The organism is Paraburkholderia sp. WC7.3g, from assembly GCF_050436345.1.
Classification (GTDB): Bacteria; Pseudomonadota; Gammaproteobacteria; order Burkholderiales; family Burkholderiaceae; genus Paraburkholderia; species Paraburkholderia podalyriae.
In genome coordinates, this window is sequence record NZ_JBNDMA010000003.1 from 54,891 (window position 1) to 283,618 (window position 228,728).

At 60.5% G+C, this 228,728-nt stretch carries 209 protein-coding genes and 32 pseudogenes (1 of these 241 only partly in view); 124 read left to right on the forward strand and 117 right to left on the reverse strand.

The features are described 5' to 3' along the window. From cyoB to OKW43_RS31475, 4 genes are all read left to right on the forward strand, one after another. Positions 1-385: the final stretch of a cytochrome o ubiquinol oxidase subunit I gene (cyoB, locus tag OKW43_RS31460; RefSeq protein WP_429451951.1), read on the forward strand. 1,622 nt of this gene lie to the left of the window's left edge; the window shows 385 of its 2,007 coding nt (coding positions 1,623-2,007); its start codon lies beyond the left edge, outside the window; the stop codon is at positions 383-385. Positions 386-388: 3 nt separating this feature from the next. After that, positions 389-997, forward strand: a complete 609-nt coding sequence (gene cyoC, locus OKW43_RS31465) for a cytochrome o ubiquinol oxidase subunit III (RefSeq protein WP_231337495.1) — start codon at positions 389-391, stop codon at positions 995-997. After that, positions 998-1,330 carry a cytochrome o ubiquinol oxidase subunit IV gene (gene cyoD, locus OKW43_RS31470; RefSeq protein WP_121325257.1) on the forward strand — a complete coding sequence of 111 codons (333 nt, stop codon included), beginning with the start codon at positions 998-1,000 and terminating at the stop codon, positions 1,328-1,330. Positions 1,331-1,435: 105 nt separating this feature from the next. Continuing rightward, positions 1,436-2,518: a fatty acid desaturase gene (locus OKW43_RS31475; RefSeq protein WP_429451954.1), complete on the forward strand. Its 1,083-nt coding sequence runs from the start codon at positions 1,436-1,438 to the stop codon at positions 2,516-2,518. 9 nt (positions 2,519-2,527) lie between these two features. On the opposite strand, the gene OKW43_RS31480 is transcribed toward OKW43_RS31475, so the two are convergent. The 3 genes from OKW43_RS31480 to OKW43_RS31490 all read right to left on the reverse strand — a co-directional run bounded on the left by OKW43_RS31480 (position 2,528) and on the right by OKW43_RS31490 (position 4,181). Beyond that, the gene (locus OKW43_RS31480; protein ID WP_429451956.1) at positions 2,528-3,040 is read right to left on the reverse strand and encodes an ankyrin repeat domain-containing protein; all 513 of its coding nucleotides are present in this window, start codon (positions 3,038-3,040) and stop codon (positions 2,528-2,530) included. Between the two features lie 76 nt (positions 3,041-3,116). Continuing rightward, complete coding sequence (locus OKW43_RS31485; protein WP_429451958.1) at positions 3,117-3,725, reverse strand: hypothetical protein; 609 nt, start codon at positions 3,723-3,725, stop codon at positions 3,117-3,119. A gap of 36 nt (positions 3,726-3,761) precedes the next feature. Beyond that, positions 3,762-4,181: a group II truncated hemoglobin gene (locus tag OKW43_RS31490; RefSeq protein WP_429451960.1), complete on the reverse strand. Its 420-nt coding sequence runs from the start codon at positions 4,179-4,181 to the stop codon at positions 3,762-3,764. A 380-nt stretch (positions 4,182-4,561) separates the two neighbouring features. Between OKW43_RS31490 and nifH the strand changes: the two genes are divergently transcribed. The 17 genes and pseudogenes from nifH to OKW43_RS31575 all read left to right on the forward strand — a co-directional run bounded on the left by nifH (position 4,562) and on the right by OKW43_RS31575 (position 18,987). Further along, entirely contained in the window at positions 4,562-5,443 is an 882-nt protein-coding gene (gene nifH, locus OKW43_RS31495; RefSeq protein WP_018423167.1) for a nitrogenase iron protein, read from the forward strand. 103 nt (positions 5,444-5,546) lie between these two features. After that, positions 5,547-7,010: a nitrogenase molybdenum-iron protein alpha chain gene (gene nifD / locus OKW43_RS31500; RefSeq protein ID WP_429451962.1), complete on the forward strand. Its 1,464-nt coding sequence runs from the start codon at positions 5,547-5,549 to the stop codon at positions 7,008-7,010. 60 nt (positions 7,011-7,070) lie between these two features. Beyond that, positions 7,071-7,373: pseudogene (locus tag OKW43_RS31505) on the forward strand (DUF3364 domain-containing protein); the annotation flags it as partial. Further along, positions 7,354-7,791, forward strand: a pseudogene (locus OKW43_RS31510) (nitrogenase component 1); the annotation flags it as partial. The pseudogenes OKW43_RS31505 and OKW43_RS31510, both read left to right, overlap by 20 nt. A gap of 62 nt (positions 7,792-7,853) precedes the next feature. Further along, positions 7,854-9,413, forward strand: coding sequence for a nitrogenase molybdenum-iron protein subunit beta (gene nifK / locus OKW43_RS31515; protein ID WP_429451964.1), 1,560 nt, complete (start codon positions 7,854-7,856; stop codon positions 9,411-9,413). Between the two features lie 480 nt (positions 9,414-9,893). Further along, a complete protein-coding gene (locus tag OKW43_RS31520; RefSeq protein WP_429451966.1) occupies positions 9,894-11,312 on the forward strand; it encodes an AAA family ATPase in 1,419 nt (472 codons plus the stop codon). A gap of 318 nt (positions 11,313-11,630) precedes the next feature. Then, positions 11,631-11,792 carry a hypothetical protein gene (locus tag OKW43_RS31525; RefSeq protein WP_018423161.1) on the forward strand — a complete coding sequence of 54 codons (162 nt, stop codon included), beginning with the start codon at positions 11,631-11,633 and terminating at the stop codon, positions 11,790-11,792. A gap of 500 nt (positions 11,793-12,292) precedes the next feature. Next, entirely contained in the window at positions 12,293-13,810 is a 1,518-nt protein-coding gene (nifE, locus tag OKW43_RS31530; protein ID WP_429451968.1) for a nitrogenase iron-molybdenum cofactor biosynthesis protein NifE, read from the forward strand. A 50-nt stretch (positions 13,811-13,860) separates the two neighbouring features. Continuing rightward, complete coding sequence (gene nifN / locus OKW43_RS31535; protein WP_429451970.1) at positions 13,861-15,252, forward strand: nitrogenase iron-molybdenum cofactor biosynthesis protein NifN; 1,392 nt, start codon at positions 13,861-13,863, stop codon at positions 15,250-15,252. Between the two features lie 22 nt (positions 15,253-15,274). Continuing rightward, positions 15,275-15,688: a nitrogen fixation protein NifX gene (gene nifX / locus OKW43_RS31540; RefSeq protein WP_429451972.1), complete on the forward strand. Its 414-nt coding sequence runs from the start codon at positions 15,275-15,277 to the stop codon at positions 15,686-15,688. Then, the gene (locus OKW43_RS31545) at positions 15,681-16,166 is read left to right on the forward strand and encodes a NifX-associated nitrogen fixation protein (protein WP_429451974.1); all 486 of its coding nucleotides are present in this window, start codon (positions 15,681-15,683) and stop codon (positions 16,164-16,166) included. Before nifX ends, OKW43_RS31545 begins: the two co-directional genes overlap by 8 nt. A gap of 24 nt (positions 16,167-16,190) precedes the next feature. Continuing rightward, positions 16,191-16,391: a CCE_0567 family metalloprotein gene (locus tag OKW43_RS31550; protein ID WP_105512102.1), complete on the forward strand. Its 201-nt coding sequence runs from the start codon at positions 16,191-16,193 to the stop codon at positions 16,389-16,391. A gap of 25 nt (positions 16,392-16,416) precedes the next feature. Further along, entirely contained in the window at positions 16,417-16,737 is a 321-nt protein-coding gene (fdxB, locus tag OKW43_RS31555) for a ferredoxin III, nif-specific (protein WP_429451977.1), read from the forward strand. Positions 16,738-16,748: 11 nt separating this feature from the next. Next, positions 16,749-17,309 carry a nitrogen fixation protein NifQ gene (locus tag OKW43_RS31560; protein ID WP_429452532.1) on the forward strand — a complete coding sequence of 187 codons (561 nt, stop codon included), beginning with the start codon at positions 16,749-16,751 and terminating at the stop codon, positions 17,307-17,309. A 166-nt stretch (positions 17,310-17,475) separates the two neighbouring features. Next, positions 17,476-18,117, forward strand: coding sequence for a hypothetical protein (locus OKW43_RS31565; protein WP_429451979.1), 642 nt, complete (start codon positions 17,476-17,478; stop codon positions 18,115-18,117). A 53-nt stretch (positions 18,118-18,170) separates the two neighbouring features. Beyond that, on the forward strand, positions 18,171-18,674 hold the full coding sequence (locus OKW43_RS31570) for a hypothetical protein (protein ID WP_429451981.1): 504 nt from the start codon (positions 18,171-18,173) through the stop codon (positions 18,672-18,674). A 64-nt stretch (positions 18,675-18,738) separates the two neighbouring features. Next, positions 18,739-18,987 carry a hypothetical protein gene (locus tag OKW43_RS31575; protein ID WP_429451983.1) on the forward strand — a complete coding sequence of 83 codons (249 nt, stop codon included), beginning with the start codon at positions 18,739-18,741 and terminating at the stop codon, positions 18,985-18,987. An 82-nt stretch (positions 18,988-19,069) separates the two neighbouring features. On the opposite strand, the gene OKW43_RS31580 is transcribed toward OKW43_RS31575, so the two are convergent. From OKW43_RS31580 to OKW43_RS31595, 4 genes are all read right to left on the reverse strand, one after another. Further along, positions 19,070-19,858, reverse strand: coding sequence for an ABC transporter permease (locus OKW43_RS31580; RefSeq protein ID WP_429451985.1), 789 nt, complete (start codon positions 19,856-19,858; stop codon positions 19,070-19,072). 3 nt (positions 19,859-19,861) lie between these two features. Next, positions 19,862-20,776 carry a nodulation factor ABC transporter ATP-binding protein NodI gene (nodI, locus tag OKW43_RS31585; RefSeq protein WP_429451987.1) on the reverse strand — a complete coding sequence of 305 codons (915 nt, stop codon included), beginning with the start codon at positions 20,774-20,776 and terminating at the stop codon, positions 19,862-19,864. A 272-nt stretch (positions 20,777-21,048) separates the two neighbouring features. Next, positions 21,049-22,407 carry a chitooligosaccharide synthase NodC gene (gene nodC / locus OKW43_RS31590; RefSeq protein ID WP_429451989.1) on the reverse strand — a complete coding sequence of 453 codons (1,359 nt, stop codon included), beginning with the start codon at positions 22,405-22,407 and terminating at the stop codon, positions 21,049-21,051. Positions 22,408-22,647: 240 nt separating this feature from the next. Continuing rightward, the gene (locus tag OKW43_RS31595) at positions 22,648-23,082 is read right to left on the reverse strand and encodes a polysaccharide deacetylase family protein (protein WP_429451991.1); all 435 of its coding nucleotides are present in this window, start codon (positions 23,080-23,082) and stop codon (positions 22,648-22,650) included. A 512-nt stretch (positions 23,083-23,594) separates the two neighbouring features. On the opposite strand from OKW43_RS31595, the pseudogene OKW43_RS31600 reads away from it, so the two are divergent. Further along, a pseudogene (locus tag OKW43_RS31600) lies at positions 23,595-25,144 on the forward strand (IS3 family transposase). A gap of 524 nt (positions 25,145-25,668) precedes the next feature. Here the strand turns inward: OKW43_RS31600 and OKW43_RS31605 are convergent. Both OKW43_RS31605 and OKW43_RS31610 read right to left on the reverse strand, forming a co-directional pair. Then, positions 25,669-26,043: an IS630 family transposase gene (locus OKW43_RS31605; protein WP_429451993.1), complete on the reverse strand. Its 375-nt coding sequence runs from the start codon at positions 26,041-26,043 to the stop codon at positions 25,669-25,671. 21 nt (positions 26,044-26,064) lie between these two features. Next, a complete protein-coding gene (locus OKW43_RS31610; RefSeq protein ID WP_429451995.1) occupies positions 26,065-26,511 on the reverse strand; it encodes a hypothetical protein in 447 nt (148 codons plus the stop codon). Positions 26,512-26,810: 299 nt separating this feature from the next. On the opposite strand from OKW43_RS31610, the gene OKW43_RS31615 reads away from it, so the two are divergent. Continuing rightward, positions 26,811-28,463 (forward strand): thiamine pyrophosphate-binding protein, encoded by a 1,653-nt coding sequence (locus tag OKW43_RS31615; RefSeq protein WP_429451997.1) that lies wholly within the window; start codon positions 26,811-26,813, stop codon positions 28,461-28,463. Positions 28,464-28,761: 298 nt separating this feature from the next. Here the strand turns inward: OKW43_RS31615 and OKW43_RS31620 are convergent. After that, positions 28,762-29,048, reverse strand: a pseudogene (locus tag OKW43_RS31620) (IS5/IS1182 family transposase); the annotation flags it as partial. Between the two features lie 34 nt (positions 29,049-29,082). Here OKW43_RS31620 and OKW43_RS31625 point away from each other — a divergent pair. The 4 genes and pseudogenes from OKW43_RS31625 to OKW43_RS31640 form a co-directional block, all read left to right on the forward strand. After that, the gene (locus OKW43_RS31625) at positions 29,083-29,964 is read left to right on the forward strand and encodes a 50S ribosomal protein L11 methyltransferase (protein ID WP_429451999.1); all 882 of its coding nucleotides are present in this window, start codon (positions 29,083-29,085) and stop codon (positions 29,962-29,964) included. Positions 29,965-30,190: 226 nt separating this feature from the next. Then, positions 30,191-30,604: a hypothetical protein gene (locus OKW43_RS31630; protein WP_429452001.1), complete on the forward strand. Its 414-nt coding sequence runs from the start codon at positions 30,191-30,193 to the stop codon at positions 30,602-30,604. Continuing rightward, positions 30,598-30,771: pseudogene (locus OKW43_RS31635) on the forward strand (IS110 family transposase); the annotation flags it as partial. The gene OKW43_RS31630 and the pseudogene OKW43_RS31635, both read left to right, overlap by 7 nt. Positions 30,772-30,828: 57 nt before the next feature. After that, positions 30,829-31,012, forward strand: a pseudogene (locus OKW43_RS31640) (IS3 family transposase); the annotation flags it as partial. A gap of 10 nt (positions 31,013-31,022) precedes the next feature. Here OKW43_RS31640 and OKW43_RS31645 read toward each other — a convergent pair. The 3 genes from OKW43_RS31645 to OKW43_RS31655 form a co-directional block, all read right to left on the reverse strand. Next, the gene (locus OKW43_RS31645) at positions 31,023-31,352 is read right to left on the reverse strand and encodes a helix-turn-helix domain-containing protein (RefSeq protein WP_429452003.1); all 330 of its coding nucleotides are present in this window, start codon (positions 31,350-31,352) and stop codon (positions 31,023-31,025) included. A gap of 72 nt (positions 31,353-31,424) precedes the next feature. Further along, positions 31,425-32,378 carry a citrulline utilization hydrolase CtlX gene (gene ctlX, locus OKW43_RS31650; RefSeq protein WP_429452005.1) on the reverse strand — a complete coding sequence of 318 codons (954 nt, stop codon included), beginning with the start codon at positions 32,376-32,378 and terminating at the stop codon, positions 31,425-31,427. A gap of 59 nt (positions 32,379-32,437) precedes the next feature. Beyond that, positions 32,438-33,517, reverse strand: a complete 1,080-nt coding sequence (locus OKW43_RS31655; protein WP_429452007.1) for an ornithine cyclodeaminase — start codon at positions 33,515-33,517, stop codon at positions 32,438-32,440. 221 nt (positions 33,518-33,738) lie between these two features. On the opposite strand from OKW43_RS31655, the gene OKW43_RS31660 reads away from it, so the two are divergent. From OKW43_RS31660 to OKW43_RS31680, 5 genes and pseudogenes are all read left to right on the forward strand, one after another. Further along, positions 33,739-34,170 (forward strand): Lrp/AsnC family transcriptional regulator, encoded by a 432-nt coding sequence (locus OKW43_RS31660; protein ID WP_429452009.1) that lies wholly within the window; start codon positions 33,739-33,741, stop codon positions 34,168-34,170. Between the two features lie 241 nt (positions 34,171-34,411). Continuing rightward, complete coding sequence (locus tag OKW43_RS31665; RefSeq protein WP_429452011.1) at positions 34,412-35,170, forward strand: dimethylarginine dimethylaminohydrolase family protein; 759 nt, start codon at positions 34,412-34,414, stop codon at positions 35,168-35,170. Between the two features lie 135 nt (positions 35,171-35,305). Then, complete coding sequence (locus OKW43_RS31670; protein WP_429452013.1) at positions 35,306-35,770, forward strand: Lrp/AsnC family transcriptional regulator; 465 nt, start codon at positions 35,306-35,308, stop codon at positions 35,768-35,770. Positions 35,771-36,201: 431 nt separating this feature from the next. Then, positions 36,202-36,291: pseudogene (locus OKW43_RS31675) on the forward strand (transposase); the annotation flags it as partial. Positions 36,292-37,344: 1,053 nt separating this feature from the next. Continuing rightward, a complete protein-coding gene (locus OKW43_RS31680; RefSeq protein WP_429452015.1) occupies positions 37,345-38,130 on the forward strand; it encodes an ABC transporter substrate-binding protein in 786 nt (261 codons plus the stop codon). Positions 38,131-38,428: 298 nt separating this feature from the next. On the opposite strand, the gene OKW43_RS31685 is transcribed toward OKW43_RS31680, so the two are convergent. Both OKW43_RS31685 and OKW43_RS31690 read right to left on the reverse strand, forming a co-directional pair. Continuing rightward, positions 38,429-39,652 (reverse strand): ISL3 family transposase, encoded by a 1,224-nt coding sequence (locus tag OKW43_RS31685; protein WP_133665288.1) that lies wholly within the window; start codon positions 39,650-39,652, stop codon positions 38,429-38,431. A 352-nt stretch (positions 39,653-40,004) separates the two neighbouring features. Continuing rightward, positions 40,005-40,907: a LysR substrate-binding domain-containing protein gene (locus OKW43_RS31690; protein WP_133667193.1), complete on the reverse strand. Its 903-nt coding sequence runs from the start codon at positions 40,905-40,907 to the stop codon at positions 40,005-40,007. Between the two features lie 283 nt (positions 40,908-41,190). On the opposite strand from OKW43_RS31690, the gene OKW43_RS31695 reads away from it, so the two are divergent. The 8 genes and pseudogenes from OKW43_RS31695 to OKW43_RS31730 all read left to right on the forward strand — a co-directional run bounded on the left by OKW43_RS31695 (position 41,191) and on the right by OKW43_RS31730 (position 48,093). Beyond that, positions 41,191-41,535: a RidA family protein gene (locus tag OKW43_RS31695; RefSeq protein WP_429452017.1), complete on the forward strand. Its 345-nt coding sequence runs from the start codon at positions 41,191-41,193 to the stop codon at positions 41,533-41,535. Positions 41,536-41,589: 54 nt separating this feature from the next. Beyond that, on the forward strand, positions 41,590-43,014 hold the full coding sequence (locus OKW43_RS31700; RefSeq protein ID WP_429452019.1) for an NAD(P)/FAD-dependent oxidoreductase: 1,425 nt from the start codon (positions 41,590-41,592) through the stop codon (positions 43,012-43,014). A 415-nt stretch (positions 43,015-43,429) separates the two neighbouring features. Continuing rightward, complete coding sequence (locus tag OKW43_RS31705; protein WP_429452021.1) at positions 43,430-44,119, forward strand: ABC transporter permease; 690 nt, start codon at positions 43,430-43,432, stop codon at positions 44,117-44,119. Positions 44,120-44,123: 4 nt separating this feature from the next. Next, complete coding sequence (locus tag OKW43_RS31710; protein WP_429452023.1) at positions 44,124-44,837, forward strand: ABC transporter permease; 714 nt, start codon at positions 44,124-44,126, stop codon at positions 44,835-44,837. A gap of 70 nt (positions 44,838-44,907) precedes the next feature. Continuing rightward, positions 44,908-45,702 (forward strand): ABC transporter ATP-binding protein, encoded by a 795-nt coding sequence (locus OKW43_RS31715; protein WP_429452025.1) that lies wholly within the window; start codon positions 44,908-44,910, stop codon positions 45,700-45,702. A gap of 142 nt (positions 45,703-45,844) precedes the next feature. Further along, positions 45,845-46,993 (forward strand): porin, encoded by a 1,149-nt coding sequence (locus tag OKW43_RS31720; protein WP_429452027.1) that lies wholly within the window; start codon positions 45,845-45,847, stop codon positions 46,991-46,993. Between the two features lie 852 nt (positions 46,994-47,845). After that, a pseudogene (locus tag OKW43_RS31725) lies at positions 47,846-47,935 on the forward strand (LysR family transcriptional regulator); the annotation flags it as partial. A 23-nt stretch (positions 47,936-47,958) separates the two neighbouring features. Continuing rightward, positions 47,959-48,093 (forward strand): hypothetical protein, encoded by a 135-nt coding sequence (locus OKW43_RS31730; protein ID WP_429452534.1) that lies wholly within the window; start codon positions 47,959-47,961, stop codon positions 48,091-48,093. A 176-nt stretch (positions 48,094-48,269) separates the two neighbouring features. Here the strand turns inward: OKW43_RS31730 and OKW43_RS31735 are convergent, their stop codons facing one another. Then, the gene (locus tag OKW43_RS31735; RefSeq protein ID WP_429452029.1) at positions 48,270-48,527 is read right to left on the reverse strand and encodes a hypothetical protein; all 258 of its coding nucleotides are present in this window, start codon (positions 48,525-48,527) and stop codon (positions 48,270-48,272) included. Between the two features lie 260 nt (positions 48,528-48,787). Between OKW43_RS31735 and OKW43_RS31740 the strand changes: the two genes are divergently transcribed. Both OKW43_RS31740 and OKW43_RS31745 read left to right on the forward strand, forming a co-directional pair. Next, positions 48,788-49,207: a hypothetical protein gene (locus OKW43_RS31740; RefSeq protein ID WP_429452031.1), complete on the forward strand. Its 420-nt coding sequence runs from the start codon at positions 48,788-48,790 to the stop codon at positions 49,205-49,207. Between the two features lie 240 nt (positions 49,208-49,447). Then, entirely contained in the window at positions 49,448-49,573 is a 126-nt protein-coding gene (locus OKW43_RS31745; protein WP_281394089.1) for a hypothetical protein, read from the forward strand. A gap of 97 nt (positions 49,574-49,670) precedes the next feature. Here OKW43_RS31745 and OKW43_RS31750 read toward each other — a convergent pair whose 3' ends face one another. Then, complete coding sequence (locus OKW43_RS31750) at positions 49,671-49,895, reverse strand: hypothetical protein (protein ID WP_146014416.1); 225 nt, start codon at positions 49,893-49,895, stop codon at positions 49,671-49,673. Between the two features lie 266 nt (positions 49,896-50,161). Beyond that, a complete protein-coding gene (locus tag OKW43_RS31755; RefSeq protein WP_429452034.1) occupies positions 50,162-50,482 on the reverse strand; it encodes a hypothetical protein in 321 nt (106 codons plus the stop codon). A gap of 322 nt (positions 50,483-50,804) precedes the next feature. On the opposite strand from OKW43_RS31755, the gene OKW43_RS31760 reads away from it, so the two are divergent. Both OKW43_RS31760 and OKW43_RS31765 read left to right on the forward strand, forming a co-directional pair. Beyond that, the gene (locus OKW43_RS31760; RefSeq protein ID WP_429452036.1) at positions 50,805-51,233 is read left to right on the forward strand and encodes an antitoxin Xre/MbcA/ParS toxin-binding domain-containing protein; all 429 of its coding nucleotides are present in this window, start codon (positions 50,805-50,807) and stop codon (positions 51,231-51,233) included. Continuing rightward, the gene (locus tag OKW43_RS31765) at positions 51,230-51,703 is read left to right on the forward strand and encodes an RES family NAD+ phosphorylase (RefSeq protein WP_090812513.1); all 474 of its coding nucleotides are present in this window, start codon (positions 51,230-51,232) and stop codon (positions 51,701-51,703) included. Before OKW43_RS31760 ends, OKW43_RS31765 begins: the two co-directional genes overlap by 4 nt. 168 nt (positions 51,704-51,871) lie before the next feature. Here OKW43_RS31765 and OKW43_RS31770 read toward each other — a convergent pair whose 3' ends face one another. Next, positions 51,872-52,054 carry a hypothetical protein gene (locus OKW43_RS31770; protein ID WP_429452576.1) on the reverse strand — a complete coding sequence of 61 codons (183 nt, stop codon included), beginning with the start codon at positions 52,052-52,054 and terminating at the stop codon, positions 51,872-51,874. Here OKW43_RS31770 and OKW43_RS31775 point away from each other — a divergent pair. Together OKW43_RS31775 and OKW43_RS31780 are read left to right on the forward strand one after the other, a co-directional pair. Continuing rightward, complete coding sequence (locus OKW43_RS31775; RefSeq protein WP_243751369.1) at positions 52,023-53,510, forward strand: ISNCY family transposase; 1,488 nt, start codon at positions 52,023-52,025, stop codon at positions 53,508-53,510. The genes OKW43_RS31770 and OKW43_RS31775 overlap by 32 nt on opposite strands. Positions 53,511-53,695: 185 nt before the next feature. Continuing rightward, complete coding sequence (locus tag OKW43_RS31780) at positions 53,696-54,010, forward strand: hypothetical protein (protein WP_187639771.1); 315 nt, start codon at positions 53,696-53,698, stop codon at positions 54,008-54,010. A gap of 679 nt (positions 54,011-54,689) precedes the next feature. On the opposite strand, the gene OKW43_RS31785 is transcribed toward OKW43_RS31780, so the two are convergent. The 5 genes from OKW43_RS31785 to OKW43_RS31805 all read right to left on the reverse strand — a co-directional run bounded on the left by OKW43_RS31785 (position 54,690) and on the right by OKW43_RS31805 (position 58,271). Continuing rightward, the gene (locus OKW43_RS31785; RefSeq protein WP_018420328.1) at positions 54,690-55,172 is read right to left on the reverse strand and encodes an RES family NAD+ phosphorylase; all 483 of its coding nucleotides are present in this window, start codon (positions 55,170-55,172) and stop codon (positions 54,690-54,692) included. After that, positions 55,169-55,663 (reverse strand): antitoxin Xre/MbcA/ParS toxin-binding domain-containing protein, encoded by a 495-nt coding sequence (locus OKW43_RS31790; protein WP_018420329.1) that lies wholly within the window; start codon positions 55,661-55,663, stop codon positions 55,169-55,171. The genes OKW43_RS31785 and OKW43_RS31790 overlap by 4 nt, the downstream gene beginning before the upstream one ends. An 87-nt stretch (positions 55,664-55,750) precedes the next feature. Next, positions 55,751-57,193, reverse strand: coding sequence for an ATP-binding domain-containing protein (locus OKW43_RS31795; RefSeq protein WP_429452039.1), 1,443 nt, complete (start codon positions 57,191-57,193; stop codon positions 55,751-55,753). Positions 57,194-57,229: 36 nt separating this feature from the next. Then, positions 57,230-57,445, reverse strand: a complete 216-nt coding sequence (locus OKW43_RS31800) for a hypothetical protein (protein WP_429452041.1) — start codon at positions 57,443-57,445, stop codon at positions 57,230-57,232. 88 nt (positions 57,446-57,533) lie between these two features. Next, the gene (locus tag OKW43_RS31805) at positions 57,534-58,271 is read right to left on the reverse strand and encodes a DUF7686 domain-containing protein (protein ID WP_429452043.1); all 738 of its coding nucleotides are present in this window, start codon (positions 58,269-58,271) and stop codon (positions 57,534-57,536) included. Positions 58,272-58,517: 246 nt separating this feature from the next. Here OKW43_RS31805 and OKW43_RS31810 point away from each other — a divergent pair, with 246 nt between their 5' ends. Both OKW43_RS31810 and OKW43_RS31815 read left to right on the forward strand, forming a co-directional pair. Continuing rightward, positions 58,518-58,718, forward strand: coding sequence for a calcium-binding protein (locus OKW43_RS31810; RefSeq protein ID WP_429452536.1), 201 nt, complete (start codon positions 58,518-58,520; stop codon positions 58,716-58,718). A 219-nt stretch (positions 58,719-58,937) separates the two neighbouring features. Beyond that, positions 58,938-59,079, forward strand: a pseudogene (locus OKW43_RS31815) (transposase); the annotation flags it as partial. 27 nt (positions 59,080-59,106) lie between these two features. On the opposite strand, the gene OKW43_RS31820 reads toward OKW43_RS31815, so the two are convergent. From OKW43_RS31820 to OKW43_RS31830, 3 genes are all read right to left on the reverse strand, one after another. Next, positions 59,107-60,615, reverse strand: a complete 1,509-nt coding sequence (locus OKW43_RS31820; protein WP_429452045.1) for a carbohydrate porin — start codon at positions 60,613-60,615, stop codon at positions 59,107-59,109. A 77-nt stretch (positions 60,616-60,692) separates the two neighbouring features. Continuing rightward, positions 60,693-61,142: a transposase gene (locus OKW43_RS31825; RefSeq protein WP_429452047.1), complete on the reverse strand. Its 450-nt coding sequence runs from the start codon at positions 61,140-61,142 to the stop codon at positions 60,693-60,695. A gap of 261 nt (positions 61,143-61,403) precedes the next feature. Next, complete coding sequence (locus OKW43_RS31830) at positions 61,404-62,456, reverse strand: sugar phosphate isomerase/epimerase family protein (protein ID WP_429452049.1); 1,053 nt, start codon at positions 62,454-62,456, stop codon at positions 61,404-61,406. A 148-nt stretch (positions 62,457-62,604) separates the two neighbouring features. Between OKW43_RS31830 and OKW43_RS31835 the strand changes: the two genes are divergently transcribed. The 8 genes and pseudogenes from OKW43_RS31835 to OKW43_RS31870 all read left to right on the forward strand — a co-directional run. Beyond that, on the forward strand, positions 62,605-63,732 hold the full coding sequence (locus OKW43_RS31835; RefSeq protein ID WP_429452051.1) for a Gfo/Idh/MocA family protein: 1,128 nt from the start codon (positions 62,605-62,607) through the stop codon (positions 63,730-63,732). Continuing rightward, positions 63,729-64,139, forward strand: coding sequence for a C-glycoside deglycosidase beta subunit domain-containing protein (locus tag OKW43_RS31840; RefSeq protein ID WP_429452053.1), 411 nt, complete (start codon positions 63,729-63,731; stop codon positions 64,137-64,139). Before OKW43_RS31835 ends, OKW43_RS31840 begins: the two co-directional genes overlap by 4 nt. Continuing rightward, positions 64,136-65,173, forward strand: coding sequence for a sugar phosphate isomerase/epimerase family protein (locus OKW43_RS31845; RefSeq protein WP_429452055.1), 1,038 nt, complete (start codon positions 64,136-64,138; stop codon positions 65,171-65,173). The genes OKW43_RS31840 and OKW43_RS31845 overlap by 4 nt, the downstream gene beginning before the upstream one ends. Positions 65,174-65,317: 144 nt before the next feature. Continuing rightward, positions 65,318-66,727: an MFS transporter gene (locus OKW43_RS31850; protein WP_429452057.1), complete on the forward strand. Its 1,410-nt coding sequence runs from the start codon at positions 65,318-65,320 to the stop codon at positions 66,725-66,727. An 84-nt stretch (positions 66,728-66,811) separates the two neighbouring features. Beyond that, positions 66,812-67,771, forward strand: coding sequence for an ROK family glucokinase (locus OKW43_RS31855; protein WP_429452059.1), 960 nt, complete (start codon positions 66,812-66,814; stop codon positions 67,769-67,771). A gap of 50 nt (positions 67,772-67,821) precedes the next feature. Continuing rightward, positions 67,822-69,342: a GMC oxidoreductase gene (locus OKW43_RS31860; RefSeq protein ID WP_429452061.1), complete on the forward strand. Its 1,521-nt coding sequence runs from the start codon at positions 67,822-67,824 to the stop codon at positions 69,340-69,342. 119 nt (positions 69,343-69,461) lie between these two features. Next, positions 69,462-69,995, forward strand: coding sequence for a TetR/AcrR family transcriptional regulator (locus OKW43_RS31865; RefSeq protein WP_429452063.1), 534 nt, complete (start codon positions 69,462-69,464; stop codon positions 69,993-69,995). A gap of 253 nt (positions 69,996-70,248) precedes the next feature. Continuing rightward, positions 70,249-70,371 (forward strand): annotated as a pseudogene (locus tag OKW43_RS31870) (hypothetical protein); the annotation flags it as partial. Here OKW43_RS31870 and OKW43_RS31875 read toward each other — a convergent pair. The 4 genes from OKW43_RS31875 to OKW43_RS31890 form a co-directional block, all read right to left on the reverse strand. Next, the gene (locus OKW43_RS31875) at positions 70,319-70,522 is read right to left on the reverse strand and encodes a hypothetical protein (protein WP_429452065.1); all 204 of its coding nucleotides are present in this window, start codon (positions 70,520-70,522) and stop codon (positions 70,319-70,321) included. The pseudogene OKW43_RS31870 and the gene OKW43_RS31875 sit on opposite strands and share 53 nt — an antisense overlap. Before the next feature lie 1,050 nt (positions 70,523-71,572). Then, positions 71,573-72,049, reverse strand: coding sequence for a PaaI family thioesterase (locus OKW43_RS31880; protein ID WP_429452067.1), 477 nt, complete (start codon positions 72,047-72,049; stop codon positions 71,573-71,575). Next, positions 72,042-73,031, reverse strand: a complete 990-nt coding sequence (locus OKW43_RS31885) for a fumarylacetoacetate hydrolase family protein (RefSeq protein WP_429452069.1) — start codon at positions 73,029-73,031, stop codon at positions 72,042-72,044. Before OKW43_RS31885 ends, OKW43_RS31880 begins: the two co-directional genes overlap by 8 nt. Continuing rightward, the gene (locus OKW43_RS31890) at positions 73,028-73,888 is read right to left on the reverse strand and encodes an ABC transporter substrate-binding protein (RefSeq protein ID WP_429452071.1); all 861 of its coding nucleotides are present in this window, start codon (positions 73,886-73,888) and stop codon (positions 73,028-73,030) included. The genes OKW43_RS31885 and OKW43_RS31890 overlap by 4 nt, the downstream gene beginning before the upstream one ends. A gap of 167 nt (positions 73,889-74,055) precedes the next feature. On the opposite strand from OKW43_RS31890, the gene OKW43_RS31895 reads away from it, so the two are divergent. From OKW43_RS31895 to OKW43_RS31905, 3 genes are all read left to right on the forward strand, one after another. Continuing rightward, positions 74,056-74,619: a cupin domain-containing protein gene (locus OKW43_RS31895; protein WP_429452073.1), complete on the forward strand. Its 564-nt coding sequence runs from the start codon at positions 74,056-74,058 to the stop codon at positions 74,617-74,619. Beyond that, positions 74,616-75,542: a 3-keto-5-aminohexanoate cleavage protein gene (locus OKW43_RS31900; RefSeq protein WP_429452075.1), complete on the forward strand. Its 927-nt coding sequence runs from the start codon at positions 74,616-74,618 to the stop codon at positions 75,540-75,542. The genes OKW43_RS31895 and OKW43_RS31900 overlap by 4 nt, the downstream gene beginning before the upstream one ends. A 165-nt stretch (positions 75,543-75,707) precedes the next feature. Continuing rightward, positions 75,708-76,949, forward strand: a complete 1,242-nt coding sequence (locus OKW43_RS31905; protein WP_429452076.1) for an MFS transporter — start codon at positions 75,708-75,710, stop codon at positions 76,947-76,949. 58 nt (positions 76,950-77,007) lie between these two features. On the opposite strand, the gene OKW43_RS31910 is transcribed toward OKW43_RS31905, so the two are convergent. The 3 genes from OKW43_RS31910 to OKW43_RS31920 form a co-directional block, all read right to left on the reverse strand. Continuing rightward, entirely contained in the window at positions 77,008-77,697 is a 690-nt protein-coding gene (locus OKW43_RS31910; RefSeq protein WP_429452078.1) for a TetR/AcrR family transcriptional regulator, read from the reverse strand. A 226-nt stretch (positions 77,698-77,923) separates the two neighbouring features. After that, positions 77,924-79,057: an FAD-dependent monooxygenase gene (locus OKW43_RS31915; RefSeq protein ID WP_429452080.1), complete on the reverse strand. Its 1,134-nt coding sequence runs from the start codon at positions 79,055-79,057 to the stop codon at positions 77,924-77,926. A gap of 30 nt (positions 79,058-79,087) precedes the next feature. Continuing rightward, positions 79,088-80,209, reverse strand: coding sequence for a fumarylacetoacetate hydrolase family protein (locus OKW43_RS31920; RefSeq protein ID WP_429452082.1), 1,122 nt, complete (start codon positions 80,207-80,209; stop codon positions 79,088-79,090). 120 nt (positions 80,210-80,329) lie between these two features. On the opposite strand from OKW43_RS31920, the gene OKW43_RS31925 reads away from it, so the two are divergent. The 3 genes from OKW43_RS31925 to OKW43_RS31935 all read left to right on the forward strand — a co-directional run bounded on the left by OKW43_RS31925 (position 80,330) and on the right by OKW43_RS31935 (position 82,656). Continuing rightward, positions 80,330-81,271: a VOC family protein gene (locus OKW43_RS31925; RefSeq protein ID WP_429452084.1), complete on the forward strand. Its 942-nt coding sequence runs from the start codon at positions 80,330-80,332 to the stop codon at positions 81,269-81,271. Between the two features lie 35 nt (positions 81,272-81,306). Next, positions 81,307-81,657, forward strand: a complete 351-nt coding sequence (locus OKW43_RS31930) for a Rieske (2Fe-2S) protein (RefSeq protein ID WP_429452540.1) — start codon at positions 81,307-81,309, stop codon at positions 81,655-81,657. A gap of 99 nt (positions 81,658-81,756) precedes the next feature. Beyond that, the gene (locus OKW43_RS31935; RefSeq protein WP_429452086.1) at positions 81,757-82,656 is read left to right on the forward strand and encodes a SphA family protein; all 900 of its coding nucleotides are present in this window, start codon (positions 81,757-81,759) and stop codon (positions 82,654-82,656) included. Positions 82,657-82,774: 118 nt separating this feature from the next. On the opposite strand, the gene OKW43_RS31940 is transcribed toward OKW43_RS31935, so the two are convergent. After that, entirely contained in the window at positions 82,775-83,236 is a 462-nt protein-coding gene (locus tag OKW43_RS31940) for a type II toxin-antitoxin system RelE/ParE family toxin (RefSeq protein WP_429452088.1), read from the reverse strand. An 86-nt stretch (positions 83,237-83,322) separates the two neighbouring features. Beyond that, positions 83,323-83,484: a hypothetical protein gene (locus OKW43_RS31945; protein WP_429452090.1), complete on the reverse strand. Its 162-nt coding sequence runs from the start codon at positions 83,482-83,484 to the stop codon at positions 83,323-83,325. Between the two features lie 294 nt (positions 83,485-83,778). Between OKW43_RS31945 and OKW43_RS31950 the strand changes: the two genes are divergently transcribed. The 6 genes from OKW43_RS31950 (at position 83,779) to maiA (ending at position 90,689) form a co-directional block, all read left to right on the forward strand. Then, positions 83,779-84,678 (forward strand): DMT family transporter, encoded by a 900-nt coding sequence (locus OKW43_RS31950; RefSeq protein ID WP_429452092.1) that lies wholly within the window; start codon positions 83,779-83,781, stop codon positions 84,676-84,678. A 734-nt stretch (positions 84,679-85,412) separates the two neighbouring features. Beyond that, the gene (locus OKW43_RS31955) at positions 85,413-87,104 is read left to right on the forward strand and encodes an FAD-dependent oxidoreductase (protein ID WP_429452094.1); all 1,692 of its coding nucleotides are present in this window, start codon (positions 85,413-85,415) and stop codon (positions 87,102-87,104) included. Positions 87,105-87,109: 5 nt separating this feature from the next. Then, entirely contained in the window at positions 87,110-87,331 is a 222-nt protein-coding gene (locus OKW43_RS31960; protein WP_184046172.1) for a DUF2783 domain-containing protein, read from the forward strand. Positions 87,332-87,370: 39 nt separating this feature from the next. Continuing rightward, positions 87,371-88,705 (forward strand): homogentisate 1,2-dioxygenase, encoded by a 1,335-nt coding sequence (gene hmgA, locus OKW43_RS31965; RefSeq protein WP_429452096.1) that lies wholly within the window; start codon positions 87,371-87,373, stop codon positions 88,703-88,705. Further along, positions 88,702-90,009, forward strand: coding sequence for a fumarylacetoacetase (fahA, locus tag OKW43_RS31970; protein WP_429452098.1), 1,308 nt, complete (start codon positions 88,702-88,704; stop codon positions 90,007-90,009). The genes hmgA and fahA overlap by 4 nt, the downstream gene beginning before the upstream one ends. Then, on the forward strand, positions 90,006-90,689 hold the full coding sequence (maiA, locus tag OKW43_RS31975; protein WP_429452100.1) for a maleylacetoacetate isomerase: 684 nt from the start codon (positions 90,006-90,008) through the stop codon (positions 90,687-90,689). Before fahA ends, maiA begins: the two co-directional genes overlap by 4 nt. A gap of 76 nt (positions 90,690-90,765) precedes the next feature. On the opposite strand, the gene OKW43_RS31980 is transcribed toward maiA, so the two are convergent. Both OKW43_RS31980 and OKW43_RS31985 read right to left on the reverse strand, forming a co-directional pair. Then, on the reverse strand, positions 90,766-91,620 hold the full coding sequence (locus OKW43_RS31980) for an IclR family transcriptional regulator (protein WP_429452102.1): 855 nt from the start codon (positions 91,618-91,620) through the stop codon (positions 90,766-90,768). A 66-nt stretch (positions 91,621-91,686) separates the two neighbouring features. Continuing rightward, positions 91,687-92,395, reverse strand: a pseudogene (locus OKW43_RS31985) (IclR family transcriptional regulator); the annotation flags it as partial. Positions 92,396-92,637: 242 nt separating this feature from the next. Between OKW43_RS31985 and OKW43_RS31990 the strand changes: the two are divergent. Together OKW43_RS31990 and OKW43_RS31995 are read left to right on the forward strand one after the other, a co-directional pair. Further along, positions 92,638-93,597, forward strand: coding sequence for an MBL fold metallo-hydrolase (locus tag OKW43_RS31990; protein ID WP_429452105.1), 960 nt, complete (start codon positions 92,638-92,640; stop codon positions 93,595-93,597). Positions 93,598-93,750: 153 nt separating this feature from the next. Beyond that, entirely contained in the window at positions 93,751-95,076 is a 1,326-nt protein-coding gene (locus tag OKW43_RS31995) for an MFS transporter (RefSeq protein WP_429452107.1), read from the forward strand. A gap of 15 nt (positions 95,077-95,091) precedes the next feature. Here OKW43_RS31995 and OKW43_RS32000 read toward each other — a convergent pair whose 3' ends face one another. Further along, positions 95,092-95,250: a hypothetical protein gene (locus OKW43_RS32000; protein ID WP_429452109.1), complete on the reverse strand. Its 159-nt coding sequence runs from the start codon at positions 95,248-95,250 to the stop codon at positions 95,092-95,094. Between OKW43_RS32000 and OKW43_RS32005 the strand changes: the two are divergent. The 3 genes and pseudogenes from OKW43_RS32005 to OKW43_RS32015 form a co-directional block, all read left to right on the forward strand. Beyond that, positions 95,173-95,724: pseudogene (locus OKW43_RS32005) on the forward strand (ATP-binding cassette domain-containing protein); the annotation flags it as partial. The gene OKW43_RS32000 and the pseudogene OKW43_RS32005 sit on opposite strands and share 78 nt — an antisense overlap. Before the next feature lie 163 nt (positions 95,725-95,887). Beyond that, positions 95,888-96,145: pseudogene (locus OKW43_RS32010) on the forward strand (porin); the annotation flags it as partial. 389 nt (positions 96,146-96,534) lie between these two features. After that, positions 96,535-101,961 carry an AAA family ATPase gene (locus tag OKW43_RS32015; protein WP_429452111.1) on the forward strand — a complete coding sequence of 1,809 codons (5,427 nt, stop codon included), beginning with the start codon at positions 96,535-96,537 and terminating at the stop codon, positions 101,959-101,961. Between the two features lie 101 nt (positions 101,962-102,062). Here OKW43_RS32015 and OKW43_RS32020 read toward each other — a convergent pair. The 13 genes and pseudogenes from OKW43_RS32020 to OKW43_RS32080 all read right to left on the reverse strand — a co-directional run. Then, a pseudogene (locus OKW43_RS32020) lies at positions 102,063-102,275 on the reverse strand (DDE-type integrase/transposase/recombinase); the annotation flags it as partial. A gap of 279 nt (positions 102,276-102,554) precedes the next feature. Beyond that, positions 102,555-103,685 (reverse strand): IS110 family transposase, encoded by a 1,131-nt coding sequence (locus OKW43_RS32025; RefSeq protein ID WP_429448269.1) that lies wholly within the window; start codon positions 103,683-103,685, stop codon positions 102,555-102,557. Positions 103,686-103,811: 126 nt separating this feature from the next. Then, positions 103,812-104,318: pseudogene (locus tag OKW43_RS32030) on the reverse strand (IS6 family transposase); the annotation flags it as partial. 70 nt (positions 104,319-104,388) lie between these two features. Beyond that, positions 104,389-105,219, reverse strand: coding sequence for a GntR family transcriptional regulator (locus OKW43_RS32035; RefSeq protein WP_312893014.1), 831 nt, complete (start codon positions 105,217-105,219; stop codon positions 104,389-104,391). After that, complete coding sequence (gene hpxZ / locus OKW43_RS32040; RefSeq protein ID WP_429452113.1) at positions 105,122-105,628, reverse strand: oxalurate catabolism protein HpxZ; 507 nt, start codon at positions 105,626-105,628, stop codon at positions 105,122-105,124. Before hpxZ ends, OKW43_RS32035 begins: the two co-directional genes overlap by 98 nt. Further along, a complete protein-coding gene (locus tag OKW43_RS32045; RefSeq protein ID WP_187639349.1) occupies positions 105,625-106,290 on the reverse strand; it encodes a cysteine hydrolase family protein in 666 nt (221 codons plus the stop codon). The genes hpxZ and OKW43_RS32045 overlap by 4 nt, the downstream gene beginning before the upstream one ends. Positions 106,291-106,295: 5 nt before the next feature. Then, entirely contained in the window at positions 106,296-107,294 is a 999-nt protein-coding gene (locus OKW43_RS32050; RefSeq protein ID WP_429452114.1) for a formamidase, read from the reverse strand. Positions 107,295-107,297: 3 nt separating this feature from the next. Then, positions 107,298-108,932, reverse strand: coding sequence for an ABC transporter ATP-binding protein (locus tag OKW43_RS32055; protein ID WP_429452115.1), 1,635 nt, complete (start codon positions 108,930-108,932; stop codon positions 107,298-107,300). Between the two features lie 2 nt (positions 108,933-108,934). Then, complete coding sequence (biuH, locus tag OKW43_RS32060; protein ID WP_429452117.1) at positions 108,935-109,627, reverse strand: biuret amidohydrolase; 693 nt, start codon at positions 109,625-109,627, stop codon at positions 108,935-108,937. Between the two features lie 46 nt (positions 109,628-109,673). After that, positions 109,674-110,600 carry an ABC transporter permease gene (locus tag OKW43_RS32065; RefSeq protein WP_429452119.1) on the reverse strand — a complete coding sequence of 309 codons (927 nt, stop codon included), beginning with the start codon at positions 110,598-110,600 and terminating at the stop codon, positions 109,674-109,676. Then, entirely contained in the window at positions 110,593-111,726 is a 1,134-nt protein-coding gene (locus OKW43_RS32070; protein WP_429452121.1) for an ABC transporter permease, read from the reverse strand. Before OKW43_RS32070 ends, OKW43_RS32065 begins: the two co-directional genes overlap by 8 nt. A 44-nt stretch (positions 111,727-111,770) precedes the next feature. Next, the gene (locus tag OKW43_RS32075) at positions 111,771-112,868 is read right to left on the reverse strand and encodes a BMP family ABC transporter substrate-binding protein (protein WP_429452123.1); all 1,098 of its coding nucleotides are present in this window, start codon (positions 112,866-112,868) and stop codon (positions 111,771-111,773) included. A gap of 63 nt (positions 112,869-112,931) precedes the next feature. Further along, a pseudogene (locus OKW43_RS32080) lies at positions 112,932-113,873 on the reverse strand (allophanate hydrolase-related protein); the annotation flags it as partial. Positions 113,874-113,937: 64 nt separating this feature from the next. On the opposite strand from OKW43_RS32080, the gene OKW43_RS32085 reads away from it, so the two are divergent. From OKW43_RS32085 to OKW43_RS32100, 4 genes and pseudogenes are all read left to right on the forward strand, one after another. Then, entirely contained in the window at positions 113,938-114,660 is a 723-nt protein-coding gene (locus OKW43_RS32085) for an IS6 family transposase (protein ID WP_429452125.1), read from the forward strand. A gap of 319 nt (positions 114,661-114,979) precedes the next feature. After that, positions 114,980-115,186 (forward strand): annotated as a pseudogene (locus OKW43_RS32090) (FAD-dependent oxidoreductase); the annotation flags it as partial. A gap of 183 nt (positions 115,187-115,369) precedes the next feature. Continuing rightward, complete coding sequence (locus OKW43_RS32095; RefSeq protein ID WP_429452578.1) at positions 115,370-115,543, forward strand: hypothetical protein; 174 nt, start codon at positions 115,370-115,372, stop codon at positions 115,541-115,543. A 484-nt stretch (positions 115,544-116,027) separates the two neighbouring features. Further along, positions 116,028-116,240: pseudogene (locus tag OKW43_RS32100) on the forward strand (dihydrodipicolinate synthase family protein); the annotation flags it as partial. Positions 116,241-116,431: 191 nt separating this feature from the next. On the opposite strand, the pseudogene OKW43_RS32105 reads toward OKW43_RS32100, so the two are convergent. The 13 genes and pseudogenes from OKW43_RS32105 to OKW43_RS32165 all read right to left on the reverse strand — a co-directional run. After that, positions 116,432-116,800 (reverse strand): annotated as a pseudogene (locus OKW43_RS32105) (hypothetical protein); the annotation flags it as partial. Further along, positions 116,797-117,480, reverse strand: coding sequence for a cysteine hydrolase family protein (locus tag OKW43_RS32110; protein WP_429452127.1), 684 nt, complete (start codon positions 117,478-117,480; stop codon positions 116,797-116,799). The pseudogene OKW43_RS32105 and the gene OKW43_RS32110, both read right to left, overlap by 4 nt. Before the next feature lie 11 nt (positions 117,481-117,491). Continuing rightward, positions 117,492-117,920 carry a nitrile hydratase accessory protein gene (locus tag OKW43_RS32115; protein ID WP_429452129.1) on the reverse strand — a complete coding sequence of 143 codons (429 nt, stop codon included), beginning with the start codon at positions 117,918-117,920 and terminating at the stop codon, positions 117,492-117,494. Positions 117,921-117,956: 36 nt separating this feature from the next. Next, entirely contained in the window at positions 117,957-118,550 is a 594-nt protein-coding gene (gene nthA / locus OKW43_RS32120; RefSeq protein WP_429452131.1) for a nitrile hydratase subunit alpha, read from the reverse strand. Then, positions 118,547-119,242, reverse strand: coding sequence for a nitrile hydratase subunit beta (nthB, locus tag OKW43_RS32125; RefSeq protein WP_429452133.1), 696 nt, complete (start codon positions 119,240-119,242; stop codon positions 118,547-118,549). The genes nthA and nthB overlap by 4 nt, the downstream gene beginning before the upstream one ends. Before the next feature lie 10 nt (positions 119,243-119,252). Continuing rightward, positions 119,253-120,008 (reverse strand): ABC transporter ATP-binding protein, encoded by a 756-nt coding sequence (locus OKW43_RS32130; protein WP_429452135.1) that lies wholly within the window; start codon positions 120,006-120,008, stop codon positions 119,253-119,255. Beyond that, the gene (locus OKW43_RS32135) at positions 120,009-120,557 is read right to left on the reverse strand and encodes an ABC transporter permease (protein WP_429452137.1); all 549 of its coding nucleotides are present in this window, start codon (positions 120,555-120,557) and stop codon (positions 120,009-120,011) included. Positions 120,558-120,808: 251 nt separating this feature from the next. Continuing rightward, positions 120,809-121,801: an ABC transporter substrate-binding protein gene (locus tag OKW43_RS32140; protein WP_429452139.1), complete on the reverse strand. Its 993-nt coding sequence runs from the start codon at positions 121,799-121,801 to the stop codon at positions 120,809-120,811. Positions 121,802-121,964: 163 nt separating this feature from the next. Then, complete coding sequence (locus OKW43_RS32145) at positions 121,965-122,891, reverse strand: LysR family transcriptional regulator (protein ID WP_429452141.1); 927 nt, start codon at positions 122,889-122,891, stop codon at positions 121,965-121,967. Between the two features lie 27 nt (positions 122,892-122,918). Continuing rightward, positions 122,919-124,601 carry a carbon-nitrogen hydrolase family protein gene (locus tag OKW43_RS32150; RefSeq protein ID WP_429452143.1) on the reverse strand — a complete coding sequence of 561 codons (1,683 nt, stop codon included), beginning with the start codon at positions 124,599-124,601 and terminating at the stop codon, positions 122,919-122,921. After that, positions 124,598-125,584, reverse strand: coding sequence for an ABC transporter substrate-binding protein (locus tag OKW43_RS32155; protein ID WP_429452145.1), 987 nt, complete (start codon positions 125,582-125,584; stop codon positions 124,598-124,600). Before OKW43_RS32155 ends, OKW43_RS32150 begins: the two co-directional genes overlap by 4 nt. A 56-nt stretch (positions 125,585-125,640) precedes the next feature. Continuing rightward, positions 125,641-126,417 (reverse strand): ABC transporter permease, encoded by a 777-nt coding sequence (locus OKW43_RS32160; protein WP_429452147.1) that lies wholly within the window; start codon positions 126,415-126,417, stop codon positions 125,641-125,643. Further along, entirely contained in the window at positions 126,414-127,220 is an 807-nt protein-coding gene (locus tag OKW43_RS32165) for an ABC transporter ATP-binding protein (RefSeq protein ID WP_429452149.1), read from the reverse strand. The genes OKW43_RS32160 and OKW43_RS32165 overlap by 4 nt, the downstream gene beginning before the upstream one ends. Before the next feature lie 301 nt (positions 127,221-127,521). Between OKW43_RS32165 and OKW43_RS32170 the strand changes: the two genes are divergently transcribed. Continuing rightward, positions 127,522-129,186, forward strand: coding sequence for a sigma 54-interacting transcriptional regulator (locus OKW43_RS32170; protein WP_429452151.1), 1,665 nt, complete (start codon positions 127,522-127,524; stop codon positions 129,184-129,186). Between the two features lie 100 nt (positions 129,187-129,286). Here OKW43_RS32170 and OKW43_RS32175 read toward each other — a convergent pair. Both OKW43_RS32175 and OKW43_RS32180 read right to left on the reverse strand, forming a co-directional pair. Then, positions 129,287-129,475 (reverse strand): annotated as a pseudogene (locus tag OKW43_RS32175) (glycoside hydrolase family 68 protein); the annotation flags it as partial. Between the two features lie 107 nt (positions 129,476-129,582). Next, positions 129,583-130,335, reverse strand: coding sequence for an amidase family protein (locus OKW43_RS32180; RefSeq protein ID WP_429452153.1), 753 nt, complete (start codon positions 130,333-130,335; stop codon positions 129,583-129,585). A gap of 243 nt (positions 130,336-130,578) precedes the next feature. On the opposite strand from OKW43_RS32180, the gene OKW43_RS32185 reads away from it, so the two are divergent. Both OKW43_RS32185 and OKW43_RS32190 read left to right on the forward strand, forming a co-directional pair. Beyond that, positions 130,579-131,601, forward strand: coding sequence for an IS30 family transposase (locus tag OKW43_RS32185; protein ID WP_429445436.1), 1,023 nt, complete (start codon positions 130,579-130,581; stop codon positions 131,599-131,601). A gap of 69 nt (positions 131,602-131,670) precedes the next feature. Further along, on the forward strand, positions 131,671-131,910 hold the full coding sequence (locus tag OKW43_RS32190; protein WP_429452155.1) for a hypothetical protein: 240 nt from the start codon (positions 131,671-131,673) through the stop codon (positions 131,908-131,910). Here OKW43_RS32190 and OKW43_RS32195 read toward each other — a convergent pair. Further along, positions 131,907-132,833 (reverse strand): LysR substrate-binding domain-containing protein, encoded by a 927-nt coding sequence (locus OKW43_RS32195; RefSeq protein ID WP_429452157.1) that lies wholly within the window; start codon positions 132,831-132,833, stop codon positions 131,907-131,909. The two genes, OKW43_RS32190 and OKW43_RS32195, sit on opposite strands and share 4 nt — an antisense overlap. A 184-nt stretch (positions 132,834-133,017) precedes the next feature. On the opposite strand from OKW43_RS32195, the gene OKW43_RS32200 reads away from it, so the two are divergent. Beyond that, entirely contained in the window at positions 133,018-133,884 is an 867-nt protein-coding gene (locus OKW43_RS32200; protein WP_429452159.1) for a transposase, read from the forward strand. 632 nt (positions 133,885-134,516) lie between these two features. On the opposite strand, the gene OKW43_RS32205 is transcribed toward OKW43_RS32200, so the two are convergent. The 5 genes and pseudogenes from OKW43_RS32205 to OKW43_RS32225 form a co-directional block, all read right to left on the reverse strand. Beyond that, the gene (locus tag OKW43_RS32205; RefSeq protein ID WP_429452161.1) at positions 134,517-134,930 is read right to left on the reverse strand and encodes a ParB N-terminal domain-containing protein; all 414 of its coding nucleotides are present in this window, start codon (positions 134,928-134,930) and stop codon (positions 134,517-134,519) included. A gap of 505 nt (positions 134,931-135,435) precedes the next feature. Further along, a complete protein-coding gene (locus tag OKW43_RS32210) occupies positions 135,436-135,699 on the reverse strand; it encodes a hypothetical protein (RefSeq protein ID WP_429452163.1) in 264 nt (87 codons plus the stop codon). Positions 135,700-135,942: 243 nt separating this feature from the next. Continuing rightward, positions 135,943-136,197: pseudogene (locus OKW43_RS32215) on the reverse strand (IS110 family transposase); the annotation flags it as partial. A gap of 170 nt (positions 136,198-136,367) precedes the next feature. Beyond that, complete coding sequence (locus tag OKW43_RS32220; RefSeq protein WP_429452165.1) at positions 136,368-137,660, reverse strand: NAD(P)/FAD-dependent oxidoreductase; 1,293 nt, start codon at positions 137,658-137,660, stop codon at positions 136,368-136,370. Positions 137,661-137,828: 168 nt separating this feature from the next. Then, positions 137,829-138,479 carry a TetR/AcrR family transcriptional regulator gene (locus OKW43_RS32225; RefSeq protein WP_429452167.1) on the reverse strand — a complete coding sequence of 217 codons (651 nt, stop codon included), beginning with the start codon at positions 138,477-138,479 and terminating at the stop codon, positions 137,829-137,831. Between the two features lie 199 nt (positions 138,480-138,678). Between OKW43_RS32225 and OKW43_RS32230 the strand changes: the two genes are divergently transcribed. From OKW43_RS32230 to OKW43_RS32265, 8 genes are all read left to right on the forward strand, one after another. Beyond that, positions 138,679-140,115, forward strand: a complete 1,437-nt coding sequence (locus OKW43_RS32230; RefSeq protein WP_429452543.1) for an efflux transporter outer membrane subunit — start codon at positions 138,679-138,681, stop codon at positions 140,113-140,115. A 3-nt stretch (positions 140,116-140,118) separates the two neighbouring features. After that, positions 140,119-141,312 (forward strand): efflux RND transporter periplasmic adaptor subunit, encoded by a 1,194-nt coding sequence (locus tag OKW43_RS32235; RefSeq protein WP_429452169.1) that lies wholly within the window; start codon positions 140,119-140,121, stop codon positions 141,310-141,312. 12 nt (positions 141,313-141,324) lie between these two features. Next, a complete protein-coding gene (locus OKW43_RS32240) occupies positions 141,325-144,399 on the forward strand; it encodes an efflux RND transporter permease subunit (protein ID WP_429452171.1) in 3,075 nt (1,024 codons plus the stop codon). 234 nt (positions 144,400-144,633) lie between these two features. Further along, entirely contained in the window at positions 144,634-144,774 is a 141-nt protein-coding gene (locus OKW43_RS32245) for a hypothetical protein (RefSeq protein ID WP_429452580.1), read from the forward strand. After that, positions 144,767-145,585 carry a MinD/ParA family protein gene (locus OKW43_RS32250; protein WP_429452173.1) on the forward strand — a complete coding sequence of 273 codons (819 nt, stop codon included), beginning with the start codon at positions 144,767-144,769 and terminating at the stop codon, positions 145,583-145,585. Before OKW43_RS32245 ends, OKW43_RS32250 begins: the two co-directional genes overlap by 8 nt. 149 nt (positions 145,586-145,734) lie before the next feature. Further along, the gene (locus OKW43_RS32255) at positions 145,735-146,697 is read left to right on the forward strand and encodes a LysR family transcriptional regulator (RefSeq protein ID WP_429452545.1); all 963 of its coding nucleotides are present in this window, start codon (positions 145,735-145,737) and stop codon (positions 146,695-146,697) included. Between the two features lie 7 nt (positions 146,698-146,704). Continuing rightward, the gene (locus OKW43_RS32260) at positions 146,705-147,322 is read left to right on the forward strand and encodes a paraquat-inducible protein A (protein WP_429452175.1); all 618 of its coding nucleotides are present in this window, start codon (positions 146,705-146,707) and stop codon (positions 147,320-147,322) included. Beyond that, a complete protein-coding gene (locus OKW43_RS32265; protein ID WP_429452177.1) occupies positions 147,319-147,942 on the forward strand; it encodes a paraquat-inducible protein A in 624 nt (207 codons plus the stop codon). Before OKW43_RS32260 ends, OKW43_RS32265 begins: the two co-directional genes overlap by 4 nt. Positions 147,943-148,167: 225 nt before the next feature. On the opposite strand, the gene OKW43_RS32270 is transcribed toward OKW43_RS32265, so the two are convergent. Next, positions 148,168-148,890 (reverse strand): IS6 family transposase, encoded by a 723-nt coding sequence (locus OKW43_RS32270; protein WP_429452125.1) that lies wholly within the window; start codon positions 148,888-148,890, stop codon positions 148,168-148,170. Between the two features lie 111 nt (positions 148,891-149,001). Here OKW43_RS32270 and OKW43_RS32275 point away from each other — a divergent pair, with 111 nt between their 5' ends. From OKW43_RS32275 to OKW43_RS32290, 4 genes and pseudogenes are all read left to right on the forward strand, one after another. Further along, complete coding sequence (locus OKW43_RS32275; RefSeq protein ID WP_429452179.1) at positions 149,002-149,715, forward strand: transposase; 714 nt, start codon at positions 149,002-149,004, stop codon at positions 149,713-149,715. A 556-nt stretch (positions 149,716-150,271) separates the two neighbouring features. Then, on the forward strand, positions 150,272-150,550 hold the full coding sequence (locus OKW43_RS32280) for an HU family DNA-binding protein (protein ID WP_429452181.1): 279 nt from the start codon (positions 150,272-150,274) through the stop codon (positions 150,548-150,550). A gap of 161 nt (positions 150,551-150,711) precedes the next feature. Next, positions 150,712-150,882: a hypothetical protein gene (locus tag OKW43_RS32285; protein WP_429452183.1), complete on the forward strand. Its 171-nt coding sequence runs from the start codon at positions 150,712-150,714 to the stop codon at positions 150,880-150,882. 183 nt (positions 150,883-151,065) lie between these two features. Next, a pseudogene (locus tag OKW43_RS32290) lies at positions 151,066-151,513 on the forward strand (SET domain-containing protein). 240 nt (positions 151,514-151,753) lie between these two features. Here the strand turns inward: OKW43_RS32290 and eutC are convergent. The 10 genes from eutC to OKW43_RS32340 form a co-directional block, all read right to left on the reverse strand. Beyond that, the gene (gene eutC / locus OKW43_RS32295; protein WP_429452185.1) at positions 151,754-152,551 is read right to left on the reverse strand and encodes an ethanolamine ammonia-lyase subunit EutC; all 798 of its coding nucleotides are present in this window, start codon (positions 152,549-152,551) and stop codon (positions 151,754-151,756) included. Next, positions 152,548-153,942 (reverse strand): ethanolamine ammonia-lyase subunit EutB, encoded by a 1,395-nt coding sequence (locus tag OKW43_RS32300; RefSeq protein WP_429452187.1) that lies wholly within the window; start codon positions 153,940-153,942, stop codon positions 152,548-152,550. Before OKW43_RS32300 ends, eutC begins: the two co-directional genes overlap by 4 nt. A 28-nt stretch (positions 153,943-153,970) precedes the next feature. Then, positions 153,971-154,627: an HAD family hydrolase gene (locus OKW43_RS32305; RefSeq protein WP_429452189.1), complete on the reverse strand. Its 657-nt coding sequence runs from the start codon at positions 154,625-154,627 to the stop codon at positions 153,971-153,973. 82 nt (positions 154,628-154,709) lie between these two features. Next, complete coding sequence (locus tag OKW43_RS32310; RefSeq protein ID WP_429452191.1) at positions 154,710-156,242, reverse strand: sodium:solute symporter family protein; 1,533 nt, start codon at positions 156,240-156,242, stop codon at positions 154,710-154,712. Next, complete coding sequence (locus OKW43_RS32315) at positions 156,239-156,496, reverse strand: hypothetical protein (RefSeq protein WP_429452193.1); 258 nt, start codon at positions 156,494-156,496, stop codon at positions 156,239-156,241. The genes OKW43_RS32310 and OKW43_RS32315 overlap by 4 nt, the downstream gene beginning before the upstream one ends. A 277-nt stretch (positions 156,497-156,773) precedes the next feature. Further along, positions 156,774-157,709 (reverse strand): phosphotransferase, encoded by a 936-nt coding sequence (locus OKW43_RS32320; protein ID WP_429452195.1) that lies wholly within the window; start codon positions 157,707-157,709, stop codon positions 156,774-156,776. A 4-nt stretch (positions 157,710-157,713) separates the two neighbouring features. Beyond that, complete coding sequence (locus OKW43_RS32325) at positions 157,714-158,664, reverse strand: phosphotransferase (protein WP_429452547.1); 951 nt, start codon at positions 158,662-158,664, stop codon at positions 157,714-157,716. A gap of 5 nt (positions 158,665-158,669) precedes the next feature. Next, a complete protein-coding gene (locus tag OKW43_RS32330) occupies positions 158,670-159,950 on the reverse strand; it encodes a Zn-dependent hydrolase (RefSeq protein ID WP_429452197.1) in 1,281 nt (426 codons plus the stop codon). Continuing rightward, entirely contained in the window at positions 159,928-160,686 is a 759-nt protein-coding gene (locus OKW43_RS32335; RefSeq protein WP_429291300.1) for a DeoR/GlpR family DNA-binding transcription regulator, read from the reverse strand. The genes OKW43_RS32330 and OKW43_RS32335 overlap by 23 nt, the downstream gene beginning before the upstream one ends. 258 nt (positions 160,687-160,944) lie before the next feature. Continuing rightward, complete coding sequence (locus tag OKW43_RS32340; protein WP_429452199.1) at positions 160,945-162,378, reverse strand: amidase; 1,434 nt, start codon at positions 162,376-162,378, stop codon at positions 160,945-160,947. A gap of 373 nt (positions 162,379-162,751) precedes the next feature. On the opposite strand from OKW43_RS32340, the pseudogene OKW43_RS32345 reads away from it, so the two are divergent. Continuing rightward, positions 162,752-163,079 (forward strand): annotated as a pseudogene (locus tag OKW43_RS32345) (IS30 family transposase); the annotation flags it as partial. A gap of 519 nt (positions 163,080-163,598) precedes the next feature. Here the strand turns inward: OKW43_RS32345 and OKW43_RS32350 are convergent. Both OKW43_RS32350 and OKW43_RS32355 read right to left on the reverse strand, forming a co-directional pair. Next, positions 163,599-164,090, reverse strand: a pseudogene (locus tag OKW43_RS32350) (ATP-binding protein); the annotation flags it as partial. Between the two features lie 70 nt (positions 164,091-164,160). Then, positions 164,161-164,772 (reverse strand): annotated as a pseudogene (locus OKW43_RS32355) (IS6 family transposase); the annotation flags it as partial. Positions 164,773-164,860: 88 nt separating this feature from the next. On the opposite strand from OKW43_RS32355, the gene OKW43_RS32360 reads away from it, so the two are divergent. The 5 genes from OKW43_RS32360 to OKW43_RS32380 all read left to right on the forward strand — a co-directional run bounded on the left by OKW43_RS32360 (position 164,861) and on the right by OKW43_RS32380 (position 167,949). Further along, positions 164,861-165,268 carry a transposase gene (locus tag OKW43_RS32360; protein ID WP_429452201.1) on the forward strand — a complete coding sequence of 136 codons (408 nt, stop codon included), beginning with the start codon at positions 164,861-164,863 and terminating at the stop codon, positions 165,266-165,268. Beyond that, complete coding sequence (locus OKW43_RS32365) at positions 165,241-165,726, forward strand: hypothetical protein (protein WP_429452549.1); 486 nt, start codon at positions 165,241-165,243, stop codon at positions 165,724-165,726. The genes OKW43_RS32360 and OKW43_RS32365 overlap by 28 nt, the downstream gene beginning before the upstream one ends. 273 nt (positions 165,727-165,999) lie before the next feature. Continuing rightward, on the forward strand, positions 166,000-166,311 hold the full coding sequence (locus OKW43_RS32370; RefSeq protein ID WP_429452203.1) for a MoaF-related domain-containing protein: 312 nt from the start codon (positions 166,000-166,002) through the stop codon (positions 166,309-166,311). Positions 166,312-166,378: 67 nt separating this feature from the next. Beyond that, positions 166,379-166,774: a GlcG/HbpS family heme-binding protein gene (locus tag OKW43_RS32375; protein ID WP_429452205.1), complete on the forward strand. Its 396-nt coding sequence runs from the start codon at positions 166,379-166,381 to the stop codon at positions 166,772-166,774. After that, complete coding sequence (locus OKW43_RS32380; RefSeq protein ID WP_429452207.1) at positions 166,771-167,949, forward strand: MFS transporter; 1,179 nt, start codon at positions 166,771-166,773, stop codon at positions 167,947-167,949. Before OKW43_RS32375 ends, OKW43_RS32380 begins: the two co-directional genes overlap by 4 nt. A gap of 170 nt (positions 167,950-168,119) precedes the next feature. Here OKW43_RS32380 and OKW43_RS32385 read toward each other — a convergent pair whose 3' ends face one another. Further along, complete coding sequence (locus tag OKW43_RS32385) at positions 168,120-168,503, reverse strand: LysR substrate-binding domain-containing protein (RefSeq protein ID WP_429452209.1); 384 nt, start codon at positions 168,501-168,503, stop codon at positions 168,120-168,122. 21 nt (positions 168,504-168,524) lie between these two features. Between OKW43_RS32385 and OKW43_RS32390 the strand changes: the two genes are divergently transcribed. Beyond that, entirely contained in the window at positions 168,525-169,952 is a 1,428-nt protein-coding gene (locus OKW43_RS32390; RefSeq protein WP_429452211.1) for an IS4 family transposase, read from the forward strand. 41 nt (positions 169,953-169,993) lie between these two features. On the opposite strand, the pseudogene OKW43_RS32395 reads toward OKW43_RS32390, so the two are convergent. Next, positions 169,994-170,128 (reverse strand): annotated as a pseudogene (locus OKW43_RS32395) (transposase domain-containing protein); the annotation flags it as partial. Positions 170,129-170,251: 123 nt separating this feature from the next. Between OKW43_RS32395 and OKW43_RS32400 the strand changes: the two are divergent. The 7 genes and pseudogenes from OKW43_RS32400 to OKW43_RS32430 form a co-directional block, all read left to right on the forward strand. Further along, a complete protein-coding gene (locus OKW43_RS32400) occupies positions 170,252-171,493 on the forward strand; it encodes a site-specific integrase (protein WP_429452213.1) in 1,242 nt (413 codons plus the stop codon). Continuing rightward, complete coding sequence (locus OKW43_RS32405) at positions 171,490-172,071, forward strand: tyrosine-type recombinase/integrase (RefSeq protein WP_429452215.1); 582 nt, start codon at positions 171,490-171,492, stop codon at positions 172,069-172,071. The genes OKW43_RS32400 and OKW43_RS32405 overlap by 4 nt, the downstream gene beginning before the upstream one ends. Before the next feature lie 51 nt (positions 172,072-172,122). Further along, on the forward strand, positions 172,123-173,355 hold the full coding sequence (locus OKW43_RS32410) for a site-specific integrase (protein ID WP_429452217.1): 1,233 nt from the start codon (positions 172,123-172,125) through the stop codon (positions 173,353-173,355). Continuing rightward, positions 173,334-174,281 (forward strand): tyrosine-type recombinase/integrase, encoded by a 948-nt coding sequence (locus OKW43_RS32415; RefSeq protein WP_429452219.1) that lies wholly within the window; start codon positions 173,334-173,336, stop codon positions 174,279-174,281. The genes OKW43_RS32410 and OKW43_RS32415 overlap by 22 nt, the downstream gene beginning before the upstream one ends. Beyond that, on the forward strand, positions 174,278-175,276 hold the full coding sequence (locus tag OKW43_RS32420) for a tyrosine-type recombinase/integrase (protein WP_429452221.1): 999 nt from the start codon (positions 174,278-174,280) through the stop codon (positions 175,274-175,276). The genes OKW43_RS32415 and OKW43_RS32420 overlap by 4 nt, the downstream gene beginning before the upstream one ends. A gap of 560 nt (positions 175,277-175,836) precedes the next feature. After that, on the forward strand, positions 175,837-176,838 hold the full coding sequence (locus tag OKW43_RS32425) for a tyrosine-type recombinase/integrase (protein ID WP_429452223.1): 1,002 nt from the start codon (positions 175,837-175,839) through the stop codon (positions 176,836-176,838). Positions 176,839-176,951: 113 nt separating this feature from the next. After that, positions 176,952-177,104: pseudogene (locus tag OKW43_RS32430) on the forward strand (transposase domain-containing protein); the annotation flags it as partial. Positions 177,105-177,247: 143 nt separating this feature from the next. Here the strand turns inward: OKW43_RS32430 and OKW43_RS32435 are convergent. Further along, positions 177,248-178,291, reverse strand: a complete 1,044-nt coding sequence (locus tag OKW43_RS32435) for an IS110 family transposase (RefSeq protein ID WP_429452225.1) — start codon at positions 178,289-178,291, stop codon at positions 177,248-177,250. Between the two features lie 812 nt (positions 178,292-179,103). Between OKW43_RS32435 and OKW43_RS32440 the strand changes: the two are divergent. Further along, positions 179,104-179,619 (forward strand): annotated as a pseudogene (locus OKW43_RS32440) (AbiJ-NTD4 domain-containing protein); the annotation flags it as partial. Between the two features lie 174 nt (positions 179,620-179,793). Continuing rightward, positions 179,794-180,594: pseudogene (locus OKW43_RS32445) on the forward strand (Tn3 family transposase); the annotation flags it as partial. Between the two features lies 1 nt (position 180,595). Here OKW43_RS32445 and OKW43_RS32450 read toward each other — a convergent pair. From OKW43_RS32450 to OKW43_RS32470, 5 genes are all read right to left on the reverse strand, one after another. Beyond that, the gene (locus tag OKW43_RS32450; RefSeq protein WP_429452227.1) at positions 180,596-180,787 is read right to left on the reverse strand and encodes a hypothetical protein; all 192 of its coding nucleotides are present in this window, start codon (positions 180,785-180,787) and stop codon (positions 180,596-180,598) included. A gap of 88 nt (positions 180,788-180,875) precedes the next feature. Next, positions 180,876-181,235 (reverse strand): DUF4148 domain-containing protein, encoded by a 360-nt coding sequence (locus tag OKW43_RS32455; RefSeq protein ID WP_429452229.1) that lies wholly within the window; start codon positions 181,233-181,235, stop codon positions 180,876-180,878. A gap of 223 nt (positions 181,236-181,458) precedes the next feature. Further along, positions 181,459-182,418 carry a dimethyl sulfoxide reductase anchor subunit family protein gene (locus OKW43_RS32460; RefSeq protein ID WP_429452231.1) on the reverse strand — a complete coding sequence of 320 codons (960 nt, stop codon included), beginning with the start codon at positions 182,416-182,418 and terminating at the stop codon, positions 181,459-181,461. After that, positions 182,415-183,257 (reverse strand): 4Fe-4S dicluster domain-containing protein, encoded by an 843-nt coding sequence (locus OKW43_RS32465; RefSeq protein ID WP_429452233.1) that lies wholly within the window; start codon positions 183,255-183,257, stop codon positions 182,415-182,417. The genes OKW43_RS32460 and OKW43_RS32465 overlap by 4 nt, the downstream gene beginning before the upstream one ends. 10 nt (positions 183,258-183,267) lie before the next feature. Beyond that, positions 183,268-186,192, reverse strand: coding sequence for a molybdopterin oxidoreductase family protein (locus OKW43_RS32470; protein ID WP_429452235.1), 2,925 nt, complete (start codon positions 186,190-186,192; stop codon positions 183,268-183,270). Positions 186,193-186,263: 71 nt separating this feature from the next. Here OKW43_RS32470 and OKW43_RS32475 point away from each other — a divergent pair, with 71 nt between their 5' ends. Together OKW43_RS32475 and OKW43_RS32480 are read left to right on the forward strand one after the other, a co-directional pair. After that, entirely contained in the window at positions 186,264-186,413 is a 150-nt protein-coding gene (locus tag OKW43_RS32475) for a hypothetical protein (protein ID WP_429452237.1), read from the forward strand. A 10-nt stretch (positions 186,414-186,423) separates the two neighbouring features. Next, the gene (locus OKW43_RS32480) at positions 186,424-187,341 is read left to right on the forward strand and encodes an NAD(P)-dependent oxidoreductase (RefSeq protein WP_429452239.1); all 918 of its coding nucleotides are present in this window, start codon (positions 186,424-186,426) and stop codon (positions 187,339-187,341) included. Positions 187,342-187,393: 52 nt separating this feature from the next. Here the strand turns inward: OKW43_RS32480 and OKW43_RS32485 are convergent, their stop codons facing one another. The 3 genes from OKW43_RS32485 to sauS form a co-directional block, all read right to left on the reverse strand. Then, complete coding sequence (locus OKW43_RS32485; RefSeq protein WP_429452241.1) at positions 187,394-188,776, reverse strand: MFS transporter; 1,383 nt, start codon at positions 188,774-188,776, stop codon at positions 187,394-187,396. Positions 188,777-188,943: 167 nt separating this feature from the next. Next, positions 188,944-190,599, reverse strand: a complete 1,656-nt coding sequence (locus tag OKW43_RS32490) for an AMP-binding protein (protein WP_429452243.1) — start codon at positions 190,597-190,599, stop codon at positions 188,944-188,946. Then, positions 190,596-192,041, reverse strand: coding sequence for an acylating sulfoacetaldehyde dehydrogenase (sauS, locus tag OKW43_RS32495; protein ID WP_429452245.1), 1,446 nt, complete (start codon positions 192,039-192,041; stop codon positions 190,596-190,598). Before sauS ends, OKW43_RS32490 begins: the two co-directional genes overlap by 4 nt. 214 nt (positions 192,042-192,255) lie before the next feature. Here sauS and OKW43_RS32500 point away from each other — a divergent pair, with 214 nt between their 5' ends. Both OKW43_RS32500 and OKW43_RS32505 read left to right on the forward strand, forming a co-directional pair. Beyond that, entirely contained in the window at positions 192,256-193,020 is a 765-nt protein-coding gene (locus OKW43_RS32500) for an IclR family transcriptional regulator (RefSeq protein WP_429452247.1), read from the forward strand. A 174-nt stretch (positions 193,021-193,194) separates the two neighbouring features. Then, positions 193,195-193,947: an IclR family transcriptional regulator gene (locus tag OKW43_RS32505; RefSeq protein ID WP_429452249.1), complete on the forward strand. Its 753-nt coding sequence runs from the start codon at positions 193,195-193,197 to the stop codon at positions 193,945-193,947. A 4-nt stretch (positions 193,948-193,951) separates the two neighbouring features. Here OKW43_RS32505 and OKW43_RS32510 read toward each other — a convergent pair whose 3' ends face one another. After that, complete coding sequence (locus OKW43_RS32510; protein WP_429452251.1) at positions 193,952-195,478, reverse strand: PLP-dependent aminotransferase family protein; 1,527 nt, start codon at positions 195,476-195,478, stop codon at positions 193,952-193,954. A 354-nt stretch (positions 195,479-195,832) separates the two neighbouring features. On the opposite strand from OKW43_RS32510, the gene tauA reads away from it, so the two are divergent. From tauA to pta, 7 genes are all read left to right on the forward strand, one after another. Next, a complete protein-coding gene (tauA, locus tag OKW43_RS32515) occupies positions 195,833-196,831 on the forward strand; it encodes a taurine ABC transporter substrate-binding protein (protein WP_429452551.1) in 999 nt (332 codons plus the stop codon). A 32-nt stretch (positions 196,832-196,863) separates the two neighbouring features. Continuing rightward, positions 196,864-197,679: a taurine ABC transporter ATP-binding protein gene (locus OKW43_RS32520; protein WP_429320482.1), complete on the forward strand. Its 816-nt coding sequence runs from the start codon at positions 196,864-196,866 to the stop codon at positions 197,677-197,679. Next, positions 197,672-198,592: an ABC transporter permease subunit gene (locus OKW43_RS32525; RefSeq protein WP_429452253.1), complete on the forward strand. Its 921-nt coding sequence runs from the start codon at positions 197,672-197,674 to the stop codon at positions 198,590-198,592. Before OKW43_RS32520 ends, OKW43_RS32525 begins: the two co-directional genes overlap by 8 nt. 52 nt (positions 198,593-198,644) lie before the next feature. Continuing rightward, positions 198,645-198,980 carry a GNAT family N-acetyltransferase gene (locus OKW43_RS32530; RefSeq protein WP_429452255.1) on the forward strand — a complete coding sequence of 112 codons (336 nt, stop codon included), beginning with the start codon at positions 198,645-198,647 and terminating at the stop codon, positions 198,978-198,980. Positions 198,981-199,173: 193 nt separating this feature from the next. Then, the gene (locus OKW43_RS32535; protein ID WP_429452257.1) at positions 199,174-199,671 is read left to right on the forward strand and encodes an aldehyde dehydrogenase family protein; all 498 of its coding nucleotides are present in this window, start codon (positions 199,174-199,176) and stop codon (positions 199,669-199,671) included. 152 nt (positions 199,672-199,823) lie between these two features. Beyond that, a complete protein-coding gene (gene xsc / locus OKW43_RS32540; protein ID WP_429452259.1) occupies positions 199,824-201,626 on the forward strand; it encodes a sulfoacetaldehyde acetyltransferase in 1,803 nt (600 codons plus the stop codon). 160 nt (positions 201,627-201,786) lie between these two features. Next, complete coding sequence (gene pta, locus OKW43_RS32545) at positions 201,787-202,821, forward strand: phosphate acetyltransferase (protein ID WP_429452553.1); 1,035 nt, start codon at positions 201,787-201,789, stop codon at positions 202,819-202,821. Between the two features lie 420 nt (positions 202,822-203,241). Here pta and OKW43_RS32550 read toward each other — a convergent pair whose 3' ends face one another. The 4 genes from OKW43_RS32550 to OKW43_RS32565 all read right to left on the reverse strand — a co-directional run bounded on the left by OKW43_RS32550 (position 203,242) and on the right by OKW43_RS32565 (position 209,300). Beyond that, on the reverse strand, positions 203,242-204,975 hold the full coding sequence (locus tag OKW43_RS32550) for a cobaltochelatase CobT-related protein (RefSeq protein WP_429452261.1): 1,734 nt from the start codon (positions 204,973-204,975) through the stop codon (positions 203,242-203,244). After that, complete coding sequence (locus OKW43_RS32555) at positions 204,975-205,964, reverse strand: AAA family ATPase (protein ID WP_429452263.1); 990 nt, start codon at positions 205,962-205,964, stop codon at positions 204,975-204,977. Before OKW43_RS32555 ends, OKW43_RS32550 begins: the two co-directional genes overlap by 1 nt. A gap of 187 nt (positions 205,965-206,151) precedes the next feature. Further along, entirely contained in the window at positions 206,152-207,456 is a 1,305-nt protein-coding gene (locus OKW43_RS32560) for an MFS transporter (protein WP_429452265.1), read from the reverse strand. Positions 207,457-207,638: 182 nt separating this feature from the next. Continuing rightward, complete coding sequence (locus tag OKW43_RS32565; protein WP_429452267.1) at positions 207,639-209,300, reverse strand: GMC family oxidoreductase; 1,662 nt, start codon at positions 209,298-209,300, stop codon at positions 207,639-207,641. Between the two features lie 235 nt (positions 209,301-209,535). Between OKW43_RS32565 and OKW43_RS32570 the strand changes: the two genes are divergently transcribed. Further along, entirely contained in the window at positions 209,536-210,360 is an 825-nt protein-coding gene (locus tag OKW43_RS32570; protein WP_429452269.1) for an IclR family transcriptional regulator, read from the forward strand. Positions 210,361-210,426: 66 nt separating this feature from the next. On the opposite strand, the gene OKW43_RS32575 is transcribed toward OKW43_RS32570, so the two are convergent. The 10 genes and pseudogenes from OKW43_RS32575 to OKW43_RS32620 all read right to left on the reverse strand — a co-directional run bounded on the left by OKW43_RS32575 (position 210,427) and on the right by OKW43_RS32620 (position 220,610). After that, positions 210,427-211,857 carry an amino acid permease gene (locus OKW43_RS32575; RefSeq protein WP_429452271.1) on the reverse strand — a complete coding sequence of 477 codons (1,431 nt, stop codon included), beginning with the start codon at positions 211,855-211,857 and terminating at the stop codon, positions 210,427-210,429. 229 nt (positions 211,858-212,086) lie between these two features. Continuing rightward, positions 212,087-213,502, reverse strand: a complete 1,416-nt coding sequence (locus tag OKW43_RS32580; RefSeq protein ID WP_429452273.1) for an NAD(P)/FAD-dependent oxidoreductase — start codon at positions 213,500-213,502, stop codon at positions 212,087-212,089. Between the two features lie 19 nt (positions 213,503-213,521). Next, positions 213,522-213,926: a nuclear transport factor 2 family protein gene (locus tag OKW43_RS32585; protein ID WP_429452275.1), complete on the reverse strand. Its 405-nt coding sequence runs from the start codon at positions 213,924-213,926 to the stop codon at positions 213,522-213,524. Positions 213,927-214,128: 202 nt separating this feature from the next. Further along, positions 214,129-215,103, reverse strand: a complete 975-nt coding sequence (locus tag OKW43_RS32590) for a CobW family GTP-binding protein (RefSeq protein WP_429452277.1) — start codon at positions 215,101-215,103, stop codon at positions 214,129-214,131. Further along, positions 215,100-215,450, reverse strand: a pseudogene (locus OKW43_RS32595) (amidohydrolase family protein); the annotation flags it as partial. The pseudogene OKW43_RS32595 and the gene OKW43_RS32590, both read right to left, overlap by 4 nt. A gap of 206 nt (positions 215,451-215,656) precedes the next feature. Then, positions 215,657-216,196, reverse strand: a pseudogene (locus OKW43_RS32600) (IS6 family transposase); the annotation flags it as partial. A 1,290-nt stretch (positions 216,197-217,486) separates the two neighbouring features. Continuing rightward, a complete protein-coding gene (locus OKW43_RS32605; RefSeq protein WP_429452279.1) occupies positions 217,487-218,692 on the reverse strand; it encodes an IS91 family transposase in 1,206 nt (401 codons plus the stop codon). An 8-nt stretch (positions 218,693-218,700) separates the two neighbouring features. Further along, entirely contained in the window at positions 218,701-219,579 is an 879-nt protein-coding gene (locus OKW43_RS32610) for a tyrosine-type recombinase/integrase (RefSeq protein ID WP_429452281.1), read from the reverse strand. Between the two features lie 414 nt (positions 219,580-219,993). Further along, positions 219,994-220,323 carry a type II toxin-antitoxin system RelE/ParE family toxin gene (locus OKW43_RS32615; protein WP_429452283.1) on the reverse strand — a complete coding sequence of 110 codons (330 nt, stop codon included), beginning with the start codon at positions 220,321-220,323 and terminating at the stop codon, positions 219,994-219,996. Next, positions 220,320-220,610, reverse strand: coding sequence for a type II toxin-antitoxin system ParD family antitoxin (locus OKW43_RS32620; RefSeq protein ID WP_090812048.1), 291 nt, complete (start codon positions 220,608-220,610; stop codon positions 220,320-220,322). The genes OKW43_RS32615 and OKW43_RS32620 overlap by 4 nt, the downstream gene beginning before the upstream one ends. 1,167 nt (positions 220,611-221,777) lie before the next feature. Here OKW43_RS32620 and OKW43_RS32625 point away from each other — a divergent pair. Further along, positions 221,778-222,233, forward strand: a complete 456-nt coding sequence (locus OKW43_RS32625) for a hypothetical protein (protein WP_429452285.1) — start codon at positions 221,778-221,780, stop codon at positions 222,231-222,233. Beyond that, the gene (locus OKW43_RS32630) at positions 222,230-222,568 is read left to right on the forward strand and encodes a hypothetical protein (RefSeq protein ID WP_143037317.1); all 339 of its coding nucleotides are present in this window, start codon (positions 222,230-222,232) and stop codon (positions 222,566-222,568) included. The genes OKW43_RS32625 and OKW43_RS32630 overlap by 4 nt, the downstream gene beginning before the upstream one ends. Before the next feature lie 78 nt (positions 222,569-222,646). On the opposite strand, the pseudogene OKW43_RS32635 reads toward OKW43_RS32630, so the two are convergent. Continuing rightward, positions 222,647-222,944 (reverse strand): annotated as a pseudogene (locus tag OKW43_RS32635) (neutral zinc metallopeptidase); the annotation flags it as partial. Between the two features lie 11 nt (positions 222,945-222,955). Between OKW43_RS32635 and OKW43_RS32640 the strand changes: the two are divergent. Further along, positions 222,956-223,333, forward strand: coding sequence for a hypothetical protein (locus OKW43_RS32640; protein WP_143037318.1), 378 nt, complete (start codon positions 222,956-222,958; stop codon positions 223,331-223,333). Between the two features lie 396 nt (positions 223,334-223,729). Here the strand turns inward: OKW43_RS32640 and OKW43_RS32645 are convergent, their stop codons facing one another. The 4 genes from OKW43_RS32645 to OKW43_RS32660 form a co-directional block, all read right to left on the reverse strand. Continuing rightward, a complete protein-coding gene (locus tag OKW43_RS32645) occupies positions 223,730-223,930 on the reverse strand; it encodes a hypothetical protein (protein WP_090812578.1) in 201 nt (66 codons plus the stop codon). Positions 223,931-224,227: 297 nt separating this feature from the next. Next, positions 224,228-226,549, reverse strand: a complete 2,322-nt coding sequence (locus OKW43_RS32650) for an SMC family ATPase (protein ID WP_429452288.1) — start codon at positions 226,547-226,549, stop codon at positions 224,228-224,230. Then, positions 226,537-227,070 carry a hypothetical protein gene (locus OKW43_RS32655; protein WP_429452290.1) on the reverse strand — a complete coding sequence of 178 codons (534 nt, stop codon included), beginning with the start codon at positions 227,068-227,070 and terminating at the stop codon, positions 226,537-226,539. Before OKW43_RS32655 ends, OKW43_RS32650 begins: the two co-directional genes overlap by 13 nt. A 219-nt stretch (positions 227,071-227,289) precedes the next feature. Beyond that, positions 227,290-228,687 (reverse strand): metallophosphoesterase family protein, encoded by a 1,398-nt coding sequence (locus OKW43_RS32660; protein WP_429452292.1) that lies wholly within the window; start codon positions 228,685-228,687, stop codon positions 227,290-227,292. Between the last annotated feature and the right edge of the window lie 41 nt (positions 228,688-228,728).

The following is a 228,728-nucleotide window of genomic DNA, read 5'->3' on the forward strand; positions in this document are numbered from 1 at the left end:
ATGGGCCACCGCGTCGCCGCCCGCTGTCTACAACTTCGCGCGCATACCGGTCGTCCACCAGCTCGACGCGTTCGCGCACATGAAGGAAAGCGGCGCAGCAAATGCCGCACTGGCGCATTACGAGGACATCCACCTACCGTCGAACACCGCGGACGGGTTCCTGATCGGCGCATTCAGCCTTGCGCTCGGCTTCGCTGGCGTCTGGCACATCACGTGGCTCGCCGTGCTGGCCTTCGTCGCGATCGTCGCCGCGCTGATCGCGCGTAGCTTCCGCGACGACCATGGCTACGTGATTCCGGCCTCGCGCGTGCGCGAAATCGAAGCACGACGCGGCAGCGCACCCACCCCGGCCGACCTTGAATTACCCGAATCCGCGGAGACCTGATCCATGACGCAATCTGCATTACTCGTCCATCACGGCAGGTCGAGCGCTGACCACGGCCCAACGCCCACCGTGTTCGGCTTCTGGCTGTACCTGATGACCGACTGCATGCTGTTCGCGTCGCTGTTCGCCGTGTTCGCCGTAATGGCGCACCAGTTCGCGGGTGGCGCGTCCGGACGGGACCTGTTCGACATCCCGGGTGTCGCACTTGAAACCGGCGCGCTGCTGCTGAGCAGCACCACCTACGGCTTCGCGATGCTCGGCGCGCAGCGCCAGGGGCGTGGTGCCGTGATCGGCTGGCTCCTCGTGACGTTCGTGCTTGGCGCGCTGTTCCTCGCGTTAGAGCTGCGCGAATTCTCGCACCTGGTCGCCAACGGTGCTGGGCCCAGTCGCAGCGCCTTCCTGTCGTCGTTCTTCACGCTGGTCGGCACCCACGGCCTGCACGTGACAGCGGGCCTCGTCTGGATGGCCGTGCTCGTCGTGCATGTCGTCCGCTCACCTGAACTGTCCGGTCGCGACCTCACGAGTCTGACATGCCTGAGCCTCTTCTGGCACTTCCTCGACATCGTGTGGATCTGCGTGTTTTCGTTTGTCTATCTCGGGAGCATGCTCTAAATGGTCCATTCACACTCGACGTCCACGACCGCCTCGCGTGGTGACGTCGCCGGTTATATCACCGGTTTCGTGCTTGCCGTGGCGCTGACTGCTGGCTCATTCTCGATCGTCACGCAACGGTTGCTGCCGTCCGGCTCCGCGATTATGGCGCTCGCGTTGCTGGCGTTCGTGCAGATCGTCGTGCAACTGGTGACGTTCCTGCATCTCGACCTGTCGCGCGGCCAGCGCTGGAACGTGCTGGCATTATGCTACACGGCGCTCGCCGCGCTGTTCCTGATCTTCGGCACGATCTGGGTGATGCACAATGTCAGCATGAACATGATGTCGCGCTGACTCGCCACTAGCGCGAAACTGTCTGGTCACATCATCGCGGACACGGCATGCAGCCGTCGGCCGCGTGGGTAGTATTGTGCTGCACCCCTCTACCGGTTTTTCTTCATGAACAGTCCGAATCACCCTGTTCCCGCCAATGAGCCATTGCCCCATCGCAAGGTCATCCGCTCGTGGCTGACACCGTTCGCCGAACGCCGCACCGCCTACGCGCTTCTGCTGCTCGTGTTCGACTACGTTTTGCTATTGTGTGCGCTCGCCGCGAGCGTGTTCGCGCACAGGTTCGTGCTGAAGACCGTATTCGGATGCATGGCGGGCTTCGTCATCGGACGGCTCTTCGTCATCGGTCACGACGCATGTCATGAGAGCCTGACCCGGCACCGCACGCTCAACCGCTGGCTGGGCCGGATCGCCTTCCTGCCGTCGCTCACGCCGTACAGCCTGTGGCAAGTGGGTCACAACGTGGTGCATCACGGCTACACGAACCTGAAAGGTGTCGATTTTGTGTGGGCACCGCTGACGATCCAGGAATATCGCGCCTTGAGTGGGCCACGGCGCGCACTGGAACGTATCTATCGCAGCGGCTGGGCGCCTGGCCTCTACTACATGATCGAAGTTTGGTGGACGAAGATGTTTTTCCCGTCGCGGGCCGCAATGCCGACGCGGCGCCCAGTGTTCTTCCGTGACTGCACGCTGGTATCGGTGTTCGCACTGCTGTGGATCGGCGCGCTCGCGTGGATCGCTCACGCGACGCAGCGGGGAGTGGTCCCGTCAATCGCATGCGGGTTCGGGGTGCCGTTCCTGTTCTGGTGCGCGATGGTGGGTTTCGTCGTGTACGCGCACCACACGCATCCGCAAATCCGCTGGTACGACGATCGCGCGAAATGGGGGCGTTCGGATCCGTTCGTATCCACGACGGTGCACTTGACCTTTCGCTGGCGTTTTGGCGCGCTGTTTCATCACATCATGGAGCACACCGCGCATCACGTCGACATGAGTCTCCCTCTATACGGGCTCGTCGGTGCTCAGCGAACCCTCGAAGCGATGCTTCCGGAACGGATCGTCGTGCAGCGGTTTTCGTGGCGTTGGTACTTCGACACCGCACGAGGCTGCAAACTATACGATTTTTCGACTGATCAGTGGACCGATTTCGCTGGTCGCGCGACGCACGTTCCTCTTAAGACTCGCTAACAAAGCCTGTCATCCGAAAGCAAGCAGCAGTTGCAGCCCGAGGTCGGCTGCCATGTCGAGCGCGCTGCGGCCATCCGGTGCGCACAGTTCTGCGTTCGCCCCATGCGCAAGCAGCATCTGCAGGACGTCGAGGCGACCGCTCGCGGCTGCCTGCATCAGGCATGTGATGTCGTCGTCGTTCACATGGTCGATCGGCGCGCCGGCGTCGATCAGCCGCAGGATGGTCGCGGGGCCGACGTGCAGGCACGCGAACCAGAGCGCATGGTTGCCGTCGTCATCGAGCGCGTCGGCGCGTGCGCCGAGTGCGAGCAACGCTTCGACCACCGCGTCCTCGCCATGCTGCGCGGCGCGCATCAACGGGGTTTCGCCGTTCACGCAGCGCGAATGCGGATCAGGGAAGCCGTGGTACGCCAGCCAAGTGGAAAGTGCGGCGGGCGCGATCGTTTCGAGTTGTGCATCGGCGTTCCGGACAACGCGTGAGGCCAGGCGTTCGCGGACGACGAAAGCAGTGTCGGTGTGCATGATCATGGTCGCGTTCGGGTGCAAGGGAACATCGGTTGGCGCAGCCGCGCGGGCGGCAGCCGTCGGGACCCGCGCCTCAGACGGGCCGGTTCTCGTTGGGGTTGCGCACCGGCCCCATCAATTCAAGTCCTTCGCGGTAGCTGATCGTGTCGAAGGTCACGTCGAAGTTGATGGCCGCGTCCGCTACCGCATCCAGCTTGCCGCCTGAGTCCTTTTTCTTCAATTCGTTCTTTTCGAGGTACAGCAGTTCGAGCATCTCGTTGTAGACGGTGGACTCGAGAATCGGCAGCACATAGAACATCGCGCCCTTGTACGGCACCTGATATCGCTTGCTCAGGTCGATGTTGTCGCAAAACAGAAAGTACTTGCCACCCGCCGAGAGCGTGTCGCTGAGCACCTCGGCCACGTCCTTCAGATGCTCGAAGCTCAACAGATACCCAGCGAAGAACGGCAAGTGCTTATGTCCGATCGTCGCGCATGCCATCACCTGATCGCAGGTCAGCTCCGGCGGCCGCGCTTCGTCGGCGAGCTTTGGGGCAAACCGCAGCGCAAGTTCGCCGCGGAAGCCGACTCGGCCGGACTTGTTCGTCAGCCCCTTGAGAACCGGATTGAGCAGACGGCCTTCGTGTTCGAGACGGGCGAACGCGGTGTCGTCGATCTCCTTGTGGGCGAGCGTTTCGGTCATCACAGATCCTTGGGTTAAACAGCGTTGAAGAGGAATTCACGCCTGCGCATTGCGCATCCGGTCGGCGATTTTGAAAAAGGCCTGCATCAGTTCGTCGCGCAGCGCCGGATCGACACCCGTCTCGTCGAACGCGGCGCGCATGCAAGCTAGCCACGCATCCCGTTCGGCGGTGCCGATCGCGAATGCGGCATGACGCCTGCGCAGCCGTGGTTGGCCGCGCTGTGCCGAGTACTGCTTGTCGGCGCCGAGCCATTCGCACAGATACAGCACCAGCACGGCCTTCGTCGAAGACAGGTCCGGGTGATGCATCGCCCGAATGCGCTGCGCGTCGGCCCGCGTATCCATGTGCCGATAGAACGCATCGACCAGGCGGATGACGGCGGTCTCGCCGCCTAGACGGTCGAAGTGCGTCTCGCGCGGCACGGGTCGCGAAGGTTGGGTGGCTGGTGTGTCCATGGCGCGATCAACGCAATAACCGAACCAGGCCGCAACCCGGCGATTGTCCGGCTGCACGCAGGCCAATGCGACAGAAATCGCACGACAAACGCGCCCGAATGGTTTCATTGGCGACGAAGTTCGCGTGGTTTGTCGCGAAATCGACAAGACAGAAGAGGAGTCCGCAAAAGTCCCCGAACCAACCGCCGCAGCGCGGCGGGGCGGACGCGTCGCAGTACCGCTGGTGACGTGGCACAGAAGCTGCGTTTGGAGTCCAGCGCGGACACAGGTCCGGCCGATGCGTGACTCGATATAAGAAGACCCATACAGGCGCGACAGGCTGACATGGTCGCGGTTACGCAACCCTGATTTCAACCCTTCTTCCTGAATGGAGAAATGCAATGTCTAAACTTCGGCAAATCGCGTTCTACGGTAAAGGCGGTATCGGCAAGTCGACCACCTCGCAGAACACCCTGGCAGCCCTGACCGAACTCGGGCAGAAAATCCTGATCGTCGGCTGCGATCCCAAGGCGGACTCTACCCGCCTGATCCTTCATGCAAAGGCGCAGGACACCATCCTGTCGCTAGCGGCCGAAGCCGGCTCGGTGGAGGACCTCGAACTCGAGGACGTGATGAAGATCGGTTACCGCAACATCCGTTGCGTGGAGTCCGGTGGTCCGGAACCGGGCGTCGGCTGCGCGGGCCGTGGCGTCATCACGTCGATCAACTTCCTCGAAGAAAACGGCGCCTATGACGGCGTGGACTACGTGTCGTACGACGTGCTCGGCGACGTGGTGTGCGGCGGTTTCGCAATGCCGATTCGTGAGAACAAGGCGCAGGAAATCTACATTGTGATGTCCGGTGAAATGATGGCCATGTATGCGGCCAACAACATTTCAAAGGGCATCCTGAAGTACGCGAACAGCGGCGGTGTGCGGATCGGCGGGCTCGTGTGCAACGAGCGTCAGACCGACAAGGAGCTCGAACTCGCCGAAGCGCTGGCGAAGATGCTCGGTTCGAAGCTGATCCACTTCGTGCCGCGCGATAACATCGTGCAGCACGCCGAGCTGCGCCGCATGACGGTGATCGAGTTCGCGCCCGAATCCAAACAGGCGGAAGAGTATCGCCAGCTCGCCACCAAGGTGCACAACAACGCGGGCAACGGCACGATCCCGACGCCGATCACGATGGATCAACTGGAAGACCTGTTAATGGAGCACGGAATCATGACGTCCATCGACGAATCGCAAGTCGGCAAGCCTGCAGCGGAACTGACCGCCTAAGCGAGCGCCGCTGCGCGCGGCCCGGTGTTCTTCTTCACGCGATGAACCGGGCCGTGCCGGTTACCCGCTGCCAGGCTTGATACTCACCCTATGGAGCATTCCCATGAGCGTCACTGTTGAAGAGCGCAAGGCCGCGAACAAGGCCCTGATCGATGAAGTGCTGAAGGCCTATCCGGAGAAGATGGCCAAACGGCGTGCCAAGCATTTGGGCACCTTCGATGACGGCAAGCCCGACTGTGGCGTGAAATCAAACATCAAGTCATTGCCGGGCGTGATGACGATTCGCGGTTGCGCGTACGCCGGCTCGAAGGGTGTGGTCTGGGGGCCCATCAAGGACATGATCCACATCAGTCATGGTCCTGTCGGTTGCGGCCAGTACTCGTGGGGCGCGCGTCGCAACTACTACATCGGCACTACCGGTATCGACACCTTCGTGACGATGCAGTTCACGTCGGACTTTCAGGAAAAGGACATCGTCTTCGGCGGCGACAAGAAGCTCGACAAGATCATCGACGAGATTCAGGAACTGTTTCCGCTGAACAAGGGCATCTCGATCCAGAGTGAATGCCCGATCGGCCTGATCGGCGACGACATCGAGGCCGTCTCGAAGAAGAAGAGTGTCCAGTATGAAGGGCACACCATTTTGCCGGTGCGCTGCGAAGGTTTTCGCGGCGTCAGCCAGTCGCTGGGCCACCATCTCGCTAACGATGCGATTCGAGACTGGATATTCGACAAGGCCGATCCGGACAAGAGGCCTGAATTTGTTTCGACGCCTTACGATGTTGCGATCATCGGCGATTACAACATCGGCGGCGATGCCTGGTCGAGCCGGATTCTGCTCGAAGAGATCGGCCTGCGCGTGATCGCGCAATGGTCGGGCGACGGCTCGATCGCCGAGCTCGAGAACACGCCTAAGGCCAAGCTCAATTTGCTGCATTGCTACCGCTCGATGAACTATATCAGCCGGCACATGGAAGAGAAGTACCGCATTCCGTGGGTGGAATACAACTTCTTCGGCCCGTCGATGATCGAGAAGAGCCTGCGCGAGATCGCCAGCCACTTCGACGACACCATCAAAGCCAACGCGGAGAGGGTGATCGCCAAGTATCGTCCGCTGGTCGATGCGGTGAACGCGAAGTTCAGAGCGCGCCTGCAGGACAAGACCGTGATGCTGTTCGTTGGCGGCCTGCGTCCGCGCCACGTGATCGGCGCCTACGAAGACCTCGGCATGAACGTGGTCGGCACCGGCTACGAATTCGGCCACAACGACGACTATCAGCGCACCACGCACTACGTGAAGGACGGCACACTGATTTACGACGACGTGACCGGCTACGAGTTCGAGAGGTTCGTCGAACAGGTCCAGCCCGATCTGGTCGGTTCCGGCATCAAGGAAAAGTACGTATTCCAGAAGATGGGCGTGCCGTTTCGCCAAATGCACAGCTGGGACTATTCCGGCCCGTATCACGGTTACGACGGCTACGCCATTTTCGCGCGCGACATGGACATGGCCATTTCCAGCCCGGTATGGGGGCTCGCCAAGGCGCCCTGGAAGACAACCCCCTAAGCGCCGGCCACCGCACTGATCGCCGGACGGCAGGCCATTGAATTGAATCAGGAGCATCCCGTGCCCCAATCCGCAGACCAGATTCTCGATCAGGAACTCCTGTTCCGTGAGCCCGAGTACCAGAAAATTTTCCGGGCGAAAAAGGAAAATTTCGAGTTCAACCATTCAGACGAGCAGGTCAAGCAGATCGTCGAGTGGACCAAGAGCGAAGACTACCGGCAAAAGAACTTTGCACGCGACTCGCCCACCATCAACCCGGCCACGGCCTGCCAGCCGCTCGGCGCAGTGTACGTGGCCAACGGCTTTCACAAGACGCTCAGTTTTGTGCATGGCTCACAGGGCCGTGTCGCGTTTCAGCGCGCGCCTGCAGGACAAGACCGTGATGCTGTTCGTTGGCGGCCTGCTTCCATGCCACGTGATCGGCGCCTACGAAGACCTCGGCATGAACGTGGTCGGCACCGGCTACGAATTCGGCCACAACGACGACTATCAGCGCACCACGCACTACGTGAAGGACGGCACACTGATTTACGACGACGTGACCGGCTACGAGTTCGAGAGGTTCGTCGAACAGGTCCAGCCCGATCTGGTCGGTTCCGGCATCAAGGAAAAGTACGTATTCCAGAAGATGGGCGTGCCGTTTCGCCAGATGCACAGCTGGGACTATTCCGGCCCGTATCACGGTTACGACGGCTACGCCATTTTCGCGCGCGACATGGACATGGCTATTTCCAGGCGGGTATGGGGGCTCGCCAAGGCACCCTGGAAGACAACCCCCTAAGCGCCGGCCACCGCACTGATCGCCGGCCGGCAGGCCTTTGAATTGAATATCAGGAGCATCCCGTGCCCCAATCCGCAGACCAGATTCTCGATCAGGAACTCCTGTTCCGTGAGCCCGAGTACCAGAAAATTTTCCAGGCGAAAAAGGAAAATTTCGAGTTCAACCATTCAGACGAGCAGGTCAAGCAGATCGTCGAGTGGACCAAGAGCGAAGACTACCGGCAAAAGAACTTTGCACGCGACTCGCTCACCATCAACCCGGCCAAGGCCTGCCAGCCGCTCGGCGCAGTGTACGTGGCCATCGGCTTTCACAAGACGCTCAGTTTTGTGCATGGCTCGCAGGGCTGTGTAGCGTTTTACCGCTCGCACTTCTCGCGTCACTTCAAGGAGCCAACCTCGTGCGTCAGCTCGTCGATGACCGAAGACGCGGCGGTGTTCGGCGGCATGAACAACATGATCGACGGCCTCGCAAATGCGTACAACCTGTACAAGCCCGACATGATCGCGGTCTCCACGACCTGCATGGCGGAAGTGATCGGCGATGACCTCGACGCGCTCATCAAGAACAGCAAGCAGAAGGGCAGCGTGCCGGAAGACTATGACGTGCCGTTCGCGCACACGCCGGCCTTCGTCGGCAGCCACGTGACCGGCTACGACAACGCGCTCCTCGGCATCCTCAAGCACTTCTGGGACGGCAAGGCCGGCACAGCGACGCCGCTGGAGCGCGTGCCCGACGACAGCGTCAACTTCATCGGCGGCTTCGACGGCTACGTGGTCGGCAACATGAAGGAAATTCGCCGCATCTTCGATCTGTTCGGCGTGACGGTGAACATCATCTGCGACCCGTCCGAAACGTGGAATACGCCGACCGACGGCGAGTTCCGGATGTACGAAGGCGGCACGACCAAGGAGGAAGTCGAGCGCGCGTTGAACGCGAAGGCGACCTTCGTGTTCCAGGAATACTGCTGCGAGAAGACCAGCAAGTTCATTGGCGAGCATGGACAGGAAGTGGTAGTGCTGAACTCGCCGGTTGGCGTCGCGGGCACCGATCAGTTCCTGATGGAAATCTCGCGCGTGACCGGCAAGCCGATTCCGGCGCAACTGGAGAAGGAGCGAGGCCAGCTCGTCGATGCGATGGCCGACAGCCAGGCTCACCTGCACGGCAAGCGCTTTGCACTCTACGGCGACCCGGACCAGATGCTGGGCTACACGCAGTTCCTGCTGGAACTCGGCGCCGAGCCGGCTCACGTGCTGGCGACCAACGGAAACGAAACCTGGGCTGCGAAGGTGCAGGCGCTGTTCGACGCGTCGCCCTACGGCGCCGGCTGCAAGGTGTATCCGAAACGCGATCTGTGGCATATGCGCTCACTGTTATTTACCGAGCCGGTGGATTTCCTGATCGGCAACACCTACGGCAAATATCTCGAGCGCGATACCAAAACGCCGCTGATACGCATGGTGTTCCCGATCTTCGATCGCCACCATTACCATCGCTTCCCGACCTGGGGCTATGAAGGTGGGTTGCGGGTGCTGGTCACGCTGCTGGACGAGTTCTTCGAAGCGCTCGACGCCAACACGATCGACGTGGCGAAGACCGACTACAGCTACGACATCATTCGCTGACGAGGAGAGCGCGGCTATGGCAGACACAGCGGATGCATCGGGCGCGGCAGATGCAGCTCTGGTCAAGATGACGCAGGACGGCCATAACGTCGAGGTCATCAACGACTAGGGTTGACTGGCCGGTGTGGGCGAGGCCGACCACCTCGTCCCGCTGCCCGAACACCGGAACCCGCAGATGATCGCCCACGTGCTGCCCGGGGGCCCGCGCATGTGGCCGGCCGGTTGCCATTGACGCACGAGGAGATTGCGATTGCACAGGGTGCGATGTCGGCGGCTCGGCGGCAGTTCGACGCGAGCCCGGCGGGCATCGCGCCGCGGTTAGCTCGTGCGGTGTGGGCGAAGATTGCGGCGGAGGGCGTCGAGTAGCGGGGCACCGCTGAAAACGAAATTGTTGCGCTGTATGTAGCTAGCTGTAGCGACTCGTTGTTGCGCGTTCGCATCGGTACTTGGCGCCGCCATCTAATATCAAAGAGTCCGTTCATGAACCAGTTCACCGATATTGATCACAAGAACCTTGACCCGGTAAGGCAGCAATTTGCATGGGAAGCGCTAGCTGCGCATTTTGATGATCGGTCCCCGGAAGAGCTCACCTCCTCGCAGCGGCAGTTTCCCCATCACACGCGCCCCGAGCTTCAACAGACGCTCTCCCGCCTGCTGACGCCGTTCGCTCCGCGCCTTCTCGGCCTCAATCAGGTTCATGAGCGGTTTCCGTTGACAATTTCCTCGCTGTTTGTGCAGAGTACCGGCCCGATGTCTACCACGGTGTCCCTTGCTCCTGTGAAATACCGGGATGTCGATGTCGGAGAAGAAACACCGGTCGCGGTACTCGACAACGGCTTGTGGCTGATCACCGATGGCGAGCTGAGAGCCGCTGTGCTGTTCGAGCAGCACATGGAAGGAATGAACACGTCTATCGCGAGCGTGGAGATTGTCAGTCTGCCCAACGCGCGCGGGCTGGCCTTCGGCAGCGAGGTGCATGCGGGGCTGGAGCAGGCAATTCGCGAGTCCCGTCTGTACCGGGGCAAGGTTCTTTCCCTCGAGGTAACCGAGGATTATTCAGGCCAGCCCCGCAGCATCGTCGTGCACCGTCTGCCTGCCGTGGAGCGTCAGGACGTCATCCTGTCACCGCAAACCATGGAGCTGCTGGATCGCAATATTTTTGAATTCGCACGCACCAGAGAAGGATTAAAGACATTACGCCAGTCGTTGCAAAAGGGTGTCCTGCTGTACGGGCCGCCCGGAACGGGCAAAACCCATACGATCAAGTACCTCGCCAGCAATCTGCCAGCGCATACCACCCTTCTGATCAGCGCCAATCAAGTGGGGCAACTCGACAACTATATGCTGCTGGCCCGGTTGCTACAGCCAAGCATGGTGGTCATCGAGGACGTCGATCTGATCGGGAGACATCGCACCGAGATGCGCGGCCCGAAGGAAGAGAGTCTGCTCAACCGCTTGCTCAACGAAATGGACGGACTTCACCAGGACGCCGAGATCCTGTTCGTGCTTACCACCAACCGGCCGGAGGAAATCGAGGAGGCGCTCGCGGCCCGTCCAGGCCGGGTTGATCAGGCCATTGAAATACCGGCACCTGATGCGGATTGCCGGGCGCGCCTGCTCCGGCTCTACGGTTCGAGGATGAGCATCCCGGCAGACGTCGCAGCGTTTGCAGTGGAGCGGACTGAAGGCGTCAGCGCTGCATTCATCAAGGAACTGGTGCGCCGGTTGGCCCAGCAAAGTATTGCGCGTAAGGCACAGGGCGAAGTGAGCATGGAGGATGCTGAAAACGCGTTGCAGGACATGCTGGTGCGCAGCGGATACCTGAGTCAGGCGCTCCTTGGCGGCGCACCCGCACGGGAAAAACCGCAAGTACGAATCGTGGGTGACCAGTGCTTCTGAGCGTTGCAGGGAGCGAGGGGTCCGGTCCGGAAGAATGATCGGAAAGGGCCGGCGGCCCATATGCCGCCCCTGACTCACCATTTCATCTGCTGGCTACCGGCGTGCCCGTCGAGCATTCTCACTGACTGTGGATCCTGGCCGATGTTATCGAGCCGTTCTCAGTTAACGTGACCCCGTTCTCACTTAATGTGGACCTGGACGCGCCGATATTCTCAGCCAATGTAATCCCGAAAAGGCGCTGTTATCGGGCCTTGGAGATTTATGTTATCGAGCCGCTACAGCTAGCCTGCGTGACGAACCTCAGCGAGGGAGCGGGGCATGATTTATGTAGTCGAGCAGTCTGACTCAGTGCCGCTGCGTGCGTGGTTCGCCTACGACGACTTTGAGCGCGAGGTGGCGGCGTCCGACCCGTTGAGCCTCGCGGAGATCAATGACGAGGTAACGCCGCGCGAACTGCTCGCGCTGGTCGACGACGACTGAGCCGCCCAGCGGGGCAGGCGGCGCGAATGGCGCATACACACTGGAAGAGCGTTCGGGATATGCGCGCAGGCGCGCTCGGTGCATTGCTCGAACGCGTACCGGCCGAGATCAGGCCTGAGCGCTTCGAGCGCTTGCTGGAAGTCTGTCTCTGCGACTTTGCGGCGTATCCCGGTCATGGTAGACGGACTACGCGAAAGCTCCACGGATGCGCCGCGCGCTGACTGCTTACCTGGCGGTTCGCGAACCCTTGAGGCCGGATGCGTTGCTGGAGGCGCGCGCGAATGCGATCGCACGGGTCCTGCTCAATACGGAACGGCAAGGCAGGCAGTGAACGTGTGTTGTCGTTTTCTGTGTCGCGAACCGTCTGTCGCAAACCGTTCAAACTCGCCATGACGATGCGCGCGAGCGACTGCTTCAGCGCCAATTGGCACGTTTTCAAGGCGTTTCCCGGTGGTATGGAACTTGCCACTAGAGAAACGTCCATCCATCAGGAGCACGTCATGTCTGCTTCGCTCAATGCCCAAATCGCCGAAGTTTTCGACGAGCCGGGTTGCGACAAGAATCAAGGCAAGAGCGAGAAGGAACGCAAAAAGGGCTGCACGAAGCAGCTTTCGCCGGGTTCGGCCGCAGGCGGGTGCGCATTCGACGGCGCGAAGATCGCTTTGCAGCCAGTGGTGGACGTCGCACACCTCGTGCACGGGCCGATTGCTTGTGAAGGTAACTCGTGGGACAACCGGCACGCCGCTTCGTCCGGTTCGCAACTCTATCGCACCGGCTTCACCACCGATATCAACGAACTCGACGTGGTGTACGGCGGCGAGAAGCGCCTGTTCAGGAGCGTGCGCGAAATCATCGAGAAATACGATCCGCCCGCAGTGTTCGTCTACCAGACCTGCGTCACTGCGCTGATCGGCGACGACATCGAGGCAGTCTGCAAGCGCGCCACCGAACAATTTGGCAAGCCGGTGATTCCGGTCATTTCCCCCGGTTTCGCCGGGACGAAGAATCTGGGCAACAAGCTTGGCGGCGAGGCGATCCTCAACTATGTGATCGGCACGCGCGAGCCCGAGTTCACGACGCCGTATGACATCAACGTCATTGGCGAATACAACCTGTCGGGCGAACTCTGGCAGACCAAGCCGCTGCTCGACGCGCTGGGCATCCGTATCCTCTCGTGCATCTCCGGCGACGGGCGCTACAACGAGATCGCAAGTTCGCATCGCGCCAAGGTCAACATGATGGTCTGCTCGAAGTCGATGATCAACATCGCGACAAAGATGCAGCGGCGCTACGGCATCCCTTACTTCGAGGGCTCGTTCTACGGGATCGGCGACATGAGCGACACGCTGCGCCATATCGCCAACCTGCTCGTGCAGCAGGGCGCGCCGGACGATCTGCTCGAGCGGACCGAGCGCCTGATCGCCGTCGAGGAAGCGCGCGCGTGGGAGCGCATCGCGCAGTACAAAGCGCGCCTTACCGGCAAGCGGGTGTTGCTCATCACAGGTGGCGTGAAGTCTTGGTCGGTGGTTTCCGCGCTGCAGGAAGCAGGACTCGAAATCGTCGGCACCAGCGTCAAGAAGAGCACCAAGGAAGACAAGGACAAGATCAAGGAGATCATGGGCGACGACGCCCACATGATCGACGGCATGACCCCGCGCGAGATGTACGCGATGCTCAGGGACGCGCGGGCCGACATCATGCTGTCGGGTGGCCGCTCACAGTTCGTCGCACTGAAGGCCCGCATACCGTGGCTCGACATCAATCAGGAACGCCACCACCCTTATGGCGGCTACGAGGGAATCGTCGAGCTGGTACATGAGATCGACCGCGCGATCTACAACCCGGTGTGGCAACAGGTGCGGATCCCTGCTCCGTGGGGCGACGACGGGGGAGCGCTCGGTGTGGTCCAAGCGCAAGCCGCGCGCCCGCTGTCGAGCGCCGCGCACGGGGGAGCGCTCGGCGTGGTCCAAGCGCAAGCCGCGCGCCCGCCGTCGAGCGCCCCGGTGTGGGGGCGATGAGCCTCGAAACCGGTATACCGACCTGACGCCCCCGAACTCGAGAACATGCCATGGCCGATGTCGTCGAATCTATGAAAGCCTGTGCGGTCAATCCGCTCAAGATGAGCCAGCCGCTGGGCGCGAGCCTCGCGTTCCTTGGGCTCGATGCCTGCATGCCCGTGATGCACGGCTCGCAGGGCTGCACGTCGTTCGGCCTCGTGCTGCTGGTGCGCCACTTCAGGGAGGCGATCCCGCTGCAGACGACAGCCATGGACGAAGTCACCGCGGTGCTCGGTGGCTACGAGAACATCGAGGCCGCGCTGCTCAACATCCGCAAGCGCGCTGCGCCGAAGGTCATCGCGATCTGTTCAACAGGTCTCACCGAGACCGAGGGCGACGACGTGGCCGGCTATCTCGTTACCGTGCGCAAGCGCAAGCCCGAACTCAACGACACTGAGATCGTCTATGTGTCGACCCCCGACTATGTCGGCGCATTCGAAGACGGCTACCGGCATGCGATTACCGGCATCGTCAACGCGCTGGTCAAGGCGTTGCCAACGGTGGCCAATCAGGTGACGCTGCTGCCCGGCAGCCATCTGTCGCCTGGCGACATCGACGAACTGCGCGAGATCATTGAAGCGTTCGGCTTCGATGTCATTGTGCTGCCCGACATTTCCGGCTCGCTCGACGGCCATATCGCGCCGGACTGGCGCGGCACCACACTGGGCGGTACCACGCTCGCGGAGATCCGGGCCGCGGGTGCATCGGCATTTACGATCGGCGTGGGCGAGCAGACGCGCGACGGCGCGGAGGCATTGCATGCTATCGCCGGCACACCGTTCGAAGTGTTCGGGCGGCTCACCGGACTGGAACCCAACGATCGTCTGCTGCAATTGCTCGCGCAGCGCTCCGGACGACCTGTTCCCGCGAAATACCGGCGTCAGCGCAGCCAATTGCTCGATGCGATGCTAGACGGCCATTTCTACACTGGAGGCATCAAGGTCGCGATCGGCGCAGAGCCCGATCTGCTGTTCGCGGTCGGCAGCATGCTGCACGAGATGGGCGCGCAGTTGCGCTGCTGCATCAGCACGACGCGATCGCCCGCGCACGCGTTGCTGCCCGCTGATCAGGTCGTGATCGGCGATCTCGAAGACATGGAGCGCGCCGCGGCGGACTGCGACCTGCTGATCACCCATTCGCACGGCAGGCAGATGGCCGAGCACCTGCAAAAGCCGCTCTTCCGGATCGGTTTTCCGGTCTTCGACCGAGTTGGAAACGCACATCGACGCTACGTCGGCTACCGCGGCACGATGAACCTGATCTTTGAGATCGCCAACCTGATGATCGAGCAGCTTCCGCATCACGATCCGGGCGACTGGCCGCTTCCGCAGGCCGCTATCGATCTGGCCGCGCGCGATCCGGCGCGGGAAGCGAACATTCCTGTCGTCGCGACCGGTGCTTGACCCACCTAAAGGAGCACACAGCATGAAGATCGCGTTCGCCACCCAGGACAGGCAGTTCGTCGATGCGCATTTTGGCTGGGCGAGGAGCATCGTCACCTACAACGTCACACCGGACGGCTACCAGTTCGTCGAGGCGTTCGACTTTGGTGGCAAGCTCGAAGAGGACGGCGACGAGGACAAGCTCGTGCCCAAGCTCGAAGCCGTCAAGGATTGCGCGATCCTGTACGTCGCCGCAATCGGCGGCTCGGCCGCGGCGCGAGTGGTTGCGCTGAAGATTCACCCGATCAAGGTGCCGCGGCCCGAGTCCATCGAGGAGACTCTCGGCAAGTTGCAACAGGTGCTGAAGGGCACGCCGCCGCCGTGGCTGCGCAAGGCGATGGCGAAGGATGGCGAACGTGTATACGACTTTGAAGACGATGAGATATCCCATGACTGAATCATCCGCAATTCCGTCCAAGGCCAGCGACGAAATGCTGCTGGTCGCACCGTTCGTGCAGCAGCTCGTCAAACAGTTGCGCGCGCAGGACACCCACGGCGCGTGGGACGGAAAGACCGACCTGCAACTGCTCAAGCCGTACATCCACACGCCGGAGGAACGCCGCGCGATTCCGATCATGGGCGACCCCGACCCCGAAACGCTGTGGCGGCTCGAGCTTTTCTATAGCGCGATTGCGGTGGCGATCGAGCGTGAGACCGGCCAAATGGTTTCGCTGATGATGAAGATGAGCCACGAGGGCTTCGGCCGCATGGTGTTGCTCGCGGGGCGGCTCGTTGTCGTCAACAAGCAGTTGCGCGACGTACACCGGTTCGGCTTCGCTTCGCTGGAGAAGCTCGCCGAGGCGGGCGCAAAGCTTTTCGACGAAGCGGTCGAGGTAATCCGGATGTACCCCGCCGTCGCACAGTACGGTGCCTGAAGGAATCGTGAGGGGACCGAGACGATGAGCACCGATGCCGATGAACTCAAGGCGCACCTGAAGAAACTCAACGCGCAAGCGACCCGGGCGAAGTTGGACCTGCACGACCTCTCAGAGGAACTCCCGACCAACTGGGAGAATATTCTCGCTGTCGCCCAGCGCTGCCATGACGCCCACGCCGCACTGATGGCAGCCCGCAAGGCTGCCGCTGCGGCAGCTGCCTGAACCAGCGAAGCCACGGAGCCAAATCATGAGCGAAACCTTCAGCGTTACGCTGCCGAGCGGCGCCACCTGGACGCCGACCTTCGTCAACAGGCTCGACGAAGAAAAATGCATTGGTTGCGGACGTTGTTTCCGTGTCTGTCCGCGTGGCGTGCTGCAACTCGTCGGGCTTAACGAGGACGGCGCGCACATCGCACTGGACGGCGACGACGAAGACGAAGACGACGACGAGTACGAGTACGAGAAGAAGGTGATGACTATCATGCATCGGGAACTGTGCGTCGGCTGCACCGCGTGCGCGAAGATCTGCCCGAAAAAGTGCTACACGCACGCGGCGACCGTTCTCTGAGCGATGCCGCGATGGACGCCTATGCAACCCTGATGGCGTGCGCGGTGGAGGCGGGCGATCCCACCGTGCTGGCACTGGCCGGCGTGCTGTCGAGCGGGTTCGAGCACCACGGCGTCGATGTTCTGCCGATGCCCGGACTGGACGCCGACCAGACGCGCCGAATGCTCGCGCGCTGGTTCCCGGGTGCCGGGCCGGCGCTCGGTCTTACGTGCGTCTTGTCGCCCGCCACGATGCCGCGTGACGACGAACTGGAAGGCCTGGTGGCGTTGCTCAATCACCATGCCGATCCGCGCGCCGGCCCGGCAGACGAGGCGAACTGCGTGGCCCATGCATTGGCCTGCGCGAGTCTCGGGCAAAACCACCTGTGGCAAGACCTGCTTCTGCCGTCGCGGCGCGAGTTGTCCGCATTGATCAGCCACTGGTTTCCGCGGCTGGCCGCGAAGAATACGCATGACATGAAGTGGAAGAAGTTCTTCTACAAGCAACTGTGCGAGCGCGAGGGCCTAGTCATCTGCAAGACGCCGAGTTGTGGCGTCTGTTCGGACCAAGCGCTTTGCTTTGGAGCGGAGTAGGCAAAAATGCCTGGCCCGCGCCCCCGTCGAGCAGGTGCGTCGCCGGTCCGCTTTGCCGGGCTTCTTCGGTCGATCCACAGTGAAGGCGCGGGACTTGCGCAAGCATGCTCATCGTTATCTATTCAGGCATCCAACCGAGAAATCGCACCACAAACCTTACACACCTATGGATTCGTTCCAACCTGCTGCGTCTCTGGCGCCCCGCCCTCGCTATACACCCTGCACCAGGGCCTGCTACCTGACGCTGCAATGGCCCGTTGCGGAGTCGCAGCAGCAAGGGCTGCGCGCCCGGGCATTGCCGCCCGCCTGCGTGCCCGCGCTGCCGCACCCGCCGCACCCGCCGCAGCGGCTACTCGCGATCTGCGACGAAGCGTGGTTGAGCGATCTGGCGCTGTGCCACTTGCAGCGGCTCAGGCTTATGCTGCTGTTTGCACGCGTCGGTCACCGCTTCGATTGTGTCGCGTCACGGGTGGCCGACTTCGTGGTCGAGTCCTGCGGCGGGCTGCTGTATTACGGCGAGCGGCATGCGCATCTGCAGGCGGGCTCGAGGCCGCCGTTGCTGCTTGACGAAGAGGGCCGCGAACCCTGGCTGGTTCAACTTTGGCACGCGTTCGACGACGTCGGTTTCCCGCCCGCGCTGCGCGCCGACTTCTGGGACTGGGCGAAGCCGCTGTCCGAGCATCGGCTGGCGCCGCACGCGCGTCACGCCAGCCGGACGCGCTACACGAACGACACGGTGCGTCGCTGGTTTCTCACCCCGGCAGCGGGCGAACGGTTTGCGGGCCATGCCACGAGGCGCTCTCCATGAGACCCATGCCGCCTGCCGTTGCCGTAACGGTGCGATCCGAAGCGCAGCCCGTCATGAATCAGAACCGCGGCACATGCCTTCCCGACAGCAGTGCGAGTCTGTCGCTGGAGCGCGCGCGGGCACATGTCGCGAGCCTGCAGCACGAGTTGTTCGCGGTTGAACAGGCGCTGCTCGACGACCGCGCATTGACGCGCGCATTGAGCGGGCGTCGATGGGTTTATGTGAGCGGGCGGCCAAGCATCAACGCCGTGCTGCGTGCGTTGGTGGAGGCGGCCGGAGGCGAGTTCGTTCATCACACGGGGACCATCGACGACGATAGCCGTGCCGAAGGCTTCGAGGCTTTGCTGTCAGGCGCCTACCGGGTGCTGTGTCCATTGGATCTGATCGACCCGGACTCGCTGGTCGCGCTGCGGCGGTTGTGCGCGCGTCACCGCGCGCCGTGGTCCGCTTTGCGTTCGTCGAGCGTGACGAGCTTCATCGCGGGCGTGTTGCGGGCTCGGCCTGCCCAGCCGCGGGGCGTGGTCGCAGCGTCGCGCTTCTGCCTGAGGCATGGCTGACGTCGTCATGACTTTACGTACCGCTACTTGTCTTTGACGTGGTCTTTCCACGAGAGGGCCTGGCATGTCGGATTCCGCACAACGCTACGGACTTTTCCTCAATGGCGAGAACCCCGACGGCGACGCGCGCGATGCGCTGACGCAAACCGTTCGTAATGCGCCGGCCGCCCGAACGTTCGGCTACCACGAGGTGCGGCTCGCCGAGCATCACTACAGGTCGTACGCAACCAGCAGCGCGCTGGCGCTGCTGGTTGCTCACATCGCGACTCGTTTCCAGTGCAATATCGGGCTGCGGGATACCGTCGGCGCATGAGGTGCGCGCGTGGATGCACGAAGCGTTCGCGTTGGTACGACATGTTGTTGTTCCTACTCACTCGTACTGGCCATAGCTGGCATTAAGACATGAGGCGTCGACGTAACAGCGCCACCGACAGGAAAAACGGCAATACCGTGCAAATGCAGAGAGCGCCAATATGCAGGGCAATACAGTCCACCGGGCGTCCGAGCATCGGGGGACGGATAAGGTCGACGGAATGTGCCAGCGGCAAGAAGCGCGCTACGTCGCAAAAAACGGCAGGTAGCTTACTGATCGGGAAGATCACGCCGCTCAGGAGCACCATGGGCGTGAGAACGAGCGTTTGATAGAACACGAAGTAATCGTGACTGGGTGCAAGCGCCGCGAGGATCATCGCCAGACTCGCGAAGGCGAGGCCAGTCAGAGCGATGGCAGGCGATGCGTAGAGAATCGATGACCACGCTGCATAACCCAGCACGGTGGCTACCGCCATGACGGCGATGCCGGCAAAAAAGGCCCTAGTGGCGGCCCATGCCAGTTCACCGAGAATGATATCGCCGAGCGTGAGCCGTGTACACAGGATCGCTTCCCACATGCGCTGAACATGCATGCGAGAGAAAGCTGCGTAAATCGTTTCGAAGGTCGCGGAGGTCATCGCGCTCGTCGCGACCATACCCGCCGCGAGAAACGCGATATAAGATGCGCCATCGACGCGACCTACCATTATCCCGAAACCAAAGCCGAGGCCGAACAGATAAATCATAGGATCGGCAAGGTTACCGAGAACCGAGGCAAAAGCGACTCTTTTCCATGCCAGATAGTTGTGACGCCACACTGCAACCCAGTTCCACACGTTCGCGGGCAGGGCCGCTGCATAAAGCTCTCTCATCGTTCACTCCTTTATCCCGCGCCCGGTTAATTGCAAAAAGACATCCTCGAGATTTGCTGGACGCTGTAAAAGGCGCAGCGCCGCGCGCCCGCGCAACTGTACGCACACCCGTTCCGGATCGGACGCATAGCAGAAGAGGGTCCCACCACTGACCTCGAGACGCTGCGCATGCGGCGCGATCAACGTGCGCAGCTCATGCGGATTGCCGCCGTGGATCTCGACCACGTGGCTCCCGATCTGTTCTACGATCAGCGCGCGAGGCCCGCCTTCGGCGATCTTTCGCCCCTCGTCCAGCACACACAGTCGGTCGCACAACCGCTCGGCCTCTTCCATGAAATGGGTGGTCAAGAGGATAGTCTTGCCGCGCGCCAACAGGGAACGCAACCGTTCCCAGATCATGTGGCGCGCATGCGGGTCGAGACCGGTTGTAGGCTCGTCCATGACCAACAACTGTGGATCGTTGATCAGCGCGCGTGCCAACATCAGCCGCCGCTTCATGCCGCCGGATAGTTCGGTGACGCGCGCATCGCCCTTGCTTTCGAGGCGGGCGAATTCGAGCAGCGACGGCACGACCGCTTCAATTTCACGTGTGCTCATGCCGAAGTAGCGCCCAAACACCAGAAGGTTCTCGCGCACGGTGAACCCGGGCTCGAGGTTGTCGAATTGCGGCACCACGCCAATGCGCATACGTGCCGAGCGAGCGCGCGCCGGCACTGGCTCCCCGAGCACGATGATCTTGCCTGCGTCGGGCGGCGCCATGCCGAGAACCATACGCATCGTCGTGCTTTTGCCCGCGCCATTTGGCCCTAGCAGACCGAAGCACTCTCCAGGCGCGACGCTGAACGATAATCCGTCGACTACGATCTTGTCGCCATATGACTTCCTTACGCCGGCGAAGCTGATTGCTGCTTTGGACATGGAGATAAGAAGGAAAATTACGCACTCGTCTTAGAGAAAAAGAAGCCGTTCTGCTGCCGCGGCCCGATTGAAAACGTCTTGGTCGATAGAAGATCCTTGCCTGCCAAGCGGGAGAGTTACTGACAATGGAGTGCCAGGATTTCGGCGAATGCACTGGCGTTGGGAAGACGACAATTTAGCCTTTGCGTGAGACGATCGCACTCAAGCGGACCACTGCCGATGGTGGGCGGTGCTGGTTTGGCGCAATACTCGAGATCTATATGTAGGATTAACTAATTGTCATCGAATGCTTCGTCAGACGTCGCTAATGTTGAAGACTCACACGCGTGATCCTGCCGACGGTGCGGAGTCGCAGCTCTTGACGCTGAAGTCGCGTTCGGCTTTGTAACCGGATTCGGAGTATCGACCTGTTTTTCGCGGACGTTCGATACGTTGCCTGCAGAGCCACGGGACAGCCAATCGCTATTGCTCAATGTACACAGCGCATAGACTTTCAGGGGGAGCAAGAGAAAGAGGTTGATGGGTGTGTGAAGAGTAAAGCCAAGAAATCGAATCTGGCGAGCGCGAACCGATGCCACGCTACAGCGGATCATGGCCAATGATGCGATTATCAGGGCAGTCCACCACGGCACTGTCGCTGTCAATGCGAGCTGCGCGAGCCCCCCTAGAAGCGATAAGGCGAGAAATAGCGAGCCCAGATTCAGTCCGATCACGTCCAGCGTAAGGTAGCGATCGAGACAGGGCAACAGGCGCAGCGAAAGCAACGTGTCCCGATACGTACTGCGCGCCCAGCGCAGTTGTTGGCGCAGATACGCCCCCAGTCTGTCCGGAACGACTGTCGCCGCAATGGCGTCCGGAACGTACTCGGTCCGATAACCTGCCGTCAGCATGAGAATCGTGAGATGGCGGTCCTCGCCGAAGTCGCTCGGTTTCCCGCGAAACAGTTGCGTCTCGTACTGATCTAGCAGCAAAAGGAGCGCAGACCGGCGGTACATGGCACACGGACCACAGCAACACATAACAGCGCCGAAGCGAGCCTGTGCGGCGCGTTCTTCGTTGCAAGCCAACCAGTACTCCATATCGATCAGACGGGTCAACCAGGTGTCGCTGCGGTTGCTGGCCGTCAACTGCCCCATGGCGGCGCCTATCGTCGCGTCTCGCATTGTCAATACGAGCTTCTTGACGACATCGGGCGCCAGCGTCGTGTCCGAGTCGACGTTGAGTACCAGTTCCCCGGATGAAGAGCGTATCGCAGCGATCTGTGCCTTGCGCTTTCCCATATTTTGGGGAAGCGTAATGAAGTTGAATCTCGGGTCGCGCGCGTGGGCATCGTATACCGACCTCACGGCGTCGAGATTCGCAGAACCATCATCGACCACATAGACGCGCAGTTTTCCGGCGTAGTCCTGGTTTGCAATGGACTTCAGGCACGCCGAGAGCGTGCGCGGTTGCTCGTTAAAGCACGGCACGATGACGTCCACGTCCGGCAGAAAGTTGGGGGCGGCGACATTGGGCGAATTCGGCGGACCACTCGTCGGTAGGCCATGGAGGGCCTGTACGCTTTTGTAAACAGTCGAGAGTAGTGCATACAACAAAACCGGGGCAGTGCTGATTGTGGCAATGGCATTCATAGATGTCGGTTTGTTCAGGGTGGTTGGGTAGCGAGCTGATTACAAATCCGCAGTCATGCAGTGCTGGAATCAGGCGCGAAAGCGCCATGAGGGTTTGGTTGCGCAGCCCAGCATGACAGCACTGTCCTGACTCGCCAGGAGAACATCCGTCGTGCAAGAGCACAATTGCGCCAGGCCGGACAGCGGCCAGCACTGCGCTGACAATCGCATCGACGCCGGGGCGAGACCATTCACGCGTGTCTACCGACCAGTCAAGAGCCGCCAGCCCCGCCTTTGCCACTTCAGCGACCACTTCGTCCGTCCACATATTCCGTAAGGGGCACGCGTATGCCGAACTGCGGCCTGGGGACACGCCATCCTGATGATCCTGTTCTCGTCCAATATTTGGCGTCGTACTTCATCAGGTACGCATCTGGACAAATCTGGATGAATCATCGTGTGATTGGCAATCTCGTGTCCCTCGTCGATCACTCGCTGGATCAGCTTCAGCTGGTCCTCTACGTACGCGCAGATGACGCAGAACGTTGCTGGCACCCGGTGTTCTGCCAGCCCATCGAGGACATCCGGTGTGCACAGTGGACTAGGACCGTCGTCAAACGTCAAGTAGCCGTCGCGACATCCGGCGCCATCGTGGCACTCCTCGCGCGCCTCGGATACGCAATCGAGGACCTTCACTCTGGCCCGTTTCGTTTGATTATCGAGCCAGTAGACCGCTCCACGGTCGATCGTCCCATCCGGACGGCCGCGACGGGCACGGTTTCGGTAAGCTTAGGTGGCGTCTCGAGAGACACATCCGAAAGTGTGGGCATCATGGAAGTCATGTCTAAATCTGTCGTACTGCTAAGGTTTATAAAATATGAAGTATTCGACCAATCAACTTCGAATTTCCATTTCCGCAACGACTGGTTTCACTGTGCAACACAAAAAGTGATTTGTAAAATTGATTGTGTTGATGCCTTGCATCTATAACGTGGATACACTGAGAAATGCGTTTTACAGTGGGCGAAATGGGTGACAGATTTTGCCCTACCAAATAATTGTTGAGCGCGTGCGCAGTTCGCGATGACCGACCCGACGGTGTCGGAGAGATCGCGCAGACGATCGTCGAACGGTATCCCCCGGCGTCAGACTAGTTGTCGTGTCGTTTGATTCTTAGACGAGGTCCGGGGGCGGTAGAATCGGCATGAATGAAAGCTTACTCAGAAGAACGAAAAGAAGCCCCGGTGCGTCGCATGATGCCGCCGGAAAATGTGCTGGTGTCGGCGCTAGTGCGAGAAACGGGGATCACCGAACAGACGTTATACGTGTGGCGCCGCGAGGCGAAAGGAAAAGGACTGGCTGTGCCGGTCGACGGAAAAAATCCCGAAGGATGGTCTTCGGAAGACAATTTTGCCGTGGTGTTGGAGGCTGCTCCGATCAATGCAGCGGAGCTGGCCGAGTATTGCCGGCGCAAGGGCCTGTATCCAGAGCAAATCGCTGCGTGGCGGGCGTCGTCTGTCGCAGCCAAAGCGAATACCGTCGAGCAGGCGCGCGAGCAACGTCAGCAGTCCAAAGAAGACAAGCAAGGCATCAAGCAACTCGAGAAGGAGTTGCATCGCAAGGAGAAGGCACTAGCCGAAGCGGCGGCGCTGCTTGTACTGCGAAAAAAAGCCCAGGCGATCTGGGTGAACAAGAGGATGACTGATCAACGTCACGGGCCGCCTATTATGCATATCGTTGATTCGCGAGGCGGTTGGCTCTGGTTGCCGCCTGCACAAGGCATGCTCAGAGCTGGGTCTGAGCGCGCGCACGTTCCAGCATTGGGTTGGCGACGGCGAAACCGCACGCGCCGATTGGCCGTAGCACGGCCAATCGGCCGCACCCGCGTAACAAGCTGAGCGAGGTTGAACGGCAGCAGATTCTGGAGTTGGCCAATAGCGCCGAGTTCGCGAGCTTGCCGCCCAGTCAGATCGTACCGAGCCTCGCAGACTGCGGCATGTACCTCGCTTCGGAATCGAGCTTTTCCCGTGTGCTGCGTAGCGCCTCGCAGCAGCACCGCCGTGGCCGTGCGCGCCAACCACATCGGCATGTCGTCGCCCGCCATTGTGCGACGGCGCCGAATCAGCTCTCGTCTTGGGACATTACCTGGTTGCCCGCGGCGATCAAGGGCAAGTATTACTACTGGTACATTGTGCTGGACGTGTACCGCAAGATCGTGGGCCACGAAGTGCAGGAAGCGGAATCGGCCGAGCTTGCCGCGTTGCTCATGCGGCGTGCGAGTTTGGTCGAGGGTTTAGCGGGACGTCCGCTGGTGCTGCATTCGGACAATGGCGGCGCGATGAAGGGCGCGACGATGCTCGCCACGCTGGAGAACCTGGGTGTGGTGGCTTCGTTCAGCCGACTGCGCGTGAGCAACGACAACCCGTACGCCGAGGCGCTGTTCCGCACATGCAAGTACCGGCTCGACTACCCGCGCAAAGCGTTCGGGAGTCTCGATGCGGCGCGCGCATGGACGCAGCAGTTCGTGCGTTGGTACAACCATGACCACAAGCACAGCGGGCTGAAATTCGTCACGCCGGCGCAGCGTCATAGCGGCGTCGCCACCGCTGTGTTGGCACAACGCGAAGCCGTGTATGCGTGGGCCCATGCAACCAATCCGCAGCGTTGGTCTGGCTCGACTCGTAATTGGCAGTTGAAGGACGAGGTCTGGCTCAATCCGGAGCGCACGCTCCGAGCCGAATTAAAGCAGTGCGCGTGAAGCGACGCGACAACTACGTTGCGCGAAACACCGATATCTGGAACCCATTGCGGAGCCGGTGTTTCATGAGGATCCTTATGAATATCGTCTTGGCCGGTCGGCGCATCAATCACTTTCGGCTGCACGGCAGCGATGCTGGCGTTACGCTTGGGTGCTCGATCTCGACATCAAGGGGTTCTTGGCAGATCAAGGAGCAGTTACGGAGGCGCATGCATGGACCGATCACTGTCTGATTTGTTGCATTGGCGACATTTAGTGTTCGGTTCCACTCTATAGCGAACTCTCGTTACTCACTGAAAGAACACGGAATTCCCATCCCGAGGGTTTTCTGCGCTGCTGGCGCGATCATTGCATGGCTCCTCGCAGAGGCATAAACGTACCCTTCAGCCAAGCGCAAGTCGGGCGGCCTCACTAGTGCGTTGAACCGGATGAATCGCAGCAAATTCGCCGCGATGGATCGGAATACTTTCATTTCAATGGGAACGCCTGCTTATTGTATTGACGGAGGTAACGCATGAGCTTTATCAAGATCCTTGGTGCTGGTAATACGCCAGGCGTAACGAGGTCTCGTTACGGGAAGACCAGTTCTCGACCTGATTCAGCCATGACGAATAAGAGGGGGTGTAATGTATCGAGACTTTCGGATGGTCAGCCAGAAATGTTTGAACGGCGTCGGTTTTGTGGCTGCTCACGTTGTCGTAGATCACGTGAATCTCCTTTCCACGTGGCAATGCCGACACGACTTCGGTGAGGAACGCAACAAACTGGGCGCTGGGATGGCGTGGCGCGGTTTTACCCAGCACTTCACCGGTGGCGACATTCAATGCAGCGAACAGGATCAGGGTGCCGTTGCGTTTGTAGCCATGGCTCTCGGCGCGTCCGGCCGAGAGCGGCAACATCCGGTCTTTGCGATCCAGCGCCTAGATGGCTGTCTTCTCGTCCACGCAGAACACCACCGCACGCAACGGCCGATTAAGGTACAGCCCGATCACATCGGCGGCCTTGATCTCAAGGTCCGGATCGTTGGACACCATGTGGGTATCGAGACGATGTGGTCGAATATCGTGCTTGCGCCAGATACGTTGCACCGTCATGAAGGCCATGCCCAACTGTGCCGCCAGTTTGCGGCTGCTCCAGTGCGTCGAGCCGTCGGCCGGATTGCATCGCAGCGTGTAGTCGAGCACTCTCGCTTCAAGGCCCGTCCGGTCAACCCGCGGCGCCGGGCGTGGATGTCTGCCGTACAGGGCGGCCAACCGCTCACGCTCACTGGCGAAACGTGTTTGCCACATTGTGATGAAACGCGAATCGCATCGCAATTCGGCCATGATCGCCGCACGCGAGACCCCTTCGTCGAGCAGCAAGATCAACCGCGCACGCCTCATCTAGCCAACGGCCGTCGTGCGGCTGCGCTGCGTCGACATGAGTTCTTCGCGCTCGATTTCATTCAGATTCATTTTGCCCACGCACTATCAGATCAGTGGAATTTCATTGGTTCAACGGACTAGGGACGTTAACTCTGTGCAAATGCCCGCACGCGTTTCGGGTGCTTGATCTGCTCGCCTTTCGGCCGGCAACGCCGTGCCGGCTTCGGCGGCGCGCAGGTTGTCGCAGAGCTCTCATATTCGCGGGCATCAGATCGCTTTACTGAATTAATCGGAGAATAATCTTGAAAGTTTCTGAATACTTGCTTCGCTTTATCAAAAATGCTGGGATTTCCCGCGTTTTCGGGGTCCCAGGCCGCGAGAACGCGCACATACTGTTTAATGAAGTCGATGGCATAGATTTTGTCACGGGTCGAGTGGAGTTTAATGCCGGAGTGGCAGCTGAATTCTCAGGCCGATGCATGCTGCGCCCGCAGATTGTTTTCTGCACGATGGGGCCTGGCGCGACAAATATGGTAACAGCAGCCGCATCGGCCCACCTCAACCATTCGCCGCTGTTAATCGTGTCCGCACAACTGGAACGGGATGATCGCCACTACAACATAACCCATCAATGTGTGGATCAGCGCGCCATTTTTGCGCCGGTCACGAAGCTTTCGTTGGAGTTGGAAAATCCCGAGGATCTTCCAGGCATTCTGCAGCACGCGTTCTCCGTCATGATGACCGATCCACCGGGGCCAGTGCATCTGAGTATTCCGGCCGATATTTATTCGACGAGCCACTCGCGATTGGTCGCTGACGAGTTCCCGGAGGTATCAACCAAGCTTTTATGGCCCCGTTCCACTCTTGGTGCGTCTAGCGTTAGAGCAGTTATCGAGCGCTTGCGGAAAGCGGAACGTCCAATGTGCTTGATCGGCCACGAAGTCATCAGAGCGGGCGCAGAGCGCGCACTAGTGGACTTTTGTAAAAGGTGGAATATACCGATGATGGCGTCTGCAAACGCCAAGGGCTTCCTATCCATGACGGATCCCCTATACATCGGTTCAGCAAGCCCATACATGGAAGGAATACTCGGCTACGCGACAGCGCTCGACGACGTCTTCAATGAGGTCGACCTTATCCTGAACTTCGGTTATCAGTACGTCGACGATATCTTGCCGAAAATGTGGTGCCGCGGGAAACGTAAGGAAGTAATTCACATTTCGGCTCATTCCGCGGACGCAATAAAGGAAAATTATCCGTTCGACTTCGAGGTGACGTCGAACATCCTCGATGCGCTTCAGCAACTGGGTGAATATGCAGCCACCCCTAAGCAGCTCTTTCCTGCCGATAAGTTGAAGACGAGAATACAAGCGCATCGCCGACGCAGAAGTTCGTACGGGCGGCTCAATCCCATCGAGGTGGTGGAGGCCGTCAACAAGAATATCGGTAGAGGTAAGTTTGTAACGGACATCGGATACTACCGTCATCACGCGATTCTCTTCAGCGAGCCGACTAGCACGAGCCAATTCTTTACCGATGCTGGCCTCTCCAGCTTCGGGAGCGGGCTTGCAAGCGCGATAGGAGCGCAATTTGTTGACCCGGACAACTCTGTGTTTCTTATTGCAGGCGATGGCGGTTTTCACTCCGGGAGTTGCGATCTAGAAACAGTGGCCCGTCATAGGCTGCCTATCGTCATGCTGATCTTGAACAACAACGCGTTCGGGCTAATTGAACGGTATCAGGACCGGGGAGGGAACGGAGCGAACAAGGCCATCTTGAGGTTCGGGAGCGTGGACTTCACAGCGCTTGCGAAGGCAAACGGCGTCGCTGGCGCACGGGTTAGCTCATTCGAAGAGCTTGATACCGTTATAGCAGGCCGCGATCCCAGTAAGCCGATTTTGATCGAGATTCCGCTCGAGTATGCCGAGGGAGACGAATTCAGAGAGTCGTTCTAACATTACAGCCTCGGTTATTTTCCCTATACCAATGGACAATACCGCCGGCAAAGCTTTGGTCAGCGAAACAAATGAGTTGCGTAGCGGTAATTGTAAGTTACCAGCCCCAAACCACATGTGTTAAACGTTAAGTGTATGAATTGGGGACGGAGTATTTATGAAGACGCAGTAGCAACGGAAGGTGGAGAGCGCATCGAATGACATCGATTACTTCGTCGTCCTTGAACAATTTGTTTCTCGTGCCATCGGCGTCACGCCGGCACGTCGGCGGCAATGCAGAAGTTGAGCAAGGCAGCGAGATTAGGGCACAAGGAAGCCGCAGCTTCCTCAGGATCGTCCGAAGGTTGTGGTCGGCGCCGCACAGCACTGCGTGCATCGCTTTCCCTAGCGCGTCTTTGAGCCAGTTGCGATCGAGCATTCCGTCTGTGTTCATGAGACCGATGGCTAGCTCGATTGCGCTTCGCCGCCTAATCATCGCGCGTAGTCCGTGCGTGACGCCCGCCGCGAGCCCGGGTGGTCTATCTTCACCCCGACGATGGCGAGACCTTTATAGCCGCGGTCGACAATGGCGACTTCTTGAGCCGCCGGTATAGGTCATCTCCTTCTTCTGGAGTATCAGATGCATCAAACCAATTCGTTTGATCGAGCTAGTTACAGGATCCCAAGGTGGCACTTCGAGATGCTGCATGATTTCGCTCGGAATGCGGCAATAGAGGCAGCAATCGCATCGTCTGATGTAGGCGGAAAGATTGTTGTGGAAATCGGAACTGGAGCGGGCCTCCCCGCGCTCCTGTTCGCTAAATATGGTGCTAAAAAGGTATTCACATGTGAGGTGAATGAGCAAATCGCTAATGTGGCGAGGAAGATCATTCAGAAAAACAACTTTCAGGACCGTATTGCAGTCATTTCAAAGTCATCGAGGCAGGCTATTGTTGATTCTGACCTCCCTTCGGCGCCGGATATAATCTTCACCGAAACGTTGGATTGCGGCGTTGTCGGCGAGGGGTATGAAACGATCGCTCGAGATGTCCGCCAGATTGCGGGGCCTTGCACGATTGTGATGCCAGATCGCATTCAACAATTCGGTTTTCTATGTGCTGACGAAACAGCCTTTGAAAGAAATTGCGTGTTTAACCAATGTGGATTTGACTTTTCTATGTTTAACACGTTTTCTGAAAAATCGTATTTCCCTGTCAATCAAATGGTGCATGATCCGATAAGGATTTCATCATTAATTCTTTTGAAGAGATTTGACTATATGAATCCGAGCACTTCGGATGTTGTCGATCACAAAATTTTAATATGCAGATCTGGACTTTGTCACGGAATAACGTCATACTTCGATGCCTATTTTGGTAAGTTTCTTGTCACGTCGAGAGGTCTGACTAGTCATTGGGCGGCCGCTTTTCATCCGTTGCGGGAACCTATGCTAGTCGAGTCAGGGCAGTACTATAATTTGAGGGTTGATAAAACAGGATTGATCGAGCTGATTTCGATATGAGGACATGAAATGTCGTCGTCGGGATCTCGGGCTCAGCAGCTTCATTCGGCAGGAAAACGCAATTCCGGCTTGCCGCTTGAAGTGCTATGGTTTTGGGGCGGTATGGAGCGATCGCCGGCCATTGCGTTGTGGAGGCAATCCACCCAAGTTAAGCGCGTCTGCTGCGCCGGAAAGTTAAAAAAGAACTTGACGTGAAGCCAACTTCGCGGGGCCAATGAGGATCTTTTTGATCTTCGTTGGCCCGATGTCTCTATCCACTGTGCTTGCCGATCGCGCCGCCCATATTCAGACTGATCAGTTTCGTCAGCTTGCTTGCACTCCCGAGCATCCCATGGCGTTCCAACGTCGTCGCAAATTGCCCTTGCCGGCACTGATCGCATTGATGCTCACCGGCATGCGCAAGAGCGTCCAGACCGAACTGGATGAGTTCTTCGGACATCTGCAGCAACAGGCACAACCTGGATCGTCTCTCCAGCGACGATCTCCTGCTGCTCGATCGGGGCTATCCCTGCCGATGGCTGCCTGCCGTCCTGAATCAGCGTGGCACCCCTTTTGCATGCGCGTCGAGCAATCTAGCAATAGTGGTTTTGCCTGCGTACGTCAGTTTCTCCGCTCCGGACTGGACGAGCAGATCGACTGAATCGCGGGGAAAGCCGTTCCGCGAACAACGCGCTATCGACAATAGCGATGGTCCGGATGCGTAGTGACCCGAGGACGAAAGCGTACGTGCAACGTCGCAGCCGTGAGGGTAGGTCGAAGAAGGAAATTCACCGCTGCTTGAAGCGGTACATAGTGCGAGAACCTTAGCCTCTCATTCTCGCCGATCTAGCGGACTCTACGGCCTTCGCTTGACATAGGAGCGTCAACGCACCGATCGAATTATTCTGGGGCGCAGTGAAGAGCGAGCTGGTCTATCATCGGCGGTTCGCCACTCGGCAGCAGGCTGCAGCAAGAGATCACGGAATACATCGAGATCTTTTATACCCGGCGGCGAACACAAGCGCGGCTATTGCGCAATAGACGTAAACCACCTCTGATTCGCGCATGAACGCCAAGACTCACGGTTTCCGAAGTGCGCCTTGAAAGCTCCATGAAACGTGCGTGGACGGCCCGTGCGAAAACGAAGTGGTGAGTACGTTGGTTGCGTGCTCCTTCAATCGCGGACCAACTTGATAGTGCCGGTGTTCGATGCCGTACTTGAGAAAGCCGAGCTCCTCAAGATTGCTCACGAGACGGTGAGCCGTCGTTTTCGAGATGCCGAGTGCAGTGATGTCGACACCCGTCCTAGTTGAGCCGTCATCTCGATGATGTGGAAGGCTCGCTCGGCAGATGGCTCGCTTAAGAATCCTTGCCCTGATGCTTCGGGCGCAGTCACTCGCTCCCGACACAGAGCAGTGTGCAAAGCTCGCAGATGCGTAGTCCGGCCACGGCCGGCTTCTCAATCTGTCGTCGTGCCTGTGTCAAAAGTCGGAAACACATTGCGCGTGACGTGGTATGAGGTGGATACCAGCCAGCATGCAGCGCACCGACCCGCCGGCCAGTTCGATCGTCGGGACGTCGAGCGGCAGGAGCCGCGCCGAGCGCTCGATCGCCGCGCGCTGGTCCGCGGTGAGGCAGCCGAGCGCCCGCCGCGAAAGCGCGAGCACGCGCCCGTTCTTGCCCGACAGTTCCAGCGCATTGCCCGCGAAGTTCGCGATCTGCCACTGATCGAGCGCAATCACCGTACGTCCCGTTTCGGTCAGGCGACGCACGATCTCGTCGCGGCGGCGGCGGTCGGCGATCAGGTCGAGGCCGACCATCGCGAACTCAGTTGCGACGCTCATCATCACGTTCGTGTGGTAGATCGGCAGGCCCTCCGCGTCGGCCGTATCGAAGCAGATTGGCTCGAAATTGAAGTGCGTGCAGAAGCGTTCGAGCGCGACCGGATCGGCGCGGCGCGAGCGCGCGGTGTACGCGATGCGCGCGACGTGGTCGAGCACCATCGCGCCGGTGCCTTCGATGAACAAGTCGTCGTATTCGAGCCCCGAATAGTCGATCACGTCCTGCACCCGGTATACCGCCTTCAGCATCTCAATCACGTCAGCACGCCGTTCGCGGCGGCGGTTCGGACTGTACATCGGATACAGCGCGATGTGTCCGCCCGGATGCGTCGAAAACCAGTTGTTCGGAAATACGGAGTCGGGCGTGTCGCGTTCGCCGTGGTCGTCGAACACATGCACACGCACGCCGGCGTCGGCGAGCGTCTTCACGGCCGCGGTGACTTCGTCGCGCGCGGCGGCGGATACCGACGGCGCGGCGCCCGGGTCCGCGGCGCATTGGAACGCATTATCGACGGCGGTTTCCGGGTTCGGCAGGAAGTGGTGCGGCCGGATCATCACGACGGCGGCCGGTGCCTGGATCGATGCGAGATTCATGAACGGTAGAGGCGAGAGGCAGGGAGCCGGGCGGCGCGCACGCCGCCCAAGAATGACGATCAGCGCGCGAACGCGGCGACGGCTTCGGTGGCGAACGGCGCGTGACCCTGCGCAATCGCGGCCGGATCGTCGATCAGCCCGAACAGGTTTTTCGGATCGACGGCCGGCGGGATCAGCGCGATCTCGACGCCCGCGTTGTGCTGCTGCGCGAGCGCGTACAGGTAGCGCAGCGCCGAGTAGTCCTCGAGCGCGAAGCCGACCGAGTCGAACACCGTGACCTCGTCCGAGTGTTGGCGGCCGCTCGTCTCACCTTGCAGCACACGCCACAGTTCGGTCACCGGGAAGTCGGCCGGCATCTGCTGGATCTCGCCCTCGACGCGCGACTGCGGCTCGAATTCGACGAACACGCGGCCTGCGTGCAGCACGCCCGCTTCGAACTCGGTCTTGCCCGGGCAATCACCGCCAACCGCGTTCAGGTGCATGCCGGGCTCGATCATGTCGGCTGTGACGATCGTCGCGTACGCCTTGTCGGCGGTAACGGTCGTCACGATGTCGGCGCCGCGCACGGCGTCGGTGGTCGATGCGGCGCGCACGACGCGCAGTGCCGGATACGCGGCGAGGTTCTGCACGAGCTTGTCGGTTGCATGCGGCTCGACGTCGAACACGCGGATCTCCTCGATGCCGAGCAGCGTGTGGAACGCGATCGCCTGGAATTCGCTCTGCGCGCCGTTGCCGATCAGCGCCATCGTACGCGAGTCCGGGCGGGCGAGCGCCTGCGCGGCCAGCACCGACGTTGCGGCGGTGCGGAGCGCGGTGGTCAGCGTGAGTTCGGCGAGCAGCAGCGGGTAGCCGGTGTCGACTTGGGCGAGCGCGCCGAACGCCATTACCGTATGCATCCCGCGAGCGGCGTTGACGGGGTGGCCGTTCACGTACTTGAACGCGAATAGCGACGCGTTCGCGACGGGCATCAGTTCGATCACGCCGTCGCGCGAGTGGCAGGCGACGCGCGGCGACTTGTCGAAGTCTGCCCAGTGCAGGTAGTCGGCGCGCAGCGTGTCAACGAGTTCACGAAGGAACGGCGTGACGCCGGTCTTGGCGATCAGTCGCGCGGTGGCGGGAACGTCGAGGAAACGTGTCATTGGTTTATCTCCTGTAGTGAGCGCGGCTAAAACGACCGCTCGATGGAGACATTGTTGCAGCGGGGGTGACCAGCAGATAGATAACAAAATCGTCAAATTTCTCGATAAGCTATTCAGAATGCTCGCTTTGATTCGGCAACATGATCGGTTCGCGCTGGTCGAGCAGGGCCAGACGCGACATGCTTGCGGCTGGATGACATCTAACAGGAGAGACAGGTTCGATGGTTACTCTCGACGACGTAGATCGTCAGCTAATCGCGCTGCTGCGCGATAACGCGCGGCTGTCGGTCGTCGCGCTCTCGAAGACTTTGCGCATCGCGCGGGCGACCGTGCAGAACCGGATTACTCGACTCGAGAAAGCCGGGGTGATCATCGGCTATACCGTTCGGCTGAAGCCCGCAGTCGAGCGCCACCGCATCCGTGCGCTTATGTCCATCGCGGTGCAGGGCAATTGTGCCGCCGAAGTCGTGAAACTTCTGCGCGGGCATCCGAACGTCGTCTCGATCCATAGTACAAACGGCCGTTGGGACCTTGTCGTCGAATTGCATGCCGATTCGCTGGAACATTTCGATCGCGTGCTCGGTGCTGTTCGTCTTGTTGACGGAATCGCGAACTCTGAGACGAGCATTCTCTTGTCGACGCACAAAGTTTGAACACGTCATGACTGTATCGGCTCACGAGGAAAGCGCTTTCGTGGGCTTTCTTCCGATGCCACTCACTTTCTTCCCGCAGCCGATTCGGCTACAAAAATTAAGAAATTCGACCGGAGTCGTCGCGCTCGAACACCAAGTCGACCGCAATGGCGAGACACGCTGGCCGATAATTGCTTCGAATCCGGAAGGCTGATATCCCATAACGGGGAGCCTACGCCGGTTATTGTGGAGAGAGAGTCAAATGAAGTTCACACAGGCAATCGTTCGTCGTCCCGCCGCGTCCTGCGTCGACGGCTTAACTAACGCGGAACTCGGTCAAGCCGACTACGCAAAGACCCTGCAGCAGTTCGAGGAATACTGCGCGAAGTTGAGCGAATTGGGTCTTGAGCTCACGGAATTGCCCTCGCTTGATGCATTTCCGGATGCTCACTTCGTTGAAGACGTCGCAGTGATTACGCCGGAATTCGCCGTGCTGACGCGTCCAGGCGCACCCGCACGCAGCGGCGAAACAAAGGCGATCGAAGTCCCGCTGGCCGCATGCCGTGAGGTCAAGCCGATGCGTGACGGGCACATTGATGGCGGCGACGTAATGCTGATCGGCAAGCGTTTCTTCGTCGGACTGTCGGCCCGTACGGACGTAGCGGGCGTGCGCGCGTTCGAGGACATCGTGTCGCACTTTGGTTACGACGTCGAGGCAATGCCAATCGGTGCCAGCCTGCATCTTAAGTCGTCCGTGAACTACCTTGGAGACGAGACACTCCTTGTTTGCGACGTGCTCGCCAACCAATCCGTATTCGAGAAGTTCCATCGGATCGCCGTTGATATGGCCGATGAATATGCGTGTAACACGCTCGAAGTGAACGGCGAACTCATCACTCCGGCAGGTTACCCGCGGGTGCAAGAGCGCCTGGAAGCGCTTGGTATGCCGCTGCACGTGCTCGACGCTAGCGAGTTCCGCAAGATGGACGGCGGCCTGACCTGCCTGTCGCTGCGCTTCTAGGACAGTATCGGCCCGGGCGAAAAATGCGGACTTTGCCATCGAACGCCAGCTTGCGTAAAGAACGATCCGCTGGATAATGCTTGTACGGGCGATTGGGTGGCGCTCACTAAAGGACCTGCCCGGGAGGACGTGTACATGACGGAAGGGAAAATCCAGCTCGACAAGATCGACCACCGGATCATCGATATCTTGCGGCTTGATGGGCGCATTTCGTACCGGGAACTATCTGAAAGGGTAAACCTGACGCCACGGCCGTGCCAGGCGCGTGTGCAGCGACTGGAGGCACTCGGTGTGATAAAGGGGTACCGCGCGGTAGTGCGGCTGCCTCAAGACGAGCCTCCGGTTATCGTACTTGCGCAAATTGCGCTCGGCGATCACGTGCGCTCTCAAGAGATGTTCGAGGAAGAAGTGCGCTCCAATCCCGCAGTGCTCGACTGCTGGCTGGTCAGCGGCGTATTCGATTTTCTTGTGCGGATCGCGTGCCGCAATCTCGCCGAGTATCATGCTCTGGCGAATGCATGGCTCGCGAATCCGCGGTTCAATGTCGAGAAGGTCACAACGACAACCGAACTTCAGACGATCAAGCGCAGTACCGGTTGAAAAGTGATCGATACAGCGTTATTGCGCCGGTCGGGCGGTACGGCGCTGGCGGGTTCGCGCACAGTTGACCGCTACTGGCATGCGATATCGGATCGATCATGTTGGGTCCATCACACCGACTCATACGGAGGTCGTTCCTCGGCCGCCCCGTCCCCGGGCCCTCATAGCGATCTGACGTAGCCCTGGGCGCGCCCCCCGGGCAATCCCAGACTCTTGTTTCCGGATGACGCCGATGTCAGCAAGCTATCGCTCGCGGTGCTCGAGAAGGAGATGACTCGTTTTGAGAAATCGGCCAGCGTCGGCAACGAGGCGCAGCAGCAATATACTGGGCTGCCCAATCGCATAGCGAAGGAGCTGGTGGTCCTGCAGACGCTAACCGACAAGATCAAGGACGCAGCGTGGCCTTCGTCTGCTGGCACGCCGTCTGGGCGCGGACGAGCATCGCGCCAGAGAGGCTGTTGCGAGCCATGCTGGTTCAGGTGCTCCACAGCATCCGCTCGGGGCGCCAACTGATAGAGCAGGGCTTCGCGTTACGCAGCCAGGCGATGCCGCTGATGCCGCCAGATGAGTGGAATGCGAAGCGTAACCGCTCCTATGGGCATCTGGATCTTTCGCAGAACCTGGAAGAATTCCTTGACCGCTCACCGACCATCTTGACCGCAGTTTAATCTTACTGCGTGACGTAACCACGCGCGGCTATATACGCATCGACAGTGCCGTGCATCGTGATCCGCTGTCGGCTCAAGCGCCAAATCCCGTCCTCGGGGCCCTGTGCTGCGCAATCTTCTCGACCTGACCGGATGAGCGGCGCAAAATCGTTCTCAAGCTTGGTCGCACAACGTGTTTCAGTTGGCTTCAGGACGTGTCCCGCACGCGGAACTGCTGTTGGTCTATGCGCCGGTACCGGCACACGGAACACCGCTGGCGGTGGCCGACATCGTGCGGATGGTGCTGGAACTGGCGTCGGCCGCGATGAGACAGATGATCGCCCGCATTGCTGTGAACGAAGCTGTGTCAGGCGACGGACGCAGTGCTGGAGTTCGTGCGCCGCTATCCCCACAGTCACAAAATGCACAAAAATCACCTATGCGCCGGGATGGGCGGTGTTTCAACAGAGCCGGAGTCCATCATGGTACGTAAGGCACTTTCCTCAATTGTATGCGTAGACCTGTACCCCTCCGTATTGGCGTGGTCTCCGATGACCAGTTCGTGCTATAGCGTCAACGGTTCAGGATGGCGCGCGGCGCCATCGTGTCAGTTCGGTAAATCCAGTGCCGCACGCACGCAAGTTCGCGACGCTGTACGGTCGGGGGTATACCAATTCCGTATAGGTGCCAAATTTTTCCGCATTGGACGTCCCCCCAAGATGCCAAGCATGATGAGCTTGCCACCCCGTACGTCTTCAGATGGCTGGGACTTGGGGGCAGGAAGACTTCAATTGGTGCACCACTTTCCGGAGTCAATCGGAATTTTTTGTCATCGTAGGAAGTCTGCCGCACGGCAATCAAGGCGACCACGCGCGTCGCCGGCTAAATTTTTTGCCCGCTTTTTGGGGGCCAGTGAGGAGATCCAACATGAAGGTGATTACGACTTTGCTGCTTGCGTTCATCGCAACCAGTCTTTCGACGAGCGCATCTGCGCAAGACCCTAAAGAGCTCCGCTTCGGCGTAGACAGTTCGTATCCGCCGTTTGAGTCCAAGTCTCCAGATGGACGGCTGGTCGGGTTTGACATAGACCTCGGAAATGAGATCTGCGCGAGGATGAAAGTCAAGTGCGTCTGGGTTGAAAATTCTTTTGACGGGATCATAGCCGCACTTCAGGCCCGGAAGTTCGATGCAATCAATTCGTCGTTGTCAAAGAACGCACAGCGCGCCGCAATCATCGATTTCACCGACAAGTTATATGCGCCAATCGAAAAACTGGTCGTCAAAGGCGGCTCCGGTCTGGCACCAACAGTGGAATCCCTCAAAGGAAAGCGCGTCGGCGTGTTGCAGGGGAGTACGCAGGAAACTTATGCGAGAAAGTACTGGGGTGGAAAGGGTGTCGACATCGTTTCGTATCCGACGCAGGACCAGGCATGGGCAGACCTCGTGAGTGGTCGCCTTGATGCGGTATTTGCGTTCGGTCCGCAGGCTGAGGGCGGCTTTTTGAAGACAGATCAAGGTCGCAGCTATGGTTTTGCTGGAGGACCGGAAATCAGAGATGCCGCGATATTTGGTAACGGCGTATGCATCGGGGTCCGAAAGGGCGATGAGGTCCTTGTTAATGCGATCAATAACGCGATCGACGCCATACGTAAGGACGGTACCTATGACCGGATCGCGAAAAAGTATTTCACGTACGATGTGTACGGCGGGTGACCGTGGGCCTGAACTGCTTGCTGAAAACCGGCAGCGGGTGCGCCTCCGAAATTGCGGGCGACGTTTTAACGCGGCCCGTAGCTGCGTCGATGCTGTCATTTGCCAGCGAGTCCCGCTTTGTGACGTTGCGGAAGTAACCATGGCTTCTATTAAGGCCTCCTGTGGCACGAGCGACCTCGTCGAAACGGATGAAACATAGAAACTCCATCTCGCCTCGTTTCTCAATGATCGCAGGTTTCGGGCAGCACTATTGCTAACTATCTTTTGGCTATTTCAAAAGTGGAGTGGGTAATGCGGCTCACGAGGCATGTGGATTGAAGGCCGAGAAGTCGAGCTTGCCTGCGATCAGGAACAGCACGGTCCGCATGGTTTTGAAGCTGGCGTATCCGCGCGCCTTGCGCTTGGCAGCTTGAAACAAGCCGTTGATCGCTTCAATGAAACCATTGGTCTGGCGCGTCTGGGCCCACGCGACGATGCCGTCGAAATGACGAAGAATCATGCGTGCGACGTCCTTCATGAGCTCGACCTTGGAACGCATGACGTTGCTACACCACCGGCGCAACATCTTGGAGACTACATGGATTTGCTTGCGATCGAGTATCTCGCGCAGCTGCTCGCGGTACATCCAGGCACGGGCGGTGCGGTTGGTGGTGTACTGGCTGATCAGCGCCTCGAGATCGGTCAGTTGCGCGAGATTCAGCTTGTCAGCATCTTTGAGCAGCGACCAGCGCATGCCCTTCAGTGCAGGATCAGCCTTCTGCTGCTCGCGGCGCACACCATCGAGTGCTTTGGACGCGTGCGCCACCACATGAAACTTGTCGAACGTCACACGTGCATCGGGCAGATGCTCGTCCACGCCCTTGATGAAGGCGGGGGACATGTCGATGCTGACCGATTTGATCTGCGCAGGCGATGCGTTGTGTTGCTCCAGGTGATGGGCAAAGCGTTCGACGACGCCTGCATCCTTGCCTGGCGTGACGAAGACCACGCGCCTGCCATCCATGTCAGCGACGAGCGAGACATAGTCGTGGCCACGTCGGCACGAGGTTTCGTCAATGGCCACCGCAGTGACTTCGGACAAGTCAGTGGCGGCCACGGCCATATCCACGTACCGATCACATATGGCCTTCACGCGATGCCACGACAGGTTCACCAGACGAGCCACAGCCGCAAATGTCATCTCCCGGCACAACGTCAGCACGAGCGCTTCAAACAGCAGCGTAAAGCCATCCAGCTTACCCATCCAGTCAGGCTCCACGAGCCGCACCGAGCCGTCCGGCAAGCGCACACGCGGCACCCGTACCTCCAGATAACAGTCAAACTGGAAGAAATTGAGGTGGCGCAGCCGTTTGATGACCGTGTCGTGCACCGGGTGTTCGCCCGGCACCCCGGGGTAGGCAAACCGACTGCCCGCGACAAAGTCCACGGCAATCGTCAGTTCCGTGCTGAAATCGACGCCTTGCACATACCACGGCGCGTTGATTCCCAGGGCCGCCTCAAAGAGTTGGGTTTGGTTCGTCATTGTTCGCATTGTCTTGCAGGGCTGGTTGCAGCATTCTGCCGCAACCAGCCCTATGCCAGCTTACTTGCGCCACGCGCGTCAAGTGTTCGCTTCGCCGGGCTGACGCCCGCACTTGACCCGGCAACCACCCACTCGAGATTCGAAAGAAGCTATCTTTTTTCCCCCTCAGGGGGCCGAAGTGATAGAAGAAGTCGGAGGCTTATGGCCGGCGTCGATACGACTTGTCGACCGCCACTATCGATGTGAGCCTGGCGACGTCTTCAGGTGCTAGACGCCCGTGCTGCTTGCACGGGCGTCTAGCCAGAAAAACGGCCCGCATGCAGTCGAGCCCTTCTCTTACTTCATTCCTGGCTTACTCGTTCCAGATTGTCAGCTCGCGTTCGAACTCGCTTTGGAGCAGAGTTGCAAACTCGCTAACCAGTTGCGAGACGACGTCATGCGGCGGATAAAGAAGAAAGCTGGGATAACAGATAGACGGCGTGAAAGGAAGAACCTTCACTCCCTGCCCGACGAAGTCTGTTGCGACGAGTGGATGAACCAACGTTACACCCATACCCAGTTTCACCATCTCACAGCAAGTTGCGCTGTACTGTGCCTCGAGAGTTAGCTTGCGCTCAACTCCTTCGTCTTCAAACAGCTGGTCAGTGTCTTCCCTCGATCCATCGCCTTGACACACGGAAATGAACTCCTCTCCGCGAAGGTCGCTTGCCATGATTGCAGTGCGTCGAGCAAGCCGATGCGCTTTCGGAACCATGCAAAGTACCTGAGCATCCGGTAGCCGGATAACCTGACACGTCGCCGCGCCGGAAACGAACGCCACGATTCCGACGTCGCAAAACTCAGACGAGACCCATTGCTCGACCGTGATCGACGAGTTTGTATGGATAGATATGTTTACTCCCGGTCTCGTCCGTTTGAAACGTTCAACGACCCTGGGAAGGAAACTAAGTCCGATACCCGGCACGGCGCCGATGCGGAGGCGGCCGCTTCCAAGGTTGCGAATGGTATCTGCCGCGTACGTCAGGCTTTTTAGCCCCACAAAGACTCGCTGAACTTCGCGAAACAAAGCTTTGGCCTCTGGCCGTGGCAGCAAGCGTCCGCCTGTGCGATCAAATAGGACGAGGCGTGTTTCATTCTCCAGCTGTGCAATGAGCCTGCTCACGTTAGGCTGAGTGGTTTGAAGATCACGTGCTGCACCGGTCATTGACCCTGACTCCATTACTGCACGAAAGGCCTCGATTTGTCGGAGCTTCATTGGGCCACCTATAAGGAAATGGTATACACACCCATTGTATTGGCATTTGACCGCGTGCGGGGCGCGCGTCACGATGGCAGTGTGACTTGTTTGCATGTACTCGCTGCTATCGGGGTCGACAGGAAGCGTATCGCGTCAGAAGTGTGCAAGTCCTCGATGATTGTGAACGGATAATTTTAGGTATCCGAATCGCACCAGCGATTTTGATTCCAAAGCGCACGCGCGATGTGGCATCTGAGAGTGAACCGTTACGCCAAGATTTTTTAACGAAAGAGGAGATATCATGATCCGCCGTCTGGAGATTACGGGCCGATTAAGTAAAGTACTGGTCGCGAATGGTTTCGCCTTTTTGTCCGGGTTAACGGCCCGCGACACTACAGGGGGTGTCAAGGAGCAGACGGCAGATATCCTCGCCCAGATCGATGACTATTTGCAGGCGGCCGGCAGTGACAAGTCTCGTATTGCTGTTGCGAACGTCTGGCTCAAGGACGTTCGCACCTTCGACGAGCTAAATGAAGTATGGGAAGCTTGGGTCGATACGGAGCATCCCCCCGCACGCGCGACGGTCCAGTCGAAGTTGGCAGGAGAAGACATCCTTGTCGAGATCCAGGTTCAAGCGGTGGTCTGAACAGGACCCGCGTGATGTTGCCAGAGCCATATACGTTTATCAGAGGAAGGGCAAATGAATCTGCAGGGAAAAGCTCCGAATGATCCGTCCTGGTGGTTCGAGGAGGCGCTGCGCAGTGAGGGTGCACAACCAGCCGCGCTTGCGCTTACCGGGGCGCTCACAGTTGACGTGGTGATCGTCGGTGGCGGATATACGGGACTGTGGACTGCCATGGCCCTCAAGGAACGCGCGCCGCAGCTCTCCGTCGCTCTCATTGAGTCATCCAAATGCGGTTCCGGTGCTAGCGGTAAAAATGGGGGGAAGGTCAGCGGATACTGGCCGTCTCTCACTGGCATCGCGGCGAACATTGGCCCTGATGCGGCGTTGGACGTTGCGAGAGCTGGTACACGCGCTCAGGAAGCCATTCGGCGGTTTGCTACCGCGCCCGGTCGCGACGTATGGTGGCGTGAAAACGGCCATATGCGTGTCTCCGCAGCACCGGCGCAAGATGCCGAAATCGCATCGTACCTTGAGACGGCACGGCAGCTCGGCGTTCCAGACACCGTACGCTCGCTGACGGCCGAAGAGGTCCAGGAAATTTGCCGGTCTTCAGTTTTTCGGGAAGGTTTATATTTCCCTGAAGGCGCGACTGTTCAACCAGCCCGGCTGGCGCGCCAATTGCGAGCTGCAGCGATCGCTGCGGATGTGAAGATATACGAAGGCACGCCGATGATCCGGCTCGACGAGGGAACGCTCAATCGCGTTGTCACGCCTAAGGGTGAAATCGTCGCAAAGGAAGTGGTGCTCGCGACCAATATCGAACTCGCCAAGCGCAGAGAGGTCGCGCCATTTCTTACCGTATTCTCTTCCTACGCATTGATGACGCAGCCGGCCCCCGAGAAACTCAGCTCGATGGGCTGGAAGCGGGACGAGGGTATCACTGACTTGAGAATGTTCGTCCACTATTTTCGCAAGACTGTCGATGGACGGATCCTGATGGGTTCGGGCTCGGGTCCGATAGGCTTCGGCGGGAATACGTCAGATCCCCGGCTGACTACTGACATGGCTTCGGCAATACGTGCGGAACGTGGACTCCGTAGGCTGCTGCCGGCTTTCGGAGATGTTCAGATTGATCGAACATGGGGCGGCGGCATCGATATTTCGTCCGACAGGTTACCGTTCTTTCGAACATTACCTGGAACACGGATCCACTACGGCTGCGGATATTCAGGACACGGCGTTAATCCCACGTACATTGGGGGGCAATGTCTTGCGTCGCTCGTTCTTAGGTCAAAAGACGAATGGAGTTCGCTACCTTTTTGTACGCGTGAACCGCGGGCGCTGCCGCCAGAGCCTTTTCGATATGTCGGCGGGCGCTTCGTTCGCTGGGGTATTCTGCGATGTGAAGAAGATGAGGAAGTGGGCAGGAGCTCCGGATTGTTGCCTCGAGTCGCTGCGGCCATCCCGAAAACGTTCGGTTTGAAAATCGGCACCCGATGATGGCGAGCGCATCCTTTTGGCGGCTGATACCTACAGGCGGTGTTAGACCAACGGTCAAGGCTCGTTCTAATCGGCGCAGGGAAAACTATCCGAGTATGTCGCGCGCTTCACACTGCCCGTCGGGCGCAGGGTGACAGTTTGTGACACGCAGGAAAAATACTCCGTGACAAGGAACATCACCCATACGAAGTTCAGCCGCGAAAAGCCGGACGATATGCTGGCGAGCATCTGTCCTGTTCCCAAAGCCTCTATTGGCGCAGCTTCATGAACAGGGATCCGCTGCGCGTGCCGGTGAGTCCACTTCCGGACCATCGGGATTTTCCTTGCCGCCGGGGTGATTGAATGGTTGCCGCACAGCAGAGATGCGGGGCCTTCGGCTCGCCGTTATCTATCTATAACAAGCACGGAGACAAGTGTGTTTCTATTCGGATTTGGTCCGCAGCTACTGGCCGGCACTGTCCGGACAATTGAACTGTCGGTGCTGTCGCTTGCGGCCGCGGTTGTCCTTGGTCTCGTGGGGGCCGTGGCGAAAATCTCGCAAAATCGTGGTTTTCGCGCAGTCGGATCCGCGTACACAACCTTGATACGATCGGTGCCGGACCTTGTTCTGATGCTTCTCATCTTTTACAGCATCCAGATTGCGCTCAACAATCTCACCGACGCCTTGGGTCTCGCACAATTTGACATCGACCCGTTCGCGGCAGGCGTCCTGACACTCGGCTTCATCTATGGAGCCTACTTTACGGAAACTTTTCGGGGCGCATTCCTTGCAGTGCCGCGCGGCCAACTGGAAGCGGGCGCCGCCTACGGGATGAATGGGGTTCTTGTTTTCCGACGCATCCTGTTTCCTCAAATGATGCGCTTCGCACTTCCGGGCATCGGCAACAACTGGCAGGTTCTGGTCAAAGCGACTGCACTGGTCTCCATTATCGGCCTCGCAGACGTCGTGAAGGCCGCACAGGATGCGGGTAAGAGCACGTTCAAAATGTTCTTCTTCGTCATGTGTGCTGCGCTCATCTATCTCACGATGACATCCGTCTCCAACTTGGTGTTGTTCAGGCTCGAGAAACGATTCTCGGCTGGCGTTCGTCACGCGGAACTCTAGGCTCATGCTTGATATCATTACCCAGTTCTGGCGCGCGTTCCTGTATTGGGACGGGCAGCGCGTCTCCGGCCTCGCCGTCACCCTCTGGCTGCTGGTGGCATCTCTCGTAATTGGCTTCCTGATGGCGGTGCCCCTCGCGGTGGCTCGTGTCTCCACGAATCGCTGTATAAGCATGCCCGTGCGTTTCTACACGTATGTCTTCCGGGGCACGCCGTTGTACGTGCAATTGCTTCTGATCTATACGGGTATTTATAGCTTCGACTTTATTCGGTCGCACGAGCTTACCGATACCTTCTTTCGAAGCGGTTACCACTGCGCAATTGTTGCGTTTGCGCTTAATACCTGCGCCTACACGACTGAGATATTCGCTGGCGCAATGCGCTCAATGTCTCACGGTGAAGTTGAGGCGGCACGCGCGTACGGAATGAACTGGTTCACCCTGTACAGACGCATCATCATCCCTTCCGCGTTGCGAAGGTCCCTGCCTCTCTACAGCAACGAGGTGATCCTTATGCTACATGCCACCTCGGTTGCTTTCACGGCGACCGTGCCCGATATCCTGAAGGTCGCCCGCGACGCCAACTCTGCAACCTACCAGTCGTTCCAGGCATTTGGTATTGCCGCGCTTCTTTACCTGACCATCTCCTTCGCGCTGGTTGCTGTGTTCCGGCACGTTGAGCACCGCTGGCTCGGCTACCTCGCACCGCGTGCTCACTAAGCTTGCATGTTGGTGCCAAGCCAACGTGTATGACACACCAGTGCTTTAAACGTAACGATAAGGGATCAGAATGTTGAGGCGGACGATTCAGACAGAAGCTTGCAAGTTAGAAGTTCACGACATCCACAAACGCTTCGGAGACCACGAGGTGCTCAAGGGCGTGTCCCTGAACGCAAACAAGGGCGACGTTATCAGCATCATCGGGGCAAGCGGCTCGGGAAAGAGTACGCTTCTTCGTTGCATCAACTTTCTTGAGCGGCCGAACTCCGGGCACATCGCGGTCGATGGCGAAGCGGTAAAGACGAAGGCCAATAAATCCGGCTATCTCGACGTCGCGGACCCGAAGCAGCTGCAGCGGATCCGATCGAAGCTATCGATGGTGTTCCAGCATTTCAATCTCTGGGCGCACATGAACGTTCTTGAGAACATCATTGAAGCGCCGGTACATGTGCTCGGGCTTCCACGTCGCGAGGCGGAAGAGAGCGCGCGTGAATACCTTGAGAAAGTTGGACTCCCATCGCGCGTGGAAAAGCAATATCCCTCGCATCTTTCTGGCGGCCAACAGCAACGTGTCGCGATTGCGCGTGCGTTGGCGATGAACCCTGACGTGATGCTGTTCGATGAACCAACATCTGCACTCGACCCGGAGCTGGTAGGTGAAGTTCTCAAGGTAATGCAAAAGCTCGCAGACGAAGGACGCACAATGATTGTGGTTACGCATGAAATGGGGTTCGCCCGCAATGTATCGAATCATGTGATGTTTCTTCATCAAGGACGCACGGAGGAAGAGGGGCTTCCTGAGGAAGTACTGGGCAAGCCGTGCAGCGAACGACTCAGGCAGTTTCTCTCTGGCAGCCTGAAATAGCCCGCGACCGTGAGAAAACTGCAGGCAGCGTCTGACATTTCATAAGTAATACCGAGAGATAAGATACGAATCATACGTGGTTAATTCAGCCCGTCGATAAAGAAGTTTGCATGTAGTTATATTCTAATATTCGGAGATTTTAATGAAAAAAATAACACTTGCTGGATTTTTTATTTGCACTATCGCAACCCCAGTATTCGCTCAGTCTACTGTGACGCTTTACGGTCTGATTGACGAAGGACTCGATTACACCAACAATGTTGGAGGTTCAAAGGTTTATGAACTCCAGAGCGGCTATGCTCAAGGTAGCCGTTGGGGCCTCAAAGGAACAGAGGATCTTGGCAACGGGTTGACCGCGATCTTCAAACTGGAGAACGGCTTCGATGTTAACAATGGTCGTCTCGGGCAAGGCGGGCTGATGTTCGGCCGTCAGGCATATGTCGGGATTTCGTCGAATCAGTTCGGTTCGGTGACTTTGGGGCGACAGTATGATTCGGTCGTCGACTATCTCGCGCAGACCACCGCGAACGGCAACTGGGCAGGCTACCTTTTTTCCCACCCGTATGACAACGACAACACGGATAACACGTTCCGCGTAAACAATACCGTAAAGTACACCAGTCCGTCGCTCGCCGGCTTCCAGTTGGGCGGTACGTATAGCTTCAGCAACGACACAAATTTCGCCAACAATCGCCAGTACAGCCTTGGTGCGCAGTACACCACTGGTGGACTGCTTCTCGCTGCGGCGTATCTGCAGGCCAACAATCCATCTTCAACGGCCACTGGCGCGGTCAACAACGGCGGTGACGAAAACTTCCTGGCCGAGCGCCTGCGCATCTTCGGCGCGGGGATCAACTACACGATCGGTTCGGCAACACTGGGCTTCGCATATACGAACACCAACGTCACGCAACCGCTCAGCTCCGGCTATGTGGGTGCGATCACGCCGCCCACCGGCTCGACCCTGTCGTCGCTGCGCTTCCAGAACTTCGAAGTGAACGGGAAATATCAGTTCACCCCTGCGTTCTTCGTGGGCGCGATGTACACCTATACGCGGGCCGATTTCAACGCCACCACCGGGAAGCTGCATCCCAACTACCAGTCGATCGGGTTGATGGCTGACTACAATCTGTCAAAGCGTACGGATCTGTACCTGCAGGGTGCATACCAGCATGCTGGAGGCGACAAGACTCAGACGGTGCTCGACGCCGCCTATGTTCCAGGTGCGGCAGGCGTTTCCTCGAGCTCGAATCAGCTCGTAATCCGGGCGGCAATACGGCACAAGTTCTGACGAGTCCCGCAACGGCTACGGCGCGGTGGCGGGCATGACGCATGACGTTCGTTTTAGGGACGCCCGGAGGGACAGTTCACCGTCCACTGATGGGCGCACAAATTCTCCCCACCGCGTGAAGCAGGACCGATCGTAATTTAGCGCTCTTTCGCTTTTGCGCAAAGGTTTCAGCGGCCTCCTTGGGCCGGTAGCTACGACCATCGAATTCGAGCGGAAGCGAATAGGCAGGTCCGATGTAAACGTAGGTCTGGGTGGGGCTGTCGAACGCGTGTTGCCGCGAGCCAGTCACTACCTTCGCTCTTCAGGATCGCGGAACCGTAACCTTCGGAATGAGGAAGACTATGGCGGTTGGGGGAACGTCGCTGAGAAGTATGGTGCAGGACTGGTTGGCGCCCGACCCGAAGAGAGGGTTTCGGGTCAGCCACTACGGACGATCCAGCAGGGGACGATATGTGTGCGTCGTCGCAGACAATGGAAGCGGGTCGAAGGCGATGTTCTTTTTTCGTCACCGGGACGGAAAATGGTGCGTTTTTCCACCCGATCCGGAGCGACCGGCCATGCACGGCGAAGTCTCGTCTACGGACGCTATCGGTGCAAGATTCTAGCTTGCCGGAAATACAGTTAGGCAAGCGAATTGAAACTGGATTATGGGCTGTCCTCCTCGTCGGCAAGATGCCGGTTACCATTTTTTATTGCGGTCATTTCTGCCGCGGATTATCGAACTGGACCTGACGACCGCACGGTTGGTTAGGTGAACATCGACACCTCGCGGCATGACCGCTTTCGGGGCACTGATTTTCGCTCGACCATTGCGCTGTCCGGGAGAGAGGAGTGAGGGTCAATGTGAGCGCGATGTTGAATAGGATCGAGCTGGAGACGTTTGCCGCGGTGGTCGAACATCGTAGTCTTACGCACGCGGCGGCAGCGCTGAACATCTCCTCGAGGGTCCGACCTCCTACTGGGAGATCGGGCGGCGCATCGTCGCCCGTGAGCAGGGTGGGCAGGCGCTCGTCGTGCGCCTCGCCGAAGACCTGACGCGCCGTTTCGGGCGCCGCGGCCGGTTCGGGAGGGCCAATCTGGCCAGCATGCGCGCGTTCTAGGGGATGTAGCAAGCTGAGCGCGAATTTCTATCATAAGCCTCGCAGTCGTAAAACTCCTCGTTTTGATAGACGAGGTGTGCGGTTCCCGAGCCGCATTCAGTCGCGTCAAGTTGCAAATGACGGCACCGGATGACGTTGCAGAGGACCGTCGTCGCAACGTCAGGGCCGTTCCGGAATCAGCAAACGGCACCGACTGCGGTCTTCCCGAATAATTCGGCAAATCTATATAACTCGAGAGTGCCGAGTTCTTGCGCCTTTCTTACGATCTCATCTTGGCGTTCGTGAGCGCCGATTGAGTTCTCGGTAATCCGATCCGGCTCGCTTAGTTGCCTTCGCGCGCCAGTCTCATCTTTAGGCGACTGCTCAATGCTCAAGTCGACCCATTTCTCGGTCAACGCCTTGAGGTGCTTGTAGTTGTCGATCTGGCGGCGCACGGTCGCTCAGCGCGTTGCGCGCAATAGACTCGGTTCGGCTCTTTCTGTCCCGCATATAGTCCAACTGGCAGTACGCACCACCATGGTTGGCGGGGTCCTTGTATTGACAGCTGAGTGAGCCACGGCGCATTTCATCGATCGCGGCGAGCTTCGCCTTGATCGTCTCAATGCGTGTTTCGATTTGAAGGAGGCGATTTTATATAGTTTGTACTACAGAGTAATACTATACTTGCCTATCGACGGCAATTCGAAGACAAACGATGGCACTTTGGATGGCTTGGTGGGACGCGATCTGGTTGCTGCGCCCAGCGTTCTCTCGCCTGCGCAGCTTTATGTGGTTCGCAACTGCCGAGGCAGGCTTGACGGTGCGCACCGAGTTGCTGGACGTGACCAGCATCGTGCGTACGCTTAAGCTGCGACCGGCGCTCTACAACAAGCTGCGTGACAGCTTGCACAGCGACGCCGTGCAGCTCGATCAGCTCGCGGCGCTGGGGACCCAGGCGGTGTTGCGCCTGTTCCGGGAGCCGCTACGCGTCAATGGCCGGCGCGTCCTCGTCGGCGACGGCATCAAGGTGGCCAAGTCCGACAAGGGGGCGGGAACAAATTTATGCAAAATTCGGGAACAAAACTGTGCAAACGAACGACGCGTGGAAACCCGTCGGTCAGTAGAGGGCATTTGACATAAAAGGAATCATCGACATTTAATTCGCAATCCTATGTTTCTGAGCCGAAGAGGTTTCAATTTGTGCAGGAGGCTGCTGCACAAATTCTGGATTCGGCCATGCCTTCAGGTTGCGCGGTGACAATTTGCGCAAGGCGGGGAGGGCTGGCTTGCGCTGGATCAGTGTGGCGATACGCTCTTCAAGTTGCTGATGATCGAAACGTCGAAGGGGGCAGATTGCCTGTCTCACGAGGCCACGATGAAGGGTCTCGAATTGGCGATTGGTGACCTGGCCAAGGTGTTGGATGCCGTGGACATGGAGGCTGACTGGTCGCTGGAGGAGCGTGAGCAGGCGTCAACTCCGTTACCATCACCTGGTATGTGAATCCGAAATCAGTAGCTCAAACCCGCCAGTTCTCTCCGGAGCCTGGCGGGTTTTTCTTTGCCTGCGGGGCGCGAGCTACATACAGCGGTGGAGTCGCTCAGCCGTTCCACGACTCGACGTTCAGGACGATCCGTGCGACCGGGTTGGCCTCTGCGGACTGTGGAGCGAACTTGATCTGGGCGAACGTGACGACGCCGAGAGCGACGACCAAAAGCGCTCCGGACGCGGCGATGCGGGGAAGGTATTTCACAGAGACCTCATTTTGATGGCTAACCAGGAACCGGCGAAGCTGACAGGCGTGTCGAATCACCTTCAGCGGCATGTCTGTCCGCAACCGGGCAACGCCGGACACGGTCGTCAGATCGCATTTGCCGATCGGACTGGGCTTGTGCAGTGCACTATAAATGGTTTATTCGCGTGCGCAGTGCGACACCCTGTCGCCAGCGGATTCTTAATTGCTTGAGCGTTTCGTGTATGAAAGGTTTCTGTAGGCCGTAACGTGCCGTCATGCTATGTGGGCGATTCTCGCAGGCACGGACGATGTCGAAATGGCCGCCTCGACAGGCTCTCCGCTGGAGCCCGCTAGACCTAGGCTACATTGCGCAGCTTGGAGCTGCGCTCTGCTTGCTTCTCGAGGAAGCGCTTGTAGTGCGCCTCCAGGTAGAGCGCCTGTTCTGCAGTGGGCGTCTTGCGCAGACGGGTATGGTCACCCACCAGACGGGCACGTTCCGCCTCGTCGATCGCATCAGAGAAGAGCAGATTGCCGGTCTTGGGGTGGACTGACATAAGGTAGCCGTCGTTGACCTTGTCCAAAGTGCCCGCGAGCAGCAAGCCATTGCTCGGGTCCAGCTTCTCTACATCGGTGCTGTCCTTCGATGGCTTGGCATGACTCGCGACCAGCGCTCTCAAAGGTGTAAGCGCCGGTCACTGCACACTGGCCCTCCCAGGAGACCGCGCCGAAGCTGGGGCTGAAGTCGGATCCCAGCGAACATGGCCGATGCGGAGCTTATCGTGGGTCGATGGACTCAGACCCTTCCGATCCGGCTTCCGTTCTCTAGTTACGAATCAGTCTGCGCGGCGTCAGCCCGCCGGTCTGGCGGCGACTCCGCGGCGAAAGAAAGCCGGCCACGAAGGTCGGCGGCGTCTCCGACTGGAGCATTGAAGATGTGTTTCCGGACGGTATCAATTGCGCTATCATTAGGTATCAACTGATACTTTAGTCGGGAGTCGCATGTCACTGATTACGCCTGAAGCAGTGGCCGCGGTCATGGAACTGCGGCAGATCCCGCACACGCTCGCGGAACTCGAGGCGCTTGTCCGCGACGGCCTGCCTAAGTCCGCGCTGCGAGCAGGCGTCGAACATGCGACGCAGGGTACCGACGCCCGGCGTGCGCTACTTGCCCGCATCATCCCCGAAGCGACCTATAAGCGGCGTCGCGATCGGCTGACGCCAGACGAATCGGAAAAGACTGAGCGGCTGGCCAGGATTGTCGCGACGACGGCCTACGTCTGGAACGACGAAGAGGACGCGCGGGAATTCCTGTCGACGCCGCACCCGGAGCTCGAAGGTCGGGCGCCGCTCGATGTTGCGCTGACCGAGCTCGGCGCGCGCCGGGTCGAAGAGCTGCTCTGGAAACTGTTTTATGGGTTGCCGGCGTGAAGTTGTTTCGAATCGCCGACACTCGACACACGGTCTGGAGCGGCACCGGCGCGATGCTGGTGGGCGGCCGCTTCAATAGCCCGGGGCGACCCGTCATCTACGCCGCGTCGACCTTCGCCGGTGCGATGCTCGAGGTTCTTGTTCATGCGCGCATCGGCAAGGTACCGAAGACACACGGATGGGTTGAAGCAGCGGTTCCCGACGATATTCGCGTCGAACGCCATTCGGCCGAATCGTTGCCGGGGGGATGGGATGCGCCAGCACTGCAGGCGGCAAGGGAGTTCGGCGACGCTTGGCTGACCGAGTCGCGTACCGCGCTCCTGATCGTACCTTCCGTCGTCGTCCGCGCAGAGTTCAACGTGCTGGTCAATCCCGCGCACCCCGACGCGACGCGGATTGCCGTGACGGAGCCGCAACCCGTGGTGTGGGACGAACGCCTCTTTGTGATGCCGTCGGTCGGACACTCCTAGATTATGATGGTGGTCGGCTAGCCTCGCCTCGACGCTTTGCTCCTCGAGGGAGATGACTAGGACGTGGCTTCTAGTTCAGTTCGAACCCGCCGCCCGCAATGGCCAGTGCAGCGCCGTCTTAGATGCTCCTTGTCTGGTTGCCAAAGCCGACACGGCTGTCAGTTTTTGTCAATCGCCCTGACAATTTGACATAATAAAAGTTATCACCATTTTAGGTGTAGCGGCAATATGAGAATGTCGTGTTCTAGCAAGATACAAATGTCGTGTTTTACGGTGGCTGGCAAGCTGGCGTTTTGCAGCGTGATCGCAGGAGCCAGTCATGAGCCCAGCCGCACTGGTGACATTGAACATGCGCGAACTCGACCGTTTGAAGGTGATCCAGGCCGTGGTGGACATGGGGCTCAAGCCAGGGCGTGCCGCCGGGCGACTGGGTCTGACCGTGCGTCAGGTCGAGCGGCTGGTAACGCGATATCGGGAATCGGGCGCGGCGGGACTGGCTTCACGCAAGCGCAAGTCGCCCGGCAACCGGAAGCTCGATGAAGGACTGGCCGTGCGGGCCCTGACCACCATTCGCGAGCGCTACGCCGATTTTGGGCCGACGCTGGCGTGCGAGAAGCTGCGCGAATGTCATGGCCTCGTGCTGTCGAAGGAAACCGTGCGGCACCTGATGATGGACGCCGGCCTGTGGGTACCGCGCCGGCAGCGGCCACCGAAGATCTACCAGCCGCGTGCGCGGCGTGCATGCCTGGGTGAGCTGGTGCAGATCGACGGCAGCGACCATCATTGGTTCGAGGACCGGGCGCCGGCCTGCACGCTGCTGGTGTACGTCGATGACGCCACGAGCCGCCTGATGATGCTGCACTTTACGTCGACCGAATCGACCTTCAGCTACTTTGAGGCGACGCGCGCGTATCTTGAGCAGCATGGCAAGCCGGTGGCGTTCTACAGTGACAGGGCCAGCGTCTTTTACGTGAAGCGACGCTCGGAGACAGCGGGTAAAGGTGTTACACAGTTCGGCCGGGCGATGTACGAGCTGAACATCGACACGTTCTGCGCGAACTCAAGCCCCGCCAAGGGACGCGTCGAGCGCGCCCACCTGACGCTGCAGGACCGGCTCGTCAAGGAGCTCCGGCTGCGCGGTATCAGCACCATCGAGGCTGCCAACGCCTGGGCGCCCGCGTTCATGGCAGCCTATAACGCGCGCTTTGCGAAGCCGCCACGCAGCGCTTTCGATGCGCATCGACCCGTGCGCGCTGACGAGGATCTCGACGCGGTCCTGACCTGGCGGGTTCTGCGCAAGGTCTCGGATTCACTGACGCTGCTGAACGACCGCGTGATCTGGCTGCTTGACGATACGCCGGCCAACCGCAGGCTGATTCACCGCTATATCGACGTGTGGGAGTATCCGGACGGACGCCTCGAGATCCGTGCCGATGGTGTCGCACTGCCCTGTGTCCAGTACGACAAGCTTGCCGAGATCGACCAGGGCGCGGTGATCGAGCACAAGCGTCTTGGTCATGCGCTGCAGGTCGCGCAGGCGCTCCAGGCCCAGCGCGACAACCGCCGGATCTCCGGCTCACCGTCACGCACGAACCGCGGTGAACCCGTGCGTGCGAAGGCGCGGCTACCTGGCACGAAGAAGCAGCGCGAAGTGACGCTCGATGACTGGAATGCGGCAGTCATGGGGACACACCAGAACCCGGGAGGCTCGGTGCTAAAAACCCCCCTCCAGAGAGATATAAAAGGACCGCAAGACAACCCTAGCCCAACACCCAGAACCGACCTCAACCCCGACATCTGTATCTAGCTAAGACCCCGACATTTCAATCTGGCTTTGACATTAGGGTCGCGATGTAATTTCGGATAGACCCGGTTTCCGAACGCCGCTGTACATGTCCAGATCGTTTGTAGTGTGCGTTGCCGCCCCTAATTCGGCCCGACCTCGCGCTAACGTCTATCCATTCCACCTGTAGGGGCAGTCGGGAGGCGACAATGGAGCATTTGGTCAGAGTACACAACGAGAAGGACCGGCAAACGATGGAATGGCTGCGCCGGAATATTGGCGACGCAGCCATCGCTGCCGCCATCCAACGATGCGAGAACTCGGGCAAGCCGTATCTTTCCGCCGTCTGCCGGCAGCTGCGCGTCCGTGTTCCGGAGTTTCCTCTGCCACGGCGGGAAAGCCCAAGCCCGGTGGCGGAACAATCTCTCGCTACCATCCGGCACATCCTCGCAGCGCGCAACGCCTTGACCGTCGCGAAGCCGATCAGTGCGCGCCAGAAAGCGACTCCAACCCCATTCGCCTGATCGAGACGGGACAATGCGTCCTTTGACGCGATGCTTGTACGACGCTGGAACAGCGATTTTCGGACGCGGGCATGGCAAACAGCTCAACATCATCTGGATGGACCCGTCGCAAACACCCAAGGGTTGGCCCGAATTCCGTGAAGAAGTTTTCGGGGGCGCCTTTACTGACGCCAGGACTACATCATGAGTGTGGCCGGGAATGCCGGATTTGTCGCAGGTCAAATTCTCGGTCAGGACGGAGAGATTCTGGCAACCGTCGCTCCTTTGAAAAGCGTTCGTCTTCGCGGATGAACGATTCGTTTTCCAGAGCCGTGAACGGCCAACGTTCGCCGGTCCCCGCGCGAAAGCGTGCTGACTACGTTCCTCCGATCAGTGGGTCGTCCTGGTCGATTCGCCATTTGGGTCAAGCTGTCTACAGGCACCCGGTATCAACGATTCAGACAGTGAGCAGCGGGGCCGCACAAGTCCGTCCGGGATACGCCGGACGCAAACGGCGCAACAGGGCCACTTCCCGCGCCGGCGGATTTCCCCGCAGGAAACTTGCGCGGCTCGCCACCACGAAGCCAGCGGCACACCCCCGGGGGCGCTCCTGCCCACGAACGCAGACCACTATAGCTTTCAGTTTATGACGTTTGCTCCCGGACGCCTCGTCCTTGCGCTGGCGAGATCGACATCGGGCTCATCGCCTCACCTGACCAAACAGCCGCGGATCCAGCGTAAAGGGCTCGCTGCTGATGACCCTGACGCTTGCCATCTCCGGATGCATCGGGTTCAGCAGCAGATTGAAATCACTCGGACAGACGACCGACGGTACCCGCATCGCCAGCTGCTCGCCCGCTTCGAGCCATTGCCGCCCAAGCGTCCTTGTCGCCGCGGGATCGCGCGTCAGGTCTGCCCAACCTTCTGGCACATCCGGGACGAACGCGGCGGCGTCGACGGCGTCTGGCACCTCCAGCGTCACCAGGAAATATCCCCCGGCCGGCAGCAAGCCCGCCATGTGCACCAGCGCCTCCAGCAGCGCTGTCGACGCGTGGCAGCACGTGTACAGTACCCGCATGCCACGCGGGTTCCAGCGGCCTCCGGCGATCGCCGCACCGTTGCCGCTCAGATCATCGGCGCGGTAATACCCGCGCCGTTCCTTCGCCAGACGGTAAAGCCTCATGCGGACACGCCGTGGATGACGCGTAGCAGAATTTCACGCACGCGATCGTACCCCGGCTGTGAGTCGAGTACTTCGAGCGGGCTGAGCCCACCCAGCTCCGCGTTCGATCGCTGCATCCATTCGGTGGCCAGCGCCGGATCCTCGAACACCTCGACAGCAAGCTGGCGCACATAGAGCACGCGCGCGACGCGATCCGACTCGGCTGGCGACAGGCGCTCCTCGCGCGCCATCTTGCGCAGGATCGTCGAACTCGGCAGATTCAGGTTCGCCAGCAGCGTCTGCACGGGCACGTGCAGCAGGTCTTTCGCAACGCGTTCGATGATCGCCGCTTCCATGCCTTCGCGGATCTGCCGGCGCTGCTCGAGCGGGTCGAACTCGACGAGGAACGTTTCGATATCGTCAGGGTGGGCGCCGGACCGGCCAGAGCCGGCCAATGCCTTGCCGGTATGCGCTGCGGCCGGGTGACGACCTGACGGATGATGCACGGCCATAATGTGAGCCTCCCAGATGAGAACATCGTTATTCTCATTCTAGATTACTCTCAAACGGGAATCAAGATTTTCCCATTTGGTAACCTGCTACGCCGGCCGGTCCTGGCGCCGGAGAGTGAAAAGCCGCCGCAGCTCGTCGCGCAACTCCGAGATATCGAGGACATGCTGCGCCCGGGTCACGGCCACATAGAGGAGGCGGAGCTCATCGTCGTCCGGCATCGGGCTGCCATCGGCACCGCGCAGGCGGAAATCGTTGGCCACCTTGACCCGCTTCCATTCGAGGCCCTTGGCACGGTGCACGGTCGAAATCACATAGTCGGCGTCGCCTTCCGCCGCCGAGCGCTGTGCCAGCGCCCGCAGATAGCCCGTACCGAGCTCGTCGACGATGCGCACAACCGGCAGCAGGTCCTGGCCAAAGGCACTGCGCGCAAACGCCTGCGCATCGCTCCATGTCTCGAACAGCGAAAACGCCGCCGGGCGGAATGCCCGCTGGCCGGCAAGCAAGCGGTCCGCGCCGTCAGCGTAAGCGAGAATCTCGGCCGGACTCATGCGGATCGCAGGTCGATGTCCCGCCTCGAGTCCTGCGGCGAACTGCCAGATCGCCGTGACATTCTTCCGGCACAGGATTGCGTCGACCGGCGGCGCAAGCGCGGGATCGTCCACCAGGATCGAGCCGATGGTTTCCTGTCCCCGGAGGGGCGTGAGCTCACCGAGAAGTGCGAGCAGGCGACTGGCGAGCGCCGCGAACTTTGCGCCAAAGCGGAACGACTCCGTGAGCGCGCATTCGGGTGCGTCGATCTGCGCCATCGCATTGATTGCGCCCCGCCACTCGTAAATCTGCTGGTAAGGATCGCCCACGTAGATAATCTGCGCGTGGCGCTGCCGGCCAAGGACCGACAGCATCACACCGTCACTGTCCTGCGCTTCGTCGAAGAGGATGAAATCGGTCTCGATGCGTGGCTCCGAAAGCGCCCATAGCTTCAGGAGCACGTCAGGCGAAATGGCGCTCCCCGCGTGGGCAGCCCTGCTCTCTTCCCACAGACGCCGCACATAGGGCAGCAGGTAGGTGCGCAGTTGCGCGGCCAACATTTCGTCGATCTTTTCGTCGACAACAATATGCTGCGCTGCCGGCTGGATGTCAGCGGACCGGCAGAACCTGTCCCGCCCATCGGCAATCATCCGCCCGATCTCGAATGGAGCGATTTCGACGGCCGTGCCCGTTACTGTCCGCACTTCCAGCGGGCCCAGCCCGTAACGCGCGGCCAGTTCGTGCGGTGGCTCGCCCTGAAGGCTCATACGATTTCGGAGCGACAGGCTGACGGAGGCCCACGCCAGCGAATGCATCGTCCTCGAGCCAACGTGAGACGGGAAACGCCGGGCTGCATTCGCCGCGATTTCCCGGTTGAACGCGAGGTACATGCCGCGCCGATGGCCGAAGTGCCCCGCCACGAGCTGGAGCGTGGAGGTTTTGCCCGCGCCGGCAAATGCCTTGATCTTCAGATCCCCGACTCGAAGCGCCGCCTCGACCACGGCTTGCTGCTCTTTCGTTGGAATAAAGCTTCCTTTTCACGCGATTCCAGACGTCATGTGATGCGGTATGGCAAGGTAGCGATCTGAAGTTTCAAGGTCGTCAGGGACCTCCTCGTCGAACGCGTCACTGGAATCGGAAGTCCACCAGATCTTGCCCGTATCGAGCGAGACATACGCGTTATGCTCCATTGGCGCCGCGTAGCTGACGAAATCGAAAGCCAAAGAAAGATCGTCGAGTCTGACTGCGATCATGGCTCTGCTCACATAGGTTGAACGTGCCACGTGACATGCCGGCTCAGGGCCGGATATGCCGTCCGTATCGCCGCGTCGGCGACGCGACCTAAAGCTCTTCGCTCGGGTCAGCGATATCGAGCCGGAATTGCCATCCTTCCATGCTCATGAGCATTTGCCCAAGATCGTCCCACGAGACCTCCTTGCCGTCGACCACCGCGAGTGGCAGGTACCCCGCCTGCGACTCATCCCATTCGATCCGTCCGCGCACCGTGCTGTCAATGATCCGGCGCTCCCGGAAATCGATGTGCCTGACCGATAGCGCGCGTCGCATCCTTTCGACCAGGCGTCCGAGCAGCACGAACACATCGTCGTCAGCTTCGTCGATCAGCTGGAACCGATAACCGGTGCGAAGTTCTCCGCGAAGCTCAAAGGCATCCAGTGCAATCCGGTCGCCCAGGAGCCGGAGCTGGAAATGGAACTGGTGGGCCTCCCCCTCGCAGTCAATCATCCGGATGGGGTCAAGCCGGACATTCTCGAAATCGGTGAATCCGGTGGACTCGGCTATCCTGGCGTTGAAGCACGAAGTGCAGAGCAACTCATAGCTGCCTTCGCCGGAGCCGCAGTGGATGGCGTCCCAGGGCGGCGTCGGGTTGCCGCATTGTTCGCATCGCTCATGTGCCATGTCGTGCCTGCTGTATTGGTTCTTCCTGCGATCGCCAGGATGTTGGTTGCCGGTGCCGTTCTTGACACGGTTGATCGCCCGTTGACGGCAACATGCGGCCCCGCGAAGACGCATTTGGGTGCGCAGCAACTGGCGGTCGGATGCCGCTATTTTGACAGACACTGCGAACTGCTCCTAACTGGCGCCGGGCGTCTTGCGCCGCGGGACCCGGACGGTGACGCCATCCATGATCGACGCGTTCGATGAGGTCGCACTGCACAGTGGCTTCCGTGCGGAGGCGTTACAGGGCTGATATGCCCGAAGCTCGTTAGCCGGCACCGCACCGATGCCACATACATAGGAATACGAAGCAAATCGCGATCATTGCTTTTATGTCAAATTGTATACGCGTAAGACCTACCTTCACCGCTGCACCGGGGTGAACACGTCTCGGTCACCGGACTCGCTCATGAAGACCTGTGTCGGGTTGGCATCTTCGTCGGGGCCCGGTGGGGCCAACGTGACGTGGTGGCACCCCTGGCTCAGATCGTCCCGGTGAACAGCGATAAACCCACACGACTCGCCGTCGCTGACTGGAACTACTGGCACGATCAAGGTTACGCGTTCTGACATCCAGAGAGCCGTCGCACTGTCGCAGCAGGATCTCGCTCACCTCGTCCTGATCTCTCGCGGCGTTGTTGGTCTCGTACTAAATTCCAACTTCTGACGGGTTACGCTGACGGGTTACGCTGTGGCAGGAATACAAGGCGCATCCGGATGGCTGCGGCTATAGCTGATTTTGCCAGGCGTCCCAGAAATGGACGCAGCGGCTTCCGGTCACGATGCGGCATCCGTCGCTTCCTGCTGCACGTGCTGCGCGTCGGCTTCGAGCGCATCCGCAGCTACGGGTGGCTCGCCAATCGCCATCGGACAGCGCCTCGTCACCTGCCGGCGGCTGCTCGGTTTCGAGCCGCCCGCCGCTGCGTTTCCCACTACAACGAATCAGCGGAACGGGGCACTAGTTCCCTGCAAGGCCGAGCATTTTGTCGAAGAATGCGATCATCAGAACACCACCTGCGTACCCATTGCGCGGCGCAACAGGAGACATTGGATTTGAGAACGTATTAATACCCCACGTCCGGGACACATAGGGGGTAACAATTATGCTATCTGTAACCTGAATGTTCGCATTCAAAGAAAGCGTAAATTCATTGCGCGGCACTGTGTACCGCGAGCCCGCATCGTAGCTTGAATTCTGCAAGAATTTCTGCTCGTCGCCGGTAAGACGGGTCCAGTTAACCTGCACCGAATAGCTGTCGTGCGGCCTCGACTTGAACGGTCCATCCCAGGTTAGACCGCCGCTAGCGTAATTTTGAAGACCTCTTGAGGAATACTGATCGAGTGTGGTGAGAAGAGTTCCGAACACGCTCAACGCCGATGGCGAACCGTGTTCGTCCGCATCGTCGGGCCGCCAAACGGTCTTTTTTCCGGCAAAATACAAATAGCTCGTGCCTTTATGCGTAGCCGAGGTGAGAGGGTTTGTTTGCTCCGCACTATCTCTGTAGTACAAAACTTCGAAACTGTACGGATATCGCGTCGTTGCAAACGTCGTCTTGTACGTCAAGTTCGCCAGGATCGTGTTGCTTCCCGTTCCGTTATCCGACCATTCCCAACCGTTCGTAAACGCGCTAGCGGCGTTGTGGCGAAACAAGCCAGCCTGAACTGTCAGTTCGGGAGTTACCGAATATGCGACACGTCCGCCCCAGTCTGAATAGACCGGCGGAGCGTATGGCATATTCTGGCAACCAAATCCAGTATTACAGGTTGGCAAGCCAAAATTCAGACCTGGGTTCGTTTTACCGAATTCGACGTCGAGTCGATTTCCAAACGCCTTCTTTTCAATTGTGAAGACGCCCAAGTGGGAGACTTTCGGTAGAAACGGCGCTGAGGGTCCGACGATACTGTCCCCGACCTGCATGCCATAGGCGTCATTCGTAGAGAAGGTTGCGAGCTGGACAAAATGAATGAGGGTGCCAGATAGCCCCATCAGCCTTTCGAGATCGAAGTCGGCGCCATAGGAGACGATGCTTACCGCCTCATGATTTCGAGTGTCACTTCCCGCACTGGGATTGGCGAGATACATCTGGATGAGGTTGAATATCGGGCGCACGCCGAGGCTGTTAAGCTTCTTGCCAAAGCCTGCAAACGGGCCAGTATTCGGGTACTGCTGTTCGGGCGTGCCCGGGGGGGTAGTAATATCTGTGGTCCCACCGGGCACGCCTTGCGTGCCGATCGGATTCACGGTAGCCGTCTGGACCGAGCCGTCGTCGATGGAAGCGCTTCTAGGATGGTCTTCGGGTCGAAGAGACGATTCGGCGAATACCAGTGGCGAAAGAGAAAAGCAAATAATGCCGACTGCTGACCACCTGAATGCGTGGTGGACGGCCTGAATGCTCGCCTTTTTTCCGCGGCTGGAATGCACGGTCGTGTGATGGCGCAGAGAATGATAGCCAGATCTAATTTTCAATTTTCGTCTCCAAACACTTCTGTTTTTTTATGAATATTTTGAGAATGGGTTCTCAAGACAACAGGGCGCTCTTGCCTTCAGGCCCGGTGCTGTCGAGGACCAGATGCAGTGACGCGCCGTGACGCCCACGGAATGACCGCGGTGCCCTTCCGACGGCGGCTGATGGTGGTGTAGTGCGGCGGTTGCCAAGCCAGGCTCGCCCACCGGATCCGGCTTTGATCCGGGCCCAGCCCTGCGCGCGTTGGCAACCGGTACAGCACTTCAAGCGCGAGCACGCATTGAATCGCCGCGTCGCTGAACAGTTGCGGTCGGCCTCGCTTGCCTGAGCCGTCCCGGAAGTACCATGCGATGTCAGGCGACAGCCAAACTGTGAGATCGTTGCGTGCGATCAGGCCGCAGTCGTATTCCCCCCCGCTGCGGGTCCAATAGCGCGTCTTGGCCGGGCGGCCCGAGGACAGAATCTCGTCCATGGCCGCCCGGCCGCCCGATTGATGCAACGGCGCCGTAAAAAGGCGAGCTTTTATCATAACGACTTGTCTCCTGGTTATATTGGTAGTACTACTAATAAACTAGGTGGTAACCTCGGTTTTTGGTTATGGTTTTTGGTCTTGCTGCATGGCGCTACCAGGCCAAACGCAACTTGGTTAAACCAGGCCACGATAGCCAGATACCTCCGCCGAAGTCGATCTTCAGTGCGGCGTGTGCCAAGTGCTGTATCGAACGACCCGGCGACTTACATATTGCGCGCCCTCATCACCCGATGGTGCCGCTCGAGGAGCGGCGACACCTTACTGATGAGAGAAGGCGGAATCGAATGCCGATTGGGGCTTCTTCCAGAGCAGCGACCGAACGAAGGTGACGGCTTCTGCGGCGCCATGCAGCCTGTCCATACCTGCATCCTCCCACTCGACGGAGATGGGGCCGGCATAGCCGATCGCAGAAAGAGCCCTGAAGGAGTCTTCCCAGGGAACGTCGCCGCGTCCAGTCGAGACAAAGTTCCAGCTCCTGCGCGGGTCACCCCACGGCAGGTGCGAACCCAGCGCGCCGCCGCGCCCATTGGCCTTGAGGAGGCGAGTGTCCTTGCAGTCGACATGGTAGATGCGATCCCGAAAGTCCCAGATGAAGGAAACGGGATCGATGCCCTGCCACATCATGTGGGATGGATCCCAGTTGAAGCCGAACGCGGTGCGGTGCCTGATCGCCTCAAGCGCCCGGACGCTCGTCCAATAGTCATACGCGATTTCACCCGGATGGACTTCATGGGCGAACCGCACGCCCTCGGAGTCGAACACGTCCAGGATCGGGTTCCAACGGCGCGCGAAATCCTCGTAGCCTGCGTCTATCACCTCTGGCGGGACAGGCGGAAACATGGCCACGTACGGCCAGATGGATGAACCGGTAAAGCCGACGACGGTGTCGACGCCCAGCTTGCGGGCGACTCGGGCGGCGCGCTGCATGTCTTGGGCCGCGCGGACGCGCACTCCCTCAGGGTCGCCATCGCCCCACGTGTAGGCGCGAAGGATTGCCTCGTGCCGGAAGTCGATCGGCGAATCGCACACCGCCTGCCCGGTCAGGTGGTTCGAGATGGCGAAGCACCGGAGGCCGTGGCGATCAAGGATGTCCAGACGCGATTGGACGTATCGCTCGTCCTCGTCCGCCCGCTGAAGGTCAAGGTGATCGCCGGAGGCGGCGATCTCGAGACCATCGTAACCCCACTGCGCGGCAAGCTGGGCGACCTGCTCAAAGGGCAGATCGGCCCATTGGCCCGTGAACAGGGTTACCGGCGTGCTCTGCATGTCGACGCCGGATTTCGGCTTTTCTTCCGTGACTGTTTGATCCACGTGATGTCTCCATTCCGCCCAGTGTAGCGGTGTCTCGCTTGAAATTGTTGCACATGTCACTATTTCAGTCTACATTGTGTCCGTCATTCCGGCAACTCATTCAAAAGGCTCGCATCGACGCGAGGCAGAGCCGAATCAAAGGAGAACCATGTCAAAGTTGAAGGTCGGTATCGTCGGGCTCGGATTCATCGGAACGCAGAAGCACCTCCCTGGATTGGCCAGCCAGTCCAACGACGTGGAGGTCACCGCGTTCTGCGACCTCGATCTACAGCGAGCGGAGGAGGCACGAGCGGAGTTCGGTGCCGAAGAGTCGTACTCCACGCAGGATTGGCAAGCGGTCGTCAGCGACGACTCGCTCGACGTGATCCACGTCTGCACGTGGAACACGTCGCATCGTGAGATCACCGTGGCCGCGCTCGAAGCAGGCAAGCACGTCATGGTGGAAAAACCGATGGCGGTCACCGGCGAGGATGCACGGGCCATGCTAGAGGCCTCCCGCCGCACCGGCAGGAAGCTGACGGTTGGATACCAGTACCGCTTCCGCCAGGACAATAAATTCCTTCGCAAGTCGGTCGACGAGGGGCTGCTCGGCGAGATTTACCACGCTCGCGGCCACGCCGTGCGCCGTCGTGGCGTGCCCATCTGGGGCAGCTTCACTGACAAGTCCAAGCAGGGCGGCGGCCCGCTCATCGATCTCGGCACCCACGCGCTGGACCTGGCGCTATGGTTCATGGGCAACTACGAAGTGGCCTCCGTCACCGGCTCGGTGTACCACAAGCTCGGTGACAAGCCGCAGGGCAACATGGGCGGCGAGTGGGACCCGGCCACGTTCCATGTGGAAGACTCGGCCTTCGGGTACGTGACAATGAAGAACGGCGCAACGGTGTTCCTCGAAGCGGCCTGGGCGCTGAACGTCCCCCAGTCTCGTGAGGCCTGCGTGACGCTCGCCGGCACGGAGGGTGGCGCGGAGTCCCGCCAATTCGGGTCGCAGTGGGAGCCAAGCCTGAACGGCGTCGTCGGTGGCCAGCTGGTTGAGACAGCGCCGGACTTCCGCGGCGCGTACTTCGGCGCGTCCGCGTCGAAGGGCACGGGCTTCGCCGTGCTCGGTGCCGAGGAGGCGGCACAGTGGATTCGCGCGATCAAGACGGATACCGATCCCCTGGTGTTGCCGGAGCAGGCCTGCGTCGTGACCGAAGTGTTAGACGCGATCTACAAGTCCGCCGCCTCGGGCCGGCCCGTGACTTTCCCACCTCAGCAGGAACAACAGTCATTATGAGCGCTGCAAACAGACTCTTCGGCTCGGACGAGCTGCGGATCGATGCGTCGGGAACCGGCGCAATCAAACTGCGGCTGCCCTGGTACCGCAGCCTGGCACCATCCACCATCGAGGATGTCTCCGTCTCAGTGAACGGCAAGATCGTCCCGCGCAGCGACGTAATCGTCGAGATCAACGGCCGTGGGGACCGCCTGGATGCCATTGCAGACCGCTGGCAGGAAACGTGGTTCGTCCAGGACCGGGCGATCGTCCGGTTTCCCCTGGATGCGCCGCTGGAGCAGGAGGCAGCGGTGTCGGCGACGCTCACCATCCGGATTCCCTACATCCTGACCGGACCAGACTCCGCGATGTCGCGTGCGGTGTCCGAAACTCGCAAACTGACCGTCGTCAAGGAGGAGCAGCGATGATTGAAACGACGAACTTCCCGACCCCGGCGATTGGCTCGGGATTGACCCTGTACTCGCTGACAAATGAGTGGCTCGATGGCCGATTCGACCTGGAGGGCATCGTTCGCGAGGTCGCCGCACGCGGCATCGGCCCAGGTATCGAGCTTGTCGGCTACCAGTCGCTCCGCTCGTATCCGGAGGTGGACGATGCCACGGCTGATTGGTGGCGCGCCCTCACCGGCGAGCTGGGTCTGGTTCCCACCTGTCTGAGCTCCAACGTGGACACCGCACTGCGCTCCGATCGCTTCCTCAACGTCGATGAGATGACCGACCTGCTGTCGCGTCAACTGCGCACGGCAAAGAAGCTCGGATTCGGCATTGTCCGCATCCAGATCGGCGCCTCCGCGGAAGTCATCCGGCGGATCACGCCGCTGGCTGAGGATCTCGGCTTGCGCGTCGGCATGGAACTTCACTGTCCTGAGAGCCCCCGCACTGAGCGGATCCTGCGTGTGCGTGACCTCTATGCGGAGCTGGGTTCACCCGTTCTCGGGTTCATCCCCGACTTCAGCGCCACGATGCGCGACATTCCGCCGACCGAGAAGCGCCAGTGGGTCGAAGCAGGACTGCCGGAACAGCTCGTGGACGCGTTCGTCGAGAACTGGCGCACGGCTCCCGGCACGATGAAGGATCGCTTCCAGTCATTTCGGACGCTCGCGCTTCGGGCGGGCGCCTCGGAGGAATCGATCTTGTCGACCATGGGCGCGCTCAGCATGCACGGTACCCAGCCGATGGAGAGCTGGTATGACATCGCCGACCAGATCATCCACATCCACGGTAAGTGCTACGAGTTCGACGCGAACGGCCACGAACCTAGCATCGACTACGACGCGGTCGCCAGGCTGCTCGTTGACATCGACTACAAGGGCTGGGTTTCCACCGAATGGGAGGGCCACTTCTTCGCAGACCCGGGCACGGACGCGTTCGAGATGGTGCGCGCTCACCAGCGATTGCTCGGACGCAGTCTGCAGAAGCGCCTGGACGCGCGCAATACCTGACGGAGTCGGCGGAGGGCCCGACAGCCGCGAGCGGGACCTCAAGTCCCGCATCTTTCCAACCCGTCTACCCGTTTCTACCGCCGGCACCACTCTCCCCTGAGCCGATCAGGCCAGGGAGCATAAGAAAGTATCAGGAGATGATCTATGAGCACCAACAATGCCGCACAGCTTGACACTGAGCCTGCCATTCAACGGCCCAAGCTGACTTGGGGACCGAAACTGACCTATGGCCTCGGCGACCTGGCGAGTCAGCTGATCTGGACTACTACCGGCTCATACCTTGCCATCTTTTACACCGATGCCGTCGGACTGTCGGCGGCTGTCGTGAGCGCGTTAATGCTCATTGCGCGAGCCTTTGATGCGGCCATAGACCCGGCGATCGGCGCTGCTGCGGAGCGCACGCGCAGCCGCTTCGGCCGGTTCCGCTCATGGATGATCTACGGATCGCCCATTCTGGCGATCCTTATGGTGCTCTCGTTCGCCACGATCCCGGGGAACGCCGCGGCGAAGTTCCTCTATGCGATCCTGACCTACGGCCTCCTCGGCGTCGCCTATTCGGCGGTCAACGTGCCCTATGGTTGCCTCGTCGCGGTCATGACCACCGACTCGCAGGACCGTGTGACGCTGAACTCCATTCGACTCATCGGCACAAACCTTGGTGTGGTGCTCCTTAACGTGATCACGCTTCCCCTGATCGTCTTCTTCAGCCGCGTCGGCGACGGGCGGACGCTAACGGTTCAGGGATACACGCTGACCGCTGCGGTGATGGCGGCCATCGCGCTGCCTATGTTTCTCATCACGGCATTTAACAGCAAGGAAGTCGTTCAGCCCCTACGTTCGACGCGAGTCTCGCTGCGTACCACGGCGCGCATTGTGTTCGGCAATCGACTGCTCATGCTCATCTTCGCGATCATGTTCCTCGCGATGACCGGCTTCTTCGGGCGTATCGGCGTCATCATCTACTACTTCATCTACGCCGTCGGCCGCATTGACCTCGTCCCCCTACTGATGGCCGCGCCGGCGGTAGCCGGAGTTGTCGGAATCATCCTTTTCACCCCGCTCACGCGCCGCTTCGGCAAAAAGACCATGGCGATCATCTCGCTTGTCGGGCAGGGACTTTCGCTTGTCGCGCTGTACCTGGTCGGCTGGGAAAATACCACCGTCATCATCATGATCAGCGTGATCTATGGCCTGGCTTCCTTCAACGCCCCGATCCTATGGTCGATGGTGCCCGACGCCATCGATTATGCCGAAGACAAGTCCGGAGTCCGGGCCGACGGCACGGCCTATGCCGTGATCAGTTTTGGACAGAAGATCGCTGCAGCGGTCGGCGGCGCGGTCGGAATCGCGGCGATCGGCGGCTTCGGATATGTCCCGAATGCACCCCAGGCTCCGGAAGTGCTGGGCGGCATCAACCTCGTGGCTAATCTCGCCCCCGCGCTCTTCTGCTTCGCCGCGATCATCCCGCTGATGTTCTACCAGCTGTCCGAGGCCGAGTACCGCGACATCCGGGCCCGACTGGACACGGCGAATCTTCGGACCATCCGCCGTTAATCGTTGTGAGCGCGGCGAGCCGCATCCAAATCAGCCAGCGGGCTCATTTTCCGCCCGAGAGTTTCAAAGACAGGATCTACGCACATGGTGAATCTCGGTATCGACATCGGCGGCACGAAGATCGCAGCGGGGGTCGTTGATGAGCAAGGGCGAGTGCTCGCCCGCTCCCGCCGTCAAACTCCGACTGTCAACCCAACGGACATCGATCTGGCCATCGCCGACCTTTACCATGAACTGTCGCAGAGCTATCCCATCAAGGACATTGGAGTCGCGGCAGCTGGATTCGTGTCATCTGACCGTTCGACTATCCTTACCGCCCCCAACCTCCCATGGCGGGACTACCCCCTCGGGCGACGGGTAGCGGCACGCCTGCCCGTTGGCTGTGCCGTCGTCGTTGAGAACGACGCGAATGCGGCGGCATGGGGCGAGCACGTGTTCGGCCTCGGTCGCGGCGGTTCCGTCTCGTTGATGGTGACAATCGGTACTGGAATTGGCGGGGGAATTATCAGCAATGGCGATCTGCAACGCGGAGCCTTTGGCGCGGCCGCAGAGGTTGGGCATATGACCGTCGTACAGGACGGGCTGCGCTGCGGATGTGGCAACCTTGGATGCTGGGAGGCATACGGCTCGGGAACGGCGCTGGTCGCCCACGCGGAGCGCGCGCTTCTCGATCGCCCAGGGCAGGGAGCGGCGTTGCGTCGTATTCGAGCCGCCGCAGGGGTGCTCACGGGCCCGGACATCGCGGCAGCAGCAGCGCAGGGGGATCCGCTCTCGATCGAGCTCTTCCACACGCTCGGGGATTGGATAGGCCGCGGACTCGCATCCCTCACGGCGCTCATTGATCCCGACGTCATCATCGTCGGCGGTGGAGTGGCAGATTCGGATGAGTTGCTGATGCCTTCGATCCGGCGGGCCTATTCGGCACGGCTCACCGGTGGGCAGCACCGTCCGCATGCGTCTATCGTCGCCGCGTCGCTGGGCAACGACGCCGGCCTCGTCGGCGTCGCTTCACTCGCAGGTATGCGTCGGACCGGTGCGATCTAGCGGTAGAGCGCACGTTTTCGGCGGCCAGACGGTCAGAACGGGCGCCAGTCTTGAAGGAGAAATTCCATTTGCAATTCGACAAGTTGACATCGCGCGGCTGGGATCTCGTCATCGTGGGAAGTGGACCGGTAGGCGCCGCGATCGCTCACGAAGCGCATCGCGCGGCCCCGCAGCTCTCGATTCTCGCCATCGAAAGCGGCCGCGGTATGAGTGCGAACGAGGGTGAGCACCTCGTCGAGGCCGATGGAGACGCGCTTCGGGTGTCCTTCGAGACGCTGATGCGACGCGCGCGGCAGATCGAGTACGTGAAGCAAGCCAGTTCCAGTCTTGGGCACGATATTTGGACACCCGGGAGCGTCGGTATCTTCCCGGCGGCTTTTCTCGGCCACGACTTCACGGAGTTTCCCGGTGCATCCATCTCGTGGAACGTGGGCGGAATGGGTGTCCACTGGGCCGCTGCATGCCCGTGGCCGTACTCGGATGAGATCCCCGCTTTCATACAAGCCACCTTTGGGCAGGATCTCCGGGAGGCGAATCGCCTGCTTCGCGTGACCTCTCACGCTTTTCACGGGAATCCGTTCCAGCAACCTATCATCGACGCGCTGCGCGACGCGATCCCGTCACCGGACCCGGATCGCCGGGCGCAGAACATGCCCCTGGCAGGAGTCAATCGACCCGGCGGCGGCGCCTTTGCCCGGACGGGTCCTCGAGACATCGCTCCTGAGCTGTTCGATGAGTCGGTGCCTCATGTCGCACTGCTCACCGGTACGCTGGTTAGCCGCCTGGTGCACGCGGGACGGCGGGTCACTGCGGTCGTGGCCCGTGATATTGCTTCGGGCTCTGAAGTGGAGGTGCGCGCGAACGCCGTGGTCGTCGCGGCTGACACACTGCGTACGCCGCAGCTATTATGGGCCTCCGGCATCCGCCCGAATGCACTCGGCCTGTACTTGAACGAACACGCCACGGTCGATGGCGAGGTGATCCTCGATGCGAAGACACTTGGCGTTCCGGCAGGAAAGCGTCCGATACCGCAAGTCAACGAACCCTTCGTTGGCGCGTACTGGAGCCCGTCGATTGGCGAGGCCAGGCCGACCCACGGTCAGATGATGGAGCGCTTCAACGAGAGCGGCCACCGCCTGGGAATGAGTTGGTACACCAGGACGGATCTCCAACGCGAGAACCGGTTGGAGTTCTCGGACCACCGCGTCGACGCGACCGGCATGCCGCTAATGACTGCGCGCTTCGCCTACTCCGACAACGATCTTGAGAGTATCGAGATGCTTAAAGGAGTGCAGCGGCGCGCTGCCCTCTCTCTCGGAGACTTTCACCCGGGCGATTCCGAGACGTTGGCGCCTGGGTCATCGCTGCACTACACCGGGACCGTGCGTCTGGGTGATACCGACGACGGCACGAGCGTCGCGGCACCGGATGGCCGCGTGTGGGGGTTTGCCAATCTGTTTGTCGCCGGAAACGGCGCCATCCCGACCGCCCTCACCTGCAATTCGACGCTCACGGCTATCGCGCTGGGAGTGCGGACTGCGCGCGCTGTCGTGCCATGTACCGATGCCTGACTCTGTTCGAGGTCGAGGTCGAGGCCAGGGGCCCTGATATAATAAAAAGCATGAGCGCCATAGCTACCGCTGTACCACGAGGACCGTATGCCAACACGCCGCGTCGCAAGGCGGAAATCGTGGCTGCCGCCGCGAACATTTTTGCCGTGGCGGGCTACCGTGGCGGATCCTTACGTCAGATCGCCTCGGATCTGGGGCTGAGTTTCACGAGTGTGAAGCATCACTTTCACACCAAAGAGAATCTGCTGATCGCAGTCCTCGAAGCCAACGACGCGCTCGCGGTGGAGAATCTCAAAGCCGATAAGGCCGGACTCGGATTCCTTGAATCCGCCATCGCGTTGGCGCAGCGCAATTTAGGCAAGCGTGGCGCGCAGCGCCTCCTCGCCTTGCTCGCGGCTGAGGCATCCGCGCCGGACCATCCCGCTCATGCCTGGTTCCTTGAGCGCTATGAGCGGGTTCGCGGCCATCTCGCGCAGGGCATCGCCGAAGACATCGCGGCCGGTCGTCTTTCCGCCGAAATCGATCCGTCCTCGACAGCCACCACGCTGATGGCCTTATGGGACGGATTGCAACTTCAGTGGCTACTGTATCCAGACTTCGACATGATCAGCGCCATGCGCAAAGGGTTCGAGGCGCTCCTGCGCGCTTCGTGACGGCGACAAGCCCCGGTACACGCAGATTCGCTGCGGTCGTCGGATCCGTATTCCATACCTGGTCCGGCCGCATCACCTCGATTCCGCGCAACCGCTGGCGCCATGCCCCACAGCGGAACTGCCGCCTCAGGCGTTGCATGCGCTTGCGATCCACAACCTCGCCGCGCGACCTCAGGTACACCATCATACGTCGGCTGCCGAAGAACGGCCGCCATAAATTCTTCGTCAATTAGCCTGCACAACAGCAGATTGCGCCGCGGCGTACTTGTCTGAATACATTAATGTGTTTCATAACCGCAGTCGTCGTCACTCGTCGCTCGGCGTCATATCGCCAGATCAGATCCTGCAGGACTGGATAAAAGCCCGGTTGGTATGAATGCCGATGCGCCATAGGCGGAGCTTCCTTCAACGAACGTCTCGCAAGAGAAGACGATCGCTAGTTGCTTCGTCGCCGTGTCTCGCGCAACGCGCAGCGATACCATTGGCAACTCCACCGAGCCGAGCGCGAACACAGCACCGATCGACATGAAGGAATTCCGCCATCCCCAACAGGAAGCCAGCGCTCCGCCGCCCCGTTGCCCTTCCATGGTGCCCGAGCACGGTCGCATCGAGAAGGCGCGCCAGCGCTTCCTGCCTGTCCTCATCGGGACTATGATCTGCGATCCTCACCATCGTCAATGGGAACAATGCCCGCGGCTGCGACACAACGAAGTGTTCCGTGCGCGGCAGCATCAATGTCGCCGAACTTGACCTCGTAGACTCGCCAAAGTACTTCAAGATTTACGGCGCCTCCGTTTTTTTTCGGACACGGATTTCCGGTAAAGCGTGTGACCCAAACCGGAGTGGTTGCTTGAAGAAAGCTGATACGAAGGCGATTGCGCCAGAGGCGCTGGAAGGAGCGCGTAGCGCGACTGGACCGACACGAATGCTCGACGCAATTCAATGCACTCAAAACGTCGAAGCTCCACACGCTCTGCGATCTCGCGAACAGTGCGCTTGTCCGCGCCGGCATCACCTACAGGAATGAGGTGGCGAGCGCGGGTACTGCTGCAATCATCAGAGTGGGCGACAAGGTCGTCGCTTCTTACGACGGCAATGAGGAGGACGCGGCTGTAAAGGCTACTCCTTCCGCTGCCTCGCTGTGGGGTGCACTGGACTTCTTGAAACATCCAAGGTAACTGTCGGGGGTCTGGCGGGAACACGCACCGCATACCGTTGTCGTGACGGAACGGGGGCTCAGCGTGCCTGCAGGTCGCGTTGCTCCGATGTGGACATATCGCCGGCGCCTGAGCAGCGTGTAGCGGGATCTCGTATGCTGTTGCAGTAGCCACGGATTCACTACTGAACCATTGTTCGGCCAGCGCTCTCAGGGAACGCTTCCGAGACATCATCTTTCGTCTTCGCATGCGCCGACAGGGTACAACCGAGTTTTTTCTCAGCTGACCTCCGGAATGCGCTCTACACCAGCGTCGTCACCTGCTTTGCGGCGCGCTAACGCCCTGCACAAATGCGATTCGGAATAGCGGCAGGTACGTGCACGTTATCGTCGAAAAGGTCACTCGAGGCCACGACCTGTTTCAATTCCGTACGTCGAAAACTAAAAAGGAAGCAGTCGCCTGGGCAACTCGGCGCTCGCCAGCGTGGTCGAACAGGTCCCCGCTCAGGAATGCTACCCGTCCGCCCAGACGATCTATGCGAGCATTCGCGACAAAATCTCCAATCCGCCCCGCTTCCAGCATGTTGACCGTCAGACTGATCGTTGCGCACGTGCGACCGGCGGGAAGCTTTGAGAGCAACGCGAGCGCCATTGCGAAGTCCAGCATTGACGTGAACGTGCCGCCGGAGACCACGCCATTACCCTGGATGGAATCAGGTGGGGCTCTGAAACGAACGGACAGGACTCCGGGAGCCGCGTCAAGGAGAACGGCATTTAGCGATGCTAGAGCCGGATTCATGTCCAGCCGCACTTCACGCGATTTCCGCTCGACAATCAGCTGCAGAAACGCCCGATCCGGGTTATCGGGCTGCGCCTTCTCGTTGATAATCTCACTCATGAGCTGTCACACACAGTTGACGCTGCGACCCAAGGCCGTCGATCTCGGCCTCGATCACGTCGCCCGCCTGCAGAAAGCGGTTGTAGTGCGTACCGTTACCAGCCGGCGACCCCGTGCAGATAATGTCACCGGGTAGCAGCCGCGAGTATCGCGAGATGTATTCGATCTGTCGCTCGATACTAAAGAGCATGTCGGCCGTCGTCTCGTTCTGCATCACCTTGCCCGAGACGGAAAGCTTCAACTTCAGATCATGCGGGTTCGGGACAAACTCCTTCGGTACCAGATAGGGCCCAAGCGGAAGAAAGCCGGGCTGCCCCTTCGAGCGTAGCCAGTCTGTGCCGAGCATCTTGTAGTCGGTGCGGGGAATCAGATCGCGCGCCGAGATATCGTTCACGATGCAATAGCCAGCGACGTGATCAAGCGCGTGCTTGCGCGAGATGTTGTATCCGCCGCGACCGATCACCACCGCGAGCTCAAGCTCCCAGTCCGGCTTTTGCGTCGTGGCCGGAAGTACGAGATCGTCATAAGCGCCCGACACCGCTGAGACCGGTTTCGAGAATGCATAGGGATCGCCGATACGCACGCGCTCGTCCATCATATTCTCAGCCCACCGCCGAAGCTCGTCAGGGCCCAAGCCCTCCGGGCCAACTTTCGAGTCGACTGTGAGATCGACCACGTGTTTCCTGTAGTTCGCACCCGTGCAGAAAATCTGACGGGGCAGATTGACCGCCGGATGAACTTGCAAGTCCGACAGCGCGTACCAGTCATCGGTGGCGTCCACCGCTGCGGCGACTCGGTCCAGGATAGGCTTGCAGTGTTCCCACTGGTCGAGAATCGTCAGTACCGAACTGAACGTTGCCAACCCGTCCTCGCCACGGGACGCCGCGAGTTCCGTGAGTGGCGCCACCTTCTCGTTCACAACGAGTCCAGCGAACGGGTCACCGTCCTTAACGGAAAAAGTCCCGAGTGCATATTTCTTCATTCTGATGCTCCCTCAATCGATTCCAGAATTGCTTCGTCGACGATGCTGTTCCAATCCTCGTCACCTCCTAACAGGCCTAGCGCGCCGCGGTGCCCGATGAGCAGGTCGATCCCCTCCTTCGTCGGCTTCAGCGAACCGGGATTGAGCGCGGTCATGGCTTGAGCTGCCTGCGGCGACAACCCGGCGCGCCGTGCCGCCTCAAGGGCCGATTCTGGCGCACGATCGACGGCGAACCTTGCGCGCTCAAGCGCACCCAGCCACGCTGCGACGTCTGCGCGACGCGCACACCCCATTCGCATGACGACACCCTGCCCGGGAAACGCGGGATATTTGTCCTGGATTGTCGCAATTCGAACCTGACCGGCCGCAGCGGCCATTCCGTCAAACGGCGGCCCGAGCAACGTAGCGTCACCCTGACCCTCGAGCAGCGCGTCATAGCGCTCCTTGACGCCGCCCGCCGCAGTGAGCCGGTAGTCATTCGGCGCGACGCCCGACTCCCGAAGCATCGCCTTGAGTGCGATGACAAATCCATTGTCCGGCGCATCAACGAGGATGTTCGCCCCTCGAAGATCCTGAATGCCGGAGAGTCCGTTCCTTGCGACCAGACTTAACGGCGTGGTCTGTTCGATCTGGGCGACCACGCGAAAATCTTTCGGGCCCGGCCGGCTGTTCCAGCCGATCACGTTGTCCATCGATGTCACAACGGCCTCGACCTTGCCGCTGACGAGGTTTTCGAACTGTTCGTCCGAAGAGCGGTTTCTCTCGCCCACTGCCAACAGGGCGCCTGTATTCTCCGCCGCCACGATGGCAAGCAACGGCGGCACGAACCACATCACGCGAATAGGGGTTGTCTCCACGATTCCTCGTCTTTTGATCGTTGCCGTTATTACAGAACGTGGCGTTCACTTTTGTCAAGCCGAATCTGGATAATGCTAAGCGCAAACATCAGCATTTCCCCTATTGACAGCGACCTGTCGTTCATCAACGATACGATACGATTCGACTCGTTAATGGAGACAATACGATGGAGACGATAGTGGCTGGAGATGACCTGAAGACCCCGAGCGTGACGAACGCCCCCGTACGACGCATCGTCACGGGCCAACGCGCGGACGGCAAATCGTATTTTGTCTCGGACGGCCCGACGCCCAATCGAACGGAACGACCCGGACTGCCGTTCGCTCAGGTTGTCTGGATGACCGGCGAGGCGAGTGCCCCCGGTGACGACCCTGCACCTGCAGGCCACATCTGCGGCTTCCACTCGAAGAATGGTTCCCTTCTGCGCATCGTCGACTTTCCCCCGGATGAGAGCTACGACGAAAGTGTCCTGACGCAGTTTCTTGAGGGCAGCGGCGTACGGGACAAATCAGGTGCGCGGCACTTCTGGTTTCACAAAACGCAGTCCCTCGACTACGCGATTGTCCTCGAGGGTGAGATCTGGGCGCTGATGGACGAAGGCGAGACGCTTATGCGCGCGGGCGACGTCCTGGTCCAGCGAGCAACAAATCACAGCTGGGCAAACCGTTCAGGTAGACCCTGCCGTATGGCATTTGTCTTGATTGATCTGCCTGACGAGGACCAGAAATGAGCAAGGTCATCATCACCTGCGCCGTGACCGGCGGGGCGCATACGCCGTCGATGTCTCCCTACCTTCCGGTCACCCCCGAGGCGATTGCCGAACAGTCCATCGCGGCTGTGGAAGCCGGGGCGTCGATCATCCACCTGCACGCGCGGGATCCGCAAAACGGCCGTCCGACCGGCGATCCTGAAGTGTTCCGCCGCTTTGTTCCGGCAATCAGGCAGACGAACGCCGTAATCAACATTTCTACAGGGGGCGGCGGCCCGAACATGCCCATCAACGAGCGGGCCGCGGCAGGCCTGGCACTTAAGCCCGAGATGTGCTCACTGAACATGGGTTCGCTTAACCTCGTGCTGTCAGAAATGGCGGATCGCGATCGCGAATGGCAACACGATTGGGAAGTTCCGTTTCTGCGCGGCACACGCGGCCTCGTCTTCCGTAACACCTACGAAGACATTGAGTGGATTCTCGAAAAGGTCGGCCGAGAAGGCGGCACACGGTTCGAATTCGAATGCTACGACATCGGCCATCTCTACACGCTGCACCACTTCCTTGAAAAGGGTTTGGTCAAGCCTCCGCTCTTCGTGCAATCGGTTTTCGGCCTGCGCGGCGGTATCGGGGCACACGTCGAAGACCTGCTGCATCAAAAGCGCACTGCTGACCGGCTCTTCGGAAAGGACTATCACTGGTCCGTGCTTGCGGCCGGCAAACACCAGATGCCGCTTGCAACGATGTCAAGCCTAATGGGCGGCAACGTGCGTGTGGGCCTGGAGGACAGCCTGTATATCGGCCGCGGAGAGCTCGCCCAGAGCAACGCTGACCAGGTCCGCAAGATTCGTCGGGTGCTGGAAGAACTGGGACTGGAAATCGCCTCACCTGACGAAGCCCGTCAGCTTCTTGATCTCAAGGGCGCGAATGAAGTGGCTTTTTAGCGCTTAACGACTGGGCGAGTCACGAGGTGGGTGTAACTGCCGGTGGGTGTAACTGCCGGGCACACCGGAATTCAGGATCGCTCGATTCCGGTGCTCGCCAGTCCCCCTGTGCCGTTCATGCCGGAATGAGATGTGGAACAACGCAAAACATACATTGGAGACATCATGACCGTCATAGCACCGAACACAGGAGAGAGCCGCGTCGCGACCAGTTTTCATGGGTGGCTGCTCGTCGCTACCTGCTGGCTTTCGTCGACTGGCGCCGTACTCATTGCCCCGGTACTCCCTTTGATGCGCCGCGAATTCGCTGACACGCCCCACGCGGACCTCCTGACCGTCATCGCTCTCGTTGTGCCTGGCCTGATGATCGCGCTGTTCAGCCCCGTCGTCGGTGCGATCGTTGATCGCGTGGGACGCAAGCGTCTATACCTGACAGCGATTTCGCTCTACGCAGTCGCAGGGATCCTGCCATGGTGGCTCACCAACCTCTACGCCATCGTTGCTTCTCGCGTTTTCATCGGACTGGCGGAGGCTGCCATTAGCACGATCGCCACAGCGCTCGTTGCGAACTACTTTTCCGGTACAGAACGACAAAAGTGGCTCACCCTGCAGCATGCTTCAGCGTCGATAGTGGCAGTCGCAATGTTCTCAATAGGCGGCGTCCTCGGGAGCCTGTCCGCGGGATGGCGAACGCCGTTTCTGATTTACGGGTGTGCCATCATTTTCTTGCCCCTTATCGTAAAATTCGTCTGGGAACCAAGGGACGCGGAACCTGCCAGTCCGGTCGCTGCGCGCCTGCCGTTCCCGTGGCGTGAGGCGGGCCCGCTAAGCGCATTCATTCTCTTCGCTTCCGTTATGTTCTTCGTCGTGCCAGTGCAGATCAGCTTCCTCATAACGGCAAGAGGTGTCAGCGAGCCGGCGGTCATCGGTCTGGGTGGCGCGATAGCGAATGCTGGAATTCCGATCGGGTCATTCATGTTCCACCGGCTTGCGCGCTGGCCAATCAATCGACTTCTGGTGATCGCCTTTGCATTGCTCGCAACAGGCCTCTTTACTATCGCGCAATTGCCTACCGTCTACACCACCGTCGCAGGCGCGTTCGTTGCGGGCATTGGCAGCGGTATGGTGTTGCCTCTCCTCGGTACATGGCTGATTGCCCGGCTGCCCTTCGAGCAAAGCGGACGCGGGACCGGTTGCTACATGGGCGCGTTCTTTCTCGGAAGTTTCCTTAGTCCGCTCCTCGTGGCGTTCCTGGCGTACCGTGGAGGCGGCCTGATCGCCGCCATCGGTCAATTCGGGGTCGCTTGTGCGGTGGTGGCTGCGCTGGTCCTGATGCTCGCGCTCGTCAAAAAAGGGGCGGTGTCATCGGTACATGCGGCCCGGGCAGACCGCGCCCCTCTGGCGTAAAAGGAAAACGCGCGGCCCCGCATGCCGCTGGCCGCGCGACCGCAACTCAAGAAGTTCTTCAGCGGCTTCCTGATGCTCCTTTTCGTGCCGGCGCACGACGACGGATTTCCTCGCTGAGCCGCATAACATCCGGCGCCTCGACACCGAGCAGGCGATATACGTACTCGATATGCTCTTTCGCAAAGTGATCGTCCAGCGGTCCATTGCCGACGAGCAACCGCATATAAACCGGGGCGTAGAGCAGTTCGCTAAGCGACTCGACGTTAGGCGGCGTTGGAATGCGCGCCTTGCTCCGCCATTCTTCAATCATTTCGCGGACAACCGCGCGCCGACCATAATGGAAACGTTCCCGAAATTCCCGCAGGACGGCTGGATCGGCCTGCCCTTCGGCGATAATCTGCGCAACGATGCGCCCCGACCATCCGGCGTACTCGTGGATAAGTGAGATCAGATGACACGCGATCGCCTCCCCGGGCGGAAGGTTACGCGGCATCGGCGTCTTGAACACATGGTGCTCGATGAACGCCTCGATGACGACGAGTGCCTTCGAATCCCACCAGCGATAGATCGTCGCCTTTCCCACCCCGGCTTCCTTTGCGATAGCTTCGATGGATATGGCCTGCACTGTGCGCGTCTCCAGCAAGCGCACTGTCGCGGCGAGAATCTGTGCACGTGTTTCCTCGCTGCGCGGGCGGCCAACGCCGCGGACGGTCGGCTGCACAATGTGTGCTTCAGCGTTCGTTTTCATGAGTTTCCCTGGAATCGGCCGCATGTCGCTGCGGCGGGCGTCTGACCGATCGGATTGAACCATGCTGCCACAGTCAATTATAAGACACAGCGTCTCTGAATTAGCGCTGACAGGAGATGTACCCGCCATGTACCCGAACGGTGGGCAATCGAGAACAGGGAAGAGTGGCTAAGATAAAGGAACGACTCCGGGCCTTCTGGAGCGATTCAGGGGCCCGGTTATCGGATCAGAACGGCTGAGCGAGGTAGGCGTGACTCTTTAGCAGAATGTCGACCGCCTCGCGACCGTCCGATTGCGGGTCCTGCTCGAGCCGGCAAATCGCGAGCGAGTTCGCGAACACTGTTGCGACGCGATCGCCACGGCGCGCACTGTATGCGGCAAGCGCTTCGTCAATGGATGGGCGCCGCATCAGTTCGTCCGTCAGTACGGCCGCATCCTCGATCGCCATCCCGCCACCCGACGTCAGTTGCGGCGTGAAGGAATGTGCCGCGTCGCCCAGCAGCGCGATACGCCCCTTGAACCAGGGTTGCGGCATGAGCAGGATATCGAATGGCCGATAGCTGACATACCGGCTGCCGTCACAGCGTGATGCAGCCTCGCGCAGTTCCGGCGCCGCGAAATCGTCCAGCCGGGAACGGAACATGGAGGCGAGTTCCGCCTCAGGCAGGTGCATGTGGCCTTTTGCATTCTCCAGAAAGAACAGATAGCAAAGGTCGTCCGTCAACGGAAGGCCTCCGACTGTTCGGCCATCCTTGTGCTTGTAAAGCACAAGCCCGTCCATCGATGCTGGTCGCTCCACGGTAAAACGCCATGCCCCCTGCCCGGCGTATTCAGGCTTGAACTGCGTCCCAAACAACTGCGCCCGGAGCTTCGAATAGGCACCATCGGCCGCGATCATCAGATCACAGCGATCCGTCTCTCCGGTCGACAGTCGATACGTGACGCCGCCCTCGTCCTGCTCGAATGACTCCACCGCCGTCCGATACAGAATCTCAACTCCGTTCGCTAAAGCATGCTCTTCCAACACGGTCGCAAGTGTTGGTCGCATGATGCCGATTGCGCCCGGCGCATCCTGCCGATACGTACGTGGGGGACGCTGAGAGTGCAGCACGTTGCCAGCGCTGTCGCGCATGCTGACAACATCCCACCCGGTGCCCTGTGCAACACAGGCTTGCGCGAGCCCAACCGTGTCGAGTGCGCGCAAGGCGTTGCCCAACAGTGAGATACCGGTGCCCTGCTGGTCGAGCCGATGACTGCATTCGACCACGCGTACACGGATACCGTTGCGCGCCAGCCCGTGGGCGAGCGTCATACCGCCAATGCCGCCGCCAACAATGAGTACTTCATTGAGCCTGCTCATTTCGTGTCTCCTCTTATGTCTGCGCACGCCTCACATGAACGGGGTGCGCTCCTTCGGCCACCACAGGCCGCCCTGCGGTTGCCCAAGGCGATTACGAAGGACACCGATTCCACCCACTTCAAGTTCGACCACGTCGCCCGGATTCAGCTTGCGATCCAGCTCAAGCGCGGAGCCACCGCCCATCGTGCCTGAGCCGATGATGTCGCCAGGCTCAAGCACTTCGCCCAGGCTGGCCCACGCAATCAGTTCATCGACCGACCACAGCTTGTTGCTGCTCGTGCCTTTACCCCATGTCTCGCCATTGACCCGCACTTCCATGGGGATAGCATCGAGATCCTCGAACTCATCGATCGTCGTGATCCACGGTCCGATACCGTAAGCGAAATCCTTGCATTTCATCGGACCCATCTGGATCGACATCTCCACCGCCTGACGATCGCGTGCGCTGAAGTCGTTGAAGACCGTGATACCGAAAAGGTATGGCCTTGCGAGTTCGGGACTCAGGTTGCCGCCGCGACGACCGATTACGTAGCCCAGTTCGAGCTCGTAGTCCATATGTTCGATATAGCCAGGCCACGGCACCTCGGTCTCATGTCCGATTACCATGTGTGGATTTCCCTTGAAGTACCCCGGAACCTGGAGCAGCCCCTCGGTCGGCTTGCGACCGATCTTTTCGTGAAAGCCCTTGATGTGGCCGATGAACGTCAGACCATCCCGAATCACCGAGGGATCGCTCGCCGGCAACCATCTCACTTCATCAATCGCAAGCGACGCTTGATCCGGCCGCTCGTTGTCGGCGCGACGCGCCGCATCAAGAAAGCGCTCGCCCAGAGCAATCGCCGCCGACATGCTGCCGGGAAAGAGCGCGTCGGAAAGACGCAACGCTGCCTCTGCCGTGGCGCCCTGCTTCCTGAGCGAAGCCGTAGACGCGCTCTTGAGATCGATGACGCGGCCTTCTTCTGGCAAAACCAGGACCAGCCGGGCAACGTCGCCGTCCGGTCCGTTCACTGCAATACGTCCAAGCTTCATTTCGCGGCTCCTTTTCTGATCGAAAACTTTTCGGACGCTGCACGCGCAGCGACCTACTGGAGAAACAACGAAACCATTATATATACGATACGTCCCGTTCCATAAGTACGGGTTTATCCTCATCCCGGCATCCCAGATTTTGAGTGCTATCCCGCTTGCTTGCTGACGACACACGGAATATTATGATCCACACCGTATCGTATTTAAGCGGCTGTCGATTCACATTTACACAGGAATAAATTGATGAACATCCTCGGACCCGACACGCTCGTCTTTGGCGTCGAAGACGTCGAAAGTTGCGCGCGCTACCTTACCGATTACGGCCTTTCCCCCAAAGGAAACGGCCACTTCGAAGCTCTCGATGGGACGGGCGTAGTCATTCGGCCGAAGGACGATCCGTCGTTGCCTCAATGGACGTTCCCGACCGCCAACCAACTTCGTAAGACGATTTATGGGGTTGCGGATAAGGACGCTCTCGCCGAGATTGCTACTGAACTTGCGAAGGATCGGGACGTGCGATTTCTGGATGACGGCTCGATTGAGGCAGTCGACGATGTGGGCTTCATCCTCGGATTCCAGATCTCCGTACGCCGTCCGCTCCACATCCCTGCAGAACAGGTCAATGCGCCCGGCGATGCACGCCGCGGAGTTAACGTCATCGGCTCAAGCGCCGACGTCAACCAACCTCCGCCCTCGCCGCGTACTCTGTCGCATGTCGTGTACTTCGTCCCCGACGCGCAAAAGGCTGAGGCGTTTTACGTGAACCGCCTCGGCTTCCGTGTCAGCGATCGCTTCCTCGGAATGGGTCCGTTTCTCCGGCCGGCTGGCACGCAGGACCACCACACGCTGTTTTTCATCGAGACACCTGCCGTGATGCATGGCTGCGAACACTTCACATTCCACATGGGCGGACCGACCGAAGTGCTGCGAGCCGGCTACGCGTTTGCAGCCAAGGGGTACCAGTCCTTCTGGGGCCCCGGCCGCCATCGGTTCGGCTCTAACTGGTTCTGGTATTTCAATAGTCCGTTGGGCTGTCATATCGAATACGACGCGGACATGGATCAACATGATGATTCCTGGGAGCCTCGAGAAGCTCCGGGCATCGTTGATAACTCCCAGATCTTTCTCTTCCATTGGCGCGAGAAATGGGCGCCTGGCGGCCCGCCGCCGACAGCCTCGCACTGAGGCGGCAAACAATGACGGCGGATCTGGCGGGTTGGATGTATCTGTGCGATGTCGATGACTTACCTGAAATCGGCGCGCGCGGGTTCGATCTTTCCGGCCGCGGCGTAGACGAACTCTTCGTCGTACGAAGACATAGCCTGCTTAGAAGCTATAAAAATAGTTGTCCGCACTGGCCTGGCGCCTCAATGCCCTGGCGCCGGGACGCCTACCTTGACGCGAGCGGCACGTCCATCGTGTGTAACGGACACGGCGCCCGCTTTGACATCGAGTCGGGGATCTGCACAGTTGGACCGTGTGCCGGTCTAGCGCTGATCGCCGTTCCGCTGTGGATAGAAGGCGAGTCTCATGTATGGGTCCGTGGGTTGACCGAAGTTACAACTGATTAACGAACCGTCGGCAGTTTTCGCGACGTCGTCGCAGACAGCATGGAAACGACGCGCCTTAACTTCTGCATAACTAATAAACACTAAGTTTGGAGACAAAGAATGTTCAAGCCTCGCCTCTATGTCGGCGCGCTAGGTGTCGCGCTTCTTGTTCAAACACCGGCCCAAGCCCTTGAAAATGGCGCGACGAGTTACCCCGTCGGAATTATGACCGTGATGAGCGGGCTGCTGGGCGCCCCGGGAACGTACCTCTATACCTACAACAAGTTCGAAAACATTACCTCGCTTCGCGACGGCAACGGAAATGCAAACCCACCGGGCGCTGACGGGGGCGTCCAGTCCCATGCGCTGCGCGTTGTACACGTTTTCGAGCAACCTACTCTCTTCGGCGGCAATCTGGCTATTCAGGCAGCGCTTCCGTATGTCGACGGGACGCTTCATTTCCCCTCTTATGGCATTTCGGGCGGCGGGCGCGGGTTCGGAGATCCACTATTCGGTGTCTTGCTCGGCTGGCAGTCCCAGACATACTTTCAGACCATCGAGCTTGACGTCGTTGTTCCCACTGGCTCGTATCAGACAAACAGGCTGTTCAACCCTGGCAACAACGTTACGAGTGGCTATCTCGCGTATTCCTTTACGTGGTACCCGTTGCGCCAGATTGAGATCAGTTCCAAGATCAACCTGAACTACAGCAGCGTCAATTCGGCAACTCACTATCAGTCCGGCGTGCAGTTGACTGCCGACTACGGCATCAACTATCACATTAACCAAGCTTGGTTGGTCGGCGTCGGCGGCTACGCCAATACGCAGCTCAACGATGACAAGATTAACGGACAACCGGCATTCGGCGACGGTCACAGAACACACGAGGTCACGATTGGCCCCCAGGTGGGCTATGGAACGCAAAAGTGGGGAGGAATGGTTAGTTGGCAGCAGCATGTCTATGCGCGGAACGCTGCTTACGGCAACGCGCTTTGGGTCAACGCGTACTACAAGTTCTGAAACGCACCGAGCCGGACGCTGATTACTGTGACAGTTGCCTGGCTAAGGTTGTCAGCACTGGACACGCCTTTTTGTCGGTTGCATCTCTTTGCGGCGACACCCGGAATAGCGACAAGCTTTACCTTGCGCCGGAACCGCTGGAATAATCGTCGGCACTTTCCGCCAGCCGCCATCGAAGGGACCGCCTCAGAATTCGGAAAAATCGCACGCTAGCGGTGGGCGGCGTCGCTGGTCGCCGCCCACTCAACGCGTTCTCGTCACAGCTCCAGCGCTCGGTAAAGCGCGGCTCGGTAAAATTCGCGGCGTCGGGGAGTGGACCGTTGCGGTCAAATCCAGTGATCCGATGAATCTCGTTCTGGCTCTTGTTCAGTTCCAGCAACGTGAACACCGTACTTTGCTGATGCGGCTTGGCCTCGTCCACCTTGCGGGATGTGAACCGGAAATCGCGCAGCACGTCGGTTGCCCTGCGGATTGCGTCGAGGTCGAGTTCAGCCGCCGCAACATCGCGCTTGACCAGAAAGCCGTACAGCCGTTTCAGATCATCGCGCGCTCCTGGGGAGTATCGGACGCGAAAGCTCACTGCGCGTTCATCGCGGCACCGAGCATCCCCTGCAACTCGGCGTGGACATCGGCTGCATCGATCCAGTTGTAGTCACGGCGCGCCCATCAGCGCGCTTTCAGCCCACGTGCGATAAACTCGCGTCGCAGCTGCCGCCGCGCGACACCCTCGCGCAGCGCGGCTTCCATGAACGCCGACAGCAACTCATTTTCATTCGGGACTGCTTCGACGGCCCGAAGCAGTTCGGGGTCGACCTGCAGGGCGGGCACGGTGGAAGTTTTCTTCGGACTCTCCGTGCATCGCAAATGTAATGCACCTGGCTTTTTCCGGCTGCTATCGGTCGGTTTCGTCGATCACGCTCACCACACTGCTGTTCGAATGCAGAACAATGCCGCTATAGTTCATGAGGACCTCCTTCCGGTTGAAGCGGTTTTGGCAAACTCACTTTAATCGCGTCGCCCTTCAGGGCGGCGGCGGGAAGTCCGCTAGATGATTTTCACTCTAGCGGACTTCCTTCCTGTTTCGTCGTCCGTCGAACCGCCTAACCTGTCCAACGAGGATACATGCGACTTAACGATGTCGTTGCAGACCGCACCGCCCAATATCAAAGCATTGCTTTCATACTCGCATCCATGTTCTGTTTTGCGGTCGTCGATGCACTTGGCAAAGCCGTGGCGCTCAGCTACCCCGCGAACGAAGTCACATTTTTCCGCATGTTATTTGGAATGGTCCCTGCTGTCGCAGTCATTATGCGTGGACCCCCGATATCGGATCGAGTTCGTAATCTTGACATTCGAGGTCAGACTATCCGCGCTCTGACTCTACTCGGCGCCTCGACATTGTTCTTCGCAGGGCTGCCTTATCTGCCCTTGAGCGAGGCCGTCGCAATTGTCTATTCAGAAGCGATCTTCGTCATTCTTCTCGCACCATTCCTGCTGGGCGAGCGTTTGCTGGCCCGCAACGCCATTGCTGCTTGCATCGGCTTCGTTGGTGTTCTTTTGGTGGTGCGACCTCAGGGTAGCTTATCGAATCTCATTGGGCCCATCCTTCTGCTATCAAGCGCCCTATGCGGCGCGCTTTCCATGATTCAAATCCGGAAACTCAAAACCAGCGACGACTCCGGCATCACTGTTCTGTACTTCACAGCTTTCGGGACTGTGGTAACCGGCTTGTCTCTTGTTTTCGCTTGGCGCACTCCGACACTCAGAGATCTGGCAATCATGGCATTGCTGGCTGTTTTCGCGACAGTGGGCCAGCTCCTTTTCACAGTCGCGGTAAGGCGGGAGAGTGCAGCAGCGTTAGCACCGTACACCTATACCAGTATCATCTGGGCCACGTTATTCGGCTTCATCGTATGGGGCGAGACGCTGAGTTTCTTATCCGTCGTTGGAATAGCATCAATTATTGGATGTTCCATCGCTGTGGCGATCCGCGAACAACCTCCTGAGGGACCAGAGGTTTAATGTCGAAGCGAGTTCGAGCGTAGGGACCGCTTAGGTCCCGGCCAAGTTCTGCCCCGACTGCCGAGCGGCCCGTTACCGAGAAAGATGAAGGTCCCTCCAGGGTCGCGTACTGTCCTTCGCGGTTGATCTCGTACTCCAGTAACTTCAGCACGCGTCGGGTGATCTTCGCCGACCACTGCATTCCAACCATCCCCCAGCGTTCCGGCAGGCAGTCCGTCCCACTGCTCTCGCGTCTTCCATTCGCACGATAAGGGACTCGGTCTCATAGTACGGTCTCTCCGACCACCCTTGCCGGCAGTCTCACGAATCCGGAAAATCCAGTCTGACGAAAAGCGCCCCAGTCTCACTAATTCGGTTTCCCGGCAGCGGTCTGCGCCGCGCCCGGAAGCGCCTTTCCCTCGGCCCCCTTCCCCTCGCGTTCCTTTCCCTTCGCCTCGCTAACTCGCCCCGTCTTTCCCTGCGTGAGCGCACTGCGCCGCGTCACGGTCGCGCTCGCCATCCATCCGGCGTGTGCATGAGTTCGCCCGCTTCTTCGCTCTCCACCGCCAGCATGGCATCGCCTTTCAACGCGCAACCAGGCCGTTCCGCGGTCGCATCGGCGCGTCTTGACTAGCCACACCAGGGTAAACACAGATTCGTCCCGATCAAAAGCTGCATAGAATGACAAACATTAGCAAGGAGCAATAATACTTGCTATAGACTAATACAGCTGACCCGCAGCACACGGAGACACGATGCAAATCGATTATCAAACGATGCGGTTCGACTACGAGCGAGCCGCCGACCACGACGCCGCGACGCCCGCTACCTATCCGGTCGTCGTGATCGGAGCGGGCCCTGTCGGGCTGAGCGCCGCGATCGATCTGGCGCAGCAGGGCGTGCGTACCGTGCTCGTCGATAACGACGACACGCTGTCGAGCGGCTCGCGCGCCATCTGTTTCGCCAAGCGGACGCTGGAAATTTTCGACCGCCTCGGCTGTGGCGCGCAGATGGTGGACAAAGGCGTGAGCTGGAACGTCGGCAAGGTGTTCCTGCAGGACGAACTGATCTACACGTTCAATCTGCTGCCCGAAACGGGACACGCCCGCCCCGCCTTCATCAACCTGCAGCAGTACTACGTCGAAGGCTATCTGGCCGGGCGCGCACGGCAGACGGCCAATCTGCAGATGCGCTGGAAAAGCAACGTCACCGGTCTGACGCAGCACGACGGCTATGTCGAATTGCAGGTCGAAACCCCCGACGGCGTCTACCCGATGCGCGCGCAATACGTGATTGCCGCCGATGGCTCCCGCAGCGCGGTGCGCAAGGCGCTCGGTCTCGATAGTCGTGGCCGTACGTTCAAGGACCGCTTCCTGATCGCCGACGTGAAGATGAAGGCGCCGTTTCCGACCGAGCGCTGGTTCTGGTTCGATCCGCCGTTTCACCGCAATCAGTCGGTGTTGCTGCATCGTCAGCCCGACAACGTCTGGCGCATCGATTTCCAGCTCGGCTGGGACGCCGACCCTGTTGCGGAAAAGCAGCCGGAGAAAGTGATTCCGCGCGTGAAGGCATTGCTGGGCGAAGACACGGAGTTCGAACTCGAATGGGTCAGCGTCTATACGTTCTCGTGTCTGCGCATGGACAGCTTCCGGCACGGTCGGGTGCTGTTCGCGGGCGATGCGGCGCACGGCGTGTCGCCGTTCGGCGCACGCGGCGCGAATAGCGGCGTGCAGGACGCCGACAACCTCGCGTGGAAGTTGCGGCTGGTGGTCAACGGCGATGCGCCGCCTTCGTTGCTCGACACCTATGCATCGGAGCGCGAATACGCGGCCGATGAAAACATCCTGAACTCGTCACGTGCAACGGACTTCATCACGCCAAAAAGCGCGATCTCGCGGATGTTCCGCGATGCGACGCTCAAGCTCGCGAAAGACTGCCCGTTCGCGCGACGCATCGTCAATAGCGGGCGACTGTCGATTCCCGCCGTGTTGCGCGACTCGACGCTGAACACGCCCGACGCCGCCGACGCCGCGTTCTCCTGCACGATGGTGCCCGGCGCGGTCTGCACGGACGCGCCCGTGAAGGTGCAAGGCGACGACGCGTGGTTCCTCAACCAGACGGGCCACGGCGGCTTTACGGGCGTGCATTTCTGCGGCCATGGAGACGATCTTTCGGCGCGTGCCGAACAGCTTGCCGCGCTCGCCCGGCTTGCGGTTCCGGTGCGCACGGTGATGGTCGTGCCGCGCGGCGCTGCGGCGACGGCCTTGCCGGGTACGCCTGGCATCACCCTGGTCGAAGACGTCGAGGGCATCGTCATGCATCGCTTCGATGCGCGTCCCGGCACCTTCTATCTGCTGCGACCCGATCAGCATGTCTGCGCACGCTGGCGCGCGTTCGACCTCGGATCGGTCGCGAAAGCCGTCAATCGCGCTACGTGCAACGGATGACCATCATGACCACGCTGAATATCGAAACCAATATCGCCGACCCTGACGCGTTCTACGAAAAACTGATCGACGCGCACAACGGTCTGACCGACGAACAAAGTCATTTCATGAACGCGAAGCTGGTGCTGCTGCTCGCCAACCATATCGGCGATGCCAGCGTGCTGGCCGAGGCGCTCGCCATCGCCCGCGCAGGCGTCGCGCCCGATAACGACGCCGCGCCGCAATAGCCGCACTGATCCAACATTTCCCGTTCCACGGAGAAGCAGATGCCGGAAAACACAGATGGACTGACAGGGGTGCCGGACAACCGATACCAGTCCGGATTTGGCAACGAGTTCGCCACCGAAGCCTTGCCGGGCGTGCTGCCCGTGGGCCGCAACTCGCCGCAGCAGGTCGCAAGAGGGCTGTATGCCGAGCAGTTGTCGGGCACCGCGTTCACCGCACCGCGCGCACACAACCGCCGTTCGTGGCTTTACCGGATTCGTCCGGCCGCTGTTCACAAGCCGTTCACGCGGCTGTCGAATGACCGGCTGGTTGGCGACTTTTCGACGGTGCCGACGACGCCGCCCAACCAGTTGCGCTGGGACCCGCTGCCAATGCCCGATGGTCCGGTGGACTTCGTCGATTCGCTGGTGACGATGGCGGGCAATGGATCGGTGGCGTCGATGAGCGGCTGCGCGATTCATCTGTACGCAGCCACCGCATCGATGCATGAGCGCTTCTTCTATTCCGCCGACGGCGAATTCCTGATCGTGCCGCAGCAAGGCCGCCTGACGATTGCGACCGAACTCGGCGTACTCGATGTCGAGCCGTTCGAGATTGCGGTGATTCCGCGCGGCGTACGTTTTTCGGTTGCGCTGCCGGATGGCGAGGCGCGCGGCTACGTATGCGAAAACTTCGGCGCATTGCTCGCGCTGCCGGACCTGGGACCGATAGGCTCCAACGGCCTCGCGAATCCGCGCGACTTCCTGACGCCTCATGCGGCTTTCGAAGATCGCGAAGGCCGGTTCGAACTGGTCGCCAAATTTGACGGTCATCTGTGGAGCGCGGATATCGGGCATTCGCCGCTCGATGTGGTGGCGTGGCATGGCAACTGTGCGCCGTACAAATACGATTTGCGGCACTTCAATACGATCGGCTCGATCAGCTACGACCATCCCGATCCGTCCATCTTCCTCGTGCTGCAATCGCCGAGCGATACGGAAGGCGTGCACTCGCTCGACTTCGTGATTTTCCCGCCGCGCTGGCTGGTCGCGGAAGATACGTTCCGACCACCCTGGTTCCATCGCAATGTCGCAAGCGAGTTCATGGGACTCGTGTACGGCGCGTACGACGCAAAGGAAGAAGGCTTCGTGCCGGGCGGTGCGAGTCTGCATAACTGCATGTCCGGGCATGGCCCGGATGCGGAGACGTTCCGCAAAGCATCGGCATCGGATACGACCCAACCGCATAAGGTGGACAACACGCTCGCATTCATGTTCGAGACGCCGCGCATAATTCGCCCGACTGCGTTCGCACTGGAAAGCTCGCAATTGCAGGCCGAGTATTTCGAATGCTGGCAAGGTCTGCGGAAAAACTTCAAGCCGGAGACGCAAGCATGACGAACCCCACTTCGATGACGTGGCAAGCGGCCAACGATCCGCGCCGTAAAAGCTGGGTCAAATCTGCAAACGATCCAGCCAGCGACTTTCCGATCCAGAACCTGCCGTTCGGCGTGTTCAGCGACAACAACAATACGACGCCACGTGTCGGTGTCGCGATTGGCGATCGCATTGTCGATCTCGCCGCGCTTGCGGATAACGGGCTGCTGACACCGGGCCGCGACGTGTTCGCGTGTGCGTCGCTGAACCGCTTTGTCGCGCTCGGACAGGCGCAGTGGCGCGCAGTGCGCGCGCAGCTGTCGTCGCTGCTCGATGCGAACACGGCCTCGTTGCGCGACGACGCTTCGCTGCGCGAGAAGGCGCTGGTCGCGCAAGCCGATGCCCGGATGCATCTGCCCGTCGAGATTCCGGGCTATACGGATTTCTATTCGTCGAAGGAACATGCGACCAACGTCGGCTCGATGTTCCGCGATCCGAAGAACGCCCTTCTGCCTAACTGGCTCGAAATCCCGATTGGTTATAACGGCCGCGCGTCGTCGGTGGTCGTCAGCGAAACGCCCGTCAGGCGACCCAACGGCCAGATCAAGACGCCCGACAGCGATCGCCCGATTTACAGCGCGTGCCGCAAGCTCGATATCGAACTGGAGACGGGTTTTATCGTGGGCACGAATACGACGCTCGGCGAGCCGGTTGCGTGCGAACAGGCTGAGGCGCATATCTTCGGCATGGTGCTGCTCAACGACTGGAGCGCCCGCGACATCCAGCAGTGGGAATACGTGCCGCTCGGACCGTTCAATTCGAAAGGCTTTGCCACCACGATTTCGCCGTGGATCGTGACGCTCGACGCGCTCGACCCATTCCGCTGCGCACAGCCGGAACAGTCGCCGCAGCCGCTACCGTATCTGCGTCACGCGGGAAGACACGGCTTCGATATTCAACTTGAAGTCGATCTGCACGGCGCGGGCGAACGCGAGACGTCTACGATTTGCCGCACCAACTTCAAATACATGTACTGGACGATGGCGCAGCAACTCGCGCATCACACCGCTTCGGGCTGCAACGTTCGGGTCGGCGACCTGATGGGCTCGGGAACGATCAGCGGCGCGACGCCGGATTCGTGCGGCTCGCTGCTGGAATCGACGTGGAACGGCCAGCGCCCGCTCGCGCTGCCTTCCGGCAACACGCGCGCGTTCCTTCAGGACGGCGACGAAGTGGCGATACGCGGATGGTGCCAGGGCGACGGCTATCGCGTCGGCTTCGGCACATGTTCTGGGAAGATCCTGCCCGCGCCGGAGCTTGCATGAGCGATCCCACGCTGCATGGCTATTTCCGCAGCTCGGCGTCGTATCGGGTGCGGATCGCGCTGGCGTTGAAAGCGATTCCGTTCGATCAGTCGCCGGTCCATCTGGTGCGCGACGGCGGCGAGCATCTGAAGCCCGCATATCGTGCGATCAATCCCGAGGGGCTCGTACCGTCGCTGACGCATAGCGTTGGCGATCAGACGCATGTGCTCACGCAATCGCTTGCGATCATCGACTATCTGGACGAGGTATATCCGGAGCCGCCGCTGTTGCCTCGCCTGGCGCTGGATCGCGCGTATGTGCGCTCCGTGGCGTTGCAGGTGGCGTGCGACATTCATCCGGTGAATAACCTGCGCGTGCTGAAGTATCTGAGCGGCACGCTCGGTATCACGGACGAGCAGAAGAGCGCGTGGTATCGGCACTGGATCGATCTTGGCTTCGCTTCGCTGGAGAAGCGGCTGTCGGTCGATCCGCGCGTCGGCACGCTCGTGTTCGGCGATACGCCGACGCTCGCCGACCTCTGCATCGTGCCGCAGGTCTGGAACGCGCGGCGCTTCGACGTGCCGCTCGACGCCTATCCGACGATAGTCAGGATCGCCGGTCACGCGATGAGCCTTCCCGCTTTCGCAGCCGCCGAGCCGTCCATGCAACCCGATGCGGAGCCGCCGCCCCGCTCCGCATAACCCCGCGCCGCGCGTCGGCATCAGCCGCACTGCCGGTCGCGAAGTCAATTGCAGGGTCGATCGCAGAGTCGCAAAGTCAGCCGCCGATCCAGCCAAAGCGCCACGAAAGCCGGCGCGTCGCCGCGAGCAGTTTTTGCGCGGTCGCGCCGTCGAAACTGTGGTCGAAGCTGCCAGACGGTCCGATCAACGCGACCACGAGGGCAATGCTGCCGGTGTGATCGAATACGGGCGCCGCCAGCGTACCGATACCCGGCACCGGCGCATCGAGCGCGTTGTCGATGCCGTCTGCCATGACCTTCGTGCGTCGCGCCTGATAAGTGTGCGCCAACGACGGCGCGGCTTTTTTCGCAGATACCACCACGTCGGCCGCATTCGCGCCCGCCAGCCGGATCGATTCCTGCGCCAGCAGGCCGATCAGCACGTCGTCGGAGAGGTACGCGGCAAACACCCGCCCGATCGCCGTATTCACGAACGACATCACCGTTCCAACCCGCAAGCTGACGTGCTGCGGTCGCGCGGATTCTTCGAAGCGGATTACGGTCGGCCCGAGCGGTCCGAGAATCGCGACCGCGACGCTCATCCCCGACTCGGCGGCCAAGGCGACGATCTCGGGTTCGGCGTCGCGTATCGGCGACATCCGCTGCAATGCGATCAGACCTAGCTCCATGCTGAGCGGCCCCGCATTGAAATAGCCCGCGTCGTCGCGACTGAGCAGACCCACCTTTAGCAAACTCACCAGGTGTGGGAACGCCTTGGCGGCGGGCATATCGGCGGCGGCGGCCAGATCGCGCAGCGACAGCGGGCGACCCGCGGAAACCAGCGCGAGCAACAGTTCGCCCGTGCTGTCGAGCGCGCTGATGCCGCGTTGCGCTTTCGGATCGCTGGTTTCGGTTACGTTAAAACCGGACGTGTCCGGAGTGTCGGTGTGCATGGTTTCAATTCGAGGTGACGAGCGCTTCGGTGACTTGCCGGGTGGTTTCGATTAACTGGCGAGCCACGTCGCCGTTCCAGCCGACGTCGATCGATCCCGAAGAACCGATTGCCGTCAACGCAAGCTGCATTCGCTGCTGCGCGTCGAACACGGGCACACTCAAGCTGCTGACGCCCGGACTCGGCGCGTCGACGCCGCGCTCGATCCCGCGCGCGCGGATGGCGTCGAAGCGTTTGAACCATTGCGCATCGACCACCGGCGTCCTGGCCGCGCTGTTACCCGGCGACGATGCATCGGGCGCGAGCGCCTGACTCCGCGCCATCTGGCGGACCTGCTCGTGCGCGTAAAACGCACAGAAGATGCGGCCCGTGGACGTGGCTTCGAGCGACATCACCGTACCGATATGCAGATTTACATGCAGCGGAAAACCGCCGCGCTCGTATCGCACGATGGTCGGCCCTTGCGCGCCCGCCACACAGATCGCCACGCTGAAGCCGACTTGCTGGGCAAGCGCTGCCGCGTACGGCGCGGCGATCCGGTACACCGGTTGCTGTTCGATATGCATGAGCCCGAGGCGCAACGACAACGGGCCTGGCTCGTAATTGCCCGTCAGCGCGTCGCGCTTGACGAGGCCAAGACGCGTCAGGCTCACCAGATACGTGTGAGCCTGCGCGGAAGACAGTTGTGCCTCGCCCGCCAGTTCGGTCAGCCCGAGCGGGACGCGATGCCGTGCCAGCGCTTGGAGCAGACGCCCGCCTACCTCGACGCTTTGAATGCCCCGTTGCTTCCTCTCGACCGACGCGTCAGCCGTCGTATGACCCGGACTTTCGCCCGATGCGGATTTGACCAATTCGGTGCCTCGCGATGGAAGGGATAGATGGTATCCGATTGAGCCCCAACCCCCAATCTGCGGAGTTTACCCTAGTTTAGTTAACGGCAAGGTGTTTTGCTATTGACAAACTTTCGCATGACGACGACCATAGCTCATCCCCAACGAGTCGTATAACGGAGACAGACATGGCAAAGGCTTTTGCATCCCAGGCCGACCTGGAAGAAAAGAAAATCACATGGACCCGACTGTCCGAGAACGCATATGCGTACACGGCGGAAGGCGACCCGAATTCGGGCGTCATCATTGGCGACGACGGCGTGCTGATCGTCGATACGACTGCCACGCCCGCGATGGCGCAAGACCTGATCGCGAAGATCCGCAGCGTCACCGACAAGCCGATCAAATATGTCGTGCTATCGCACTATCACGCGGTGCGCGTGCTCGGCGCGTCGGCGTATTTCAATGAAGGCGCGCAGCAGGTGATCGCGAGCCGCGGCACCTATGAAATGATCGTCGAGCGCGGCGAAGCCGATATGAAATCCGAAATCGAGCGCTTTCCGCGTCTGTTTGCTGGCGTCGAAACCGTTCCCGGTCTGACCTGGCCGACGCTCGTGTTCGAAAAGGAAATGACGCTGTTCCTCGGCAAGCTCGAAGTGCGCATCGCGCACCTCGGCTCGGGCCATACCAAGGGCGATACGGTCGTCTGGTTGCCATCTCAGAAAGTGCTGTTCTCCGGCGATCTGGTCGAATACGACGCGGCCTGCTATTGCGGCGACGCGCAACTCGAACAATGGCCCGCGACGCTCGAGGCATTGCGCGCGCTGAATGCAGACAAGCTCGTGCCGGGACGCGGCCCCGCGCTACTCAATCCGGCTGACGTGAACAAGGGCCTCGACTACACGAAAGACTTCGTGACGACGCTGCTGCAAGCCGGCCGCGACGCGTACAAGGACAAGCTCGATCTGAAGGGCGCGATGGCGCTCACGCGCAAGGCGATGGACCCGAAGTTCGGCCAGGTGTTCATCTACGAACACTGCCTGCCGTTCGACGTTTCGCGCGCGTATGACGAAGCGAGCGGCATCACGCATCCGCGTATCTGGACCGCGCAGCGCGACAAGGAAATGTGGGCCGCGCTGCAGGACTGATCGCGAAACAGGGCGCGGCACGCGCTGCGCACTGATCGCACGAAGCACACCTGGAAAGGCCGTCCGGCCTTTCACCGTTCAGAACATGAAGGCGCACAGACGCCTCGGGCTTGCTCGTCTCCAGTCAGACGCGCAACGCATATGGAGCGAGACATGCAACATTCCCTCGATGGCGACGCCATTCGGCAAGTCGCGCCTGTCACGGCCGATCACCTGATGTTTCAGAAGGTCGCGTGGCGCATCATTCCGTTTCTGTTTCTCTGTTATGTCGTGTCTTTTCTGGACCGCATCAATATCGGTTTTGCGCAATTGCAGATGAAGCACGATCTCGGCTTCAGCGATGCCATGTATGGGCTTGGCGCAGCCGTGTTCTACGTCGGCTATGTGCTATGCGAAGTGCCGAGCAACATCCTGCTCGCCCGATACGGCGCACGTAAGACCTTCATGCGCATCATGCTGCTGTGGGGCATCGCGTCGATGTGCATGATGTTCGTATCGAAGCCCGCGCACTTCTATATCCTGCGATTCATGCTCGGCGTGTTCGAGGCCGGCTTCTTCCCCGGCATCGTGCTGTATCTGACCTACTGGTTTCCGGCGAATCGTCGCGCGGCGGTGATGTCCGTGTTCTTTGCGGGCGTCGCGGTAGCGGGCGTGCTGGGCGGCCTGTTTTCCGGCTGGATCATGCGCGACATGAACGGCGTGATGGGACTGTTCGGCTGGCAATGGATGTTCGCAATCGAAGGCGCACCCGCCGTGATCCTCGCGTTTCTCACGTGGCGTTACCTGGTGGACAAGCCGCACCACGCGAACTGGCTCACCCACGAAGAAAAGGACCGGCTCGTTGCACTCTGCGCGCAAGGCCAGGCGAAGGACAGCAAGCACGACGGTCGCAGTTTCGCGGCGGCGCTGCTCAATCCGCGCGTCTATCTGTTCGCGTTCATTTACTTCTCGCTGACCTGCGCGTCGCTCACGTTGAACTTCTGGATGCCGCTGATGATCCGCGATTTCGGCATCAAGGATGTCGTGTCGGTGAGTCTCTATACCGTCGTGCCGAATGCGATCGGCGCGATCGGTCTGATGTTGATTGCGCGTCGTTCCGATCGCACGGGCGAGCGGCGCAAGCACTTTGCGTTTTGCACGATCGGCGGCGGGCTGGCGCTGGCGGCACTGACGCTGCATCTGAACAGCTTTCCCACGATGCTGGCGATTCTGTCGCTTGCCGCCGTATTGATCTTCGCCGCACTGCCGATCTTCTGGTCCGTGCCGACGAGCCATCTTTCCGGCAAGGCTGCGGCATCCGGCATTGCGTTTATCAGCAGCATCGGGATCACGAGCGGCATCGTCAGCCCGTGGGTGATCGGCCAGATTCGCACGAGTACGGGCAGCATGGATCTCGCGGTCTACCTTCTCGCAGGTTTGCTGGTGCTGAGCGGGCTGGCGTTGATGGTCGGCATCAAGGCCGATGCGGTGAAGGCTTAAGTCATCTGGCCGCGCTCAGGCGTCCCCAGCAATGACGCCACGCACGACTTTCGCCTTTGTCGATATCTGTTTCGCAAGCTTGTCGGTTTCATCGGCAAGCTCGGCTATCTCGACGTCGCGGACCCGAAGCAGCTGCAGCGTATCCGGAAGAAACTCTCGATGGTGTTCCAGCATTTCAATCTCTGGGCGCATGTGAACGTTCTCGAGAACATTGTTGAAGCGCCGGTACATGTGCTCGGGCTGCCACGTCGCGAGGCGGAAGAGCGCGCGCGTGAATACCTGGAGAAAGTCGGACTCGCGCCGCGCGTGGAGAAGCAGTATCCGTCGCATCTCTCGGGAGGGCAGCAGCAACGTGTCGCGATTGCGCGCGCATTGGCGATGAACCCTGACGTCATGCTGTTCGATGAACCAACATCTGCACTCGACCCGGAGCTGGTAGGTGAAGTTCTCAAGGTAATGCAAAAGCTCGCAGACGAAGGACGCACAATGATTGTGGTTACGCATGAAATGGGGTTTGCCCGCAATGTATCGAATCATGTGGTGTTTCTTCATCAAGGACGCACCGAGGAAGAGGGGCTTCCTGAGGAAGTATTGACTAAGCCGTGCAGCGAACGACTCGGGCAGTTTCTCTCTGGGAGCCTGAAGTAGCCCGCGACCGTGAGAAAACTGCCGACGACGTCTGATTTTTCATCAGTAATGCTGATAGATCAGATACGGATCATACGCGGTTAATTCGGTCCGTCGATAAAGAAGTTTTCACGTAGTTATATTCGGAGACTTTAATGAAAAAAGCACACTTGCTGTACTTTTTATTTCCACTATCGCAACGCCGGTATTCGCTCAATCTACTGCGACGCTTTACGGTCTGATTGATGAAGACTTCGATTACACCAACAATGTCGCAGGTTCGAAGGTGTATGAACTCCGGAGCGGCTACGCTCAAGGTAGCCGCTGGGGTCTTAAAGGAACAGAGGATCTTGGCAGCGGGCTGAGCGCGATTTTCAAACTGGAGAACGGCTTCAATGTCAACAATGGTCGCCTCGAGCAAGGCGGGCTGATGTTCGGCCGTTAGGCATACGTCGGAACTTCCTCAAGGTTAATACGTTCACATTCAGTTCCGCGGCAACCGTCCCTGCGACCTTCGCCAGCGCCTGCTCCCTGAATTCGACAGAATACGTCTGTTTGGCCTTCAACCTGCACGTCTGAGTTCTTCAAGCTAAGAATTCAGAGCCGACATCTGTGTGACGCCGGGGTGTCCAAGGTGTACGCTGATGCTTGACTTCTGCTGCGCGCCTTGCTGACCATGGCGATGCCGTGTTGTAATTTGATTTTCCAGTGCACCCTGCGAGTTGAGACGGGCGCATGTTGGCGTCCCCTCCTTAACCCAATGACAAACAGCAGTCTGACCATGACTGCAGCGGGCGGCAGATGAACCCCCCTCCTATGGTTCCGGCGCCGATGGGTAACAGCCTCCAGGTCTTGTGGGAGGATGACGAGCGCGTCTTCTGTCGAGGGCGGCGCCAGGGCGATGGCGGCGACAACGTACTGATTGCGCGGCCCGCTGCCGAGCACCCATCACCCGTCAGCCTGGATCGCCTCGCTCACGAATTTGGACTGAAGGATGAACTGGACGGCGCGTGGGCAGTGCGACCGCTGGAGCTGGTGCACGAAGGCGGCCGGACCCTGCTGGTCCTCGAGGATCCGGGCGGTGAGCCACTCGAGCGGCTACTCGGCGCGCCCATGGAGGTAGGGCGTGTTGTAGGCCTCGCCGTCGGCATCGCCGCGGCGCTGGGCAAGCTCCACCAGCGCGGCCTCGTCCATAAGGACCTCAAGCCCGCCCATGTCCTGGTGAACTGCGCGGACGGACAGGTGCGACTCACCGGGTTCGGTATTGCCTCGCGGCTGCCGCGCGAGCGGCAGCCGCCCGAGCCGCCCGAAACCATCGCCGGCACGCTCGCCTACATGGCGCCCGAGCAGACCGGACGGATGAATCGCTCGATCGACGCCCGCAGCGACCTCTATGCGCTCGGTGTCACGCTCTATCAGATGCTCACCGGCGCGCTGCCGTTTACGGCCGCCGACCCCATGGAATGGGTGCACTGCCATATCGCCCGAAAGCCGGTGCCGCCCAACGAACGGGTGGAGACGGTCCCGGCTCAGCTCTCCCACGTTGTCATGAAGCTGCTCGCCAAGACCGCCGAGGAGCGCTACCAGACCGCCGCCGGCGTCGAGCGCGACCTGCGACGCTGCCTGGCCGATTGGGAGCGTCAGCACCGCATCGATGCCTTCCCGCTGGGCGAACACGACACGCCCGACCGGCTGCTGATCCCTGAAAAGCTGTATGGGCGAGCACGCGAGGTCGATACCCTGGTTGCCGCGTTCGATCGGGTCGTCAAGCGCGGCGCGCCCGAACTGGTGCTCGTCTCCGGCTATTCCGGCATCGGCAAGTCGTCCGTCGTCAATGAACTGCACAAGGTGCTGGTGCCGTCGCGCGGGCTCTTCGCCTCCGGCAAGTTCGACCAGTACAAGCGCGACATTCCCTATGCGACGCTGGTCCGGGCGTTTCAAGGCCTGGTGCGGCCGCTGCTCGGCAAGCGAGACACGGAGCTGGCGAGCTGGCGTGATGCCCTTCTGGAAGCGCTGGAGCCCAATGCGCGGCTCATGACCGACCTCGTCCCCGAACTGAAGCTCATCATCGGGGCCCCCCCGCCGGTCCCGGAGCTTGAGCCGCAGCAGGCACACAGCCGTTTCCAGCTCGTGTTCCGGCGCTTCATGGGTGTCTTTGCCCGACCCGAACATCCGCTGGCGCTGTTTCTCGACGATCTCCAATGGCTCGACGCGGCGACACTCGATCTGCTGGAGGATCTGCTGACCCGGTCTGACCTGCAGCATCTCATGCTGATCGGCGCGTATCGCGACAATGAAGTCGACGCCGCTCATCCGTTGACGCGCAAGCTCGATGCGATCCGCCTAGCAGGAGCGCAGGTGCAGGAGCTCACACTCGCGCCGCTCGCTCGCGAGCACTTGGAGCAGTTGATTGCGGATGCCCTTCACGGCGAGCCGGAACGCGCCGCGCCGCTGGCGCAGCTGGTCCATGCGAAGACCGCCGGCAATCCGTTCTTCGTGATTCAGTTTCTCTACGCGCTCGCCGAAGAGGGGTTGCTCCGCTTCGATCATGACGCGGCGTGCTGGCGCTGGGATCTCGCTCGCATTCATGCCCAGGGTTACACCAAGAATGTCGTGGACCTCATGGTTGGCAAGCTAACTCGCTTGCCAGTCGAAACGCAGCGGGCGTTGCTGCAGCTCGCCTGTCTCGGCAACGTCGCGGCGATCGCGATGCTTGCGATCGTTCTCGGAACTTCGACAAAGCAGGCCCACGCGTCGTTGTGGCCGGCGGTCCAGCAGGGACTGGTCGAGCGGCTGGAGGGCTCCTACAGGTTTGTTCACGACCGGATTCAGGAAGCCGCCTATTCGCTGATCCCGGAAGCCTCACGCGCCGAGGGCCATCTGCGGATCGGGCGGTTGCTCGCCGCGCAGACGCCGCCGGAGCAGCGGGAGGAGGCGATCTTCGAGATCGTGGGTCAGCTCAACCGCGGTGCCGCGCTGATCACCCAACAAGAGGAACGGGACCAACTTTCTGAGCTCAACCTGCTCGCGGGCCAGCGCGCCAAGGGGTCGACAGCCTATGCCTCGGCGCTCACCTATCTCGTCACCGGTGCTGAACTATTGGAGGACGATTGCTGGGAGCGCCGGCATGCGCTGATCTTTGCGCTGGAGCTGAACCGGGCTGATTGCGAATTCTTAACGGGCCAGTTATCTGTCGCTGAAGAGCGGTTGGCGGCGCTGTCTAGTCGCGCCACGACAACGGTCGAACAAGCCAAGATTGCATGCCTGCACATGGATGTCTGCACGACCCTGGATCAGAGCGGCCGCGCGGTCGCTGTGGGTCTTGACTACCTTCGGCTTGTCGGTATTGAGTGGTCACCCCATCCGCAAGATGACGAGGTGCGACGCGAATACGCGCGCGTCTGGTCACTGCTTCGGGGCCGGGCCATCGAGGATCTCATCGACCTGCCACTGATGAAGGACCCGGCCTCCCTCGCGACCGTCGCGCTTCTGAGTAAGCTCTTGCCGCCGGCCGTGTTTACCGATGCGAACCTGGCTTCCCTGGCGAACTGCAAGGCGGTCAGTCTAAGCCTCGAAGTCGGCAACTGCGATGCTTCATGCGTCGCCTATGTCATGCTCGCCAGGATCGCCGGACCGCGTTTCGGCGACTACCAGGCCGGATTCCGGTTCGGCCAGCTCGGCTTCGAGCTGGCCGAACGACGTGGACTAAAACGCTTCGAGGCGAGCACCTATCTTTGCTTCGCGGTTTTCGTCGTGCCCTGGATGAAACACGTGCGTGCTTGCTGTGATCTGCTGCGCCGCGCGTTCGACGCGGCGAACCGGATCGGAGACCTCACGCATGCAGCCTATTCGTGCGACGGTCTCAACTCGGACCTGCTCTTCGCCGGCGATCCTCTGCCCGAGGTGCAAGGCGAAGGCGAACGTGGCCTCGCGTTCGTCGAGAAGGCGCGCTTCGGCCTCGTCATCGACATCATCGCAGCGCGGCTCGCATTGATCCGGATGCTCCGTGGCTTGACGCTGAAATTCGGCTGCCTTGACGACGGGCAGTTCAATGAGCTTCGTATCGAACAGCATTTGTCCAGCAATCCGGCCTTGAAGCTGGCTGCGTGTGGGTACTGGATTCGGAAATTGCAGGCGCGCTATATGGCCGGCGACTATGCGGCGGCCATGGACGCCGCATCGAAGGCGCAACGGCTGCTCTGGATCTCATCCGCGCACCTCGAGGATGCCGACTATCACTTTTACGCCGCACTGGCCCGAGCCGCCTGGTGCGCCTGCGCACCAGCCGAGGAGCGACCGCAGCACCTGGACGCTGTGGCTGCGCATCACAGGCAACTGGAGATCTGGGCGGAAAACTGTCCGGAGAATTTCGAGAACCGCGCCGCGCTGGTCGGTGCGGAAGTCGCTCGCCTGGAGGGGCGCAATTTCGATGCTGAGCGTCTGTACGAACAGGCTATTCGCTCGGCCCAGGCAAACGGCTTTGCTCACAATGAGGCGCTCGCCAATGAACTTGCGTCCCGCTTCTACGCGGCACACGGTTTTGAGAAAATTGCCCGTGTGTATTTGCAGGACGCCTGCTACTGCTACCTGCGTTGGGGAGCCGACGGGAAGGTACGGCAACTCGAGGAAGCGTATCCGCACCTTAGGACTGGAAAGTCCGCGCCCGCCCCGACGAGCACAATCGCGACGACGGTTGAACACCTCGACCTCGCCACTGTGATCAAGGTGTCGCAGGCTGTGTCGGGCGAGATCGCGCTGGACAAGCTGATCAAGACGCTCATGCGCACGGCGATTGAACAGGCCGGCGCCGAGCGCGGCCTGTTGATTCTGCCACGCTGCGGTGAGCAGCGCATCGCTGCAGCAGCTACGACCGGCGGCGACACGTTCAACGTGCAGCTGTACGACGAGCCCGTCACCGCGACGGTGCTGCCGGAGTCGGTCCTTCACTATGTCCTGCGCACCCGGGAGAGCGTCATGCTCGACGATGCCGCAGCCGAGCCCCCGTTTGCTTCCGATCCTTACATCCGTGGGCAACGCGCCCGTTCCATTCTCTGCCTGCCCCTGATGAATCAGGCGAAGCTCATCGGTGCGCTGTACCTCGAAAACAATCTGACCACGCGCGTCTTCGCGCCGGCCCGGATTGCGGTGCTTCGGCTCCTTGCTTCCCAGGCGGCGACTTCGCTCGAGAATACCCGCTTGTACCGCGAACTCGAACAACGCGAAGCGAAGATCCGGCGCCTTGTCGACGCCAACATCATCGGTATTTTCATATGGGATCTCGATGGTCACGTTCTCGAGGCCAACGACGCGTTTCTGCGCATCGTGGGATACGAGCGCGAGGACCTCATGGCGGGCCGGCTACGCTGGATGGACCTCACGCCACCAGAATGGCTCGCCCGTGACCTGAGTCAATGGATACCACAACAGAAAGTGACTGGGCGCCTGGAACCGTTCGAAAAGGAGTACTTCCGGAAAGACGGCAGCCGCGTGCCCGTGCTGATCGGCGTCGCCACGTTCGACGAGGGCGGAAACGAGGGTGTCGCTTTCGTGCTCGACCTGACGGACCGCAAGAAAGCAGAGCACCGCTTGCGCGAGTCCTACGAGATGCTGCGGGAACTCACCTCCCGTCGCGAGACGGCTCGGGAGGAAGAGCGCAAGCACATTGCTCGGGAAATGCACGACGAACTGGGGCAACACCTCACCGCGCTTCGTATGAGGGCGTCGGTATTAGCTATGCAGTTTGGCGACGGCCACCCTCAGCTCGTCGAACAGGCCCGGGGATTGACCTCCCTGGTGGACACCACCATGCAGGTTGTCCGAGGCGTCATCGCGTCGCTACGCCCTGCTGCACTCGACGCAGGCATTGTGGCTGCGCTCGAGTGGCTCGCTGCCGAATTCAACCGGAATCCGTGCACGGTGTGTCGCCTCCGCGTGCAGGACGAGACTCTCGTGCTGAGCGAGGACCGCGCTATCGTGCTGTTTCGCGTCGCCCAGGAGGCGCTGACCAATGTTGCCCGTCACGCTGCGGCCACGCAGGTCACCATCACGCTCGAGCGAACGCCGGATGCCTGTCTGCTGGAAGTACGGGATGACGGAAAAGGATTCGATCCTCTGGCGACCAGAAAGAGATCGTTCGGACTGGCGGGGATGGAGGAGCGCGTCCTGATGCTGGGTGGCCAAATCAATCTTGTCAGTTCGCCGGGAAACGGCACTACGATCAAGGTATGTCTTCCCGTTCATAAGGGTGTGCCAACGTAGTCGTCCAGAACCGGTTTCAAAAAGACTCCCGAGGGGCTACTAAACAGGGCTCCGGTGCAAATAGACGGTCTGGACGAGATTTCTGTAGAACGGAGACCTCATCAAGCAGACAGCACGGCCTTCCAAACTGCGGGCGCAGCGGTATCTTTGAGGTCGAGCTTCGCGAGGCTGAATTGGCCTTTGCGAATACGATGTACCAATTCGATACCTGAGAGAGTGATCGCTGCGTTCCTGAAACGTTTGAAACCGAGCATGACTTTCGTCCGGGACTTGATATTGCGGTGGTCCTGCTCGACCAGATTATTGAGATATTGATATGACTTTCCATGTCAATCGCGATGTTGATTTTTCGCTTTTTCATAGGCGCGAGAATTCCCTGAGGGCGGCGTAGCAGTAAGGTCGACGGTGGATCACACTGATATCCGCGGATTGGCTACCGCATTACAGAGGTCCGCCTCATGAGCCTGCCGCTGTCTTGGGCCGCAAATTGGTGATGCCCGTTGCGAAATATCTTCGCGGGTTACTCGAGTGCCGGGCTACGCCGCCTTCAGGAAACTCCTCCACTTGTTGTCTTGCGTTGAGTGGCGGGCGGCTTACGCGGTCTGTGCGCTGCGTGACGTGGCAAGCGACATCGCCAGGCGGCTGATGTCCCAGATGAAGCCCGCTAGTTCACGGGCGACGGCGACCGTCGCGATATTGACGTGTTTGCCGCGCACTGCCAGCTTCCGGTATCGCCGGCACAACCGGACCTGCGCGTCCCAGGCGCGATCGATAATGGCCTTCGGAATACCTTCGTGCCGACGCTGGATGTCGCGGCTCACGCGCGCAGGATGCCGGTAGCTCCAGGCCGCCTCGACCAGCAGCTTTCTGGCGTAGCTGTTGCCGGTCTTGGTGATGCTACCCCGACGTCGCTTGTCGCCCGAGGAATGTTCCGACGGCGTCACCCCCAGCCATGCCATCAGTTGACGTGGATGTTCGAAGCGTGACAGGTCGCCCAGTTCCGACAGTATCCCGACGGCCGTGACGAACTGCACGCCCCGCATCGCCTGCAGTCCCAGCAGGGCTGGATAAAACCGCCAGTTGACGACTGCCTCGCGTAGCGCTGCTTCGAGGCGATCACACTGCGCGAGTCGGTCCTCGATCGTGCGCCGGTGTTCGTCAAACGCCAGTTGCCGCCACGGGTGCCCGAATGAATATGCGCTGAGCCAGCGCCGATGGGCGGCGCCCCAGTTCGCGTTCCCGGTATAGTGCACGCCATGCGAGAGCAGGAACGACTTCAGCCGCTGCCGCGCCTGCTTCAGATCGTCTCTGGCACCGGCCCATGCCCGCGCCAGATCCCGGAATGCCTCATCCTCGACGCCCGGGACATAGACCGCTGACAGGTCACCGGCGCGCAGCGCTCGCACCAGTTTGATCGCATCGCGCCGATCCGTCTTCACGCGCTCGCCGGGCTTCTTCGGAATCAGCGATGGTGCACACACGATGCAGTCGAATCCCTTCTGGACGAGCTGCCGGTAAAGCCCATAACCACACGGACCCGCTTCGTAGACGATGCGTACGTGTCGCCCTTTTGACTGCAGGCGCCTGCACAGGCGGTCGATATCTGCCTTCGTCGTACCGATCTTGCCAAGCAGTTCCACCTCGCCCATGCCGATCGCGTAGGCGACCGTGATTGAATCCTTGTGAACATCCAGACCGACGTACACCGTGCTATCGTTTTCCATGCTGGCCTCCGTGCCGGAAATCGCCGGGTGTGGCGCTGTCCACACCGTGCGGCTCTGGCAGCAATGCTAACCCGCGTCTGATTCGTCACGGCTGGCCAGCCCCTGCCTCACGGAAAGTCATACTGCCTTCGAGGATCGGACCTTCGTGTCCTCAGGCAGCAAGCCATCGACCTGCATTTCGCGCGCAGCGCGATGCGAGGCCGCATAACCATCGAGCGTGATGGTCTTCGGTGGCTGCCCCTGATGCTTGATTGCCTTTTTGAAAAAGGCTTTTGCCGCCTTCACGTCGCGCCTGGCGCTGAGCATGAAGTCTACCGTCTGGCCTGCCCGATCCACCGCCCGATAAAGATAGACCCACTTGCCGCGCAGTTTGAGGTAAGTCTCGTCGACGCGCCACGACTGGCCAGTGGGCCTGCCAAAGCGGTTCCACCGTTTGACGAACTCCGGCGCATAGCGCCGCACCCAGCGCAGGATCGTCGTGTGCGCCAGCGAGAGACCTCGTTCCGCCATCATTTCGACCAGATCGCGCAGGCTAAGCTTGTAGCGCAAATACCAGCGAACACACAGAATGATCACTTCACGGTCAAAGTGACGGCCTGCGAACAGTTCGTCCAGGCTCTTCAGTTTGCTCATCGTCGGCTCTCAATTTGTTCAGTCCGACACCTTAACCGATTCGCACGCGCGCTATTTGCACCGGAGCCCCTCAACTCACAAACGGCAACTTGCTGTCCCGCGCCTGCGCGAGCATCGAAACAGTGATCTTGCGGACTTCGAGCTTGCTCTGCGTCACATGCGCGCGCAGCATAATGCCTGCTTCGGCGAGCTTTCCGCGTTCGATCAGCGTGAGCATCGTGGCGTGCTCGTCGTAGGTTGCGTCGGTGCGATGCGGCTTCAGGAAATCGAGGCGTCGCACGATGCGAATGCGCTCGGTCACTTCGTTATGCACGCGTAGCATTTCGGTGTTGCCCGCGGCTTCCACCAGCCCGCGATGAAAACCTTCGTCGAGCCGGAACATGCGCGCCGGATCGGTCTCGCGTGCGTCACGCGGCACGCACCAGATGGCCTTGAGCGCGTCGATCGCGCGATTGTTCGAGCCGCTCGTCACGCGCTCTATAGCAGCCAGTTCGAGCACGATGCGCAGGTCGTACAGCTGGTCAAGCCGCTCGAAGTCGATGTTGCACACTTTCCAGCCGCGCCGGAAGCCGACTTCCAGATAGCCTTCGCGTAGCAGACGGAACAGCGCGTCGCGCATCGGTGTGCGCGACACGCCGTAATGCTGCGCGATGTCAGTCTCCGAGAAGCGATCGCCCGGAAACAGCCGGAAGTCGAAAATGTCCTGCTTGAGTTGCAGGTACACCTGCTCGGCAAGCGGGTTCGCGCCATAGACGATTTTCGACGCATCAGGCGCCACGTCGTCGGATTCGTCGATCGGGTCTTTAGCTTCGGTCAGCCGTTTGGGTTTGATGACCAGTCTCCTGCAAATCGTCCCGGCATTGTCCGCGTTTCCCGTGGGCGGCTTGCACGTCGGGTTGATCGGGCGCATCGATCAGACTGACGTGCGCAGCAACGACGATCCAGCCGCCGAACGGCGCATCGTGCGCGCCAAGCCGCGCCCACGACTGCATCTGACGGCCGACGAGCGGCGTGGCGTCGCTGGTGAACGTGGTGCTGACCGTCGCATAGTCGCGGCCGAACGTCGTCACGACCGTGCGATGCCGTCTGCGCGAAGCCGGCACCGGCACGCACGATTCCCGCCACGCGCGAATCTCCTCGCCGCCGTGCTGGATTTCTGCAATTCCATAGCGTACCGTTTCCGGAGCGTCCCAGAACAACGCGTTCATCGCGTCGACGTCGTTATCGACCAGCGCGCGTTCGTAGGCTTCGAACACGGCGGTCACTTCGGCGACGATCGCCGGGTCGTTGATGACAGGCGGTGTGGTCAAGCGTCGGCCTCCAGCAATTGTTCGAGCGTCGCAGTCCAGCCGACGATGCCGCCTTGCGAACGGATCATCGCGAGCGTTGCTTCCTTGAACGCGGGAATGTAGCTCGCGGTCGCGTCTTCGATCACGAGACAGTCGTAACCGCGATCATTCGCTTCGCGCATCGAGGTCTGTACGCACACTTCAGTCGTTACGCCCGCAAACACGAGATGCGTGATGCCGCGCATCGCAAGCTCTTCGCCGAGCCGCGTCGCGTAGAACGCCCCCTTGCCCGGCTTGTCGATCACCAGTTCACCGTCAATCGGCGCGAGCGCGTCGATGATTGCATTACCCGGTTCGCCTCGCACGAGTATGCGTCCCATCGGCCCTTTGCCGCCGATGCGCGCGCTCGGCTGCCCACGCAGACGTTTCGCCGGCGGACAATCGGACAGATCAGGCACGTGCGATTCGCGCGTGTGCACAACGTGCCAGCCGTGGGTGCGCGCATGCGCGATCAGCCGCGCGACATCCGGGACGATGTCCGCGAGCAGCGACACGTCGTTGCCGAGCGCCGCGCCGAATCCGCCCAGCTCGATGAAATCGCGTTGCATGTCGATCACGACGAGCGCCGTCTTCGACGGCTCGAACGCGAACGGCGACGGTAACGCCTGGTTGACGGTCGGCATGGCAGTCAACCCTTGTAAATGCGTTCCGGCGGTGCGAAGCCGCAAGGAGTGCCATCGGTCACGCGCACCTCGGCCTCCCAAGGCAAACGATATTCGCCGCGCACCATGTCATGCATGAACGTATAGGGGCAATCCTGCGCGCCGCCCTTCACCGCAACGTAGCCGCGGTGTCCGAACTGATAGATGTTGTTTTCGACGCCCCAATGGATACGCGCCTCGCGCACGAGATCGGGCCGCATCTCGCAGACGATGACCTCGTCCGGGCGATGACTGCCCTCCACCATCACCGTTCCGTCGAAATCGCAGAACATGCCCTCGCCCATCGAATCGAACGTGCCGTCGCTGCCGCACAGACAGACGCTCGCCGTCTGCGCGAGATTCTGGAACGCGTTCGACTGATTGGTGATGCGCCACGCGTGGCGGATCGGCGCGGTGTATCCCGCCGTGCGCAGAATCACTTCTGCGCCCTTGTAGGCGGCTTCGCGCGCCATCTCCGGAAACATGCCGTCGTGGCAGATGATGAGGCCGAGCTTCACGCCGCGCGGCCCGGTGCAGACCGGCACGCCGAGATTGCCCGGCTCCCACGGCTCGACCGGCACCCACGGATGCAGCTTGCGGTAGTAAAGCTGGATCACGCCTTGGTCGTCGATGATCAATCCGCTGTTGTATGGATTGCCGCCTGGATTGCGCTCCATGATCGAAAAGCAGCCCCAGATGCGGTGCTCAACGCACGCCGCCTTGAACGCGGCCACTTCGGGGCCGTCGAGGCTGCACATGATGGCGTCGTCGGTGCGCATGGAAAGGCCATGCAACGCGTATTCCGGAAACACGACGAGATCCATCGCCGCGTTGTTGCGCCGCGCTTTGCCGACCAGTTCGACCACGCGCTGCGTCTGCGCCGCGAGCTGCGCGGGCGTTTCTACATTGGGATTCTGCAATTGCACGAGGCCGATTACGACGCCCGCGGGCGAGCGGTTCAATCCGCCGAGTCCACTCGAACTCATCTGTCATGCTCCATGAAAGGCGGCGGCAGTGTCCGCCGCTTCGGGTTGCCGATCGTCGTTGTGGCCCGCCATGTGGCGCCCGAGCACCACGCGGTCCGCGTTTTCCACTGCGGTTTCGAAAACGAGCCGCCCTTCCGCGATTACTGCGATGCGGTCGGCCAGTTCCAGCAATTCGTCGAGGTCTTCGCTCACCAGCATCACCGCCGCGCCCGCGTCGCGCGCCGCGAGAATGCGCGCGTGTATATCGGCCACCGACGCGAAGTCGAGGCCGAACACCGGATTGGCGACGATCAGCACATCGACCGGCTGGCCGAGTTCGCGAGCCAGTACCGCGCGCTGCACGTTACCGCCCGACAGCGTGCCGATCGCGCGCTCCGGCACCGGCGGCCGCACGTTGAACTCGGCAACGCGCTTTTCGGCGCGTTCGCGTAACGCGCGACGGTTGAGCCGCCAGCCGCCCGCGCGCAACGGCGCGCGATCGAAGTCGCGCAACGCGAGATTTTCCGCGACGCTCAGATTCGCGACACACGCATTACGCAGCGGCTCCTCGGGCAACGCGAAGACTTTCAGGCGCGTCATCGATTCGCGCGTCGCGCGGTACGCTTCTCCCTTCACGCGCATGTCGCCCGATCGCACGCTCCGCTGGCCGACCAGCGCCTCGATAAGCTCCTTCTGGCCATTGCCCGACACGCCCGCCAGGCCGAGAATCTCGCCCGCGCGCACCGCGAGCGACGCATCGCGCACCGCCACGTGTCCGCGATCGTCCACCACCGTCAGCGCCGACAGTTCGAGCGCCACCGGCGCATCGGCGACAAGCGGCCGGCGCGCAGGCCGAACGTCGTCGATGCCGGCTGTCGCGCGCGCGTCGAAACCGGCGTCGCTGCCCATCATCCACGATGCGAGGCGGTCGCGGTCGGTGTCGCGCACCGCGCAACTGCCGACTAAGCGGCCCTTGCGCAGGACCGTGACGTCGTCCGCGTAGGCCATCACTTCGCGGAATTTGTGCGTGATCATCAGCACGGTGAGTTCGCTGCGCGTCGCGAGATCGCGCATGAGGCCCAGCACTTCGTCCGCTTCCTGCGGCGTCAGCACCGAGGTCGGTTCGTCGAGAATCAGGAAGCGCTGACGCAGATACAGTTGCTTCAATATTTCGAGCTTCTGCTTTTCGCCGGCCGCGAGACTCGACACCGGCGTGTCGAGTGCGAGCCGGAACGGCATGCCGCGCATGAACGCGCCGAGCGCCTTGCGTTCGGCTTGCCAGTCGATTTTCCACGGCATCCGGCCACGCGCGAGAAGCAGGTTCTCTTCCACCGACAAACCCGCCGCCAGCGTGAAATGCTGGTACACCATGCCGATGCCGAGCGCCTGGGCATCGCGGGGCGAAGCAATGCGCACTTCGCGGCCGTCCGCGGCGATCTGGCCGCTGTCGAGCACGCCATAACCGACGAGACCTTTCACGAGCGTGCTCTTGCCCGCGCCGTTCTCGCCGAGCAGCGCGTGCAGCGTGCCTGCGCGCACCTTCAGCGTCACGTCGTCGAGCGCGCGGAAAGCACCGAAGCGCTTGCTCGCGCCGAGCACCTCGATGCCGAGCGCGCCGGTGTGTGACAGCAGCGGTTTCATGCTGGCGAGCGTCGACATGATCAGCGTCCGAGCGCCGCAATCAGCGCGCTGGAATCCGACACCGTGCCGAACACACCGCCCTGCATCAGCACCATGTTCAGTGCCGCGTCGTGATTGCCCTTGTCGGTCGCGCCGCAGCAGTCGGCGAGAACCGTGCATTCGAAGCCGCGGTCGTTCGCTTCGCGCATCGTCGTATGCACGCACACGTCGGTCGTGATGCCGGTCAGCACCAGATTGACGATGCCGCGCGTGCGCAGAATGAGTTCGAGATCGGTGGCGCAGAACGAGCCCTTGCCCGGCTTGTCAATGACGATCTCGCCCGGCAGCGGCGCGAGCTCGTCGATGATGTCCCAGCCCGGTTCGCCGCGCACGAGGATCTTGCCGCACGGACCGTCGTCGCCGATGCCGATGCCGTCCGTGCCCGCGCGGCGGCTGCGCCAGCGCTTGTTGGCGGGAAGATCCGACAGATCGGGCCGGTGTCCTTCGCGGGTATGGATGATGGTGAAACCCTGCTCGCGCATCGTTGCCAGCACGCGGCTGATCGGTTCGATCGGCGCGCGCGTCAGCGACAGGTCGTAGCCCATCTTGTCGACATAGCCGCCGATGCCGCAGAAGTCCGTCTGCATGTCGATGATGATGAGCGCCGTATTGTCGGCGCAAAGCGCGCCGTCGTAGGGCCACGGATACGGTCGGGCTTCGATGAAACGGGTCATGTCGGACTCCGGTGAGACGAAAAGTAGGTGGATCGCTTCGGCGGTTTCAGCGCGTGAGACTCAGTTCGCCGGGCGCACCTGCGAGCGTTCGATCCGGCCGGCAGTTGACGATCATGATTGCGAGCGTGAGCACGTACGGCGCGGCGTTGAACAGGTAGTAGCCGCTCGTTACGCCGATCGCCTGCAGCGCGGGGCCGAGTGCGCCGGCCGCGCCGAACAGCAGCGCCGCCCACAGACAGCGCAGCGGCTGCCAGCGCGCGAAGATCACGAGCGCGACGGCCATCAACCCCTGACCGCTCGACAGTCCTTCGTTCCAGCTGCCCGGATAAACGAGCGACAGATACGCGCCGCCGACGCCCGCGAAAAATCCGCCGACCGCCGTCGCCGCGATGCGTACGCGCGTGATCGGATAGCCCATCGCCCGCGCGCTCTCCGCGTTTTCGCCGACGAGCCGCAGCGTCATGCCCCAGCGTGTGGAGCGCAAACCCCATTGCAGAACGAACGCAAGCACGACGCCGATCAGGAAGAGTGGATTCACATGCAGCGCGTTATGCAATTGCGGCGATGCGCTCCACGCGCCGAAGTCGAACGAGCGCAGCATCGCCGCCTGCGGCTCGATGAACGGCTTGCCGAGATAGAACGCGAGGCCGGTGCCGAACAGCATCAACGCGATACCGAACGCGATGTCGGACACGCGCGGCAGCGAGCAGGCGAGTCCGTGCAGGCAGCCGAGCAGCAGGCCCGCGCATCCGGCAATCAGCACGCCCAGCCACGGCGAACCGGTCAGGTACGAGCCTGCGTAACCGCTCATCGCGCCCGACACGAGAATGCCTTCGAGCCCGAGATTCACGCGACCGCCCTTCTCGGTCAGGCATTCACCGAGGCTCACGAAAAGATACGGCGTGCTGACGCGAATCGCGCCCGCAAAGAGCGAGAGCAGCAACACGGCAACGGGCGAGTGCAGATCAAGCATGAGTTTGCTCCAGCGGATGCGGCAGTCCGGATTGCGCGACCGCCTGCAACTTCACGCGCCACGCGGCGAGCCGGCCGCCGAGCGCCTCCCACGCGAGCAGGTTTGCGAACAGCAGCCCTTGCAAGACGAGCGTCGTTGCGTCGGGCAGATCGAGGCGGCGTTGCAGCAGACTGCCGCTCGCCTCGATGCCGCCGATCATCAGCGCGCACGCGATGATCGCGAGCGGATTCTGCCGTGCAGCGAATGCGACGAGGATGCCCGCGTAGCCGTAACCCGCGAGCAGCGACGCGTTCGCGCTGTCCTGCACCGCCGAGACTTCGAACATGCCGGCGAGTCCCGCGGCGCCGCCGCCGAGCACGCATGCGGTCAACGCGAGCGAGTTGACTGGCAGGCCGACGAGGCGCGCGGCGCGCGCGTTGCCGCCCGTCACGCGCATCGCGAAACCCTTGGTGCTGTGACGCACGAAGATCCACGCGCCGACGCACGCGAGCGCGCCCCAGAAGAGTCCCCAATGCACATCGAGTCCGGGCAGCGAGCCGACCGTGAACGCATCGGGCAGCGGCAGCGTCGACGGCTTGTTCAGGCTCGCCGGATCGCGCAACGGCCCTTCGACAAGATGCTTGAACAACGCAATCGCGATATACGACATCAGCAGCGAGCTGATGGTCTCGTTCACGCCGCGCCACTGCCGCAGCGCGCCGACCGTGCCGATCCACGCACCGCCGACGATCATGCCCGCCAGCGCCATCGCGGGCGTCGCGACGAACCACGGCGTGCCGTGCGGCAGCAGTTGCGGCGTGACGGCCGCAGCGAGTCCGCCGAGCGCGAGCGCGCCCTCGCCGCCGATCACGATCAGGCCGACCTGCGCAGGCAGCGCCACGCACAGCGCGGTGAGCATCAACGGCGCGGCGCGCAGCAGCGTGCTCTGCCACGCGAACGCCGAGCCGAATGCGCCTTGCGCGATCAGCACGATCGCGTCGCCCGCGGGCTGGCCCTGCACGAGCAGAAAGATCGCGAACAGCAGCAGCGTGCCGGCGACCGCCGCGAGCGTCGGCAGTGCGGGCAGCACGCCGAGCAGCGCGCGGGCAATGCCGGGCGACGTCACCGTGGAAGCATGAGCACGCATGGTCTCTCCTTCAGTTGCGCGAATTGCGCTGTCAGCACGCTGGATCAGATCTGGCCCACCACACCCGCGACGAGATAGTTCATGCTCTCGAGCGTGATATCGGTCTGAGCGTAGACCGTGGAGGACGCGATCGCGGTGCCGCCCTTGTTGTCCTTCAGCGGGCCCTTGAAGATGACGAACTGGCCGGCCATCATCTGCGCCTTGACGGCGTCGGCTTTGGTCTTCGCGGCGGCCGTCACCCTGGCGCCATAGGGCGACATCTTCACGAAGCCTTCCTTGAGGCCGCCGCGCAGAATGTTCGGCTGCGGCGTGCCGGTCTGCGCGTCACTGACGAGCGTTTTGTACGGCGTCGCCCAGTCCCACTCGGCGCCCGTCAGATAGCCCTTCGGCGCGAGCGCCGCCTGGCTCGCGTGGTAACCACAGCTCATCGCGCCGCGCTTCTCCGCCGTTTCGATCACGACCTTCGGACCGTCGACGTGGCAGGTCAGCACGTCGCAACCCTGATCGACAAGACTGTTGGTCGCTTCGGCTTCCTTGACCGGCATCGACCAGTCGCCCGTGAAAATGACGTGTGTCGTGATGGACGGATCGACCGACTGCGCGCCGAGCGTGAACGCGTTGATGTTGCGCAGCACTTGCGGAATCGGTTTGGCCGCGACGAAGCCGAGCTTTTTGCTCTTGCTCATGTGGCCCGCGACGACGCCGTTCAGGTACTGGCATTCGTCGATGTAGCCGAAGTAGCTCGCGATGTTCGACGGGTTGCCCTGCTTCCAGAGGCCGCCGCAATGCGCGAAACGCACCTTCGGGTACCTGGCCGCCATCTTCAGCACGTGCGGATCGAAGTAGCCGAACGAGGTGGCGAAAACGAGCGTCGCGCCGTCCTGCTCGATCATTGCTTCCATCGACTTCTGCGCGGCCACCGTTTCGGGCACATTTTCTTCTTCGACCACCTTCATGTTCGGCATCTTTTTGATGACCGCGGCGGCCTGGGCCTGCGCCTGGTTGTAGCCATAGTCGCCCTTCGAGCCGACGTAGATCACGCCGACGGTGAGCTTTTCGGCAGCGAACACGCTTTCGAGCGGCAGCAGGCTGCCGAGCGCGAACGCGCCCGCCTGCTTGATGAAGTCGCGACGTTGAGTCATGGTGTAGTTTCCTTGAGTTGATCGATCACTGCGTTCTGAATGCTCGATTTCCGATGACGGGCATCAGGCGTTCGGCTGTGGCGCGCGGTGCGCGAGATACGCGCGCCAGCCGCCGTAAGCGGTAATGTCGAGGGCGCCCGCGTCGTGCGCGATCGCCGAGGGCTCACAGACGAAGCCCTTCACGCTGCGTCCGTCGATGGTCTCGAGCGTGCCGATGGCGAGCGGCGCGGGCACGGCGGCGACGAACGCGCCGAAGGTGCGCAGCGGCACTTCCCACAGTTCGATAGCGATGGCTTCGCCTCCTGCCGCGTCGTCCGTCCGGCGCACGAGGCCGGGTTTCGGCGGCAATGTGCCGGCGAGTGCATAGAGCCGGTAGTAAGGCGCAGTCGTCGTGGCTTCGACGAAGCGCGCGCCGGCTTGCAGCAGTTGCCAGTTCAACGGCTCGCCCCGCAGATGCGCACCGACCACGGCGAGCATGACGACCGGTTCCTGGATCGGCAGCGGCTGGCTCGCGATCGCGTCGGCATCGCGTTGCTCGACGGCTTCGCTGAACAGCGCCTGAATGCGCGCGCCGAGCACCGCGAGCTGCTGGTCCGCGCCCGATGGTCCGATCAGCGTCACGCCCGCAGGCAGACCGTCGGCGCGCGGCACGCCGGGCACGGCGAGCGCACACAGATCCAGCAGATTGACGAAGTTCGTATAGACGCCCAGACGGCTGTTCACCTCCACGGGATTGGCCTGCACGTCGGCGATGGTCGGGTGCGTCGGCGTGGTCGGCACGATCAGCACGTCCGCATGCTCGAAAAGCGCTGCAGCTTGGCGCGCCAGCCTCGCAAGCACGTACTGCCCGTCGAACGCGGCGGCCGCATCGAAACGCTCCGCCTGGCCGATCACCTTCGCGACGGTTGTGTCGATATCGTGGTGATGTGTCATAAAAAACGTGCCGAGCGCGGCGCGGCGCTCGGCCACCCACGGGCCGTCGTAAAGAAGCGCGGCGACCTGCTGGGCTCTGTCGCATTAACGCGGGGGAGGTAAACTTCGAGGCTGATGAAAACGCTTTGTTCGCACGATGAAGAAGACACTGACACCACGAACTACGCTTGCTCCGGCCATCGCCAAGGTTCTGAAGCGGCTGCACTATCCCCTTGAAGTGATGCTGCTGTGCGTGCGGTGGTACGTGGCCTACTCGCTGAGTCTTCGGAACCTTGAGGAAATGCTGGCTGAGCGTGACATTGACGTCGACCATTCGACGGTACATCGCTGGGTCATCAAGCTGGTGCCGCTGTTTGAAAAGACGTTTCGCAAGTACAAGCGTCCGGTCGGCAAGAGCTGGCGGGTTGATGAAACCTATATCAAGGTCAAGGGCTCGTGGAAATATCTTTACCGTGCGGTGGATAAGGCGGGCAATACCATTGACTTTCTGTTCAGAGCCAGGCGGGACAAGGCTGCTGCGCGACGCTTCTTCGAAAAGGCAATCGGTCAGAACGGTTCGCCCGAGACGGTGACCATCGACAAAAGCGGCTCCAATCTGGCCGCGCTTAACGCGGTGAATGCCGAGCGCAACATGCCCATCAAGGTTCGTCAGATCAAGTATTTGAACAACATCGTGGAGCAGGACCATCGGGCCATCAAACGCCGAACCCGACCGATGCTCGGATTCAAGGATTTCAACTGTGCGCGTGTCATTCTGAGTGGCATCGAATTAATGCACATGATCAAGAAAGGACAGCTGCAATGTTCTGGCAACAGTCCGCTGTCTGCCGCCCAGCAATTTTACTCGTTAGTTTCATAAGCTATCCTTCGCATATCGCCTTTGCTTGTCCTGCCTGCCTTAATGCGACGGAACCGTTGAAGATCTTGTGCAAGGCCAGCGTGGGGGGAGGTCCGCGACGGCCCAGGCTCAGATGCGGCCAGACAAATTGCTCGAACTGCTCCAGGCGCAATCTTGTTGGAATCTCTTGCCAGTATGGGCTTCGGGTCATTCGCTGCGTCCAGAAATCTGGACTTTAGCCGATCTGGCTACTCTGACCTGAAATCCAGTCCTGGCCCGGCTTGCAGACAAATTCCACGGCCGTCGAAAACCCGCAACCAGTTGCAGGACTGGTGTGCGCGTGGCGAGCGTCGACCGTCACGGCCTTGAGGACGCGGCCGGCAATTTCTATCCAGCGGATATCTGCGTCTGGGCTGCCGGCATCGAAGCCCCCGCATTTCTCAAGACTGTCGGGCTCGCGACAAACCACTTGAACCAGATCGTGGTCGATGCATTCCTTTGCAGCGACGATCAGCATGTGTTCGCGCTCGGCGACTGCGCTCAGGCACCATGGACAGCACAATCGAAGTTCGTGCCTGCTCGTGCACAGGCGGCACATCAACAGGCGAGGTACCTGTGCACGGAACTCGCATCACGGATTCAGGGGCGGCTGAGTCCTCAACGGCCGTTCGAATATCGCGACCGTGGGTCGCTCGTTTCAGTGGGACGCGCGGAAGGGGTAGGCAGCCTGATGGGCGTGCTGTCCGGGAAAGGCCTTTTCGTCGAGGGACAGCTTGCACGCGCGATGTATATGAGCCTGCATCTGATGCACCGCCAGGTTGTGATCGGCGCGCTGCCGACGATGCTGAGCGAGTTCGGCCGGTTGCTGCTTAAGCGAACCGCGCCGCACGTCAAACTTCATTGAATGCCACAGTGCCATCGCTCGTGATGGTCGGTCGCGCCGCCGGGCGGCACGGCTCGACCTCCCATCGTGCACGACTGTGTCGTAGCAGGGCACCGGAGTCGGATGCACGCGCCCGCTGAAGTGAGCATCGAGATTGTCGAACGTCAGGTCCGCCGTCGCCTGCCGGGTGGAGACGTGCCGCTCGCCATATGCGGAGTTAGCACGACGCTGTCGAGCCCCCGCAAATCCGGACACACGTCGGGCTCGTCGCGGAACCCGTCGAGCGACTTAAGGTCGTCACAAGAGCGATGAGCAACTGAAGTTGCTTCATGCGCAGCCTCGACATCAATACTTCGACAGTTGTTTTCATCGTTTGACCATGCTTGCAGCCCGAATCGGAAAAGTTATCTGATAAGAAAAAAGCTTTCAATATGCGGCTTCAAATTTTGGGGCGTATAGTCGGGCCAATCGTCAATTGCCGAAAAGTACACAGATGGAGGACTACATGGCAAGCGCAATCTACCGCGGCGTATTCCCGGTCGCGCCCATCGTGTTCGACGACAGGGGGTGCCTCGACCTTGATGGTCAAAAGCGTGCGATAGACTTCCTGATCGACGCCGGGTCCAATGGCATCTGTATTCTCGTGAACTTCTCCGAGCAATTCGTGCTGACAGACGAAGAGCGCACCTCCGTCCAGAACACTGTGCTCGAACACGTGTAGCTCGACCCACAGCGCAGCCTGCTCGACATCCAGACACGCCAGCTAAGCGCGAACGTGCAGTTGCTGCATGCGCTCGGCGGCGGATGGTCGCGCGATGAACAGGCTAAAGTGACCGCAACGCCGGCACTCGTCGCAACGACGACGCAGCACAGCGCAAACTAAACCTTCCTGCGCACGGGAAGTGCCGTTCAAGGGTGGAGTGCTACCGAATCGGACGGTTGACATGCACGTCGTGAAACATCCTCGTCGTCGTGCGCGGCCGTGGGCGGGTGGATCAATGCCTCGAGCCGCGCCTTGATTGCGAGAGACGCCGGCGACGTAACCTGCGAATAGTCGCGGGGCCGCGGCACGGGCACCTGGATCAACTCCTGCACCTCACCCGGATTGGCCTTCGGGACCACGATGCGGTCGGCAAGAAAGATCGCTTCGTCCTGGCCATGGGTGATGAACAGCACAGTGACGTCGAAACTGCGCCAGATATCGAGAAAATGCGTACAGGAACACAACTTGCCGTTGGCGCCAATAAGATCGATCTCACGGAACTGCACGTCCATCACGGATCGGATGGCGTAGTCACTTCGCTTAGACAGACCAGGATGTCCTGCATTGAAGCGGTTGTAGCCAGATAACCTCCTTCGATCTGCAACAGGCGCAAGGCGATCTCATGTTCTTGCGGGTCAGGTTCCGCGCAGCAATCGGTGATCACCAGCACGTTGAACCCGCGGTCGCTCGCCTCGCGTGCCGTGGAGGTTACACACACGCCAGTTGTGACGCCCACCAGCACGAGATTCGAAATTCTCGACGTAATCAGCAGGTGATACAGGTCCGTTCCATGGAAAGCCCCCGTGCCGGGCTTGTCGATCACGATCTCGCCAGGCCGGGGTTCCAGTTCTGGAATGAATTGCCAGCCTGCTTCGCCACGTATCAACAGCCGTCCGAGCGGTCCATAACTGCCGATTTCCGCACCGGCACGCGCGGTCTTCAGCCGCTTGCTCTCTGGCAGATCGGAGAGATCCGCGCGGTGACCTTCACGGGTATGGATAATCTTGAGACCTGCCACAGCCGCGCGGTCACGGACCTCCTGGATGCGCGGAACGATCTTCCGGGCGGCCGCGATATCGCCTCCGCGCATCGCCATATAACCAAGTGGATCACAGAAGTCGCGCTGCATGTCGATCACGACGAGCGCCGTTGCCGCCGGATTGAAATCGCCCGTAACCGGGAAATCGTAAGGCATGCCACACACTCTCATTGCCCACACTCCCGATTGATCGGTGAAGGCGAAAGCTTCATGTCAGCATGGTCGATGGCATGGTCGATGCCATGCTCGTGGTCATGATCGTGCGCATTTGCCGCAAGCGCAGCACGAACCGCTTCCTCGGCGGCCATCAAACTGTGATCCCCGAACACGCCTTTCAGTTCAAGCAGTCCGCTGAGCGCAGCGACCCAGCGCGAGTAATACACTTCATCGCTGTCGATGGGACCGACCTGTCGCTCGAACGCGGCAATTTCCTCGATCAGCTTCTGCTGGAAGTCCGTCAGCGAAAATACCTTGCGCTCTGCTGCGGCCAGAACAAGGCCGAATGCACGCGCCGACCACGGTGTCGGAAAGCTGAGCGCCTCGAGATCACGAAATTCGACGAGCGATTTACACACCAGTACATCTTCCGGTTTCATCTGGTTTTCCTTTAACCAATCTGCACGATCGCTGGCCTACGCGACGACATGTGCGACGCCGATCATGGCGTCGCGTGTGACGAGCGCCGCGAGTGCCTCCACGTCGAGCAAGTCCGTTCCGCACGGCCGCTCGGGCAAGACCAGATAGCGAATCTCCGAAACCGAATCCCAGACGCGAATCTCGACGTCAGCGCCAAGTGCGAGGCCCATCTCCTCCAGCACGCGACGGGGCTCGCGTACGAGCCGCGAACGGTACGCACTCGACTTGTACCAGGCCGGCGGCAATCCGAGGATCGGCCATGGGTAGCATGAACACAGCGTGCATACCACGACGTTATGAACCGCCGGGGTGTTTTCGACAACGTGCAGCATTTCGGTTTCCGGGCCACCGATACCGAGTTCGGCGCATGCAGCAAGGCCGTCTGCAAGCAAGCGCGCCTTGAAGGTCGGATCCGTCCAGGCTTTCGCTACCACACGAGCGCCGTTCTTCGGACCCACTGTCTCTTCGTAGTACCGGACAATCTGATCGACGCGCGCGGATTCGAGCACGCCGATTTCGTTCAGCAAGCTTTCGATCGCCTCCGTGCGAACCGCCTGCCACGGTTTTTCCCTACTCGGTCGATGTGTCATACCGGCTCTCCGTCAACGGGTTCAAGATGGTCCTCGCTCAGATCGATCTGCGTAAAAACGTTGGATTCGGCTTGGGGCCCCCACAATTCGTACGCGTCGAACCGCACGTTGTAGACAGGCTGAGGGTTTTCGCCGCGATGATGCGCGCGCGTATCCGGAAAGACCCAGCCTTGGGCGTTGACAATCGCGATCGTCCCGGTTTTGCCGCGGGTATACGCCGTGACACGTGTATGGCCCTCGGGATGAAGGTTGCGAACGCGAACACGCTGGCCGACGTTATAGCGTGGCATCACCTCGACCTCCTTGCGCCATGCACCCCAGCGAATTTTCATGGCGTCAGGCAACGGCCAGTTTCGCGTGTGGGGCTCAAGGGGAACAGTGCCGCAGGCGTCATCAAGATATTCCTCGATGCGCCGCCCCACCTCTTCCCCGCGAAGTATGTTCTTGCGCTCCAGCAGTCGCTCCATGGCAAGCAGCCATCGGCCGTAATAACCAACCGCGAGGTAGTCTGCCGCATCCAGCCGCTCGATCTCGTGACGATGTTCATCGAGGCTCCAGATACCTGTGGTGTCGAGAATCTGGGTCATGCAAAAAACCCGACCTTCCCACCGCGCGTGAAAGACAGGCTCATCACGCTCGACTTCGACTGCGCCGAATCCGTGCAACCCCCCCATGTCGTGAATCCCGTTCATTACCGTCCTCTCAGTCGATATAGCTTTCGAGCTGCTTCTGAAGGTCGAGAAACGCGGGTGCATAGCGGTCTCTCATGTCGGGCGCGCGAGTATCGGCATCGAACAGCACGCGGGCCGGACGACCTCCCAGCACGATGACGCGATGACCGACCAGGATCGCCTCCTCGATGTTGTGCGTCACCATCACCATCGTCTTTCCGGTACGCTGCCACAGGTCGCGCATGAGGACATGCATGCGCCTTCGCAAGCCGACGTCGAGCGCGCTGAACGGCTCGTCGAGCAGCAGCACCTGCGGCTCGGTGATGAGCGCACGCGCAATCGCCGCGCGCTGGCGCATGCCGCCGGAAAGCTGGTGCGGATAGGCGCGCGCCGCATCGGCGAGACCCACGGTATCGAGCATCTGCCTGATCGCGGCCTCCTTGCCCGCGCCCGGCGACGGGCGGAACTTGAGTGCGAAGCCTATGTTCTGGCTCACGGTCAGCCATGGGAACAGGTTGTTTTCCTGGAAGATCATCACGATCTCCGGCGTCGGGCCGCGCAGATAGTGCCCGCGGAACAGCACGCCGCCACTCGGCTCCGCCTGGACGAACCCGCCCAGTGCCTTGAGCAGGGTCGTTTTCCCGCAGCCTGATTTGCCGAGCACGCAGGTCACTTCGCCCGCGCGCAGATCGAGACACAGATCTTTTATCGGGGACGGACGCCCACCATAGTCCACGCTTAGATGCTCGACGCGGAACGCGTCCCAAGGTTGCGTGTGCGTCAACATTCAGAGCTTCCACCAAAGGATGTAGCGGGCGACGAAGCCAAGCAGCTTGTCCACCAGAAAACCGGACAGGCCAATCACCACCATGCCGAACATGATGAGATCGTTATTAAAGAGGTTGCGCCCCATCATGATGATTGCGCCGAGACCGTCGCGCAGCCCGACCATTTCCGCCACCAGCACTGCCATCCAGGCGGCGATGAAATTCGTGCGCAATAGCGTAAAGACGCCCGGCAGGATCGCCGGCAGGACCACCCACAGCCAGCGCTGCGGCGCGTTCGCGCCGAGATTGCCGGCGACCGTGAGAAATTCCTGCGGTACCCGTTCAATCTCTGCGAGCGTCGCAATGGTCAGAATGAAATACACGCCCATGAAGACAATGAACACTGCCGTCGTATTGCCAATGCCGAACACGACAATCGCGGTGGGGATCCACGCAATCGGAGCAATTGGCGCCAACAGCCGCAATATCGGGCCGAGGCTCCAGGTTGCAACGCGCGACAGGCTCAGCAGCGCGCCTGTCAGCACCGCGGCGACGAAGGCCAGCGCCATCCCTGCGAACACGCGTGCGAATGTCGATAGCACCGACGCGTAGATCGACTCGGCCTGCGACCCGAGTCCGACCTTGAAATCGCTCTGCGCGATCGCTCGCAAAAACTGACTCGGTGGCGGAAGGATCGCGGCAAGCGCCGAACCGCTGGAATGCCCTGCCCACTCCCACACCATAAGCACACAGCCAAGCGACAGCCATCCCGTCACGAGGGGTAGCCAGGAGGGTGGATTACCGGCTTGTCGATGCATGATCACTGCTCGATCGACTTGATCATGTCAAGCCTGAAGATATCCTTCGCTGTTACATTGCCCTTGATGTAGCCGAGCTTTGTCAGGTCCGACACGACGCTTTGGATCGCATTCACATCAGGCACGAACGAGATGGGTGCCGGCGCGGACTTGAACGAGGACAGCAGAACCGCGGGCGAAACCCTGAAGTAGTGTCCTTTGGATAGCAACGCCACCGCCTGGTCTGGGGTCCGGTTGATCAAATCTGCTCCGCAGACGAGTCCCCTCAAAAATGCGTGCACGACCTGCGGACGGTGAGTCAAAGTTTCGTCGAGTACGCTAACAACCGTATTCGGCGTATGCAGTGTCCAGGCCTGCGCGTTGTTCGCAAGCACAGTCGCGCCCTTCGTTGCGACCATCTCGGTTGTATAGGGCTTGATGTGGCTCAGCATATCCACCTGACCTGTACGAAATGCTTCGACCATCGCGAGCAGGTCATTAAAGTAGACAAACTCGACGTCCTTACTGTCAATGCCATTGCGAGCAAACTCGCGCGTGAGAATCAACTCCAGTGTGTCGCCCTGCAGCGTCGCGATCTTCAGTTTCGGCTTGCCTGCCTTGATATACGCTTTCAGATCGCCGAACGACCTGAAGCCCAACTGCTGGCTGGCAATCACTTCCATCACGCCCCAGCCCCCGGCAGCTGAAATCACGCGAATCGGCACGCCGCTATTAGCTGCGAAGAACGGCAGCGTGAACGGATTGATGCTGAAGTCGATCTTGCCGCCAGCGAGCGCGGCGTTGTTATCGCCAGGGTTCGCGAAAAATACCGTATCGACATCCAGTCCGTTTTGCGCAAAACAGCCGCTTTCCTTGGCGACGAAAAGAGGCGCCATGTCGAGCGCGACCAGGTGGCCGACCTTCACTTTTGTCAACGCCTGTCCGGCGTTGGCCTCGGCGATTCCGGCGACTAGCAGAAACGTGACTGACAAAAGCGCTGCGACGAGTGTTCGCATCAAAGGTTCTCCGGCTTGTGCTGTTAGGTAACAGGTAATGGTGAAATGACGGAGCCGATCGTAACGAACCCAAAATGGTCGAAAAATAGTGGTGTCTCAATGTTTGCATTGACGCAGGCGATATGGACGCCAGCCGGACCAGCTCTGCGTTCGCATCCCGAGCCTAGCGGGGACCCGTAGGCAGTCCGCCGCGTTGCACCGGGCCGAGACAGTCAATGAACGCCTGAATCGCTCGCTGGTGCGCACCGTTCACATGGGTCACCAGAGAGAAATCGGAGTGTCGAACGAAATGCTCGGGTAGCAACTCGATCAGTTCACCACGCCCGACCCACGCCCGTGAGTAGTGTCGTGGCAGAAACCCTATATAGGCACCCGTCAGTATGAGATGGACGGCCGCCTCGACGTTCGTCACCACGGCATTCGTGTCGTCGGTATGCGCGTCGTGCTGCGGGAATTCGAGCGGACCGAGAAATCCGCGCACCACCTTGCGTGCCCCGGGAATTGCCTGACGCAGCGCCTCCGGATTGCCCCCCGCTGCGAGCGGATGATTACGCGCGCAAACAAGGCTGTCCGTCTCCCGGTAGAGCGGCCGATACTCGAGAGACGGCAATCGGCCATAAAAAATGCCGATCGCCGCGTCGAGCGTGTGATCCAGCAGTCGGCGCTCCATCTCCTGCGGCGACAATACATCTAGCGCAAGACGGACCCGATTGCCGGAATGCCCGACGAAGCCTGCAAACAAAGCGCGCAGCGGCGAGTCAGGATCTGTGACGACGTTATCGAGGAAAGCAACGCGCAGAACACCACTGAGTTCGCCGCGCAACTCGTCCGCATGCATCTGGAACGCGTGGATCGACTTGAACAGATCGACGACGTGCCGATAGCAGGCCTCGCCCTCGACAGTGAGACTGAAGCCGCTTCGTCCACGGTGACATAACGTGACGCCAAGTCTTGTCTCCAGTTGTGCCATCTGTGTGCTAATCGTGGACTGGCTAACGTTTAGCACCATCTGCGCGTTCGAGAATCCTCCCGACTCGACCACCGCCCGAAACACCCGCAACAACCGTAGATCAATATCAGTGATGACCATGACATCCCCTTACGCGCACCGGTCACGCTATGACGCGTCCGTCAGGACGGAATAGGTTTGCACGAGACGATTGCGCACCATGTCCACCCCGGGGATCATCCGTTTCTGACGTGACAGCGCGAGATTGGCATAGGCTGGCATCACCGCCCCCCAGCGCGACGTCGGAACCGCGACCTGCTCAAAGTCCCAGGCAGGGAATCCATTGGGCGGCACAACGAATGACCCGCCCGGATAAGGGGCGTCGGTACGATTTGCGCAGACCAGATAGACGCGGTTATCCTCCGCTTTGGGTACAGCCAACAAGCGCCGCTGATTCGGGTGCTCCCATGCGCAGCACCACACAATGATTTCGGCGCCCATGAGCGTCAGCACCCGGCTCGACTCAGGGAACATGCCGTCGTAGTCGACCAGCACGCCGAGACGGCCATATCGCGTGTCGAAGACCGCGAAGCCCTCGGCGGCCGACTGTGCCCATGAGCTTACCCGCGGCCCCAAGTGCACCTGACGTTGGCGGCCTACCATGCCGGAACCGTCCAGCAGCATAGCTTCCGGATACAACTCCCCCTCATATTCTCCGACGCCGGGCAAGATCACCAGCGCATCGTAGCGCGCGCAGATTCCGGTAAGCCGCTCAATCAGTGCTGGCGCCATCTGCGCCTGTGCACGCGCGCTCGCCGCGGATAACACCCAATCCGTCGCGCCGAAATACAGCGGAAGCGCAATGACCTTTACTCCGAGGCGGCACGCATGTTCAACCATCTCCACCGCATCGTCCAGCGAGTGGTCTCTCGCAACATGCGCCTGAATGGCGGCGACCTTCGTGGTACGTGTTTCCGGCACGACAGACTCCTCGAGAATCGCGTTCAACGGGGTGCGCTTGAAGTCCGTCGCAAGGATTCGGTAGGCGTCCGGGCGGCGATCCCGCATCTTTTCCCCGCCAAATTGCCAGCTGCGGGCGCTCTGCGTGCCCACCACAATATCGGCTGACACAACCCCGTGCATGTCGTAGGGGATTCTGGCCTGAACATGACCATCAGGCGCGACGATCATGCTGCCGCCAGGATAGTAGATGCTGCGCTCGACGCCCGCCTTGGTCGCCGCGATGAACCACACGCCGTTCTCATAGGCCCGCGCCGGCACCCACATCTCGGCCTGGTCCATGGCGAAGAAATTCGCCATGTCGAGCACCACTTCGGCACCTTGCGCGGCGAGGCAACGGGCAATTTCAGGAATCCGGCCGTCGAAGCAGATCAGCAGACCAATGCGCCCCAGCTCCGTGTCCACCACCGGATTGCCCTTGGTGCCCACTTCGAACCAGTTCTGGTCGTGAGTCGCGAGGAACTGCTTCTGGTAGTGGCAGATCAGTTCGCCGTCCGGGTCGAACAACAGCGCGGTGTTATAGACCTTGCCGTCGGCGCCTTCTTCCGTGAAACCCGAAGCAACGTAGATGTCATGTTCGCGACACAATGTGGCAAGTGCTTCGCAGTAGGCGCCGTCGAGCGTTTCAGCCAGCTGCCGGCAGTGTTCGGCCGAGTCGAACAGGTATCCCGAGTTCATGCACTCGGGAAACACTACGAGTCGTGCCCCTTGACGCACGGCCTCTGCAACGTATCGTTTCACGAGCGCGATGTTGGCCGGCAGGTCGCCGAGTTCCGCCAAGGTCTGTACAACTGCGGCACGGAAAGTCTTGATCACGTTTGAACTGCTCATTTTGCAAAGTCCTTGCTGGTCAGGATGAGGGATGAGACGTCGACATGCTTCTTCAGGACACCTTCCTTCTGAAACACATCGACGAGTGCCTGGTAAGACGCGATATCGGTCGCGTCGATCTCATTCCAGGCGCGCAGATAGGGTTGGGCCACGATACCGACCTGGTCCGGCTTGATGGCGGTATATCTGGAAATCACCGGGCGATAGGTGTCGAACGACTGATTGGCCATGCGGGTAGCCTCGTCAAGCACGGCTACGATCTTGCGGGCAGTCCCAGGCCTCTCCTTGATGAAACGGGTAGTCAGCACCGAGACGCCCGAATAGAAGGGGTCGGCCACCATGGTTTCAGCCGGATTGGTCATCGCGCGTCTCGCCTCTCCCGACGCCACGGCGATCGAACCGACCGGCTCCAGCGACAGCGTCGCATCGACAGCGCCGGACACCACGGAAGGCACCTGCAGGCCCGTGGCAATGTCCTGCAAACGGACATCCTTGTCCGGGTCGAGGCCCGCCTGCCTCACCATGTAGCGGGCGATAGTGCGCCACTGTACGCCCGGCAGATGCCCAAGACTCTTGCCCTTCAGATCCCTGAAGGATTGGATGGACGAATTCTTCGCGACGATCAGGCCATCATTGATGCGGCCGGCCTTGTTCCCCCCACCCTCCAGCCCGAATATCCTGAAGCTGCCGGGAAAGCGCGATTCGGCCAGCGCTGTGATGCCCGCCGCTGTGCCGGGTGCGCCGACATCAGCCTGCCCGGACACGAGCGCGTCCACGATCTGATTCGGGTTTTCGAAGCGGACCGACTGTATTTCGATGCCCGCCTTCTCGAACAGCTTGTTTTCCATCGCGACGTAAAAGGCCGTCGTCTGCATGATAGGCAGCCATGCAATGGTTACCTTTTCCATCGTTTCCGCTGCTTGCGCCGAAGTCGCGGCGAGCATAACGATAGCCGCGGAGGCCGCGGCCAGAATGTTTGCCAATCTCATGTGAACCCCGTGAGGACGTTTTTAAGGAAATTTCGTTTTCTTAAAGACAGCTACTTTCCTGACCACTTCACAAAGAACCGTTCCAGAGCCAGGAAGCCAAGATTGATCGCGTATCCGATGCAACCTGTGGCAATGATCGTTCCATACATTTGACCAAGGTCGTAAACCTGCTCGGCGTCGATAATCCGACGCCCCATCCCGTCGGAAGAACCAATGAACATTTCGGCGACAATGATCACCACCAGCGCATAGGAGACACCGAGCCTCAGCCCGACGAACGTTTGCGGTAAAGACTCGTAGAACATCACGTCGCGTAGCACTCGCCAGTCAGATGCGCCCATTACGCGCGCCGCGAGAATGCGTGTCTTGCGTGCGTTCATTACGCCATAGGCCGTGTTGAACACAATCACGAGCCAGGCGGAAAATGCCGCCACTGCGACCTTGGATTCCTCGCCGATGCCAAACACCAGCAGAAACAGCGGAAACATGGCAGTGGCTGGCGTCGAACGGAAAAAGTCGATGATGAATTCGGTGGAGCGGTAAATCACCGGGCTCGAACCCAGCACGACACCGACCGGAATGCCCGCCACCGCTGCAATGACGAACGCATAGCCGGTACGTAGCGCGGTCGCGACGAGGTCCGGCCACAGCGTGCCCTGCACGACGCTGGACCACAGCGTGCCGAACGTTTCGAGAGGCCCAGGCAGCAGGCGGGGCGTCACCCAATGGGCCGAATGTGCGACGCTCCAGAGCAGAACCAGTCCTATCGGACCGATCAGGCCAGGACGAAAAAGGCGCGTTCGCCACGCTGAACGGATTGCCATCATCGACGCACCTCCCGCTGAAAGACTTCGAGGCTACGGCGCTTCGCGGCAATGAATTGCGGATGATGCAGGGTGGCATCGGTGCGTGGATAGGGCAATTCGCACGGTACGACGGCCGCCACCCGGGTTGGCCGCCGCGTCAGCATCAGAACCCTGTCGGCCAGATAGACCGCATCCTCCAGATCGTGGGACACCAGGATCATCGTGACCCCGCTTTGGACGAACACGGATTGCAGCTTCTCACGGATGAACAGGGTCATTTCGTAGTCGAGCGCGGAAAACGGCTCGTCAAGAAAGACAACCTCTGGATGTGGTGCTAGTGCGCGCAGAATCGAAATCAATTGCTGCTGCCCGCCGGAAAACTCGTAGGGATAGCGGTTCAGATCGAACCGTACGTCGAATTGCTCAACGAGTTCGTGCACGCGTTCACGCCGTTGCGTCGTGTTCATGCCTTGGATTTTCAACGGATACTCGATGTTCTCGAATGCACGCCGCCACGGAAACAGCGCCTCGCGATAGTTCTGAAAGACATAACCGATCGTGACATCGCGCACGTCCCGTCCGTCGAACAGGATCTGCCCTGCATCGTAGGGCGCGAGCCCCGCCATCATGTTGATCAGCGTGGACTTGCCGCAGCCGTTCGGGCCGAATATCGACGTGAAACTACCCGCTGGAATCTCCAGATCGAATCTGTCATAGAGCGGCTGCGCGCCAAAAAATTTACTCAGGCCTTTTACGGTGACGGCGGGACGCCGTGGCGCCGTGGTCGTCGGTGTTGGATCTATCGCTTCTACGCTTGCATGCATTCGCTGCCCCTCTGAATCGATCGGACGTTCGGGGAGTGCCCGTTGACGAGTGAGGCTATACGCAATATCCGTGCTAGCTGCACCTAACGCACCTTCATTTGCTCGTCACGGCTGCCGGGCGAGCGAAACGCAAGAGGGTATTGCTATCGTGGTCTCGCGGATCATTCATTCCTGAGTCGTCGAATTGTTAACAAACGAATATTTTGTTCACGTAAATTGCGCAAAGCATCATCCCGTTCGCGGCAGTTACTGGACGCCGCGAGAACGCATTCCCAATCGATCTGCGGACGTCGTCATATCCATGCCCCAGCCCATCGGTTCTTCCTGTGAAGACGCGGTCGACACGACCAATCGTTCGTCTGCGCGCGCAGACCTCGCGCTCGAAGTCCACGTCGACGTCAACTGGTCACTGCACGAACTCTTCTTCCGGCGCGAACTGGCTAAGGTGGTGGGGCGGTACTCAAACTCCGCTGAAAACCTGCGCGAGGTATTCCATCTGCTCTCGGAAATCCTGGGACTCAATCGAGGACGCCTGTTCCTGGCCGATCCGGCGACCGGCAGATTGACGCTCCGATGCGCTTACGGGCTGACGCGCGACGAAATGAGGCGCGGCGTATTTGCACCTGGCGAAGGCATTACCGGCAAAGTGTTCGAGTCCGGCCAGTTGACCATCGTGCAGGACATCGACGCAGAATCGCGTTATCTGTGGCGTACCGTGCCGCGCAGCGCACTGCCGAACGGCACGACATCCATGTTCTTCTTCCCGATCCAGGTAAGCGGTCATACGCGAGGCGTCTTCAGCGTCAACCGGTTTCGCGGCATCTCCCGCAGCCTGACGGCCGACCTCGAAATACTGCGCGAGGTCGCGGCTCAAATCGGGCAGTTGCTGCGCCTCGACGACCTCATTGCGGAACGCATTCAGACCCGCACTGCGGCACTCGAATACGAAAACCAGACTCTGAAGCAGGCGTTAGATCAGCAAGCGCGCAGCTACGGCGTAATCGGTGAATCGGCAAAAATTCGCACGGTTATCCGGCAGATCGAACAGGTCGCCCCCAGCGACGCTACCGTCCTGCTACTGGGCGAATCCGGTACCGGAAAGGAACTGTTGGCACACGCCGTTCATCTCGCCAGTCCGCGCCGCGACTTTCCGTTTGTCAGGGTGAATTGCGGGGCGGTCCCCGAGGCGCTGTTCGAATCCGAACTGTTCGGCCACGAGAAAGGGTCTTTTACCGGCGCCACAAGTACTCGCCCCGGTCGTATCGAGGAAGCGAACAACGGGACACTGTTTCTCGATGAGATCGGCGACCTGCCTTTTAACATGCAGGTCAAGCTCCTGCGCACGTTGCAGGAGCGCACCGTCTCGCGCATCGGCGCGCGCCGTGAGCAACGTGTTGACGTACGCATCGTGGCCGCCACCAACCAGGATCTGCGGCAACGCGTAAGCGAAGGAAAGTTTCGTCTCGACCTGTTCTACCGGCTCTATGTCGTACCCATTCATCTCGCGCCGCTTCGCGAGCGTCCGGAAGACATTGCATCATTGGTCCAATATTTCCTGCAGGAAGCCAACAGACGCTTCAAACGCAACGCGCGGCTCTCCGGCGAAGCACTGGCCGCCTTGATCCGCTATCCGTGGCCTGGAAACGTACGCCAGGTGCAGAACGTGATCGACCGCCTGACGCTATTGACCGAATTGCCGCTCATCGACGCACCCGAAGTTCTGGCGGTTCTGGAAACGGAAGGCAACTCGTTGGCGTCAGTAACAGCAATGCCACCGGTAGACAGTGTGGGTCGTGTCGAATTGTCGAGGCATGTCAGCCTCGATCAGCGCCAACGTATCGTCATGGCGTTGGTGCGGGCCGGCGGTGTCAAATCGCGGGCGGCCCAACAACTCGGGTTGACACTCAGCCAACTCAACTATCGGATTCGAGTGCTGGGCATCGGCACGGAAGAAATAAGACCATAAGTCATCCAGAGCTGTCGTTTGCCGACGCGCCGTGGCCGTTGCGGTCATGCGCTCCGGGCGGCGCCCCGGTCAACAGCTATTCATAAGCCAAAGCAAAGAAGGCGGTACCGCAACCGGTGCGATTGATTTTCACGGTCGGTGCCAGCGAGCCGCCGGGCATCACGTAGTGCGAATACGACTGAAATGTCCGCGGATTCTGGGTCGGGTCCAGTGCAAACGGAAAGCCGACCGGTTGAGTGAGGTCGGTCGGATTGCCGAGTACCGGTCCGCTTCCCTTGTTCATCGGTAGGCGGACAAGACGTGTACTGAGTAGCTATCTGCGCTATAGGGCCGCATGCGTTGCATGCCGGTAAGACGGTCGGGATGTTTAGGCGCGCCTAAAGACACTAACGCATGTCATATCCTGCCGCGGACCATCTCGCGCAAACGCGCCGCCCGGGCCGCCGGCCAGCCGGTGTGTTGCTCAACCCAATCGGCCAGCGCCAGTAAGGCCTGATCGCCATGCACGGCGCCGACTAGTTGCACGCCCAACGGCAGGCCCGACGGACCAAAGCCGACCGGCACCGTGACTGCCGGCACACCGAGGAACGTCCACGGCGCGCAAAACGACGCATCGCCCGTATAGTCCAGCCCACGCGGCGCCTCCCCGGTTGCGGGCGCAACTAGCAGCGCATCGAGCGCCACCGTTCCGGTCAGCCATTCGTTAAAGCGCTGAGCCATCTGTACCTGCTGCGCCCGGATTCTTGCATAGTCCGGCGCCGGGATGCTGCGCCCTTGCTCAACTAACGCGATCATCGCTTGACTCACCCGCCCCGGCGTCCGGTCCACGAGATCGCCGTGGATCATCGCAGCCTCGACGGCCATCAGCGTCAACGCGTACGCAATCCCGCCGGGAATTTCGGACGGCAACTCGACTTCGACGAGCTCCGCGCCCGCGTCAGCCAGGCGGGCCGCGAGCTGATCGAGCGCCTGTTGCTGCGCGGAATCGATCGCGCCACCGACCTGTCTCGACAGCACGCCGATGCGTCGCCCGGCGGTCCGCGGCATGCCAGGTTCGATGTGCGTGCCGTGCGCGTCGCCGGCATCGGTGCCGGCGACCCACTTCAGCACATACGCGGCATCGGAAACGCGCGTGGTAAAGAGGCCCACGTGGTCGTTCGACCGCGTCGAGTTTCGACAAAGCTTCTTCCGTGCTACGACCGACGGGCCTGGTCTGGAGTTGAGAGATCCGCCTCGCAGCTTACAGCCGCTTATGAACAGGTTGTCGGAAGCGACCGACTTCGAGGTCGCCATCAACCCGTACACAGTCGACGTACTAGCGTGGGCAGCCAAGTTTCAGGCTGGGCGCGATCAAATTTGAAGTGCAACACCTTGCTCGTGTAAGGTGTGCCAATGCAAAAAAGAAGTTACCAACAACTGCAGCCTGAAGAACGCATGACGATTGCAAGCATGAAGCAGCAGGGTTCGAGCGTTCAGGTCATCGCCCGAACACTCGGGCGCGCGGCGTCAACCGTGAGCCGCGAGCTGACCAGGAACACGTGTTCTGCCGTGGGCTATGCGTCTGCACCAGCGCAGGCGCTCAGCACGAGCCGACGCGAGGCTGCGCGCCCGTGTCCCAAGCTGCACCCTCAAAGCGTGTCGTGGCGCGTGGTACTCACCCTGCTGGAATGGAAGTGGTCGCCCCAGCAGATCTCAGGTACCCTCAAGCGCATGTGGCCCAACGATCCGACCCAGCATGTCTCGCACGAGACCATCTACACCGCCATCTATGCCCAGCCACGCGGCGAGCTGCGCCGCCAGCTTATCGCCTGTCTGCGCCACGGCCACAGCACGCGTATGTCACGCAAGCGGGGCACTGACCGGCGCGGCCAGATCCCCGACATGGTGAGCATCCATGTGCGCCCGCCTGAGGTCGATGACCGGGTGATGCCAGGCCATTGGGAAGGCGACTTTATCAAGGGTGCCGGCAACCAGTCTTCCGTCGGCGTGCTGGTTGAGCGCACCAGTCGCCTGGTGCTGCTGGCGAAGATGGACGACGCCACCGCCGCCTCGGCCCTGGCCGGCTTCACTGCGAAGCTGAATTCGATCGCTGCGCCCCTGCGCCAGAGCTTCACTTACGACCAGGGCAAGGAAATGACCCGCCATCAGGAGCTCAGCGCCGCCACCGGCGTGCGCGTGTACTTCTGCGATCCGCACAGCCCCTGGCAACGCGGCACCTGTGAGAACACCAACGGGCTGCTGCGTCAGTACTTGCCAAAAGGCACCGACCTCTCGATCTACAGCCAGGACGAACTCGATGCCATCGCCGACAGCCTCAACAGCCGACCGCGTGCTACGCATGCATTTCATTCGCCATTCGAGGTGTTCGAACGTATGCTCGCAACCGCTTCCATAACTTCAGCTTCCGTTCATTAACCCGCTGTTGCGCTTCACCTTTGAAACCGCCCTGGCACTGGGCTACCGCTGGTGGTCGACTCCGTCCAAATGAACTCTTTGCAGGTCGAGGACGGTATCGCGGCGAAGATCGTGATCAAGGGCAACCGTGATGTACGGGCAGCATGCACGACGCTGGCGGCCAATCGAAAGTTTCAAATGGAGCGAATCCAGCTCAGGATTGGGCACCCTACGGGTTCGGTGACCCTTTCAAACACTGGCTCGGCTACTTTGAACGTGGACGACCCGGACGGCGTTCTTCTTGAGCAGTTGCGCAGCGCTCTGGCTTAGAGCCTCGTATTGCCTGGAAGCGCGTTACCGCACACATACGCGTTGAACGACTGCGCACTTAAAAAATCGATAAAAGCGCGCAGCTTGGGCACCACGTACTTGCTCGAAGGCCAAAGAACTGTCAACGAACGCGGCTGTTGCTCCTCAGCATCAAGCACCCTTTGCAACTGGCCGCGCTCAAGAGCATCACGAACACAGAAATCTGGCAAACAAGCGATGCCCCTGCCTTGCGTCGCGAGGAAAGCAAGTGTCTCGATGGCGTTACAGCTTATCGTAGAGCGCGCATTTTGCAGAATCAGGTTATTCCAGCCGTCGACGGGCCACGGCTCAATCTTGCCAGTATTAGGAAACTTATAGAGCAGGCATCTATGTCGCAACAGGTCCGTTGGTATATCTGGACTGCCCTCTCGGACAAGATAATCTGGCGACGCTACCAACAATCTTTGAAAAGTGAGGATTTGCCGGCTCACCAATCTGCTGTCGTCAACATCTCCAATTCGGACAACCGCATCAAAAGCCTCATCAATCAGGTCTACCTTGCGATCCGAAAAATCAACTTCCAGCTCAATGTTAGGGAACGCAATCATAAACTGATCTAGAACTGAGTGAAGCAGTGTTCCGACATAGGGCAGGCTAACTCTCAATAGGCCCCGGGGGACGGCTTTGATGTCAGACAGCTCCTCTTCAGCTGCCGCCATTTCCGAAATAATTCGCTGACATCGCTGCAAGAAGAGAACGCCCTCAGCGGTGAGTTTCATATTCCGGGTGTTCCGCTGAAACAGCCGAGTCGCCAACCGCTCTTCAAGGCGCGAAACACTTTTCCCCACAGCTGAGGCAGAAATACCGAGTATCCGCCCGGCGTCAACAAAGCTGCACGTCTCCGCCGATTTGACGAACGCAACGAGTCCCGCAAAATTGTCCATCACGTCTCCGGCATCTACGCATTCAGGACATCAACGTCCGATATGCAAGGAGGGAAAGCCCATTTATCTCACAACTGGTTGCGGGTTTCTCAAGGCTGCTGAATTTGTCTGAAGTCCTTTGTGGGTATGACTTTCGCCGATTTCTGCCGGATCCGCTAGAATTCCCGATCTTTGGCGGTCGATAATGGCGAAAAGCCAGCAATGGCAACGGATTCCAACGGAATTAAGCCTCGAACAGTTCGAGCAATTTGTCTTGCCGCACCTCACGGCAGGAAGCCGGGGACCGGCATCCAAACTGACCGCGCACGCGATCTTCAACTACATCCTGAAACTGCTTTACCTGGGTTGCCAATGGAAGGCGCTGCCGATTGCAATGGATCGGCACGGCAGGCCGGAGATCCACTACACAAGCATCTATCGGGCCTTTCGCCGCTGGCAGGCATGCGAATGTTTTGACGCTGTCTTCCTCGCGTCGGTCGTGCGGCTTAGCCACGACCAGTTGCTGGACACCAGCATCATCCATGGCGACGGTACCACGACGGCGGCGAAAAAAGGCGGCGACAACATTGGCTTCAGCGGCCACAAGCACATGAAGGGTGACAAGGTCGTTGCCTTCTGCGACCGGAACTGCAATGTGATTGCCCCGTTCGTGCCGGCACCAGGCAATCGCAACGAATCGCCACTGCTGCGTGACGCGCTGCCGCAGGTGATACAGATTGCCCGTGAAGCAAACCTGGACCTGCGTGACAGCGTGGTCAGCCTGGACGGCGTCTACGATTGTCGCGCCAACCGCAAGGCGATATTCAACCGCGCGATGGTGCCCAACATTAATCCGAACCCGCGCGGCAGGAAACGCACGAAGCGAGGTCGCAAGCCGCTGTTCGATCAGACCATTTTTAACGAGCGGTTTCGTACGATCGAGCGCGTGTTCGCGTGGGAAGACAAATTCCGCCGCCTGTTACTTCGCTTCGAACGTATCAGTCAGTTGCACTACGCATTCAAGACCATAGCCTACACGATGATCAATCTACGGCACTATTGCGGTAGTTGATCTGGCAGTCGAGGTCCATGCTTTACGTCCGGCGCAGCGCGCCGTGATCCCCTTCGTCCTCACCCTGCCGAAATACATCCATGACAACGCAAAACTGCCTCGTCGCCGACCTCGACGCGCCTGGTCTCGCCCGCTTCTGATTCCGTTGGACCACCGCCAGATCGCCTCAAACGAAACTCGCAACCAGTTGCTTGTCCATGGCCCGTCTCCTGAAGTTCTGCGCCTGGCCCACCCAGGCGCATGCGGCTCGGCACACTTCGGTGCGCAACCCACGATACCCGAGACGGGCCCCTGTGGTGTTCAATCAGCAGCGACCATTATGTCTAGGTTCATGAAGGCCGAAGTAATTTCGTGTAGCGAAGAAACGTTAGCCCCGGTGCCAGCCACCGCGAATGCGTGCAGGAGCGAACCGGACCTGCAGGCCTCGGCGAACTGGATCTGACGATCGCTATATACGATGCGCAATTCGTTCCGCCATTGGAGTTAGTTTTTGTTGGCTTGGGCTGGATGTACGACATGCAACGGCGACCCGAGCGGTGAGTTCGGATCGACTGTTGAGCAAATCGCACATCCAATCGCTGAATAGAGGCTCCGGCTCATTGACAGAGTGTTCCCGGATCATCCGCAGTCCCTCATCTCAGGTCATCGAGATCGACTGAGCAGCTTGGCAGCGTGACCTTTAACCTGTGTCGGGTGGTCTTAAAGCTCATCAGGTCGCCGGAAAGGCCCGCCTGGATGATCTGGTCCGCGACAACAGGCGCGGACTCGGACCAGTAGGTCACATGCAAGTTTGGATCATCGTAGGAAAGCAGTACGGAGGGAACAAACAAGAGGCCCAGCGCCTTGGCGCAAAAATGGCGATGATGACCATCCATGATAACAAAATGGCGGTGCTCGACTAAAACGGGCTGGGTCCACCGTCTGTCTTCGGCGATCATTTTGGCCAGCGTCCGAGCACGCGCGACGTTGATCTCCTCGCTCGGTCGGAGCTGACTCACGGGGAGCTTGACTATTGCGTAATTTGAGATCAGTTTTACTGACGACATAGGGCTTCTCCTCAGTCAGTGACACTTTCGCGGATAGCCCCGCATGTATCGTGCCACAAGGAAAAACCCGTTAGAAATCGATATGATCGCTCTCATACTGTCGGGTCGGAGGAGGCGCGCTTGCGCGCTAGCCTCCGCCCGCCGCTCAGTAAGGTCGGGAACTGGCGCAGACACGTTAGGCTCCGGTGGTCTCTCCACGGCTTTCGCGGTGGACCTCATTCCGACTACCATGGTCACGTTTCCAGCTCCCGCCACGTCAGTAGGGTCGAGAACTGGCGCGCGCACCGGCAGGCGCCGGTGGTGATTCCACCGCTTTCGCGATGGCCCGCAATCCGGCAACCATGGTCACGTTTCCAGCTCCCGCCACGTCGAACGCAGCGGGCCGGTTTCCGGCACTACGCTCTCCTGTTTGCTTCATGTCAAGATTTATGGGACCTATCATGCTGGGCGCGCTTTCGGTGCGGCTGCACGACGAACACGATAGCCGTTGAACAGCTTCAGTTCCTCATACAGCCAACGCCTGGACACTGCGCTCAAGATTGTTCCAACGTCCCCGTTCAACGGTGCGGTCCAATACCGCAAGGGGATGAACTTCCTTTCCGGCAGGGTCGCGCACCCGAAGCAACGCCTCATATCCAATTGAGCGACGATGCGACAGGCTGAATATCGGCTGAAATGCGCTCGAAAGCGTCAGGTTCCCAAGGCGTGCCGACGAATACAGGAAAGGCGCGTTGCCTCCGCCTAACTGCAGCGGGTCTGAAGGTTTCAATTGATTAATCGATGTTACAGCGCCGAAGGTTGAGAAGGGTCACGTCAACAAATCTACCTCGAACCATAGCCCCTTCCCTGGAAAATTTCATCGTTCCGGAGTTGCGTACCACGATACTATTCGCCGGATGCAAAGCATTATTTTCGTCATTCGCTTTCGAATCTTTCTAAGGATTGCTTCGCGTTAGAAAAGCCGGTATCCGTTGCGGATGATCTATCGGTCCCATTAAACTGTAGATGATGGCATACGATAAGGCGCCACAAGGTTGGGCGCCATGAGCTTGACCGTATTGCCGTGCTGCTGGAACACGCGAGCCCGGTGATGTGCGCCGGAGCACGCATCGATGCCGATCGGGCACGCTGGCAACTGCGAGATCAAGCTCACCAGTTGATCGCGCGGCACACGCGGCTTGATCAGCATCGCTTTACTGGTCCCGTCCACACCGTGAACGGCAAATACATTCTTGGCAAGATCGATTCCGATAGTGACAATAGGCATGGACTTCCCCTCTCGCTGGTGTCGGTGAACGTTCGCAACTTCATCTTGGCACATTGATGCCGACTCGCGGCTTCCGCCGCAGCCTCGGGACGGGGAAGTCCCCCTTTCATTCTCTAGTCTCGCCGCTCGCCGCCGCAGATGCCACGAGCAACGCATAGCTGGAAGTGTAGTCAGCTCAGTCTGATTTTGGGCTGTACAAGGCTATTGATCTGTTCGGCGCTCCACATCAGTGCTGCTTTTCCGAAACCATGAAGCGCCTGCTGATGGCGGCGATAAAGCATCGCATGGCTCATCTGCGCGAAGCGTCCGCGTATGAAGCCACCGCGAAAGAAGCCAAAGCTCCCTAACGTACCAAATGCGCCATAGTCGCTGAGCGAAACGAGCGAGCCATAATCCCGGAACTTAAAGTCAGGCAATGGTGCTCTCGCGAGCCACGCCGGCAGATGGCGGGCCAGATGTTCAGCCTGCTGTGTTGCGACCTGTGCGGTAGGCGGTAACGGCCGTTCGTGATCCATCAATGTCAGACTTGCGCAGTCGCCGAGTGCAAAAATATTGTCGTCGCTCGTCGACTGAAGCGTGGCTTTAACCACGATCTGGTTTGAACGGGTGGTTTCCATTCTCGCCAGATTGCTCATGAAATCTGGCGCCTTGACGCCTGCGGCCCAGACCATGAGGTCGGCGCTGACGAGACGCCCGCCGTCGATCTGGAACCCATTGCTTTGCGCTGCCGTGACCCGCGTCGAGGTCTGCACGCGAAAACCAATATGCCTGAGCTGTTCCTCACTGGACGCTGAAATCTTTGGCGGGAAAGAAGCAAGGATGCGCGGTCCGCTTTCAAGCAGCGTCAAGCTCAGCCGGCTGCGCAAGGTAGGGTCACCATAGCCCTCGGCAATCTCAAGTACGCGGCTTAACTCAGCGGAGAGCTCGACACCGGTGGCGCCTGCCCCGACAATTGCGACCCGAACTCGTTCATCCTTCGCGACGGCGCGAAGCATCCGGTTACGCAAGACGACGTTGAAAGCTTCGGCCTGTTTCTGGCTATCAATGAAGTGGCAGTGTTGCCTGACGCCGGGAACGCCGAAATCGTTCGCCTGACTGCCCACCGACAGCACCAGCACGTCGAAGGGGATCGTCCTGGGTTCGAGCACGAGTTCGCCCTCGGGCGTCCTGATCTCGTCGAGCAGCACTTCTTTGCGGGCACGATCCAGTCCACACATCCGGCCTGGCTGCCATGCAAACCGGTGTGCGCTCGCGTGATCGAGATAACTAACCTGCTGCTGCGAAACATCACGCGTGCCTGCCGCGATCGTATGGAGCATCGGTTTCCAGATATGGGTCTGGCTGCTGTCGATCAACGTCACACTCGCTTCGTCCGAATGCGCGTAATGGTTGCCCAGCCTTGTCGCGAGCAGGATCCCGGCGATTCCACCGCCGACAATGACAATACGGATTGGGTGAGACATATCGGTTCCTGGTTGAACGGAGTTCGCCGGCCGACGCGAATGGACGACCGATGTACAGAATCAATGAGCCTTCGAGTGATCCGCGACCCGCGTGGGTTTCGGCGCAAGCCACACCGCCAGCGCCGCGAATCCGCCGCCGAGCGCGCTAGGGACACGTCGAGCGAGACATCATGACGGCTCGCGCTTTCCCGTTTTCCCAAAAGCTCGTAAAAATACGTCCGTGCCGCGGCGTGTCCGCTCCTTGATTTCCCTATCGGTTGCCCGCTTCACAACTCCGAATAGGATGCGCGCGTGCAGATCACCTGCCCACAGGTTCACCAGGTCGTGGGCCGCCAGCTCCGGCGAGTCGACGATCAGTTCATTGCGCGCCGCGGCCTCGCTGATGATACCGGCCAGTACCGCCACAGTCCGCCCCGGCCCTGCATCGTAAAAGCGTGTCCTTAGCGGCAGGTCTTGGCGGCCGGTCGGCAGCGCGTGCGCCATGCCAGCAACATGGACACTGACGATGATCTTCAGGAATGCGGCGCCGATGGCAGACAGCCGTTCCCGTAAGGGTAAATTTTCGGAACTCGCGGGCGGCAGTACCTGGAGCATCCGGTCCGAAACGTCACGCACGACTGCCTCGAATAACGCTTCCTTGTCCGAGAAATGGCTGTAGACCGTCATCTTTGACACCCCCGCCTCTGCGGCGACGGCCTCCATGGTCACGGTGTCGTAGCGCTGCCCGGAGAAGAGCCTCGTTGCCGCTTCCACAATGGACGTGTGCTTGGCGGCATCTTTCGGCCGACCGACGCGGCTCTCTGGCGAACATTTCTGCACGTAATAACTCCTGCTTGCAATTTCTGTACTTTATAGTCTAGCATAACGGTTGCTGTACTAATGGGTATAGAAACACATGCGCACGTCAAAGACTATCAAAAACATTCATCCGAAGTTCAACTGCCGCCCAACGACAGCGCAGGGGCGAGCCGCTCCGCTTGCGTCTCTGTCATTGGCCGCACTTCTGGCGTTCGAAACTATGCTCGCGGGTTGCACGGTCGGACCGAATTATGTCGCTCCGCCTGCGCCCAATGTGTCGAGGTTTACAGAGAAGCCAGTTCCCGCGCGTAGTGTTTCCGCGGACACGACCGCGGGCAGCGCGCAAACGCTCGTCGAGGGGCGCGACATCCAGGGTGACTGGTGGGCGCTGTTCCATTCGTCGCAGATCAACGCGCTGGTCGAGCGCGCGCTCAAGGCCAATCCCACGCTTGCTGCCGCTCAGGCGACGTTGCGCGAGGCGCGCGAGAACACGCGTGCGGAGCAGGGCAGTTTTTTCCCGCAGATCAGCGCAAGCACATCGGCCGAACGCGAGCGCACCATGCTGGTGAGCCCGGTGCCGCAGACATACAGCCTCATAAGCGGATCGCTCAGCGTGTCGTACACGCTCGATGCATTCGGCGGCGTTCGCCGGCAAGTCGAGCAACTGAATGCCCAAGCCGAGTATGAGCGCTACGAGCTGGAGGCGACCGAACTGACGCTGATCGCGAACGTTGTCAATGCGGCCATCAACGAGGCTTCGTTGCAGGCGCAGATTGATACGACCAACGATATCATCCGCGCGTATACTGCCGCGCTCGACGTTACGCGCCACCGCTTCGAGGCCGGCGGCGTAAGCCAGGTGGACGTGCTGCAGCAGCAGTCGCTGCTGGATGCGCAGATCGCCACGCTGCCCGGTTTGCAGAAGCAGCTCGAGCAGCAGCGCAATCAACTCGCGGTGTACCTGGGCGGCCTGCCGACCGACTACACCGGGTCTACGCTGGATCTCGCCAGCCTCGTGCTGCCGGAGGAACTGCCGGTGTCGCTGCCATCGAGTCTGGTTGCGCAGCGACCCGACATCCAGGCGTATGGCGCCTTGCTGCATTCGGCGACGGCGAACGTCGGCATCGCGGTGGCAAACATGTTGCCGCAGATTTCGCTGACCGGCAGTTATGGACGCGAGGGCAGCAACTACTCAAACCTTTTCAATCCCGCAGGCATTGTATGGAGCCTCGCGGCTAGCCTCACCCAGCCGGTCTTCGAGGGCGGCACACTCAAGGCGAAGAAGCGCGCCGCCGATGCTGCGGTCGATGTCGCCGCCGCGCAGTACAGCAGCACGGTCAACTCGGCGTTTCAGGACGTGGCCAATGCGCTCGTCGCCATTCATCGGGATGCCGAAACGCTTGCTGCGAACCTCGAGACGCAGAAAACGGCTGCTGCGAGCCTCAGGGTCGCTCAGGCGCAATACCGCGCGGGCGGCGGGACTTACCTCAATGTGCTGAGCGCCGAGCAATCCGATGAGAGCGCGCGCCTCAACCTGATTTCCTCTCAAGCCACTCGCTACACCGATACCGTCGCGCTCTTCCAGGCGCTGGGCGGTGGCTGGTGGCATCGAAGCGATGTCGATCCCAAAGTTGCGCAATGTTGCGGAGCATTTTAAATCATGACCCCTGTTACCCCGCTTGCGGATACCGCCAACACCCCGCCTGAATGGCAGCGGCCGCCTAGAACCGTGCTTCGCCTGTTTCTGATGCTTCTGGTGGTGGGACTGCTTGCCGCCGCGCTGATTGGTTTCCACCTGTTCAAGGGGCACATCCTGAAGCAGGTCACGGCCGGTATCCAGTCGCAACAGGCGACCGTGTCGACCACATCCGCTGTCTTGCAGCCGTGGCAGCCGACGCTCACGGGCGTCGGATCGCTGCGGGCGTCGACGGGTGCGGATCTTTCGCTGGAAACGAGCGGCGTGGTCGATGAAATCGACTTCGAGTCCGGCCGCGACGTGAAGCAAGGGACCGTGCTGCTCCGCCTGCGTCCGAACGACGATCCCGCCAAGCTCGCGCAATTGCAGGCCACTGCCAGTCTGGACGAGATCACCTACAAGCGCGACCTGCAGCAACTTGCGGCGCAGGGCGTGGCGCAGTCGACCGTGGATACAGATGTCGGCAACCTGAAGGCGGCGCGCGCGCAAGTCGCGGCGCAACAGGCGCTGATGACCGAGAAGGTCGTCCGCGCGCCGTTTTCGGGACGTCTGGGCGTGCGTCAGGTCGATGTGGGTCAATACCTGGCGGCCGGCACGACGGTTGTCACGTTGCAGGCACTCGACCCGATGTTGCTCGACTTCTATCTGCCGCAGCAGGTGCGTGGGCAGATCAGCGTCGGACAGACCGCATCGGTGAGCGTTGATGCGTATCCCGGCAAGACGTTCACCGGCACGGTGACGTCGATGAATTCGAAGGTCGACACCTCGAGCCGCATGCTGCAGATACGCGCGTCGTTTGCGAACCCCGACGGCGCGCTGCTGCCCGGCATGTTCGCCACCGCCAGCGTGGCGAGCGGCGCGGAGCAATCGCTCGTGACGATTCCGCAGACGGCGGTGACGTACAACCCATATGGCAGCCTCGTCTACGTGGTCCACGAGGGCAAGGACGCGCAGAGCAGGCCGCAGGCAAGTGTCCGCCAGCAGTTCGTGACGACTGGCGGGACGCGCGGCGATCAGGTCAGCATCCTGAAGGGACTGAAGGCCGGCGACGTGGTGGTGACGGCGGGGCAACTCAAGCTGCACAACGACGCATTGGTCCAGATCGATAACAGCGTGAAGCTGCCCAACGACGCCGCGCCCGTCCCGCAAGATCACTGAACAGGACGGCTCATGAAATTTACCGACATCTTTATCCGCCGGCCTGTACTCGCGTGCGTGGTCAGCCTGATGATCCTTGTGCTCGGCTACAAGGCGTTCACCTCGCTGCCCGTTCTCGAGTACCCGAAAACCGAAAACGCCGTGGTGACCGTGACCACGACGTACTACGGCGCCGATCCGCAGACCGTGGAGGGTTTTGTCACCACGCCGCTGGAAAACGCCATCGCGCAGGCGAACGGGATCGATTACCTGTCGTCGAAGAGCATCGCCGGCACCAGCACGATCACCGCGAACCTCGTGCTCAACTTCGACCCTGACAAAGCGGTCACCGAGATCAACGCCAAGATCAACTCGGTGCTCAACCAGTTGCCGAGCGGCGTGCAGCAGCCGGCCATCACGGTCGCGATCGGACAGTCGCTGGACGCGTTGATTATCGGCTTTTCGAGCGATGAACTCACGCCCAACCAGATCACCGACTACCTCGTGCGCAACGTGCAGCCGCGTCTGCAGGCAGTGCAAGGCGTGCAGACGGCCGAACTGCTCGGACCGCAGTATTTTGCGCTGCGCGCGTGGCTCGATCCGCAGAAGCTCGCGGAGTACGGCCTTACCGCGACCGATGTCACCAACGCGCTTTCCTCGAACAACGTGATCGCAGGACTGGGAACCACCAAAGGGCAGATGGTGCAGTTCAACCTCACCGCATCGACGGATCTGCATTCGGCGCAGCAGTTCCGCGATCTCGTGATCAAGCAGGTCAATGGCGGCATCATCAGGCTGAAGGATGTGGCCAACGTCACGCTCGGCTCGGAAGACTATGAATCCGGCGTGTCGTATAACGGCCAGAAGGGCGTGTACGTGGGGATCCAGACGGTGCCGGGGGCGAGCCTGCTCGATGTGATCAAGGGCGTGAAGGCTGTGTTGCCCGACATTCAGAAGGCACTGCCGGCGGGATTGCACGGCTCGGTCATCTACGACTCCACGGTATTCGTTGACAGTTCGATTCATGAGGTCGAGAACTCGTTGATCGAGACGGTGGTGATCGTCACGCTGGTGGTGTTTGCCTTCCTCGGCGCGCCGCGCTCCGTGCTGATTCCGGTCATCGCGATTCCGTTGTCACTGGTGGGCACCTTCGGCGTGATGCTCGCGCTAGGGTTCTCGATCAACCTGCTGACCTTGCTCGCGCTAGTACTGGCGATCGGGCTGGTGGTCGATGACGCGATCATTGTGGTCGAGAGCGTGAGCCTTCATCTCGAAGGGGGCATGCGGCCACGCGATGCCGCGATCAAGGCCGCGCGCGACCTCGCCAGCCCTATCATCGCGATGACCATCGTCCTGATCGCCGTCTATGTGCCGATCGGTTTTCAGGGTGGACTGACCGGCGCATTATTCACCGAGTTCGCGTTCACGCTGGTTGGCGCGGTGACCATGTCCGCGGTCATTTCTCTGACGCTGTCGCCTATGATGTGCGGCCAGTTCTTGAAACCGCACGATCAGGGCGGCCGTTTTGTCACGCGCATTGTCGAGACGATCGATCATGTTTTCGGTTCACTGCGGCGTGGCTATGAACGGCTGCTGCGCAACAGTTTGCGGACGGTCCCGGTGACGCTATTGTTTACCGGGCTGGTAATTTCCAGCATCTATTTCCTGTACACCAGTGCCGACAGCGAACTTGCACCGCAAGAGGATCAAGGGGTCGTCATTCTGCAGCCGACTTCCGCGCCGGACGCGACGCTGCAGCAAAAGGAGGCGTTCGGCCGTCAGGTCGCCGACATCATGGCCAAGGTCCCCGAGGCCGCGCAGACGTTCCAGGTTGAGAGCCCGTCGCAGTCGATTGCCGGTGTGACGTTCAAGCCGTGGGATCAGCGTCATCGCACTGCGATCGATATCCAGCGCGATCTGCAGAACCAGTTCAACAAGGTGGCAGGTCAGAAGGTCGTCGCGTTTCAGCCCCCTCCGCTGCCCGGTTCGCAAGGCTTGCCGATCCAGTTCGTGCTCAAGTCGACGCAGCCGCTGGATAGGCTGAATGTAGAGGCTCAGAAATTCCTTTCGGACGCAGCCGCCAGTGGGATATTCCTATTTATCGATAGCGACCTCAAGGTCGACCAGCCGCAGAAAGTGTTCGATATCGACCGCGACAAGGCCTCACAACTCGGCTTGACGATGCAGCAGGTCGGCACGGCGCTGGGCGGTCTGTTGGGGGGCGGTTATACGAATTACTTCAGTCTCGATTCGCGCTCGTACCAGGTAATTGCCCAAGTGCAGCAGCGCTCGCGCCTGACGCTCGACCAGGTCATGAATTACCAGATCGCGACTGTGAATAACGTGCCCGTGCCGTTATCGTCGATCGCCCATGTGCGGACCGAAACCGTGCCTGAAACCATCAATCATTTCCAGCAGGTGAACTCGGCGACGATCTCCGGCGTGCCCGCGCTCGGCGTTTCGCAGGACGCCGCGCTCAGGTCGCTGCAGGCGCTTGCGGCGCGTACGCTGCCGGCGGACGTGTCGATCGACTATTCCGGCCCTTTGCGTCAACTCGTGCAGGAATCGAGCGGCTTTGTGGGCACCTTTGTTCTGGCGCTGATCATCATCTACCTGAGTCTCGCGGCGTTGTTCGAGAGCTTCCGCGACCCGTTGGTGATCCTTGTTTCGATCCCGATGTCGGTAGCGGGTGCGCTCGTGTTCATCAGCCTTGGGCTGGGAGGGGCGTCGCTGAATATCTACACGGAGGTCGGGCTGGTGACACTGATGGGGCTGATCAGCAAGCACGGCATTCTGATTGTGGAAGTCGCGAATGCGGCGCAGCACGAGGGCATGTCGAAACTCGAAGCCATCGTCCATGCGGCGGGGATCCGCTTGCGGCCGATCCTGATGACTACCGCGGCGATGGTGCTCGGCGTCGTGCCATTGATCCTGTCCTCAGGTGCGGGTGCGGCGTCGCGTTTCAACATGGGGCTGGTGATCGGCAGCGGGTTGGCGATAGGTACGTTGTTCACGCTGTTCGTGTTGCCAGCGGTTTATCTCACGTTCGCTGCTCGACATGCGCAGGAGACGACCGAGTCACGGGTGCAGACGCCGGAGATGGTTTAGCCTCTGCTCGACCTCGGTGGTGAAGCGGCCACCTATTAAGTGCTACCGGCCGATGCGAAGGCATACGGCGCGGAGCGCTCACCGTCCACCAACACAAGGGTGTTTTTCTCGCTCATGCCGCGCAGGGCGATACCCGGCAGGGCGAGGCATTCTGGCCCGAGATGGCCGGGGCATGGACGGCAAGCGGACTCGGCGTTCGACGTTTCTGTCGTGAGCATTGGATTGCGCACACTTATGAAATTCCTGATCAAGAGCGCGGTCTGCATTCCGCGCGACGGCTCCCCGTTCGTGCCGCACGACGACGACATTCCGGCGCTGCTGTCGGCGCTGTCGTCGCGCGCGAGCACCGCGCTGCAGGGGGTTCGCTTTGGATAAGCGGGTGCCCGATCAGGCCGAGGGGCTGCGGCGGCTGCTCGCGAGATGCGGCTCGCGCGTCGTGGCGGTGACGGGCGGCTCGGCGCGCGTCGGCCGCAAGTCGACCGTCGTGAATCTAGCGGCGGCGCTCGCGGCGCAAGGCAAGGACGTGCTCGTGATCGACGAATGCGTGGGCGGGCACTCGGTGCCCGCAATGCTGGGCGGCGTGCGCGGCCTGGATGGTGCGGGCAGCACGGGAAATTTCAGCGCGGTGGTGAACGGCGAACTGCCGCTGGATCAGGCGGCCGTGAGGACCGAGCTCGGCTTTGCGCTGCTGGCGGCGCCACGCCATCACTGCGACGGCTATAGCGCGACGCAGCTCGGCGCGGTGCTGGGCGGACCAGCCGACGTCGTGCTGATCGATGCGCCGCTCGACCGGCTCGGCGCGTTGTCGGCGCTCGCGGTGCAGGCGCACGACGTGATGATCGTCACGCGCTTGGCCGCGCAAGCGATCTCCGACGCCTACCTGTGCATGAAGCGGCTGCACTACGCGCACGCGATCGCGCAGTTCCGCGTGCTTGCGAACCACGTGCAGAGCCGCGTCGACGCGCAGGTCGCATTCGAGAACCTGGCGGGCGTCGCGGGCCGCTATCTGACGGTATTGGCGACGGACGCGGGCTGCGTCGCCGCCGATCCGCGGATGGCGCGGTCGCTCGAACTCGGGCGCTGCGTGGTGGATGCGTTTCCGTCGACGCCGGCGGCGCGCGATTACCGCCATGTCGCCGCCGAAATGCTGTACTGGCCGATGCGGCCAGCGATGTCGTCACGGTAGCCGGCCGGGGCTGCGCGCCCAAGGGGCGCCCGGGGGGCGAAAAAGCCCGCGACTCGGCGGGAAAATGGGTTAGTTCGGCCCCATTCCAAAAAAATCGACCCTTCCGGTCGATCGCCGACGTGTCAGTCGAACTTGAGCAGACATTCATTATGGACCACCTCGAAACGCTGCGGACTTTTTGCACCGTCGTCGAAATGCAGAGCTTCACGCACGCCGCGAATAAGCTCGGCGTCTCGACGTCAATCGTCTCGCGCGCGATAACGGGGCTCGAAACCAGGCTCGGTGTGCGTCTTTTTCAGCGCACGACCCGTCACCTCGCACTCACTGAATCCGGCGAGGAGTTTTACGGCGGCTGCTCGCGCGTGGTTGCTGAACTGGACCTGCTCGAGGCCGGTACCGGGCAGCGCGCACGGGAGCCTGCCGGGGTACTGCGGCTCGTCGCCCACACCACCGCGGCGGTGCTAGAGTTGCCACCGCTGATCGCCGGGTTCCGTGCCCGGTACCCAGCCGTGCAGCTCGAATTGACGCTGGCGGAACGGCCAGTCGATCTGATCAAGGAAGCCTTTGATCTCGGCATCGTGCTGCCGTTCATGCTGACGAGCGAACTCACGATCACCCGTGCGTTGTGCCGCCTGCCCCTCGCCGTGGTGGGCTCGCCCAGCTACCTGCAGGGGCGCCAGCTACCGCAAAGGCCCAACGATCTCGCCGCATTCCGCTTCGTCACAATACTCGCCTCGATCAGCGAACCACAACTGCGATTCCAGCGCGGTGGCGAACAGTTTGCCGTGCCACTGGAACACGACGTGTCGACCAACAACGCCGCGTTGAACAAGGAACTGGTGGTGAGCGGTGCTGGTCTCGGCGCGTTGCCTCTTACGATGGTCGGCAAGGAGCTGGACGATGGCCGGCTGGTACAGCTGCTGCCCGACTTCGAGGTCGTGAGCGCGCAGGCTGAGCTGAGGCTCGCATATCGGGACCGGAGCCTGATGGCGGCGAAGGTCCGGGCGTTCATCGACTACGCGACGTCGTACTTCGACGCGCGCACTGCTCAGGCGGGCCACGCGCAGCAGCGGCCGAAGACGGTGGCCGGCGGCAGTGGCAGGCCGTCCTGATTGCCAGATGCTCATGCAAACCTTCCCTAGTCTCGTCGTCTGCGAGCATTGTGACAGCGTGTACCGCCGCCGCGCGCTGGCCACGCGCGAGGTGGCGCGCTGCGGGCAATGTTCGGCCGTCCTGTATCGCGCAAGCCAGCTCGATGTCGATCGGTGGCTCGCGCTAACCGTCGCCGCAGCCATCGTCTTCGTGATCGCCAACGTCTGCCCGGTGATCCGGATCTCCCTGCAGGGCCTGCACAGCGAGACGACGCTCTGGCAGTCCGCGGCAGCGCTGGCGCACGGCGCGGTCGCACCGATTGCGCTCGCCACTGCGATGATGATCGTCGTGGTGCCACTTCTCCAGATCGCGCTGCTCGGCTGGGTGCTGGCATTTGCCCGCGCCGCACGCCGGGCGCCGGGTTTCGCGTGGAGCATGAGGCTGCTTGCGATGCTGCGCCCGTGGAGCATCGTCGAGGTCGGCGTACTTGGCATGCTCGTAGCCGTCATCAAACTTTCCAGCTTCGTGCAGGTGGCAGCCGGTCCCGGCATCTGGGCCACGGCAACGCTGATGGTGCTGATCACCATCATCGCCAGTCGCGATGTCCACTTGCTGTGGGAATGGACCGACGCGGAGACAGCATGAAGGCACCTCCTCGCGCGGGACAGCTCGGCCTGATTGCCTGCCATGGATGCGGACTGGTTTGCGCACATACGCCGCGCGTGCACGGACACGCCCAATGCCCGCGCTGCGGACGAGCCCTGCATCGACGGCGCCCGGACAGCATCGCACGGTCGTGGGCGTTCCTGATCGCTTCCCTGATTTTCTACATCCCCGCCAATGTGCTGCCGGTCATGCACACGAGCCTTCTGGGACACCGCAGCGACAGCACGATTCTCTACGGCGTCGTGGAGTTCTGGAAAGCAGGGTCCTGGGGTATTGCGTCGGTGATCTTTATTGCAAGCGTGGTCGTGCCGTGCGCCAAGTTCCTGATCCTCAGCATGCTGCTCGCGACCACCCAGCGGCGCAGTCGCCGGGCAATGAACGAGCGTGCCCGTTTGTACCGGCTCGTCGAAGCGGTCGGCTACTGGTCGATGCTCGACGTGATGGTGGTGGCAATCGTCTGTGCGTTGGTCAGCTTCCATGCGCTGTCCGACAGCGAGCCGCGCATCGGCATTCTCTTTTTCGGCCTTGTGGTGATCCTCACCATGCTCTGCGCCATGAACTTCGATCCCCGACTCATCTGGGACGCTGAGGAAACATGAATCCTGTATCAAACAAGCCGCTACCCGAGCCCCGAGATCCTGTCGTCACCCGTAGCCGATGGCGGCTATCGCTGGTCTGGCTCGTACCTCTCATCGCCGCGCTGATCGGGCTGTCAATGGTGATCCACGCGTGGCTCTCGGCGGGCCCTGAAATCGCCATCTCGTTCAGGGGTTCCGTCGCATTAAGGCAGGCAGGACAAGCAAAGGCGATATGCGAAGGATAGCTTATGAAACTAACGAGTAAAATTGCTGGGCGGCAGACAGCGGACTGTTGCCAGAACATTGCAGCTGTCCTTTCTTGATCATGTGCATTAATTCGATGCCACTCAGAATGACACGCGCACAGTTGAAATCCTTGAATCCGAGCATCGGTCGGGTTCGGCGTTTGATGGCCCGATGGTCCTGCTCCACGATGTTGTTCAAATACTTGATCTGACGAACCTTGATGGGCATGTTGCGCTCGGCATTCACCGCGTTAAGCGCGGCCAGATTGGAGCCGCTTTTGTCGATGGTCACCGTCTCGGGCGAACCGTTCTGACCGATTGCCTTTTCGAAGAAGCGTCGCGCAGCAGCCTTGTCCCGCCTGGCTCTGAACAGAAAGTCAATGGTATTGCCCGCCTTATCCACCGCACGGTAAAGATATTTCCACGAGCCCTTGACCTTGATATAGGTTTCATCAACCCGCCAGCTCTTGCCGACCGGACGCTTGTACTTGCGAAACGTCTTTTCAAACAGCGGCACCAGCTTGATGACCCAGCGATGTACCGTCGAATGGTCGACGTCAATGTCACGCTCAGCCAGCATTTCCTCAAGGTTCCGAAGACTCAGCGAGTAGGCCACGTACCACCGCACGCACAGCAGCATCACTTCAAGGGGATAGTGCAGCCGCTTCAGAACCTTGGCGATGGCCGGAGCAAGCGTAGTTCGTGGTGTCAGTGTCTTCTTCATCGTGCGAACAAAGCGTTTTCATCAGCCTCGAAGTTTACCTCCCCCGCGTTAATGCGACAGAGCCTCTTCAACTACATCCTGCAGGCACTGTACATGGGTTGCCAATGGAAGATGCTGCCGATCGGCAGGAATGCAGAAGGTCACCCTGAAATTCACTATACGCGCATCTACCGCACGTTTCGTCGCTGGCAGGCCGATGGTTGCATCGATGCCATCTTTTCGGGCTCGGTGCAGCAACTTCATCAGGACCAGCTGCTTGACCTTTCGGTCATCCGCGGCGACGGCACCACGACGGCGGCGAAGAAAGGCGGCGACAATCTCGGGTATAGCGGGCACAAGCATCTGAAGGGCGACAAGGTGGTGGCCTTGTGCGATCGCAACTGCAACGTCATTGCTCCATTCATCAGCGCTCCCGGCAACCGCAACGAATCACCGCTGTTGCGCGACGCGCTGCCCAGCCTTACCGCCATGGCCCGCGTCATTGGCGCGGACCTGCACGGTTCAATCGTCAGCCTGGATGGCATTTACGACTGCAGGGCCAACCGCAAGGCGATCTTCAATCGCGGCATGACCCCGAACATCCCCGAGAATCCGCGCGGACGCAAAATACCGAAGCGGGGCCGCAAGCAGCGCTACGATCCGGCCATCTTCGAGGAGCGCTTCAGGACCATTGAACGGGTCTTCGCCTGGGAGGACAAGTTCCGCCGTCTGCTGCTACGCTTTGAACGCATCAGTGACGTTCACTACGCGTTCAAGACGCTTGCCTATACGATGATTAACCTGCGCCACTACTGCCGAACCAGCGCCGGGCTCGCACTTCACTGACTGCGGTACGCGCCGTGATTGCTCACGCCTGTTGCATTCGCATTCCTGATCATAATGCAAACTCCGATATCGAGATACCAGTCGCTTTTCACAACGATGTTCCTGGCTTCGCACGATTACCAACGGTCATCGTAGTTCTTCCGTTCGCAATGGACGGAAACGCGCAACCAGTTGGTTGTCTCCTCGGCCAATCCGGTCATTGGAATTTCCCACCATTCGACTGTTTCTGCGCGGCTGGTGCCGGAGCAATCGAACAGGTGCTATCGGGCCTGAAGCCTCCGGCCGACGCAACGATCAGCCTACCCTGAATTGTGGCGATTAAATTCAATGGCGATAAGTGTCAGTTATCGCCATTGGAATGATGCGGCCCTGATAAAAGCAAGAACTTTCAGGCGCGGCTGCGGCGCCCGCCGCCGGCGCGGGAAGCATCGCGCTTCGATGTCACGCGGCGATGGGCGTGGCGCGGCGGACCGGATCCAATTACCAGCGGCGATTGCGCAAACGCGCGCCGATGCGGTAGGGTGGCGCGATCAACAATCACAACGAGGAATGACTCATGAACAAGCAGGAACTGGTCGACGCCGTCGCTGCAGCGACGGGTGACAGCAAGACGGCAACGGCGGAAATGATCGACGCCTTCATCGGCACCGTGACGGCGGCGATCACGGAAGGTGAGACCGTGCAATTGATCGGTTTCGGTTCGTTTTCGACAGGCGCGCGCGCCGCGCGCGTGGGCCGCAATCCGGCAACCGGCGCCGAAATCCAGATCCCCGCCGCGAAAACCGTGAAGTTCACGGCCGGCAAGGCGTTCAAGGATGCCGTGAACGGCGCCTGACAGCAGGATCACGTTGCCCGTGTCGCCGGAGGCGGCAATGCCAGAGGGCTTGCCGTCTGCACAAAGGCTGTTGTTGCTACCGGCGACTATCGTTGAGACGGGCAACGCGCGGCCAGCCGCCTGGATCGGTCGCCGTCGACCTGGTAGCATGAGCGGCGAAAATGCCATGGCGCACCGGGACGCTGCTGCGCTACCAGGCGTGCATCGTGCGGGTTGTCGCCGAAGCGCGGATTCAGCGCGCCATGATCGAATCGCTCGACACCACAGGCCAGACCTTCGTCAGCACCGTCAAATGGGACAGCCTGCGCGAGCTTGGCGCGCAGCTATTCTGATTTCAGACGTCTCTGCTGGAAAGTCTGACCTCGTCTTTCAAATTCCTGCGCGGTTGGACCTGAACGCTCCAGTTTCTACGCGAAGACCAGGGTCGCGGGCCTGACGGTGATTCACACATCACATCGCAGTGGATGCGGAAATTTGCCGCTTTATACTTGCGCGGATATCAATAGGGAAACGGTATGCGGCGCGTGAGTGTCCGGCAGTCTTCAGTTCATGGCAGGGGTGTTTTCGCGGTGCGCGCCCTCGCCCCTCGCGGCAGGCGAGCGCGTGCTCGAGTACAAGGGCGAAATTATACGCTGGCGCGAGGCCGTGCGTCGTCACCGGCGGGAAGGCGTCTCTGGACATACGTTCCTCTTTGGGCTGTCTGATGGACGCGTGATTGACGGCAGCCGTGGCGGCACTAGCGCGCGATGGCTGAACCATGCGTGTGCCCCCAACTGCGAGACCATCGAAGACGGCAGTCGCATCTTCATCCACACGCTGCGGCCGATCGACGTCGCCGAAGAACTGTTTATTGAATGTCTGCTGGCGACTGACGATCCGCTCGATCAAGAGGTTCGCGCGCAGTACGCGTGCCGGTGCGCCGCATTGGATTGTCGTCAGTCGATGCTGGCGGACGCGGGGTGAACAGGGTGTCGAAGGTAGTCAGTAAACAGCGAGGTTCTGGAAAGCGGCCACGCAACGAAGCCGTAGAACGCAATAATTCTGTCAACCCGGAATTGCGGTGCCAGCACGATCTGACTGTGCGAATTGACAATTTTATTTCCAGTTCGAACGAAATAAAAACGTCAATTCGCACTGTCAGATCCTAGTGCCACCGCGATTCCGGATTGATAAAATTTTTGCGTTCTACGCTAAGACGCTTCGCTAGTTGGCATCCGGTGCTGCGATTGCCGTGGACGCGTCTTTGGCCGCCTCTTCCAGCAATGCATCGCTCTCGTCTTTAAGTCCCACGCCAGTGAGGCCCAAGCGGCGCGCATGCGTCAGCAGATAGTGCAGCTTGTGCGCGGCTGCGCCGTGACTCAATCCCTCGGGGCGCACGTTCGAAATGCAATTGCGTTGCGCATCGGCGCACCCTACTTTAGGCGCGTACGTCATGTAGATGCCGAGGCTATCCGGCGAGCTCAGCCCGGGACGTTCGCCGATCAGCATCACGACGAGCCTGGTCCGCAGAATTTCGCCGATCTCATCGCCAAGCGCCACCCGTGCTTGCCGAGCGACCACCACCGGACCGATTCTCCAACCCGCAAGGCGTAAAGAGACGGCCCTCAAAAGCGGAATGGATTGCTTTGCAGCAGCACAGGCCGATAGCCCATCGGCAATCACGAACACCACTTCCGGCGCTTCGATCGCGGCTTGCGCAAGCGCCTCGCGGCTCTCCGCCGACAGGCGTCTCCCCAGATCCGGACGCCGCAAGTAATGCTGACGGTCCGGCGCAGCACTATGCACATCGAGCGTGGTGAAGCCGTTCGCGCGCAAGTGCTCATGCAGCGAATCAGCGTCGAGCGGATGATGCACCGCATCGCGTGCCTGCGCGTGCGATAGATTGAACGCGAGCAGCGGCCCGGTCGGCAGGCTGTTGCCGGCACGACCCAATGCGATACGCGCATTGGTGAACTGACGCAATGCGCTCCAGGGGTTCTTTTCGAGGAAGTCGTTGCTCATGCGATCCCCATCCATTCGCGCGCACCTTCCAGCAAAGGTTGCCGTATCGCGCCATTGAGCAACACGCCGAGCGCGTCGGCGACCTGCATCGACTCCAGCCACTCTTCGAATTCCGGCGCACGCCTTAGGCCCAATACGTCGCGCACATAAAGCGCATCGTGGAATGAGGTGCTCTGGTAGTTCAGCATCACATCGTCCGCGCCGGGGACGCCCATGATGAAGTTGATTCCCGCGACGCCGAGCAGCGTCAACAGGTTGTCCATATCGTCCTGATCGGCTTCCGCGTGGTTCGTGTAGCAAATGTCGCAACCCATCGGCACGCCGAGCAGCTTGCCGCAGAAGTGATCTTCGAGACCCGCGCGCGTGATCTGCTTGCCGTCATAGAGGTATTCCGGGCCGATGAAACCGACCACCGTATTGACGAGAAACGGATTGAACTTTCGTGCCACCGCATAGGCGCGCACTTCGCAGGTCTGCTGGTCGACGCCATGATGCGAATTCGCCGACAACGCGCTGCCCTGCCCCGTTTCGAAATACATCACGTTGTTGCCGACTGTGCCGCGATTGAGCGAGAGCGCCGCTTCATAGGCTTCCTGCAGCAACGCAAGCGAAATGCCGAAGCCGGCATTCGCTTTTTCCGTACCGGCAATCGACTGAAACACCAGATCGACCGGCGCGCCCTTGCCGATTGCGGCAATCGTGTTGGTGACGTGCGTCAGTACGCATGATTGCGTCGGCACCTGATAGCGTTGCCGGAAATCGTCGACCATCAGCAGCAGCGTGGTGATCGCGGCCAGGCTGTCGGTAGCCGGATTGATGCCGATCATCGCGTCACCGCAACCGTACATCAGGCCGTCGAGCATCGAGGCGGCGATGCCCTTGACATCGTCGGTCGGATGATTCGGTTGCAAGCGCACTGACATGTGGCCAGACAATCCCACGGTGTTGCGAAAGCGTGTGATCACCGGACGCTTGCGCGCCGCCGCGATCAGGTCCTGGTTACGCATCAGCTTCGACACCGCGGCGACCATCTCCGGTGTGAGGCCGGCGGAGATACGCGTGAGTGCATCGGCATCCGTCTCGCTGCTGAGTAGCCAGTTGCGGAAATCGCCGACCGTCAGATGGGATATCTCGGCGAAAGCTTCGGGCGAGTGATCGTCTATGACAAGGCGCGTGACTTCATCGCTTTCGTACGGAATCAATGCCTCGTTGAGGAAGATGCGCAACGGCACCTGCGCGAGTGCCATCTTGGCTGCGACGCGTTCTTCCTCACTGGCCGCCGCGGTGCCGGCGAGCTGATCGCCCGAGCGCAGCGGGCTCGCCTTCGCCAGCAATGTTTTGAGATCGTCGAACCGGTAGGTGCGTGTGCCGATCGCTTCGGTATAGCTCATCTCGCGTTGCTCCAGAGTGCCGCACACGTTAGTGCCATGTCAGCACAGGCCACCCACACTCCTTCGCATGCGCTGCCAGCACCCGGTCCGGATTGACCACATGCGGCCTGTCGACCTCGCGCAGCAGAGGTAAATCGTTTCGCGAGTCGGAATAGAAGCTGGCACCGGTCAGGCTTTCGTCGTGCGCCTTTAGCCACGCGCGCAGCCGAATTACCTTGCCTTCCCGGTACGTCAGTACGCCGGAGGTGCGTCCCGTATAGACACCGTCCTCCGTCTGGATATCAATCGCCAGAACATGCTTGATACTGACTCGCGCCGCAATTGGCTCGACCAGATGCGCGCTCGACGCCGAGATAACCAGCAGGGTGTCGCCACGCTGGCGATGGGCGTCGATCATATTCCGCGCGTCGGCCCGAATCCTCGGCTCGATCACCTGTTCAACAAACGCATCGATCTGATGGCGCACATCAACGACGCGGCGACGGGCGAGCGGTGCGAGTGTTGCTTTCATGTAATCGTCCATCGTAAGCAACCCTTCGCCGTAGGCACGCATCATCTCGTCGTTTTGCCTCACAAATGCATCGGCGTCGCCGACCCATCCCAGGCGTGCCATCTCGCTGCTCCACAAATTCGCGCAATCACCATTGATAATCGTGTCGTCAAGATCGAAAATCGCTAAAGTCATCCGGCCTCCGTTGAGTCAAATTCTCGATGCCGCGGCAGCATCAAAATGCGAGATCCATGCCGGCCGCCGCGGCCGCTTTTCCTTAATGTGTTACCGGTACGGCGACCGTCGAAGGTGCGCGGCCGCGCACAGGCTTCGCGAACAGCCGGTCGAGCCGGGCGATCTCGTCGGTCGACGGTTTGATCGCTAACGCAAACACGACGAACACGACGAAGTTCGCTGCGAGCCCGACAATCCCGCTGGTCAGCGAACCGAGCGCGCGGATGTCGTCCGGATAGACGGAAGTCAGCACGATCGCGATTGCAATGCCCACCAGCATTCCCGCAATCGCGCCCTGCTTGTTGCCACGCCGCGTGAAGATGCCGAAGAACAGCGGGACCGCAAGCTGGATGATCCCTTGATATGAAATCTGCGCGAGTAACTGCAGTCGGCTGTAGTCGAAAGTCAGATATGCAAGGATCGCCGCTGCGACGATGAACACGACCATGCCCGCCTTGGACAACACCATCAACTGGCGATCGGTGCGCGGCGTATTCCACGTCGCGAGGTCGTTGGCGAACTGCGTGCCGCAGACCTGCACACAACCGTCGACATGGCCGATGCTCGCCGCAAGCACAATCACGATTGCCACCGCGAGAAGCCACGGGCCGCCGATATCGGCGAGTGCGACGAACCAACCGTGCTGCGGCTGTGCGGCTACGTTCGGGTCCTGACTCGCGGCAGCCGCGAACAGCATCAGGATGCAATAGAAGCCGCCGACCAGCAGCATCGTCAGCAGCGTGCCCTTCTTGACGGCCCTTACGCCGCTCGCCGTATAGATGCGCTGGAAGCTCATCGGCCAGCACATTGAGCCGATTACACCGGTGAAGATCAGGCTGAACATGTACCAAGGACCGTAACCGGTACGCGCGTCGCCGGGAATCAGCAGCATCTTCGCCGGCAGTTGCGACAGGTTGGAGAATGACGCGTGGTTGCCGAACAGCAGCAGGATGCACAGCACCGCGCACAGCACGTACGCAATCAGCCCCTGGAACATGTCGGTCATGATCAGCCCCCGCATCCCCATGCTGACGGTCCAGTACTGGCGGATCAGTACAATCACAACACCAGCAGTCAGGCAGGCCGTCACGGTCCACTGGCCGAACGTTGCGAACTGGAATAACGTCGCGAGCGCCTGGATGCCCATCACGACCCACGGAAACACCGAGATGATCCCGATGATCGAGGCGATTCGCTTGACGACCGGGCTGTTGTAGCGCATGCCGAGGAGGTCCGGCTGCGTCGTCAGGTTGAACTGCCGGCCCCACGACCATGCCCGGTTTGCCATCAGATACATCGCGGTCACGCCGAGCGTCGCGTAGACCATCCCGTAGAATCCGAGCACGCCGCCGACCGACAGTGCGAAGAACGCGGTGAACGTCGAGCCGGGCCACCACGAGTTCGTGTAGCTCATCGCGACGAACCACGGGCCGTACGAGCGGCCGCCGACGGCATAGTCGGAGAAGCTTGTGCTCCGGCGGTTGGTCGCATACAGCACCGCGATCATCGCGACGAGAAACACAACGATCATGCCGAACGTGACGGCCGGGTTGCCGGGATTCGTGAAGTGGGTCATGTCGGTTCTCCTTCGTTGGCGAGTTCGCCGGACACGCCTTCGGCCACGTACAGCGCCCATACGCCGAGCCCGACCAGGACCGCGTTCGCAATCCAGTAGAAGATCGGCAGCGGTACGCCGAGCACGAGTTGCTTACTGCCGCTGACGCCTAGATAGAACGGCGGACACAGCGCCATCAGAAGAAGCAGGAAGAAATAGATGCCGAATACAATCTTCTTCGGATTCGGCATCGAGCTTTGGATCGATTCAGCCATGATCGGCTCCTCGCTAGCGGCGGGTTGAAGGATACGAATGGAACGCGCTGTCATCTCGCGCGCCCAGCCGATAGGCACCGCCTTCGGCGTGCCGGACCGAAGGTGGCGTCAGATCCGCCCGGACGCGGCCAATCGCTTTTAATTTCGCTCTGGATTCCTTAATAACCATGATGCCTTCCCATCCTGAAATGAAATCGGGTTCTCAATAGGTCGTCAAGCTCAAGCGTCGGCGCAGAACCAGTTCATGCACGGAGCTGTTTTCAAGCGCCTAGTTTCTTCACGCCTGCCTCAGCCATGTCTCCCACTGCGGATCCTGAAAGACGATGCGAGCCCGCATCTGTTTCCAGAACCCGTACTTATAGAAATCGAAATCGAGCCGCGACACCGCACGCTGCACCATCGCCCACGTCGACCATTTCAGATCGGCGAGCGCCTTGTTCAACTGCACACGCGCGACGACCTGGGGCGTCACGCGACCGAAATAGTCTTCGAGCAGCGCGAGTTCCATCCCAGGCGCGAAGAACATCTCGCCGAACCACAGGGCGAGCTCGTAATGGCGGTCGTTGTTCGACGCGTACTCGAAATCGACCAGGCGAATCTCGCGCGCATCGTTCAGCATGAAGTTGCCGGCGAGGGTGTCGTTCATGCAGGGCGCGAGATCCAGGCCCGACGCTTCGAGCGCCGCACGGGCACGACGGTATTGCTGGCACAGCCAGTCGTGATCCGGGGGTTTAACCGCGTGCAACGCTTCGACCTGCTGCTGATGTTCGTCGATCATGTCAAACATGGTTTTCGTCTGAGCGAGCACCGGCTGATCATTGAACGCCTTCAGTGCACGCAATGCGTTGTGCCGGACCTCACGCTCGAGGAAGTCGAGGTTTGACGACGCGCGCCAGCCTTCCATGAACTCGAACACCTCGACGCCCAGGTCCTCGAGGAACGCGAACACCGGCGCGCCGTAGCCGGTTATCGCGGCCTTCACGCTCGCTTCGTGTGCAGTGCGGCGGTCGATAAACATCTCTGTGCCCTGACCCGGCACTTTGAAAAAATACGCAGTCTGCGCGCCGTCGACTTCGACGCGCCAGTTCGTGTTCGAGATGCCGCCACCTACCGGTGCGTAGCGAATGTCGTACCCTTTCCATGCAGGCATTTCACGAATCGCCGCTTCAATCTCGTGTTCATGATGGGTCTGAGCCTGACCGAGTGCTTTCATCGAATCATCCCTTCAGCAGACGAAGCCAGCCTTCGAAGCGCGCGTCCTGAATGCCTTGTCGGCAGCGCAACGAAGTCCATTGAGCGAGTTTCGTGAATTCGAGACGGCGCGGTGACGTCGTGCCTAGCCACAATCCCCACAGTGTCCAGTACCAGTCGTTGACAAGCGCATACAGACGGCAACGCGCGTAGTCGGCTTCGTCGCAACGGCCAGCCCAGCGCACGATGCCCTCCCGCCATTGCGGCTCGAACTGATACAACTCGTTCAGCGTGATAGCCACGTCGTACCAGGGGTCGCCGCAGCCACCGTAATCGAAATCGATCAGCTTGAGTTCGCCTTGCGGGCCAACCATCACGTTGCTCGCAAGGCCGTCACCGTGCAGTGGCACGACCTCTACGTCCGATGCCTGCAACGCATTCCATGCACGATCTATGCAGTCGTCGGTCCGCAACCCGTCGATCGGCAATTCCACCGCATCACGTCGACACAGCGCCCGAAGTCGGGCGATGTCGTCCATCGGAGACGAGACAAACATGGGGGCTGGACCGTCATGCACTTGCCGCTTCGCCGCCCACAGCGCGTCGAGACGCTCGGGTGACGCCAGATCGTCAACGCGCGCCCAGCGCCATTCGGAGGCCTCCAATCGATCGAACAGCAGCACGCCGCGCTGCATATCAACGGTGCGCAGCGCGACCGTTGCTTCCGCTTGTGCCGCACAGCGGCTCGCGTCGACGGTCCGCGCAACGTCGATCAATTCTTTCATATCGTCGTGCAGCACTTTCGCATACCACGATTGAGCGCCCACCGCGACGACGAAGCCGGCCCATTCGGTCGCGAGCCGCGTCGGCGACGCGACTGCTCCGGTGCCGTGCCCAACCTGCGCGTCGTTGCCTAGCCCTACTGCATGCAGCGCGTCGAGCAATCGAAGGGATTCAGGCGATTCCGTCAGCATCATCGTCCTCAAAGGTAGCTCGACGATTCGGTGCAGATGCGCTCCAGCAACGCGCTCAACAGACGCAGGCCGTTGTGCAGATCGGCATCAGCGGTGTACTCGGCTTCGTTGTGCGAGACGCCCCCGCGGCTAGGTACGAACAGCAGGCACGTCGGCGTGACGCGACTCATGCTGATCGCATCATGGCCGGCGACGGTGACGCTATCGCCCGCTGGCAGATCGAGTTCGAGGCTGACGTCGTGGGCAAGTCGCGACAAGCCATCATGCAGCTTCAGCGGGGCGCGAAGCTGGCGGCTTTCGATCTCGATGCGCGTGCCGGTCTGTTCAGCGATATTCCGCAACGTCGCCTCGAAGCGTGTTGCAGTGCCGTCCAGCAGTGCAGTGGACGGCGAACGGAATTCAATGTGTAGTATCGTCCTCGACGGCACGACGTTCGGCGAATTCGGATATACGTCGAGGCGGCCAACCGAACTGTGCATTTGCGCGCCGTGCCGCACGGCTTCCGCATGGACCGCGGCGATCGTGTGCGCTGCCGCCAGCAATGCATCGCGCCGGTCGGCCATCGGTGTAGGGCCGGTGTGATTCTGCTCGCCGTCGAAGCGCACTCGCCATTTCAATGCGGCCCACGTCTCGCGGACCACGCCAATTGCGAGCCCCTCGCGCTCGAGATTCGACGCCTGCTCGACGTGCATCTCGACATATGCGGCAACAGGCAGATCGAGCATCGCATCGCCGAGATAGCCGATCTGCTCCAACGCACTCTTCAGCGTGACGCCTTGCCGGTCCTCGCATGCCCACGCGTCGTCGAGCGACATCGCGCCGGTGAACACGCTGCTACCCGTCAGGCTCGGCTGGAAACGCGCGCCTTCTTCGTTGGTCCAGTCAACGACCGCCAGATTGCATGGCGCACGGTGACCACTCGCGCGAAGCCTCTGCGCGATGCCGACGATCGCGGTCGCGCCGGCAAGCACGCCGTATACACCGTCAAAGCGGCCGGCGCTCGGCTGGCTGTCGAGATGCGACCCGCACAACACGTACGGCGCGCCCGGCGTCAAAGTCACCAGCCCGAAGACGTTGCCGATTGCATCGATGTGCACATCGAAACCGTGCTCGTCGAGCCAGATGCGGAACAGATCACGAACCTGTCCGTCCTGGGCCGACGCCGCGAGCCGATGCAGACCGCCGGCCGGCGTCGCGCCAATCGCGGAGCTTGCGCTGAACAGCGCGTCGAACGCGCGCAACTCATCGGCGTTGGGTTGAACCAGTTCAGGGATGGACGATATCGACATGAGCTTGTTCCAGGCGGTCTATGTAGTCGGCCGACAGCGGGCGGTTTGTGACGAGCGTCGCGATCGCGTCGAACGGTAGTGTGTTGATGAACGTGCGATGGCCAAACTTGCCATCGTCGGCGAGCACGACGCTACGCACGCAATGCACAACAAGCGTTCTGCGCAGCATGGCTTCGGATTCTTCGTAATCCATCAGCCCGAGCTTCAGATCGACCGCGCCAATGCCCATAAAGGCGATGTCGTAATGGAACTGACGGGCGAATTCGAGCGTGTGCGGGCCGATCAATGCGTTGTCGTTGCGACGGACGTCGCCTGGTGTGACGAGCACGTGGTTGTCGCTCTGCTGCGTCAGCAGTTGCGCAATGTCGAGCGAGTTCGTGACGACTCGCAACTGGCTGAAGCTTGTCAGCTGATGCGCGAGTGCGAGTGTTGTCGTGCCGGTGTCGAGGAACAGCGCCATTCCCTCCTGCACGAGGCCGCTTGCGCATTCGGCAATCTTCGCTTTCGCCTGTGTCCTGATCCGGTTGCGGACCTGCAGCGGTTGCTCCTCGTTAAGCCGCGGCAGGATCGCGCCGCCGTGAACGCGACGCAACTTGCCGAGTTCCTCGAGATATTTGAAGTCGCGGCGAATCGTTTCTTCGGAGACGACCAGCTGCGTAGCGAGGTCGGCGGCCTTCACGCGTTTCTGCTGGCTCAGAAAACGCATGATTTCTTCGAGGCGAGGCTGATTCAGCATAGGTAGATGAGTCCGGCGGACAGGGAAGCAACCAGTGTAACGAGGTTTGCCGCGCGTTCGGATCACGCGGTGGCAGCGCCCGGATTGTGCCAACAGGCGGTGGTGCGTCGGCGTGGCCTCGTCCGCGTCGAGACGTTGCGCCGCTTGCAACTTCGTCTGTTGCTGGAGCACAGGTCTCGGCGGTGCCATCAGCGCGCGCCGTTCTGGCCAGGCACCGACTTGATGTGCGTCGAAATGGCAGATCGTCACGGTGCGCTCCTAGCCGACGAGCAACGGCGGCAGCCGATGTTCCCACGGCGCAATTGCCTCGAACGCCGCGCAGAACTGCAGCACGTCGCCATCTGCGAAGCGCGGCCCGATGACCTGCAAGCCGATTGGCAAACCTGACGGACTCCAGCCGCACGGCACGCTCGCCGCTGGGTTGCCGGACAGATTGAATGGGTACGTGAACGGTGTCCAGCGCGCCCACGGCACCGCGGTGTCGTCGACGCCATCGAGGTCAGATGGCGCAATCCGGTCCGCGTCGAACGGAAGAATTGGCAGCGTTGGCGTCAGCAGCAGATCGAAGCGCTCGAACAGCTTGTGGACTTTGCAAGCGAACGCCGCGCGCTGCTGGACCGCGGTCAGATAGCCGGCCAGATCGTAGTCCGCAGAACGTTCGATTAGCGTCGCGAAGCCCGGTTCGAGCTCCTCCTTGCGATTGGCAAGCGACTTGCCGTACACGATTCCGCGGCCGCCGACCCATAGGGCCTCGAACGTCGGCAACGGGTCATGCCATTCGAGCGCGGGCATATCAATCGTGACTGGCAGCGTCCGCGCAATCTGATTGACCGCCGCTTCAACTGCTGCCGCAACAGCCGGATCGACGTCAACGTTGAACAGCGTCGGACAAAACGCGACGCGCAGCGGCCGCAGCGGCGAATCGCAACGCGCGAGGAACGTTTCAGTCGGTGCCGGCAACGCTTGGTGATCGCGTGGGTCGGGACCGGATAGCACGTCGAACAGCAGCGCGCTGTCGCGCACCGTCCGTGTGATCGGGCCGGCATGGCTGAGCATTTCGGTCGCCGACCAAGGCCACGTCGGAATCCGGCCGAGCGAGCCCTTGAGCGCGAACGTGCCACAAAACGCACTGGGAATCCTTACCGAACCGCCGCCGTCCGAACCGAGCGACGCGGGCACCATCCGTGCGGCGACCGCGATCGCCGAACCCGAACTGGAGCCGCCGCTCGTGAGTTGTGGGTTCCAGGGATTGCGGCCGTTGCCGAATACGCGCGACAGGCTCGCGCCGCTCCAACCGAACTCAGTCGTCGCGGTCTTGCCGACGATGATCGCCCCCGCATCCTTCAGTCGTCGGATAATCGGCGCATCATCCGACGGTACATAGTCGAGCGCGGTCAGCGAACCCCGCGTCGTCCGCAGTCCAGCGGTCGAAAACAGGTCCTTGACGCCGAACGGAATGCCATGCAGTGGCCCTCTAAAACAGCCGCGGGAGGCTTCGAGCGTCAACGTTTCGGCCTCAGCCGCCGCCGTTTCGGCGTAGATGTCGCCGAATGCGTTCAATGTGGGATTGTGGGTTTCTATCGCTTTCAGACTCTGTGCTATCAACTCGCCCGGCGTCAGACAGCCGTTCCTGATCCGATCAGCGGCATCAAGAACCGTCGGCGCAGAGACACATTTTGACCCGTATTTCATCCTAAATCCTGAATGGGACAGCGCATTGGCTGGTTGGATGCATTACAGGTTGGACAAAAACTGGTGTCAAGCGCGTTTTATTGGTTTTGTTGGTTTTGTTGGATATGTTGGGTCCCGCCATCCACTCTAATCAAGCGCTCTCGCTGGCAAATCAGGCGCTCGAGAATTTGCGTCGACCAGGCAGGAACAGTCTCACGAGTTCGCAACCGGAATCCGCCCAGCCCAACTATGCCCGCCCAAGGCCGCGTCGTCAGCCACAGAATTGGCGGGCAGGGTATTGGTTCCGACTGAACCTGAAACAGTAGGTCGGATATGACGCAACAGTCGAAAAAGCCTACAGCGACCGGGCCGGGCGGCGCAATTACGCGACCAGCCGCAGGAACTCTATAAATCGCTGACCTGGGATCGGGGAACAGAGATGGCCGACCACAAACGTTTCACCGTGGCCACTGATATCCAGGTCTACTTCTGCGACCCCTAGCATCCCTGGCAGCGCGGCTCGAACGAAAATACGAACGGGCTGTTAAGACAGTACGAACGGGCTGTTAAGACAGTACTTCCCCAACAGCACTGACCTGTGGGTGTATTCACAGGCCAAACTCAATGCCGTGGAGAGGCGATTGAATGGGCGTCCGAGGAAGACCCTCAACTACGAAACGCCAGCCGAACGATTCCAGCAAACTGTTGCATCCACCGGTTGAATCCGCCGTCGGGTGCCGCCGATCGCCGTCCTTTCCACTCCGCCGTAAAATAGCTTCGCCTGTGACAGCGGAGAGTTGTGAACTTTCGCCGTTAAGGAGCCAAACCGCTTTCGGCATAAAGGCGCCAGGGACTTTTCGGCGTTTAGGCGCCACAAGTCTTTCGGCGTATAGGGCGTATAGGCGCCAGTAGATTTTCGCGGTAAAGGCACCACTGGCGTCTGAGTCGGGCGCTCGAACTTCGCCAACCGCTTACCCTCCCGGCACGCATTTGCCGGCGAGCTGTATCTCGTCGGCCGAACCGTGGCGCGAACAGATTGCCCAGTGGCACGACGCGGGCGTCCCCTGCACCTTGCTCTGCATCTTGACGTCTAATCGTAGTTTCGGCGCATACGCCCATGCGCGGGCATCCAAATTTCCGGGGCCACCTCTTCGGCCGACGGCAGCACTGGACAGCGTCAAGCAGGAAGTCCGGTTTACCGACAATCATCTTGTCCGGTCGGCCGAGGTGATTGCCAGGGGTTAGGTAGTCATGGTTGTCGCGGCTCCTTCATCGTTGTCGTTGGGTGATTGTCGCCGACGCGCGTTCTGTTTGTCGCTGGCTTTGCGGCGTCGATAGCTTTCGACATTCAGCTCGAAGATCGTCGAATGATGGACGAGCCGGTCGATGGCGGCCACCGTCATGCCGGGGTCGGGGAAGACGTTATTCCAGCCCGAGAACGGTTGATTGGCCGTTATGAGAAGACTTTTTCTTTCGTATCTCTCGGCGATCAACTCGAACAGCACGCTGGTTTCGGCCTGATCCTTTCTCACGTAGGACAGATCGTCCAGGATAATCAGATCGAAGCGATCGAGTTTGGCGAGTGCCGAAGGTAATTGCAGAGCCTTGCGGGCTGCCTGAAGCTTCTGCACCAGTTCGCTGGTCCGCGTGCACAGGACCCGGTAGCCTGCATCAATTAGCGCATGCCCAATCGCTGATCCTAAGTGACTTTTCCCGCCACCGGGCGGCCCAAAACAGGAGGATCGTGGGGCTCTGTCGCAGTAAGGTCAACGGGTCAAGCAGCGGTGATATGCGGAGGATTGCTTATGAAACGAGCGAGTAGAACTGCTGTGCGGGAGACAGCGGAGTCTCGCCCCGACATTTCATCTGCCCTTTCTTGATCATGTGCATTAATTCGACGCCACTCAGAATGACGCGCGCGCAGTGGAAATCCTTGAAGCCCAGCATCGGTCGGGTGATGCGTTTGATGGCCAGATGGTCCTGCTCGACCACGTTATTCAGGTACTTGACTTGACGAATCGTGATGGGCGTCTCTCGCTCGGCGTTCACCGCGTGCAACGCAGCCAGATTAGAGCCGCTTTTATCGATGGTTACCGTCTCGGGTACACCGTTCTGAGCGATCGACTTTTCAAAGAAGCGCCGCGCTGCCACCTTGTCGCGCTTGGCTCTGAACAGGAAATCGATGGTTTGGCCCGCCTTGTCCACCGCCCGGTAGAGGTACTTCCACTGGCCTTTGACTTTGATATACGTTTCGTCCATCCGCCAGCTCTTGCCTACCGGCTGCTTGTGCTTACGGAACGTCTTCTCGAACAGCGGCACCAACTTGATCACCCAACGATGCACCGTGGAATGATCAACCTCAATATCGCGCTCGGCCATCATTTCTTCGACAACTGGTTGCGGGTTTCTCAAGGCTGCTGAATTTGTCTGAAGTCCTTTGTGGGTATGACTTTCGCCGATTTCTGCCGGATCCGCTAGAATTCCCGATCTTTGGCGGTCGATAATGGCGAAAAGCCAGCAATGGCAACGGATTCCAACGGAATTAAGCCTCGAACAGTTCGAGCAATTTGTCTTGCCGCACCTCACGGCAGGAAGCCGGGGACCGGCATCCAAACTGACCGCGCACGCGATCTTCAACTACATCCTGAAACTGCTTTACCTGGGTTGCCAATGGAAGGCGCTGCCGATTGCAATGGATCGGCACGGCAGGCCGGAGATCCACTACACAAGCATCTATCGGGCCTTTCGCCGCTGGCAGGCATGCGAATGTTTTGACGCTGTCTTCCTCGCGTCGGTCGTGCGGCTTAGCCACGACCAGTTGCTGGACACTGCATCATCCATGGCGACGGTACCACGACGGCGGCGAAAAAAGGCGGCGACAACATTGGCTTCAGCGGCCACAAGCACATGAAGGGTGACAAGGTCGTTGCCTTCTGCGACCGGAACTGCAATGTGATTGCCCCGTTCGTGCCGGCACCAGGCAATCGCAACGAATCGCCACTGCTGCGTGACGCGCTGCCGCAGGTGATACAGATTGCCCGTGAAGCAAACCTGGACCTGCGTGACAGCGTGGTCAGCCTGGACGGCGTCTACGATTGTCGCGCCAACCGCAAGGCGATATTCAACCGCGCGATGGTGCCCAACATTAATCCGAACCCGCGCGGCAGGAAACGCACGAAGCGAGGTCGCAAGCCGCTGTTCGATCAGACCATTTTTAACGAGCGGTTTCGTACGATCGAGCGCGTGTTCGCGTGGGAAGACAAATTCCGCCGCCTGTTACTTCGCTTCGAACGTATCAGTCAGTTGCACTACGCATTCAAGACCATAGCCTACACGATGATCAATCTACGGCACTATTGCGGTAGTTGATCTGGCAGTCGAGGTCCATGCTTTACGTCCGGCGCAGCGCGCCGTGATCCCCTTCGTCCTCACCCTGCCGAAATACATCCATGACAACGCAAAACTGCCTCGTCGCCGACCTCGACGCGCCTGGTCTCGCCCGCTTCTGATTCCGTTGGACCACCGCCAGATCGCCTCAAACGAAACTCGCAACCAGTTGTCATCTTACCCGATGGATTACAGTTTCGATGGATGGCAATCAGCCATCTTATGAAAGCACTTTGTAACATACTGGAGCGAAAGATGACGCAGTTGTTTCCCTATGCTGGTCAAGAGTTCACCGTCAATTACGGCGGGGATTTGATCTTCAAGAACATTTACTCGAAAGACGGAAAGCACGTTACCGCAGAGTTTCTTGCCGGTGAAACGGCAGGGGCGAAAATGACCATGCCTTTTTGCTGGCAAGCATTGCCGGCCGGCGACTTCTTGCTTTGGTGGCAGGAAGACGACAAGTCCACCATCGTACACTGCGATAATTTCGAAGCGAAGAAATCCAAGACCTTCTACACGAAGCTCGACGGCAGCTTTTACGTTCTCGATGGTGTCATTTCCTGACCATTGAAGGGCCTCGATTTGTCGAAGACAGAGGGGCGCGAGACAACACTTAGACGAGAGCCATCAATTGTTTCTGGAACATATAACGGAAGAAGTAATTTCCCGCGCCCTCAACGCCGCGGATAATTTCGATGCAACCATTTGCGTCAGTGTTGTGGATAAAAACGGCCTCCTGTGTGGTTTCCGACGTATGGTGGACGTAATTCCTGGCGCCATCGATGTCGCTTTCAAGAAAGCTCGCACGGCGTCCCTGTTCCGGCTAGATACGGAGGAAATCGGGAAGGTAATGCGCCCGGACGGCGTCGCATACACTCTCGAATTCACAAACGGCGGTCTGATTGGCTTCGGCGGCGGCGTTGTCATTTATGACAACACCGCCCGTGTTGTAGGAGCAGTCGGTGTGTCCGGCGCGACTCCGGGAATCGACAATCAAATTGCATTGAAGGCCGCGGGGCGCGAATGACCGGAAATCGCAATGAGACTTTACGGTCTCTCGCATCGTTAGCTATCACGGCATTTGCGATCGGCGCAGCGGAGTTTATCGTTGTCGGTGTACTACCCGCTATCTCTCTCGATCTTCACGTTTCGTTGGCACGAGCTGGCGGCCTGATTGGAGTCTATGCGTTTGCGTTGGCAATCGGAACGCCGATTACGGTCCTGGCGACTTCGCATCTAGGTCGCAAGCCGTTGCTCATTGGGCTGGTGCTCGTATTCTTCGCTGGCAATGTCGCCGCCGCTTTGTCCAGGGACTTCAGCACACTACTTATCGCCCGAGTTCTTACAGCAGTTGCACACGGAAGCTTTTTCGCAATCGGAGCTTCGGTCGCGGCGCGTCTGGCGAAACCTGGACAAGCCAGCCGGGCAATTGCTCTCATGTTTGCTGGGCACACTTTAGCAATGGTGGTGGGTGTCCCTCTAGGGACCTATTTCGGCAACTTGTTCGGATGGAGACTGCCGTTTTTGCTGATCGCGTGCATAGCGTTCGCGTCGGTACTCGCGATCGCCAAATGGCTCCCTTCGGTCTCAATGCCCACGTCGCAAAGTCGGACAGATCAGTTGATGACAATAAGGAATCCGGCCATCCTAACAATGATGGCAGTTACGATTCTTGGTTTTGGGGCAAGTTTTGCTCCATTTTCCTTCATCACGCCGATATTAGTGAATGTGGCTGGGTTCACCATAGCTGGCGCAAACCTGATGCTCGTCGTTTTCGGCTTGGCGACGCTATTCGGCAACTCGATCGGTGGCGCGGCGGCCGCGCGAATCGGCTGGCTCGGCACGCTCAAGGGGATCTTCGTCCTTTTGGCTGCGACGCTCGGTGCCATCGGATTTCTTGCTCACTCCCCTGCTGCACTGGTGTGTTTGCTGTTCATTTGGGGAGGTCTTGCGTTTGGCATGTCGCCAGCTTGTCAGGCGGCGATGCTCTCGACGGCAGAAGCATTTGCCCCTGGAGCAATTGACTTTGCATCAAGTCTCAATATCTCGGCTTTCAATCTCGGAATTACATTGGGCGAGACGACTGGCGGCTTCATGGTAGCAAAGGAACATTTGCCGCAGACGCCACTCCTGGGCATGATCTTGGTGATCAGTGCGATAATTCCACTCAAGCGTTTAGGTACGTTACACACACGCTCGTGAGGTTCGGTAACGCCGGTATTGCACCGGCGTGCCGAAACGGAGACAAGCAGTTGAGATACGCGCACTTGGTTGACTGTTCCGTTCTCCCGGCCGTTTCCACCATTTCCATCGCGCCGGTTACGCCTTGTGCAACACCGATTCGGAGGTGAGACTGTCCTCGATGAAACGGATCAAAGCGCGCCCGGCATTGTGATCTTCGTTCGCTTCACCAATGACCGCGATCTCGCAGGGCGGCAGGTGATAGCTAATGCACGTAAGCCACGGTTCCGCAACAACGAAGACTGCCCAAGAATGGCCAGGCCAGCGCCTGCGGCGATGGCTGCTTCGACGCCCAACAGGCTGGTGCACGTATAGACCACTTCGCTTGCCCGTCCAATGCCCGCAAGCGCGTCGATGGCCATGCGCCGATAAGGACACTGGTCCGGCAATGCTACCAACTGCACAGGAGCATCTTCGCTCCATATGAAGTCGCTTGCACCGACCCAACGTAAGCGTGGCACCAGCCTTGCAATTACCCACATTTTCGCCGAGAAACCTGGTAACCTGGCCGACATCACGTTTCATGTGCGAGCGATATGGCCGGCAAACGACAGGCGGACGAACGAAGTTGGCTCGGCGAAGAAGTTCAGGCAAGCGAATTTCAGGATACCAGACTACGGAAGCGTTTTGGCGTTGTGCTGGAACAGTTGTGGGCGGGCATGGGCCAAACGATTCCCTTCGCTTGTCAGGATTGGGCCGCGACCAAAGCGGCGTACCGGTTCCTGTCTAATGATCGCGTCAGCGAACAGGACATCCTGAGTGGTCACTTTCAGGCGAGTGCAGATCGTTTCAAGGCAACGCCAGGTCCTATTCTCGTGCTGCAAGATACGACAACGTTCTCGTATCAGCGCGAGCGCCCGGAACTCGTTGGCTACACAGGGAAGACATCTGTTCAGCATGGCCGACATGGTTTGTTGCGGCCGCTCACACAATGCGGAATCCTGATGCATTCGAGTCTGGTTGTCACCGCCGAAGGATTGCCGCTGGGTCTGGCAGCGGTGAAGTTCTGGACCAGGCACAAGTTCAAGGGCACGGCGGCGCTCAAGCGGCACATCAATCCTACACGGGTACCCATTGAGCAGAAGGAAAGCTATCGCTGGCTGGAGAACATGCGTCAGTCAACGGCGCTGCTCGGCGATCCTGTGCGCTGCATTCACGTGGGCGATCGGGAAAGCGACATTTATGAACTGTTTTGTACGGCGCATGAACTGTCCACGTACTTTCTCGTGCGAACCTGTGTTGACCGGCTTGCTGGCGATGGCCAGCATACCATCGCGCACGAAATGGAACAGGTTAAGGTTAAAGGATTGCATCGCGTCGAGATTCGCGATGCGAAGGGGCGCCCAGCGACAGTGACGCTTGAGCTTCGTTACCAGCGAATCACAGTGCTACCGCCTATCGGCAAGCAGAATCGTTATCCCGCGCTGCAGCTCACAGCAATCCACGCGCATGAGCGCGATGTACCGCCCGGGCGCGCCGGCATTGAATGGAAGCTGCTGACCAATCTCCCCGTCCAGTCGCGTGCGCAAGCAATCGAGAAGCTCGACTGGTATGCCATGCGCTGGAAGATCGAAACGTTCCACAAGATTCTCAAGTCGGGATGCAAGGCGGAGGACTCGAAGCTGCGCACAGCCGATCGGCTGGCAAACCTGATCTCGATATTTTGCATTCTCAGTTGGCGCATATTCTGGCTGACCATGATTAGTCGTTGCGCGCCACAAGCTTCGTCTGAGACGGTGTTCACATCAACCGAAATTGAACTGCTCGAGCGACTCATCCCAAACCTCCCGCCTACGGCCCAGGGGCCACCGCTCTTACGAAACCTCATCCGGGTCGCACGCCTTGGCGGTTATCTGGCCAGAGCCAACGACGCGCCTCCCGGCAATACTGTTATGTGGCGCGGCATGCAGCGCCTTACCGACATTCAACTCGGATATGAGCTCGCCCGGAACGGATGTGGGTAATTGCAAGGGCACCAGCGACGTATTGACTGGGGCCTTGAGTTTCAGACCACGGTGCGGAGCTGATCGGCAACGACCCACGGCGCCAGTTCGTCGATGCGGTTAATCGCATGGTCGGCGATGCGTGCGAGCACGAAGCGCAGATACGCCTCGGGATCGATGCCGTTGAGTTTTGCGGTTCATGCCGAATTCCGCGCTATGCCGAAGCAGTTCGTATCATTCACTCCTGGTCATGCGATGCGGTTTGCGCATTCGGCATAGCCTGAGGCTCTCTCCTGTCATTTTGGCGGGAAGGAGTAGACATGACCATCGAAGCGTATTACGACAGTCCCAAGATGCTTAAACGGCTTCACGAAGGGCCGTTGGGAGTTCATATCGATCTGTTCGCAGCGCGGTTGCTGCGAGAGGGACATTGTCGACAAGGAGCATGGCGCAATCTTCGCGTGGCTTGCGACTTCAGTCACTGGCTCGCACGTAAACGGCTTGGGCTAGGCGACATCAATGAGCAATCGATAGACGAGTATCAGAAGTTTCGTCGCCGATATCGATGTCCATTCCTCAGTGATCGTCCCGCATTGATTCGACTGCTCGGCCTGCTTCGGGAGATCGATGCTGTTCCTGCCAGGCCACCTCGCGCGCGGGACGAGCTCGAACAGATAGTGGAGGACTTCAACCGGTATCTGATTCAGGAGCGTGGATTGACGCATGTATCTGCCGTTCGCCATGTCCCTTTCGCTCGGCAGTTTCTGCGGGAGCATTGCCTGTCTGGGTATCCGCAAATCACCAGCCTGACTGGTTCGGACGTCATGACATTCATCGAACGTCATGCAAGAGACCATAGTCCGCAATCCGCAAAACATATGTGCTCGGCCATTCGCGCGTTCATGCGCTTTCTGCAATACCGAGGGTACATTGCCGCCGATCTAGCGAGCTGCGTACCAGGTGTGAGAGCGTGCCAGCTCACATCCCTTCCTACCTATCTGCTGCCCGACCAGGTCCAAACCGTGCTCAATGGCTGTGACCGGCATACTCCCGTCGGACGCAGAGACTACGCGATCTTGTTGTTGCTTGCTCGCCTTGGACTGCGAGCAAATGAGATTGCGTTGCTGACGCTCGATGATATTGACTGGCGTATTGGCCAATTCGCCGTTCACGGCAAGGGAAGGCGACGAGCTGAGCTACCGTTGCCGGCGGAGGTTGGCACCGCAATGGTGGACTACCTAAAGCACGGGCGGCCGCAATCCGGGAGCCGACGCGTGTTTCTCCGGCACCTGGCTCCGCACATCGGGTTTGCGTCGTCGTCGGCGGTTTCCATGATCGCCACGATGGCGCTCACACGCGCGGGAATCGATAATGTTTCGCACAAGGGCGCACATCTCTTCCGGCATAGCCTCGCGACTCAGTTGCTCCGAGCCGGAGCGTCATTGACACAGATCGGTCAAGTTCTCCGTCATCAGGATCATGACACGACCCGAATCTATGCGAAGGTCGATATGGCTTCGCTGTGCACGCTTGGCCTGCCGTGGCCGGGAGGTGTGCGATGAACACTCTCTCGCAAGCGCTTCGGCAGTACGTGCTCATGCGTCGTGGTTTTGGGTTCAAGTTTGAGAACCAGGAGAAGCGGCTAACGAGCTTTGTCCGTTTTATGGATGGCCGCGCCGCTACCATTATCACGCACAAGCTCGCTCTTGAGTGGGCAATGCTGCCTATAGACAGGCGCGCGTCCTGGGCGTTACGTTTAACGGATGTGCGCGGATTTGCACGCTATCGGCGCATTGCGGAAATCAGGACAGAAGTGCCACCGTTGGGCATTCTTGTTGGCCCCTCACGCCCGAGACCCTATCTCTACACCGACGTAGAGATACAGAAGTTGTTGACGGCTGCGTTAGAACTTCCTCCAGCAGATGGCTTGCGTCGGTGGACGTATCACTGTCTGTTCGGACTGCTGGCCGTGACTGGACTGAGGATCGGTGAAGTACTTAACCTGCGACGAGAAGACGTTGATCTGGAGGACGGCGTTATCACGGTCCGCGACACCAAGTTCGGCAACTATGCCGCGTCCCTGACTATGTCCGACATTGACATAGAATGCCGCAAATCAAGCCCGATAAACGAAAAATGATCGGCATAGTCTAACCGTTGCTAGACCCGCTTTTACGAGAGGCGCACGGTCATGGACAAGTTGTGCTCCAAAGCGCGATCGCACGCGCTTGATGCACCGGAGGGGCCCCTTGCTGAACACCTCGGTGCATTTGAAAGTCTGCTGCGTCATCAAGGATACGCACAGGAGTCGATTCGTAGACACCTGCGCCTCATTGCCGATTTCAGTGTATGGCTCAAGCGCAAGAACATGTTGATCGAGGATGTGGCTCACGAGGCTGCGCAGCGTTATCTTCGCTACCGAGCACACCATCGCAGTCGTCGGAGAGGCGAAGAATATACGCTAAGACGCTTTGTGCAATTGCTGCAAGATAACGGAATCGTTGCAAGGGACGCACCCATTGCGCTGACACCAGTTGAAAAAATCGTAAGCGAATACGCGTTGTACCTGCACCAGGAGCGAGGCTTGGCAGCTACGACGTTCAGGACATATCGGTGGTGTGCGTGTTTGTTTTTAACAAAGCAATACGGTAATGGGATAACGCGACTTTCTGAACTCCGCGCCCGTGAGATCATCGACTTTGTTCAGTACGAGGCCGCTCAAAGTCCAGCACGTGCGAAATCGATCACAAAGGTGTTGCGCTCGCTTTTGCGGTATGCGCGCTATAGGGGCTTTATCAAGATTGATCTCGCAGCAGTGATCCCCAAGGTTGCTAACTGGTCAATGGCGTCAATCCCCAAAGCGATATCCCCTGATCATGCCAGGCAAGCGTTAGCCAGTTGCGACCGCCACCGTCCAATCGGGCGCCGGGATTATGCGATTCTGCTCCTCCTAGCCCGGCTGGGATTACGGGCTGGCGAGGTGGCTTCGTTGACGCTGGATGACATCGATTGGGAAGCGGGCACGTTAAACATTCACGGAAAAGGCGGTCAGGAGTCGCCCCTGCCATTACTCGCACCGGTGGGTGAGGCGATCGCTGACTACCTGAAAAGCGGACGCGCCGCTTCTGAAAGTCGGAATCTCTTCCTGCGAATAAACGCGCCGATTCGTGGCTTCAAGACGGAAAAAGCGGTAAGCAACGTAGTCAAATATGCTTTGGAGCGGGCTGGTATCGATTCACCGAGAAAAGGAGCCCATCAATTCCGGCATGCGCTAGCGACGCAGATGTTGCGTCAAGGATCCGCGCTGGCCGAGATTAGCGAAGTCCTGCGCCACAAGAGTCTCGACTCGACGAGAATATATGCCAAGGTCGATCTGGATTCACTGCGGACGTTGGCGCTGCCATGGCCGAGGGCGCGATCATGAGTACGTTACGCAAATCGATGGATGAGTACTTGACCATGCGTCGGCGCTTGGGATTCAAACTCCATGAAGCGGGCCAACGGCTGGAAGGCTTCGTCCGCTTTATGGAGCAGCGTCGTGCCTCTCACATTAGCGCGTCACTGGCGTTGACCTGGGCACGAGAATCCCCGTCGGTTCAACCAGTGATCTGGGCTCAGCGATTAGGTGTGGTACGTGGCTTTGCTTGCTATCTGAGTGCCTTCGATTCACACACTGAGATCCCACCGGCCGGACTGTTGCCGCACCGGTATCATCGGCGCGCTCCTTACCTTTACACCGACGAGGAAACCCGAAGAATATTAGCTGCTGCGTTGGCCCTTCCACCGGCATCGGGACTCCGGCGGTGGACTTATTTTACGCTGATCGGTCTGCTAAGCGTCACGGGATTGCGCCCCGGTGAAGTGGTCAATCTCGAACTTGAAGATGTTGACTTGAAAGAATGTGTGCTGACAGTGAGGGGAAGCAAACATGGTAAATCGAGGTACGTACCTATTCATTCCTCCACTCGAGATGCACTTGCAGACTATCTTCGACGTCGCGAACGATGTCTTGCCGGGGGTCCGGAAACCCATTTGTTCGTCACTTCGCAAGGCAAACCTCTCAGTGGAGGAATGATCTCCCATACATTTACGGCACTCACACAGAAAATCGGTATCCGAGATTCAACAAGAAGCGCTCCGCGACTGATTGACTATCGCCATTTATTCGCGGTCACGACACTGGCGAGATTGGCGCGATCTGGTAAAGACCCTGAGCATTGGTTACCGGTGTTGTCGACCTTCCTCGGCCATCAATGGACGAAGGATACGTACTGGTATGTAGAGCAGCACCCAGAGCTCATGAAGCGGGCGATGAAGCGCCTGGAGCGTCGTTGGAGGGATGTGTCATGAAATCTACCGTCAGTTTCCCAGCACTATTGCAGCGGTTCTTTACGGAACGCCTCATGCAACAGCGGCAGGCCAGTCCGCACACTATCAGTTCCTATCGGGACTCGTTTAGGCTGCTGCTGCGATTTGCCTACAAGCGTCTGCACAAACGGCCGGATCATCTGGCATTTGAGGACATCAATGCGCCGCTTGTGACGGCATTTCTGAATGATCTTGAGAAGACCCGGGCCATCAGCGCCCGCACCCGAAATCTGCGCCTGACGGCGATCCGCTCCTTCTTCCGGTACGCGGCGTTCGAGGCACCCGTGTATTCCGCGCAAATCCAGCGCGTGCTGTCGATGCCCGGAAAGCGCTACGATCGCAGGCTCATTCACTTTCTGACGCGGCAGAAAGTCAAGGCGCTGCTTGCCGCACCCGATACGCGCACCTGGTGTGGTCGCCGCGATCATGCTTTACTCCGACTCGCGGTGGAGACCGGACTGCGTGTATCGGAAATGACCATCCTCACATGCGAGGATGTGACTCTCGGCGCAGGCGCGCACGTTGATGTCGTGGGCAAAGGTCGAAGACAGCGCGTTACCCCCTTCAGCAAGCAGACTGCCGTTGTACTCAAAGCCTGGATGAAAGAGCCTCGCATCCCTCTCGAAGACGCGCTGTTTCCAAGCGTTCGAGGGGGGCATCTCAGTCCGGACGCGGTGCAACGTCTTCTGAAAAAGTACACCGCCCAAGCTGCCAAGGGATGTCCTTCGCTGCGAAAAAAACGAGTGACGCCGCACGTGCTAAGACATACGGCAGCCATGGAACTGTTGCAAGCCGGCGTGGATCCATTCAACATTGCCCTGTGGTTGGGCCATGAATCGCTCCAGACAACCCAGATGTGCCTGGATGCTAGTCTGGAGCTGAAGGAAAAGATACTTGCCAATGTCGGACCACATGATGGCAGGCCTGTGCGATACCGGCCTGACAGTAAGCTCGCGACGTTTCTCAAAGGTCTTTAGCTGTTAAAACTATGCCGATCCGAAAGACTCGTGAGCGTGGTCTTACTGGCTCTTCACAAGCATCATCGTGATCCCAGTCCAACCCTGATCGGCATTGCCATGAATTCGGCATAGTTGCCGCTACGCCGCTAGCGGCGTAGTTGAAAGTCACGCCTTGTCCCGGTCCACCACACAACCAGAGCCGTATTGGCGCACTATGCGCAGCGACGAGACGCGCACATCTGGCCGCCGCACAGTCCATACTTTTTCGTCGCTGAGCAAGGTGGAAAACTGCTGCACCAATACGTTCATCCGGTATTTTTGAAGCTTTCACGACGAACGGGGCTTCGAAGCCCCGATGCCCATTCCGGTCCTCGTCTGCATGACTTCCGGCATCGCTTCGCAGTTCAGACGCTGCTCACCTGGTATCGATCGGGCCAGAGCGTCGAATCATGGTTACCCGTGCTGTCCACGTACCTGGGGCACACCTGTGTGCGCGACACGTACTGGTACCTGTCGGCGTGTCCCGAATTGATGGGGCTCGCCGCGCGAAGGCTCGACGTGCGCTGGGGAGCCCCATCATGAGACCAACCCACATCCTGCCTGCGTTGATCGAACGCTTCTTCACAGAGCGATTGATGCGGCAACGCGACGTCAGCCCACACACTATCGCATCGTATCGAGACACGTTTCGTCTATTGTTCAAGTTCGCACAAGTCCGCCTGCGTAAGCCGCCATCCAGCCTCGATCTGTGCGATCTTGACGCGCCGCTGATTGCCGCGTTTCTCGAAGATCTGGAGACGCAGCGATCAGTCAGCGTGCGGACACGCAACCTCCGTCTAACCGCGATTCGGTCCTTCTTCCGCTTCACCGCATTCGAGGAGCCTGCATACGCCGCGCACATCCAGCGTGTACTCGCGATACCTACCAAGCGATACGATAAGCAACTCGTTCAGTTTCTGACACGCACCGAGTTCGAAGCGCTTCTTGTTGCTCCTGATAGAACAACGTGGCTTGGACGTCGGGACTATGCTTTGCTATTGCTCGCGATCCAGACGGGGTTGCGACTCTCCGAATTGACAGGGCTTGATCGTGATTCGGTGCAATTGGGTCGCGGCGCGCACGTTCGCTGCCTTGGCAAGGGGCGCAAAGAACGATGCACGCCATTGACAACGCATACCATCGCCACGCTCAAAGCCTGGCTGCAAGAGCCCCCGCGTAACGGCGCGCACGCGTTATTCCCTAATATAAGCGGCGGTCGGCTCAGCTCTGACTCTGTGCAACATCTTCTGGGCAAGTATGTATCCACCGCGAGTGCCTGCTGCTCGTCCTTGACACGTAAGCGAATCACGCCACACATCCTCAGGCACAGCGCTGCAATGGAACTGCTTCATGCCGGCGTCGACTGCTCCGTCATTGCATTGTGGTTAGGACACGAATCGGTCGAAACCACTCAGGTCTATTTGCACGCTCATTTAGCCCTCAAGGAAGCCGCGCTGGCTAAAGTCAAGTCTTCGAACGGTAAACCAATGGGTCGATACCGTGCAGGCGATAAACTACTTGAGTTCCTAACCGCGTTGTGAAGAGTCCGACTATGCCGGGCGCGACCGATGTATGATCGGCAGCGAGGTCGCTTTTGCGGTGCCCAAATCGCCATCAGCACCAGCCGTTCGGCATAGCACAGGATTCGGCATGAACGTGCAAACTCAACGAAGTCAACCCACGTGCCTACCTCAAATACGTGCTCACTCATATTGCGGACCACAAGGTCAACCGCATCGACGAACTGCTTCCCTGGAACGTGGCCGACAAACTGAAGCTGGCCGCTCCGCTCACGTCCACGGTTTGACCCGGTAAATCCAGATAGATCGTGGCCACGATCATGGAACGATCTTCACGTGGTCTACGCCGGACCTACCCACGCTCTCACATCATGCCCCACGCGCGCGCGAATCGGGGACCGGCCCTGCCGAGCCGCTTACGCTGAATCTGTCAATCCGTTACGCTGGATCGTGCAGGTACATGGCTAGCCTGAAAGGCCTGGTTTCGTATCCGCATGGCCCATGCCGTCCGTGCATTCTTTGCCGCGAGCGCCACGGCAGCGATGTTTTTGTGTCGGCGTCGGCACAGTTTCATCAGCCATGAATCAGCCATCACGGTCTTGGCGGCTGCCATGCGGATAACCGCACGGGCGCCGTGAATCAGAAGTGTTCGCAATGCCGTATCGCCGCGCTTGCTGATGCCCAGCAGGCGTGGGGTTCCGCCCGAGGAATGTTGCCGCGGCACCAGACCCAGCCAGGCAGCAAGTTCCCGGCCGCTGCGAAAGGCTCGGGCGTCGCCGATTGACGCTGCCAGGGCCGACGCGGTGAGCGGGCCGATTCCGGGTATGGTTTCGAGAAGTTGCCCGGGCGCATCGGTCCGGTGGATTGCGCGGATACGACCTTCCAGTTCGGCCACTTTGTTGCCAAGCTCGCGCAAGTGGTCGACGAGCATATGGATTAACGCCCGGAACGGTTCGCAATACTCACTGTTACGGCTGGAAAGAGCCTCCATGGCCCGTTGCCCCAGCAGCCGGATACCTTGTGGCAGCACGATACCGAATTCGCCCAGAAGCCCTCGGATCTGGTCGGCCAGTGCTGTGCGCGACTTGACCAGCCCGGCGCGTGCGTGATGCAGCGACAGCATTGTCTGTTGCGCCTGCGTCTTGACCGGTACAAAGCGCATGTTCGGTCGTTGTATCGCCTCGCAGATTGCTTCGGCGTCGGCCGCATCGGTCTTGTTGCTCTTTACGTAAGGCCGCACGAACTGCGGGGCAACCAGTCGAACGGTGAGTCCGAGCTTCGCGAACTCGCGGCCCCAGTAGTGCGATGAGCCGCACGCTTCCATGCCGATCACACACGGGTCAAGCGTTGCGAAATACCGGAGTACATCCGTGCGTCTCAACTGCTTGCGCACAACCATGTGGCCTTGCGGATCCACTGCGTGAAGCTGCAACACATTCTTGGCCAGATCCAGTCCAACAGTCGCTATGTTCATGATGAACGCTTCTTTGCCGTGGACGTCACGACTTCTCCACTTTGGCATAAATCCTTTCGCCGCTTAGCGGGAGTCGTCCATCACATCAGGGCCTCTCCCGGTCCGATCGCGTGCCGAGGCAGTCCAGAAGCTCGACTGGTACGCCATGCGCTGGAAGACTGAAACCTTCCACAAGATTCTCAAGTCCGGATGCAAGGCGGAGGAGTCGAAGTTGCGCACGGCCGATCGGCTTGCGAACCTGATCGCCGTGTTTTGCATCCTGAGCTGGCGCATATTCTGGCTCACCATGATCAGCCGGTGTGCGCCGCGAGCTCCGCCTGACGCGGTGTTTACATCAACCGAAATGGAATTGCTCGAACGCGTAGTCCCGGACTTGCCGCCTGCCGCACAGGCGCCCCCGCTCTTGCGAAACCTGATCTAGGTCGCACGGCTTGGGGGCTATCTGGCCCGAACCGGCGATCCGCCTCCAGGCAATACCGTTATGTGGCGTGGTATGCGACGCCTCACCGACATTCAACTCGGTTATGAACTCGCCCTGAATCGAAGTGGGTACTTGCAAGCCAAGTGAGCCGCTTACGGCGTGTGGGCAAACTGTGCAGAAGTGTGGGCAACGGATGTTTGTTGTCCACACTTCTGCACAGTTTGTTCACACAAAGGCGGCGCGACGGGTATTGATGAAACCGCGGTTTTGATGTCTGAATGGCTGAACTCGGTGGGTTTCGAGATGTCGCGCCTCGCGGATATTTTGTGCGGCATCGTCTTACCCTGGGCAGTGGATCGTCGATGAGAGATTTTGATAGCAAGGATGGTCGATGACTGACTACTTCAGCGATCGGGAGCTCGGGCCACGGCCGAGGACCGAGCAGGAGATGAGCCCTGTGGCGTGGGCGGGCATCATGGTGCTTACGGAGTTGCTGGCGAACAGCGGTGCCTTCGGGGACAGCTTTCCCGAACGATGTCCGGACGGTCAGGCCATCTGTGGCAGCGACACCCTCGGCCTGAAGAGCGCCATTGAAGCCGAGATCCACGGCCTGTCATGGCCGCTGGCAACCGACCAGGAGGTCGACGAAGGGTACATTCGCATCCGAACGCAGTGGGCTCCTGCGACCCTCGTGGCACTCGACTTCGTCGAGTTCGTGTGGCGCAAAGTAGCTCAACCCATCGCCGGTAAGCATCACGACTTCTTCCAACACCACCACCTCACGTTCGACGTCGAGGTCGGTCGGGCGGCATTCCGCGCGGACGTGAATCGCATGCTCGCGCGCAATGGAATGGCCTATGAACTGGGCGAGGACGGCCGGATCGAGCGCGTGTTGCCTGCCGTCCTTGGCGAGGCCCTGACGCGGACGTACTTCCGCACGGGCGACAGAACGATGGACGTGATGCTCGAGGAGAGTCGGACGAAGTTCTCCGACCCAGATCCGCTGATCCGCCGGGAAGCGCTCGAGCGGCTGTTCGATTCCTGGGAGCGCATCAAGTCGCTGGCGGATACCAACGAGTCGAACAATACGTCCGACATCCGTCCGCAGGTCCATTCCACCGACACGCACGGCACCAACCAGGTGAACTTCTGGACCCTGTATACGTTCGACTATCAGTTTGCGCCGCGTTATCGCGATCTGCACAAGAAAATCGGCAGCCTCGTCGGCCCGCATCCACCGGGCCACTACGGAAGCTGGGTGATCAGACCCTCGCGCAAGGCCTACGACGATCTGATCGTCCCGGAATGGCCCAACGTCCAGCGCATCATGGTCTCGCTCGCGCAAAAGGATGTCACGCAAGCCACGATCGTGAGGAAGCTCAGCAGCTACGTGCGTCAGAACCAGACAAAAAAGGCGCTCTGGGAACTCGACAACCTGTGCCGTACGCGCTATATCCTCCGGTTCATCAATGACGTCAACCTGCGTCAGGCCGTGCAGAAGGCCCTGAACCGCGGCGAAGCGTACCACCGCTTGCGTCGTGCGATCGCGTACGTCAACGGCGGCAAGCTGCGCGTCCATACCGAGGCCGAACAGCAACTCTGGAACGAGTGTTCACGCCTGATCGCCAACGCGATCAACCACTACAACGCAGCGCTCCTTTCACGTGTGCACGAGCAGAAGCGTACCGCAGGCGACCACGCCGCGATGGAACTGATCGCCAGCATGTCGCCCGTCGCCTGGCAGCATGTCAACCTGTTCGGCTCGTTCGAATTTGGCCCAGCGGGTGCCCCCATCGACATCCACGTGCTCGCCGCGTATTGCGACGATCCGGCGTATTGGGCCAAGGTACTGGAAGCCGCGTCTGGACCCGACGAGCGCTAAATTACTGCGGCGAAAATCCCTCAGTCCAGCGCGTTTCCCGCGCTAATACGCCTCTGAAAACCAAGCCTGGAAAGGGTTTGGTGAAGATTTTCAGTTTTCGGGGGATGGGCAAAATAGCCTTCGTGACAAGGTCCATGCGCACGCAAATTTCGCCGGTCCCGCCTTGTGACAGCACCTCACCGCGCTCGCTCATGAGCTCGACCCGGACCGACTTCGACGGCCCAACTGAATGGTCGCAACGCCCATCCGATCAGCCGTCCCCAAGCCATATCAACGCCGCGTTACTCGCCTGCCGTGGAGATGCTTCCATCCGCCTTCCACGCCTGTTCTAACCGCAGGAAGTGTGCGCGGTTGCGCGCTATCGTCTCGGCGCTGGCGGGGGAGTCTCCCCTACGTGTCGGATACAGGCCGGCCTCTTCGGCCTGCATGAGTTCCGCGCGAACTTGCGCCCGGGTCTCGCCCGAAATTGGGTTGACACTAGCAACGTGAGACGCATCCGGGTCGGCGCCCACAGGCGCCGCACTGGCCCTGTCCGAATCCATCCATCTGCCGCTGATCAATTCTACGACCTGGCAACATAAGCACTGCTCGCATAACGAGAACGTTTTCGCTGCGTGCCTTTCCGCGACAAAGCCATTCATGATTGCCTGAGCAATCGATGTCCTCTTCTTCTGTCGTCAGCGTTGTCGCACGGTTTGCCGCTCGATGTTTTTGACCGGGACAAAGCGCATGTTTGCGCCGGGCGACTGCTTCGACAATCGCCCCGGCATCCATCCCATTGCCTTCGCGCACCGTATTTCAGGTCGTCAGTTGTGCGGCACTGGTGCGATAAATTCGGCTCGGGCTTTGCACACCGGTCCACTCTCAGGAAACTTGCCGGTAGTACAGATTCTGAGGATGTCGGGCTTCCGCGAAAAAGAACCAGCGTTCCGCGACGAGCCCCGCATACTGCACTGCGCACGCGGCACACATCAGCCACACCGACGTGGCGAAAGAAGACGAGCCACCACACAGCGCAATCAGCACGAACGGCACGGCGAACGCGGCGACAAGGAACGCCCATTTGACGTGGCGCAGTGTTCGCTGCGTCTGCCCGTGAAAAAACTCGCGCAGATTGAATGCGCCTGCCGTGAAGCCCCGTGATTTCTGCACGAGCTTCGCCGATTTGATACCCGTCGCGCTCTGCACCGTCGATTTCGGCCGCAACCGTGCATTGCGCACCAGCGACGCAACACGGGTCGCACACCCGCCAAGCGTCAGCGCGCAGGCACACGCTGCGAGCGTGGCCACGAGCGACGGTGCGAGCCACGCCGCGCAAGTCGTAGCCAGCGTGAAACCTGATGCGCAGCCAAGCAGCATGAAGTTCACCATCGTGAGCGGCGTGGCCCATTCCTGCAGGAAGCGCAGACACGCATAAATCATCGCGGTGCACACGAACAACGCGACGCTCGCAAGCGCACCGAACGCCCCGATTGCCAGCGACCACGGCGAGCCAAACCAATGCGCGACGCCGTACGCGAATGCGCAGGCAAGGAACACGGGAAGCGCCACGCATTCGCGGGAAAGCCAGGACGTGCGCCACATTGCGATCGCACGCCAGGCGCGCTCCGGATGTCCGAGATGGAAGAACGAGGCCAATAGACCCAGCCCGCCAAGGACGACCGCCAATGCCGCACCCAGTACAAAGAACATCTGCGGCGGCGGCGAGCTTGCCGCAATCAGCCCAAGGCGCATGGCGCACTCGACACCGAACAGCGCGATCAACAAGCCCTGCCCTGCACCGCTCAGCGTAGTCAGGAACACGACCGAAAATGCAGGCTTCATGCGTGCCTCCCAAGACCCAGAATATTGAATACGCGTCCCATCACCCCGGACGCCGCTTGCCGCTCGTCAGCGTGGAGTTGTTCTTGCTCCGGTTTTGTATTGAGGGTGGCCGTTGTACGTAGCCCCTCATTCATCCCGGAATTTAGCCCTGTGTTCAGATCTTCCGCGGATACAGTCTCCGTGCCGCCAGACTTGCACGAACACGACTCGCTGCCGCATGAACCGGTCTTCTGACGTGGCAGATAGTGATTTGCCGGCTTGGTGTCCCACTCCGGCATCAACTGATACCCGCCGCGCTCGCGAATCGCTTGCGACACCACCGAATCCGGGTCGTGAATATCGCCGAAGAGCCGCGCGGAGGTCGGGCAAGCCAGCACGCAGGCTGGCTTGCGGTCACGTTCGGGCAGTGCCTCGTTATGGATGCGGTCGGCACACAGCGTGCACTTGGTCATCTCCTTGCGTTCTTCATCGAGCTCGCGAGCACCGTAAGGACACGCCCACGCGCAGTACTTGCAGCCGATGCATTTGTCGAAATCGACCAGCACCAGGCCATCTTCCTTGCGTTTGTAGCTCGCGCCGGTCGGACACACCGGCACGCACGGCGGATCTTCGCAGTGCAGACACGACTTCGGAAAATGAATCGTGTCAGTGAGCGGAAACTCGCCGGCTTCGAAGGTCTGCACGCGGTTGAAGAACGTGCCCGACGGATCGGCGTCATAGGGACGAAGGTCGGCGAGACTGCCCGCCTCACCGGACGTATTCCATTCCTTGCAACTCGTTACGCACGCATGGCATCCCACGCAGACGTTAAGGTCAATTACCAGCGCCATCTGTGTCATGAGAGGCTCCTCATCCGTTACGCTTCGAGGTACTGCGCAGGCGCGCCGCGAACTCGCCGCGCCCGGCAAAATACGTTTGCACGATGCGTTGAACGACACCGGTCGAACCCGGCAGCGCCTGCATCGGCGCGAACTGCGGCAACGTGTGGTCCGCGTCGGCCTCGGCCGGATAGATCCGCACGCGCACGTCGTACCAGGCCGCCTGGCCCGTGATCGGATCGGAATTCGAGGTACGCGCCGCGTGTTGCGCCGAGCCCGGCAGTTCGTCCGTGATCAGGTGATTCAGCAGGAAGCCACGTTGCGATTCATTGGCATCGGGGCCAAGATTCCAGGCGCCGGCCGCCTTGCCGATCGCATTCCACGTCCATACCGTGCCGGGTTCCACCGCCTCGCTATAGCGCGCCATGCAGCGCACCTTGCCCCACTGCGATTCGACGTAAATCCACCCGCCGTCTTCAATACCGTTTGCGCGCGCCATCAACGGATTCATGAACAGATAGTTCTCGCCATGAATCTGCCGCAGCCACGCATTCTGCGAGTCCCACGAGTGATACATCGCCATGGGCCGCTGCGTGACGGCGGCGAGCGGATAGCGCTCGAGATCGGTGGCTGCGAGTTCGAGCGGTTCGTACCAGAACGGCAGCGGATCGAAGTACCGCTCAACACGTGCACGTAGATGGTCGGGCGGCTGGCGCCCGGTGGTTTTGCCTTGCGCCGCAAGGCGGAATTTCTGCATCACGTCGGAGTAAAGCTGGATCAGGATCGGTGTGTCGAACTTACGGAAGCCGTGTTCCACCGCCCACTTCAGATAGGGTCCATTGACTCCGCGCATGTATTGCAGCGCCTCTGGCAGCGTGTAGTGGAACACGCAGTTGTTTTTCGCGTACTGCTCCCACTGGTTTGGATTCGGCTCGCCCACCAGCGCCTTGTCGCCGTTCTTGCCACGCCAGCCGATCAGGAAACCCACGCCCGAGTCCGGCGCGGTCTGGAAATTGACGATGAAGTCGGGATAGTCGCGAAATTTGCGCGTGCCCTCAGCCGTCGTGAACGCCGGCAACTTCAGACGGCTCGCCAGTTCGATCAACACTTCCTGAAACGGCTTGCATTCGCCGGTCGGCGGCACGACCGGTATGCGCACCGAATCCACCGGGCCGTCGAACTCCGAGATCGGCCGGTCGAGCACCGACATCGCGTCATGCCGCTCCAGGTAGGTGGTGTCGGGCAGGATCAGGTCGGCGAACGCGGTCATCTCCGACTGGAACGCATCACAGACCACCAGGAACGGGATCTTGTATTCGCCGTCATCGCGCTTGTCCACGAGCATCTTGCGGACTTCCACCGTATTCATCGACGAGTTCCATGCCATGTTGGCCATGAAAATCAGCAGTGTGTCGATCGGGTACGGGTCGCCGCGCCATGCGTTGGTGATCACGCTGTGCATCAGGCCGTGCACGGCGAGCGGATATTCCCACGAGAAGGCCTTGTCGATACGCGCCGGTTCGCCCGCGGCGTCGATGAAGAGGTCTTCGGGCGCGGCCGGCCAGCCGAGCGGCCCTGTCGCCAGCGGCGTATTCGGACGCACGGTGTCGGGACTGTTGGGCGGTTTCGCCGACGGCGGCACCGCGCGCGGGTACGGCGCCTTGTGCCGGAAGCCGCCCGGTGTGTCGATCGTGCCCATCAGCGACATCAGCACGGCCAGCGCGCGAATCGATTGAAAACCATTTGAATGCGCCGCCAGTCCACGCATTGCGTGAAAGGCGATCGGGCTGCCGGTGACCGTCTCGTGGGTTTCGCCCCACGCGTCAGTCCATTGGACCGGCAACGTGATCTTGTGATCGCGCGCTGCGTCCGCCATCTCGCGTGCAAGCCGCCGGATAGTGTCGGCGGGAATACCGGTGATCTGGGCCGCCCACTCCGGCGTGCAATCGATCACGCGCTCGCGCAGCAACGCAAACGACGGCGTCACCGGCGTGCCGCCGTCGAGCGTATATTTTCCCGACATAGCCGGCACTGCGCCGCGCGTGTGATGCAATACCGGGCGTTGAGTGTTCTGGTCCCACCATAGGTGGTTTTGCGGAAACAGCGGATTGTCTTCAGGTGCCTCGGAGTCGCGCACAAACAGGCCAAAGGTATCGGCATCCGCATTCATGTCGAGCAGTTCGCCGGCGTTCGTGTAGCGTGAGACGAACTCATGGTCATAGGCGTCGCTCTCGATCAACTCACGGATCAACGCCATGAACAGCGCACCGTCAGTGCCGGGACGAATCGGCACCCATTCGTCGGCTATCGCGGCGTACCCGGTGCGAACCGGATTGATCGCGATGAACCGGCCGCCCGCGCGCTTGAACTTCGACAACGCGATTTTCAGCGGATTCGAATGGTGATCCTCCGCGGTGCCGATCATGAAGAACAGCTTCGCGCTGTCGAGGTCCGGGCCGCCGAACTCCCAGAACGAACCGCCGATGGTGTAGATCATGCCGGCTGCCATGTTGGCGGAACAGAATCCGCCGTGCGCCGCATAGTTCGGCGTGCCGAACTGTTTGGCGAAGAGCCCCGTCAACGCCTGCATCTGGTCGCGCCCGGTGAAGAGCGCGAATTTCTTCGGATCGGTGGCGCGCAAATGGGCAAGGCGCTGTTCGAGCGTGGCGAACGCCACCTCCCACGACACAGGTTCGAACTGCGCGCTGCCACGCTCCGCGCCCGCTTTGCGCATCAATGGCTGAGTCAGGCGCGCGGGCGAGTACTGCTTCATGATCCCTGAGGAACCCTTCGCGCAGATCACCCCTTGATTCAGCGGATGGTCGGGGTTGCCGTCGATATAACGCACCTCGCCGTCGCGCAGGTGCACGCGGATGCCGCACCGGCACGCGCACATGTAACACGTCGTCGTTTTCACCTCGAGCTTTTCGTTCTGCGTGCGCGCGTGGTGTTCCATGTGTGCCTCCGTTAAAAATCTCCGTGACCGCAGGTTGGACCACGGCAATCGCTGTCACCATCCTATGAGCGATGGATGCCAAAGAAAAATCGCTATTTCATATCGAATTCATCGCCCCGACCGATAATTGCGTTTGCCGGGTCGGCTGGCTGGCCATTCGTGCCGGATCGCGCGGGGTCCATATCACTGACATAATGGATTTCCCCAATCTCGCCCCCTGAAGGAGTTCCAGTGAACATTCCAGCCGCCCCCTCTTCGAGCGACGCAGCGCGTCGCGTCACCTTCCTCGGTCTCGGCGTCATGGGTCATCCGATGGCCGGGCATCTGGTGAAAGCCGGCCTCGAGGTGACGGTCTACAACCGTACCTGGACGAAAGCCGAGCAATGGGTCTCCGAATACGGCGGACGCGCGGCGCGCACACCGCGCGAAGCCGTCGACGGCGCCGATCTCGTACTCGCGTGCGTGGGCAACGACGACGACCTGCGCAGCATCACGCTCGGTGACCAGGGCGCGTTCGCGGGCATGGCGCGTGGCGCGGTGTTCGTCGACCATACGACGGCATCGGCCAACGTCGCGCGCGAACTCGCGGAGATCGCCGGCCAGCAAGGCCTGCATTTCATCGACGCACCGGTCTCCGGCGGCCAGGCTGGCGCGCAGAAAGGCATGCTGACCATCATGTGCGGCGGCGACGCCACGGCGTTCGGACGCGCCTCGGCAACGCTTGACCACTATGCGACGGCCGTGACGCTGATCGGCCCGGCGGGTGCGGGTCAACTGGCGAAAATGGTCAATCAGATCTGTATCGCCGGCATGGTGCAGGGCCTGTCCGAGGCCATCAATTTCGGCGAGCGCGCGGGCCTCGACATGGGCCTCGTGCTGGAGGTGATCGGCAAAGGCGCGGCCGCCAGCTGGCAGATGGAAAACCGCGGCAAGACGATGATCGAAGGGAGGTTCGACTACGGCTTCGCGGTCGACTGGATGCGCAAGGACCTCGGTTTCTGCCTCGACGAAGCGAAGCGAAACGGCGCGTCGCTACCGGTTACCGCCCTCGTCGACCAGTTCTATGGCGACGTGCAGGGCCTAGGCGGCAACCGCTACGATACGTCCAGCCTCATCTGGCGCCTGCGCAAGCTCAACCCCGCCGGCTGACACCTGGCAGGCGCCTTCCCAACAGCCGCCGAACGCGTCACCTACCGGCCTCTCACTTACGCCACCGCAACGGTCGGCGCAGGTGATGCCGCTCCAGCCGCACCGCAGAGCCCGCGTGAAGAAACGCGGGCATGCCGCCCAGCCCGAGCCCCTCCTGCCGCTCGCGCTCTTCGTCGGCCTCGACCGTCTTACCCGTATCGATGAAGAGCGCCGCCACGATACCCACGGCCAGCAGGCACGCAGAAATCGTGAACGGTACGTCGTAGCTGCCGGTCGTCGCGATCAGGTAACCGAACACGACCGGCGAGACCATGCCCGCCACGCCGAAGCCCGTGTTCATCATGCCGCCGGCAGTACCCGCATATTTGCCGGCGATATCGAGCGGCAAGGTCCACAACACGGGATTCGTGATCTCGAGGAAAAAGAACGACGCGGACAGGAACAGCACCGCCATCAGCGGGTTGGTCGCGGATATCATCGGCAGAAGAAAGATAAGCGAGCCACCCATGCCTACCACCAGCACGGCACACCGCGCAAAGCGCAGGCGGCCCGTGAGCCTGTAAAGCCGGTCCGACGCCACGCCGCCCAGGGTATCGCCGATCACCCCCGCGAGCAGCGGCAGTGCGGTGAAGAGCGCCAGTTGTTTGAGATCGAAGCCGCGTGACTCCTTCAGATACGACGGCAGCCAGGTCAGATAGACCCAAAGCAGCCAGCCGTAACAGAAGTCGACGAAGGTGACGAGCCACATCCGGCGGATCAGCTTGCGCCACGGCGTGGCGGTATGTTTTGCGCGGTCGCAATCGCCGGCGCGATAGCCGATCTCCGCGGTTTCCTCGGGAGTGATGCGCCGGTTCTGCTCGGGCGAGTTCGTGAAAACGCAGAGGTAAAGCACCGTCCATGCGAGACTGGCCACGCCGAGCAGAATGAACGCATCACGCCAGCCACCCGCCACGACCACCGCGAGTACGAGTGGCGGCGTCACGGCGCCTCCCAGACGCGCGAAACTGTGCGTGATGCCTTGGGCAAAGCCACGCTCCGCAACCGGCATCCAGTAGGTAAATGCGCGCGTGGCGCTTGGAAATGCACCGCCTTCACCGATCCCGAGCGCGAACCTTAGCGCGACGAGCATCACCACACTGCCGGCGAACCCGGTGGCGAGCGTCGCCACGCCCCAGATCAACGACAGCACCGTCAGCACCAGTTTCGGCCCGTACTTGTCCGACAACCATCCGCCGAGGATCTGCATAAACGCGTACGGATACGCAAATGCCGAGAACACGAGACCGAGCTGGACCGTCGTCAGCCCCATTTCGTGGCGAATCAGGGGGCCGGCCACGGCGATGTTCACACGATCGATGTACGAAATGAAATACATCAGGCACATGACGGCCAGGATGATGTGGCGCGTCTTCACACGCCGCTTGCGCGTTTCCATGCTGTCTCCTGTCTCTCTTATGTGACCGCCGTGACGTCTATTGCGGCTGTTTGCCTGCGACGTCCGGGCAGTTCGAACAGTACGGCGGACTGGGTCCGCTCTCTCGCTCTCATACGTTGCTTCGCGCTGGCCGGGCGCTGCCGCGGCCGGCCCGTTCGCAGCAGCCGTTAGGGCGGCACCAGCTTGAGGCGCTGAACCTTGCCCGAAGGCCCGCGAGGCAGTTCCGCGACGAAGTGGAACGCCTTCGGCGTCTTATAGCGGCCCAGTTCGCGCAGACAGTGCGCATGCAGATCCGCTACGTCGAGCGCGCCTTGTCCCTCCCCGGCGCGTGGCACGACAAAAGCAACGATTTCCTGGCCGTATGCCGTATCCGGCACGCCGACCGCCGCCGCATCCAGCACGCCAGGGTGCCTGAGCAAGGCTTCGTCGATCTCCCGCGGGGCGATGTTTTCACCGCCCTTGATGATCAGTTCCTTCGCCCGGCCGTTGATGTAGAAGTAGCCGTCGCCGTCGCGATACCCGAGGTCGCCGGTGCGCAGCCAGCCGTCATCGGTGAAGGCCGCACGGGTTTCCTCGGGCCGCTTGTAGTAACCGCTCATGACCTGCTCGCCTCGCAGCACGAGTTCGCCGCACTCGTGGGGTGCGCACTCGTGGCCGTCCCGCCCAATCACTTTCGCTTCGCATCCCGAAGGAAGACCGATACTGCCGATTCTTCGCGACGCCGCTTCATAGGGATTACAAAATACGGGTGCAGCCGTTTCAGTCATGCCCATGGTTTCGATGATGCCGATGCCGAAGCGCGCCTCGAACGCGCGGTGATGATCGATGGGCAGCGCCGCCGAAGCGCTGCGGCAGAATTTCAGCGCGGACAGATCGAACGTGCGCGGTTCGTCGTTGTTGAGCAGATAGGCGACGATCGTCGGCACCACGTTGATCCACGTGCAGCCGTAGCGCGCGACGTCGCACCAGAAGGTGCGCGCGGAAAAGCGCGACGTCATGACCACCGAGCCACCGTGAAAGAGCGGCGCGATCAGGGTCACGACCAGGCCATTGATGTGATAAAGCGGTAACGCGGCGAGAACCCGGTCGTCGGTGCCCAGGCGGTGTTCGGAGGTGATGTTCCGTGCGTTGGCCAGCAAGTTTCGATGCGTCAGCAGAACGCCCTTCGGTGCGCCTGTGGTGCCAGATGTGTACATCAGTAGCGCCACGTCCGCGTCTGGTTCGGGCGCGCACGAATGGGCCGCATCGCGCCTTAGCACCGAGACGCGCGGCGCCGTTGCCGGCTGCGCAGCGGCGCCTGCGGTCGCTTCCGCCAGAGCCGGCTCGGTTTGCAGCAATGCGGGCGGCTTTAGCGCATCCGGTTCTGTTTGCACGAGCACGATGTCGTCGGCAAGACCTTGTTCGTGCAAGCCCGCGACGGCCACGGCGACAGCGCCGCGCGTCTCGCGCCCGGCAAAAATCATACGTGTGTCCGAATGCTCGACGATGTAGCGAAGCTGCGAAGGTTGGCACAGCAGATTGAGCGGGTTGGCGACGAGCCCGCTATACATCGCGGCAAGCAATAGCCTCGCGGTCTGGATGCCGTTGCCCATGAACACCGAGACGACATCGCCCGGCCGCAGGCCGGCTTCGCAAAAACGTGCTTCCAGCGCGCGGCAGTCGTCGCGCAGTTCGCCGAACGTCAACGTGTTAGCGCGTGCATCGGCGACACTGTCGGAGGCCCCGCTTTCCTCGCCTTCGGAAGCCGCCAGCAGGAATGGTTTATCCGGAAACTGCGCAGCACGCGCGTCGATCAGCGTGCGGATCGTCAGAGGCGGCTTCATCGACCATATCTCCTGAAGAACTCGCCGAGCAGGTCGTCGGCCTCGGGCACGCGCTCCTCGATCGGGTACGCGACGCGCGTGACATTCAGGTACTGGCGAAAGTTCAGGTTGCCGGAAAAATTGTTGCGGCCCCACGTCCCGCACCCCATCGACAGCGAGAACGGCAAGCCGTTATCGAAGTTGCCGCCCGTCGCGAAGCAATGCGCCTGATTCACGATCACGCGCGCAACCGGCAAAGTCGAACCCAGTAACACAGCCTGCTCGGGATCGGTGGAATGCAGGCCGACCGAATGCCCGGCTCCCATGTAGGCGTAAATGCCGCGCACGATGTCGGACGCGGCGTCGAACGTCTCTGCGCGATAAACGGTCAGAACCGGCGCGAGCTTCTCACCGGAAAATGGGTAGTCCGCGCCGAAGCCGGTTTCCTCCACCATCAGAAAGGCGGGCTCACGTGCGGCAATCTCATCGAGGCCCGCCGCGCGTGCAATCGACGCAGCGGATCGTGCGGTGCATTGTTCGGACAGCTTGCCGTTCATCCACATGGCGGTCTGCAGCCGTGCCTTTTGCGCGCTGTCCAACAGCATGCCGCCGCACGCGGCCAGTTCGCGCAACATGGGCGCGTACACCGCATTCTCGATCACGAGGCTGTTCTCGGATGAACAGCTCGTCGCGTTATCAAAAGTTTTCGAGCTGGCAATCTTGTGCGCTGCATTGTGCAAATCAGCAGACGCCGTCACGATCGAACCGACGTTCCCTGCCCCTACACCGAACGCAGGCGTCCCGCTTGCGTAGGCCATTCGTACGTTCGCCTGCGACCCGGTCGCGACGACCAGATCGGCCTGACGCATCAATTCCGCCGTGGCCGCCTTGCTAATCGGCGCAGGCAACATCTGGACGAGGTCCGCGGGCAGACCGGCTTTGGCGAATTGCGCGTGGATGAACTCGATCAGCAGCGCGCAGGACGAATAGCCCTTTGGAGAAGGCGCGACGATGATCGCGTTGCCGCATTTGAGGGCGTTGACGATCTTGTTGACCGGTGTCGCCGCGGGATTGGTCGATGGGGTGATCGCAGCGACCACGCCGACAGCGCGCGCTATCTCGACGATGCCGGTTGCCGTATCGCGCGCGATGACACCGCTGGTCTTCTGTCCGTGCAGATCGCGCAGCAACCCGAGCGTCTTGCGATAGTTCTTGCGAAACTTGTCGTCCGCGTTGCCGAGACCGGTGTCGTGCACTGCCAGTTCGGCAAGCCGCCGGTTGCGCGCGGGCTCCATGATGGCCCACGCTGCGGCGTCGGCGGCGGTATCGAGCACGTCTTGTCCCGCGAACTCGAAGCCGCGCTGCGCGGCACGGGCACGGGCGACCAGAGCCGCGACGCTGCGCCCGACTTCGCCGTCCGCGCGCTCACGCGCTGCTTCGGGTTCTGTGGCCCTGACGTTCATAAGGTTCACTCCGAGTGGAAAGGATTGGCAGTAGAGATTCGCTGTAGAAGCAATCTAGCCAGCCACGTCTCGTTCGGAGTCCCGTTTTTTGAACCATCCCTTGCACCACGCTCGCGAGAATCGAAAAGTGCGAAATTCGGGACTTTCCATAGTCCCGAAAACCGATCAGGTCGATGCACAATCCAACTTACAAATACGATGGTGAGGAGACGAAGTGTCGACTTCGAATCAATCGAATGCGGCGGCCGTGCGTGCGTTTCGCGTACTCGAAACGTTGGCGGAGGCAGGCGCCCCGCTTTCCATGACGGATCTCGTGAAGGCGCTGGAGTTGCCGAAGCAGACCGTGCATCGCATCCTCGTGCAGTTGATGGATGCATGGCTTGTCACGCGCAGCGCCGGCGACCGGCTCTATGAATGCTCGCCGCGTGTGCGCATGCTCGCCGTCAACGTGCTGATGCATGCGGGCCCGGCGGCCGCCCGCCATGTATTGCTCGAACAGCTGGTGGCGAAAGTCGGCGAGACATGCAATCTGACGATGCTCTCCGGCAACGACGTGGTCTACATCGACCGGGTGGAAACCGAGTGGCCGCTGCGCATGCACCTTCAGCCGGGCTCGCACGTTCCGCTTCATTGCTCGGCAAGCGGCAAGTTGCTGCTCAGTTTTCTGTCGAAGGACCGGCGGGAACGGGTCATCGAAACCTTGCCGCTGCGCGCCTATTCGGAACGAACCATCACCGACCGTGAGGCGTTACGCAAGGAACTGGTCACGACGCGGCGGCGCCAGCTCGCGATCAACAATCAGGAACATCTGCAGGGGCTCATCGCCATCGCCGTGCCCGTCATGCTGGACCGCAATCGTGCGTGTGCGGCGATTGCCGTTCAGGCTCCGGTCGGCCGGGTCTCGCTCGACGATCTGCTGGCCTTCCTGCCCGATCTGAGGCTCGCTGCCGAGGAAACCGCGAAAACCTTCCGGATGTAATCCCGCGCTCAACGGAGGGGTTGAACGTACGGTCACGCACCTTCCCAGCCAATTCCGGAAAACGGGACGATGCAAACCAAAGCCTACCGCCCGAAACACCGAAATTCCGCGAAAACCCGCTTCGGGAAAGGCGCACTGTACAATGATGCCGATCCATTTTCCGGAACGGCAGACATGACTAAAGCGGATACTCCTACCCTGCGCGCGTTCGCGCTGCTCGAGCATCTCGTCAACGCCGAAGGTCCGGTGTCGCTCGCCGACATTGCACAGGACGTCGATCTGCCGAAGGCTTCATTGCACCGCATGCTGGCTTCGCTGGAGGCAGGCGGCCTCGTGATCCGTGAGCCGGGCCAGAAGAACGCCTATGTGATTGGGCCGCGCCTTGCGCAACTCGGTCTTGGCGTCATGATGCATTCGGGTGCGCGCCGGCTGCGGCATGCGATCCTCTCGCATCTCGTCGCCGATCTTGGCGAGACCTGCAATCTCACGATGCTTCATGACACCGAGGTGCTCTATCTCGACCGCATGGAAGCACCGTGGCCGTTGCGGCTCGATCTCAAGCCAGGCTCACACGTGCCCGCGCACTGCAGCGCGAGCGGCAAGCTGCTGCTGGCGATGCTGCCGCGCGAGCAACGCAGCGCGATCGTGCGCACGCTGAAGCTCGAACGCTTCACGCCGAACACCATCACCGATCCCGAACTGCTGGAAGCGGAGCTCGACCGCACCGCGCACAAGCGCATTGCGATCGACAACGAGGAGTTTGTGGCCGGCATTGCGTGCGTGGCTGCGCCGGTAATGGGCGAGAACAACGCGTGCATCGCGGCAATCGCGGTCCATGCGCCGGTTTCACGTGCGCCGCTTTCACGCGCGCTCGAATTCGTTCCGCGCCTGCAGGAAGCAGCGCGGGAGCTCGCCAAAACGTTCTAGCCGCTTATGCCTCGGGCCGCTGCGCGCGCACGAGTTCCGCGAGCAGGCGCACACCGGCATCGATCTTTTCGAGCTTGATGGCCGAAAAGCCCATCCGGAAGCAGTGATTCTGCTCCAGTCCGGTCATGAAAAAGACGTGACCCAGTTCGATCAGGACGCCGTGGGCTTGCGCCTCCTCAGCGAGCCTGGTCGCGTCGAGCCAGAGCGGCCCCTCGACCCAGCACGACGCGCCGCCGCCAAGCGGCACGTAGCGCGCTTCGGGCAGATAAGTGTCGAGCGCCGCCATCAGCGCCTGTGCCCGCTCCCGGTACGCGTAGGCGAGCCGTCGCAATAGCGCGTCGTGATGCCCCAGCGCGAGGAAGGTGGCAAAGGCACGCTGAATATAGGCTGCCGGGTGGCGCACCATCAGGCGCCGCAGCGCGCGCAGTTCGCGCACGAGCTCGCGCGGTCCGACGATATAACCGAGCCGCAACCCAGGCGCAAAGGTCTTCGACAGACTGCCGATGTAGATCACGCGATCCGCCGTATCCAGGCTCTTCAATGCGGGGTGCGGCGCACCGGAGAAGTTGTTCTCGCTCTCGTAGTCGTCTTCGATCAGGACGAAGTCATGCTTCTGCGCCAGTTCGAGGAGCGCATGCCGGCGCTCGATGGGCATGGTCGCCGTGGTTGGGCACTGGTGGCTTGGCGTGACGTAAACGTAGTCGCATTGCTCAAGCAGATCGGCGTCCTCGACCGGACGCACACCGCCGTCATCGACCGGCAGAGGCTGCAGCCGGGCATTGCGGTTCTCGAAGATATTGCGGGCATCCGGATAGCCGGGATTTTCAAAGCCGATCGTGGTCCGCTCGCTCGCCAGCAGGTCCGCGATGAGATACAGCGCCTGCTGGCAGCCAATCGTGACCACGATCTCATCGGGCATCGCAAAGACGCCACGCCGCGGCAGGACACGCGTGCGGATCTGCTGGATCAGCGTATCGTCGTCGCGCTCGATCAGGTCCGGCGCCCAGTTGCGGATCTCCATGACCGACAGCGCTTTCATACAGCATTCGCGCCAGTCATTCGTCGGAAACAGCGACTGATCGAACTGTCCGTAGATAAACGGGTACTCATAGCTCAGCCAGTTGCCCGGCTTGACGATGTTGCGCTGGGCGGACGGGCGCCTGCGCACGCGCTGGTCCCAGTCCGGCCGGGCGAGCACTTCGTTGGCCGGCTGGCTCGGGACCGTCTGCAGCGGAGAAAATCCGTGGCGCCCCTCGAGGATGGCCGGATTGACGAAGTGCCCGCTACGCTCGCGCGAGATCAGATACCCCTCTTCGACCAGTTGCTGGTACGCCAGCACGACGGTGTTGCGGGCCACGCTCAACTGGTCGGCCAGTTCCCGGCTGGATGGCAACGCGTGATCCGGCAGCAGCTGGCCGTCGAGGATCGCGGCCACCAGCATCTGGCGAATCTGGCCCTGCAGGCTCATATTCAACTCGGGTGAACGCTGGAACCGTTGGGTCCATAAGGCCACCGAGGTACGACTGGACATGCTTTCTCCTGAGTTTTGGGGGCGGCAACCGCCCGCGTCAGGACGAATACCCGCATGGTGAGCACGCCCTGTGAGAGGGTTTCCCCGCACAAAGACAACGATTCGGGGATGCCGGCGGACCGGTCCGTTTCAGACTAGCCGATGTGGACTCAACGATCGGCCTCGTCTGGCCCTAACCGCCTATATTTTTTAATGACGATACTCGCATCAACCCTTTCCCGGCGATTGGGACAAGCCCCCGTCGGCACGCGTGAGATTCGCGTGTATCCCGCAAGGCTATCTTGGAGACCTACGATGAAAAGCGATCACCACCCGAAGCTGCCGCAATGGTTCAGCCGCCTGACGCGTTGCCTCATGGGCGCGTCGCTGACTGCGCTCACGTGCCTCGCGGCGCAACCCGGCTACGCGCAGGACAAGGAGGTCACGATAGCCTACCAGCAGATTGTCGACCCATGGGTCGTCGCGATCGCCAACGGCTCGATCGAGAAAGAGACAGGCTACAAGATCAACTGGCGGCAATTCGAATCCGGTGCGAAAGTCGCGACCGCGATGGCCTCCGGGGACGTGAAGGTCGGCGTGATCGGCTCAAGCCCGCTTGCGGCGGCGGTGAGCCAGGGCGTCGATCTGCAACTCTTCTGGATTCTCGACAACATTAACCAGGCTGAAGCGATGGTCGTTCGCAACGGCTCCGGCATCAGTAAACCGGCCGATCTGAAGGGCAAGACGATCGGTGTGCCATTCGTGTCGACGACGCACTATCACACCATGTTCGCGTTGCAGCATTGGGGCATCAATCCGTCTGAGGTAAAGATCCTCAACATGCAGCCCAACCAGCTGGTCGCAGCTTGGGAACGCGGCGATATCGATGCCGCCTACGTGTGGGATCCGGCACTCGCCGAGTTGAAGAAAAGCGGCAAGGTGCTGATTACTTCCGGCGACCTGTCGAAACTCGGCAAACCCACGTTTGACGGGATTGCAGTCGATCGCAAATGGGGCGAAGCTCATAAGGACTTCATGGCAAAACTGGTGAAGGCGATCTCCGATGAAGACGAACAATACCGGAAGAACACCGCGCAATGGAATGCGAAGTCGCCGCAGGCAGCGGCCATCGCGAAGATGATCGGCGGCTCGCCGGCCGACGTCCCCGAATCTCTGTCGCTTTACGCGTTTCCGACCATTCAGGAACAGGCATCCGCACAATGGCTCGGCGGCGGCAGTGCGGGTCGCGCAACCTTCGCGCTGAAGGATACTGCCACCTTTTTGAAGGACCAGAAACAGATCAGCGCGGTGTTGCCGGATTATTCGAAATTTGTGACCCCGGCTTATGCCGAGGCCGCGATGAACCTCAAATGACGTAGGCCGGTTCCGTCGAATCAGGAGGCAGTATGGAAAGCATGAGAGTCAAGAATGTGAGCGTGGTCTTTCCCGGGCGTAGTGCGGGCCAGACGGTGCATGCGCTCGACAACATCAACCTGACAATCAATTCCGGTGACTTCGTCGTCGCGCTGGGCGCATCGGGCTGTGGCAAGACCACGCTGCTGTCGCTCATGGCGGGCTTCATCGCGCCGACCAGTGGCGAATTGCTGCTGGGCGGCACGCCGATCGCGGGACCGGGCGCCGACCGTGGCGTGGTGTTCCAGAAGCACGCGCTGCTGCCGTGGCTCAACGTGATCGACAACGCCGAATTCGGCCTGAAGCTTCAGGGCGTGCCGAAGACGCAGCGGCGCGAAATCGCGGTGCGCAATCTGGCGCTGGTGGGCTTGCAGGACTTCCACAAGCACATGATCTATCAGCTCTCCGGCGGGATGCAGCAGCGTGTGGGCATCGCCCGCGCGCTGACCTGCGACCCGGCCATGCTGTTGATGGACGAACCGATGGCCGCGCTCGATGCCTTGACCCGCGAGACGATTCAGGAATTGCTGCTCGATGTCTGGACCAAGACCAGCAAGATGTTCTTCTTCATCACCCACAGCGTCGAGGAAGCGCTCTTCCTGGCAAGCCACCTGATCGTGATGTCGCCCCGCCCCGGCCGTATCACGCACACCTACGAGCTCGATTTCAATCGACGTTTTCTTGAAACACGCGACGCGCGTGCGATCAAGTCGAGTCCTGATTTCATCGAAATGCGCGAGCGTGTGCTCAGCATCATTTACGGCGACGAGAAAATGCACGCTGCCGAAGCCGAGGTGACACATGTTTAGTTCAAAACGGGCCCATGCACTTGCCAGCGGCCATCACGCGCCGCTGGGCTCCGACACGCCAATCGAGCCCCCGCGCACACCGGGTCGTCGTCCACGGATTCTCGCCAAGAAGCCCGCCAAGCCAGGCGACACATTCGGCGTACCCGGCCATGGCAGCAGCATCGTCACGAGCCTCATTACGGTCGCCGCGTTCATCGGGCTGTGGTTCGCCGCGACCAACCTTCATTGGATCAAGCCGCTCTTTCTGCCGTCGCCGCAAGCGGTGTATGCGAAGTTCATCCTGGTCGCCACGGACGGCTTCGCCAATTCGACGCTCGCGCAACATACCGGCATCAGTTTGCTGCGCGTGTTCGGCGCCTTCGCGCTCGCCTGTGTGACCGCGATTCCGATCGGGGTCATGATGGGGGTGTCGCGTTTTGCGCGCGGCGTATTCGATCCGCCGATCGAATTCTATCGGCCACTACCGCCGCTCGCCTATTTGCCGCTCATCATCATCTGGTTCGGCATCGGCGAGTTTTCCAAGGTCTTCCTGATCTATCTGGCCATCTTCGCGCCACTGGCCATCGCCGCGCGATCCGGCGTACGCTCCGTGTCGATCGAGCAGATTCATGCGGCCTACTCGATGGGCGCCTCGCGCACGCAGGTGGTCCTTTATGTGATCCTGAAGTCTGCGCTGCCGGAGATCTTCACCGGCATGCGGATTGGCATCGGCGTCGGCTGGACGACACTGGTAGCCGCGGAAATGGTGGCATCGACGAGCGGCCTCGGTTTTATGGTACTCAATGCTGCCGAGTTCCTTGCGAGCGACGTGGTGATCATGGGCATCATCGTCATCGGTTTCTTTGCTTTATGCTTTGATCTGTTGATGCGTCACCTTGAGCGAGTGCTAGTCCCCTGGAAGGGCAGAGTTTGATCGCAAAGGATCACCAATCCATATCGCCTACAGTCATCGGGAGAAGAGAGTCATGCGCGTGATCGTGTTCAAGGATCGAAGTGATCGCGTTATTCAGATTGTGTTTGACGAAGATTGCACACGCGCAGTGGCATATCATCACGATGAGCCTGTCGGTGAGTTAAGTATCGGCATTGACGACGACTCCGCGCATGCGGTTGCAACGTTGCTGAATGTCCACGTGGAACCTGCCTATCGCCGTAGCGGTATCGCGCACACCCTCCTCGCCTACGCGAGCAGGGAAATCGGTCAGCCAATCAGGGTTGATCTGCCTGCGTCGTCAGATTCATTTGCATTTGAAACGCTTTGTCGGTGTCTTTCCAGTGAAGGGATTCTCGTCTCAGCGTGACGCGCCCGCGCTCGTACTGACGGCGCTTTATGCGTTCGCCAGCTGAGCGGCGTCAATCGCATGGGCCGCGCCCCCACCTGCCGCCGTGCAGCGCTCTGCGAAAACGTGGACTCAGCGATTGACGCAAGCTGGCACTACGCGTTTGCATCGTCCGTCGGCAATACTTCAGCTGTCTGTTATCGCTGGAGTCAGCATGAACCCCATCGTGGAAATACGGCCGTCGTTGCAGGTTCGTCATGAATCGCTGCGCATTGGCGGAGAAAAGATCCGGCGCGCGGAGCTCATCGAGGTTTTCAATCCCTACAACGGCGAACTGGTCGGCACGGTGCCAAAGGCGACGCTCGCCGACGTGCAGCGCGCCTTCGCCTGGGCGCACGGGTATCGTGCGCAGCTTACGCGTTACGAGCGCTCGCAGATCCTGCGGCGCGCGGCGGAAATTGTCCGTGAGCGCACCGCAGAAATCTCCGATCTGATCACTGCCGAGTCAGGTCTTTGCAAGAAGGACTCGCTGTATGAAGCAGGCCGTGTCAGCGACGTCGGCAGCGTGAATGTGCGTGAAGTGCCCGGTTACCGGCTCGAATTGACACCCTTCGGCGGCATCAAGGATTCCGGGCTTGGCTACAAGGAAGGCGTGCAGGAAGCGATCAAAAGCTTCACCAACGTGAAGACCTATTCGTTGCCGTGGAGCTGACCCGGCCGCAAATTCTATTTCAGGTACAAAACATCTCGTTTTTTGAATTTTATCTCTTGACCAGCGTCGCGAGCCTGGTCTACATTTCAGACAGACATCTCATTTTTCGGAACCATTTGTTCCGTTTTTACCAGAAACCGGAGACAGCCCTCATGAGCGATCACACCCCCATCAGCGGCCCGCAGGCCATGACCCCCTCGGAAGCTTTTGTCGAAACCCTCGCCGCCAACGGCGTGACCGACATGTTCGGCATCATGGGCTCCGCCTTCATGGACGCCATGGACATCTTCGCCCCCGCCGGCATCCGCCTCATCCCCGTGGTGCACGAACAGGGCGCCGGCCACATGGCCGACGGCTACGCTCGCGTGTCCGGCCGGCATGGCGTGGTCATCGGCCAGAACGGCCCGGGCATCAGCAACTGCGTAACCGCCATTGCCGCGGCCTACTGGGCGCACAGCCCCGTGGTCATCATCACGCCCGAGGCGGGCACCATGGGCATCGGCCTGGGCGGCTTCCAGGAAGCGAAGCAGCTCCCCATGTTCCAGGAGTTCACCAAGTACCAGGGCCACGTCACCCACCCCGCGCGCATGGCCGAGTTCACCGGCCGCTGCTTTGACCGTGCCCAAGCCGAGATGGGCCCTACCCAGCTCAATATCCCGCGCGATTACTTCTACGGCCAGATCAAGGCGGAGATTCCGCAGCCCCAGCGTCTCGACCGCGGCCCGGGCGGCGATCAACGCCTGAACGAAGCCGCCGAACTGCTAGCACAGGCGAAATTCCCCGTGATTATTTCCGGCGGCGGCGTCGTCATGGCCGATGCGATCGACGAGTGCAAGGCCCTCGCCGAGCGCCTGGGCGCCCCGGTCGTCAACAGCTACCTGCATAACGACTCATTCCCCGCCAACCATCCGCTATGGTGCGGCCCGCTCGGCTACCAGGGCTCCAAGGCCGCCATGAAGCTGATCGCCCGGGCCGACGTCGTCATCGCGCTCGGCTCGCGGCTGGGACCGTTCGGCACGCTGCCTCAGCATGGCATGGACTACTGGCCGCAGAACGCCAAGATCATCCAGATCGATGCCGACCACAAGATGCTCGGTCTGGTGAAGAAGATCTCCGTAGGCATCTGTGGCGACGCAAAAGCCGCCGCAGTCGCCCTCACGCAGCGCCTCGCCGGGCGCACCCTCGCCTGCGACGCCTCACGCGAGGACCGCGCCGGCCAGATCGCCGCCGAAAAAGCCGCCTGGGAGAAGGAGCTCGACGGCTGGACCCATGAGCGCGACCCCTACAGTCTCGACATGATCGAGGAGCAGAGTCACGAGCGCACGCCCGGCGGCGGCCACTACCTGCACCCCCGCCAGGTGTTGCGCGAGCTGGAAAAGGCCATGCCCGAAGACGTGATGGTCTCCACCGACATCGGCAACATCAACTCCGTGGCCAACAGCTATCTGCGCTTTAACAAGCCGCGCAGCTTCTTCGCCGCGATGAGCTGGGGCAACTGCGGCTACGCATTCCCGACCATCATCGGCGCCAAGGTTGCCGCGCCGCACCGCCCGGCCGTGTCGTACGCCGGCGACGGTGCATGGGGCATGAGCCTGATGGAGACCATGACCTGCGTGCGTCACAACATTCCGGTCACCGCCGTGGTCTTCCACAACCGTCAGTGGGGCGCGGAAAAGAAGAACCAGGTGGATTTCTACAACCGCCGCTTTGTTGCCGGCGAACTCGATAACCAGAGTTTTGCGGAGATCGCGCGCGCGATGGGGGCGGAAGGCATCGTCGTGGACAATCTGGAAGACGTGGGCCCGGCACTCAAGCGCGCCATCGATCTGCAGATGAACCATGGCAAGACCACCATCATCGAGATCATGTGCACCCGCGAACTCGGTGACCCGTTCCGCCGCGATGCGCTGGCCAAGCCGGTACGCCTGCTCGACAAGTACAAGGACTACGTCTGATTCGCCTGTTGCCTGGGTGTCCGGGCTCAGGAAGGAATTCCGCCTGAGGCCGGCAGGCCGGAAACGGGGCTTTACCGCCGTTTCCGGCCTTTTTTATTCGCTGCCTTATTTGGCAATCGGTCTTTGGCAATCATTCGGCAACCGTGGCCGCCCTCATTCCATGAAAGCAATCAACCGCATCATCGAACGCGCCCGCACTTCGCCTGGGCGCATCGTGCTGAGCGAGGCAGAAGAGCCGCGCATGCTGCAGGCGGCCCGGCGCGCAACCCGCGAAGGCATTGCCCGCATCGTGCTGGTGGGCTCCGCTGCTGGCATCCATGAAGCCGCCGCGCGCGAGGGCGTCGACCTGTCCGGCATGGAGGTGGTGGACCCGGCTACCTCGCCGCTTGCCGCATCCTTTGCCGAGGAGCTCTTTGCGCTTCGCAGCAGGAAAGGCATGACGCTGGACGAAGCGAAACGCGAAATCCTCAAGCCCCTGTGCTTCGCCAATCTGATGGTGCGGCTCGGTCACGCGGACGGCTCAGTGGCCGGCTCGGTCTATACGACCGCCGACGTGGTCCGCAACGCGATCCAGATCATCGGCATCCAACCGTCGTTCAAGCTCGTGTCGAGCTTCTTTCTGATGATGCTGTGCGAGCCCTTCCACACGCTCAAGGGGGGCTTGATCTTTTCTGACTGCGGGCTCGTAGTCGATCCCGATGCCGGCGAACTGGCCGAGATCGCCATGGCGGCAGCCGACAGCGCGCAAAGCCTGCTGATGGACGAGCCGCGTGTGGCCATGCTGTCGTTCTCGACCAGCGGCAGCGCCCGGCATGCGGCAGTCGACAAGGTCGTGGAAGCGACGCGCCAGGTGCGGGCATTGCGTCCGCACCTGGCGATCGATGGCGACGTGCAACTCGACGCAGCAATCGTTTCCGAAATCGCGATGCGCAAGATCGAGCATTCGCAGGTGCAAGGTCACGCGAACGTGCTGATCTTCCCCAGCCTGGAAGCCGGCAATATCGGTTACAAGCTGGCCGAACGTATTGGCGGCGCAAAGGCAATCGGCCCCTTGTTGCAAGGCCTGAAAAAGCCGGCTAACGATCTCTCGCGCGGCTGCAGCGCCGACGACGTCTACTACGTGATCGCGGTGACCTGCGTGCAGGCACAAACCGCGGCGGAACTGATGAAAACACAAACGGCTCCGCACGCGTGATGCCCATGGAGAAGGTATTGCTCCTGCTCGCCTTTGATGCGGGCCGCGAGTTATTTCCAGACCGTCACCGTCTTCGGTCTCGGCATGATCGCGATGGGAGCGGCCAGCGGCATGTTCGGCGTGCCCACACCTCTGCTGATTTTCCAGTTCTACCGCCACCCGTTGTCGGTGGTGCGCGACCGCGATGACGCGCACGCTTTGCAGCGCCTACAACGGACAACTCGGCGCCAATACGTGGGCGCATGCCACGCTAGCGTTGCCGGTGGTGGTGCTGGCGACGATCGCGGCACGACACTATCCGCCGCCGTTATCGGCCGTGGCCACGCGCCGCGTTGCCGTTCGGCGTGCTAGTGGTGATTGGGTGCTACCTGATGCTGTGTTCCGTGCACCAGCTATCCGGCTGAGGCCGAGCGGCGTCGGCTACCGGACACCGGGCCGCCTGCCCGCGCCGATCCATCCGACGATCTCGGCGAATAGCTTCATATCGGGTGGCACCGACAGGTCCACGGCCAGACAACGACGGTAATACGGACTGAGATCGAGTCCGACACCGAGGCCCAACACTTCCACGTCGCGCGAGGCTTCGTGACGCGCCACCACTTCCTTCAGATGGTTGTCGAGATAGTAGGCGTCGTTGGCCTGAGCGGTCGCGCTATCCATGGGACTGCCGTCCGAGATCACGATCAGTATCCGTCTGGCCTCGGCACCAGCGAGCAGGCGCGAACAGGCCCATTCGACCGCCTCGCCATCCACACCTTCGCGAAACAGGTCAGCCTTGAAGAGCGCGGCAATATCCGCGCGGGCGCGCCGCCAGCTCCTCGCCGCGTCCTTGAACACCAGGTGAGACGTTTCATTGAGCCGCCCGGGATGGCGGGGCCGGTCCTGCGCCAGCCAGTCGAGGCGGGCGCGCCCGCCGTTCCAGGCGCCGGTTGTAAACCCCAGCACCTCGGTAGTCACACCAGCCTGGTCGAGTGCGCGCGTAAGGATGTCCACCATCATGGCAACCGGCTCGATATGCGCTTTCATCGAGCCCGAGCAGTCGATCAGAAAGCTCACCGCGCAGTCGGCCAACGGCGTATACCGTTCCAGCCGGAACAGGCGCCGCTCGGCCGGCGAACTGACCAGCTGCGCGAGGCGCCGCCCGTCGATGCGGCCGTGCTCTTCGCCGAACGACCAGCCGTCGCGTTGTGCAATGGCCAGCGCCGCCTTCAGCGCGTGCGCCAGCCGGGCCACATTGACGCCCAGGGCGGCGATGCGCTCGTCGAGGCGCTCGCGAAACTCAGTGAGCCACGCCTTGCGGACCAGCGAGCCGGGATAGATCTCGCGGTCATAGCGCGTGGTGTAGACGCGATAGCCGTGGTCCGAGGCTTCAAGCACGCGGCTGTCACCGGTGAGCGCCACGGCCATATCCTCAAGCTCGTTGTCGTCGAAATCGAACCAGAGCGAAAACGCCGTGCGCGCTTTATCGTCCTTGGTCTCTGGCGGATCGTCCTGCATCTGCTCCGCACGCGCGGCGCGGATCATCTCGCCTACCCGCCGCGCCATCTCGAGCGCATGGACCGCGAACGCGCCCTGCGCCGCGCGATGCCGGCGCAGGCCGGCCAGCGACACGCCAAGCGCTGGCACGATAGCCGCGCGCGTGGCTTCAATCAGGTCTTCGGTATCTTCCAGCACGGGCCAACCCGTGAGGCGCGACCAGGCAATCTGCGCCACGGTGTACAGGAGGATGCCGAGATGGTCCTCGGTGAGCCCCGAGCGATAGAAGTCCCGCGACCATGCCTCAAAACGGTCGCGCAGATTCTGCACCAGGCCCGGCATGCCTGGTGGCAGCTGCGTTTCGCATCGCAATTGCTCGAGCAGTTCGAACACCAGCCGCTCGAGCGGATCCGTGGGACAGAGCCGGCGGTGCAGCTGCGCGTCGGAGTGCATGACGCGCAAGGCCGCGCCATCGGCGGCGCCGCGCAGGGACGAGAAGTCATCCAGCTGGGAATCGGTGCGCAGGTGCGGCGCGTGCAACGGTAGCGGCCGCAGGTCGCGACACAAGCGGCCGTCGCGGTAATGCAGCGCGGCGTCGCCGGTGAGCGCGCGTACCGCCGCCGCGCATAGGGCCTCGCGCTGCTCCGCGCGGCGCGCCGCCTGCCGGTTCGCACTCATCAGTGCGATTCCGGCGCGTGCGCTTCGCGGCCGGCCTCGGCTTCGAGCTCCGCGCCGAAGCAGCGCTGGAAATACTCGGCCACGATCGAGCGCTCGGCCTCGTCGCATTTGTTGAGGAAGGTCAGGCGGAAAGCCATGGCGGGATCACGGAAAATCTGGCAATTCTCCGCCCAGTTGATCACCGTGCGCGGCGACATCAGCGTCGACAGGTCCCCGCTCGCGAAGCCCTTGCGCGTGAGTTCGGCGACGCTCACCATCGATTCGATCAGCGCCCGGCCCGCTTCGTCGGCGAGCTCCGGCACGCGCGCGAGCACGATACCCGCTTCTTCCGCCCGCGGCAGGTAATTGAGCGTGGCCACCACATTCCAGCGGTCCATCTGGGCGTGATTCAACACCTGGGTGCCGTGATACAGGCCATTCAGGTTACCCAGACCCACTGTGTTGGTGGTCGCGAACATGCGGAAGTACGGATGCGGGTGGATCACGCGATTCTGATCGAGCAGCGTGAACTTCCCGTCGCGCTCCAGGATGCGCTGAATCACGAACATCACATCCGGGCGCCCAGCATCGTATTCGTCGAAAATCAGCGCGACCGGGCGTTGCAATGCCCATGGCACGATCCCCTCCTGAAACTCGGTCACCTGCAGATCGTCGCGCACGACGATCGCGTCCTTGCCGACCAGATCGAGGCGGCTGATATGGCCATCGAGATTCACGCGCACGCACGGCCAGTTGAGCCGGGCGGCGACCTGCTCGATGTGCGTGGACTTCCCGGTACCGTGCAAGCCCTGCACCATCACCCGGCGGTCGCGGCTGAAGCCGGCCAGGATTGCGAGGGTCACCTCCGGATTGAAACGGTAAGCCTCGTCGATCTCCGGCACATGGTCGTCGCGCTCGCTGAAAGCGGGCACCATCAGGCTGGAATCAATGCCAAAAACGCCGCGTACCGCGACCATTCGGTCGGGTTTGCCAGTCACGATATCAGTCACTTTGTCGTCCTCCGCGTCTCGTCGTAGCGACGGCGCGCTCGTGCATGCGGCATCTCCCGCCGCGGTGGGTCCATCTTAAACGAATTGACTTTTCGGTACAAATCATTCCGTTTATTTATGAGCGTAGTGCCTCGCGGTACCCGTTTCGTGAGGGCCCGCGTTCGTCCGCGGCGCCTCCAGTTCACCTTTAGCGCACGGTCGCCATCGCGTCGAAGGTTTTCGTGCGCCGTTCCATCGCTCGCGCCGACCACGCCGACAGCAGCGCCGACAACACGACATAGACGCACACGTACCACGGCTTGCCGCCATTCATGCGCAGCAGCGCGGTGGCGATGATCGGCGTGAGGCCGCTCGCGAAGATGCCCGAGAACTGGTACACGAACGAGATGCCCGTATAGCGCACTTCAGGGTCGAAGAGTTCGGCGAAGAGCGCCGCTTCCGGACCGTAGACCATCGCGTAGAAGATGCCGAACGGAATCACGATTCCAAGCCATACGGCGACCGTGTTGCCGGCCTGACTCTCCATCAGCCAGAACGCCGGCAGTACCGATAGGCCGCAGATCAGCGAGCCCCAGCGGTACACGCGTGCGCGTCCCATCAGGTCCGACATCCGGCCGAAGACCGGAATGAAGAAGCACATCACCATGGCGGCGATCATGACGCCGGTGAGCGCTTCGGTACGGCTCATGGAGAGACGTTGCGTGAGGTAGCCGATCATGAACACGGCGAAGATGTTGAAGAACACGCCGTCGATCCAGCGCGCGCCCATGCCGAGCAGGACTGAGCTGCGATAGCGCGTCACCATGTCGATAAACGGGATCTTCACGTCGCGCCGGTTACGCTTGAGCGCGAGAAACTCGGGCGTCTCCATGACTTTGAGGCGGATGTAGAGGCCAATCACCACTAGCAGGAGTGATGCGGCGAACGCGAGGCGCCAGCCCCACGCGAGAAACGCCGTTTCCGGCAGCAGCCGCGAGATGACCGCCACAATCCCCGACGCAAGACACAAGCCAATCGACAGGCCGATCTGCGGCAGGCTCGCATACAGACCGCGCCGGTTGGGCGGCGCATATTCGTAGGCCATCAACACCGCGCCGCCCCATTCACCGCCCAGTCCGATCCCCTGAAGCACGCGCAGCGTGAGCAGCAGGATCGGCGCCCAGATGCCGATCTGAGCGAAGGTCGGGACGAGGGCCACGCCTACCGTCGAGATTCCCATGATGACAAGCGTACAGATCAGCGCGGACTTGCGTCCGACCTTATCGCCGAAGTGACCGAAGAGCACGCCGCCAAGCGGCCGCGTGATGAAGCCGACGGCAAACGTGCCGTAGGCGAGCATCGTCGAGACAAGCGGATCGTGAGCGGGAAAATAAAGCTTATTGAACACAATGCCTGCAACGACGCCGTACAGAAAAAAATCGTACCACTCGACCGTCGCTCCGATCACGCTCGCAAACGCAACGCGACGCACAACCCGCTTATCGATTGCCATAATTCCTCCTCCGATGGATGGCCGTGCGCCGTTCTCGCCACGCCGCACGGTCCGACGCCCCCGTCTGTCTCCTCCGGGGCGCGAACTTCGCCGCCTGCTGCCGCTTTTACCACTTCGAATGCAGCTATCCAGGCGGCGCCCGGTTCACTTCCTGCCGTCAATTCCCTTTGTGACTGTCTGCTTCAGCGCTCGGTCGCCACGTTCAGCGAATGCACCTCCTCGACCTGCCGGGCGTCAGCGCCGGCGTCCTCGAGGATCATGGCGGACGCCTTTTCGGCAACCATCACGATCGGCACGTTGGTATTGCCCGAGACCAGCGTCGGCATGATCGAACAGTCGACCACGCGTAGTCCCCGCGTGCCATACACACGCAATCGTTCGTCGACCACCGCGCCCGGATCGCTCGCCACGCCCATCTTCGCGGTGCCCGACGGATGAAAGATCGTCTGGCCGTATTCGCGGCAAAAGTGCAGCAGTTCGTCGTCGGTTTGCGCATGCGGGCCCGGACGGACCTCGCATTTCATCAGCGACGCCATCGGCTCGGTGGCGGCGACCCGGCGCGCGAAACGCACACCCGCGACCGTCGTGCGGCAGTCGAGATCGGTCGCGAGATAATTCGGCTGGATGGACGGCGCATCGCGCATGTCGTTGGTGCGGATCCGCACGACACCGCGCGATTCCGGCCGCAACTGGCAGATCGAATACGTGCAGCCAGGAAATTCATGGACATCGCCGCCAGCGGTGTCGGCCGAGAGCGTCGAGAAGTGGAACTGGATGTCGGGCGTTTTCGCTTCGTCCGGCAACCCGCGGCAGAACATGCCAGCCTGATTGATGCCGACCGAAAGCGGCCCGTCGCGAAACAGCGCCCATTGCAGGCCCATCTTCGCGCGTCCGCTCCAGGAGTGCAGCAGGTCGTTGGTCGTGATCGGCCGGGTCACTTCGTAGGTCAGGCGCACTTGCAGGTGATCCTGCAGATTTTCACCGACGCCCGCCCGATTGCTTACGACCGGGATACCGAACGCGTTGAGCAGCTTCGCCGGCCCGACGCCCGAGACCTGAAGCAATTGCGGCGACTGCAGCGCGCCGGCCGTCAGCACCACCTCTCGATGCGCGCGCACTTCCTGCACCTTGCCGTGCTGCACGTAGCGCACGCCCGTCGCACGCGTGCCTTCGAAATGAATCTTCGACGCCAGCGCATTGGTTTCAATATGAAGATTCGGACGGCGGCGCGCGGGCTTCAGGTAAGCCACGGCGGTCGAACACCGCCAGCCGTGCCGGGTCGTCAGCTGGTAATAGCCGACGCCTTCCTGATCGCCCTGATTGAAGTCGTCGACGGTTGGGACGCCCAGGCGATTTGACGCGGCAATGAAAGCATCGACGAGTTCGTGGCGCTGCTTGATCGTGGTGGCCCACAACGGGCCGTCGACTCCGCGTGTCGGCGACGCACCCAGCTCGTTGTGTTCGAGCCGCCGGAAGTATGGCAAGCACTCCTTCCAGCTCCAGCCGCGATTGCCGAGCGCGGCCCAGTGGTCGTAGTCCTCCTTCTGGCCGCGAACGTAAATCAGTCCGTTGATCGAGCTGCAGCCGCCGAGCGTGCGCCCGCGCGGCCAGTAGAGCTTGCGATCGAGCATGTTGGGATCGGGGTCGGTGTAAAAGCCCCAGTTGTAGACCGGATGAAACATGGTCTTGCCGTAACCGATCGGAATATGGATCCACAGAAAGCGGTCAGGCGGCCCGGCTTCAAGCAGACACACCGAGAAGCGTCCGTTTTCCGAGAGGCGATTGGCAATTACACAGCCGGCCGATCCCGCGCCGACGACGACGTAGTCGAAACTCCGTGTCATGGATGATGTCTCCGTCCTTATGCTTTTGCTTATGAAAACCGGTAGGTTTCGTTCTAATTTATTGGATGGCTGTTTCGGCCTCAAGATAATCCGGTTACGATTAAACAATCCGGTACGAAAACCAGCTTTTTTGTTTCACTTTTCATGCTATCCGGACGCGCTCATCCGGGTTGTCACTGATCCGACCGGGTGCATTCATCTTCGTCCGCCGCGAAAGAGACCCATGCGAGACCCCATGAGAGACACCACGCGCCCTCCCTCACCGCATCACGATTCCACCGACGACACCCGCGTGCTGCGCGCCCTCAACGTGCTGGAACAGCTCGCAGCTGCGGGACAGCCATTCTCGCTCTCCCAGCTGTCCTCGCGTCTGCTCATTCCGAAGGCGACGTTGATGCGCCTGATCGAGTCGCTCGAAGCGCGGGGTTACGTCACGCATATGCCGGACTCGCGCGGCGCCGATCGCGGCATCGCACTCGGTCCACGCGCCGCCCAGCTCGCTCTGGCCACGCTCGCGAACAGCACGTTTACACGTGCTTGCCGCTCATTGCTGCGTACGCTCGTGGATGCGCTCGGCGAGACCTGCAACCTCACCGTCCTCGACGGCGACACCGTCCTCTACGTCGAGCGCGTCGAGACGACTGAACCCTTGCGGCTGCACATGCAGCCGGGCACGCGCGTACCGCTGCACTGCACCGCGAGCGGCAAGCTTTTTCTGTCGCAGATGGCGCCGGCCGAGCGCGGTCCCGCCATCAGGCGTTTGCAACTCAAATCGATGACGTATCGCACCCTGACCGATGCCGATCTGCTCGAAGCCGAACTCGACCGGCTCGCGGTACGGGGCATCGGCGTCGACAACGAGGAGTTCGTGCGCGGGATGGTGGCGGTCGCGGTGCCGGTGCGCAACGTGGGGGATGGTCATGTGCTCGCGGCGCTGGCGGTTCATGCCCCCACGGCACGTGCGAGTCTCGAGGATCTGCTCAGGGCGGTGCCGAAGTTAAAGGAAACAGCGATACACATTGGACCGCTACTGCAGCTCTCATCCACGGTGCGAAAATAGAAACGCGTGCAGCGGTTGTCGCTTGCGACAGCCGCTGCACATCAAACGGCACGTGTTACACAGGCTTCAACGGGTGTGCGCGCGATAGTCTACGAATTCCGCTTCAGCAGAGGTTGCGCGGCGTTTCCGGGCTCGCCACGCGAACGCCACGAGCAGCACGCCGAGACTCACGACCCCAAGCCACAGCGGCGTGCGCTGATCCGGGATGAACGCCATCGCCACCAGAATGCCGACCATGCCGACGATCGCGAACCAGGTCAGGTACGGGTAGCACCACATCCGCACCCGCAGTTTTTCCGGCGCCTCACGCTCGAGCCGGGCGCGCAGCTTCAGTTGTGACAGCGCGATCAGCACATAGACGAAGATGGCCACCGTGCCATACGAATTGACGAGAAAGGCGAAAACCGTGTCCGGCGACACATACGACATGACAACCGACACATAGCCGAACAAGGTGCCGATCAGGATCGCCCGAACGGGTACGCCGCGGCGGTTCACCTTCGCGAGGGCGGCAGGTGCGTCGCCATAACGGGTCAGCGCAAAAATCATCCGCGAGGCTGCGTAGAGACCGGAATTGAGTGCGGACAGCACCGCGGTCAGCACAATGGCATTCATGACGTTCGCGGCGGCCGGAATACCCATCGCGTCGAGCGCGCTGACGTACGGCGTGGCCATTTTCGGAGAGTCCCACGGCACCAGCGCAACCACGAGAACGATCGAACCGACATAGAAAAACAGAACCCGCGTAATCACCGAGTTAGTGGCTTTGGCCACCGCCTTGACCGGTTCATGGGCTTCGGCAGCCGCGATGGTGACGATCTCCGCACCGAAGTAAAAGCCCGTCGCAGCGACCGCACCGCTCAATACCGGGCCAATCCCCTTCGGCATCAGCCCCCCGTGCGACAGCAGCGTGGGCATCACAGAGGTCGTGTGCATCGACGCAGGCCACAGCCCCAGCACATACAGCCCACCCAGAAACAGAAACACGATGATCGCAGCGACCTTGATGGACGCAAACCAGAACTCGAATTCCCCGTAGCTGCCCACCGAGATCAGGTTGGTCGCGGTCAACACCACCAGCAGCACAAGACTGATTGCCCACGCAGGCGTATCCGGTAGCCAGAACTGCACGAGTTTCGCGCCGGCCACCGCCTCGACCGCGACGACGATCACCCAGAAATACCAGTACATCCAGCCGGTCAAAAAGCCGGCAAGTTTGCCGGGCCCGCGCTTGCCGGCGAAGGCCTGGCGCGCGTATTCGTAAAACGAGCCGACTGCCGGCATCGCACACGCCATTTCTCCGAGCATGCGCATGACCAGCACAATCAGGCCGCCGGTAATCAGAAACGATAGGACTGCAGCCGGACCGGCCTGCTGAACCACGACGCCACTGCCGACAAAGAGACCCGCGCCGATCACGCCGCCAAGCGCGATCATCGTCATGTGGCGCTGCTTGAGCCCAGTCTTCAATTCACTTCTGTTCATCGATGGTTGCATGTCACCTCCATATCCTGTTCATTCAAGCGCCGTCCGTGCGATTCTGCGTGTGGAGTGGCTGCACTCGGGCGCCGTCAATTCCGGATCGAGCGAATGCGCTTGCGCGCTTCGCTGCATGTTGTCTTTCTGATGACTGAACGTGCGGACTGGCCCGTCTGCGCGGTGCCAGGTGCATGGCACATTCAGTGATGGGTGGCGCACCGCGTGTGGCGCGGTACGCAGGTCGCGCTCAGGGCTTCTCGTCGCGCCGGAAATACATCTGATAGAGCATCCGTTGTCCGATTCGACGGAACGGTGCGAATGGGTGGCCGGGCAAGGGTGAGGTAAAAATCGGCAGCGTCTGCTTCGCGCCTTTGCCTGCTATCCGTTCGGCGAGCCGGCGGCCCGCCTGCTGTGAATACGACACGCCGTTGCCGCCGTAGCCCAATGCGTAATAGACCGACTGCTTTGGATCCGGCTGGCAGACGCGCGGCATCATGTCGTGGCTCACATCCACCCAGCCCCACCATGAGTAGTCGATCGCGACACCCCGCAAGGCGGGGAACTTGCGGCCCATCCCTTCGACGAGCAGTTCGTAATGACGTGGGTGCGGCGCATCGGCACCGGTGATCGCGCTACGGCTGCCGATCTGCAACCGGTTGTCGGGCAGGAAGCGATAGTAGAAACGCAAGGTGCGGGTGTCGGTGAGAACCTGCGTCGTGCGAAAGTTGCACGCGGCGATTTCCTGCTGCGTCAGCGGACGCGTCACCATCGAATTCGACAGGATAGGCATCATGCGGCTAGTCAGCGAAGGATGGAGGTTCTGTGCCGTATACGCGCCGGTCGCGATACCAACAGCCCTCGCCCGCACGATGCCACCCGGCGTGCGCAGATGATGAACGCCGTTGATGGTTTCCCACCCGATCACCGGGCTCGCGGGATGCACTTTGGCGCCCGCTTCGCGCGCCAGCCTCAGATAGCCAAACGCGAGCTTCAACGCATGGATGCCGATACCCTCGGGTTCATGAAGCGCGCCGGCCGCTTCGGAATCGTTGACGAACTCGCGGCGAAACGTTGCCTGATCGAAAAGCTCGGACGGGTAACCGAATACGTCCTTCCAGACCTTGGCTTCGGCAGCGAGTTTCGCCATCATGCGCGGCCGGTGCGCAATCAGAAAATGCCCGCCTGGCTGCGGATCGCAATCGATTTCGGCCACCAGCGACTTGAAATTGTCGAAGCCCTGCTGGATCTCGTCGTGCATTTTCAACGCGACTTCTTTACCCCAGCGCTCGATCCATTGGGAGCGCGACAAACGTCCCGACGCATTCTGGCCTTGCCCGCCATTGCGGCTGCTGCAGCCCCAGCTGGTTTTGTTGGCCTCGAGAACCACGGCCTTGATGCCATGCTCGCGGGCCAGACAGAGCGCGGTGGCGAGCCCGGTATAGCCCGCGCCGATGATCGCAACGTCCACGTCGATATCTTTCGTGATCGGCCCATCGTCGGGCGGCGGCGTACCGGCGGTCGCGACCCAGTAGGTCGGTGCGTATTGTTTGCCCTGCCCCGGTCCTGGCGACACCAGCGGGTCGTAGGTCGGATCATATTGCGTGGCGCTGTCCCGTTCCGCAGACAAGCCCTCGCCGACCCGTGTAATGACACTGTGTTCCATGCGAAGCTCCTCGGCGGTATCAAACGTTCTGCGTCGGACGTTCCTTGCGGAAGGCACGCTTGACCGCGATCAGCCCATCACGAAACTCGAAGAGATCGCAACCTTCTGCTTCGATGCGCCAGCCTTCCGCATGCGTGCCGGTGAACACCCACTCGGACACACCGCGTTCACCGACGACGTAGTGACGCCCCTTTCCCCAATGTGCATCCGGGAAGGTCTTGAAGACCCCTTCGAATGCCGCGCGTACCGCGTCGCGGCCGACGAAGCGTGTACCATATACTTCGCTTCCGCCCGCTGCGTCGAACACGCAGTCTTCGGTCATGAAGTTCATTAGCGCGTTTGCGTCGTGACGATTGAACGCGTCGGAAAAGTCAGCGAGCGTTTCCGCGGTCACCATAGGGGCGGACGTTTGTGTAGTAGTCATGCATGTCTCCTGCTCAATGATTTTGGGTCGGTCTCGTGATGTCGCCCAGGCAGCGACCTCTTGATAAAAGTGTAGGTTTTGCGGCCGCTTGACGGTAGGGCCAGTGCACTGGTTTCGCCTGGTGCAGCGTCTCTGGTCCGGATAGCCTGAGCAAATGGCTGAGCCTCATTGAGAGGCTGCGAGAGGCTGCGGCACGCCAGCGCTAGTTCACCGCTCGCGTACCGTCGAGGCAGCGCTTGACTGCATGCTCGTCTTCATCGGTAAAACGTCCGATCAGGACGATCGTCGAAACGGCTGCCGCGTTGCCAGAAAATGGCGCGATGAGAATGCGGCCATCGACCACGTGGAGCTCCTGCGGTGAGGACTCGTGCTCCAGCCAGACAATGCCCTTGGCTCTCAATAGCGGGACGGACAGGCTGCCAAAGGCAGCCTTGAGTTTCTTCCTGTCGAGGCGCGCCTCCGATCGAAAGGAAAAACTGCAGATGTCCAGATGATTGCTGAGGTGCGCGCCCTTCGTCAGGTTCAAATTGCCGGTGCGGTGGCGAGGCGCTACACTCGCGTCGAAGATCAATTCAAGCGGTATCTTTCCGTCGACCGATTCGAGCAGAATCGCAGTTGTCGCCAGCGCCAGCGCCGCTTGTTTCGCCGTCGCTTTTTCCTGCGCTGTGACGAGATCTATTTTGGTGAGCACGATTGCCGTCGCGCCCGCGATTTGCCGGCGCACGATGTCGCCGACATACGGGTCTCGCAACGTCTCTCCTATGCGCTCGGCGTCTACTGCAACGATGATCCCGTTCAACCTGAATGCGCGGTCGAGCAGGCCGATCTGCGCGATCTTCACCGAATCGGAAACGCCGCTCGCTTCGATGATCAACAGCTCGGGACGTTCGGGCCGGGCGCTGATTTTCAGCAGAGCGTCGACGAGCCGGCCGCCGATTGAACAGCAGATACAGCCATTTTCCAGATTGATGACGTCGTCGGTTCGTTCGCGGATCAGCGCGGCGTCGATGTTGATATCGCCGAAATCATTGACCAGCACGGCCAACCGACGCTGCCCGGCGTTCGACAGCACGTAGTTGAGCAAGGTCGTTTTTCCCGCCCCCAGGTAACCTCCGACCACCACCATGGGAATGGGTGGCCCGGGGCCCCCAGCAGCAGAAGCAGCAGCGGCATTCATTTTGCTGGCGACTGAAAAACACGCCCGCCCAACACCGTTCCCCACACCTCGACGTCTTTCAGTTGTTCGGCTGCGATATCGGTGGGGTCGTCGGCCAGCACGGCGAAGTCCGCGAATTTGCCCACTTCGATGCTGCCGATCAGATGGTCCATCCTGAGCGTGTACGCAGCACCCAGGGTAATCGCGCGCAATGCGTCGGCCACCGGAATGCGCTCGCTCTCGCCCAGCACCCGTCCTGAAGCAGTCTTGCGCTGGACCGCGCACCAGGCGGTGAAAAGCGGGCTCAACTGCGTGATCGGCGCATCCGAATGAAATGCGACTGGAATGCCCAGCCGCCTTTCGTTCCGTGTGCGGCTAGAGAATGCAACTGGACGACTGCGCTAGGCTGTCCGAACACGAACGTGGCGTCGCCGTTTGTGAACTGCGCGAGAGGCACGAACCGGAGACGGACTCAACGCGCTCAGCCGCAACTCGAAGGCGCTATTCCTGCCCGGCCGATGGGTTTTGTCGATAACGAACAAGGGGCGAGTGAGATCGATATGCGAAGTAGTGCTTATATTGCAGGGTCGTAGAATTGGTCAGCGGCGGACGGAGGGGTCCCGAGAGGACATTTCATCTGCCCTTCAGCGATGATGTGCATAATTTCAATGCCGACCAGAAGAATCGGGGCACAGCGAAATGCCTTGAACCTTAGCATGGGCCGCGTCCGTCGCTTGATCGCCCGATGGTCCTGTTCGACCAGGTTATTGAGATATTTCGACTGGCGGATGTTGATGGGCGTTTCACGATCGGCATTGATCGCGGCGAGATTGGCGCCGCTTTTGTCGATGGTTATCGTCTGGTGTACACCGTTCTGGACGATCGATTTCTCAAAGTAGCGCCGGGTCGGCAGTTTGTCCCGATGGGCGCGTTGCAGAGAGTCGATAATGTTGGCGTCCTTGTCGACGGCCCGGTACAGCTACCGCCATTCCCCCTTGACGCGGAGGTACGTTTGGTCCAGCCGCCAGCTCTTACCAACCGGCCGCTTGCGGCAGCGAAACGCTTTCTCCAGCACTGGCAACAGCTTGATGGCCCAGCGGTGCACAGTCGAATGACGGTCGCAGCCGCGCTGCTGATGACGGCGGCGATGTGGTCTTTTCAGCGGCATTGGTCACGTTCGGTGGAGCACCTCAGCCCTGTCTCCGCTAGCTCGGGACGGCGTGCGCAAATCGGTTCAATAACCGATTGGGGCGCTCGTTCAGCACTCGGTTGACCGCGCTATCGCCCAGTCCACCCAGCGATAGTGCGACTTCAGCTCGTCCAACCGTGGACGCGTCGTTCGCCCCTTCCTCGGTTTGTCCGGAAATGAAGGAGTAGATAGCCGCAATTATGTACCCTTCATTTGGCGACTGAAGCAGCGATTCGATGAATCTGAGCGGCGTCGGCAAGTCGCATCCTCTCGCCGCCGTCCCTCACGGATACGCTCTGCGGTCGTGCTCACTGATCGTAAATTGGACCCTCGAACAGATCCAACGTCGTGCCACGCTGCGGCAGCGGCAGTGCCCCGCTGCGGACCTTGGCAACCACTTCCTGCGGCAGCCACGCGTCTTCCATCGCGTCGACGCCTTTTTTCGATCAACTGCTTGAGAAAAAACGACTGGCTGCGCCCCGTGACTTCCGCCAACAGTCTCAATCGCTGCTCGATCGCCGCCTCGACGCGTAACCGCGATGACGTGCGAGCTGTTCCCTGACTTCCGTCTCAACCTCTACTCCTGATCGCAGGTGTGCCACGGACCGGCGCATTCGCGCGCTGTATTACCACAATCGGACGGAGCGGCGTCGAGTAGCGAAGATCGCCGCGCGGCGCATCGCGTCGACGGGGAAATGGTGATCCACGATCCGGTCTCGTCCCGGCGTCGGCCCCAGTAGGAGGGACTACCGACGCTATGTCGATGCGGACACGCCCCATCCCTCTCAGGGTGCCACGCACCAATTCGTGAAGGTGCTTTTGCGAAAAATTCAACTTGAACCTAACTATAAGGATAATGCAGAGCGTTTTTTTGTTAGCGATCGCGGCTACAGGCGCATCACTAGGCCGATTGAGATCAGTCCGCGGTCGGTAACTAAAAAACCGTTTGCGCTAAACCGCTCCGCAGGCGGTGACCGCTATGGGCATTGAATGACTGCTGCGGTAATTTGCGAGGCCCGTGGTGGGTTATCGCACCTGTGCTCGACACAATCGCGTGACGCCTGCGTGGCGAGAGACGCACGAATGTAGTGAGCCGCAGGCAAAGGCTTTGACGTTTTGTGCCATTCGGGTGCTGCGACGAATCGAAGGTACGAGTGCAGCCGCGCTTGCCTCGTCGGGATAGGCAAACGTGTCCAGAAACAGGTGCATTGGCAACTAGTGGGCATGGACGGAACCTGGCGGGGCTCGTGGGAGGCTACCGGGCATACTTTCAATACGGAGCATGTGTCCCGTGCCGCACACGGGACAGTCGCGCAGCGACTTGCCGGTCAGTCGCTGGTAGCAGTCACGGTAGTCTTCGCTGGGCTCGGCTGACGCGGCGGCGGGAGCCTCGACGCCGAGCAGTTGCCGGCACGTAGCGAGCCTGTCAGACCGGTGGCAGTTGGCCATCCATCCGTAGCTGCGGATGCGCTTGAAGCCCTCTGGTAGCACATGCAGCAGGAAGCGGCGAATGAACTCGTCGGCCGTGAGCGTCATGGTCCTTTGCCTGGCCTCGTGCCGGTAGTCCTTCCAGCGAAACTGCACGGTGCGCTCGTCGAAGGCAAGCAGCCGGTTATTGGAGATGGCGACGCGATGGGTGTAGCGGCCCAGGTAGTCGAGCACGTGTTCGGCGCCACCAAACGGTGGTTTCGCGTAGACGACCCAATCCACGTGAGCAGCGGGCGCGAGCCAGGCGGCGAACGCTCGCGGGTCACGCAACGACTCAAGCTGGCCATGAAAGCGCAGCGCGCCGGCGTCAAACGCGCGGCCCAGCTGTTCGAGAAACAATCGGCGAAAGAGCCGTGAGAGCACCCGCACGGGCAGGAAGAAGCCCGGACGGCAGGCGATCCAGCGCTCGCCGTCCGGGGCGATGCCACCGCCTGGCACAACGCAATGCACATGGGGATGATGCAGCAGATTCTGGCCCCACGTATGCAGGATTGTGATGAAGCCGATCTCGGCGCCCAGGTGCTTCGGATCGGCGGCGATCGTGCGCAGCGTCTCGGCGCTGGCGCGAAACAGCAGATCGTAGAGCGTCTTCTTGTTCTGCAAGGCGAGCGCAGCGATGGATTCGGGAAGCGTGAAGACGACATGGAAGTACTCGACCGATGAGAGGAGTTCCGCGCGCCGACGTTCGAGCCATTGCGCACGGGCGAGCGACTGGCACTTCGGGCAGGCGCGATGCCGGCACGAGTTGTAGGTGATGCGCTGATGTGAGCACGTATTGCACTGCTCGAGATGGGCGCCGAGCGCGGCGGTACGACACAGTTCGATGGCGCTCATCACGCGACGCTGGGCACGACTGAGCCCTTCGGCATGGGTTTGCCGATGCTGAGGGCCGCAGCGGCGGAAGATGTCCGCCACTTCGATCGCCGGTCGCATGACTGCGTTCAGACGTCCTCTGGCACAGCGGGCGCAGACTGAATGGGTGCGGGGTGCGGAAGCAGGTCGAAGGGGCTGGTTGTGGAGCACACGGTGCTCGTGGCCACGGTAAGGTACCGCGAAGTGGTGGCAAGGGACCTATGGCCCATGAGCAGTTGGATCTTGCGCACGTCAGTACCGGCTTCGAGCAGATGAGTGGCGAACGCGTGCCTCAGCACATGCGGCGTAATCGGCTTCTGGATGCCGCTGCGCTGCCGTGCCTTGTTGCATGCCTGCCAGATCGCGGCAGTGGTAATCGGGTGTCCGGGGATGTCGCCGGGAAAAAGCCAGTCGCGAGGGTGAGCATTGAGCCAGTACGTTCGCAGGATCTCGAGCAGCCGTGGTGAGAGCATCACGAATCGATCCCTACGGTTTTTCCCCTGGTTCACGCGGATGACCATGCGCCGGCTGTCAATATCGGTGGTCTTCAGGTGCGCCACTTCTGAAATTCGAAGACCGGCGGCATATGCGGTCATCAGAATGGCACGGTACCTCAGGCTGGGAATAGCGTCGAAAAAGGTTGTTACCTCATCGAGGCTCAGGATGACGGGGAGTCTCAACGGCTTCTTCGGCAATGGAAAGTCCTCGTCGCTCCAGTCGCGTTTGAGCGTCACGCGGTAGAGCAAGCGCAGTGCACCGATCGTTGGGTGGAGACTGGCGGGCGCTAGCTTGCGCTCTTCCCGAAGATAGATGAGCCAGGCCCGTATCTCCTCGGGACCCAGTAACTCGGGCGAACGGCGGAAGTGCCGGGCGAAGCTTGAAACCTGAAGAAGATAGGATCGCTGAGTATTCTCAGCGAGATTTCTGATCTGCATGTCGGTTAACATGCGTTGACGCAATGGCGTCATGGGAACCTCCTGGAAACAATGTTGAAGCCCGGTTGGGCATCCATATATTGCTCCTGGAGGTGTCCACTTCTCCTCGGTCACGATCCAGCGCCCGACTACCACCTCTGATGAACGTCGGCTATAAGCTCTGGCTCTCCACCCCTACCGCGTCAGCGGTTTAGTGCAAGTGTTCTTCCATTAATAGCGAGGTTGACATAGATAAAATCGCCAACGTCTTGTATGCAGTATTCCGAACGAATCCTATCGAGGTGAGACAAATACCCTGGGGCTGCGTTGCGACTCAACATTGCAGGCGAGAGTCACGACCTATCTGAATAGTTTTCTTAAGATTTTTGAAATCACGCAGTATGGGTTGCCGACAAGCGATTTGCATCATGCGTGACTATTCAATCCGTCCGCGAATGTGGAGTACTCCTAGTGGTTCGAACTCCGATCGCTGAATGCCGACTGCCAATCCTGGCCACCGTAAAAGACGCCAAGAAACCACACCGCTTCTGCATCTTCCTCAACGACAAAAGCGAGAATCGTATCCCCCTTGTAGTGAGTAGTCTTGAGACCCGGCATCACATCGTCCTGGGGAGTTCCACGATTCGGGTAAGTCGCGAATGCTTCGCACGCGTCGTACACCTCCGTGATATATCGTGCAATTGAAGCCTCGGAGCACCCGTGGAACTCCATGTAGTCCGCGATGATTTCCAGCCGTTCGTCGAACTCTTCCGCATAATTTACAACGTACTGAATCACGCGGCAGGTTCCTTTCTCTTTGCCCTGCGTTGGCTGCGCCGTTCGGCTAGCCTGGCTTCGGATTGCTCACGGGTTAGAGCGTTTCCGGGATTGGCTTTCAGTTTCTCGTATGCCGGCACAACCTGTTCTTTCAGCCAGTGCTTGACGAGCTGATCGCGCTCCTTAAGCAGCCTGAGACCGTCCCTGACTACCTCACTGTCGCTGTTGTAGTCGCCGCCTGCGCTTCGGGAGCGCACGAACTCGTACAGCTCGGGTGTCAGAGTAATCGTTAGCGGTTTGCTTGCCATGATCTAGCCCCTGTTTTCATGAATATATGAGAGTATCATACACCTGATTAACGGCTCCGCCGGTAGGCGGACGCGGCGCGACAGGTGCCGTCAGCTTTATCAACGCTCACGCAAGAAAGTGCATTTTCCACGACCTTGGTCCTGCGCAAATGACGTTGATCAGCGCCCCAATGGACATCCGCCATCGGGGAAATTTAGCGGCACGTCTGCGCATCGGGTGTCCACAGGTGGCACCGACCTATTGCGAGCTGGCGGACGCACCGGAGCGACGGGGTGAGCCGAGCCGGGGGCTGAGGATGGCAAGTGTTCATAGCGTTTGCGAAAAGGCCCGTATGGACATGCAGCGCGGGGAAGCCGCTGAGCTGCAACCGGACACTGCCCTCACACAGTGGGAGTTAGATGGAACATGAAAACACGCGGCCCATGCGACCCTGCCAGACGGGATCGTGGCGAAGCCAGGCAGGCGACGGCGGATGCGTGACCGTTAGTTGCGTAATAGCGCTTGGCTCTTTGAATAGCTTAGCTCTTCGAATACTTTCGACCGCGGCGCTATGCCTGGCGTCTCGGGGGGAACGAAAAAGACCGTCGGACGTTACAATCAAAACATGCGACTGCAACGCATCACTGCGCGCCTCTCATCGGCGCACTCTTTGCGCTACAGCCCATTACTCCAGGCGAGCGGCTCATCGAGTACAAAGGTAAGTGACGAGTTGGCGGCGTGCCTTTGCCCGTCACCGGTCCGACGTCGGGCATACTTTCGGGTTCGGTATCTCCGCCTGGTCCTGGCTACGGCCGGCGGAAACGATGAAGGACGAGACGCTCGGATCGTGCGTGCGACCTACGTTGAGTGCAGCGGGGACAGTGGCCGCCGAGGAAAAGCCCCCAGGTCACTGCGCAACACCTACGGCCGAAGGCACTTCGCCCGCGAAAAAATCCACGAACAGGGAGCAGCCCGCTGGGTCTTGGCAGCCACAGAACCGTTACGCGGTGGTGGGACACGATTCAGAATGCCGGTCAACCGGACGACGTCCAGGAACTGGAAGCGCGGACGTAGGCGCGCCGCATCAGATGCCTACGGGTTCGTCAGCGTTCCTTGACTTCCGTTATTCACGCGTAACCTGGTGTGTGCGCCGAACATAGGGTACGGCAACACACTGAGGCTGAGCTATGGTCTACAAAAGTCGTTTCAAAAACATCGTCTATCCGGCATGGCGGCACGCGCCGCGCGTCGCGCGCTACCGGATCGTGCTAGCGAAAAATCGGAAGCTCGTCCGGACGGTCGTGTATCCCCTTGGTGGCGAGCCATCGCAACCGCACCATGCTGACCTTGCCCTTGCGCTGGCCGTCGTACTGAACAGGGTCATCGACGGCGAGTTGACTGGTGTGTGCCACGTGTGCATGCGGCCCGTGGTGCAGACGGGTGTGCGGCTGACCGACTATCCAGTCCGGGTCAACGCTTCTAAAACGTGGTACCACGGGCGTGCTGCTGACCGGTCAGTTGGCAATACCGCTCAGCCGCTTCACATCCACTCTCTCGATGTCGTCGGTGGCGCCGTCGCCTTCCATGTCGGCCACGACAAAGACAAGCCGGCAAGCGCCTGCGTTGCGAGGCTGCTTCCATGAACCCAGCACCACATCGTTATGCCGTCGGGCGCTGGGAATCCTTGTGGGCGAGTGAGCCATATATGTTGCACCGGTTCGTAATCGATCTGCCGACCCGCAAAGTGATCGCAGGCCAGGACCGCATTCGAAAGCAGTGGCATCCCATGAGCATTCGACACGTCGACTACATGCAGCAAATATTGGAAGAGACGTTTTCCGACATCTTCGAAGATCCGCATGAGTACGGATTCGAGACAGTTGATGATCCGCCGTCCTGGGCAGTGCAAGCGTGGCCGTGGCCGCGTATCAACGAAGACGACGCGAATAATGGAGCGGGCGAGGAAAGCACACTGTGAGCGCGAGTCGCGCTGTGGATGGCGGACACGACGCGGACGCCCCGGATTTCTTGACGTCCGGTCTGCGAAACACCTGGCTTACAAGGACTGCGCCGGGATCGTATCGCATTGGCGGATATCGCCCGTCGCCATGCCGCGCCGCAGCCACCGCTGCCGCTGCTCACTCGTGCCGTGCGTGAATGCTTCGGGCACGACGCGTCCCTGCGATTGCCGCTGCAACCGGTCGTCGCTGATCGCGCCTGCTGCGTTCAGGCCCTGCTCGAAGTTGCCCGGCTCCATCAGCTTCGCGTCCAACTGCTGCGCGACCGCCGCTCACACGCTCCGCCTGCAATTCGAGGCGCATGAACAACGCATTGCCCCGCGCCTGCGACATGCGCAAATACGCGCATGCGCGGTTTCGGCAAGGAGGCTGATTCACCACCCGGGAAAAAACGGACGACGACATGGTCATGGCTGGAGATTGTCTTTCTCGAGGGCGAGGCAAATCCTGATCCTTGTTCTTCGATGGTTGCCGAGTGCGGAAGTGGCGTTGTATGGGTCAACGAGCGCCGCCAGCTTGGGGTTTGCGGTACAAACACCAAAAGCAGGACAACGCGCTTCCTGACGACCGACGAACTGCTTGGCGATGCCCTCGGCAACTCCGAGCTACACGAACTTGGCCACATGATCGCTGACTTTCCCGACAACCGAAATGCGGGGAACAAGCCTGCGCCCAACCCTGTTTCTCGCCCGTCGCGTACGCGGAAAGCCAGCTCGGCTCGGTGAGCGCGGTACTCATCGCGCAGACTCCCGGTCACGGGTCGGTCTGCCACCGATGATCAGAAACTCACGTTCGCCGGCCGTCCGGTTGACCTTGCGAACCCACGGTCGCACCTCATTCGGACACGTCGGCTGCCCATCGATGGACTTCATCGCGTCGGCTCCGGTGTAGAATCGCTCCGGGTAAAATCCAGGAATTGCAGCTTCAAACATAGATACTCCACAGGTAAATGCGGAGCAGCCCCAGACGGGCTGCGTGCCCGCCCAGGGTGTTGAAAAAAAGTCGCCGACCGGTGAGGTCGGGCTTGCCAGCCAGTACGCCAGCAGGCACCGCTTAAACGGGAAAGCCCCAGCTTCCATAAGAGAAAGCCGGGGCATTTCAACGCATGAACACTCAGCGAATCACGAACACGACTTCGGTTGACTGATCGGATAGACAAGCACCCGACCGTCCGGGCAGATCGTGAAATCGCCCCGTTCACCTCTCGGGTTCTGGACAACAATCACCGGCCGCGGATTGGCCACATGCGCCTGTGGTTGGGCCGTACACGCGGATAGCGACGAACTACCTGCCGCGAGCAGCAGCATCAGAAGGTTTTGCATCGTGAGTTCCAAAAGAAAGGGAGGTGGCACCGCCTAAGCGGCGCGTGAATCGACAGGCTCGCTCGTGTGAACAGTCACCCACTTGCCGTCTACCAGAACGTCACGCATGAGCGTGCCGTTCAGGACATAGGTGTGAGTGGTGCCAGAGCGCGGCGAACAGGGACGAACCGATAGCGTTACCGCTTCGGCGCGTCGTTGAAGACTTCGAACAATTGACATGGCGTTCCTCGTTTGAAATAGAGCGAGAAAGCGCCCCTTGTGGGGAGCGTTTCCCCACAGGGTTGAAAAAATGACTGGTCACGCGGCGAGCGACTGAACGTCAATCACAGCATCGGCGTCGCTCACCAGGTCGGGTGTTTGCGAGATAAAAAACTCCCGCTCATACCCGCCCTGCTTCAGCACTTCCCGCTTCATCCGCATAAACTGCAGCTTGCGCTGCGGATCGAGCGGACCATCGGACTCGTCGCTAAAGAGCGTCTGATACGGCTGCCCGGCGTTCTGGGCCTGGTACAGCGCAATACCTCGTGTGAGGCATTCGTTGATCCAGACCTTCTGACCACCGGACATCACCGACACGGACTTCGTACTGTCGGCCTCGGCGTCGTGCACAAGGATCTCGAAACCTTCGCGCAGTTCGCCATTTGCAAGCGCGCGCTGTGTGCGGATTTCGACCGTGAAGCGCGTGCCGTAACAGGCAAGCAGCAGCCTGTTGACGGTGTCGGCCAGTGCGGGACCCGCGTCGTCGATCGTCAATGCAATAACGCCGTCGTTGCCGAGTCCTTTCGCGAGCAGCTTCCACTGCGCAATTTCATCGGAGAGCCGGTCGGCGCGCCGTTGCGTAGCGGAAAACCCGTTCAGGTCCGCCGCCAGTCCGTTGGCTTCGGCCTGCAGCATTGTCTGGGCGCGGATCGCACCTTCGATACTGCCCTCGAGCGCTGCGACTGCTTCACGATTCGCGGCCAGCTTCCGGTCGGTCTCTGCAATCGCGGCCGTCACGTCGACGGCTGCAAGCTGCTTCGATTCCTGCTGGATTCTGTTCATCTCCGCCGTCATACGCGCCTTCTCGGACTCGTGTCGGGCAGACCGCGCAGCAGCTTCGGTCGCAACGTCTCCCAATTCCGCGTTAGCGGTCTCAAGACCCGTTGCGGCAGCGTCGAGTAGTGGCTTGCTGGCAGCAAGTTCAGTCGCCGCCTGCAGATCACGCCTGGCGTCAGTTAGGGTACGGGCGACCGTATTAACCTCACTGCGCTTTGCAGCAAGCTCTGCGACCACCGGTGCAAGAAGATCGGCCTGTGCTTTCTTTTCGCGATACTGCGCACGAAGTTCGGCCACCGACACACGTTGCTCTTCTGCCTGCGATTTCGCCTGAAGCGCCTGACTGAGCAGCGGACACGTGGCATGCATGGCATGCCCCACGCACGGCACCTGATCGACGACTGCAGCCTGCTTCGTCAACGTCTCGAAGTGGGCGGCTTTCGTCTGACCCTGCGTCATGAGGCCCGAAATTGCAGTCTGAAGCGTCACATGACTCACCTGCTTCCCTTCAAGATCCGCAATCACGCGCTGCAGAGGCTCCAGCTTTGCCTCTTCGCGACCGATCAGCAGTTGCGCTTCATCGCGCTTCGCCGCCGCTCCCAGTATCGCTTCCTTGCGGGCAAGCGTCGCCTGATGAGTCGCCACGGCCTGCTTCAGCGAGTTGACGCGCTGCTGAGTCCGAACGGATGCTGCCCGCTCATCACCATCCAGCGACTGCCCGCCTTTGACCAGCTCGTGCGCGCGAACCGACAGTTCCCGCAGCCTCGCCTCGGCAGTTGCCGATTCGCCTGCCTTCGCCGCCAGCGTCGCACGCTCCTGAGTCAGCTTCGCTGCTTCCTCAAGCTTCAGATCGCGTTGTGCACGCGTGTCGCGCAGAAGCTCGCCTTGTGCAAGCACGGAGCGTTCGACATCCGCTTTACGCTGTCGCTTTCCCGCGAGTGCCGTCAGATCCGTCTGGATTTCGTCGAGCGCACGGCCAAGAATCTTCGCGACGTCACCGGCTTTCGCCGACAGCGCCTTGAGGTGTTCAATGCCGAGCATCTCTGCGAGCAGCGTCTTGATCTCTCCCGCACCATACGACGCGAGCGGCCGCCGGTTCTGCGCGGAGAAAACGCTGGTAAAGAAGCTTTGAAGGGAGCCGTTGATGGCTTCGACACAGCGGTTATACGTCGCCGCCTTGCCGTCCGACACGGTGCCGTCGGGCAACGTAACGGGATGCCACGCGCCGTCCGATCCATGCCAGGCAAGGTAGTACTCCGCCTTGCCTGTCTTGCCGGGCTTTCTGAATGAAAACGTCGAGCGGTACCGGATACCGTCGTGTTCCCACTCCAGCTCCTTCAGCGCACTCGTTCCACAGATGTGGTCCCAGTATGAGAAGGCATCGACCGACAGCATCGAGGCGTGTGACGGCATGATCGGATACGGATGCAGGTTGTCCATGATCGTCGTTTTGCCGGCCCCGTTAGCGCCGACAAGCGCAATCAGGCCTTCCGGCAGCGACTCGAGGTCAAGCGTGACGCTTTCGCGCCTCATCCCGTCACGGACGCCGTAGAAGCCTTCGAGCGTCAGTTTCAGAGGGCGCATGGCGACACCTCCGCAGCTTCGGACATTGCTGCCATCCGCGAATAGAAAGCGACATCGTCATCGTCGGGGAAAGACTCGACCATCGGATCGCCTCTCTCTGCGACAGCCACAGGCGCCCGAAGCTTGCCTGCGATCGCAGCCTCGACTTTTTCGCAGGCCCGGGCGAATTCGCGGCGGGCACACGTGAGAAGCTCGTCCCACCCGGCATAGCCGGTCAGGGTACGGATCTCCATCGGGGACCACTGCGTCGCCATGCCCATGTGATATGACCAGAGCAGGTGCTGCATTTCAACGGCAGGCGTAACGACGACCTGACTCGCTCCCGGCGTGGTTGCGCTCAGCACAAGCATCTGGCCAGACTGCGCCAGGACGGCCCCACGGTCCTTGCCGAAGGGTTGGTGAAGAATTGCCGCCGTGAAACCAGCGTGCTCAACAAGCGACTTCTGAACGTCGCGTATGTCCTGATCGTCATTGGCGAAGATTCGAGCCCAATCGGATCCAGCAGGGTAAAGACCAAACATGATTGCACTCCGTAGGTAACAGGCGGAGTGCTCCCTGTAGGGATCGCTCCCCGCCAGGGTAAAAGAAATGAACTGTAGAGAAAGGTGAAGCAACGACTACATCGATGCGTCGTGAGACGCGGTGAAACCTCGTTTCGATAGCTGCGACAGCTATCGGAACAGGGCTACTGTTCCACTGCAGGAGAGCCATACCGGCCTCTCCTGCATTCGGGCAGTAAACTACGCTGCAAACAGATCATCTTCGAGCCACGACATCTGTGCGGCGGGCAAGACCTCGACCGTCGCATCAGGCACCGTGTCGCTTTCAGGCTCCAGCGGAATGTCCACCGGCAACTGCCCTGACGAAGAGAATGGCTCAGGCACCGATTGCGCCACAGCAGCGCCAACGTCTTCATCGGTCAGACCGGCCAGCACCGCGGCAGCAATCGCTTCCGGATAGCCAGACTCGAGCAACCGGTACCGCTCGACGATCGGCGCAGCATCCACGTTCGCATGTTCGGCCCACCGTTCAATCTTTCGATCGACAGTCGGCTCGATACTGATGCCTTGCGATCGCGAGCGGGTCACAGGCAGGATGCGCGGCTCAAGCTTCAAAGCCGACGCGCCAGCGAACAGCGCTTCAATCGCTTCACGGTCTACCGATTGGCGATGCTCCTCGTCCACCTGCCAGCGAACACGGACGAACTTGTCGCCTGCGTCAGCGGCGATGGCCGCGAGTCGCTCCATGTCTGGAGGGCCGTCGAAGTCAACGCAGACCGTCTCGCGCGCCGGCGTCGGAACAAGCAACGCTTTCGCGCTCCCTGTCTCAACGTCCCACGCGAGATAGCCTTTGTCACCTTCCTCGCCGTAGTGAAACCGTCCAGGCGACCCGGCATAAGCCACGACACGGCCGCCGCGTTCCCACTGCTGCGACTTGTGAATGTGGCCCAGCATGAACGCATCGCATTCGGCCTCGAACAGTGCACCGAGTGAAAACTCGTGATCAAAGCCCGCCATCGTCACGCCATGCTCAGTCGTGCAACCGTTGACCGTGCCGTGCGACACACCGACCGTGCGAATGCCAGACGCTCGAAGCTGTGCATTGATCCGCCCAGCCGCTGCCAGGTAGTCACCCAGCACCGCCTCAAGCCCCGTCGCAGCATTCTTCGCACCGACCGCGGCCGCCAGTTGCCCCTTGTTGATCGAGGGCAGGCAGGTGAACACGACGTCGGCGCCAAGAGTCAGGACGCTGCGCAGCTCCTCTTCGTTGAACACGGGCCCTGCCGAACCGAAGAACTTCCCTTCGAGAAGGCTGACCTGCTGCACGCGCTCGGCGATGAATACCGGGTAGTTCGTGCCCATCAATGCGAAGTTGCGAAGCGTTCCCGGTGGCTCGTGCGAGAACGTGCCCTGAAGCATTAACACCGGCATGGACAGACTCAGGTGGTTGATGTTCCACGCCAGCCGGTTCAGGGCGGGCGCATGCGCATCAAGCCGATGATCAGTCGAGTCGCCGGAAATAACAGCGACATCCATGCAGCGATTCATCGCGTCCTGAACTGCGAAAGAGAAACACCGGTCCGCCTCATCGAGGTTTTCTGGCGAGTAATGCAGGTCAGACATGTGAGCGATTTTCACGTCGCCTCCTGAAAAAGAAAAAGGCCGCCCAGGGCAGCCTT

Coding starts and splice junctions, on each gene's coding strand:
- OKW43_RS31580 (WP_429451985.1), bottom strand. CDS start 19,858: ATGAGAGAGCTTTATGCAGCGGCCCTGCCCGCGAACGTGTGGAACTGG.
- OKW43_RS32200 (WP_429452159.1), top strand. CDS start 133,018: ATGGCGAAAAGCCAGCAATGGCAACGGATTCCAACGGAATTAAGCCTC.
- nodI (WP_429451987.1), bottom strand. CDS start 20,776: ATGTCCAAAGCAGCAATCAGCTTCGCCGGCGTAAGGAAGTCATATGGC.
- biuH (WP_429452117.1), bottom strand. CDS start 109,627: ATGACCCGTTTCATCGAAGCCCGACCGTATCCGTGGCCCTACGACGGC.
- nifE (WP_429451968.1), top strand. CDS start 12,293: ATGTCTGCTTCGCTCAATGCCCAAATCGCCGAAGTTTTCGACGAGCCG.
- OKW43_RS32655 (WP_429452290.1), bottom strand. CDS start 227,070: ATGTTTGGTCTTTACCCTGCTGGATCCGATTGGGCTCGAATCTTCGCC.
- OKW43_RS32115 (WP_429452129.1), bottom strand. CDS start 117,920: ATGAAACCGGAAGATGTACTGGTGTGTAAATCGCTCGTCGAATTTCGT.
- OKW43_RS31885 (WP_429452069.1), bottom strand. CDS start 73,031: ATGAAGAAATATGCACTCGGGACTTTTTCCGTTAAGGACGGTGACCCG.
- OKW43_RS32470 (WP_429452235.1), bottom strand. CDS start 186,192: ATGGAACACCACGCGCGCACGCAGAACGAAAAGCTCGAGGTGAAAACG.
- OKW43_RS32055 (WP_429452115.1), bottom strand. CDS start 108,932: ATGTCGACGCTCGCCAGCATGAAACCGCTGCTGTCACACACCGGCGCG.
- OKW43_RS32240 (WP_429452171.1), top strand. CDS start 141,325: ATGAAATTTACCGACATCTTTATCCGCCGGCCTGTACTCGCGTGCGTG.
- OKW43_RS31545 (WP_429451974.1), top strand. CDS start 15,681: ATGACTGAATCATCCGCAATTCCGTCCAAGGCCAGCGACGAAATGCTG.
- OKW43_RS32025 (WP_429448269.1), bottom strand. CDS start 103,685: ATGGAAAACGATAGCACGGTGTACGTCGGTCTGGATGTTCACAAGGAT.
- OKW43_RS32065 (WP_429452119.1), bottom strand. CDS start 110,600: ATGCTTGATCTGCACTCGCCCGTTGCCGTGTTGCTGCTCTCGCTCTTT.
- OKW43_RS31685 (WP_133665288.1), bottom strand. CDS start 39,652: ATGACGAACCAAACCCAACTCTTTGAGGCGGCCCTGGGAATCAACGCG.
- OKW43_RS32410 (WP_429452217.1), top strand. CDS start 172,123: ATGGACAAGTTGTGCTCCAAAGCGCGATCGCACGCGCTTGATGCACCG.
- OKW43_RS31875 (WP_429452065.1), bottom strand. CDS start 70,522: ATGTCGATCGGTGCTGTGTTCGCGCTCGGCTCGGTGGAGTTGCCAATG.
- OKW43_RS31715 (WP_429452025.1), top strand. CDS start 44,908: ATGTTGAGGCGGACGATTCAGACAGAAGCTTGCAAGTTAGAAGTTCAC.
- OKW43_RS31960 (WP_184046172.1), top strand. CDS start 87,110: ATGACCACGCTGAATATCGAAACCAATATCGCCGACCCTGACGCGTTC.
- OKW43_RS32340 (WP_429452199.1), bottom strand. CDS start 162,378: ATGAAATACGGGTCAAAATGTGTCTCTGCGCCGACGGTTCTTGATGCC.
- OKW43_RS32195 (WP_429452157.1), bottom strand. CDS start 132,833: ATGGACAATTTTGCGGGACTCGTTGCGTTCGTCAAATCGGCGGAGACG.
- OKW43_RS31855 (WP_429452059.1), top strand. CDS start 66,812: ATGGTGAATCTCGGTATCGACATCGGCGGCACGAAGATCGCAGCGGGG.
- OKW43_RS32130 (WP_429452135.1), bottom strand. CDS start 120,008: ATGTTGACGCACACGCAACCTTGGGACGCGTTCCGCGTCGAGCATCTA.
- OKW43_RS32625 (WP_429452285.1), top strand. CDS start 221,778: ATGGTCTACAAAAGTCGTTTCAAAAACATCGTCTATCCGGCATGGCGG.
- OKW43_RS31740 (WP_429452031.1), top strand. CDS start 48,788: ATGGCACTTTGGATGGCTTGGTGGGACGCGATCTGGTTGCTGCGCCCA.
- OKW43_RS32415 (WP_429452219.1), top strand. CDS start 173,334: ATGGCCGAGGGCGCGATCATGAGTACGTTACGCAAATCGATGGATGAG.
- OKW43_RS32305 (WP_429452189.1), bottom strand. CDS start 154,627: ATGACTTTAGCGATTTTCGATCTTGACGACACGATTATCAATGGTGAT.
- OKW43_RS31720 (WP_429452027.1), top strand. CDS start 45,845: ATGAAAAAAATAACACTTGCTGGATTTTTTATTTGCACTATCGCAACC.
- nifD (WP_429451962.1), top strand. CDS start 5,547: ATGAGCGTCACTGTTGAAGAGCGCAAGGCCGCGAACAAGGCCCTGATC.
- OKW43_RS31955 (WP_429452094.1), top strand. CDS start 85,413: ATGCAAATCGATTATCAAACGATGCGGTTCGACTACGAGCGAGCCGCC.
- OKW43_RS31840 (WP_429452053.1), top strand. CDS start 63,729: ATGAGCGCTGCAAACAGACTCTTCGGCTCGGACGAGCTGCGGATCGAT.
- OKW43_RS31775 (WP_243751369.1), top strand. CDS start 52,023: ATGAGCCCAGCCGCACTGGTGACATTGAACATGCGCGAACTCGACCGT.
- OKW43_RS31835 (WP_429452051.1), top strand. CDS start 62,605: ATGTCAAAGTTGAAGGTCGGTATCGTCGGGCTCGGATTCATCGGAACG.
- nifH (WP_018423167.1), top strand. CDS start 4,562: ATGTCTAAACTTCGGCAAATCGCGTTCTACGGTAAAGGCGGTATCGGC.
- OKW43_RS31520 (WP_429451966.1), top strand. CDS start 9,894: ATGAACCAGTTCACCGATATTGATCACAAGAACCTTGACCCGGTAAGG.
- OKW43_RS32620 (WP_090812048.1), bottom strand. CDS start 220,610: ATGGCAAGCAAACCGCTAACGATTACTCTGACACCCGAGCTGTACGAG.
- OKW43_RS32435 (WP_429452225.1), bottom strand. CDS start 178,291: ATGAACATAGCGACTGTTGGACTGGATCTGGCCAAGAATGTGTTGCAG.
- OKW43_RS32260 (WP_429452175.1), top strand. CDS start 146,705: ATGCTCATGCAAACCTTCCCTAGTCTCGTCGTCTGCGAGCATTGTGAC.
- OKW43_RS31785 (WP_018420328.1), bottom strand. CDS start 55,172: ATGAGGCTTTACCGTCTGGCGAAGGAACGGCGCGGGTATTACCGCGCC.
- OKW43_RS31490 (WP_429451960.1), bottom strand. CDS start 4,181: ATGGACACACCAGCCACCCAACCTTCGCGACCCGTGCCGCGCGAGACG.
- OKW43_RS31845 (WP_429452055.1), top strand. CDS start 64,136: ATGATTGAAACGACGAACTTCCCGACCCCGGCGATTGGCTCGGGATTG.
- OKW43_RS32385 (WP_429452209.1), bottom strand. CDS start 168,503: ATGTCGGCCAGGTTACCAGGTTTCTCGGCGAAAATGTGGGTAATTGCA.
- OKW43_RS32110 (WP_429452127.1), bottom strand. CDS start 117,480: ATGCCTTACGATTTCCCGGTTACGGGCGATTTCAATCCGGCGGCAACG.
- OKW43_RS32360 (WP_429452201.1), top strand. CDS start 164,861: ATGGCGAAAAGCCAGCAATGGCAACGGATTCCAACGGAATTAAGCCTC.
- OKW43_RS32265 (WP_429452177.1), top strand. CDS start 147,319: ATGAAGGCACCTCCTCGCGCGGGACAGCTCGGCCTGATTGCCTGCCAT.
- OKW43_RS31700 (WP_429452019.1), top strand. CDS start 41,590: ATGAATCTGCAGGGAAAAGCTCCGAATGATCCGTCCTGGTGGTTCGAG.
- OKW43_RS32150 (WP_429452143.1), bottom strand. CDS start 124,601: ATGAGCAGTTCAAACGTGATCAAGACTTTCCGTGCCGCAGTTGTACAG.
- OKW43_RS32330 (WP_429452197.1), bottom strand. CDS start 159,950: ATGTCGATATCGTCCATCCCTGAACTGGTTCAACCCAACGCCGATGAG.
- OKW43_RS32460 (WP_429452231.1), bottom strand. CDS start 182,418: ATGAAGCCTGCATTTTCGGTCGTGTTCCTGACTACGCTGAGCGGTGCA.
- OKW43_RS31880 (WP_429452067.1), bottom strand. CDS start 72,049: ATGAGTGAGATTATCAACGAGAAGGCGCAGCCCGATAACCCGGATCGG.
- OKW43_RS31900 (WP_429452075.1), top strand. CDS start 74,616: ATGAGCAAGGTCATCATCACCTGCGCCGTGACCGGCGGGGCGCATACG.
- OKW43_RS32230 (WP_429452543.1), top strand. CDS start 138,679: ATGCTCGCGGGTTGCACGGTCGGACCGAATTATGTCGCTCCGCCTGCG.
- OKW43_RS32640 (WP_143037318.1), top strand. CDS start 222,956: ATGCGCGGTTTCGGCAAGGAGGCTGATTCACCACCCGGGAAAAAACGG.
- OKW43_RS32085 (WP_429452125.1), top strand. CDS start 113,938: ATGAAGAAGACACTGACACCACGAACTACGCTTGCTCCGGCCATCGCC.
- OKW43_RS32045 (WP_187639349.1), bottom strand. CDS start 106,290: ATGCCGACCGTCAACCAGGCGTTACCGTCGCCGTTCGCGTTCGAGCCG.
- pta (WP_429452553.1), top strand. CDS start 201,787: ATGAAAGCAATCAACCGCATCATCGAACGCGCCCGCACTTCGCCTGGG.
- OKW43_RS31695 (WP_429452017.1), top strand. CDS start 41,191: ATGATCCGCCGTCTGGAGATTACGGGCCGATTAAGTAAAGTACTGGTC.
- OKW43_RS32420 (WP_429452221.1), top strand. CDS start 174,278: ATGAAATCTACCGTCAGTTTCCCAGCACTATTGCAGCGGTTCTTTACG.
- OKW43_RS31935 (WP_429452086.1), top strand. CDS start 81,757: ATGTTCAAGCCTCGCCTCTATGTCGGCGCGCTAGGTGTCGCGCTTCTT.
- OKW43_RS32535 (WP_429452257.1), top strand. CDS start 199,174: ATGAACCCCATCGTGGAAATACGGCCGTCGTTGCAGGTTCGTCATGAA.
- OKW43_RS32185 (WP_429445436.1), top strand. CDS start 130,579: ATGCAAAAAAGAAGTTACCAACAACTGCAGCCTGAAGAACGCATGACG.
- OKW43_RS32270 (WP_429452125.1), bottom strand. CDS start 148,890: ATGAAGAAGACACTGACACCACGAACTACGCTTGCTCCGGCCATCGCC.
- OKW43_RS32630 (WP_143037317.1), top strand. CDS start 222,230: ATGAACCCAGCACCACATCGTTATGCCGTCGGGCGCTGGGAATCCTTG.
- OKW43_RS32550 (WP_429452261.1), bottom strand. CDS start 204,975: ATGAGTGCGAACCGGCAGGCGGCGCGCCGCGCGGAGCAGCGCGAGGCC.
- OKW43_RS31995 (WP_429452107.1), top strand. CDS start 93,751: ATGCAACATTCCCTCGATGGCGACGCCATTCGGCAAGTCGCGCCTGTC.
- tauA (WP_429452551.1), top strand. CDS start 195,833: ATGGGCGCGTCGCTGACTGCGCTCACGTGCCTCGCGGCGCAACCCGGC.
- OKW43_RS32325 (WP_429452547.1), bottom strand. CDS start 158,664: ATGATGCTGACGGAATCGCCTGAATCCCTTCGATTGCTCGACGCGCTG.
- OKW43_RS32650 (WP_429452288.1), bottom strand. CDS start 226,549: ATGCGCCCTCTGAAACTGACGCTCGAAGGCTTCTACGGCGTCCGTGAC.
- OKW43_RS31980 (WP_429452102.1), bottom strand. CDS start 91,620: ATGCACACCGACACTCCGGACACGTCCGGTTTTAACGTAACCGAAACC.
- fdxB (WP_429451977.1), top strand. CDS start 16,417: ATGAGCGAAACCTTCAGCGTTACGCTGCCGAGCGGCGCCACCTGGACG.
- OKW43_RS31680 (WP_429452015.1), top strand. CDS start 37,345: ATGAAGGTGATTACGACTTTGCTGCTTGCGTTCATCGCAACCAGTCTT.
- OKW43_RS32475 (WP_429452237.1), top strand. CDS start 186,264: ATGGATGCCAAAGAAAAATCGCTATTTCATATCGAATTCATCGCCCCG.
- OKW43_RS31690 (WP_133667193.1), bottom strand. CDS start 40,907: ATGAAGCTCCGACAAATCGAGGCCTTTCGTGCAGTAATGGAGTCAGGG.
- OKW43_RS32140 (WP_429452139.1), bottom strand. CDS start 121,801: ATGCGAACACTCGTCGCAGCGCTTTTGTCAGTCACGTTTCTGCTAGTC.
- nthB (WP_429452133.1), bottom strand. CDS start 119,242: ATGAACGGGATTCACGACATGGGGGGGTTGCACGGATTCGGCGCAGTC.
- OKW43_RS32310 (WP_429452191.1), bottom strand. CDS start 156,242: ATGACCCACTTCACGAATCCCGGCAACCCGGCCGTCACGTTCGGCATG.
- OKW43_RS32050 (WP_429452114.1), bottom strand. CDS start 107,294: ATGAGTTCGAGTGGACTCGGCGGATTGAACCGCTCGCCCGCGGGCGTC.
- OKW43_RS31905 (WP_429452076.1), top strand. CDS start 75,708: ATGACCGTCATAGCACCGAACACAGGAGAGAGCCGCGTCGCGACCAGT.
- OKW43_RS32610 (WP_429452281.1), bottom strand. CDS start 219,579: ATGACGCCATTGCGTCAACGCATGTTAACCGACATGCAGATCAGAAAT.
- OKW43_RS32070 (WP_429452121.1), bottom strand. CDS start 111,726: ATGCGTGCTCATGCTTCCACGGTGACGTCGCCCGGCATTGCCCGCGCG.
- OKW43_RS31605 (WP_429451993.1), bottom strand. CDS start 26,043: ATGTTGCCGCTCTCGGCCGGACGCGCCGAGAGCCATGGCTACAAACGC.
- OKW43_RS31475 (WP_429451954.1), top strand. CDS start 1,436: ATGAACAGTCCGAATCACCCTGTTCCCGCCAATGAGCCATTGCCCCAT.
- nifX (WP_429451972.1), top strand. CDS start 15,275: ATGAAGATCGCGTTCGCCACCCAGGACAGGCAGTTCGTCGATGCGCAT.
- OKW43_RS32145 (WP_429452141.1), bottom strand. CDS start 122,891: ATGGTCATCACTGATATTGATCTACGGTTGTTGCGGGTGTTTCGGGCG.
- OKW43_RS32300 (WP_429452187.1), bottom strand. CDS start 153,942: ATGAGCTATACCGAAGCGATCGGCACACGCACCTACCGGTTCGACGAT.
- OKW43_RS31525 (WP_018423161.1), top strand. CDS start 11,631: ATGATTTATGTAGTCGAGCAGTCTGACTCAGTGCCGCTGCGTGCGTGG.
- maiA (WP_429452100.1), top strand. CDS start 90,006: ATGAGCGATCCCACGCTGCATGGCTATTTCCGCAGCTCGGCGTCGTAT.
- fahA (WP_429452098.1), top strand. CDS start 88,702: ATGACGAACCCCACTTCGATGACGTGGCAAGCGGCCAACGATCCGCGC.
- OKW43_RS32490 (WP_429452243.1), bottom strand. CDS start 190,599: ATGAAGCCGCCTCTGACGATCCGCACGCTGATCGACGCGCGTGCTGCG.
- OKW43_RS31760 (WP_429452036.1), top strand. CDS start 50,805: ATGTCACTGATTACGCCTGAAGCAGTGGCCGCGGTCATGGAACTGCGG.
- OKW43_RS32400 (WP_429452213.1), top strand. CDS start 170,252: ATGACCATCGAAGCGTATTACGACAGTCCCAAGATGCTTAAACGGCTT.
- OKW43_RS32165 (WP_429452149.1), bottom strand. CDS start 127,220: ATGCATGCAAGCGTAGAAGCGATAGATCCAACACCGACGACCACGGCG.
- OKW43_RS32275 (WP_429452179.1), top strand. CDS start 149,002: ATGCTGCCGATCGGCAGGAATGCAGAAGGTCACCCTGAAATTCACTAT.
- OKW43_RS32000 (WP_429452109.1), bottom strand. CDS start 95,250: ATGCTGGAACACCATCGAGAGTTTCTTCCGGATACGCTGCAGCTGCTT.
- OKW43_RS32285 (WP_429452183.1), top strand. CDS start 150,712: ATGCCATGGCGCACCGGGACGCTGCTGCGCTACCAGGCGTGCATCGTG.
- OKW43_RS32520 (WP_429320482.1), top strand. CDS start 196,864: ATGGAAAGCATGAGAGTCAAGAATGTGAGCGTGGTCTTTCCCGGGCGT.
- OKW43_RS32580 (WP_429452273.1), bottom strand. CDS start 213,502: ATGGAACACAGTGTCATTACACGGGTCGGCGAGGGCTTGTCTGCGGAA.
- OKW43_RS31915 (WP_429452080.1), bottom strand. CDS start 79,057: ATGAGCAGGCTCAATGAAGTACTCATTGTTGGCGGCGGCATTGGCGGT.
- xsc (WP_429452259.1), top strand. CDS start 199,824: ATGAGCGATCACACCCCCATCAGCGGCCCGCAGGCCATGACCCCCTCG.
- OKW43_RS32320 (WP_429452195.1), bottom strand. CDS start 157,709: ATGAAAGCACTCGGTCAGGCTCAGACCCATCATGAACACGAGATTGAA.
- OKW43_RS31920 (WP_429452082.1), bottom strand. CDS start 80,209: ATGAGGATAAACCCGTACTTATGGAACGGGACGTATCGTATATATAAT.
- OKW43_RS32530 (WP_429452255.1), top strand. CDS start 198,645: ATGCGCGTGATCGTGTTCAAGGATCGAAGTGATCGCGTTATTCAGATT.
- OKW43_RS31780 (WP_187639771.1), top strand. CDS start 53,696: ATGGAGCATTTGGTCAGAGTACACAACGAGAAGGACCGGCAAACGATG.
- OKW43_RS31710 (WP_429452023.1), top strand. CDS start 44,124: ATGCTTGATATCATTACCCAGTTCTGGCGCGCGTTCCTGTATTGGGAC.
- OKW43_RS32205 (WP_429452161.1), bottom strand. CDS start 134,930: ATGTCGTCAGTAAAACTGATCTCAAATTACGCAATAGTCAAGCTCCCC.
- OKW43_RS31560 (WP_429452532.1), top strand. CDS start 16,749: ATGGACGCCTATGCAACCCTGATGGCGTGCGCGGTGGAGGCGGGCGAT.
- OKW43_RS32335 (WP_429291300.1), bottom strand. CDS start 160,686: ATGCTGAATCAGCCTCGCCTCGAAGAAATCATGCGTTTTCTGAGCCAG.
- OKW43_RS32075 (WP_429452123.1), bottom strand. CDS start 112,868: ATGACTCAACGTCGCGACTTCATCAAGCAGGCGGGCGCGTTCGCGCTC.
- OKW43_RS32245 (WP_429452580.1), top strand. CDS start 144,634: ATGAAATTCCTGATCAAGAGCGCGGTCTGCATTCCGCGCGACGGCTCC.
- OKW43_RS32450 (WP_429452227.1), bottom strand. CDS start 180,787: ATGAGCGAGCGCGGTGAGGTGCTGTCACAAGGCGGGACCGGCGAAATT.
- OKW43_RS31925 (WP_429452084.1), top strand. CDS start 80,330: ATGAACATCCTCGGACCCGACACGCTCGTCTTTGGCGTCGAAGACGTC.
- OKW43_RS31670 (WP_429452013.1), top strand. CDS start 35,306: ATGACGGAAGGGAAAATCCAGCTCGACAAGATCGACCACCGGATCATC.
- OKW43_RS31750 (WP_146014416.1), bottom strand. CDS start 49,895: ATGCCGCTGAAGGTGATTCGACACGCCTGTCAGCTTCGCCGGTTCCTG.
- OKW43_RS31485 (WP_429451958.1), bottom strand. CDS start 3,725: ATGACCGAAACGCTCGCCCACAAGGAGATCGACGACACCGCGTTCGCC.
- OKW43_RS31660 (WP_429452009.1), top strand. CDS start 33,739: ATGGTTACTCTCGACGACGTAGATCGTCAGCTAATCGCGCTGCTGCGC.
- OKW43_RS31895 (WP_429452073.1), top strand. CDS start 74,056: ATGGAGACGATAGTGGCTGGAGATGACCTGAAGACCCCGAGCGTGACG.
- OKW43_RS31480 (WP_429451956.1), bottom strand. CDS start 3,040: ATGCACACCGACACTGCTTTCGTCGTCCGCGAACGCCTGGCCTCACGC.
- OKW43_RS32220 (WP_429452165.1), bottom strand. CDS start 137,660: ATGTCTCACCCAATCCGTATTGTCATTGTCGGCGGTGGAATCGCCGGG.
- OKW43_RS32525 (WP_429452253.1), top strand. CDS start 197,672: ATGTTTAGTTCAAAACGGGCCCATGCACTTGCCAGCGGCCATCACGCG.
- OKW43_RS31665 (WP_429452011.1), top strand. CDS start 34,412: ATGAAGTTCACACAGGCAATCGTTCGTCGTCCCGCCGCGTCCTGCGTC.
- OKW43_RS32510 (WP_429452251.1), bottom strand. CDS start 195,478: ATGTCCAGTCGTACCTCGGTGGCCTTATGGACCCAACGGTTCCAGCGT.
- cyoD (WP_121325257.1), top strand. CDS start 998: ATGGTCCATTCACACTCGACGTCCACGACCGCCTCGCGTGGTGACGTC.
- eutC (WP_429452185.1), bottom strand. CDS start 152,551: ATGAGCAACGACTTCCTCGAAAAGAACCCCTGGAGCGCATTGCGTCAG.
- OKW43_RS31930 (WP_429452540.1), top strand. CDS start 81,307: ATGTATCTGTGCGATGTCGATGACTTACCTGAAATCGGCGCGCGCGGG.
- OKW43_RS31990 (WP_429452105.1), top strand. CDS start 92,638: ATGGCAAAGGCTTTTGCATCCCAGGCCGACCTGGAAGAAAAGAAAATC.
- OKW43_RS32405 (WP_429452215.1), top strand. CDS start 171,490: ATGAACACTCTCTCGCAAGCGCTTCGGCAGTACGTGCTCATGCGTCGT.
- OKW43_RS31550 (WP_105512102.1), top strand. CDS start 16,191: ATGAGCACCGATGCCGATGAACTCAAGGCGCACCTGAAGAAACTCAAC.
- OKW43_RS31575 (WP_429451983.1), top strand. CDS start 18,739: ATGTCGGATTCCGCACAACGCTACGGACTTTTCCTCAATGGCGAGAAC.
- OKW43_RS31655 (WP_429452007.1), bottom strand. CDS start 33,517: ATGACACGTTTCCTCGACGTTCCCGCCACCGCGCGACTGATCGCCAAG.
- nifN (WP_429451970.1), top strand. CDS start 13,861: ATGGCCGATGTCGTCGAATCTATGAAAGCCTGTGCGGTCAATCCGCTC.
- hmgA (WP_429452096.1), top strand. CDS start 87,371: ATGCCGGAAAACACAGATGGACTGACAGGGGTGCCGGACAACCGATAC.
- OKW43_RS32485 (WP_429452241.1), bottom strand. CDS start 188,776: ATGGAAACGCGCAAGCGGCGTGTGAAGACGCGCCACATCATCCTGGCC.
- OKW43_RS32315 (WP_429452193.1), bottom strand. CDS start 156,496: ATGGCTGAATCGATCCAAAGCTCGATGCCGAATCCGAAGAAGATTGTA.
- OKW43_RS31745 (WP_281394089.1), top strand. CDS start 49,448: ATGAAGGGTCTCGAATTGGCGATTGGTGACCTGGCCAAGGTGTTGGAT.
- OKW43_RS32235 (WP_429452169.1), top strand. CDS start 140,119: ATGACCCCTGTTACCCCGCTTGCGGATACCGCCAACACCCCGCCTGAA.
- OKW43_RS32190 (WP_429452155.1), top strand. CDS start 131,671: ATGAACTCTTTGCAGGTCGAGGACGGTATCGCGGCGAAGATCGTGATC.
- OKW43_RS31770 (WP_429452576.1), bottom strand. CDS start 52,054: ATGTTCAATGTCACCAGTGCGGCTGGGCTCATGACTGGCTCCTGCGAT.
- OKW43_RS31625 (WP_429451999.1), top strand. CDS start 29,083: ATGCATCAAACCAATTCGTTTGATCGAGCTAGTTACAGGATCCCAAGG.
- OKW43_RS32370 (WP_429452203.1), top strand. CDS start 166,000: ATGACGCAGTTGTTTCCCTATGCTGGTCAAGAGTTCACCGTCAATTAC.
- OKW43_RS32380 (WP_429452207.1), top strand. CDS start 166,771: ATGACCGGAAATCGCAATGAGACTTTACGGTCTCTCGCATCGTTAGCT.
- OKW43_RS32590 (WP_429452277.1), bottom strand. CDS start 215,103: ATGAATGCCGCTGCTGCTTCTGCTGCTGGGGGCCCCGGGCCACCCATT.
- OKW43_RS32095 (WP_429452578.1), top strand. CDS start 115,370: ATGGGCGTGCTGTCCGGGAAAGGCCTTTTCGTCGAGGGACAGCTTGCA.
- OKW43_RS31570 (WP_429451981.1), top strand. CDS start 18,171: ATGAATCAGAACCGCGGCACATGCCTTCCCGACAGCAGTGCGAGTCTG.
- OKW43_RS31910 (WP_429452078.1), bottom strand. CDS start 77,697: ATGAAAACGAACGCTGAAGCACACATTGTGCAGCCGACCGTCCGCGGC.
- OKW43_RS31800 (WP_429452041.1), bottom strand. CDS start 57,445: ATGATCGCAGTCAGACTCGACGATCTTTCTTTGGCTTTCGATTTCGTC.
- OKW43_RS32465 (WP_429452233.1), bottom strand. CDS start 183,257: ATGACACAGATGGCGCTGGTAATTGACCTTAACGTCTGCGTGGGATGC.
- OKW43_RS32605 (WP_429452279.1), bottom strand. CDS start 218,692: ATGCGACCGGCGATCGAAGTGGCGGACATCTTCCGCCGCTGCGGCCCT.
- ctlX (WP_429452005.1), bottom strand. CDS start 32,378: ATGAATCTCGCATCGATCCAGGCACCGGCCGCCGTCGTGATGATCCGG.
- OKW43_RS32280 (WP_429452181.1), top strand. CDS start 150,272: ATGAACAAGCAGGAACTGGTCGACGCCGTCGCTGCAGCGACGGGTGAC.
- cyoC (WP_231337495.1), top strand. CDS start 389: ATGACGCAATCTGCATTACTCGTCCATCACGGCAGGTCGAGCGCTGAC.
- OKW43_RS32425 (WP_429452223.1), top strand. CDS start 175,837: ATGAGACCAACCCACATCCTGCCTGCGTTGATCGAACGCTTCTTCACA.
- OKW43_RS32170 (WP_429452151.1), top strand. CDS start 127,522: ATGCCCCAGCCCATCGGTTCTTCCTGTGAAGACGCGGTCGACACGACC.
- OKW43_RS31950 (WP_429452092.1), top strand. CDS start 83,779: ATGCGACTTAACGATGTCGTTGCAGACCGCACCGCCCAATATCAAAGC.
- OKW43_RS32565 (WP_429452267.1), bottom strand. CDS start 209,300: ATGACACGGAGTTTCGACTACGTCGTCGTCGGCGCGGGATCGGCCGGC.
- OKW43_RS32505 (WP_429452249.1), top strand. CDS start 193,195: ATGACTAAAGCGGATACTCCTACCCTGCGCGCGTTCGCGCTGCTCGAG.
- OKW43_RS32560 (WP_429452265.1), bottom strand. CDS start 207,456: ATGGCAATCGATAAGCGGGTTGTGCGTCGCGTTGCGTTTGCGAGCGTG.
- OKW43_RS31565 (WP_429451979.1), top strand. CDS start 17,476: ATGGATTCGTTCCAACCTGCTGCGTCTCTGGCGCCCCGCCCTCGCTAT.
- OKW43_RS32015 (WP_429452111.1), top strand. CDS start 96,535: ATGGGTAACAGCCTCCAGGTCTTGTGGGAGGATGACGAGCGCGTCTTC.
- OKW43_RS32645 (WP_090812578.1), bottom strand. CDS start 223,930: ATGCAAAACCTTCTGATGCTGCTGCTCGCGGCAGGTAGTTCGTCGCTA.
- OKW43_RS31825 (WP_429452047.1), bottom strand. CDS start 61,142: ATGATAAAAGCTCGCCTTTTTACGGCGCCGTTGCATCAATCGGGCGGC.
- nthA (WP_429452131.1), bottom strand. CDS start 118,550: ATGACACATCGACCGAGTAGGGAAAAACCGTGGCAGGCGGTTCGCACG.
- nodC (WP_429451989.1), bottom strand. CDS start 22,407: ATGAATGCCATTGCCACAATCAGCACTGCCCCGGTTTTGTTGTATGCA.
- OKW43_RS32575 (WP_429452271.1), bottom strand. CDS start 211,857: ATGCAACCATCGATGAACAGAAGTGAATTGAAGACTGGGCTCAAGCAG.
- OKW43_RS32255 (WP_429452545.1), top strand. CDS start 145,735: ATGGACCACCTCGAAACGCTGCGGACTTTTTGCACCGTCGTCGAAATG.
- OKW43_RS32570 (WP_429452269.1), top strand. CDS start 209,536: ATGAGAGACACCACGCGCCCTCCCTCACCGCATCACGATTCCACCGAC.
- OKW43_RS31850 (WP_429452057.1), top strand. CDS start 65,318: ATGAGCACCAACAATGCCGCACAGCTTGACACTGAGCCTGCCATTCAA.
- OKW43_RS32135 (WP_429452137.1), bottom strand. CDS start 120,557: ATGGCGCTGGCCTTCGTCGCCGCGGTGCTGACAGGCGCGCTGCTGAGC.
- OKW43_RS31790 (WP_018420329.1), bottom strand. CDS start 55,663: ATGGCCGTGCATCATCCGTCAGGTCGTCACCCGGCCGCAGCGCATACC.
- OKW43_RS32585 (WP_429452275.1), bottom strand. CDS start 213,926: ATGACTACTACACAAACGTCCGCCCCTATGGTGACCGCGGAAACGCTC.
- OKW43_RS32455 (WP_429452229.1), bottom strand. CDS start 181,235: ATGAATGGCTTTGTCGCGGAAAGGCACGCAGCGAAAACGTTCTCGTTA.
- sauS (WP_429452245.1), bottom strand. CDS start 192,041: ATGAACGTCAGGGCCACAGAACCCGAAGCAGCGCGTGAGCGCGCGGAC.
- OKW43_RS32390 (WP_429452211.1), top strand. CDS start 168,525: ATGGCCGGCAAACGACAGGCGGACGAACGAAGTTGGCTCGGCGAAGAA.
- OKW43_RS32160 (WP_429452147.1), bottom strand. CDS start 126,417: ATGATGGCAATCCGTTCAGCGTGGCGAACGCGCCTTTTTCGTCCTGGC.